This window comes from Streptomyces sp. NPDC046261, assembly GCF_040646235.1.
Taxonomy (GTDB): Bacteria; Actinomycetota; Actinomycetes; order Streptomycetales; family Streptomycetaceae; genus Streptomyces.
The window spans coordinates 27,758-256,925 of sequence record NZ_JBEYZU010000008.1; the positions used below are offsets into that span (position 1 = coordinate 27,758).

Below are 229,168 nucleotides of genomic sequence, written 5' to 3' on the forward strand. Positions count from 1 at the left end.
TCCGGGCTTCCGGGCTTCCGGGCTTCCGGGCTTCCGGGCTTCCGGGCTTCCGGGCTTCCGGGCTTCCGGGCTTCCGGGCTTCCGGGCTTCCGGGCTTCCGGGCCAAGTATTTATTGTATCCAGCGCCGTGGGGAGCGCCGATGAGCGGTGCGTTGATTTCCTGCAGTTCGCCGCCCCGGCTGCTGCTCACCGCGAGGTCGAACTTCTCGCGCTTGGCCTCCTCCCAGGATATGCACGGCAGTTCGCGCGCCGCGGCGAACTCCCGTATCCCGGCGTCGAACGCCGACGAGCCCGTGCAGGCGAAGACGACATGAACCCGGCTGTCCCCCTCGAACGGCGAGAGAAGGTCCAACAGGCGCGTCGCGGAAGTGACGTTGTGGATGACGCCGAGCACCCTGTGAGAGGGCATCGCGGTGACCCACTGTGCGGCGTCGTCCCGCAGAAGGAGGTGCGACGGACGGGGGTTTCCTGCGTCCGGCACCGCGTCCTCGCTCTCTCCCGACCGACTGCACCTTCGCGGCCCGAGCATCGAGCCTTGAGCCCCAGGACTCAGGGCTCAGGACTCAGGGGCTCAGGGGGGCGTGCGCCGTAGCGCCGCACCATCGGCCAGACGATACCCGCGATACCGAGCGACTGGGCGGCGACTCCATTGCGCAGTACGATCATTACCTTGCGTATATATGCACGTACTAGGGGGAGTGCGGGCAAGGGGGGCGGTCATGGGGGCTGGTGGTTCGGCTTCGGAGAGGGCGCAGGAGGCGCGGCGGCACGAGCGCGAGCTGCGTGAGCAGCTGCGCGCCGCGCAACGGGAGGCCCGTCGGTGGGAGGCGGCGAGTGAGGGCGAGCGCAAGGTGGCCGCCCAGCTGCTGATGCTCACCCGGCGCGGCTGGCGGTTGCTCGTGGACCGGCGATGGCCCGGTACGCGCGCGGCCAACGTCGACATGCTGCTGGTAGGGCCCGGTGGCGTCTTCGTCATCGACGTCAAGAACTGGCGCGCGGCCCCCGAGGCGGGCGACGGCCACCTCGTGGCCGGCCGGCAGCGGCGGGACGGCGAGATCGGCAAGCTGCTGGCGGTGACGCGGGTGGCGGAGGGCGCCCTGGCGACGCTGGGCATGTCGCCCGTGGCCGTCCAGCCGCTGATGGTCTTCGCGGGCCGCTCCTTCAGCGGCACTCTGGGCAGAGTGCGGCTGCTGGGCGAGCGGGAGGTGGGCCCGGCCCTGATCGCCGAGCGCACCCGGCTGGGCGCGGCCATGGTGCGTGCGATCGCCGACCATCTGGAGGAGGTCTTCCCGGCGTACGAGGCCTCGTGCGTACCGGCCGAGCGGGCCCGGACGACGCCGCCCGCCCCCTCCGGGGCATCCCCGCAGCCGGAGGCGCTCTTCGACATCAACGGGCTGCGGGACGCGGCCATGGACGCCGCGCGGCAGGGCCCGATCGAGCAGTGGATGACGTTCCTGCATCCCGACCAGGTCGCCCTGGTGCGGCGCAACTGGGCCGGCCCGGCCCGCGTCACCGGCCCGGCGGGCACCGGCAAGACCGTGGTGGCACTGCACCGCGCCGCCCATCTGGCGCAGCGCACGACCGGCCGCATCCTGTACGTGACGTTCGCGAGCAACCTGCCCCGGGTGCAGAGCACGTTCCTGCGCACGATGTCGCCGGCCATCGTCGACCGGGTCGAATTCCGCAGCCTGCACTCCTGGGCCCGCAAGTTCTTGTGCGAGCGCGGCATCACCCACCGGCTGCACGGTGGCCGGGCGGAGGACGCCTTCAGCCGCGCCTGGATGCGCCGCGGCCGGGGCAGCATCCTGTCCGCGCTCGATCCCTCCCCGCGCTACTGGCGCGAGGAGATCGACTGCGTCATAAAGGGCCGCGGGATCACCCGCTTCGAGGAGTACGCGACCCTCAGGCGCCACCGGCGCCGCACCAACCTCCGCCGGCCGCATCGCGAGGCCGTGTGGGCCCTGTACGAGGAGTACGAGCGGGTCCGCGCCGAGCGCGGGGTGCACGACTTCAACGACATCCTCAGCCTCGCCCTGGCCGAGGCCCGCGCGAGGCCGGGCCGTTCACCGTACGCGGCGGTCATCGCCGACGAGGTCCAGGACCTCACCCTGGTGGGCGTATGCCTCCTGCACGCCCTCGTCGGCGACGCCCCCAACGGCCTGTTGCTGGTCGGTGACGGCCAACAGGCCGTATACCCGGGCGGCTTCCGGCTCTCCGACGCGGGAATCGACGTACGCGGCGATCGCGGCCAGATCCTGCGCACGAACTACCGCAACGCCAAGCAGGTCCTCGACGCGGCCCTGTCCGTGGTGGCGGAGGACGCCTTCGACGACATCGACGGCACCCGGATCGCGGGCCTCCGCGACGTCGACCTCACCTACCACGAAGGTCAGGTCGTACGGTCGGTCTCCCGGACCCCCGCCGAGCAGGACGCGGCCCTCCTCGACGCCCTCCGCACCCGGGGCGAGGCCACCTGGCCCGACTCCGCCCTCCTGTGCCGCTCCAAGCGCGAGACGGACCACTACCGCCGCCTCCTCGCCCAGGCGGGCATCCCCCAGTGCTCCCTGGAGCGCTACGACGGCCATCCGGTACCGGGCGTCAAACTGGGCAGCTACCGCCGCGCCAAGGGCCTGGAGTTCAAACACGTCTACCTCCCCGACCACACCCTCACCCACCCCTGCACCTCCGCCGACGAAGACATCACCCGCGAACGCGACGAGCTCTGCCGCACCCAGCTCTTCGTGGCGATGACCCGGGCCCGGGACACCCTCTGGCTGGGCGCGGTGGCCAGAGCGCAGGAGAGCTGAGGCCGGGGCGGCCGCTGATCACCAGCACGCCCCTGACCAGCAAAAACGCCCCTCCCGAAGGGAGGGGCGTGCAATGAGGGGAGAGCCCCCCGGCAGGACTCGAACCTGCGGCCAAGCGCTTTCGCATTCGCCGACTCCGCCCGCCCTGCGACTCATGGCCGGCGGTACGCCTCCGGATGGACTCCCGGCGCGGGGTCTCTGGTGATCGTCACGTAGGCGGGGTACTCGGGATCACCTGCCTCGATGGTCGCGAAGAGATCCAGGTCATGCCTGCAGAAGCGGTGCAGGTACTGGAAGAAGGTCTCCAACTCCTGCTTAGACAGGGGATCATTGGGTCTCTCGTTTCGCATGGTGCCACGATACGAGTAGCACATGGGCCTCGGAGGCCGCACGCGTGGGAGACGACTGTGCGGCTCCGAGGCGTCGGGTAAGCATGCATATCTCTTTGCCCGTCCAGATAGTCCACGAGGCGAAGCGGTAGGTGGGCGGCCGAGACGGACCTGGGCCTCGTCCACTGTCAGTGGGCAGCGTTAGCGTTTGTGCGCGTGGCGACTTTACGTAACGCGAAGCAACGTAGCCCTTGTTGATCTAGCCTGTCAGGTGAGGACTGGGGGCACTGCCTATGGTGGGGTTGGTCGATGCAGGGGGCGCGAGCAAGCCTCCGAAGCGGCGTATCGAGCCTGTGGACCCATTGACGTTCACAGGGATGATGGAACAGCTGCAAGAGGGCTACGTGGCCAGTGTGGCTGCGACAGCTGGCTGCACGATGGAGGCGGTCAACAAGGACTACTGGGGTGCTGACGTGCAGCTCATCCGCCCACCCCGGACTGCGCTCGAAGAAGAGTGCATGGTTTTCGCTCAGCTTAAGAGCACCACGCTTACCCTCCCCAGCGCTGGCAAGGAATACTTCAGTTACCAGTTCTCGAAGCGTAAATACTTCGACCACATGGTCAAGCCTAGAAAGCACCAAAAGGCGATTCTGATCGTCATGACGGTGTCGCCTCGTCAGGCGGATTGGACAGAAGTGAGCCACGATGGGCTCGTGACTAGACGGAGCTGCTACTGGGCATACTTAGAGGGTCTGAAGGTTGATCCGGACGTGCAAAAGCCGACGGTGCGCATCCCGACTAGAAACCTCCTGGATGCCCACTCTCTGACGCGGATTCTGGATAAGATCGACAGGGGTGAATCGCTGCATGAATGATATCTCGATCCCCGCTAATGTCGACCCGGTTCGCTTGGGATCCCTGCTAGTGGAAGCCGGCTGGCAAGTCGCAGGTGGTCGGCGTGGAAGCTACAGGCGGTTCATGCCGCCAGGCGAGGGCTCGTTGTCTGGAACTTCGAGCCTTGTGGTACCGCTCGATTCTTCCGCCCCCGAGTTTTCTGAGATGCTGCACGCCGCCCTCTCGCAGATCTCTCAAGATAGAGATCTGTGGACGCGTTCAATTTACCCAAGGCTCGCTGTGGACGCCTCTGACGAGTTTAGGTTTCGCAAGGAATCCTCTGCACCCAGCGGCTTCATTGGTTGGAGGAGTGGCGAGCAGCTGATCGAATCTGCCAGGCGAACGCTGGTGGCCGGAGCGAAGTCATACATCAGTCCTGGTCGTCACTTTGTAAACCGAAATGGCAGATTTGCTGGCCGCTACCTTGATCAGGTGTTGATGGGGCAAACAGCATCCGGCAGCTATATCGTGACCGCCTACGCCCCGCCGAACGGCTCGGTGTCCCTTGGGGGAGACGGGCAAGGGGTAGGGGCGCTGCCGGAGGTGGGGGCTGCCCAAGTGAGGGCTGTTAATCAGGCGGTGGTCAAGGCTGTTGAGGCTACAGCTGAGGCGCTGGAGCATTATAGGCTCAGTGGATCTCTCTCGGGCTTCGAAGATGGCGTATCCCGTGGCGTCTCCTACGAGATGACTAACGCGATTCTTGGTATTGCTGCGCAGTCGGAGGGAGCTGATATCACAGTGGGCTGGGATAGCAGCATGCCCCCGCCTGTCTCTCTATCTTCTCACTTCGAGTTCAGCGGGGAAGATGTAGAACCACTAGGTCAGGCGGCTCTGCGCCTCGCAGAGGACCAGTCTTCGCGTACGGTAGTAGTGGTTGGACGAGTGCATCTTCTGGCAAAAAAGAAGGTAGGGAGCCCAGGGGTATTCGGGATTGACTCTCTGATGCCTGGATCGCCACGTAAGGTCCGAGTGCGTCTCGCGGATGAAGAAGATTATCATGAGGCGATCCGTGCGCACGAAGAAGACCTTGCGCTGCAAGTGAGTGGGAACCTGGAAAAGGAAGGGAACCTCAGTTGGCTTTACAACGCTACAGTGATTCAAACGTTGGGTTCGATTGATGACTACGGAGCGCGCCGAACGCGTGGTGGTGTAGGCGAGGGTCAGATGAATCTCTTCGAAGGCGGGGACTCTTAAGGAGTTGCCGCCCTCGGTTGCGCTGACACTTATACGCGAGGGCGGCTCCGAGGCTTTGGCCGGTGTTCTGCCCGGGCTGTGATCGAGCATGGTCAGGGGGCCGTACGCTGGCCATGTACTCGGGCATGCTCGCCGCAATCTGTCCGAGTGGCCCCTGGCCATGCTCGACGCGAGCCCCGGACCGGGGAGGTGGGTAAAGCCTCGGAGCCGCCCGACCCATCCGCCTCCTCCGCGCCCCTGACCGTTTGGGGCGCTGGCCGCAGCCTGCTGCCCATTAGGGGGCGGGCCCGTCAGCGGTTGTGCCTCAGGCGTGGCAGGTGGGCGTGGGCTGTCGGCAGGGCGCGAGGGACGGGCAAGTGCGACCGCCTGCCTGCTGGCCACGGGAGCGGGAGCCGTCTGCCTCGACGTCGATTCCCATCCCAGCGCTGTTGGGCGGGGCAAAGTGTGAAGCGGATCGCCCCGTGGCATCTTCCGTGACGCGGGGGCGGGTGCCGGGAGCTGAAGGCATGGCGGCGCGGGCCCCGAGCCCCGGCGGCCAGCGTGCTGGTCGGCTGCGTGTGATCTGTAGGGGCGGCTTTGCAAGAAGACATTGGCCTGCCGCGCCATGGAGTTGAGGCACGGTGCCCCGCCCCCTCCTTCCCCTTCGCAGCGCGCCTTGATGGGGTAGAGAAACTTTGACCACGCGGGCCGTCTTGTGGTCATGCGTCGCGGCTGCTGCCATATGAGTGGGGATGACGCAGATGCCGGGGGGCTGGCTTGAGCGATCTCAAGGTCAGGGCGTATGACGGTTCCGGGCGGGACCGGTTGTACGTGGAGGCGCTCGACGGCAGGGTCGTGGCATGGCTCGATCGCCTGACCGGTGAGCTGACGGTTCTGCGTGAGGAGTACCGGCCGGCCGTGCTGGAGGCTCTCGCCCCTACTTAGGACAATCGAATGGGTGGCGCGCGACGCCATCACGCCCAAGGGTTCGAGCACTGGCACCCCTCACGCCGACTGATGATCTCGCTCGCAATCGCCCAGGTGCTGTGCTGAAGGACAAGCTGGATGCTGAGGGGCCTGGCCCAGTCGACCGCTTGATCACATGGCTGTTGCGTCGTGAATCCGAGTGGAGCTCCTGGCGACGAGGGCTGGTCGGCGAGCGCCGGGTGGGAGCTGAGCTTGATCGCTTATCTGGCCAAGGCTGGCATGCACTGCACTCAATCTTGTTGCCGAACTCGGTCGACATAGACCACTTGCTGATTGGTCCGGGTGGCGCCTTCAATATCAACACCAAGCACTTCCCCGGGAAGAACGTGTGGGTCGGCAACGACTCTGTGACGGTCAACCACGGCCCACCCCGGCCCTATACGCGTAACGTCCGGACCGAAGCGCGACGCGTTCAGCGCGTTCTGGAGAGGTACAGCGGGATGGTCGTCCAGGTTCAGCCGGCCTTGGTGTTCGTCAGGGTGTCGGCGTTGGACCCCGTAGCGACTCTCCACGACGTGAAGGTCTGGCACCAACAGGAAGTTGCCGCGCTCGGGCCATTGACAGGAACGCTGACCCCGGGGGAGATACAGACCCTCTACACGATTGCCCGGCATCGCCGAGCCTGGGCAGAGGCCTGACGGCAACAGTGAACACGCCTGTTCGATGGCAGTGCGTCTCGCTACGCTGGTGCCGCAAGCTACTGAGTGGGGAGTGTGCTGCCGGGGACGGGACCGAAGACCGAGCGTCGTAAGGCCACCCATAGCGTCTCCGTCGCCGATACCGACACGGGTGAGGTCCACGAAGAGTGCGGCCTCAAGGGTCGGGCCGCCGACGACATGCGTACAGCCCCGGGGCACCCGTCCCTGGCGAGGATCCTGCGCGAGTACATCAGGGCCGAGGGGCTGAAGCCGGGTGACCGACTGTTCCCGGGGGAGAAGGGCGGCCTGCTCTCCGGCTCGGTCATCCGGCGGGCTTGGAGGACCGCCCGTCAGGAAGAGCTGACCCCACACGAGGTCGACTCCCCGCTGGGCAAAAGGGTGTACGACCTGCGGAACACCCGCTTGACGAAGTGGCTCAACGCGGGAGTACCGCCCGCCCAGGTCGCGGAGTGGGCGGGCACCAGCGTCCCGGTGCTGCTCGCGATCTACGCTCGCTGCGTCGTCGGTCAGCTCGCGGATCTCAAGAGGCGCATCGAGGGCGCCGGAGACCTCCCTGAGCTGCCTAAGAGCTGATGCCGGGCGCGGAGAACTTCACCGCGTATTCTCCGTGGCCACCCGCAGACCCCCGGTGACAGCCGGATCCAGGCGGAGACGCAGTGCGCCCCGGGGCGCATTGCTCTCCAGCGCTCAGGCGCCACCCGACATGCCTCCGACCAGCAAAAACGCCCCTCCCGGAAGGAGGGGCGTGCACTATGGGGAGAGCGCCCCCGGCAGGACTCGAACCTGCGGCCAAGCGCTTAGAAGGCGCCTGCTCTATCCACTGAGCTACGGGGGCCGGTATGTGCGGCGGTCGCGGACGGCTGAAGCCCCGGGCTCGGTGGTGCCGTGACCTTGCCGGGGACAAGGATAGGGCTCCGCGTACCTCGTCCCGGTTGCTTCACCTCCGTGACACGATGTGGAGGTTCGGTGAAGCGGTCCTGATAATCGCAGGCAGGTGCGATTTTCGCATCGTTTTTGACGTCTCAGACAACGGGTGTTGTGCACTCGTTATGCCTGGGCCTCTTGCGCCACGCCTCGCGCGCCAGGGGCTATACGCTTCAAAAACACCACAGAATTGGGCATTCTTCACGTGTGGCGACCTTGGACGTACGGCCCCGACTGCTTGACGCGCTGTCCGCACTGCGTGACCGCGTGGACGCCGCACGCTTCCCGCTCCCCCTTCCCGGCGCCGCCCGCGCCCGCCGAAACCGTGCCGAGCTCCTGGCGCAGCTCGACGACTACTTGGTGCCCCGGCTGTGCGCCCCCGAAGCGCCGTTGCTGGCGGTTGTCGGGGGGTCCACTGGGGCCGGCAAGTCCACACTGGTCAACTCGCTGGTGGGGCGTCGGGTCACTGAGGCGGGCGTGTTGCGGCCGACAACTCGCATGCCAGTTCTGGTGTGCCATCCGGATGATCACCACTGGTTCGCCGGGGACCGCGTGCTGCCGAAGCTGCAGCGCGTCTGGGTGCCGAACCAGGAGGCCGCCGCCGCGGCGTACGAGGCGGAGGCCGTGGACGACGACGGGGTGGTCGAGGGCGGGGAGGAGGTGGCGGAGGACGAGCCGCTCGCCCTGCGGGTGGAGACCGACCGGTCCCTGCCGCGCGGCCTGGCCCTGCTCGACGCCCCCGACATCGACTCCCTCGTCGCCCGCAACCGCGAACTCGCCGCCGCCCTGATCTGCGCCGCCGACATCTGGGTTCTCGTGACCACCGCCACCCGGTACGCCGACGCCGTGCCCTGGCACCTGCTGCGCACCGCCAAGGAGTACGACGTCACGCTCGTCACCGTCCTGGACCGGGTGCCGCACCAGGTGGCGGTGGAGGTGTCCCGGCAGTACGACGCGCTGCTGGAGAACGCGGGCCTGGGCGATGTGCCGCGCTTCACCATCCCCGAGCTCCCCGAGTCCGCCGGAGGCAGCGGACTGCTGCCTTCCACCGCCGTCGCGGGGCTACGGGCCTGGCTCGCCCAGCAGGCGGAGGACCCCGCCGCCCGGACCGTGGCGACCGCCCGGACCGCGCGCGGAGTGCTCTCCTCGCTGGGGTCGCGACTGCCGGGGCTCGCCGGGGCCTCGGCCCTGCAGCACGCGGCGGCCGTACGGCTGCTGCAGCGCGTGGAGGACGCGTACGGCCGCGCGCTGGAGCGCGTACGCCGGGAGCTCGCGGCGGGCGAGGCGCTCGCCGGGGACGCGCTCACGCACTGGCGCGGCTATCCCCGCGACAGTACGCCCGACGAGCTGCTCACCGCCCTCACCGGTTCCGTCATCGCGCTGCTCAGCTGTGCCGCGGACGCCGCCGACGAGGAGATCGCCGCGGCCTGCGGCAACGACCCGGCGGCCGAGGCGGCCCTCGCCCCGAGCGACCCGGACGGCGCGCGGGCCCGCATCGGCGTGGCCGTACGGCGCTGGCGGCGCTGCCTGGAGGAGATCGCGGAGGAAGAGGTACGGGCTGCCGAACGCGACCGCGGCCCGGAGAGCGAGCGGACCGCCGCACTGCTCGGGGCAGCACTGCTGGGTGGCCGCCGGGTGGGCAAGGCGGGGGAGGGGCTGGCGGCGACGTTCGGCGCGCAGGGCGCGCTGCGGCTGCGGGACCGGGGCGGGCAGCTGCTGGCCGACTGCATCGAACAGGTTCTGGAGGCCGAACGGGACCGCAGGGCGGCTCCCCTCGAGGCGCTCGAGATGACCCCCGACCACCAGGTTGAGCTCATCGCGGCACTGTCCGTGTTGCAAAAGGAGAAGTGACCCCCGTGCCGTCAGCTGACGAAGTCAACCGCTTCTGGAACGACGGCCTGATCGCGCGCCGCGGCCGGCCGGAACGTCCCTCCCGCTCCGCCGCGTACCCCGAACGCACGGCCGCGCCCGCGCACGCCCCGGCCCCCGCCGTGCCCCGGGTCGCGGCGTCACCGTCGCCCGCGGGGCTGGTGCTGCGGCCCCGGCTCGACGCCCTGCGCGAGCTCGTCGGGCTGTCGCGGGCGCGGCTGGACCGGCGCACGCTCGCCGAGGCGGGCCGGGTGCTGGACGAGGCGGCGGCCCGGCACCGGTACGCGCTGGACATGACGGTGGTGGCCATCGCGGGGGCCACCGGCAGTGGCAAGTCGACGCTGTTCAACGCCCTCGCGCGGGCCCAGCTCTCGGAGGCGGGCGTACGGCGGCCGACCACCGCCCTGCCGATCTCCTGCGCGTGGACCGACCGCGCGGACGGCCTGCTGGACCGGCTCGGCATTCCCGCCCGCGCCCGCCGGCAGCCGGTGCGCCCGTACGACCCGGCCCTCAACGGGCTCGTCCTGCTCGACCTGCCCGACCACGACTCGGCGGCGGCCGGCCACCGGGAACAGGTGGACCGGCTGCTGGGGCTGGTGGACGCGGTGATCTGGGTGGTGGACCCGGAGAAATACGCGGACGCCGTGCTGCACGAGCGCTATCTGCGCCCGCTGGCCGGGTACGCGGAGGTGACGTTCGTCGTGCTCAACCAGGTCGACCGGCTCTCGGAGGATGCCGCGGACCAGGTGCTGGACGATCTGCGGCGGCTGCTGGACGAGGACGGTCTGGCGCTCGGCGAGCACGGCGAGCCCGGAGCGGCGGTGCTGGCCCTGTCCGCGCTGACGGGAGCGGGCATCGGCGAACTGCGCGAGGCCCTCGGGCTGTTCGTGGCCCGCCGGAACGCGGCGGAGCTGCGGCTGACGGCCGACGTGGACGGCGTCTCGGCGCGCCTGCGCTCGGCGTACGTGGCGGACGGGCGGCCGGGCCTGACGGAACGGGCGCGGCAGGAGTTCGAGGACCGGCTGGCCGAGGCGGTGGGCGCTCAGGCCGCGGGACTGGCGGCGGAGCGCGCCTGGCGCCGGGACGCCGAGCGGGCGTGCGGCACCTCGTGGACGCGGCTGCGGTGCTGGACCGAGCGCGGCCGCGGCCGGGCCACGGGCGAGCTGGAATCCGCGGTTCCACCCGCCGGCCCCGGTGCTGGTGTCGGTGCCGGCGACAGCGGCCCCTTCACCCCGTCGCGGCGCCGCACGGCATCGCGGCCGCTGGTCGAGCAGGCCGTGCGGGCCCTGGCCTACGAGGCGTCCGCCGGCCTGCCCGGCCCCTGGGCGCAAGCCGTCCGGGAGGCGGCGGGGCGCGGCGCGGAGGGCCTCGCGGAGGCGCTGGACGAGGTGGCCGCGGTGGCGGCCACGGCCGCGGTGACGGGCACGAGACGCGCGAGCATCGGCCTGACCGGCGGCCCGCGTACGGGCGTGGGATGCGCCGACGGTGGGCGCACGGGCGTCTGGCCCACCGGCGTCGGGCGGATGGCCGCAGGCCGTACGGGTGCCGCGCGGACGCGCGGGGGCGCGCACGGGCGGACGGTGCGGCCCCGCTGGTGGGCGGCGGTCGCGGCGGGGCAGGGCGTGCTGTCGGCCCTGCAACTTCTGGGCGTGGTGTGGCTGACGGGCCTGATCATGGGCGAGTTCGGCGGGCCCTGGTGGGTGCCGGGCGCGCTGCTGGCGGGTGGCGGCCTGGGCGGACCGCTGCTGGCGTGGTGCGGTCGGCTGGCCGCCCGGGGGCCGGCGCGCGGGTACGGGCTGGAGACGGAGCGCCGGTTGCGGGGCGCGGCCGCGGGGTGCGGGCGGGCCCGGGTGCTGGAGCCGGTGGCGGCGGAGCTGCTGCGGTACCGGGAGGTGCGGGCACAGTTCGTGATCGCGGCTGGGGAGGCGTAGCCGGCGAAGAGGGTGGGGACAGCGGGACCAGGCGGGCCGTAGGGATCAGAGGGGCTCGCGTGGGTGAGGGAGTTGTCCCCAATCGAGCCACCGTCCACAGGGCTCAGCGGGCTCGGGCGATCGTCGGCACCATGAACGTCATCAGCCGACGGGGGAGGCGTTCCGGATGAACGAGACATTGGTGACGGTCGTGGGCAACGTAGCCACGCAGCCGGATTTCAGGGAGGCGACGAACGGGGCGGCGGTCTCACGGTTCCGGCTCGCGGCGACGGTGCGCCGCTGGGACCGGCAGCGGGAGGAATGGGCGGATGCGTACACGAGCTTTTACACAGTGTGGGCATGGCGGGCGCTCGCGGGGAATGTCGTCGGGTCGGTGACGGTGGGCGAACCGCTCATCGTCCAGGGAAAGTTGCGAATTCAGGAGCAGGAGCGCGACGGAAAGCGCTGGGTGTCGGCGGACATTGACGCCGTGTCGATCGGGCACGACCTCGCGCGCGGTACCTCGGCATTTCGCAGGGTGTCCCCGGCCAGACCACTGCCCCTCGAACCGGTGCGCATGGCGGGTGCGGATCCGGGGCCCGTCTGGGGCGGGGGATCGGGCCAACCACACTCCCACAACAGGGTTCAGACCCTGGCTCAGTCCCGACCCCAGGCCCCGCCTCAGGCTTCGCCGTCGGCCCCACCTCCGGCTTCACCCCAGGCCCCATCTCAGGCTTCGCCGCAGGCCCCACCTCGGGCTTCGACCCTGGTCCCGGCTCCGACGGCGGCGCCACCGCCTGTCGCGGCGGTCGCGCCCGGGGTCGATGCGGAGCCGGCGACCGCCCCCTAAATGGGGTGTTTGTCCCGGAGATTTATCGATAATGCGGAGCCCGATACGCCTATGCGATAACGATTCCGATTCGGATCGGGTATGCGAAGGCATCTGTGGGGATGGTGTTGCGCCCGCTCCCTAAGATCCCGTCCATAGCAACGGGGGCTCCTGAGTTTTGAGTTGCCCGGTGGGGCGCGTCCGCAACGGTCTGCACCTGACCTTCGCACGGACGCGTCCGCCCGAAAGGAAATCCATGAACTCTGTAAAGAGGCGGGGCGCTGCCCGCCTTGCGTCGGCGATCCTGGCGACCGGTCTGACCGTCGGTGGCACCCTCGCCCTGGCGGGTCCGGCGGCCGCGGACGAGGCACCGCAGAACCAGGGGGGCGTGACCGCGACGCTCGGCCGCATAACGGCCGGCGGCGGGGCCATGGTGCAGGACCGGCGCAAGACCGGCAACATCATGGCGGGTCTGTTCGAGATGAAGGTCGACGGCGGCGGCACGCTGCAGACCTACTGCATCGACATCCTCACCAACACCGTCGACGGCGCGAAGTACAAGGAAGCGGGCTGGGGCGAGTCGTCCCTGCACAACAACGCCAACGCGGGCAAGATCCGCTGGATCCTCCAGCACTCCTACCCGCAGATCAACGACCTGGCCGCGCTCGCCAAGGCGGCCGGCACCGACAAGCTGGACGCGAACGCCGCGGCCGCCGGCACCCAGGTCGCCATCTGGCGCTACTCGGACAACGTCAAGGTCGACGCCAAGAACCCGGCGGCCGAGAAGCTCGCGGACTACCTCACCAAGAGCGCCGAGAGCGTCGAGGAGCCCAAGGCGTCCCTGCAGCTCACCCCGCCGGCCGTCTCCGGCAAGTCCGGCCAGCGCATCGGCCCGGTCACCGTGCACACCAACGCGGGCAGCGTCACGGTCGCCCCCTCGGCCGACACCGCCGCCAGGAAGGTGCAGATCGTCGACAAGGCCGGCAAGCCGGTCACCTCCACCGTCAACGGTGGCGAGATCTTCTTCGACGTGCCGGCCGGCACCCCCGACGGCTCCGCCTCGCTCAAGGCCACGGCCGCCACCAAGGTCCCCGTCGGCCGCGCCTTCATCGGTGACCACACCAAGACCCAGACGATGATCCTGGCCGGCTCCAGCCAGAGCACTGTTTCCGCCACGGCCACGGCGAACTGGGCGACCAAGGGCGCGATACCGGCCCTGACCGCCAAGAAGAGCTGTGAGAAGGGCGGTGTGGAGATCACCGCCGACAACAAGGGTGATCAGCCGTTCACCTTCGAGCTGGAGGGCAAGAAGCACACCGTCAAGCCCGGCGGTTCCGAGACCACCCTGGTGAAGGTCGGCGAGGACCAGGCCTACAAGATCACGATCACCGGTCCCCACGGCTTCTCCAAGACCTTCTCCGGCATCCTGGACTGCAAGACCGCCGAGACCGGCACCACCGGCGGCTCGGGCACCACGGGCGGCTCCGCCATCCCCTCCGCCTCTCCCAGCGCCCCGGCCGGCGGCTCCGGCGGCAGCGGCTCGACCGGCTCCACCACCGGCGGTGACCTGGCGAACACCGGCGGCAGCAGCGCCACGCCCACCATCGCGGGCATCGCGATAGCCCTCATCGTGGCCGGCGGCGGTGCCGTCTTCCTCCTGCGCCGCAAGAAGACCGTGGGGCAGTAGGCGCGGAGGTCGGGCGCCACCGCCCCACCTCAGGAAAGACCCGGCGGGTGACGCTTCGCGTACGGCCGGTGACGGGAATGTCTTCCGGTTACCGGCCCGTCGGTGCTAACGCGTTTCCGCCCAAGGCTTCCCGTACGGCAAGATGGGGTGTATCTGCCCTCACGCGGCGGAGCCGCACATTGGCCCTTCTCGATTGCCGGACGGTTTCTCTTGGCTGAGTACATCTACACCATGCGCAAGACGCGCAAGGCGCACGGCGACAAGGTCATCCTCGATGACGTGACGCTGAGCTTCCTGCCCGGTGCGAAGATCGGTGTGGTCGGCCCCAACGGTGCCGGTAAGTCCACCGTCCTCAAGATCATGGCCGGTCTGGAGCAGCCGTCCAACGGTGACGCGTTCCTCTCGCCCGGCTACAGCGTCGGCATCCTCATGCAGGAGCCGAAGCTGGACGAGTCCAAGACGGTCCTGGAGAACGTCGAGGACGGCGTCGCGGAGATCAAGGGCAAGCTCAACCGCTTCAACGAGATCGCCGAGCTGATGGCGACCGACTACTCCGACGCGCTGCTCGACGAGATGGGCAAGCTCCAGGAGGAGCTCGACCACGCCAACGCCTGGGACCTCGACGCGCAGCTCGAGCAGGCCATGGACGCGCTGGGCTGCCCGCCCGCCGACTGGCCGGTCGTCAACCTCTCCGGTGGCGAGAAGCGCCGCGTCGCGCTCTGCAAGCTGCTGCTCGAGGCCCCCGACCTGCTGCTCCTCGACGAGCCCACCAACCACCTCGACGCCGAGTCGGTGAACTGGCTGGAGCAGCACCTGGCCAAGTACCCGGGCACCGTCGTGGCGATCACCCACGACCGGTACTTCCTGGACAACGTCGCCGAGTGGATCCTCGAGCTCGACCGCGGCCGCGCCCACCCCTACGAGGGCAACTACTCCACCTACCTGGAGAACAAGGCCGCCCGTCTGAAGGTCGAGGGCCAGAAGGACGCCAAGCGCCAGAAGCGCCTCAAGGAAGAGCTGGAGTGGGTCCGCTCCAACGCCAAGGGCCGCCAGGCCAAGTCCAAGGCCCGCCTCGCCCGTTACGAGGAGATGGCGGCCGAGGCCGACAAGATGCGGAAGCTGGACTTCGAGGAGATCCAGATCCCGCCGGGCCCGCGTCTGGGCTCCGTCGTCGTCGAGGTCAACAACCTCTCCAAGGCCTTCGGTGACAAGGTCCTCATCGACGACCTGTCCTTCACCCTGCCGCGCAACGGCATCGTCGGCGTCATCGGCCCGAACGGCGCCGGCAAGACGACGCTGTTCAAGATGATCCAGGGTCTGGAGAAGCCGGACTCCGGTTCCATCCGGGTCGGCGAGACCGTCAAGATCTCCTACGTCGACCAGAGCCGCGCCAACATCGACCCCAAGAAGACGCTGTGGGCCGTCGTCTCCGACGAGCTGGACTACATCAACGTCGGCCAGGTCGAGATGCCCTCGCGCGCCTACGTCTCGGCGTTCGGCTTCAAGGGCCCGGACCAGCAGAAGCCGGCCGGTGTCCTGTCCGGCGGTGAGCGCAACCGCCTCAACCTGGCGCTCACCCTCAAGCAGGGCGGCAACCTGCTCCTCCTCGACGAGCCGACCAACGACCTCGACGTCGAGACCCTGTCCTCCCTGGAGAACGCGCTGCTGGACTTCCCCGGCGCCGCGGTGGTCGTCTCCCACGACCGCTGGTTCCTGGACCGGGTGGCCACGCACATCCTGGCGTACGAGGGCAACTCGAAGTGGTTCTGGTTCGAGGGCAACTTCGAGTCGTACGAGAAGAACAAGATCGAGCGCCTCGGCCCGGACGCGGCCCGTCCGCACCGTGCCACCTACAAGAAGCTGACCCGGGGCTGATCGTGGCGCGCCACCTCTACTCCTGCCCTCTGCGCTGGTCCGACATGGACGCCTACGGCCATGTCAACAACGCGGTCTTCCTGCGCTACCTCGAAGAGGCGCGCATCGACCTCATCCACCAGCTGCGGCTCAAGGCGGCCGAAGGCTCCTTCGCCGACGGTTCCGTCGTGGCCCGGCACGAGATCGACTACCTGCGCCCGCTGGTCCACCGGGCCGAGCCGGTGACCGTCGAGACGTGGGTGACCAAGGTCGGCGCCGCGTCCATGACCGTCTCCTACGAGGTCAAGGACGCGGAGCAGGTGTACGTACGGGCCAGCACGGTCGTGGTCCCCTTCGACCTCGCCTCCGGGCGGCCCCGGCGGGTCACCGCCGACGAGAAGGAGCTGCTCAAGACCTTCGCCGACGAGCCGGCCGGGGCCGCCGGGTCCTCGGAGGAGGCCGTCGCCGCATGACGCAGCGGCTGCGCTTCGCCGACGCCGGGGAGGCGGCCGATCTGGCCGCCTTCCTGGCCCGGCTGATCCACTACGACCGTGCCGCCGCGGTCCGGCTCCAGGCGGGCGGCGGGGTCCTCGCCGTCTTCGGCCGTCCGCCGTCCTTCGAGGTCCTCGCGGTCCGCACGGCACGGCTGGCGGACGACCACGCGCTGGACGTCACCGTCTCGGCCGGCCGGCTCACCGACGAGCTGGACGCCGGGCAGCCGGTGGCGGGCGGCGGAGTGGACATCGCGGTCCCCGAGGCCGTCACCGGCCCGCCCTGGGCCGGGGTGCTGCCGCCGCGCGGCGGCTGGCGGCGGGTCGAGGGGTTCCCCGGCGTGGAGGCCGTGCGCGGCGCCCTCGCCGCGGCGGTCGCGGAGTTCCGCGCCCGCGACGAGGCGCTGCCCGAGCAGCGCCGCACCCGTGCCGAGCGCGAGCGCATAGGCCGGGAGATCTGGTCCCGCACCCTGGGTGACACCGGGCTGCCCCTGCGCGCCGTGCACGCCGCCCAGTCGCTGGGCTTCCTGCGGCCCGTCGGCGCCCGGAGCGCCGAGGCCAACCGCCCCGCGGACCGGGCCGACGGCGGTGTCACCGCCCTCGCCCCCGAGCCGCCGGTCCTCTTCGCCGCGCGCGGCTGGCTGCGTCTGCGCACCCCCTACGGCTCGATCGCCGTCAGCACCGGCGGCGGCCTGCGGGACCTGACGGTCACCCCCGCCTGAGCGGAGGCCCGGGCCGCCGAAGGGGCATCAGCCCTCGGTGTTGACCATGGAGGCGGCGGCGTACGTCAGGTAGTTCCACAGCTGTCGTTCCAGCTCGGGCGCGAGCTCGAGCTCGTCCACCGCGTCCCGCATGTGCCGCAGCCACGCGTCGTGCGCGGCCCGGTCCACGGCGAAGGGCGCGTGCCGCATCCGCAGCCGCGGGTGGCCACGGTTGTCGCTGTACGTACGGGGGCCGCCCCAGTACTGCATCAGGAACAGCACCAGGCGCTCCTCGGCGGGCCCCAGGTCCTCCTCCGGGTACATGGGCCGCAGCAGGGGATCCCCGGCCACGCCCTCGTAGAAGCGGTGGACCAGGCGACGGAAGGTCGGCTCGCCGCCGACCTGCTCGTAGAAGGTCTGCTCCTGAAGCGTGCCGCGCGGAATCTCATTCACGCTTCCATGGTCTCAGACCGCCCGGCCGAGGACCGGCGGCTTAGGACCACCCGTCCCGCCCGGCCCGTCAGCCCCGCCGGACCGTGATCGTCGTCCAGGCCCCGACGTGCACCCGGTCGCCGTCCTGGAGCGCGACCGGTACGTAGGGCTGGATCGGCTCCTCGGAACCGTTGATCGTGGTGCCGTTGGTGGAGTCCTGGTCGACGACCGCCCAGCCGCCGTCGGGCTGCTGCACCAGCATCGCGTGCTGGTGCGAGACGCCCGGGTCCTCCGGCGGACGCGAGAGGTCTATGTCGGGCGCCTCGCCCGTGCTGTGCCGGCGGCGGCCGATGGTGACCTGCCGGCCGCTGAGCGGGAACTGCAGCTCGGGGGAGTACGCGGGCAGGTTCAGCCCCGCCGCCTCCGGACCGCTGCGGTTCATCATCGACAGGAAGTACTCCCGGTCGGGCGCGATGAACGCCACCCAGCCGGCGCCCGGGGCGGGCCCGCCGGGCCGCGGCGGCACGGCTCGCGGCCCGGCCTCCGCGGCCGGCCGGTCGCTCTGGTGCTCGTACGACTCATACCGGTCTTGCGCCTCGCGAGGCTCGTACGGCTCGTACGTAAATGTCCCGGCGGCGGGCGGGGAGGCCGGCGGGGAGAGCACCCAGTCGTCCTCGCCGCCGAAGGTCTGCGGCGGGCCCTGGGGCGTCAGGGGCTCGGCAGGACGGTTGATGCGGGACGGGCGCGAGCCGTGGTACTCGAAGCTCTGCGGTGGCTGGGTGTGCTGCGGCGGGGGCGGCGGCGCCGACTGGAAGCCCTGGGCCGACGGGGGCGGCGACGCGTACGGATTCCCCGACCTGGTGTGGAAGTTGTAGCGGCACTCCTCGCAGAAGGGAGCCTGCGCCTCGCGGGGCGTACGGCACTGCGGGCAGAGCTCCGCCTGCATGGTGGCGTCGCCTCCCGGATAGCCGTAGCCGCCGGTGCCGGCCGTGGGCGGCGCGGAGGGCGGCGGGGGGACGGGGGCGGCCGGCGCGGCGGCCCCCGGCATACGGTGGCCGCACACCTCGCACCAGTCCTCGGTTCCCGACTGGTGGCCGTTCGGGCAGGTCGGCATGTCGGTCGATTCCCCCTCTGCGTTACTTCTTGACGCGAACGGTCTTGGTGGAACGGGTCTCCAGCGTCATCTCGGCCTCTTTCGAGACGTTCGCCTTCAGCCGCACAGTACCGTTCGCCGCGTCCACGACGTCCACCACCTTGGCGAGCAGTTTCGCGGTGGCATCGTGCCCGGAACGGCTCGCCAGCTGCACGGCACGGCCCAGTTTCGCGGTGGCCCCGTCCACGTCGCCGGCCTTGCGCAGATCCAGGCCCTGCTGGATGGCCTGGGCCAGTTCCGCCTGGCCCGTGTAGTGCGCGACCTGGGGGTTGATGGACGTCGAGGCCGTCAGGTCGTCCGTCCACACCGCCCGCACCAGGCCCTGGGCGAGCACCTGCGCCGGGCCGCCGTCCGGCGCGGGCAGGACGAGCGAGGCCCGGGCGGCGAGCATCTCCTGTCCCACGCCCGCGCTCGGCACCCGTATGCACACGTGGTAGTCCCGCGACTCGTCGCCCCAGGACCCCGTCGGGTAGTCGCCCGCACGCGGCCCGGCCTCCAGCCGCTGGCCGGTCAGCTCCTCCACCGTCGGCGCGCACTGCTTGACGAACAGCACCTCGGCGCCCAGCGGGGTCCACAGGCGCAGGAAGACGTCCCCGACCTCCTTGCCCATCACGGACTCCATCATCCCCGTGAAGTCCGCCGCCAGCCCGGCCGGATCGGCGACGATCTCGGCCGTGCCCAGCAGCGCGGAGGCTATCCGCATGACCTCCTTGACCTCGTAGTCCGTGCCCACGCCGCGCGCGTCGCAGGTGAAGCGGCCCGCGCACACGTCCAGCGACGCCCGCAGGGCGTCCGCCTCCTCGTGCTCGTTGCGCCCGTCGGTCAGCAGGATGCCGTGCCGTATCGAGGCCTGCGACGAGGCCAGCAGCCGGTCGGCCAGGCGCAGCCAGGTGCCGATGGCCGTGCCGCCGCCCGGACTGAGCTTGCGCAGCGCCTCCTTGGCCTGGCGCCGGGTCATGGCGTCGGCCGTCGCGAGCCGCCCGCCGCCGGGGTAGACCTCGCGCGCCTGGTGGGTGCCCGCGACGACGGCGAAGGCCACGCCCTCGCGCAGCGCGTCGATGGCGGCCGCCGTGGCCTCCCGCGCGCTGCGCATCTTGGCGGGCGGGTAGTCCATCGAGCCGGAGCAGTCGACCATGATGACGACGGCGGCGTCCGGGGCGCCGCCGACCGGCTGGACCGACGCGGGCGACAGGGACGGAGCGGGCGTCTCCACGGCGGTGGCGCCGCCCCAGGCGGTGACCGTGACCACCGCGTTGACCTCGCGGCCCCCCTCGGGCAGATGGACGTTCTGGTACACGTCGACCGAGAACCGCGGAACGCTCGGCTGGGAGAACTGGGCCATCTGATCCGCTCCTTCGTACTCCACGTGGTCACATGGGCGTGCGGTGGGGCGGACAGGCGCGCGGCACCGGTCGGTGGCGCCGCGTACGTTCCCCCCGTGGACGCGCTCGTGCCGTCAGGCCGATCCTGCCCCTTCCGGCCGCGCCGGGAACGGCAGTACGGCCACTGTTACGTTGTCGTGGCCCCCTCCGTCCAGAGCGTGCGTCAGCAGACGGCGTGCGCACTCCAGCGGTCGCGCGCGGGCGTCGGCCGGTACGACGGCCGCCATCTGTTCGGCCGATTCGGCGTAGTTCCACAGCCCGTCGCTGCAGACGATCACCACGCCCGGCCGGTCGGGGTGGTACGAGGCGGTGTGCGGCTCGACCTCGTAGGCGTCCGCGCCGAGCCAGCCGGTGATCGCGTGGGCGCGCTCGTCCGCGTACGCCTCGGCCTCCGACATCAGGCCCGCCGCGACCATCTGGGCGGCCCAGGAGTCGTCCTCGGTGAGCCGGGCGGGCTGGGTGGTGCGGTCGTCGGGCACCCAGTAGGCGCGGCTGTCGCCGACCCAGCCGATGGTCAGCAGGTCGCCGGTGATGACCGCGCTGACGATGGTGCAGGCGGGGGCGTTCTCCTGGCGGTAGCGGTCGTGCTCGCGCGGCTGCCGGCCGGGGGTGACCAGCGCGACGACGGCCTCGGCGGCGGCCACGATCGCGTGGTGCGTGGCCTCCCGGGGGCCGGTGCCCCGGGCGAGGTCGTCCGCCATGACGTCACATGCCGTGGTGACGGCGGCGGCTGACGCCTCGTCGGGGCGGGCCGCGGACGACACGCCGTCGCTGACGACCGCGATGACGGCCGGCCGGCCGTCGGGGAGGCCGGTGGTGGACACGGCGTACGCGTCCTCGTTGCGATGGTGGCGCAGGCCGCGGTCGCTGACCGCGGCGACGCCTGCCGACTCGTGCTCCATGTGATCCCGTTCGCGCGGTTGTGCATGCCCGCAGTGTTCGCAGTACCCGTCGTTGTCGATCATGCCCGACCGGCAGGCCGCACAGGTCCTTCCGGCGCCCTCGCAGGGTGGCGATTGCGCGGGCACGCCGCTGCGCGGCGCACCGGAGGGGCCGGCCGGCGGGGCGAGGCGGTAGTCGTCCGTCCCCCGTGCGGCGGGTGTGTCCGGCTGTCGCCACCCGTCGGGCCGCGCCTCGTCCGGCGCGGACGGCACCGCCGAGAGATCCGCTCCGCAGCCGCCGCAGAAGTTGTCGGCGGGCTCCAGCGGCTCGTGACAGACGGGGCACGCCGTCAGCTGTGGGGGCAGTTGCGACATCGATCACACCCATGTCCTGGGGCGGTAACGGTTGGCCCGTTCCACCAGTTCGATCCGTTCCTCACCGCGGTGGGCCAGGCGCGCGAGCACGCGGTACGAGCGCTCCAGCCCGAACCGCAGGCCCCGCTCGTCCAGCGGGCTGCCCAGCAGCTCGGCCGGGCCCGGGGGCGCGGCCGTGCCGCCGGGCGCGCCCTGCCCGCCGGAGAGCACCCAGTCCAGCGCGGTGCCGAGCACCTCCGTCGACAGCCGCTCGCGCCGCACCGCGTCCAGCCCGAAGTCCGCGAGCCGCTCCACCTGCCCGGCGGCGGCCCGCAGATCGGCCAGCAGCGCGTCGTGCGCGGACCGCTGCCGCAGCCGGGCCCGTACCGCCGCGACCCGCGCCGCGGTGTAGTGAATGGAGGCTTCCGGTACTGACTCCAGCGCCCGCACCGCACCCTCGCGGTCCCCCGTGGCCAGCCGCACCCGGGCCAGCGCGAAGGCGGCGCTGACGAAGCTGGGGTCGGTGGCCCACACCAGACGGTAGTACTCCGCGGCGTTGTCCAGCTGTCCCAGGACCTCCGCGCACACGCCGAGCGCCAGCTTCGGCGCGGGCTCGCCCGGGAACGCGTCGTAGACGGCGTCGAAGGACAGCGCGGCGCGTTCGTGGTCGCCGACGGCCAGCGCGTGGACGCCGCGGTGCCAGATGGTGCGCCAGTCGTCGGGCCGCGCTGCCTCCAGTGCGGCGATGGCCTGGCCCGCCGGGCCGTCCTCGCCGAGCTCCAGCTGGGCCCGCACGCGGCGCAGCCGCAGCTCCGCCGACTCCGTCGGCGCCGCCTGCAGGGCGGTGTACAGCTCGGCGGGCTGGGAGGCGAGCAGCCCGGCGAGGAAGCCCGCGTTGGGGTCGGCCGCGTCGACGCGGGGCAGCGGCAGGGCCAGGGCGGTGGCCCGGACGTCGAGGGGGGCGACGGCGGCCACGGCCGGCCGGGTGCCGGCCGGCTGGGCGGGGACCGCCGCCGGGGCGGCCGGCCCGCGCGTCCCGCGGCCGCCCGGCCGGCGGGCGCCCAGCACGGAGACGTCCTCGGCTCCGGCCGGGAACAGCACCGTGTCCACCACCCGCGGCTCGGGGCCGAACAGCGTGGACACCGCGGGCCTCGGCGTGCCCGTCTGCAGCGCCACGACCTCCCGCAGGACGCCCGTCAGCTGGTCCGCCATCTCGTCGGCGGAGCCGAACCGGCGCGCCGGATCGGGGTCGGTGGCCCGCACGAGCAGCCGGTAGAAGGACTCGTAGCGGCAGAAGACGTCGATGTTCTCCGGGTCGGGCAGGCTGTCCGCGAAGACGTTCGTATAGCCCTGGAAGTCGAAGGTGAGCACGGCCAGGGTGCGCGCCACTGTGTAGAGGTCGGAGGCGACTGACGGGCCCACCTCGGCGACCTCGGGGGCTTGGTAGCCGACCGTGCCGTAGATCGGGCTGTCGTGGTCGTCCATCCTGCGGACCGCGCCCATGTCGATCAGTTTGAGCTGGTCCTGCTGCTGAATGGCGTTGTCGACTTTGAAGTCGCAGTAGAGCAGATTGCGGCTGTGCAGATGGGCGAGGGCCTCCAGGGCCTCGATGCCGTACGCGCACGCCTGCTCCACGGGCAGGGGATCGCGGCGGCCGTCGGGCGTGCGCCGCTCGTTGGCGATCTCCTTGAGGGACTTGCCGCCGACGTACTCCATGACGATGTAGCCGTCGAGGCTGCCGGTGCGCAGGTCCAGGTGCTCGACGAAGTTGTAGATGCGCACGATGTTCGAGTGCTCGATCTCGGCGAGGAAGCGCCGCTCGGAGACGGCGGCCGCCAGCGCGTCCTCGTCGCCGGTGTCCAGCAGGCCCTTGAGGACCACCCAGCGGTCGGAGACCGCGCGGTCGATCGCCAGATAGATCCAGCCGAGCCCGCCGTGCGCGAGACAGCCCGCCACCTCGTACTGGCCGTGCACCACGTCTCCCGGGTGCAGCTTCGGCACGAAGGAGTAGGGGTGGCCGCATTTGGTGCAGAAACCCTCCGTACGGCCGGGCCGGTCGGCACGCGAACGGCCCACGGGCGCGCCGCAGTCGCTCTTGCTGCAGAACCTCTTGCGCTCGGGCACCTCCGGGTTCTCCAGCACCGCCGAGCGCGGCTCGGGCCTGGGCACGCCCGGCATGCTGACCAGGCCCGCGCCGAGTTTGTTGCGTCCGGACGCGGGGGCGGTGGAGGGCCGGCTGCGGACCGACACCGCGGCGGTGCTCCCCGAGCCGCCGGCCAGGGAGCGCGACAGCCGCCCGGACACCGACCGGCGCGAGGACGAGGAGCCGGAGGAGCGCGAGGAGGAGCGGGCGGAGGCGCCCGAGCCGGATCCCGCGGAGCCGCCGCTGCCCGCGCTCTCCGGGGACGACGCGTCCCTGCCGCCCGCGCGGGTGACGCCCGTGGCCGGCGAGGCGACCAGGCCGCCCGGCGGCACGACCGGGGCGAGCCCGCACGTGTCGCAGTACAGCTCGCCGCCGCCGACGTCCTCGTAGCAGCCGGCACACTCCGGCCGCTGGCAGCTGCTGGCGGTCATGTCTCCCCCCTGCGGTCGGCGGCCCCCGGAACGGTGGATCCGGCGGGCGGCGGGGCCAGGGCCCCGGCCACGGCCTGCTGGAAGCGCAGGACGGCCTGTTCCGCGGCGAACAGGTCGCACGGCGCGCTCCACAGCATGCGGCGCGCCACGTCGTACCGCTCGGTCAGGAAGGGGTCCTCGGCCAGCCCCAGCCTCGACGCCTTCGCCTTGTAGGCGTCGAGGCGGCCGCGCAGCTCCGCCCGCACGGCCAGCGGCGCGGTCACCGCCGTCAGCGATTCGCGGGCGCGCAGCAACTCCTCCTCGGCGCGCTGCTCCAGTCCCTCCAGGAGGGGGGAGAGCCGGTGCCACTGCGCCCGTCTGCGGTGCTCGGAGGCCACCGACAGCTGTTCGTAGAGCGCGGTCGGCGGGCCGGAGACGGCGGGCACCTCGGACGCGGCGATCTTCGAGAGGACCTCGACGCGGGCCTGCCGCGCCTCGCCCAGGGTGCGGTCGGCGCGCGAGAGCACGTCGCGGACGCGCATCAGCCGCTGCTCGGCGTCCTGGCGTACGTCCAGGACGGCCTCGACCTCCCGCCGCACCTCGTCCAGGGCGCGGGCGGCGCGGTCGTAGCGCTCGGTGTCGGGGCGGCCGCCGCCGGGCGCGGAGCTGGGGGCGGCGCCGGCCCAGAAGGCGAGCGGATCCGATATCACCTCGCACCGCAGGGCGGCCAGCTCCCGGGTGATCTGCTCGAGGTCGTCGCCGGCGGGGTGCTCGCCCGGCCGTACGCCCACCGAGTGGGCCAGGGACCGGGTGCGGCGCAGCTCGGCCGCGAGCAGGTCGATACGGGCCGGCAGCGCGGACCAGACGGCGTCGGCGATGACGACCACGTCCAGGGCCTGGGCGTACCAGCCGTTCATCCGGTCCAGCAGGTCCTGCAGGCTCAGCCGCTCGCTGAGCCGGGCGGGGCCGCCCAGGGCCGCCAGCGTGGCCGTCGGCGGGCCGGCCGGCAGGGTCAGGCCCGCGCCGCACAGCAGGTCGGTGAGCTCGGACAGCTCGCCCGTGGTGGGCCAGCGGCGGCGGGCGCGCAGCTCACGGGCCGCCTCCAGGGCGTCGGTGTAGGCGTCGAAGTACACCCACAGCTGGGTGATGAGCTGTTCGGTGACCGCCCACCGGCTCTTGGTGACGCCGGTCAGCTCCGCCCCCTCCAGCAGGCGCCGGCCCGCGTGGTCCTGGAGGGCGAGCAGCGAGGACTCGACGGCCTCGTGCTCCGCGCCGAGCCTCGTCAGCGCACGGTCCACCTCCTCGCGGCTCAAGGCCGGCCCGGTGGGCCCCGCGACCGCCATCGATCCCCTCTCCTGTCCGCGGCCCGCGCCGCGCACGAACGCTGTGAACGGTAGTCCTTGCCGGTTCCTGTGCCGGGTGCTCCGTCAGCTCTCGGTGTGCCGTCAGTCCTTCGTGTCCCCTCAGTCCTTGTACTTGGGCTCCGGAGGGGCGGTGATGTCCCTCAGGTCGTGCTCCAGCCACTTGCGGTAGGCCTGCATCCAGGGGCTCTGGGCGCCGCCCCGGCGGTAGTCGTCCAGTACTGCGTTGACCCGGCGTACCAGGTCTGTGTCCCCGAGGTTCATCGCCACGCCGTAGGACTCGGTGGTGAACGGTTTGCCGACCAGTCGCACGGACGGGTCCTGGGCCGCCTGTCCGGCGGCCAGGGCGCTGTCGGTGACCACCGCGTCGACCTGGCCCAGCTGGAGCCGTACGAGGCAGTCCAGCTGATTGGGCACGGTCAGCACCGAGGCACCGTGCGATTCGTGCTTCAGCTCGCTCTCGCCCGTGGATCCCTTGGCCGTACAGACTTTCTTCCCCTTCAAGGTGTCGTCGAACGCCGTGACCGGTGAACCCTTGGGGGCCAGCACCTGCTGCCCGGCCTCGAAGTAGGCCGTGGAGAAGGCGACTTGCTTGATCCGGTCACAGTTGATGGTCATCGTGCGCGCGATGATGTCCACCTTGCCCTTTTCCAGGGCGGGTATGCGCTGGTTCGTGGGGATCGCCAGAAAGGTGACCTTGTCGGGGTCGCCGAGGACGGCCTTGGCGATGGCCCGCACGAGGTCGATGTCGAAGCCGCTGAGCTCGCGGGTCGCCGGGTCGCGGTAGCCCCAGCGGTAGCTGTTCTGGTCGACGCCGGCGATGAGCCGGCCGCGGTTCTTGATGCGCTGCACGGCTGGCCCGTCGGCGGTCGACGGCCGCAGGCTCGCCTCCGGCGCGGTGCACTTCGCCGGCGCCCTGGCGGCGCTGCCGGCCACCGCCGGACCGGGACGCTCCGTATGCCGCGGTGCGGACGACGGCGACAATGCCGCCACAGCCGCTACCGTCAGCGCGCAGACGGCGGCGCCCGCCGCCGTGTGCCACCGTGCCCCGGCCCGTCGCCGCATGCGCCCGCCTCCCCCTGTCACCGGTACTCCGAGAGCCTGCGCCCGATGCCGAGCACCGCGCCCGCCGCGCCCAGGAGGGCCAGCACGACGGCGCCGACGGCCAGCCCGGCGAGGGCGCCGCGCCCGTCGTCCGCCGCCCGCCGGAACTCGCCCTGCTCGTGCGTCAGCGCGCGCCGCAGCCCGGTGTCCACCCGGTCGAACGACTCGCCCGTGCTGCCCTTCTCGCCGATCACCTTCGGCAGCGCCCGTTCGTAGTACCCGCTGTCGTCGGAAGCGCGGGCGTCGCGGTGCCGCTGCTGCCACTCCCGCACGCCCTCGATCGCCCCGGCCACCGGGTCCCGGCCCGCCGAGCCGTCCGCCAGCGACCGCGCCCGCTCCAGCAGGCTCCCCTCCCCGGGCGTGCCGGCGGACGCGCCGTCGTCCCCGACGAGCCTGCGCATACCCGCCCGGTAGCTCGCCTCGTACGCGTCGGAGCCGTCCGGCGTCAGCACGGCGCCGCGCGCCACCAGCGTGAGACTCTCGTCGCCCCGGGCCTTGAGGGCCGCGATCCGGGCCTGGTTGAGCACCTGCAGCGACCTGGCCCCGTGCTCGTAGGAGTCGCTCATCCCGGCCCGGGCCACGCTGTGCCCGACGACCAGCCACAGCAGCAGCACCGTCGCGGCGGCGGTCGAGGCCAGCAGGCCGTGGTTGAGAACGCGGTTCGTGCGCAGGTAGTTGCGGCGCTGCGCCCAGCCCAGCGCGCCGAGGGCCACGACTCCGGTGGCGAACGCGGGCCAGGGCAGGGCCTTGGCGTCGCCGTAGTCGGAGCCCAGGCGGCCGGTCTCGGTCTCGTACAGCGCGCGGGCGGCGGGCAGCAGCTCCTCGCGCATCCGCTCGCTCGCGTACCGCAGATAGGCGCCGCCCAGCGGCAGGCCCTGGCGGTTGTTGACGCGGGCGGACTCCACCAGGCCGGTGTAGAGCGGCAGTTGTTCGTTGAGCTTGGCTATCTGGCGGCCGGCCGGGTCCGAGGCGTCGGTGTTGGCGGCGGCCTTCACCAGCAGCCGGGAGGCGAGGGCGATGTCCTTCTCGTACCGCTCACGGACGGCTCGCGGCTCCTGCCCGCCGGCGAGGAACCCCCCGGCGGCGGTGGTGTCGGCGTCGGCGAGGGAGCGGTAGATGTCCGCGGCGTCGGCGCTCAGCGGCTGGCTGTGGCCGACGACGGCGTCGGCCGCGTCGGCGCGTTCGGTGACCTGCCAGGCGGTGACGGCCCCGAACACCACCAGCAGGGCGGCCAGCACGGCCCCGATGATGCGCAGCCGGCCCGGTTCGGTCGTGGCCGAGGCTCTCAGTCGCTCCAGGCCCTCGTGCCACGCGGTGCGCCGCGAGGCCGTATCCGGCTGCGGTTGTGACACGTGACCCCCCTTGGTCGCCGGCGGCGCCCGTCACCCCCGGGCCAGCGGGGGAACAGGAGCCCGGCCAGCAGTATGGCCGCAGGGACTGACAAACACACCCATCGTGCCTTGATCTTGTTCGGATCGCGATCTTCATCGGGTGTCCGCGCGGGCCTTCCCTCACCTTCACGTCCGGCGGCGCCTGTTCGGTTCCCGTACGAGAGTGGTTCCCGCCCGCCGGGCCCGGAGAATCCGAGGGGGCGGCAGGGCCCGCCCGCCCCGGATCCCTCACGCCCGCGCGTAGTGCGCGCGCAGGCGCGCGTACGCGGCGGGGGGTGCCGCCGCGCGGTCGAGGCCCAGCAGCGCGGCGCCCAGCACGGGCGGCGCCGTGACGACCTGGGGTACGGCCCGGGGCGCGCGCCCGGCGAGCAGCTCCACGACGCGGTCGTGCAGCAGCGGGTGGCGGGCCGTGAGCACGCCGCCGCCCAGGATCACCGGAACCGGCGCGTCCAGCAGGCCCAGCCGACCGAGCGCGGCCGCCGCCATGGCCACGATCTCCTCCGCCTGCCGCTCGACGATCGCGCGGGCCACCGCGTCCCCGGACGTGGCCACGGCGAAGAGCAGCGGGCTCAGCTCGTGGCAGCGCTCCCGCCCGATCCGCCCCAGGTGCAGGGCCTCGATCAGCTCCAGCATGCTGGACAGCCCGAAGTGGGCGGGCAGTTCACGTGCCAGGGCCGTCGCCTCGCCGCGCCCGTCCTCGGCCCTGGCGGCCCACCACAGGGCCTCCTCGGCCAGATGCCCGCCGCCTCCCCAGTCGCCCGAGATCCGGCCGACCGAGGCGAAGCGGGCGCTGCGGCCGCCGGGGGCCAACCCCGAGCAGTTGATCCCCGCGCCGCACACGACGGCGACACCGGTCGGCTCGCCCTCGTCGGGCAGTCCCGCGCGCAGCAGGGCGAAGGTGTCGTTGGCCACCTCGACGGTGGGGCCCGGGTCCGTGGAGTTACCCGACCGGTTCCTGCGCGTGATCTCGGCCGCCAGCAGCTCCTCCTCCTCGGGGAAGTCGGCGTTGGCCAGGCAGGCCGAGAAGTGGTCCAGGAACAGGGGCATGTACAGCTCCTGGAGCGCGTCGACGGCGGCCTCGGCGACGAGCGACTGCAGGGCGTCGACGGCGCGCTCGACGCCCACCGTCTGCGGCTGGAAGCCGCCGCCGCGGGCCGTGCCGTACACGGTGCCGTCACCGCCGACGACGGCCACGTCGGTCTTGCTGTTGCCGGCGTCGATCGCCACGATCAGGTCCCCGGGGGGCCGGTTGTTCAGGCCCACGCGAGGTGCTCCCTGTTGTGCGCGACGAGCTCGTCGGTCAGCCGGTCCGCGTACTCGATCTGCCCGATCAGCGGATGCGCCAGCAGTGCCTCGAACACGCGGTCCCGGCCGCCCTTCAGAGCGGCATCCAGCGCCAAACGCTCGTAGGCCGTGACACCGGCGACCAGCCCGGCGTACAGCGGCTCCAGGGGGCGCACCGGCAGGGGGTGCGCTCCCTGGGCGTCCACCGTCGCCGGCACCTCGATCACCGCGTCGTCGGGGAGGAACGGCAGGGTGCCGCGGTTGAGGGTGTTGACCACCTGGACGTCGCCGGTGTCCGCCAGCAGCGAGGAGGTGAGCGCCACGGCGGCCTCCGAGTAGAAGGCCCCGCCCCGCTGGGCCAGCAGCTCCGGCTTCTCGTCCAGCGCCGGGTCGCCGTACATCGCCAGCAGCCGCCGCTCCATCTCCGCCACCTCGGCGGCCCGCGTGGGCTTGGTGCGCGACTCCCGTACGACCGTGTCGTGCTGGTAGAAGTAGCGCAGGTAGTACGAGGGCACGACGCCCAGCCGGTCCAGGACGGCGCGCGGCATGCGCAGGTCCGCCGCGATCGCCTCGCCGTGCGCGGCGAGCAGCTCCGGCAGCACGTCCCGGCCGCCCACCCGCACGGACCGCTCCCAGGTGAGATGGTTCAGCCCCACGTGCTCCAGCGACACCTCCTGCGGCGCCACCCCGAGGAGCGTCGCGAACTTCCGCTGGAAGCCGATGGCCACGTTGCACAGGCCCACCGCCCGGTGCCCGGCCGTCAGCAGGGCCCGGGTGACGATCCCGACCGGGTTGGTGAAGTCCACGATCCACGCGCCGGGATTGCGGCGCCGTACGCGCTCGGCGATGTCCAGGACCACCGGGACCGTGCGCAGCGCCTTGGCGAGGCCGCCCGCGCCCGTGGTCTCCTGGCCGACGCAGCCGCACTCCAGCGGCCAAGTCTCGTCCTGCTCGCGGGCCGCCTGCCCGCCCACGCGCAGCTGCAGCAGCACGGCGTGCGCCCCGTCCACGCCCGCGTCGAGGTCGGCGGTCCAGGTGATCCGCCCGGGGTGGCCCTGCTTGGCGAAGATGCGCCGGGCCAGACCGCCGACCAGCTCCAGCCGGCCGGCGTCCGGGTCGATCAGGACCAGCTCCTCGACCGGCAGCACGTCGCGCAACCGCGCGAAACCGTCGACCAGTTCGGGCGTGTAGGTCGAGCCTCCGCCGACCACGGCGAGTTTCATACGAGCCCCATGGGAAATCAGCCCTTTACTCCGGTGAGAGTGACGCCTTCGACGAAGGCCTTCTGAGCGAAGAGGAAAACGATGACGACCGGGGCCATGACCAGCACGGTCGCGGCCATGGTGAGATTCCAGTTGACGCCGTGGGCGCTCTTGAACGACTCCAGGCCGTACGCGAGGGTCCAGGCGCCGGGGTTCTGGGCCGCGTAGATCTGCGGCCCGAAGTAATCGTTCCAGCAATAAAAGAACTGAAACAGGGCGACCGCGGCGATGCCCGGCCTGGCCATCGGCACGACGACGCGCAGCAGCGTGCGCAGCTCGCCGCAGCCGTCGATCTTCGCCTGCTCCAGGTATTCGGTGGGAATGGTCAGCAGGAACTGCCGCAGCAGGAAGATGGAGTACGCGTCGCCGAACGCCATCGGAATGATCAGGGGCCACAGCGACCCCGACAGATGCAGCTGCTGCGCCCACACCAGATACATCGGGACGACGACGACCTGCGGCGGCAGCATCATCGTGGAGATCACCAGCAGCATCGCCGGCCGCCGGCCGCGGAACCGGAATTTCGCGAGCGCGTAGGCGACGGGGAGGGACGAGCAGACGGTGAAAAGGGTGCCGAGCCCCGCGTACAGCAGCGAATTGCGCCACCAGCGGGTGAAGCCGGGCGTGGTGAAGACCTCCGCGTAATTGGACCAGTGCCATTCGTGGGGCCACAGTTCCCCGCTCATCGCCTGCTCGTCGCTCATGACGGAGGTCAGCAGGACGAAGACGAAGGGCAGGACGAAGAAGAGCGCGGCGGCGACGGCCGTGGAGTGCACGGCTATCCAGTGCAGGGCACGCTGACGGGTCTTCACGGGCGGTCCTCCGCCGTCAGCAGGCCGGCGTTCTTGCGCATCAGCAGCGAGGTCACGGCCATGGCGATGACGAAGAGCACGAGCGAGAGCACACACGCGGCGCCGGTGTTGAAGTTCTGGAAGCCCAGGGAGTAGACGAGCTGCGGCACCGTGAGGGTGGAGTGGTCGGGGTAGCCGGGCTGGATCACCGTGCCCGGGCCGACGTTCACGCCGGAGGCGAGCTTCCCGGCGACGAGCGCCTGCGTGTAGTACTGCATCGTCTGCACCACCCCCGTCACGACCGCGAACATCACGATCGGGGTGATCGACGGCCAGGTGACATAGCGGAACGTCGCCAGGCGCCCCGCGCCGTCGAGCTCGGCGGCCTCGTACTGCTCTCTGGGCACGTCCAGCAGCGCCGCCATGAAGATCACCATGAGGTCGCCGATGCCCCACAGCGACAGCAGGACCAGCGACGGCTTGGCCCAGGCGGGATCGTTGAACCAGTCCGGGGCGGGCAGGCCGATCGTGGACAGGAGCTCGTTGACCGGCCCCGTACCCGGGTTGAGCAGGAAGACGAAGGAGACGGTCGCGGCCACGGGCGGGGCGAGGTAGGGCAGGTAGAAGGCCGTGCGGAAGAAGCCGGCGCCCGACTTGACCTTCGTGATCAGCAGTCCGACGCCCAGCCCGAAGACGACCCGCAGCGCCACCATGACCACCACCAGCCACAGCGTGTTCCACAGGGCGGGCCCGAACAGCGGCATCTGGCGCAGCACGTACGTCCAGTTGCGCAGGCCCACGAAGGTGGGGGCCTGGATCTGGTTGTAGTGCATGAAGGAGAAGTAGACGGTGGCGATCAGCGGATAGCCGAAGAAGACGCCGAAGCCGATCAGCCAGGGGGACAGGAAGCCGAGGGTGCGCAGCCGCGCGCGGGTGCGTTTGCGGCGCAGCGCCGGCGCGGCGGGAAGGAGGGCCATGGCGCAGCTTTCGTCAGTTGGCGGACTGGAGGGTGTCGTCGTCTATCTGCCGGTCGAGCGCGCGCAGCCCCTTGTCCACGTCGCGGACCTTGCCGGCCTCCACGTCGTACGCGAAGTCCTGGAAGGCGGTGATGTACATCCCGCCGTTGACCGAGGCCGGCATGGAGACGCTGTGCCGGTTCCGCGCGATGGCGAGGAAGGTGCGGAAGGCGGGGTCGGCGTCGAGCCGTGGCGAGGCGAGTGCCGCCTTGGTGGAGGGCACATTGTGGATGGCGTTCGCGAAGGCGACGACCTGGTCGGTGTCGGTCGTCAGGAACTTCACCAGCTCCCAGGCGGCGTTCTGGTGCTTGCTGCTGTGCGCGATGCCCGCGACCGTGCCGGTGAGGTATCCGCGCCCGTACGTATCGGCCCGGTCGTCCGGCACCGGCATGGGGGCCGTCGCCCACCGGAAGTCAGGGCCGGCGTTCCGTAGCATCAGGCCGCGCCAGGAGCCGTCCAGGTGCATGGCCAGCTTGCCGGTCAGGAAGGCGTTCTGCGAGGACATCTCGTCGCCGAAGGCGGTGCGGAATTTCTCCAGCGGGCCGTAGCCGCCGAGTGCGGTGATCAGGTCCCGCTGGACGCCGAAGAACTGCCGGGTGGCGGGCTCCCGGGAGAGCCGGGACGCGCCTTTGTCGTCGAAATAGCGGGGCCCCCACTGGGCGAACAGCCGGTCCGGACTGTTCTGGTAGAGGCGGAAGTTGGGCATGAAGCCCAGCTGTCGGTAGGAGCCGTCCGGGGTGCGTTCGGTGAGTTTGACGGCCGCGGCCTTGAATTCGGACATGGTGCGCGGGGGCCGCGATATCCCCGCCTTCTCGAAGGCGTCCACGTTGTAGTACATGCCGTAGGCGTCGGCGAGCAGCGGCAGCGCGCACTGGGTGCCCCGGTAACTGGTGTACTCCAGCAGCGTCCCGGGGAAGATCTCTTTCTTGTCGAGGCCGGATGCGCGCAGGAACGGGTCGAGGTCGGCCCACATGCCCGACGAGCAGTACTGGCCCACGTTGTTGGTGGTGAAGGACGACACCACGTCCGGACCGTTGCCGCCGCCCGCCCGCAGCGCCTGGTTCACGGTCGCGTCGGTGACGTTGCCGGTCGACTTCACCGTGATGTGGGGGTAGCGCCTCTCGAACCGGTCGATCGCCTCGTCGACGGCCTTGACCTCGTTCTTCTCCGACCAGCCGTGCCAGAACCTGAGGGTGACGGGCCGGGTGGGGTCGTCATGCGCGCTGCCGGTGCCGGGATTGGCGCAGCCGGCGAGGAGCAGTGCCGCGGTCACGAGTGACAAGGCGGCGGTGGCCGGTGTGCGGCGCCTTCGCTTTCGTGGCATGGCGGAACTTCCTTCACGGCAGGGGAGGGCAGGGAAGTGGCGCGGTGGTACGGGAAAGCAGGTGGTGCCGGGGCAGCCGGGTCAGGCAGTGTCGAAGACGGTGTCGCGGGCGGCCGCGAGCGCGGTCCGCAGGGCGCCGATCAGGATGGGGCAGCCCTCGACCGAGCTCAGCCGCAGCCGCGGCCGGGGCAGCGCGAGCCCGGTCATCTCCTGCTCGACCAGCGAGCGCAGCCGCTCGCCCCCGGCCTTGCAGACCTCGCCGGAGAGCACCACGAGTGCGGGGTCGACGACAGCGACGACCGCCGCGAGCCCGGTGGCGATGCGTGCGGCCAGTTCGGCGAAGAGGCCGTCGCCCGCGCCCGGGGTCCGGGCGGCGAGGGCCAGCGCCTCGGGCACGGTGGGGGCGTCGATGCCGCGCTCGCGGGCGAGGAGGAGGACGGTGGGGGAGCCCACGAGCCTCTGGAAGCCGCCCCCGCCGTCCGGGGCGATGGTGGCCTCCAGCCCGCCGCGCGCGAGTGGCGCCCCGGGCAGGGGCATGTAGCCGATCTCGCCCGCGCCGCCCGTCGCGCCGCGCAGCAGCCGGCCGCCGAGCACGACGGCGGCGCCGACCCCCTCGTCGATCCAGACGAGGACGTAGTCCTCGGCGCCCCGGGCCGCGCCGACGTGCTGTTCGGCGACGGCGGCGAGGTTCACGTCGTTCTCGATGGTCACGGGCGTGCCCAGGGCATCGGCGAGCTCGCCGCGCAGGGTCGCGGAGTGCCAGCCCGGCACGTGCGGGGCGTAGCGCAGCGTCCCGGTGCGCGGGTCGAGAGCGCCGGGCGTGCCGATGACCGTGCGGTGCAGGGCGTCCCGGCCCAGCCCGGCGGCGGCCAGCGCGCCCTCGACCGCCTCGGTCACCAGCTCGGTGGTCCGGTGGCGGACGTCCTCGGCCAGGGCGTCGGCCACCACGTGGTGCTCGCCGACGACGGTCCCGGTGATGTCCGCGACGGCCGCGGTGATGCCCAGCTCGTCGACGGCGAGGGCGGCGACGTGCGCCACGGCCGGATTCACCTCGTACAGCTGGGCGTTGGGCCCGGGGCGGCCGGTGACGTTCCCCACGGTACGGACCAGCCCGGCCAGCTCCAGCCGGCCGAGCAGCTGGGAGGCGGTGGGCTTGGACAGGCCGGTGAGCTGGCCCAGGCGGGTGCGGGTGAGGGGGCCGTGGGCGACGAGCAGCTCGAGCGCGGCGCGGTCGTTCATGGCCCGCAGGACGCTGGGGGTGCCGGGGATTCCGGTTCCTGCCATGGTCTGGTCCCGCCCTTCGCCGGCGTCCTGGAACAGCCGCTCTGTAAGGAAACTTTCCAATTCCTTACAGGAAGGTATGCGCACGTCAACGCGGGCGTCAATAGGTCTGGACCGGCATCGACCGGCCGCCGCCCCGGCCGGTCGAAAAATCACGCGACGTCAGATACGCCCACTGTTAGCTTTCCTTCCCATGGAACCACTCCGCGACGACGACATACGCGCCTCTTTCGTCAACTGCTCGAAGGGTGAAGCACGCCGGATCAGCCTGCCCCGCGGACTGGCCGATCTCCCCTGGGCCGACCTGGACTTCCTCGGCTGGCGGGACCCCGGGGCGCCGGACCGCGGCTATCTCGTCACCGAACGGGCCGGCCGGCTCACCGGCGTCACCCTGCGCGTCCCCCAGGGCGGCCCCCGGAGCCTGACCAAGACCACGATGTGCTCGCTGTGCATGACCGGGCACCCCGGCTCGGGCGTCTCGCTGCTGGCGGCCCGCCGCGTCGGCGCATCCGGCCGCGAGGGCAACACCGTCGGCGCCTATATGTGCGCCGACCTCGCCTGCCCGCTGTACGTACGCGGCAAGAAGGTGCCGCTGATGTCGATGCGGTACAAGGAGTCGCTCTCGCTCGAGGAGCGGCTGGAGCGGATGCGGGTCAACGTGGACCAGTTCCTGGACAAGGTCTTCCAGGAGCACTGAGGGCCCGGGCCGGAACGCCGCCGGGCGGCGGCCCGGCCGCGAAAGAAGAGGGCTCCCTCACCACATCGGCGGTGAGGGAGCCCTCCACGGCATCGGGGCCGGCTACTTGCCGAGCGGCGTGCCCGGCGGCACCGCGGCCTGCGGCGGCACCGGCGCGATCGGCGCGGTGGCCTGCGACTGCGGGGACGTGGGGTTGTTGAGGGCCGAGGGGGCGGCGACGTTCGCTGAGGGGTCCGGCAGCGCGTTGAGCTCCTCCTCCAGCGCCCCCGGCAGCGGAGCCCCCATGCGGATGCCCGCCGCGTCCAGCGCCCGCTTGATCCGCCAGCGCAGCTCGCGCTCGACGCCCGCGGCGTTGCCCGGCATGGTCTTGGCCTGCACCCGGACGACCACGGCCTCCAGGGTGACCGAGTCCAGGCCCATGATCTCGACCGGCTCCCAGATCCGCTCCGACCAGGGCTCCTCCTTGGCCATCTCCTCGCCGGCGGCGGCGATCACCGAGCGGGCCCGGTCCAGGTCCTCGTCGTAGCGCAGGGTGACGTCGACCTCGGCCATGGACCAGCCCTGGCTGAGGTTGCCGATGCGCTTGACCTCGCCGTTGCGCACGTACCAGATGGCGCCGTTCGCGCCGCGCAGCTTGGTCACGCGCAGGCCGACCTCGACGACCGTGCCGGTGGCGACGCCCGCGTCGACCTCGTCGCCCACGCCGTACTGGTCCTCGAGGATCATGAAGACGCCCGAGAGGAAGTCGGTGACCAGATTCCGGGCGCCGAAACCGATGGCGACACCCGCCACACCCGCGCTGGCCAGCAGCGGAGCGAGGTTGATCTGCAGGACGGAGAGCACGGTCAGGGACGCCGTTCCCATGATCAGGAACGAGGCGACGCTGCGCAGCACCGAGCCGATGGCCTCCGAGCGCTGCCGGCGCCGCTCGGCGTTGACGAGCAGGCTGCCCAGGGCCGTGCCGTCGACCGCCTGGGCGGTGCGGTTCATCCGCGCTATCAGCTTGGTGATGGCACGGCGGATCAGCGACCGCGCGGCGACCGCGATCACGATGATCAGGACGATGCGCAGGCCGTTGCTGAGCCAGATGGACCAGTTCTCCTCGACCCAGCCCGCGGCGTCGTTCGCCGTCCGTTGCGCCTCGTCCAGGGACGAGGGACGGGGCGTCGAGTCTGCGGCCAGGGCAGCGGACCAGAACACAGCAGGAACCCTCCAAGTGGGACTTCACCCGCGACGTGGAGCGGTACGGGCAGCCCCACCACACTAACGGGGCAGAGCGGATCCCCCGTTGTTGTGTTCGAGATGCGACGGGTCCTGCGCGGAGATGGCTGCGTCTGGTCGGCGTGAGCCCCGAGGTGTGCTCCAAAACACCTGAGACCCGTTACCCGTGGATGGTGGCGCTCCTGCCAGGGGCCAGGGGACACTTGCAGGAGATCGTCCCGGCGCGAGCCACGCGCCGCCGGCGTACAAGGAGGCACCCGTGCCGCATGTCCTGGTCCTCAACGCGTCGTACGAGCCGCTCGGCGTCGTACCGCTCCGCCGCGCGCTCATACTCGTCCTCAATGAGAAGGCCATCAGCCTCGAGGACTCCGGCGCCTATCTGCACAGCGCGACCTGTACCATCCCCGCCCCCAGCGTCGTCCGCCTGAAGCGCTTCGTGAGGGTGCCCTTTCGGGGCCCCGTCCCGCTCACCCGCCGCGCCCTGTTCGCCCGGGACGGCGGGCGCTGCGCGTACTGCGGTGGCGTCGCAACCAGCGTCGATCACGTCGTCCCGCGCAGCCGCGGCGGCCAGCACGCCTGGGAGAACGTGGTGGCGGCGTGCCGCCGCTGCAATCACGTCAAGGCCGACCGGCACGTCTCCGAGCTGGGCTGGCGGCTGCGCCATCAGCCGGCACCGCCGTCAGGCCTGGCATGGCGGATCATCGGCACGGGCCATAGGGATCCGCGCTGGCTGCCGTATTTGCAGGCATACGGCGCGGAGGACGCGATGGCCCGGATCGACGGCATTTCCGCCTGAGCCCTCCGGGCCATCGCCGTTCCCGGGTACGTGCGCGTACCCGGGTGATGGCCCGGGGCTCCGCTCCTCATGTGCCGGACGGGCCCGAGGCGCGCTCCCGCACGGCGTACGCCTCGACCTCCCACAGTGAGTAGCCGAAGCGTGTGGCCCGCTGCTCGCCCTGGACGCGTACGAAGCGCACGTCCGGCGCGTCCATGCGCACGGACTCCACACCGCCCTTGCCGCCGGTGACCGCCGCCGCGTCCCGCCAGGTGCGGCCGTCCGCTGAGACCTGGACCCGGTAGCGGACGGGGTGTGCCTCCTGCCAGTGCAGCACCAGGCGGCCCAGCCGGACCGGGCGGGCCAGCTCCAGCTGCCACCAGGCGTCGTCGGCGTGCGGCGAGGACCAGCGGGTGCGCGGGTCGCCGTCGATCGCCGCCGAGGCCGGGAAGCGGGCGGCTTCCTGGCCCGAGGCCGTCGCCCGGGCCCCACGCGCCAGGTTGGGCCCCCCGGAAGGCGGATAGGCCCGTACGGTCACAGTCCGCTCCTGTCCGGCCAGGACGACCGGCACGGTGAAGACCCCGGCCGGCGTGCCCGCCGGCACCGTCAGCTCGATCCGGGCGGTGGCCACGCCGCCGCGCGCCACGGTGAGCTCGGCCGGGGCCCGGACGGTGACGCCCCGCGGCGCCCGGACGGTCAGCCGCTCACGGACCGTCTCCGGGCGCCGGTTGATCATGCGTACCCCGACGGTCGCCGGCCGGCCGCCGATCTCCGCGTCCGCTTCCCGGGCGGTGAGCTCGACGTCGGCGGTCGGGGTGTCGGCGAACCACGGGCTGATCTCGTGCACGGCGGGCGGCGCGCCGCCGCCGTCCCAGACCACGCGCAGCGCGTCGGCCCGTACCCCCTGGCCCGGCACCTGCGTCCAGCCGCTGCCCGACACCGCCCCCAGCGGCCGCCAGCGGCCGTCCGCGTCATGGGCCTCGACCGTGCCGCGCACCCCGGGCGCGGGCGCGGTGAGCAGGGTCACGACGGTCAGCGGATGCGGCTCGGGCAGGCGTACGGCCAGGGGCGAGCCCGGGCGCGGGAGCACCGCGGTGGCGGGATCGCCGTCGGTGGCCCCGCCGGCCGTGCGCAGCGGCCGGTCGATGCCGGTCCAGCCGTTCGCCCGGGCCAGGGCCTCGTCGAGGAAGGGGGTCAGGACGCCCTTGCCGACGGTCGCCCGGCCCTGCGCGATCCGCTCGCGCAGCCGCTGCACGTCCAGCTGGGCCCGCCAGGCCGCCGCGCCGTCGCCGTGCGCCTGCGCGGTGAGCATGTCCACGGCGCGCACGCCCGCCTCGCCGTGCCGCCCCAGCTGCTCCAGCCACGGCCGTACCTCGTCCCCCAGCAGGGGCGCGAGCCTGCCCGGGGCGTCGGCCATGGTGCGGAACGCGGCGCGCAGCCGGTCCGCGGCCTCGGCCAGCCGCGCCGGGTCCGCCGTGGACTGGGCCGTACGGAAGTCGTCCAGCAGCGGCCGCAGATAGGCCGACTCCTCGCCGCCCAGCACCGAGGAGGCGTCGTTGCCGGCCAGGGCCAGCAGCGCCTGACGGGTGGCCGCGCTCCCGGGGGCCTTCGCGAGCGCCTTGTCCGTGGCGTCCCGGCCCGCGAGATCGTCGACCGCCGCCCGCCAGGACTCCTCGGGGCGGTAGCCGCGCGGGTTCCAGGCGTAGTCGGCGGCCGTGAACAGCGGGATGCGGGAAGCGGTGGGCTGCGCGGCGGCGTTGGCGAGCAGGGCGGTCGAGCCGGTGGCCACCGCCGGTTCCCGGCCGGTGTAGGGGCCGAGGAAGATACGGTCCTGCGCGTAGTCGTTGACCGGATAGTTGTCCATGGTCATCAACGGGTGGCCGAACGCCTCCCGGGCGGCGGCCAGTTCGCCGCCGGTGATGGTCTTGGGCACCACCCCCACGCCCGTCCACGCCACCTCCACGCGCGGGTCGAGCGCCTCGGCCAGCGCCCGCCGGAAGGCGGTGCGCCCGTCCTGGTAGTACTCGGTGGGCAGCAGCGACAGCGGGGCCGCCTCCGGGCCCTTGCCGGCCAGGTGCTCGGCCAGCGCGCCCGCGACCGCCGCCTGGGCCCTGGCCGCCGCCTTCGGCCCGGAGCCGAACTTCTCCGCGTCCGCGTCGCAGTGCCACTCGCTGTAGCTGACGTCCTGGAACTGCAGCTGGAAGGCGCGCACCCCCAGCGCCCACATCGCGTCGGCCTTGCGCTGGAGCGCCCGTACGTCGGACGCGGAGGAGAAGCACATCGCCTGCCCGGGCGAGACGGCCCAGCCGAGCGTGACGTGGTTGCGGCGGGCGCGCTCGGCCAGCTCCCGGAACGCGGCCCGCTGGGCCGGGGGGTAGGGGTCGCGCCAGCGGGCCTGGCGGTAGAGGTCGTCGCCCGGCGCGTAGAGATAGCGGTTCTGCTTCGTGCGGCCCATGAAGTCCAGCTGGGCCAGCCGCTGCTCGTGCGACCAGGGCCGGCCGTAGAAGCCCTCGGTCAGCCCGCGCACCGCCGTGCCCGGCCAGTCGCGGATCACCGCCCCCGCGAAGGCGTGGCCCCCCTCGCGCTCCACCACCAGCTGCCGCAGCGTCTGCGCCGCGTGGAAGAGGCCCTCCGCGTCCGGCCCGGCCAGCGCCACGACCGGCCGGCCCTCGAGGACCCCGGTGGCCAGGCGGTAGCCGCCCCGCGGCAGGTCGTCCGCGGCCGGGGCTTCCAGCGAGCGCAGGGCGTCCTCGGCCGCCCGGCCGCCCGCGTAGACGATCAGACCGTCCGGCGGCGGGGTGCCGCCGGGCTGGGCGTCCACGACCCTGCGGGCGCCCGCGCCGCGCAGGATTCCGCGCAGCGCCTCGATCGTGTGGGGGTCGGTGCCCTGCTCGGCCATCACGGTGACCTCGTCACCCACCCGGGCGTACGCGCCCTGGGCCCGCGCCGACTGGGGGCGTGGCCACACGGGCGGCAGGCCGCCGGCGTCCTCGCGGTCCGGGGCGCCGGGCGAGCCGGTGGCGGCGGAGGCGGCGTCGCCCGGGCGGGGGTCGGCGAGGGCGTCGGTGCCGCCGAGCAGCCCGCCGAGGAGGGCGGCGGCCAGGACGGTGACTCCGGCCCGCCGGCGCCCGCCGCCCGGGCGGCCCAGGCTGCCGGTGCCGACCGCACGGCCGGGCCACCCGCTCGTCCCGTGCGCATCGGCGCCGCTCGCGCCGTCGCTTCCGCAGCCTCCGTACGAGGGGTCCTCGCCCAGGAACCGCACGGCCCTCTCCTCGCCCCCAGGTGCCCTGCCCCCAGGTGTCGCTCCCGTGGGCGACGAGCCCATCACCAGGCGCGGAGCGTGTCAACGCGGCTGACCGAACTGCCGGTAATGCCCCGCGTGACGGGGAGCGCGGAGGAAGCGGAATCGGTCGGGATGTCCCCTGAAGAGACGCCAAATCGACATCGGGGAACGCAAGGTGTCGACCGCCGCGGCACATGGGTAGGGCAGAGGCATTCGGCACGGGGGCGACCACGGAGGTATCGATGGGCAGAGCGCGCCTCGCCGAACTGCACGGTGTCGCCACCGTCTACGAGCCCGCGCCGGGCCGGCCCGTGCGGGTGCCCGAGGACACCGTCGTCGCGGTCCTCGCCGCCCTGGGCGTCGACGCCTCCACCCCCCGGGCCGTCCAGGACGCGCTGGCGGCCCACGAGACGGCGGCGCGGGGCCGGTTGCTGCCGGCGACGGTGGTGCTGCGCGAGGGTGCCGGGCAGAGCCTGCCGGAGCTCCCCGAGGGCACGCTGCTGTGCGTCGACACCGAGGACGGCCGCACCCTGCGCCGGCCCGCCGGGCAGCACGCCGACGCCGGGCCGCTCCCGCTGGGCAGCCACGTCCTGCGCGCCCAGGCCCCCGACGGGCGGTCCGGCAGCGCGCGCCTGATCGTCGCGCCCGGCCGGATCCCCGCGCCCCCCGGGCGCGGCCATGGCTTCCTCGTTCAGCTCTACTCCCTGCTGTCCGCCCGCTCCTGGGGCATGGGCGACCTCGCCGACCTCGCCGAGCTCGCCGCCTGGTCGGGCCGCACCTTCGGCTCGGACTTCGTCCAGGTCAACCCCCTGCACGCGGCCGTGCCCGGGCCGCCCACCGACCCCTCGCCCTACCGCCCCTCCTCCCGGCGCTTCCCCGACCCGGTCCACCTGCGGGTCGAGGAGATCCCCGAGTTCGCCTACCTCACCGGGCCCGCCCGCGAACAGGCCGGCGCACTCCTGGACCGCGCAGCCGCCCTGCGCGAGGCCGTGCTGCGCCGCGGCGAGCTGATCGACCGCGACGCCGTCTGGGACCTCAAGCGGCAGGCTCTGGAGCTGGTGCGCGCCGTGCCGCAGAGCCCGGGCCGCCGGGCGGCCTACGGCGACTTCCTCGCCGAACAGGGCCAGGCGCTCGACGACCACTCCACCTGGTGCGCCCTGGCCGAGGTGCACGGCCCGGACTGGCGGGCCTGGCCCGCGGGCCTGCGGGACCCGCGCTCGGTGCGCACCGCCCGCGCCCGCGGCGAGCTGCTGGAGAGGGTCGACTTCCACTGCTGGCTGGCCTGGCTCACCGACCAGCAGCTGGCCGCGGCCCAGCGGGCGGCCCTCGAGGCCGGCATGCGCGTGGGCCTCGTCCACGACCTGGCCGTCGGGGTCCACCCCTCCGGCGCCGACGCCTGGGCTCAGCAGGACGCCTTCGCCGCCGGCATGTCGATCGGCGCCCCGCCCGACGCCTTCAACGCCCGGGGCCAGGACTGGGGCCTGCCGCCCTGGCGCCCCGACGCCCTCGCCGCCACCGGCTACGCCCCGTACCGCGAGCTGCTGCGCGGGCTGCTGCGGCACGCGGGAGCGCTGCGGATCGACCATGTGATGGGGCTGTTCCGGCTCTGGTGGGTGCCCCAGGGGTACGAGCCCAGGCGCGGCGCCTACGTGCGCTACGACGCCGAGGCCATGCTCGGCGTGCTGGCCCTGGAGGCGCACCGCGCGGGCGCCGCCGTCATAGGCGAGGACCTGGGCACGGTCGAGCCCGGGGTGCGCGAGACGCTCGCCGAGCGCGGGGTGCTCGGCACCTCGGTGCTGTGGTTCGAGCGCGACTACGAGACCGGGGGGGCCGGGGAGGCCGGTGGCGGGCAGCCCGAGCCGCTGGAGCCCGGGCGCTGGCGTTCCGGTTGCCTGGCCACCGCCACGACCCATGACCTGCCGAGCACCGCCGCCCGGCTCACCGGCGACCACGTCGAGCTGCGGCACCGGCTGGGGCTGCTCACCCGCCCGCTGGAGGAGGAGCAGCGGGAGGACGCCATGGGGGTCGCGCAGTGGCTGGCCCTCTTCGGGCGGCTGGGGCTGCTCCCGGAGGGGCCGGGCGACGAGGAGGCGGCGGTCAAGGCCGTGCACCGCTTCCTGCTGCGTACGCCCGCCGCGATGATCGGTGTCTGGCTGCCGGACGCGGTGGGGGACCGGCGGCCCCAGAACCTGCCGGGCACGTGGGACCAGTACCCGAACTGGCGGCTGCCCGTCGCCGACGCCTCGGGGCGGCCCCTGTCGCTGGAGGAGCTGGCCGCCTCGCCCCGGCTGCACGGGCTGATGGAGCTGATGGGGCAGAGGGAGCAGAGGGAGGGGGGCTAGGGCGCCCGGCGACCGGCGGTGAGGCGGGTATGACGCGGATAGGTGACCCCGGGCGCGCGGGTCCGGCGGGTGTCCGATACGTTGAGGCCGTGAGCAATAAGGTCAACAAGAACGCCGTGCGTGCCGGTGCCATCTCCGTGGGCACGCTGCTGATGCTGCTGATGTCGTCCCCCGCGTTCGCGCTCACCCGCGACGACGGCGACGACCCGGGCCCCGGCCTGAGCGCGATCAACACGCTCGGTCTCTACGTGGTCGCGCCGATCGTCCTCTTCCTGGTGATCACGGGCCTGACCATGGTCCTCGCCAAGAACTCCGACAACAAGCGCACGCACGACACGCACTACCCGCGCACCGCGCGGTGACGCCGCTCGTCTGACCGCAGTCCCCAAAGCCGGCACCTTCGGGTGCCGGCTTTTTTGCTGCCCATTTCGGTGTATGGGCCACCGGCCTTTGGTGTTTGTCCCACCATTAACCTACGGTGTCGTAACCTACGGAGCCGTAGGTAATGATCGCCCCAGGAGCTGCCCGTGACCATCGCCCCCTCCCACGCCGGCCAGGCCGCATGGAGCGACAGTCGCCTGCTGTACGCACTCGAAGAGGTCGTCGAGACCGAGCTGAACCGGCACCTGAAGGTGGCCAAGGAATGGATGCCGCACGAGTACGTGCCGTGGAGCGACGGCCGTAACTTCGACGGCGTCATGGGCGGCGAGCCCTGGGCGCCCGAGCAGTCGAAGGTCTCGGACATCGGGCGCACCGCCCTGATCGTCAACCTGCTGACCGAGGACAACCTCCCCAGCTACCACCACGAGATCGCCTCCCTCTTCGGCCGCGACGGCGCCTGGGGGACGTGGGTGCACCGCTGGACCGCGGAGGAGGGGCGGCACGGCATCGTGATGCGGGACTACCTGCTCACCTCACGCGCCGTGGACCCGGTCGCCCTGGAGCGGTTCCGGATGCAGCACATGTCGGAGGGGTTCGAGTCCGACAACCGGCACAGCATGCTGCACTCGGTGGCCTACGTCGCCTTCCAGGAGCTGGCCACCCGCATCTCGCACCGCAACACCGGCCACAACTCCGGTGACCCGGTCTGCGACCGCATGCTCGCCCGCATCGCCACGGACGAGAACCTGCACATGGTCTTCTACCGCAACCTGCTGGGGAAGGCCTTCGAGCTGGCGGCCGACCAGACGATGTGCGCGGTACGCGACGTGGTGGTCGGCTTCCGGATGCCCGGCCACGGCATCCCCGGCTTCGAGCGGGCCGCCGCGCAGATGGCCATCGGCGGCATCTACAACCTGCGCATCCACCACGACGACGTGCTCCAGCCGGTGCTGCGCTTCCTGAAGGTCCTCGAGATCACCGGCCTGGGCCCGGAGGGGCTGCGCGCCCAGGAGGAGCTCGGGATGTTCATGGGCGGCCTCGACGACCAGGCGAGGAAGTTCGACGAGAAGCGCGAGGCGCTGCTGGCCCGTCGGCGGGCCCGGGCGGAGAAGGCCTGAAAAACGCCGAGGGCGCCCCGGACCGGATGGTCCGGGGCGCCCTCATGCGTGGTCTCAGACGGCCGCCGCCGCGTCCGCCGCCTGCGCCTTCAGCGCACGCTCGACCCCGGCACGGGACTCCGTCACCAGCCGCCGCAGCGCCGCGTTCGGCTCGGCCGAGGCCAGCCAGGCGTCCGTGGCGTCCAGGGTGGCCTGGGAGACCTGCAGGGCCGGGTAGAGGCCGACCGCGATCTGCTGGGCCATCTCGTGGCTGCGCTTGCTCCAGACGTCCTTGACCACCGCGAAGTACTTCTCGGCGTAGGGGGCGAGCAGCTCGCGCTGGTCGGTCTGCTGGAAGCCGCTGATGACCGACTCCTGCACCGCGTTGGGCAGCTTGTCGGAGTCGATGACCGAGGCCCACGCCTCGGCCTTCGCCTCGGCCGTCGGCCGTGCGGCGCGCGCCCAGGCGGCGTGCTCCTCGCCCGCGGAGGTCTTGTCGCGCTCCAGCTCGGCGGCGATGGCCTTCTCGTCCGCGCGGCCCGTCGCCGCGAGACGGCCGAGCAGGTCCCAGCGCAGCTCGGTGTCGATCTTCAGGCCCTCGACGGACCGGCTGCCGTCCAGCAGCGCGGCCAGCAGGTCGAGCTGCTCGTCGGTGCGGGCGGTGGCGGCGAAGGCACGGGCCCACGCCAGCTGGTGGTCGCTGCCCGGCTCGGCCGCGTGCAGCTGCTCCAGCGTGGCCTCGGTCCACTTCGCCAGACCGATCTCGCGCCACGTGGGCGCCGCGTACAGGTCGATGGCCGTCTTCACCTGGCGCTGCAGCGACTGCACGACGCCGATGTCGGACTCCTTGGTGATGCCCGAGAGCACCAGGTCCAGGTAGTCGCGGGTGGCCAGCTCGCCGTCGCGGGTCATGTCCCAGGCGGAGGCCCAGCACAGGGCGCGGGGGAGGGACTCGGTGAAGTCGCCCAGGTGCTGGGTGACCGTCGCCAGGGACTCGGCGTCCAGGCGCACCTTGGCGTACGACAGGTCGTCGTCGTTGAGCAGCACGACCGCCGGGCGGGCCCGGCCGACCAGCTGCGGAACCTCCGTCAGCGCGCCGTCGACGTCCAGCTCGACGCGGTCCTTGCGGACCAGCTTGCCGTTCTCGAGCTCGTACAGGCCGATCGCGATGCGGTGCGGGCGCAGGGTCGGCTCGCCCTTGGCGCCGGCGGGCAGCGCGGGGGCCTCCTGCTTGACGGCGAAGGCGGTGATGACGCCGGCGGCGTCCGTGGTGATCTCGGGGCGCAGGATGTTGATGCCGGCCGTCTCCAGCCACGCCTTCGACCAGGCCTTCAGGTCACGGCCGGAGGTCTTCTCCAGCGCGCCCAGCAGGTCGGACAGGCGGGTGTTGCCGAAGGCGTGCGCCTTGAAGTACGCCTGGACGCCGGTGAAGAACTCGTCCATGCCCACGTAGGCGACGAGCTGCTTGAGGACGGAGGCGCCCTTGGCGTACGTGATGCCGTCGAAGTTGACGAGCACGTCGTCCAGGTCGCGGATGTCCGCCATGATCGGGTGCGTGGAGGGCAGCTGGTCCTGCCGGTAGGCCCACGTCTTCATGGAGTTGGCGAAGGTCGTCCACGAGTGGGGCCACTTGCTGCCGGGCGCGTACGCCTGGCAGGCGATGGAGGTGTACGTGGCGAACGACTCGTTCAGCCACAGGTCGTTCCACCACTCCATGGTGACCAGGTCGCCGAACCACATGTGCGCCAGCTCGTGCAGGATGGTCTCCGCGCGCACCTCGTACGCGGCGTCGGTGACCTTCGAGCGGAAGACGTACTGGTCGCGGATGGTGACCGCGCCCGCGTTCTCCATCGCGCCCGCGTTGAACTCCGGCACGAACAGCTGGTCGTACTTGGCGAAGGGGTAGGCGTAGTCGAACTTCTCCTGGAACCAGTCGAAGCCCTGCCGCGTGACCTCGAAGATCGCGTCGGCGTCGAGGAACTCGGCGAGCGAGGGACGGCAGTAGATGCCCAGCGGGACGCTCTGCCCGTCCTTCTCGTACGAGCTGTGCACCGAGTGGTAGGGGCCGGCGATCAGCGCGGTGATGTACGTGGAGATGCGGGGCGTGGGCTCGAAGCGCCAGATGTTGTCGGCGGGGCGCTCGGGCGTCGGCGAGTTGGAGATCACGGTCCAGCCCTCGGGGGCCTTCACCGTGAACTGGAACGTCGCCTTCAGGTCCGGCTGCTCGAAGGAGGCGAAGACGCGACGGGCGTCCGGCACCTCGAACTGGGTGTAGAGGTACGCCTGGTCGTCGACCGGGTCCACGAAACGGTGCAGGCCCTCGCCCGTGTTGGTGTACGCGCAGTCGGCGACGACCTTCAGTTCGTTGCGCCCCGCCACCAGGCCGGGCAGCGCGATGCGGCTGTCCTTGAAGACGTCGGCCGGGGTGAGCGCGGTCCCGTTCAGCACGACCTCGTGCACGGTCGGCGCCACCAGGTCGATGAACGACTCGCCCGCCTCGGCGGCCTCGAAGCGCACCGTGGTCACGGACCGGTACGTGCCGCCCTCCTGCGCGCCGGAGAGGTCGAGGTCGATCTCGTACGCGTCCACGGCGAGCAGCCGCGCCCGCTGCTGCGCCTCTTCACGGGTCAGGTTCGTTCCGGGCACCGGGGCATCTCCTTAGCGTTCCGCAATGTCGCGACTTCGGGCCATCCTTCCACGCCGTCGCTTTGCGTGGCGGTCCGTACGCTGACGGCTGAGCAGTGGTCCTGATCTTCAGGACCGAGGCCGCCTCCGACTTTCGACCGAGGCGTACCCCCATGACCGCTTTTCAGATGCACGTGCTGGTAGCGTTTACCTGCAAGTTAATTGCAATAAGCAGTCGGAGGGCTCGGCATGGCCATCTACACACTTCCCGAACTTCCGTACGATTACGCGGCTCTGCAGCCCGTCATCGACGCGAAGATCATCGAGCTGCACCACGACAAGCACCACGCGGCGTACGTCAAGGGCGCGAACGACACGCTCGAGCAGCTCGCCGAGGCGCGGGACAAGGACCAGTGGGGGGCCATCAACGGCCTCGAGAAGAACCTGGCCTTCCACCTCTCCGGCCACATCCTGCACAGCATCTACTGGCAGAACATGACCGGTGACGGCGGCGGCGAGCCCCTCGACAAGGACGGCGTGGGCGAGCTCGCGGACGCCATCGCCGAGTCCTTCGGCTCCTTCGCCAAGTTCAAGGCGCAGCTGACCAAGGCGTCCGCCACCACGCAGGGCTCCGGCTGGGGCGTGCTCGCCTACGAGCCGATCAGCGGCCGCCTGATCGTCGAGCAGGTCTACGACCACCAGGGCAACGTGGGCCAGGGCTCCGTGCCGATCCTGGTCTTCGACGCCTGGGAGCACGCCTTCTACCTGCAGTACAAGAACCAGAAGGTCGACTTCATCGACGCCATGTGGGCCGTCGTCAACTGGCAGGACGTCAGCGCGCGCTACCTCGCCGCCAAGGAAAAGGGCAGCTCCATCATCCTGGCGCCCTGATCCGCCCCTGACAGCCTGCTCGTGATCGTCTTCTCACCCTTCACGCGGCGGGCGAACGGAGAGGCCCCCGCGCGTTCGGATCGCGCGGGGGCCTCTCCTTGCATCATCCCGGTCAGGCGTGGCCGAACGCCTCGCCCTTGACCGTGAACTCCCTCGCCAGCCCCGTCTCGTGCAGCCGGGCGAACGGAGTGAACGGCACCCCCAGCTCCGACCCGCCCCGGTCGAAGTTCCACGCCTTCTGCACGGCGAAGCGGTAGTCCACCGCCGCCCCGCCCTCCGCGTCCACCCGGACGGTGCCCGTCAGGCGGAACTCCGCGCAGCGCAGGGCAAGCCACCAGTCGGTGCTGACCCGGCGGGTGATCAGCACATCGCGCCAGCCGCTGTCGGCCGGGTACGCGGCGGGACCGCGCGGACCGGCGCGCCAGCGCTCCAGGGCCTCGGCCCGCCACCGCTCCAGTTGCTCGGCGGCGGCCGAGCGCACGGCCGGCAGGGCGAGCAGCTCCTCGGCGTCCACCCGGTACGGGGAACCCGTGCCGCGCAGGTAATGACGGAGCATGCCCGCCGCCCGCCGCAGCCCCAGCAGTGCCCACACGCCCCGCAGCGCATGGCACAGCGCCAGCGTCAGCAGGTCGTACGGGCGTACCGGCAGCTCCGCGTGGGCCGCGTTGCCGCACGGCGGCTCGGCCTCGGCCCAGCCGCCGTCACGGCCGAGCGGCCGGGAGAGGTCGGTCTGGCCCATACCGGGACATTAATGGACCCCGCCCCCGCCCGCAGGTCGACACCGCCGGGCGAGCCACGACCACTCAGTCGAAGACCGGCCCCTGCGTACGCGTCCGCTTGCTGCAGTCTCCCGGGGGACGACCCCCGGACCCCCAGCCGTCCCGGACCGCCCCGTCAGTCGAAGACCGGCCCCTGCGTACGCGTCCTCTTGATCTCGTAGAAGCCGGGCGTGCCGGCCACCAGCAGCGTGCCGTCCCACAGGCGGGCCGCCGCCTCGCCCTTGGGGGCGGGGGTGACCACCGGGCCGAAGAAGGCGACCTCGGTGCCCTGCGGGCCGGGCACGGAGATGATCGGGGTGCCGACCTCCTCACCCACCTTGTCGATGCCCTCCTTGTGCGAGGTGCGCAGCTCGTGGTCGTGGGCGTCGGTGTCCGCAGCGTCCGCGAGACGGGCCGGCAGTCCCGCCTCCTCCAGCGCGGCCAGGATCGTGTCCCGGTCGCGCGGCAGGCCCTCGTTGTGGAAGCGCCTGCCGATCGCGGTGTAGAGGCGGCCCAGCACCTCGTCGCCGAACTCCTTCGCGGCCGCGACGCACACCCGCACCGGGCCCCAGGCCTCGGTGCGCAGGTACTCCCGGTACTCCTCGGGCACCTGGTCGAGCTTGTCCTCGTTGAGCACGGCGAGGCTCATGACGTGCCAGCGCACGTCCACGGGACGGACCTTCTCCACCTCCAGCATCCAGCGTGAGGTGAGCCAGGCCCAGGGGCAGGCGGGGTCGAACCAGAAGTCGGCGGTCACTCTCTGCGCGGTCACGCGAATCTCCTCTGACGAGCTGGACAGTCAGTGATTCAACAAGCACCCCCCGTGCCATGATTCCTGGTATTCGAAACACGAGACGAACACGAGGGAGCCGCGTCGTGCCCGGTGAGAACCTGACCCGTGAGGAGGCCCGGGAGCGGGCCCACCTGCTGTCCGTGGACTCCTACGACGTGGCCCTCGACCTGCGCTCCGCCGTGGGAGCGGGCCCCGAGCCGCGTACGTTCCGGTCGGTGACCACCGTGCGTTTCCGCTGCGCCGAGCCCGGCGCCGCCACCTTCGCGGACCTCGTCGCGCCCGCTGTGACGTCCGTCACTCTCAACGGCCGCGAGCTGGACGCGAAGACCGTCTTCGACGGCGCCCGGATCGCCCTGGAGGACCTCGCCGCCGAGAATGTCCTGACCGTGGACGCCCAGTGCGCGTACAGCCGCACCGGCGAGGGCATGCACCGCTTCGCCGACCCCGAGGACGGCGAGGTCTACCTCTACACCCAGTACGAGCCCGCCGACGCGCGCCGCGTCTTCGCCAACTTCGAGCAGCCCGACCTCAAGGCCCCCTTCACCTTCTCGGTCACCGCGCCCGCGTCCTGGACCGTGCTCAGCAACGGCGAACAGGACGGCGAGAGCGTGCCGGTGGCCTCCGACGCCGCCTCCGCCACCTGGCGGTTCGTGACGACCCGGCCCATCTCCACCTACATCACCGCCGTCGTCGCCGGCCCGTACCACGTCGTCCGCGACCATTACCGCCGCACCTTCGACGACGGCACCGTGCTGGAGATCCCGCTGGGCGCGCTGTGCCGCAAGGGCCTGGCCCGCCACTTCGACCCCGACGACATCTTCACCGTCACCAAGCAGGGCCTGGACTTCTTCCACGACCACTTCGACTACCCGTACCCCTTCGGGAAGTACGACCAGGCGTTCGTGCCGGAGTACAACATCGGCGCCATGGAGAACCCCGGCTGTGTGACCTTCCGGGAGGAGTTCGTCTTCCGCGGCAAGGTGACGCGGGCGGCGTACGAGCGCCGGGCGAACGTCATCCTGCACGAGATGGCGCACATGTGGTTCGGCGACCTGGTGACCATGGAGTGGTGGGACGACCTGTGGCTCAAGGAGTCCTTCGCGGACTTCATGGGCGCCTTCTCGCTGGCCGAGGCGACCCGGTTCACGGGCGCCTGGGTCACCTTCGCCAACAACCGCAAGTCCTGGGCCTACCGCGCCGACCAGCTGCCCTCCACGCACCCCGTCACGGCCGACATCCACGACCTGGAGGACGCCAAGCTCAACTTCGACGGCATCACCTACGCCAAGGGCGCCTCCGTCCTCAAGCAACTCGTCGCCTACGTCGGCCGCGACGCCTTCCTCGAGGGCGCCCGCCGCTACTTCAAGCGCCACGCCTACGGCAACACCCGCCTGGGCGACCTGCTGTCGGTGCTGGAGGAGACGTCGGGCCGGGACATGGCCGCCTGGTCACGGTCCTGGCTGCAGACGGCCGGGGTCAACTCGCTGACGCCGCTGGCCACCTACGACGCCTCCGACCGCGTCACCGAGCTCGCCATCCTGCAGGAGGCGCCCGAGACCCACCCCGAGCTGCGCCCGCACCGCGTGGCCGTGGGCCTGTACCGCCGGCAGGAGGCGGGCGGCGCGCTCGAGCGCTACGCCCGCGCGGAGGTCGACGTCACCGGCCCCCGCACGGTGGTCGCGGAACTGGCCGGGGCCGAGCGGCCCGAGCTGATCCTCGTCAACGACGAGGACCTCACCTACTGCAAGATCCGCTTCGACGAGGCCTCGCTGGACACCCTCCGCCAGCACCTGGGCGACCTCACCGACCCGCTCGCCCGCGCCCTGTGCTGGTCCGCCCTGTGGAACCTCACCCGCGACGGGCTGATGCCCACCCGCGACTACCTGGACCTGGTGCAGCGCTTCGCCGGCGCCGAGAGCGACATCGGCGTCCTCCAGATGGTGCAGACCTGGGCCACGGGCGCGCTCGTGCACTACGCCGCCCCCGCCTGGCGCGAGGAGGGCGGTCGGCAGCTCGCCCAGAGCGCCCTGCGCGAGCTGCGGCTGGCCGAGCCCGGCAGCGGCCACCAGCTGGCGTGGGCACGGTTCTTCGCCCAGCTCGCCGCCTCCGAAGGGGACCTGCAGCTGCTGTCCGGGCTCCTCGACGGCGCCGGGAAGATCGACGGGCTGGAGGTGGACCAGGAGCTGCGCTGGACCTTCCTGGGGACGCTCGCCGCCCGGGGTGCCGCCGACGAGTCGGCGCTGGCCGCCGAGCTCGCCCGGGACAACACCGCCTCCGGCAAGCGGCACCAGGTCCGCTGCCTGGCCGCCCGCCCGTCCGCCGAGGTCAAGGCCGACGCCTGGGCCGCGGTCGTCGACTCCGACACGCTCTCCAACGCCCTGGCCGAGGCCACCATCGCGGGCTTCGACCAGCCGTCCCAGCGGGAGCTGCTGGCGCCCTTCGCGCCGCGCTACTTCGAGGTGATCGAGCGCGTGTGGCGGGAGCGGTCCATCGAGATCGCCATGGCGGTCGTCCGCGGCCTGTTCCCCATGCTGCAGGGCGACCGGCCGACGCTGGAGGCCACCGACGCCTGGCTGGCCGCGCACCAGGACGCCGCCCCGGCGCTGCGCCGGCTGGTCCTGGAGGCCCGCGACGACCTGGCGCGGGGCCTGCGCGCCCAGGCATGCGACGCGGCCGCGGGGAGCTGAGGGAAGCTGCGGCGAGCCGAGGGGACTTGAGACGAGCTGAGGGGACTTGAGGGCAGCCGACTCAAGTCCGGGACACGGTTTCAGTACGTTTCAATTCCCCAGGTTTCAAAACGGCGTTGTCCTGAATTGTCGACGGACCCGTAACAGCGGTTAGGGGGCGGGCGGGGAGTGGGAATGGCGGGGGCATGAACCCCAACACCCCCCTCTCCCCACGCCCCCTGTACCACCTCTCCGATGTGCGTCACCGGGTCATGACGGCGCGTCAGTTGAGGGAGCACGGCGTCACAGGGGCCGACGTCACCGAGCGCTGCCGTCCCGGCGGGCCCTGGCGGCGACTGCTGCCCGGGGTCTTCCTCCTCCACACCGGCCCCGCCACCAGTGAGGAGCGGCTGCACGCCGCCCTCATGTACACCCTCCCGCGGGCCCAGGTGCCCCGGCAGCCCGGCCCCGCCTCCGTACGGGACGCGGAGCCGGCCCCGTACGGCCAGGCGATGATCACCGGCCCGGCCGCGCTCGCCCTGCACCGCTTCACCTGCGTCCCCTCGCTGCTCTCGCTCGACCACATCGACGTCCTGCTGCCGCGCACCCGCCGCCTGCGCTCGAACGGGTTCGTACGGCTGGTACGGGCGCACACCGTGCCGCGCCCGCAGCTGCTGACCGGGGTGCCGGTCGCCCCGGTCGCCCGTGCGGTCGCCGACACCGTGGCGCAGCTGACCGACGCGCAGATGGTGCGGGGGCTGCTGAGCGAGGCCGTGCGCGGCGGACACGCCGAGGCGACGGCGGTCGTCCGCGAGCTGACGCGGGCCCGGCTGCTGAGCCGGCCGCACGTCGTGGACGCCGTGGAGGCGCTGCTGGCGGAGGGCCGGTCCGTGGCCGAGGGCAGGCTGTACGACATGGTGCGCGAGCACGCGCTGCCCGCGCCGCTGTGGAACGTCGACCTGCGGCTGCCCGGCGGCCCGTACCTCGGGGGAGTGGACGCCTTCTGGCCCGACCACGCGGTGGCCCTGGAGATCGACGCGCGGGCGCCCCGCCCCGAGGAGGACGCCCTGTGGTCCGAATACGCCCGCAAGCGCGAGCACTTGGAGCGGCTGGGCATCACGGTCGTGCGCGTCACGCCCAAGCGGCTGCGGGACGCCGAGGGCCTGGAGCAGCAGGCCGCGGTCGTCCGGACCGCCCTGGTGGCGTCGGCCGACCGCGAGCCCTGCGCGTACGTCGTCGTCCTGCCGAGGTGAGCGGCGCGGGGGCCGCCGGCCAAGCCGTCAGCGCCGGCTGAGCAGCAGCTCGGTGTTGCGGTCGGTCGGCGCCCCCGCGAGCGAGGTGTCCGAGCCCGGCGTGTTGAACGCCAGCTCCCGGTAGAGGGAGGCGAGCCCGGTCTGGGAGAGGTCGTGGAAGTCGGTCTTGTAGGGAGCGGCCGATTCGATGAGCGTGGTGAACAGGGAGATCGTGCCGTCGTGGTTGTCCGTGATCTCGATGATCCGGGCGAGCTGCGGGTAGTCGACGTGCGAGGCGGTGGCGATCTCCCAGAAGCTGCCACGGGGGCGGATGCGGTTGCGGTGGCTGTGGCCGTTGATCCAGGCCAGAACGTTGTTGTGGCGCTGGAGGAGGGCGATCAGCTCGTCGCCGCCGTGCCGCTTCTCCCCCGGGTGGGCGGGGTCGGGCGTCATGTTGTTCATGCTCCAGCTGGGGTGGTGGCTGAAGACCAGGGCGTACTGGTCCTTGTGCTCCTTCAGCGTCCGCTCCAGCCAGTCGAGTTGGGAGGTGCCCAGGGAGCCCTGGTAGTGGCCGCCGGGGTCGGTGGAGTCGATGCTGATGCCGATGACCTTCTCGGACACCTTGAAGGTGTAGTAGAGGGTGCCCGCGTCGAGGTTGGCGCGGGTGTAGCCGTGGCCGACGGGCCCGCGACCGGTGTGCTGGGGGTCGAGGTGCGCGGCCACGTACTGGCGCGCGGTCAGTGGCACCCGGCGTGGGTCGGGGGTGACCGTGCGCATGTCCTTCTTGTGCGACTTGAGCATGGCCTCTATGCGCTTGCCCTTGGGGTCGGCGCCGCCGACCTCGCCCTGCATCAGCCATTTGGCCTCGGCGGCCGGGATGTACTGCAGCTTGCGGTTGCCGACGCAGACCTCGGCGATGAAGGAGCCCACCGCCGGGTAGCAGCCGCCGGAGAGCAGGTCGTGGTTGCCGAAGGTGGAGTACCAGGGGATGTTCAGGCCGGGGCTGGTGACCCGCCGGCAGGCGGCGTCGAGGTAGCCGTCGATCCGGGGGTAGCCGACCTCCTTGTCCCGGTCGCGCAGGGCGCTCTCGGGGTGCCAGTACTGCTTGAGGCCGCTGTTCTGCACGCCCTCGTAGTGGCGCGGGTCGCCGGTGTTGGGAGTCATCCGGCCGCCGCTGAGGGCGGTGAGGAACCACTCCACCTCGATCTTCGCGTTCTCGTCGCCGTTGTCGCCGGTGGTGATGACGAAGCCGAACGGGGCACCGGTGGCCGGCCCCCGGCGCACCTTGTTGACCCGCTCGACCAGCGAGACCACGCCCGGCAGGGTCAGCGCCTCGTGCGGCCGCCAGCCCCCCACGTCACCGACGCGGAAGAACTCGTACCGCAGCGGATGCTGTACGTCCGTCAGATGCAGGTCGGTGAACTGCACGAAGGAGGCCAGCGTCGTCCGCCGGTCCTCGCGCCCGTTCTGCGCCTGGGCCAGCTCGGCGCGTACGACCCTGGGCCAGCCGGGGCCGTCGCCGAGCCGCCGGTAGCCGCCGCTGCCGCGCGGCGCGGCGACGGAGGCGAGGGTGGTGCCGGCGTCCGTCGGGGCCCCGGCGGGGGTGCCCGCGGCGGCGGCCGGGGCGGGGGTGGGGTCGCCGGGGGTGGCCGAGGCCGGCCCGTCCGTGCCCAGGGCGAGGCCCAGCCCGGTGGCCGTGGTCACGGCGCCCGCGGCGGCCAGGAACGTACGGCGGTCGAAGTGCGAGGCTGCGGTTCTACGGGATGGATGCATGGCGGTCTCCCCGAGTGCGAACGCGAAGGCTGGCGGTCTTGCGGGCGGGCGGCGCTTGCGGTCAGTGAGGAGCGTTGGCAGCGCGAGTGACCTGGGCGTGAACCAGGCCGCAACGGTGGCCGCCGATCCCCTCACATGGATCTTGGCTACTGCGAACTGACATACACCACTCGTCCCCTGGAGAGCTGACGCTCACTCAGCGTTCACCCTCGAGGGGAACCCTCTCGCCGGTCACGGGCCAGTCCTTTAGTCCGTTTGTCCTACAAGCGCTGAGCTGCGCTGATCCCTGACCGCTTCATGACCTCCGTCCCGCTTCATCCCGCGTGGCGTAGTGGCGGGTTTACGCCATCCTTATGTTCCTGCCCGGGCAACTCTCCCCAAACCCCCGCCACTTCCATAAAAGTGATCGCTCATCCGGGTGCGAGGGCCGGACGCCGTGTCGTCGTGCCTCCGGCCGTCCCCTTCGTTGTCCGTCCATCACTTCCAGCCAGGGATGCTCATGACCCCCACCCCCGATGTCCCGACCGCGCCGGCCGGCGCCGCGAGACGCGCGGCCCGAATAGCCGTCGCGGCCTCCGTCGTGGCCGCGCTCACCGCGGCGGGCGCCGCCCCCGCCCTCGCGGCGGACCCGACGCCGGCCCCCGGCCCGGTGAAGTCCGCCCCGGACAAGCTCGGTTCGCAGGACGCCGACCTGCTGGCGAAGGCCAAGGCGGACGGCGACCGGACCGTCACCATGATGATCGCCACGCAGCCCGGCCGGACCGGCGAGGTCGCGGGCAAGCTGGACGCGATCACGGGCGCCTCGGTGGGTCAGGCGTACGACAAGCTCGGGTACGTCCGGGTCACCGTCCCGACGGGCAAGGCCGACGCCGCGATCGACGAGGCGAAGAAGCTCGACGAGGTCCACGGCATCGACCTCAAGCAGGAGATCAAGCTCCCGGACCCCACGCCGCGCGGTGACTCCGGGAACGCCGCGCAGGGCGCGCCGCAGCTCGCCAAGGGCCGCGCGTACCCGGCCCCCGGCAAGAACACCCCGGCGAAGAACCCCTACCAGCCGGCCTTCGAGACCGGCGCCGTCGAGTTCACCGAGGACCACCCGAAGGCCGACGGCCGCGGCGTGACCATCGGCGTCCTGGACTCCGGCGTCGACCTCGCGCACCCGGCGCTGCAGAAGACCACCACGGGCGAGCGCAAGATCGTCGACTGGGTGACCGCCACCGACCCGCTCATCGACCAGGACGGCACCTGGCTGCCGATGACGTCCGACGTCACGGGCCCGGCCTTCTCCTTCGAGGGCCGCACCTACACCGCGGCCGCCCCCGGCCCGTACCAGGTCGCCCTCTTCCGCGAGAGCGAGACCACCGGCGGCGACATGAAGGGCGACCTCAACCGGGACGGCGACACCACCGACTCCTGGGCCGTCCTCTACGACAAGGCCAAGGGCACCGTCCGGGTCGACCTCGACGACGACGGCGACTTCGGCAACGACGCGGACATGAAGCCGTACAAGGACGGCTTCCAGGTCGGCTACTTCGGCAAGGACAACCCGGACACCCCGATCGCCGAGCGCATCCCCTTCGTGGTGCAGATCCGCAAGGACGTGCCGATGGACCCCAAGGGCGGCGACTGGACCGGCAAGAAGGCCGACTTCGTCAACATCGGCGTCATCGAGTCCGAGCACGGCACGCACGTCGCGGGCATCACCGCGGCCAACGGCCTGTTCGGCGGCAGGATGAACGGCGCCGCCCCCGGCGCGAAGATCGTCTCCTCCCGCGCCTGCACCTGGACCGGCGGCTGCACCAACGTGGCGCTGACCGAGGGCATGATCGACCTCGTGGTGAACCGCGGCGTCGACATCGTCAACATGTCGATCGGCGGCCTGCCGGCGCTCAACGACGGCAACAACGCCCGCGCCGAGCTCTACACCCGCCTCATCGACACCTACGGCGTCCAGCTCGTGATCTCCGCGGGCAACAGCGGCCCGGGCCTGAACACCATCGGCGACCCGGCCCTGGCCGACAAGGTCATCAGCGTCGGCGCTTCTGTCTCCAAGGAGACCTGGGCCGCCAACTACGGCTCCGACGTCACGACGAAGTACGCGATGATGCCCTTCTCCTCCCGCGGCCCGCGCGAGGACGGCGGCTTCACCCCGACGATCACCGCCCCCGGCGCGTCGGTCAACACCACGCCGACCTGGGAGCCGGGCGCGCCCGTCAAGGAGGCGGGCTACGAGCTGCCGCCGGGCTACGGCATGCTGCAGGGCACCTCGATGGCCTCCCCGCAGGCCACGGGCGCGATGGCGCTGCTGATCTCGGCCGCCAAGCAGAAGCACATGAAGCTCGCCCCGGCCGACCTGCGCACGGCGCTGACCAGCACCGCCAGGAAGATCAAGGGCTTCCAGGCGTACGAGCAGGGCTCCGGCCTGATCGACATCGTCGAGGCATGGGAGGCCCTGCGCGACGGCGCCACCGCCCACGAGTACGCGGTCAAGGCCCCCGTGGCGACCGCGCTCTCCCACCGGCTCAAGACCCCCGGCTTCGGCACGGGCCTCTACGACCGCGAGGGCGGCCTGAAGGCCGGCGAGACGAAGACCTACGACGTCACCATCACCCGCACCACCGGCCCGGACAAGCCCGTGTGGCACGAGCTGGAATGGCGCAACAACGACGGCACCTTCAAGCTCGTCGGTGACGACGAGGTCAGGCTGCCGCTGAACAAGCCCGTGACCGTCAAGGTCAAGGCCAAGGCGAAGACCGCCGGCATCCACAGCGCGATCCTGGCCGTCGACGACGAGGACACCGAGGGCATCGACAAGCAGATCATGACGACCGTGATCGTCGCCGAGCCGCTGGCCGCCCCGTCGTACGAGCTCAAGAAGTCCGCCACGGCGACGCGCAACGCGACCACGTCGTACTTCGTGACCGTGCCCAAGGGCACCAAGTCGCTGGACGTCGCGATGAGCGGCCTGGCCGAGGGCAGCCAGACCCGGTTCATCGCCATCAGCCCCTACGGCGTCCCGGCCGACAAGACCTCCACGGTCAACTGCTACCCGAACTACCCCAACCCGGACAACACCTGCCGTCCGGACCAGCGTTCCTACGCGAACCCGGTGCCCGGCGTGTGGGAGATCGAGGTCGAGTCCCGCCGCACGTCCCCGCTGCTCAGCAACCCCTACGGGCTGACGGTCACGGCGAAGCCGTAATCCCCGACGGGACGGGCGGGGCCACCCGGCCTCGTCCGTCCTTCGGACAATCGATTGGACTTTTGGGCCCCGCAGGACCCCATGATGGGTGCTGTTCAGCCACGCAGCACGTGAGTAGGGAGCACCCGTGAGGATCGGAATCGTCGGAGCCACCGGTCAGGTCGGCGGAGTCATGCGCAAGATCCTCGCCGAGCGGGGCTTCCCGGTCACCGAGCTGCGCCTGTTCGCCTCCGCGCGTTCCGCCGGGTCCACGCTCTCCTGGCAGGGGCAGGACATCACCATCGAGGACGCCGCCACCGCCGACTACTCCGGCCTGGACATCGTGCTCTTCTCGGCCGGCGGCGCCACGTCCAAGGCCCTGGCCGAGAAGGTCGCCGCGCAGGGCGCCGTCGTGATCGACAACTCCTCCGCCTGGCGCCGTGACCCCGAGGTCCCGCTGGTCGTCTCCGAGGTCAACCCGCACGCGATCGCGAACCGCCCCAAGGGCATCATCGCCAACCCGAACTGCACGACCATGGCCGCCATGCCGGTCCTGAAGCCGCTGCACGCCGAGGCGGGCCTGACCGCCCTCGTCGCCACCACCTACCAGGCCGTCTCCGGCTCGGGTCTGGCCGGCGTCGCGGAGCTCTCGGGCCAGCTGCGCGCGGCCGGCGAGCAGGCCGCGGAGCTGACCCACGACGGCGAGGCCGTGGAGTTCCCCGCGCCCGGCGTCTACAAGCGCCCGATCGCCTTCAACGTGCTGCCGCTGGCCGGCGCGCTCGTCGACGACGGCAGCTTCGAGACCGACGAGGAGCAGAAGCTCCGCAACGAGTCCCGCAAGATCCTGGAGATCCCCGGGCTCAAGGTCTCCGGCACCTGTGTGCGCGTGCCGGTCTTCTCCGGGCACTCCCTGCAGGTCAATGCCCGCTTCGAGCGTCCGGTCAGCGTCGAGCGCGCCTACGAGCTGCTGAAGGACGCGCCGGGCGTCGAGCTGTCCGAGATCCCGACCCCGCTGCAGGCGGCCGGCAAGGACGCCTCCTACGTGGGCCGCGTCCGCGTCGACGAGACCGTCGAGAACGGCCTGGCGCTGTTCATCTCCAACGACAACCTCCGCAAGGGCGCGGCGCTCAACGCCGTCCAGATCGCCGAGCTGGTCGCGGACGAGCTGCGCGGCTGACGCCCGCCCTCCCCGGACGTACGACGAGGGGCCGGACACCGCCATGGTGTCCGGCCCCTCGCGCGTGTGCCGTCAGCCCTGGTGGGCCTTGCCCGCCACCACGCGCTGGCGCAGGTAGCCGGCCAGCGCCAGGGCGCCGGTGAGGCCGGCCGTGAAGTACACCTGGACGCGGGTGGCGTCGTCGCGCAGCATCAGCGCCATCACGCCGACGACGGCGGCCAGCGCCACCCACGTCAGCACGGGGAACAGCCACATTCGCACCACGAGCCGCTCCGGCGCCTCGCGCTCCAGCTGCCGGCGCATGCGCAGCTGGGTGACGGCGATGAAGCCCCACACCACCAGGATGGCGGCGCCGGTCATGTAGAGGAGCCACTTGAAGACGGTGGTCGGCCACCAGTAGCTGAGCAGCACCGCGAAGAAGCCGAAGGCGGAGGAGGCCAGGACGGTCATCCGGGGCACGCCGCCCGTGACCTTGCCGAGGAAGCGGGGGCCCTCGCCGCGCATGACCAGGGAGTGCGACATCCGGGAGGCGCCGTAGATGTTCGCGTTCATCGCGGACAGCAGGGCGATCAGCACGATGACGTTCATGATCTGCCCGGCGGCGGGAATGTCGAGGTACTTCAGCACCGCGACGTAGGGGCCGTCGGTGGTGAGCGACTTGTCGTTCCACGGGATCACGGTGACGACGACGAGCATCGAGCCGACGTAGAACAGCGCGATGCGCCACATCGCCGTGCGGACCGCCTTGGCGACGCCCTTGACGGGCTGCTCGGACTCGGCGGCGGCGATGGTGACCGTCTCCAGGCCGCCGTAGGCGAAGACGGAGGCCAGCAGGCCGACGACGAGACCGTCGGTGCCGTTGGGCAGGAACCCGCCGTTGCCGGTGAGGTTGTCCGCGCCCGGGGCGTCGGTGCCCGGCAGCAGGCCGAGGATGGCCAGGACGCCCAGCGCCAGGAAGACGCCGATCGCGGCGACCTTCAGGGTGGCGAACCAGAACTCGAACTCGCCGAAGTTGCCGACCGCCGCGAGGTTCGTCCCGCAGAAGACGGCCATGAAGATCAGGACCCACATCCAGGACGGTGTGGAGGGGAACCACGCGACCATGATGTGCGCCGCGCCGATCGCCTCCACGGCGATGCCCACGCACAGCTGCACCCAGAACATCCAGCCCGCGGTGAAGCCCGCCCAGGGGCCGATCGCCTTCTCCGCGTGCACGGAGAAGGTGCCCGAGGAGGGGTTGGCGGCCGCCATCTCGCCCAGCATGCGCATCACGAGCATGACGAGCAGCCCGGAGACCACATAGGCCAGCACGATCGCCGGGCCGGCGGTGGCGATGCCGGCGCCGGAGCCGACGAAGAGGCCGGCGCCGATGACCCCGCCGAGCGCGATCATCGACAGATGGCGCTGCTTGAGGCCGTTCGAGAGCGCGCCGTGCGGCAGGGTGTCCGCGCCGCCCGGTGTGCCGTCCGGTGCCGCGCCGGTGACCTCGCGCTCGGAAGCGGAGGTCGTAGGTGTCCCAGTCATGGTCGTAAGTCCCCGTGAGGTAAGAGCTCGAGAAGCCGAGGCCGGGAAGCCGTCTCGGAAAGTTGCCTCAGTGTGGGGGTCATGTTCGCTCAGAACAACACCTGTGACGCAGCTGTCCGATATTCAGACTTCGATGTAACCGCGGGTACCTGAAATATCGTCAGAACCGAGGCTTTTTCCGGGTGAACTATCGGGTCCGGCGCAGTCGCAGCTCGCGCAGCCCCGCCACGGCCAGCACCGCGCCGGTGGCCGCGGCCGACCACAGCAGCTGCGGCCGGGCCGCGTCGTCGGTCAGCATCAGGACCAGAATGCCCGCCATGCCGGCCAGCGCCGCCCAGGTCAGATAGGGGAAGCACCACATGCGCAGGCTCAGCCGCTCGGGCACCTCCCGCTCGATGCGCGGCCGCAGCCGCAGCTGCGAGGCGGCGATGAGGCCCCAGACGAAGAGGAGTACCGCGCCCACGGCGTTCAGCAGATAGTGGAAGATCGAATCCGGCCACTTGAGGTTGAGTATGACCGAGGCGAAGCCGAACGCGACCGATGCCAGCACCGCACGCCGCGGCACCCCGCCACCCGAGACCTTCAGCAGCGCACGCGGCGCCTCACCGCGCTCGGCCAGCGAGAAGACCATCCGGGACGAGCCGTAGAGGTTGGCGTTCAGCGCCGACAGCAGCGCCACGAAGACCACGATGTTCATGATCTGGCCGGCCGCCGGCACCCCCACGTGGTCCAGGACGGCCACGTACGGGCTCTGTCCCGGCTTCATCGACGACCAGGGGAGCAGGGTGACGATGACGAGCATCGAGCCCACGTAGAAGAAGAGGATGCGCCACACGGCGCTGCGCACCGCCCGGCCCACCGCGCGCGCCGGGTCGTCGGACTCGGCGGCGGCGATCGTGACGACCTCCAGCCCGCCGAAGGCGAAGACGACGGCGAGCACACCGGAGACCACACCGCCCCAGCCGTTGGGCAGGAACCCGCCCTGACCGGTGAGGTTCGTCATCCCGACCGCGTCGGTGTCCGGCAGCAGCCCGAAGATCGCCAGCAGGCTCAGTCCGAGGAAGAGCACGATCGCGCCGACCTTCAGCGCGGCGAACCAGAACTCGAACTCGCCGAAGTTCTTCACCGCCGCGAGGTTCGCGGTCGTGAAGACCAGCATGAAGATCAGCACCCAGCCCCACTGCGGCACCGAGGGCGCCCAGCCGTGTGCGATCTGCGCGGCGCCCGTCGCCTCCACGGCGAGCACGACCACGAGCAGGAACCAGTACAGCCAGCCCACCGAGAAGCCGGCCCAGCGGCCCAGGGCGCGCTCGGCGTGCACCGAGAAGGCGCCGGACGCCGGCATGGCCGCGGACAGCTCGCCGAGCATCCGCATCACCAGCATCGCGAGGGCGCCCGCGATCAGGTACGAGACGATGATTCCGGGGCCGGCCACCGCGATTCCGGCGCCCGAACCGACGAACAGGCCGGCGCCGATCACGCCGCCCAGGCCCAGCATCGTCAGATGCCGCTGCTTGAGCCCCGCGGCCAGCGGTTCCCTCTCTGCGCCGGCAAGAGGCTCGGCGGCAGGCTGTGCGTCGTGCATGGGGATCGTTCTCTCGGTCAGTGCGCCTGACGCGAGGAACACGCAGGAGCGGGGGGTGGTGTCCAGATTCCCCCGGCCGGGCGGCCGGAGCCAAGCGGACCGGGGTCTGTCGTGACGAGCATCACGTTTCCACGAGCAATTGCCGCCAACGGCTACGCACGCGCTCGGAACCCGCCAAGAGCGGCCCGCCGCGTTTGTCGCTGCCGTCCGGTGCCCACCGGGTGACGCTCGGCTAACGTCAGCGTGTCCTTACCCATCCTTTCCTTCCCGCGGAGTACCGATGGCCACCGCAGCTGCCCCAGCCACCCGGACCGGTACGGTCCTCGCCGACCTGCTTCCCGCCTCGACCGCGGGCCGCGCCCGCGTCCGCGACGCGGCCCTGATCCTCGGCGGCGCCGCGCTGACCGGCATCACCGCGCAGATAGCCGTCCCCGTTCCCGGCTCCCCGGTCCCGGTCAGCGGCCAGACCTTCGCGGCCCTGCTCGTCGGCACCGCCCTCGGCGCCCGCCGCGGCTTCCTCTCGCTCGCGCTGTACGCCGTGGCCGGCATGGCGGGCATGCCGTGGTTCGCCGAGGCCAAGTCCGGCGCCGCGTTCCCGTCCTTCGGCTACGTCCTCGGCATGCTGCTCGCCGCGACCGTCGTCGGCGCCCTGGCCCGCCGCGGCGCCGACCGCTCCGTGCTGCGCACCGCGGGCACCATGGCGCTGGGCTCCGCGATCATCTACGCGGTGGGCGTGCCCTACCTGGCCCTGGCCGCGCACATGCCGCTGAGCGACGCGGTCGCCGCCGGCCTGACGCCCTTCCTCATCGGTGACGCCCTCAAGGCCGCGCTGGCGATGGGCGCGCTGCCCACGGCCTGGAAGCTGCTGGGCCGCCGCGGCTGAGCCGCCACCGCTGTACCTACGGGCCGGGCCCGCACCCAGATCCTGGGTGCGGGCCCGGCCCGTGGACGTGGTGCGTGCCTACTCGGCGGCGGCCTTGGCGGCCGCCTTGCGGCGCTTGTCCAGGACCAGACCGATCGTCAGGACGATCACGGCGACCAGGACGGAGGCCGACACCGTCTGACGGTTGTCACCGCCGGCGTAGATCATGTAGCCGAGCACAAAGGTGATCATGCCGATGGTGGCCCAGGTCAGATACGGGAAGAGCCACATCTTCACGACGAGCTTCTCCGGCATCTCGCGCAGGATGATGCCGCGCATCTTCAGCTGGGTGAAGCAGATGACGAGCCAGACGAACAGGGCCACGGCACCGGAGGCGTTCAGCAGGAACTTGAAGACGGTGTCCGGCCACACGTAGTTGAAGATCACCGACAGGAAGCCGAAGACGACCGAGCCGAGGATCGCGGCCTTGGGCACGCCCCGCTTGTTGACGACGGCGAACGCCTTCGGCGCGTCGCCGCGCTGGCCGAGGGAGAAGGCCATGCGGGAGGCGGTGTACAGGCCCGAGTTCAGGCAGGACAGGACGGCCGTCAGCACGATGACGTTCATGATCTGGCCGGCGTGCGGGATGCCGATCGAGTCGAGGGCGGCGACGTAGCTGCCCTTGTCGACGATCTCCTTGGAGTCCCACGGGAGCAGGGAGACCACGACGAAGATCGAGCCGAGGTAGAAGACCGCGATGCGCCAGATGACGGAGTTGGTGGCCTGGCGGACCGCGCGCTGCGGGTCCTCGGACTCACCGGCGGCGAGCGTGACGATCTCGCTGCCCATGAAGGAGAAGACGACCATCAGCACACCGGTGAGGATGGCGCCGGCCCCGTTGGGCAGGAAGCCGCCGTGCGAGGTGAGGTTGTCCAGCCCCGCGCCCGGGTTGTCCGAGCCGGGCAGCAGCCCGAACACCGCGAGCCCGCCGATCACGACGAACGCGGCGATGGCCACGACCTTGATGCCCGCGAACCAGAACTCGAACTCGCCGTACGAGCTGACCGAGGCCAGGTTGGTCGCCGTGAGCACGATCATGACGATCAGCGCCCAGGCCCACTGCGGGACGGCCGGTATCCAGCCGTTGAGGATCGCGGCACCCGCGGTCGCCTCGACCGCCAGCACCACGACCCAGAAGAACCAGTACAGCCAGCCGATGGTGAAGCCGGCCCAGCGGCCCAGGCCCTGGTCGGCGTAGGCGGAGAACGACCCGGAGGTCGGCTTGGCCGCGGCCATCTCGCCCAGCATCCGCATCACGAAGACGACCATCGCGCCGACGAGTGCGTAGGAAAGGAGAATGCCGGGGCCTGCGGCGGCGATGCCGGAACCGGAACCCACGAAGAGGCCCGCGCCGATCACACCACCAATGGCGATCATGGACAGGTGTCGGTTCTTGAGTCCGGCCTTGAGGCCGTCCCCGTCCGCGACCGGGGCGCTGCCGGGGTCGCCGGTCGTCGACGCCTTCGTCATGGTCGGCGGTGTCGCGCTCATGTGCACGTTCCTTCGGGTTGTTCCTTTGGTTCTCGGGTTACGAGCCACCGCATTAGAACTTTTCGAAGGTGACTTTAGGAAGACCTGAATCCATTTCGTTGTGTTCACTCAGCGTTACCCCGGGCCTCCTGGCCGGTCCGCGGCCCCGGACATGCCACACTCGGACGCATGCGCGTGTACCTCGGCTCCGACCATGCCGGCTACGAACTGAAGAACCACCTCGTCGAGTGGCTCAAGGCCCACGGCCATGAGCCCGTCGACTGCGGTCCCCACATCTACGACGCCCAGGACGACTACCCGCCGTTCTGCCTCCGCGCCGCGGAGAGGACCGCCGCGGACGCCGACAGCCTCGGCATCGTCATCGGCGGCTCGGGCAACGGCGAGCAGATCGCCGCGAACAAGGTCAAGGGCGTACGGGCCGCGCTGGCCTGGAGCGAGCAGACCGCAGCCCTCGGCCGCGAGCACAACAACGCGAACGTCATCAGCATCGGCGGCCGCATGCACACGCAGGAAGAGGCGACGAAGTTCGTCGAGATCTTCCTGGCGACGCCGTACTCCGGTGAGGAGCGCCACACGCGCCGCATCGAGATGCTGAGCCGCTACGAGACCACGGGCGAGCTCCCCGAGATCCCGGCCCACCACCCGCAGCAGGGCTGACGCCTTTCTTTCTGTTTCTCTCTGCCTTTCTCTCTGTCCCCGAGCGCCGGGCGGCCGCACCGCGGCCCGTCCGGCGCTCGGGGTCCGGGGTCCCGTAGGAAGCGACACCGCAGGAGACCGCCGTGCCCGAAGGGCATACGATCCACCGCCTGGCGGCGGACCACCGCGAGGCCTTCGCGGGCCGCCCCGTCCGCGCGAGCAGCCCCCAGGGCAAGTTCGCGGACAGCGCGGCACTGATAGACGCCCAGGTCCTGGAGACGGCCGAAGCCCACGGCAAGCACCTCTTCCTCGGCTTCGCCGGGCCCGGCTGGGTCCACATCCACCTCGGCCTCTTCGGCAAGTACACCTGGGGCACGGGCACGAGCGCCCCGCCCCCCACCGAGACGGTGCGCCTGCGCCTGGCGAACCCGGACGCCTGGGCGGACCTGCGCGGGCCCACCACCTGCGCCCTGATCACCGACGCCGAGAAGCAGGCGATACACGACCGCCTCGGCCCGGACCCCCTGCGCGGGGGCGACGACCCGGGCAAGGCGTGGCAGCGGATCTCCCGCAGCCGGACCACCATCGCCGCGCTCCTCATGGACCAGAAGATCGTGGCCGGCGTCGGCAACGTCTACCGGGCCGAGGTCCTCTTCCGGCACGGCATCGACCCGTACCGCGCGGGACGGGATCTGAGCCGGGCCGAGTGGGACGCGATCTGGGCGGACCTGGTGGACCTCATGCGCGAGGGCGTCCGCAACAACCGCATCGACACCGTGCGCCCCGAGCACACCCCCGAGGCCATGGGCCGTCCGCCGCGCGTGGACGACCACGGCGGCGAGGTGTACGTCTACCGTCGCACCGGGCAGCCCTGTCACATCTGCGGCGGCGGCATCCGCACCGCCGGGCTGGCCGCCCGCAACCTCTTCTGGTGCGCCGACTGCCAGCCGGCCTAGGACGAGCGGCGCGGCACCCGGCGCGCGCACCCTGCCTCACTCGTGGCGCGTGCGGCGCGCGCGGCCCCGGGCGCCGACGAGCGTGACCGCACGCCATCTGTTGCGTATGAGCTTGCTGTGGCCTCTGGCGTGAACAGGCGCGCCCGAGTCGCATCGATGCACGCATAGATGCACGTTGGGCCCCACGGGCGGTCTCCGTCCGCCACCTGCGGGAGGCACATCTCCACCGCCATTCCCATGCCCGGCGGTGCATACCCGTGCAGGCGAACGAATTTCGCATATGGTTGCTCTCCGGGTGTCCGCCCGGCGCCCGCGTGGCAGCCGTGTCGGCGCGGCGTGAATCGACGCACCGCCGAATGGGTGGATAAGGTCCCGATGCAATGACTGGCGCTGCGGAGACCCCGACGGCCCGGATGCGCAAAGCACTGCACCGGGCCCGCACGAGCATGCGCAAGGCCGGTGTCGACTATTTCCGGGGCGACGGCTCCGACTGGCTCGCGCTCACCGCGCTGTTGCTGTCCGTACCCGCCCTCGCGTGGGGCACCGTCGCCCAGCCGGAGTGGTGCGCGCCCGCCGCGCTCGTCCTGCCCATCGTCGCGGGCGGGTTGCTGCTGCGGCCCGCCAGCCTCCTGGGACTGTACTCCGCCGCGGCCGCCGCCCTCATCGTGGAGTCGGCGGTCCTCGACGACCCCACCCACCACGGCACCGACCGGGTCAGCCCCGGCACCATCCTCGTCGTCGCGGCCGTCGGCTTCTTCGGGCTGCTCATCGCGCAGTTCCGCAGCCGCGTCGGGGTGCCCTGGCGGCGCGGCGGAACGATGCTCTTCGACCTGCGCGAACGCATCCGGGTGCAGAGCAAGCTGCCCAAACTGCCGCGTGGCTGGCACCGCGAGATGGCCCTGCGCCCGGCCGGCGGCCAGTCCTTCTCCGGCGACTTCGTCGTCGCCGCCCGCACCAACGGCGGCCGCACGCTGGAGGTCGTCCTCACCGACGTCTCCGGCAAGGGCATGGACGCCGCCTCCAGAGCCCTGCTGCTGTCCGGCGCCTTCGGCGGCCTCCTCGGCTCCCTCCCGCCCCACGACTTCCTGCCCGCCGCCAACGGCTACCTCCTGCGCCAGGACTGGGACGAGGGCTTCGCGACCTCCGTCCACCTCGTCCTCGACCTGGACACGGGCGACTACGAGCTCCTCTCCGCCGGCCACCTGCCGGGCCTGCAACTCAGCGCCGGCACCGGCCGCTGGGAGGAGAAGGCCGCCGACGGCCCGCTCCTCGGCGTCTACGACGGCGCCCGCTTCGACCCCGTCAAGGGCACCCTGCGCCCCGGCGACGTCCTCATGCTCTTCACCGACGGCCTGGTCGAGACGAACGAGCGTGAACTGACCGAGGGCATGGACCGCCTCACCGGCGAGGCCGACCGTTATGTCACCTCCGGCTTCCACGGTGCGGCCTGGCACCTGATCGAGGCCGTGGCCAAGGACGTCAACGACGACCGGGCCCTGCTGCTCATCTGCCGGGACTGAGGGCCGGCCCTGTCAGTGGGTCCTGGCACAGTGTCACTCCCGTGGGACGACTGACACTGTCGTGTAACAGAGTGCCCGTCAGCCCCGGAAGCGCTTTGTGATCACGTTGATGATGTTGATAGACATGTTCGAGTCAAGTAACGCTTGAGACATGACGGGGGTGAGCTCGTGAAGTTCGACATGGGACAGACGACGCTGTCCGGGCTGGTGTCGAAGACCACTGGTTCCAGTGACGATCTGGGCGGTCTGATCCGTCAGCTGATCGCGGCCGCGCAGCCGCTCGAGGGCAAGTTCAACGGTGCCGGCAAGGCGGCCTTCGACCAGTTCAAGTTGCACTCGGACGAGGTGACGGCGGCGCTGAACGGCTCGCTGCGGTCGATCCTCGGCGGTCAGTCCGGCATGGACTCCTCGTTCGGCCAGGGTGACCAGGAGTCGGCGGACAACGCGAAGCAGCAGATGGCGGCGGCGAACTTCGACGCGGCACGATTCTCGGGCCGCTAGGAATACGGGGGTAGTTGAACATGGCTGGTGCAGGTGCGGACCGTCGCAGCTACGACACGGGTGCCTCGACCGAGGTCCAGGGCTCGCTGCAGGGCATCATCTCGCGACTCGAGGCGGTACTGACGGAGCGTGACGGCGCGGTGAAGGCGGCGATGGCCGACTTCCAGGCCGACGGCGTCTCGGATCAGTACCACGGCGTGGAAATGCGCTGGAACAAGGCGGCCACCGAGGTACGGCAGATCATCACGCTGCTGCGCTCCACGATGGAGAAGAACGACGGCACGGCGCAGTCCACGCTCGCCAAGGCGAAGGCTGCCGTCGACGCCATCGGCTGACGCCGGGTCGCGTGGGAAGAAACGTTTCTTAAAACGGGGGATCCATCGTGTCCAAGTGGGACATCCAACCGGGTGCCGTACATGGGGTGCTCAACAAGACGGCCGAGGCCGGGAGCAAGTTCGAGGAAGAGTTCAAGGCTTACACCGAGGGCCTCATGCACTCGGCCACCCACGCGGGCACGATGATCCTGGGCGGGACGGCACAGCCCGAGGGCGGTTCCTTCGGTCCCGTGGCCCAGGCCCTCCAGGAGTTCCAGAAGGCGACGGAGAACGACCTGAAGTTCCTGCCCGTCCGGACGGGCAAGTCCCTCACGGGCGCGCGCCTGGCCACCCAGGAGTACATCAAGGGCGACCTGGAGATGGCGAAGAACAAGCAGGAGCAGTACGCGAAGGCGCCCACGCCCGAGGAGATGAAGGGGCCCAAGAAGTGATCGAGCCGGGCAAGATACCGACCTTCACGGGCAACCTGCCTCAGCTGGAGACGGACGCGTCAGGTCTGAAGAAGACCGCCGGCAGCATCCGTGGCACGGGCAAGGCGGTCCACGACGCCTTCCAGGGGCTGTCGACGTGCTACGAGGCCCCTGAGAGCGGGCCTCTCCTCGAGTCGACGACAGCGGTGCGGGACAAGGCCGACGCCTTCGCGAAGAAGCTGGAGTCGGTCGGCGGCGCGCTGCAGGGCTTCGCGACGGCGGCGGAGCCGCTGGTCAAGAAGATGAACCAGCTGCGCAAGGACGCGGAGGCGTTCGTCAGGGAGAACAAGGACGACGACGACTGGCAGCAGGACCAGAAGAAGGTCGACGAGAACGAGCGCATCGTCCGCGAGGTCGGCACGACGTGGGTGGCGTTCCAGGGCGTCGAGCGCGACGCGGCGAACAAGATCACCGCGCTGGTGGGCGGCACGCACTTCGTGGTCGACGACGGCTCCCACAAGGCCGGCATGTACGGCTTCAGGGAAAGCGACGTCAAGGACGCCACGGAGACGCCCTGGGGCACGGTCGACGAGCGCGAGTACACCGGTCTGCGGGCCGCGTGGGAGTGGACGAAGGACAACGTCGGCGGCGCGCTGAAGGGCTTCTTCGTCGACGGCCTCTGGGGCACCCTCAAGGGCCTCGGCAGCATGATCAACATCTTCGACTGGGACAACTTCAAGAAGACCTGGTCGGGCATCGGTGACGTCTTCGGTGGCGTCAGCGCGTACATCGCCACGCCGTACGAGTGGGCGATGGACAAGATGTTCGGCCCGACCGATCACAGTGACACCGACCGCCAGAAGGCGGCGCTGCGCAACTTCGGCAAGTCGCTGGTCGCCTGGGACGAGTGGGGCAAGAACCCCTCGCGCGCGTTCGGCACCGTGCTCTTCAACGGCCTGACCCTGGGCTCGGGCTCGCTCCTCAAGCTCGGCAAGGCCGGAAAGGTGGGCGCGGGCGCGGAGGCCCTGACCGCGCTGGGCAAGGCGGGCGCGTTCGTCGACCCGGCGAGCTACCTGGGCAAGGCGGCGGGCGTCACGAAGCTGAAGGTCGGCGAGCTGTTCGACAGCTTCAAGAACAGCCGCGCGGGCCTGGACGACCTGTCCCGCAACCTTCCGCCCACGAAGCCGGGCGACATGGCCTTCGACCCGAGCGGCAACCTCAAGTACGTCGACCAGGACGGCAAGGCCGGGACCCTGACGAACGACGGCAAGGTCCTGGACCACAACGGCGACCCCGTCAAGACCCCGCACCGCGAGCAGGGCAAGGCCGACCTGGACTCCCCGGTGACGGTGCCGGACAAGCAGAAGGCCGGCGCGACGGTGGGCGGCGGCGGTTCGCACACGCCGAGCGGTGGCAGCGGTGGCAGCGGTGGCGGCCACGGCGAGACGCCGGGCACGGGTGCCGGCGCCGGCGACAACGGTGGCAAGGGTTCCGGCTCCGGCGCTGGTGACGATGCCGGTAAGGGCTCCGGCGCCGGCGACAACGGCGGCAAGGGCTCCGGCACCGGTGACAACGGTGGCAAGGGCTCCGGCACGGGTGACGATGCCGGTAAGGGCTCCGGCACTGGTGACAACGGTGGCAAGGGCTCCGGCACCGGTGACGACGCCGGTAAGGGCTCCGGCACCGGTGACGACGCCGGTAAGGGCTCCGGCACTGGCGACAACGGTGGCAAGGGCTCCGGCACCGGTGACAACGGTGGCAAGGGCTCCGGCACTGGCGACGATGCCGGTAAGGGCTCCGGCACTGGCGACAACGGTGGTAAGGGCTCCGGTACCGGCGACGACGCCAGCAAGGGCTCCGGCACTGGCGACGATGCCGGTAAGGGCCCCGGCGACGACGCCGGCAAGGGGTCCGGCGATGACGCCGGGTCCGGTGACGGCGGGGGCACCGGCGGGGACTCCGGGGCCGGTGACGGTTCCGGTGGGGATCACACGCCGCCCGGCACGTACAAGCCCGGACCCGACGGTGAGGTCCCGAACCTCAAGCGTCATGACGCGGACTTCTCGGACACCCACAACAGCAAGGGGCAGCGCAAGAGCTACCTCAACGCCGACGGCGACCTCGTACCGGCCAACCCGCACGGTGACGCGACGATCGTCGACCACATCGTGGGGCGGGAGCCGAAGAAGTCGGAGAGTCCTTACACCTCGACCAGTGAGGACGGCGCCAACGCCAAGGACTACGGCGGCCAGAAGATCCAGATCGATCTGCCCAGGCTCGTGGACGACATAGCCAAGGGCAAGGTCAAGGGCGTGGAAGTCTACTCGCCGAAGGAGGTCGAGGCGGCGATCCAGCAGGCCGCCGACAAGGTCGCCGGTAAGCACGTGGACATCAGCGTCCCGCCGAACACCTCGTACGCCGATATCGACGCGAAGGCCGCCCAGATCGCCAAGGATCTCGGCCTGGGCAAGGCCAAGACGAAGAGCCTCGCGCAGCGCATGAAGGACATGATGCACACGCGCCGGGACTCGGAGTGGCTCATCAAGGGCGTCGTGCCGCGTGACTACATCAGCGGACCGTGACGACGACCGACGGGCTGAATGCGAAAGGATGCCACTCATGACCCGCTTCAGTGAATTGCTCGGCACGGATTTCGATGGCGAGCCGACAACGGATATCGACGATGTCATCTTCGGGGCTTTCGACGAGCCCGGACACCGGGACCGCGTGCCCGGGCTCGTCGAGCTGATGAACGACCCCGCCGAGCCGGAGATCGAGCGATTCCTGGCCTGCGTGGCGCTGTCGACCTGGGGCGAGGCGGCCGGGTACGAGGCAGTGCTCCGGGCCGCCGCGGATCCCAGGAAGACGCCTTGGTACGACTTCTCGGTCGACCGCAAGTTCTCCGTCGACAGCACGTTCGCGCAGCTCGCGGACGCCGTGGCCGACCGGGACCTGGCGCAGGAGAAGGGAACCGAGGGGCTGCGCGTGGAGGCGGCCCGTGCTCTGGTGCGGCTTGCCGACAGCGAGTACTTCGAGGACAAGCTGGGCGAGTTGTTCGACGACGCCACGCTGCGGGCGCTGCTGGACGACATCAAGGACGTCGTCGGCCGGGGCGTGCGCTCCCTGGCGGCGGGCGAGAAGCACCTGTTCGATCTGCCCACGCAGCTGGTCGACCTGGCGAGCGGGGTCTCTCCCGTCGACGGGAAGCTGGCGGTGGAGCTGGCCATGAGCGTGCTGAAGGTCGGTTCCTCCCCCCGCGCGCTGAATCACGCCGTCCCCATCGTCCACCGCGCCCAGGGCCCCGAGGCCCGGCAGTTCGGCGAGTACCTGATGACGGTCGGCGACGACGCGGTACGCCAGCAGGTCCGTGAAGCGCTGAACGAGGTGTGAGCCGAACGCCTCGTCCCGCGGAGGGCCATCGCACCCGGTGGGGTGCCCCTCCGCGGGCAGGCGTCGGGTCGCGCTCCGCGCGGGCGGCCCCGAGGGCGCGGCATTCGCCGGTCATCTGCGCAATGTCGGCGGCGCTTTGCGTTCCCCCGGTAAAAGTTGATAGTCATGGCGACCGGTGCATGTCATGACTGCGCCGTTCCAGAGTGACGTGATGGATTCGGGGGACTATTCGTGGCGACTCCGCCGCAGCAGCCTTTTCCGGCACAACAGCCGTTTCCGGCACAGCAGCCCAATCCCGGACAGCAGCCGTTCCAGCCGCAGCCCGGTTTTCCGGCTCCGCCGCAGCCCCAGTTCCAGCAGGGCTTTCCGGGGCATCCGCAGCAGGCGTACTGCCGTCTCTGCGGCGGTTTCCCCGCCGTAGAGACGACCGTTCGCGGGCATCAGGGCATTTTGATCATGATGCGGTTCCTGAGCCTCAAGGGGCCGTTCTGCCGTAATTGCGGAATGTCCGTGCTGCGCGACATGACCGGTAAAACGTTGCTGCAGGGCTGGTGGAGCCCCATCTCCCTGGTCATTCTGACCCCGTTGACGCTCCTTTGGAACGTCTTCGTCAGGGTCAAGCTCACCAAGCTCCCGCCCCCGGTCCCCGGTCAGCCGGGCCCACAGCTGGACCCCGGCCTGCCGCTGCACCGGCGCCCCGTGATCTGGGGACTGCTGGTCCCGGTGCTCTGGCTGGCATTCATGGCATTTCAGATCGCCCGGGGTTCGTAGGCCGCAGCGGCCCACCCGGTCCCTACCGTCCGTACCGGCGCGCACAGTCCGGCAGAGCGGGGAATGATGGCGAAGGATTACGACAGTCAGCTGCTGGAGTCGGTGTCGGTACGGCGCCGGCGCATGCGTGATGCCCTGCTCTTCGGTGCCCAGCGGGCCCGCCGGACGGCGGACGAAAGACTGGGCAAGATATTCGCGGGAATCGCCATCGCGGCGGTGCTGTGCGCGGGTTGTGTGGGGTGGTCGTTCATCCAGCACACCCTCGCCAAGCAGAAAGAGCAGCAGAAGCGGCAGGAGCAGCGGTATGCGCCGGTGACGCCTTCCCCGTCGCCCACGCCGACTCCCACGAAGACCGCAAAGCCGAAAGGAAACGCGCAAAATGACGGAGCCGGCCCAGTGATAGGTTCTCGGGCGTGGTGAGCGTGGGGGCGAAACAGCGTACGGAATTGAGCAGGGTCACCCTGATCGGCGACCGCCGCCGGGTGGACCTCGTTCTGCCCGCGGACGAGCCCATCGGGCGGCTCCTCCCCGACGTCCTGCGACTGCTGGGCGACACGGTCGGCGACCGCCCGGCCGCACGCCACCTGATCACCGCTGACGGAACGGTTCTTCCGCAGGACGGCACCCTCGCCGAGGCCGGTGTGCCCGACGGCGCGCTGCTCCGGCTCGTCCGCGTGCACGACGCGCCCTCCGCGCCCGTCGTGCACGACGTCACCGACGAGCTCGCCGAGGACCTGGACGTACGGGCCTGGCGCTGGCGCCCCGCGGCCCGGCGGTGGACCGCGAGCCTCGCCACGATCGCGCTGGCCCTGACGGCCGGGGTGCTCGCGCGCGACAGCCTCGGGCCGGCCACCGTGGCCGGGGGCCTCGCCGGGATCGCCGCGCTCGTCGCCGCCGTCGGCGCGGTCACCGCCGCCCTCGGCGGCCGCAAGGCCCACGAGGAGCGGGGCGGCCGTCCCGACGTCCGCAGTGAGGGCGCCGGGGCCGGCCGGGAGCTCGGCACCACCCTCGTCCTCGCCGGCGGCGTGCTCGGGCTGCTCGCCGCGTGGACCGCAGCCGACGCGCACGCCTGGTCCGGGCCCGCGCGGCTCGCCGCCGTGGCCGGTGCGCTCGCCGTGACGCTCGCGCTCCTCGGATGGTTCTCGCCGCTCGGCAAGGGCGGACTGATCGGCGCCGCGGCGATCGTGGCGACCGCCGGCACCTGGGAGGGCGTCGCGCTGCTCCAGGACGATCCCGCCCGCGTCGGCTCCGTCATGGCCGTCGTCTCCGTGGTCGTCCTCGGCCTGCTGCCGCGCCTGGCGCTGATGGCGGCCGGGCTCACCGGGCTCGACGACCGCCGCTCCGGCGGCGCCTCCGTCAGCCGGCACCAGGTGGAGACCGCCCTGGCCGCCACCCACCGCGGGCTGGCCCTGGCCACCGTCGTCGTCGCCGCGTCCGCGGTCGGCGGCGGGCTGCTGGCCGTCACCGCTCCCACGTGGTGGACGGTCCTGCTCACGGTCGTGCTCGCCGTCGTCCTGCTCTCCCGTTCCCGGGCGTTCCCGCTCGTCGCCGAGGTCGTGGTGCTGCTGGCCGCGGCCCTGGTGCTGCTCGTACGCCTCGCGGTGCTGTGGATCGACCACATCCCCGGCACCCCGTCCGGGCCGCTGGCCGCGCTGTGCGTCGTGGCGATCGCGCCGCTGGCCGCGCTGGCCGTCCGGCTGCCCGAACACGTGGGCGTCCGGCTGCGCCGCGCCGTGGACCTCGTCGAGACCATCGGTGTGATCGCGCTGTTCCCGCTCGCGGTCGGGGTGTTCGGCATCTACGTACGCCTGCTCCACCAGTTCTGACCCAGGAGTTCCAGGAGAGACGCATGGCCCAGGACGACTGGCAGGGCGACGTGCTGCGCAACCTGCGCAACGTGACGGACAACCTCAAGCACGAGACGCACGAGACGTACGAGGCTCAGGAGGTGAAGGGGGCGGCAGAGCAGGCCGCTCCCACGCCCGCCGCACCCCCCGCGGCCGACGCGCCCCCGCAGGCCGTCGCCGAGGCCCGGCCCGCCCCCGCCCCGCGCCCCCTGCCCACGCCCGTCACCATGGAGCTGCCGCTCCCCGACGAGCTGGTCAGGGGCAAGCCGCTGAGCGGCGACTCCGCCGCCAAGCGGACCTCCCGTTCGCTGCGCCGCCTCGTCGGCTCCTCCGCCACCCGCGAGGTGGAGGAGGCGACCCGCATCGCGCAGGCGCTGCAGCAGCCGCTCACCACGGGCCGGCAGATCGTCGTCACCAGCATCCGCGGCGGCGCGGGCAAGACCACCGTCACCGCGCTGCTCGGCCGCACCTACGCGCACTACCGTCAGGATCCCGTCCTGATGCTGGAGGCCGACCCGGCGCTGGGCACGCTCCCGGCCCGGCTCGGCACCACCAAGGTGCGCTGGACCACCAGCGACCTGGCCCGGATCCTCGACCCGTCGATGCAGCTGAACGACGTCGTCGGCTATCTCGTCCAGCTCCCGGACCGGGGCTGGCTGCTGCCCGGCAGCCAGGGCCGGGTCGGCAACCGGCTGGAGCTCGACGAGTACCGCGCCGTGATGGTCGCCCTGCGCCGCTACTTCGGCATCACCGTCGTCGACTGCGACACCCTCCCCAGCGAACTCTCCCGCACCGCCCTGGTGGCGGCGCAGGCCCGGGTGCTGGTCAGCCCCGCCACCGCCGAGGGCATCACCAGCACCCGCGCGGTGCTGGACTGGATGGCCTCGCTGTCCAGGCCCCGGCTGCTGGAGCGAACCGTGGTGGTCGTCGCCGCGTCGTCCCCCCACATGACGCTCGACGTGACCGCGGCGAGCGAACACCTCAAGGTCGACGGCGTGAAGGTGCTGACGCTCCCTTACGACCGGCATCTCGCCACCGGCGGCCGCATCCACACCGACCTGCTCGGCCAGGCCACCCGCGAGGCCGTCACCGAGCTCGCCGCCGACGTCCTCACCCGAGCCATGAGCAGGCGAAGCACCCGATGACCACCCGCATAGTCCACCGCCCCGCCCGCACCACCCGGCCGCTGCCGGTGCCCGAGGCGCGCACCATAGAGCCGCCGCCCAACCTGCCCGAGGGCAAGACGGGCGGCGCCCTGCACACCCTCATGCCCATCGCGGGCGTGATGAGTTCCGTCGTGATGATGACGATGGTGCGCAACAGCCAGTTCGCCGGGCTGGGCGCGATCGTCCTGCTCGTCACCGTCATCGGCTCGGTCGGCATGCTGCTGTCGCAGCGCGGCAAGGCCCAGCGCACCAGGCGCCAGCAGCGCGAGCGCTACCTGGAGTACCTGGAGGAGCTGCGCGAGGAGCTCGGCGCCGAGGAGCGCGAGCGCCGCGAGACGGCCCGGCTGCTCGACCCGCCGCCCGAGGCGCTCTACGACCTCGTGCGCGACCCGGCCCGGCTGTGGGAGCGGCGCCGCCTGGACGGCGACTTCCTGCGCGTACGCGTGGGCACCGGCCGGATGCCGGCCCGGCCCCTGACGGTCGGTGAGCAGGGCAGCAGCGTCCTCACGCCGCCCGACCGCTTCATGCTCAACGAGGCCGGCGCCCTGAAGAACCGATTCTCCACCGCTGCCGACCTGCCCCTGACCGTCCCCCTCGACCGGGCCGGCAACGTCAGCATCGTCGGCGACCGCGAGGGCGTCCTGCGCGTCGCCCGCGCCCTGCTCACCCAGGCCGCCGTCGCCCACGCCCCCGACGACGTCGCCTTCGCCCTCGCCTGCCCGGGCGAGCGCATGAGCGACTGGGCCTGGATCAAGTGGCTGCCCCACACCCTCGACCCCGAGGAGCACGACGGGCCCGTCAGCGCCCGCCGCATCGCCCCCTCCCTGGGCCAGCTCGCCCGCCTGATCAACCGCGACCTGCGCGCCCGCGCCTCCTACGCCGCCGAGGTGCGCCGCGGCCTCTCCGGCAAGGACGCCCTGGAGATGGCCGGCCGGCTGCTCGTCGTCAGCGACGAATACGGCGAGGACGCGCGCGAACTGCCCCGCCCCGACGACGCCGTGCCCCTGCGGGACATGGGCGTCACCGTGCTGCACCTGGTCGCCGAGCGCGTCCAGGAGCCCGGCCAGGTCTCCCTGCGCATCACCGTCGACGGCGACCGGGTCCACATCGAGGACCTGCGCCCCGCCGAGCCCGTCACCTCCGAGGGCACCGCCGACCGCGCCACCGCCGCCGGCGCCGAGGGCCTCGCCCGCCTGCTGTCCCCGCTGCGGCTGTCCGCCGAGTCCCTCGTCGACGCGCCCCTGTCCGGCCCCGTCGACTTCGCCGAACTGCTCGGGATCGACGACCCGGCCGCACTCGACGTCGCCTCCCTGTGGAAGCCCCGCGGCGAACGCGCCTTCCTGCGCGTCCCCATCGGCGTCAGCGACCGCCGCGAACCCGTCCTGCTCGACCTCAAGGAATCCTCCGAACTGGGCATGGGCCCGCACGGCCTGTGCGTCGGCGCCACCGGCTCCGGCAAGAGCGAACTCCTGCGCACCCTGGTGCTGGCCCTCGTCGCCTCGCACCCGCCGGAGGACCTCGCCATGGTCCTCGTCGACTACAAGGGCGGCGCCACCTTCGCCCCCTTCGCCGACCTGCCGCACGTCGCCGGCGTCATCACCAACCTCGAGAACCAGGCCGGCCTCGTCGAGCGCGTCCACTCCTCCCTCGCCGGCGAGGTCCAGCGCCGCCAGCAGGTCCTCAAGGACGCGGGCAACATCGCCGACATCGGCCACTACGCCGCCCTGCGCGAGACCCGCCCCGACCTCGACCCGCTGCCCCACCTCTTCGTCGTCATCGACGAGTTCGGCGAGCTGCTCACCGCCAAGCCCGACTTCATCGACCTGTTCCTGTCCATCGGCCGCATCGGCCGCTCCATCGGCGTGCACCTGCTGCTCTCCAGCCAGCGCATCGAAGGCGGCAAGCTCAAGGGCCTGGACACCTACCTCTCCTACCGGCTCGGCCTGCGCACCTTCTCCGCCGACGAGTCCCGCACGGTCCTCGACACCACCGACGCCTTCCACCTGCCGCCCATCCCCGGCTTCGGCTACCTCAAGGTCGACACCAGCGCCTACGAGCGGTTCAAGGCCAGCTTCGTCTCCGGCCCCTACCGCGGCCCCGCGCTGCGCACCGAGGAGGACACCGGCCCGGTCGTCCTGCCCTACCCCGACTTCAACACCCTCGCCGAGCCCGAGGCGGCCGACGGCGACGCGGAACCGGCCATGCGCCACCGCAACCCCGGCCCCACCACCATGTCCGTCGTCGTCGACCAGCTCCGCGACGCCGCCCCGCCCACCCGCGCCATCTGGCTGCCCCCGCTGCCCCGGGCCATCGCCCTGGACGCCTCCGCCGGACCGGTCCAGGCCGGCGGGCGCGGCCTGCAGCTCGCCGTGCGGCCCGGCCCGCTCAAGGTGCCGCTCGGCCTCCTCGACGACCCGGCCAAGCAGTGGCAGGGCCAGTGGGTCCTCGACCTCACCGTCGCCGGCGGCCACGCCGCCGTCATCGGCGGCCCCCAGTCCGGCAAGACCACCCTGCTGCGCACCCTGGCCCTGTCGCTGGCCATGACGCACACCCCGCGCGAGGTCGGCATCTACGGCCTCGACCTGATCGGCGGCGGCCTCGCGGCCCTCTCCGGCCTCCCGCACGTCGGCGGCATCGCCGGCCGCGCCGACCGCGAACGCGCCGCCCGCACCGTCGAAGAGGTCCGCGGCATGCTCGCCGCCCGCGAGGAACTCTTCCGCGAGCACGGCATCGACTCCGTCGAACGGCTGCGCGAGCTGCGCGCCGAAGGCAGGCTGCCGGAGCTGTCCTCCACCGAGATCGTGCTGATCATCGACGGCTTCGGCGCCCTGCGCGACGACTTCGAGGCCCTCGAGGACACGGTCACCGACCTGCTCAAGCGCGGCGGCGGCTACGGCATCCACGTCGTGGCGGGCATGCTGCGCTGGAACGACGTCCGCATCGCCACCCAGGCGATGTTCGGCACCCGCGTCGAGCTGCGCCTGAACGATCCCGGCGACTCCAGCATCGACCGCAAGCTCGCCGAGACCCTGGGCCCGGACGAGAAGGGCCGCGTCCTGACCGACGGCAAGCTCTTCGCCCAGACCGCGCTGCCCCGCATCGACTCCCTCGCCTCGGCCGCCGAACTGGGCCCGGCCGTCGAACAGGCGGCCATGGTCATCCGCTCCTCCTGGTCCGGCGACGGCGCCCAGCGGGTCCGGGTGCTGCCCGCCCGCATCCCCGCCGCCTCCCTGCCCTCCGTCATGGCCGAGCCCAACCGGGTGCCCCTCGGACTGGACCAGACGGCGCTCGCGCCCGTCCTGCTCGACCTGTTCAAGCGCGACCAGCACCTGATGATCCTCGGCGACAGCGAGTGCGGGAAGACCAACCTGCTGCGCCTGGTCACCCAGGGGCTCATGGAGCGCTACTCCGACGAGGAGATCGTCTTCGCGGTCATGGACCCGCGCCGGGGTCTGCGCAAGCTGGTGCCCGAGGAGTACCGCGGCGGCTACGCCCACAACTCCAAGCTCTGCGGCGCCCTGGCCACCGGCATCGCCACCGAGCTCGAGAAGCGCATGCCCGACGACCTCGGCGCCCAGGACGCCCTGGCGTCCGGCACCTGGTACTCGGGCCCGCGCATCGTCATCCTCATCGACGACTACGACATCCTCACCACCGCCGGCCAGCAACCGCTCGCCCCGTTCCTGCCGTTCATCCCCTCCGCACAGGACATCGGCCTGCACTTCGTCGTCACCCGCCGGGTCGCGGGCGCCTCCCGGGCGCTGTACGAGCCGTTCCTGATGACCCTGCGCGAGAGCGGCACGACGGCGGTCGTCATGACCGGCGACCGGCAGGAGGGCCAGCTCTTCCCCGGTGTGTACGCGAGCACCCAGCCGCCCGGCCGGGGCACCCTCGTGCGCCGGGGCGAGGCGACACGGCTGATCCAGACGGCGCTGGCCGAGGACGACGGGGACAAGGACACCTGATGACCAAAGACGTGATCGCGCTCACCGAGCGGATGCCCGACACCGTGAGCATGCTGGCCGGCCTCCTCGCGGGCGGCCCCGACCTGCACGTACAGACCACCGGCGACGGCGCCGTGGTGCAGCTGTGCAACGCCGAGGGACGGCCGCTCGTCTCGATCGAGGCGCCCCTGCTGCTCCAGGTGCCCGGCGAGGCCGCCCGGCTGCTCGGCCCCGAGGCCGAGCCGGCCTCCGGCACGGCCTGGTGGATCGAGTCCCGCGCCGTCACCTCCGTGCCCCAGGCCGAGGAGCTCGCCGGGGCCTTCGCGGCCCGCCTGACCATGATGCTGGGCGGGCGGATCTGGCCGCCGGACGTCCCCGGCACCACCGACCCCGCCCACCCGCTCGACACCTCCGGCATCACCGCCGTCCCGGCCCCCGCGGCCGCCCAGCCGGCGGTCGACATGCTCACCCCGCGCGCGGCCATCGTCCTGCAGGACCGGCCGGTCATCCCGATGACCAGCTGGCTCTCGGAGGCGCTGCGCGCCTCACTGGAGAGCGACCGCGGCCTGCAGATCGTCACCCCCGGCCACTGCCGGATCTCCCCGGCCCTGCGCGCCGTGCTCGACGCGCCCTCGCGCTGGGTCGTCCAGGACGACCGCTGCGGCTACTACGACGGGCTCTCCGGCGCCGTGCTGCGCTGGGAGGACGGCGCCTTCGTACCGGACCGCGACGCCGAGAGCGGCGAGAGCCCGGTGGCCGAGTCCTTCGACGACCTGCGGCCCACCGACGAGCGCCAGCTCATCGTCTCCTTCCGCACCGTCCACGCGCCCGAGGCCGACCTCGTCCTCGGCGGCGCCCTGGAGACCGCCTGGCGGAAGCTGACCGGCGCCCCGCCGGCGGGCTGGAGCACGGCCGAACCCGTCAACGTGCCGTGGTCGCGCCGTCAGCTGACCGAGCTGGCCTACGAGCGCGCGCCCCGGCCCACCTGGACCGTGGTCGTCGGCACCCCCGACCGCCCCGCCCTGGCCACGCTGCGCGTCCTGCGCACCCCCAAGGGCGTCGAGGAGGACATCACCCTCACCCTCGGGTACGGCCCCGGCGAGGAGCCGCCCCTTCAGGAACTGCCCGCGCTGGCGGACGAGCTCGTGACCCGGTACGGGCTGGCGACGCTGGTGTGCCAGCTGCGCGAGGCCGGCCGGGACCTGAGCGTCCCGCCCCGGCTGGAACGGCTGCCGGTGCCGTACGCCTTCGCCCTGGGCGCCGACGAGGTGCGCGAGGTGGGCAAGGCCCTCGCCTCCCGCACACCGCTGCCCGAGGCCCCGGTGCGGCTCGGCCCGGCGGCCCGGCCCGGCTACTACTACGCGCTGGGCGACGGCAGGGGCCCGGAGGGCTGGGAGGCCCTGCGGACGCTCACGCACCACCTGAGGTCGGGCGGGGACGCCGCCGGCACAGCCGGCTGAGAACAACCGCGCGAGGCCGCGGCCGGTTCACCGGCCGCGGCCTCCTTCGGGTGACGCGCGCCCTCACTTGGCGGAGGCGCGGAACGCCCACTCCATCCGCGGCTCCACGACACAGCGGAACACCCGCCGCACCGGCCGGGTGCACAGCACGGTCATCATCGCGATCGCCAGCACCGTCACCACGACCTCGCCCACCGGCCGGCGGATCCACTCGGCGGCGTCGTACCACTCCCACCACCGCGACAGCTTGATCAGGAAGCCGTGCAGCAGGAACCCGTACAGGGTCCCGCCGCCCAGCGCGGTGAACCACACGGCCCGGCCCGGCACCCAGGCGAAGAAGCAGGCGATCAGCACCGCCGCGCAGCCGAAGAGGGCGAAGGTCATCACGGGCGCGGCCCACAGGGGCTCGTGGAGGTCCTGGACGCTGGCGTTGTGGAAGACCCACTCGTCGCCGTCCTCCATCCGCGGCGCCAGCCAGTACAGGGCCGCCACCGTGCCCGCGAAGACCGGTACGGCGGCGATCCGCACCCACCGCCGGCGCACCAGCTCGAAGTGCTCGCGCCGCAGACGCAGCCCGATCACGAAGTACGGCAGGAACTGCAGGACGCGCTGGAGGTCGAAGTCGCTGCCGATCTCGGGCGAGAACGCGGCCAGGACGGCGAGGGCGAAGGCGACGGGCACCGGCCAGCGGATCGTCTTCCAGATCGGCGTGGTCAGCCGCCAGACGAACAGCGCGGCCAGGAACCAGTTCAGGTACCAAGGGTTGGTCAGCGAGATGGGCTCGTCGGGCGCGTCCTCCGCCCAGTGCTGGAAGTACGTGTACGCGACCTCGAAGATCACATACGGCACGGCTATGCCCGTGATCAGCCGTCTGACCTTGGCCGGGCTCATGTCGAAGCCCCGCGAGAAGTAGCCGGAGACCAGGATGAAGGCCGGCATGTGGAACATGTACACCGCGAGATAGAGCGCCGTCGCCGCGCGGCTGGTGTAGGTGAGCGGCTGCCAGGCGTGCCCGAGGGCGACCAGGACGATCGCCAGGTACTTGGCGTTGTCGAAGAACGGGTCGCGGGCCGCCGGGGCGGGCGTGGCGGCGGTGACGGCCGGAAGGGGAGCGGGTACCACCGTGGCAGGGGTGGCTGTGGGGGACATCCGAGGCACCCTAGCCCCGGAAGGTGATCTCGTGAAACCCCTGCCCCCTGGCCCGGCGCGCGGTAGGACAACTGCTCCGTCCGCGTGGTTTCCGGCCGGAACCCACCGTCAAGAACCCCTGGTAACAGCCCGATGAATCGTCACGGCATCGCCCTGGCAGGGGAGTTGGTGGCACGATGGTGGCGAGTGGGGGGCGTGCGGAAGGGCATGGCTCCCGGGCCCGGCCAGGCGTCTCCGAGCGAAGGTGTGATCAGTCGTGGTCGTTTCACTGTCCGTGGTGCTGCTCTTGGCGATCGTCCTGGTGGTGATGATCCGCAGCAACAACATCAAGGCGGGCCCGGCGATCGTCGCCATCCTCTTCGGCTTCTTCCTCGCCTCCACGGGCATGGCGCCGTCGATCACGAGGTTCCTGAACTCGCTCGCCGAGACCATAAGCAACATCAAGCTCTGAGCGGTCCCGGGCGACCTTCCGGGCATGCCCGGGAACGCGGAACGCCTCCGGCGAAGGCCGGAGGCGTTGCGGTGGAGCGGGCGACGGGAATCGAACCCGCGTAGCCAGTTTGGAAGACTGGGGCTCTACCATTGAGCTACGCCCGCGCGCGCCGTCGAACACCCGGAGGTGGCGCGGCACGTTGTGCATCGTAGCGGGTCGGGGTGGTGCGTCGCACATCACCCCCGTGCACGGGCGGACCGCGCCGCCGAGTGCCGGGTGCCCGTGCCCCGAATACGGCAACCGACGCCCTCCCGGGCATGTACCCTACGTCTCGCACCGACGGGGTGTGGCGCAGCTTGGTAGCGCGTCCGCTTTGGGAGCGGAAGGTCGTCGGTTCGAATCCGGCCACCCCGACCAGCAAGATCACATTGTGGGGCCCATCCTGCTTGCGGTTACTATGCAAGCTGCGCGTCTGTGTGTCTTCCTACCGGGCGCGGTCCGCTGAACATCAGCACCCGCTGAGCAGCAGAAACCCAGAAGTCAGCCCCAAGGAGACCGAACCGTGAAGAGCGCCGTGGAGACCCTGAACCCGACTCGGGTTCGGCTCACTGTCGAGGTGCCCTTCGAGGAGCTCAAGGCCAGCCTCGACGCGGCGTACAAGAAGATCAACCAGCAGGTCACGGTGAAGGGCTTCCGCCAGGGCAAGATCCCGGCCCGTGTCATCGACCAGCGGTTCGGCCGCGGTGCGGTGCTGGAGGAGGCCGTCAACGACGCGCTGCCGAAGTTCTACACCGAGGCCGTCAACGAGGCCGACCTGAACCCGCTGGGTCAGCCCGAGGTCGACATCACCGAGCTGAAGGACGGCGAGCTGCTGGCCTTCACCGCCGAGGTCGACGTCCGCCCGGCCCTCGAGATCCCGGACTACTCCGGCATCGAGGTCACCGTCGACGCCGTCACCGTCAGCGACGAGGACGTCGAGAAGTCGGTCGAGCAGCTGCGTGAGCGCTTCGCCACCACCTCCCCGGTCGAGCGCGCCGCCGCCGAGGGTGACATCGTCACCGTCGACCTGGAGGCCAAGGTCGACGGCGAGGTCCTCGAGGACGGCGTCGCGTCCGACGTCGACTACACCATCGGTTCCGGCCAGCTGCTGGACGGTATCGACGACGCCGTGACCGGCCTGGAGGCCGGTGGCACCGCCACCTTCACCTCGCAGCTCAAGGGCGGCAGCGCCGAGGGCAAGGACGCCGAGATCAAGGTCGACGTCAAGTCCGTCAAGGCCCGTGAACTGCCCGAGCTGGACGACGACTTCGCCCAGATGGCGAGCGAGTTCGACACCCTCGAGGAGCTCAAGGCGGACAGCCGCAAGCGCCTCGAGCGGATGAAGAAGTTCGACCAGGCCACCCAGGCCCAGGAGAAGGTCCTCGAGGAGCTGCTGAAGCTCGTCGAGGTCCCGATGCCCGAGAAGCTGCTCGAGGACGAGGTCAACACTCGTAAGCACAACCTCGAGAACCACCAGCTGGCCCAGATCGGCATGACCCTGGACAAGTACCTGGAGATGCAGGGCAAGTCCGCCGAGGAGTTCGACGCCGAGCTCAAGGAGCAGGCCGAGAAGGGCATCAAGACCCAGTTCGTCCTCGACGAGATCGTCAACAAGGAGAAGGTCTCCGTCGGCCAGGAGGAGCTCACCGAGCACCTCATGCGCCGTGCGCAGTCCTCCGGCATGAGCCCCGACCAGTTCGCGCAGGCCGTCGTCGAGCAGGGCCAGGTCCCGATGCTCGTCGGCGAGGTCGCCCGCGGCAAGGCCCTCGCGACCGTCGTCGAGGCCGCCACGGTCAAGGACTCCAACGGTGAGGTCGTCGACCTCGAGGACGACGAGGACGAGACCGAGGCCGCCGTCGAGACGGTCGAGGCCGCCGAGGAGAAGACCGAGGCCTGAGCCTCGCCTTCCTCGTAGGCTCCCTCGTACGGACCCGTAAGGATCTCGTACGGACCTCGTACGGACCCCGTACCGAGCGTGTTCAGGACGGGCCCGGACGTGAGGGCCCCCGCCATCCGGCGGGGCCCCCGCGGCCGGGCCCGTCCTGTTCCCCGGGGCCCCTGTGCGCCGTGGCCGAACCTGCGCTCAGAGCGAACAGTTACTGATGCGGGATGGCGCCTGCCGACCAGCGCGTTAGGGTCCGTAGATACGAGGGCAGGGGAGACATGGCAGCGCGCCGGACCGTTCCGGCCACGCCACCCCCCGGTCCCCAGAGAAGACGCGGAGACGGCCCGTTGCCGTCAGAGACGAGCAGGTGGATACGTGACTAATCTGATGCCTTCCGCCGCCGGTGAGATCGCCATCGGTGGTGGCCTCGGCGACCAGGTCTACAACCGGCTGCTCGGGGAGCGGATCATCTTCCTGGGTCAGCAGGTCGACGACGACATCGCCAACAAGATCACGGCGCAGATGCTCCTCCTGGCCGCGGACCCGACCAAGGACATCTACCTCTACATCAACAGCCCCGGTGGCTCGGTGACGGCCGGCATGGCCGTCTACGACACCATGCAGTACATCCCGAACGACGTGGTCACCATCGGTATGGGCCTCGCCGCTTCCATGGGCCAGTTCCTGCTGACCGGCGGCACCGCCGGCAAGCGCTTCGCGCTGCCCAACACCGACATCCTCATGCACCAGGGCTCCGCGGGCCTCGGCGGCACCGCCACGGACATCAAGATCCAGGCCGAGCAGCTGCTGCGCACCAAGAAGCGCATGGCCGAGATCACCGCCGCGCACACCGGTCAGACCGTGGAGACGATCATCCGCGACGGCGACCGCGACCGCTGGTTCACCGCGGACGAGGCCAAGGAGTACGGGATCATCGACGAGATCATCACGCACGCCGCTGGCGTTCCGGGCGGCGGCGGCACCGGGGCCTGACCCCGGCAGTACCGCCAGCAGCCGCATTCCAGCCCACCGACCGCCATCAGGATGGTGAACACCCGCATGAACATCTCGTCCCCCAGTGGCCTGTACACGGGCCCGCAGGCCGAGGCCCGCTATGTCGTTCCGCGCTTCGTCGAGCGCACCTCGCAGGGCGTGCGTGAGTACGACCCGTACGCGAAGCTCTTCGAAGAGCGTGTGATCTTCCTCGGCGTGCAGATCGACGACGCCTCCGCCAACGACGTCATGGCGCAGCTGCTGTGCCTGGAGTCGATGGACCCGGACCGCGACATCTCGATCTACATCAACAGCCCCGGTGGCTCGTTCACGGCCCTCACGGCCATCTACGACACGATGCAGTTCGTGAAGCCGGACATCCAGACGGTCTGCATGGGCCAGGCCGCCTCCGCCGCCGCGATCCTCCTCGCCGCCGGTACCCCCGGCAAGCGCATGGCCCTGCCCAACGCCCGCGTGCTGATCCACCAGCCCTCCAGCCAGACGGGCCGCGAGCAGCTCTCCGACCTGGAGATCGCCGCCAAGGAGATCATGCGCATGCGCACCCAGCTGGAGGAGATGCTGGCCAAGCACTCCACCCAGCCGATCGAGAAGATCCGCGACGACATCGAGCGCGACAAGATCCTCACCGCTGAGGACGCGCTCGCGTACGGTCTGGTCGACCAGATCGTCTCGACGCGCAAGTCGTCCGTGGCCGTCTGACCGGTCTCACCCACCGGTCGGCCGGCGCACGCCGGCAGACACCTCCCGGTAGGCCCGGCCGGTGAAGTCCGGCCGGCCCGGTCCCGGCCACCGTGCCGCCGACGACGGGCTCTCCCTTGGCCGAGTAGGGCCAAGGGGGGCCCGCACGGGGGGCCCGGCAAGGTACCGTCGATAGGCAAGCACCCGGGTCCGCAGAGCAAGGCGGATCCCAGGCGAAGGGGAAGCACCTCGTGGCACGCATCGGTGACGGCGGCGACCTGCTCAAGTGCTCGTTCTGCGGCAAGAGCCAGAAGCAGGTGAAGAAGCTCATCGCGGGTCCTGGTGTGTACATCTGCGACGAGTGCATCGACCTCTGCAACGAGATCATCGAGGAAGAGCTCGCGGAGACCTCCGAAGTGCGCTGGGAGGAGCTTCCCAAGCCCCGTGAGATCTACGAGTTCCTCGAGGGCTACGTCGTCGGCCAGGAAGCCGCCAAGAAGGCGCTGTCCGTCGCCGTCTACAACCACTACAAGCGTGTCCAGGCCGGCGAGAACGGCGGCCACAACCGCGACGACGGCATCGAGCTGGCGAAGTCCAACATCCTGCTGCTCGGCCCCACGGGCTCCGGTAAGACGCTGCTCGCCCAGACCCTGGCCCGCATGCTGAACGTCCCGTTCGCCATCGCCGACGCCACCGCGCTGACGGAAGCCGGCTACGTCGGCGAGGACGTCGAGAACATCCTGCTGAAGCTGATCCAGGCCGCCGACTACGACGTCAAGAAGGCCGAGACCGGCATCATCTACATCGATGAGATCGACAAGGTCGCCCGAAAGAGCGAAAATCCGTCGATCACACGGGACGTGTCGGGCGAGGGCGTCCAGCAGGCCCTCCTCAAGATCCTGGAAGGCACCACGGCCTCCGTCCCGCCCCAGGGCGGCCGCAAGCACCCGCACCAGGAATTCATCCAGATCGACACGACGAACGTCCTGTTCATCGTGGGCGGCGCCTTCTCCGGCCTCGAGAAGATCATCGAGTCCCGGGCCGGCGCGAAGGGCATCGGCTTCGGCGCCACGATCCGCTCCAAGCGCGAGATCGAGGCCAGCGACCAGTTCCAGGAGGTCATGCCGGAGGACCTGGTGAAGTTCGGCATGATCCCGGAGTTCATCGGCCGACTGCCCGTCATCACCTCCGTCCACAACCTCGACCGCGAGGCGCTGCTGCAGATCCTCGTCGAGCCGCGCAACGCCCTGGTGAAGCAGTACCAGCGCCTCTTCGAACTCGACGGCGTGGAACTGGACTTCGACCGCCCGGCCCTCGAGGCCATCGCCGACCAGGCCATCCTGCGCGGCACGGGCGCGCGCGGCCTGCGCGCCATCATGGAAGAGGTCCTGATGTCGGTGATGTACGAGGTGCCGTCCCGCAAGGACGTCGCGCGGGTCGTCATCACGGCGGACGTGGTGCAGTCGAACGTCAACCCGACGCTGGTGCCGCGCACACGCGGCAACGAGCCGGGAGAGCGGCACGAGAAGAGCGCGTAGCGCGCAAAGTCGTGAAGGGAGGGGCGCCCCGGCCGTAGTGGCTGGGGCGCCCCTCCGTGGTAGTAAGTTGCCGCCTCGGACGGGTGTCCGGTGCTTACTTCGGGATTTCGACGCGGGTCTCCGTGCGGACCTTCACGGTGAGGTCGGCGGCTACGTTCAGCGGGACGTCCTTGCCGGCCAGGGCTGCCGACGCGTCGGTGAGGATGGTGACGCCCACGGTGCTGCGGTCGGCCCAGAAGCAGATCGGCATCGTGATGCCGTTCTTGAACTTGCTGTTCACGTACTTGGCGTTCTGGCACTTCATCACGGCGCCGTCCAGCCCCGCCGGCGTCATCTTCTGCGGGCTTCCGATGAGTTCGACGGTGCCGCCACCCTCGGCGCGCTGCTTCTTCTTGCTCGCCGCGAAGAACCCGTCCACCACCCGCTCGGGGTTCGAGACCTTGCCCCAGGCGCCGCTGAACTGCAGGTACCGGCCGCTCTCGCCGTCCCCGGCCTCGTAGTCGGCGCCGGTCGTCTCGGCGTTCGCCACCCCCAGCGCGCGGAGCTCGGCCATGTCGCCGGAGTCGAACCCCTCGCCGGGGTCCTCGGTGTCCTTCTTGAACTCACCCGCGACGGTGTCGGGAGTGGTGAGCTTGTACCGCTTCCCGTCATCCGGCACCGAGCTGGTGCCCCCGCCGCCACGGCTGGCGAGCAGCAGGAACCCGCCGCCCGCGATGGCGCCCACCAGCACCAGGACGCCGATCGCGATGGCGATGCCCTTGCCCGCACCACCGCCGTGCGGCGGCACCGGCGGCGGATACATGCCGGGCCCGCCCGGCTGCTGCCCCCACCCGTACGGCGCCTGCTGCTGCGGCACACCGTACGGGCCGGGCTGCTGCGGGTAGCCGTAGCCGGGCTGCCCTTGCTGCGCCTGCGGCTGGCCCCAGGGGTTCGGCTGCTGGGGCGGCAGCGGCTGCGGGGCGTACGGGCCCGGCTGGTGGTGGCTCATCGGGGTCCCCCTGAGGGCTTCGGCTGATCGGGTGAGGGCAACCCGCGAATCCTGCCATGGCCTCGCGGCGGCGCCTCTACCGGCTACTTCGCCTTACGGACCTCGTTGCGGACCTTGACGGTGGCCTCGGACAGTTCCTTGGCGGACATCACGTTCCCGGTGGCCGAGCTCGTCGAGCTCCCCGACGACTTGGCGACCCGGTGCTCGACGATGCCCATCGCGCTGGCGTCGCCCCAGATGCAGGTGCTCACCTCGGTGACGGACGAACTGCTGACCGAGCTCTTGATCCGCTGCGTCTTGCACTTGAGGGACACACCGTCGAAGCCCGCCGGCCGGTACGCCGCGGTCTCCGAGACCGTCTCGATGCGGTCCTTGTACGTCGCCTGGTTCTTCTCCATGTCGGCGAACAAGGCGTCCACGGTCTTCGCCGGGTCAGCGAGGTCTCCGTAGACACCCGTCACCTTCAGCCGCTGCTTCTCGCTGTTCGTGTAGGAACCCTTCTTGCCGGTCCCGTTGGCGATGCCGAACTCCTTGGCCTTCGCGTCGTTGCTGAGGTCCTGGGTGTCCTTGCTCGACGAGAGGCTGCTGCTCTTGGTGTACTTCCCGTCCAGCAGCGTCTGCGGCATCTCGATCGTGTACGGCGCCATCTTGGCGGGAACCCCGCCACCGTCACCGTTGGCGCCGCCGACCTCGTCGCTGTCGCTGCCACCGGTGAAGAAGAGGATCCCGCCCACGAGGGCGCCCACCACCACGAGCGCCCCGATCGTGATCCCGATGACCTTGCCCTTGCCGCCGCCCTGGGGCGGCATCGGCGGCGGGTACTGGCCGTACGGGCCCGGGGCCTGGGGCTGCCCCCAGCCGCCGGGTGCCGGCTGCTGGGGGTAACCCTGGCCATAGCCCTGGCCGTACGGGTTCGGCTGCTGGGGCGGTATCGGCGGCGGGGCGTACGGGCCCGGCTGGTTGTGGCTCATGGCCTACTTTTCCTTGCGGACTTCGTTGCGGATCTTGGCGGTGGCCTCGGCGAACTCCTGGGCCGACATCACCTTGCCGCCGGCGGCGGTGGCGCCTCCGTAGGGAGAATTCGTCTTCGAGACGATGTGCCGGGTCATGCCGACAGCGCTCGAGTCAGCCCAGATGCAGACGCTGGCTTCTGCTTCGCTCGAAATGGTGCCCACGGCGTAAGTGGACTTCTTGGTCTCGCACTTCATCACCGCGCCGTCGAAGCCGCTCGGCGAGAACTCGGTCCAGGCCGTGACCGTCTGGATCTGGGCACCCTTCGCTGTGTTCTTCTTCTCGTTCTCGTCCATCTTCGCGATCATGGCGTCGACCGTCTTCTTCGGGTCTGCGAGCTCGCCGTACGCGCCCACGACCGAGAGCATCTGCTTCTCAGGGTTGGTGTAGGTGCCCTTGACGCCCGTACCGTTGGAGATGCCCATCTCCTTGGCGCTCTTGTCGTTGGTGATGTCCTCGGACTTGTCGGCCGAGGTGTTGCTGCCCGGGGTGCCGGTGCCCTTCGTGAACTTCCCGCCCAGCAGCGACTCCGGCATCACCATCGTGTACGGCTTCACATCGCCGCCGCCCCCGTCCAGCACGAAGAACTTCAGCGCGCCACCCAGCGCGCCCACCAGCACGACCGCGCCGATCGTGATCGCGATGCCCTTGCCCTTGCCGCCGCGCTGCGGCGGTACCGGTGGCGGGTACTGGCCCGGCATGCCCGGCTGCTGGCCGTAGGGGGCCTGGGGCTGGCCCCAGCCGCCCGGGGTCGGCTGCGGCGGGGTGCCGTACGGGGGCGGCGGGGGCTGCTGGCCGTAGGCGGGGGCGGCGGGGGGCTGCTGGGGGTAGCCGTAGCCGGGCTGGCCGTAGGGGTTGGGGCCCTGCGGCGGCTGGGGAGGCTGGCCGTACGGGCCCGGCTGGTTGAAGCTCATCGGTGTCTGCGTCTCTTTCGCTACGGGAACTCTCGCGTCAGTTCTGCGCCATCCTTCCGGACCGCTTACCGGCGCTTTACCCCGGGGCCGCAACGGTTTTGGAACAGTTGACGCCCAGCCACATTTGTTGATCTTGATAAATGCGGCATTGCGGAGTCTTCGCTCCGACTTCGGTCGATTCGGCGATTTCCGCTATTCGCCGAGTTGTCGCCGGATCCCGACGCGTACGTCCTGCCGGAGTCGCGTCACCCGCTTGGCGGCCTCTTCGAGGGCGAGGTCCTGACCCTGCACACTGCGGGTGACATGTCCACGCCCTGCCGTAGGGCGGAAACGGGTTCGTGAGCTGTCACCCCCGCCCCGTAGAATTCCGTCCGTGACCGATAACACTCAGCGCCCCGACAGCGGGCCGAACGACAGCACCCCCGAACTGCCGACCCAGTACGCGCCGGCCGAGGTAGAGGGGCCGCTGTACGAGCGCTGGGTGGAGCGGGGCTACTTCGAGGCCGACGCGGCGAGCGACAAAGAGCCGTACACGATCGTCATCCCGCCGCCGAACGTCACCGGCTCGCTCCACCTGGGCCACGCCTTCGAGCACACGCTGATCGACGCCCTCACCCGCCGCAAGCGGATGCAGGGCTACGAGGTGCTGTGGCAGCCCGGCATGGACCACGCCGGCATCGCCACGCAGAACGTGGTCGAGCGCGAGCTGGCCAAGGAGGGCAAGTCCCGCCACGACCTCGGCCGCGAGGCGTTCGTCGAGCGCGTGTGGCAGTGGAAGGCCGAGTCCGGGGGCCAGATCTCCGGGCAGATGCGCCGTCTGGGTGACGGCGTGGCCTGGAGCCGCGAGCGGTTCACCATGGACGAGGGCCTCTCCAAGGCCGTCCAGACGATCTTCAAGAAGCTCTACGACGACGAGCTGATCTACCGCGCCGAGCGCATCATCAACTGGTGCCCGCGCTGTCTGACCGCCATCTCCGACATCGAGGTGGAGTACCAGAACGACGAGGGCGAGCTCGTCTCGATCCGCTACGGGGAAGGCGACTCCTCGATCGTCGTCGCCACCACCCGCGCCGAGACGATGCTCGGCGACACCGCCGTGGCCGTCCACCCCGAGGACGAGCGCTACAAGCACCTCGTCGGCACCGAGATCGAGCTGCCGCTCACCGGCCGCCGCATCCCGGTCGTCGCCGACGAGCACGTCGACCCGGAGTTCGGCACGGGCGCCGTCAAGGTCACCCCGGCCCACGACCCCAACGACTTCGAGATCGGCCAGCGGCACGACCTGCCGTCCATCACCGTCCTCGACGAGCGCGCCGTCATCACCGCGCACGGCCCCTTCCAGGGCCTGGACCGCATGGAGGCGCGCAGCGCCATCGTCGGCGCCCTGCGCGCCGAGGGCCGCATCGTCGCCGAGAAGCGTCCGTACGAGCACTCCGTCGGCCACTGCTCCCGCTGCAAGACGACCATCGAGCCGCGCCTGTCCATGCAGTGGTGGGTCAAGGTCGGCCCGCTGGCCGAGGCCGCGAGCAAGGCGGTCCGTGACGGCGACGTCGCCATCCACCCCAAGGAGATGGAGTCCCGCTACTTCGGCTGGGTCGACAACCTCCACGACTGGTGCATCTCGCGCCAGCTGTGGTGGGGCCACCGCATCCCGGTCTGGTACGGGCCGAACGGCGAGATGGTCTGCGTCGGACCGGACGACGAGGCGCCCACGGGCGAGGGCTGGCACCAGGAGACCGACGTCCTGGACACCTGGTTCTCCTCCGGCCTGTGGCCCTTCTCCACGCTCGGCTGGCCCGAGAAGACCGACAGCGTCGCGAAGTTCTACCCGAACTCCGTCCTGGTCACCGGCTACGACATCCTCTTCTTCTGGGTCGTCCGGATGATGATGTTCGGCATGTACGCGATGGACGGCACCCCGCCGTTCCACACCATCGCCCTGCACGGCATGGTCCGCGACCAGTTCGGCAAGAAGATGTCGAAGTCCTTCGGCAACGCCGTCAACCCGCTGGACTGGATGGACAAGTACGGCTCCGACGCCGTCCGCTTCACCCTCGCCCGCGGCGCCAACCCGGGCGTGGACGTGCCGATCGGCGAGGACTGGGTCCAGGGCTCGCGGAACTTCGCCAACAAGATCTGGAACGCGACGCGCTTCGCGCTCATGAACGGCGCGACGGTCGAGGGCGACCTGCCGCCCGCCGAGCAGCTGTCCGCCACCGACCGGTGGATCCTCTCCCGGCTCAACTCCGTCGTCGCCGAGGTGGACGCGCACTACGACGACTACCAGTTCGCCAAGCTCTCCGACACGCTCTTCCACTTCGCGTGGGACGAGGTCTTCGACTGGTACGTCGAGCTGTCCAAGGCCACCTTCGCCAAGGGCGGCCCCGAGGCCGATGCCTCGCGCCGCGTGCTGGGCGAGGTCCTGGACGTCACGCTGCGCCTGCTGCACCCGGTCGTCCCGTTCGTCACGGAGACCCTGTGGACCGCGCTCACCGGGCGCGAGTCCGTGGTCATCGCCGACTGGCCGGCCGACAGCGGCTTCCGCGACGCGGCGGCCGAGCAGGAGATCGCGACGGTCCAGCAGGTCGTCACCGAGGTCCGCCGCTTCCGCTCCGACCAGGGCCTGCAGCCGGGCCAGCGGGTCCCGGCCCAGCTGGACCTGACCGGCACGGCCCTGGCGGCCCACGAGGACGCGATGCGTCTGCTGCTGCGCCTCCAGCCGGCCGGCGAGGGCTTCGCCGCCACCGCTTCGCTGCCGGTGGCGGGCGCGACCGTGGCGCTCGACCTGTCCGGCACGATCGACGTCGAGGCCGAGCGCAAGCGCCTGACCAAGGCGCTGGCCGCGGCCGAGAAGGACAAGGCCCAGTCCACGGCCAAGCTCGGCAACGAGGCGTTCCTGGCCAAGGCCGCCGAGGCGGCCGTGGAGAAGATCCGCACCCGCCTGGCGACGGCCGAGGCCGACATCGAGCGGATCACCGCCCAGTTGGACGCGCTTCCCAAGGCTTAGTCCTGCCCGGGTCCCACATGGGACCCCACGGCCCTTCCACAGGCCCCTCTTCCACCCGGTCGAGGGGCCTGTGCTGGTTACGGTCGCGCCGGTCCCGTACGGGCGCGAACAGCACGTACGCCGTCGACACGGCCACGAAGCCGAGCCGGATCAGGCCCTTGGCCGACTCGTCGGGCACCACGAACACGCTGCCGTAGAGGACGATCAGCGCGATCCAGCTCCACCACGGCACCAGGCGCCGCTGTCCGCACACGTCCCACAGCAGAGTGCCCAGCAGGACGGACGCCGTGTAGTAGGTGTAGACGCTGGGGTCGAGGACGATACGGGCGTTGGCGCCCAGCAGCACGACCGCCGCCCAGCGGCCCCGCCAGACGGCGATCGCCCCCAGCCCGAGGCCGAGGGCGGCCTGCGCGGGCCGGGCCCAGTCGGGGGTCACCGGGGTGTTGCCGCCCAGCCAGCGCAGCGCGGAGGCGGGGCTGTTGGGAATGGTGAACTTCGCCGCCGCGAAGGACTGCGGGTCGACGAGGAAGAACGGCAGCCAGGCCACCGCCACCAGACCCACGCACCACAGGCCCGCGCGCAGCCACCGCTCCTTCGGCAGGGCGAGCAGCAGCGGCAGGAAGGCCAGCGCGGTGGGCTTGGAGTCGAGGGCCAGCGCCATGCAGATGCCGGTCGCGGCCGCGTTGCAGCGCGTCAGGTAATAGACCGCCAGGGCGGTGAAGAACAGCGCGAGGACGTCGTCCAGGTGCGCGAAGCGGACCGCGACCTCGATCCACATGGGGATGAAGGCCAGGCCCGCGACGAGGACGCGCTGCCGCAACCGCTGGTGGTTGGTGCCCGTACCCAGGAAGTGCCGGGCGGCGCTGCGGCCGGCGAGGACCAGGATCATCAGGCCGAGGACGGACATGAACGCCTCGGCCAGCACCTGCCCGACCTCGGCGGGAAAGGGGTTGAACAGGCCCGCCACGAGGAAGCTGATGGGGCCCATCTGCAGCTCGGGGTGGCGGGCGTAGAGGTTGAGCCCGCCGTCGCCCGAGGATCCGTAGATCAGCTCGCCACCGGTGCGCAGGTAGTGCCAGGAAAAGCCGCCGCTGGGCTCGACGATCACAAACCAGAGCGCCGCCCATGCGGTGAGCAGCAGCAAGTGCGTCCGATTGCCGATTTGCGGTATTCGCACAACGCTCCCGTTCCGCCACCCGGAACCGTTCCGGGCATAGACATCACCGGCGGTCAGATGGCGGAACGGCACGGGAAGTTGCCCCGTCGGCCACTTCTGTGACCGATCTCATCCGGATGCGCTTACGCCTCGATGGCCACCGGGCCGGAGTCGACGCGCTCGGCGTTGCGGCGGGTCTTGGCCCAGCCGTTGCGGCCGCGCAGCATCCGTACGAACCCGCGCGCGGAGGCGGGGAAGAGGTGGTACGCGTACAGCCACAGGGCCAGCCCCCACAGCAGCGCGGTCAGCATCGAGCGGCCCGGCGCGCGGTCCCGGCGGTAGACCGGGCCCCACAGCACGAACGGCAGCACGGAGACGACGGCCAGCGCGAGCACCAGCGGCCACAGGGCCAGCATGCCGCCGAACGCCTCGCCCACGCCGTCCCGCGCGGCGCTCACGCCGAGGAGGACGAACATGACCGCGCACAGCGCGAGGGTGACCAGGTGGGCGACGGGCTGGAGGAAGGTGTAGAGCGTCTCCAGGACGCCCTTGCCGCCGTAGTGGCGCGAGGAGACGATGCGCGGCGCGTAGCGCACGCACTGCAGGTTGCCCTGGGCCCAGCGGGTGCGCTGGGTGAGGAAGCGGCGGCCGTGCGGCAGGCCCTCCTGGGAGACCCAGGTGTCGGCTATGTGGGCTATGCGGTCACCGTTGAGGATCATGTGCAGGCCCAGCTCGTAGTCCTCCAGCAGCGCGCCGCGCTGCCAGGGGCGGCGCTCGGCGGCGGCTATGCGGTCCAGCGAGGAGAGCCGGGTGAACTGGCCGTTGCCGCCCAGGCCCACGGAGCCGGTGCGGCCGCGCAGCAGCTGCATGCCGGCGTTGGAGACGGAGAACTCCATGTCCTGCATGCGCACCAGGAGGCGGGCGAAGGCGTTGCGGAGCCGGCCGCGGTCCTCGCCGAGGGGGCGGGGGTCGTCGGTGTTGCGCATCCGGACGCTGACCTGGACGCCGCCGATCTCCGGGTCGCCGAAGCCCTGCGGGCCGCCGACGCGGGCGAGGGCACGCGGGTCGAGCTGCCCGTCGGCGTCGATGACGCAGACCACGACGCGCTCGCGGTCGGTGTCCTTGGAAAGGAACTGGTTCAGCTCGTCGTACGCGCTGTTGAGCGCGGCGCCCTTGCCCTGGCGGGCGTGGGGGCGGACCCGGCTCACCAGGTGCACGCGGCGGTCCTCGTCGGCGAGGGCGGCGACGATGGCGCCGGTGCGGTCGTCGCTGTCGTCGTCGATGACCCACACATGGGCGCCGGGGTGGTCGGCGCGCAGCCGGCTCACGGTCGTGCCGACGACGGCCTCCTCGTCCCGGCAGGGGACGAAGAAGTGCCAGTCGAAGGCGCCGGGGTCACCGTTCTCGGCCTCGGGCCGGCGGGTGTAGGCGTGGCGGGCGCCGGCCCAGTAGAGCAGGAAGCAGAGGAGGAGGAAGAAGGGGAAGGCGAGCAGGAGGGGGTGGGAGAACAAGGCGAAGCTCCGTGGGTGGTGGGGGAGGAGCCCCGGTCCCGCCCTTTCACCGTTTCTTGTCCTCAATCGCCGGACGGGCTGGATTTTCCGCCGGTTCCGGGCGACAAAATCAGCCCGTCCGGCGATTGAGGACCGGGGTCTGGGGCGGAGCCCCGCCACGCGGCGGAGCCGCATATCGGATGCAGCGGGAAGGGGCGGGGTGGGGAAGAACTAGGCGGCAGCGACCAGGCGCTGCGGGGCGGCGATCGCCGTCAGCAGCCCGACGATCCGCTCCGACGCCAGCCCGTCCCCGAAGGGGCTCGGCAGGGACGCCAGCCGGGCCAGGCCCGCAGGGCCTTCGGCGAGCCGGCGGCGGGCCGCCTCGCCGATGGCGAGGCCCGGCTCGACCAGGTCCGCGAAGTCGCCCATGGCCTCCGGCCGCTCCGTCGAGCGCCGTACGACCACCAGGGGCCGCCCCAGCACCGTGCACTCCTCCTGGATGCCGCCCGAGTCGGAGACCAGCAGCGCGGCGTGCCGGGCCAGGGCCAGGAACTCGGAGTAGCCCAGGGGAGCGGTCACCGTCAGCGGGGCCAGCAGGTCCGTGAGGCCCGCGGCCTCGATCCGGGCCCGGGTGCGAGGGTGCAGCGGCAGCACGACGGGGCGGTCGGCGGCGGCCAGGGCGGCCAGCTCGGTGAGGATGGCGCGCAGGGCGGCGGGGGAGTCGGTGTTCTCGGGCCGGTGCACGGTGGCCAGGACGTAGCCGTCGGCGGCCAGGCCGTGCCGGGCCAGCAGCGCCGTGCGCTCCGCCGCGCCGGGGAGCTGGTTGCCCACGGCCTCGACGACGGTGTTGCCGGTGACGGCGATGCGGGCGTCGTCGATGCCCTCGGCGAGGAGGTTGGCCCGGTTGTCCTCGGTGGCGGCGCACAGCACGTCGGCGATGCGGTCGATCAGGACGCGGTTGTGCTCCTCGGGCATGGCGCGGTCGTGGCTGCGCAGCCCGGCCTCGACGTGCAGCAGGGGGATCCCGCGGGCGTTGGCGGCCAGCGCGCCGGCGAGGGCGGCGTTGGTGTCGCCCTGGACGACGACGGCCAGCGGCGGCTCGGCGGTGAAGAGCGTGTCGAGCTGGGCGAGGGCGGCGGAGATCTGCACCGCGCGCGGCTGTCCGCCCACGCCGGTCAGGAACGTCGGCTCCGGCAGGCCCAGCTCGGTCAGGAAGCGGCCCGACAGCTCCTCGTCGTAGTGCTGCCCGGTGTGGACCAGGTGGGCGGCGGGGCCCAGGAGGCGCACGAGGTCGGTCAGCTTGACGAGCTCGGGGCGGGTGCCGAGAACGATGGCGACGCTACGCGGGGGCAGGGACAGCACGGGTGGGACTCCTGAGGCCGGCGGTGGGGACGGCTACGAGCCTGCGGTGCCCCGGTTGCGCGTCAGGAGGGTCTTCGGTTGCCGGACGGTTGCGAAGCGATGATCGAGGACCATGGTCCCGCGCCGGTCAGGGACCTTCGGCCCCCTCTGCCCCTTCGTCTCGGGTGCCGCCCTCGGGGCGGTAGCGGTAGCCCAGGCCGCGTACGGCCTCCAGGGGGTCGGCGGCCTCGTCCCCGGCCGCCTGGCGCAGCTTGCGCCGCAGCCGCAGCACCGCGAACTTCACCCGTTCGCGGCCGGTGCCCTCCGGGTCGTCCCACACCCGGTCCAGCAGCTGGTCGGTGGTGATCACCCGGCCCCGATTGCGGACGAGCACCTGCAGCAGCCGGTACTCGATGTCGCTCAGCCGTGCCTCGTGGCCCTGCCACACCGCCGAGCGCCGTTCGGGCACCAGCCGCAGTCCGTCCTCGCCGAAGGAGTCGCCCGCCCAGCGGGTGGGCGCGCTGCGGCGCAGAAGCGCTTCGACGCGGGCGAGCAGCTCGTCGTTGCCGAAGGGCTTGGGCAGATAGTCGTCGGCGCCGGCGCGCAGGCCGCGTACCCGGTCGGACTCGGCGCCGCGGGCGGTGAGCAGCAGGACGGGCAGGTCGCTCAGGTCGCGGGTGCGTTCGAGTACCTCCCAGCCGTCGAGGCCGGGCAGGCCGATGTCGAGGAGCATCAGGCCCGGCCGCTCGGCGAACAGCAGGCGCAGGGCGTCGCGGCCGTTGTCGGCGTGTACGGCCTCGTAGCCCGCGCGGGTGAGCAGGACGCGCAGGGCGAGGGCGAGGTCGGGGTCGTCCTCGACGAGGAGGATGCGGGTCATGGGCGTGGCCTCGCCGCGGGTCCGGGCGGCGGCCCTTCCAGGGGCAGCCGGATGCGGAAGACCGCCCCCTCGCCCTCCCGGCCGCCGACGGTGATGGTGCCGCCGTGCAGCTCGACGACGGTACGGGCGATGGCCAGGCCCAGGCCGGTGCCGGGGTAGCCGCCGGAGCGGGCGTTGGGGGCCCGTACGAAGCCGGTGAAGATCTCGTGGCGGGCCTGCTCGGGGACGCCGATGCCGGTGTCGGCGACCTCGATGTCCCAGTGGACGCCGCGGGGCGCGGCGGTGACGGTGACGCGGCCGCCGGGCGGGGTGAACTTGGCGGCGTTCTCCAGCAGGTTCCCCAGCACGTGCTGGAGCCGGTGGCGGTCGCCGCGCAGGGCGGGGCCGGGCGCGCAGTCGAGGACGGCGAACAGCCCCGCCCGCTCGATGGCGCCCATGTGCTCCATGACGGCGTCCTCGAGCATGTGCGGTACGTCCACGGGTGCGAACTCCAGCTCGGGTCCGGCGGCCCGCATCCGGGTGGTGAGCAGCAGGTCGGAGATCACCCGCTGCATCCGTTCGGCGTTGCGCCGGATGGCGTCCAGGAACGAGGACTGTTCGGTGCTGAGGGTGCCGAAGGCGGGGTCGGCCAGCAGTTCGCCGAAGCTGCTGATCGAGGCGAGGGGGGTGCGCAGCTCGTGGGAGGCGGCGGCGGTGAAGGCGTTGCGCTGCCCGGCGAGCTCGGTGAGCGTGCGGTTGTCGCGCTCCAGGTCGTGCTCGCGCCGCTTGGCGTCGGTGATGTCGGCGAAGACCCACAGGGAGCCCAGGTATGCCTCGCCGTGCCGCAGCGGCTCGACCTGGCGGCGGATCACCCGCCCGTCGACGAGCGGGATCTCGGCCACCCGGTGCACATGGCGGCCGGCCAGCAGCTCGCCGGGGGTGCCCGGTCCGGTGGGGCCGGGGGCGAAGAAGGCCCGGACGAGCGGGGCGACCGGCCGCATGGGGGCGCCGGGGGAGAGGTCGGCCCTCCCCTCCAGGTCGAACATGCGGACGAAGCGCCGGTTGACGGCCAGCACCTCGTCGGCCGGGCTCTGCAGCAGCGCGCCGGCCGGCAGCGCCTCCAGGACCGCCTGGAGCCGGTCCCGGTCCTCGGACCCCATGGCCCTCCTCCGCGCGCACCGCCGAAACTCACTCAAGGGATCTTCCGGAAAAACCGTATGCCAAAGCGGATGCGCGCGCTCCTGATGTCCGCGCCGGCTCCCGACGGGTCCCCCGCTCTCCCGGCCGCCCCGGTCCGTAGACTGGGCCACGTGAGCGAGCGCCCCCTGAACGACGACCACGGCGATACCGAACCCGGCGAAAACGGTGAAACCGACCGGTTCGCCGAGATCGTCGAAGCCGAGACCGACCGCGACCCCGACCTCGCCGTGATCGAGGCCGGCAGCCGCACCCTGCGCGCCCACTCCGGGCCCCCGCAGGGCGACGGCGTCCCGGCCCGGCCGGAGGACCCGGAGGTGGACCGGGCGCTGCGCGAGGTGGAGAGCGAGCTCGCGGGCCGCTGGGGCGAGACCAAGCTGGACCCCTCGCTGGTGCGCATGGAAGCCCTGATGGACATCCTCGGCCAGCCGCAGCGCGCCTACCCCGCGATCCACATCACCGGCACCAACGGCAAGACCAGCACCGCCCGCATGATCGAGGCCCTGTTGGCCGCCTTCGACCTGCGCACCGGCCGCTACACCAGCCCCCACGTGCAGTCCGTGACCGAGCGGATCAGCCTGGACGGCGCCCCGATCGCCGCCGAGCGCTTCATCGAGACCTACCGCGACATCGAGCCGTACGTCCGGATGGTCGACGAGCGCGAGGACTTCCGGCTCTCCTTCTTCGAGGTGCTCACCGGCATGGCCTTCGTGGCCTTCGCCGACGCCCCCGTCGACGTGGCCGTCGTCGAGGTCGGCATGGGCGGCACCTGGGACGCGACGAACGTCGTCGACGGCACGGTCGCCGTGGTCACCCCGATCTCGCTCGACCACACCGACCGGCTGGGCTCCACCCCCGGCGACATCGCCACGGAGAAGGCCGGGATCATCAAGTCCGACGCCACCGTCGTCCTGGCGCAGCAGCCGGTCGACGCGGCGCAGGTGCTCCTCAAGCACGCCGTCGAGGTCGACGCGACCGTGGCCCGCGAGGGCATGGAGTTCGGTGTCACCGCCCGCGAGGTCGCGGTCGGCGGCCAGCTGCTGACCCTGCGCGGCCTGGGCGGCGAGTACGAAGAGGTCTTCCTCCCGCTGTACGGGGCCCACCAGGCGCACAACGCCGCCGTCGCCCTGGCCGCGGTCGAGGCGTTCTTCGGCATCGGCTCGCAGCACGCCCGCATCCTGGACATCGACACCGTCCGCCGCGCCTTCGCCTCGGTCACCTCCCCGGGTCGGCTGGAGGTCGTGCGCCGCAGCCCCACCGTCGTGCTGGACGCCGCCCACAACCCGGCCGGCGCCCGGGCGGCGGCCGAGGGCGTCACCGAGGCGTTCGGTTTCAGCCGCCTCGTCGGCGTCGTCGGCACCAGTGCCGACAAGGACGTCCGCGGCCTGCTGGAAGCCTTCGAACCGATCTTCGCCGAGATCGTCGTCACCCGGAACTCCACCCCCCGGGCCATGGACGTGGACGAGCTGGCCGCCCTCGCCGTCGAGGTCTTCGGTTCCGAGCGCGTCCAGGTCGAGCCGCGCCTGGACGACGCCCTGGAGGCCGCGATCACCCTCGCGGAGGAAGAGGGCGAGTACGCGGGCGCCGGCGTGCTGGTGACCGGTTCCGTGATCACGGTCGGCGAGGCCCGGCTGCTGCTGGGAAGGGGCTGAGATGCGCACGCTCTGCGCGAGCACGCTGATCGGTGAGTTCTTCGTCATCGGCTTCGCCGGTCTGGTCGCCATGCAGACCTCCGACCTGTCCGCCGGCACGGTCTGGGCCGTCAGCGGCACCGCCATGGTGCTGAGCGTCCTGCTGTGCGGGATGCTCACCCGGCCCGGCGGCGTCCAGCTGGGCTGGCTGCTGCAGATCGGCCTGATCGCCAGCGGCCTGGTCGTCCCGATGATGTTCATCCTCGGCGCGGTCTTCGCCGGTCTGTGGTGGGCCTCGGTCCACTTCGGCCGCAAGGTCGACGAGGCGAAGGCGCGCTTCGCCGCCGCGGCCGCGGCCGACGCCCCGTAGTCCGGTTGTCGGTGGGCCGGGGCGTCCCTGTACCCTTCGGCCCACCGCATCCGTTTGCCTGCCGCAAGGAGCCCGCAGTATGAGCCAGCGCACCCTCGTCCTCCTCAAGCCGGACGCCGTCCGCCGCGGCCTGGTCGGCGAGATCGTCGGCCGCATCGAGCGGAAGGCCGGCTGGACGATCGCGGCACTGGAGCTGCGCACCTTGGACCGCGCCACCCTCGAGCAGCACTACGCCGAGCACGTCGGCCGTGACTTCTACGAGCCGCTGATGGGCTTCATGTCCTCCGGCCCGGTCGTGGCCCTGGTCGTCGAGGGCGAGCGCGTCATCGAGGGCGTCCGCGCGCTGGCCGGCCCGACCGACCCCATCTCGGCCGCTCCCGGCTCGATTCGCGGCGACTTCGGGACCATCACGCGGGAGAACCTCATCCACGCCTCGGACTCCCCGGAGTCCGCGGAGCGGGAAATCAAGATTTTCTTTCCCGGCCTCGCCTGATACCGGATCAGCCGAACGTCCATTCTGATCAGGGGCGACCGATTTCTTTTCGGTCGCCCTCAGGCATATGCCGCACCGAACGAGGGAACCTCTCACTCCGACACGACGTCACCATTACTGGGGCCAGCTCGTGTTCCGCCCACAATGGCGGAGGAACCCTCGCACCGCGTTCGAGTGGGCGAGACTACGATGAAGCCTCGGCGCCCCGCAGCGCACCACACCTGCCGACCTCAAGTAAGCGATCGCTCAAACTGGGAAGGCCAGACGTATCCTCATGGGGAACAACATGTCGTTCATCGGCCGTGACATGGCTGTCGACCTCGGGACCGCCAACACGCTGGTTTACGTCAGAGGCCGCGGGATCGTCCTCAACGAGCCGTCAGTCGTCGCGATCAATACCAACACCGGTGGGATCCTCGCGGTCGGTGCCGAGGCCAAGAAGATGATCGGCCGAACTCCGGGCAACATCGTCGCGGTCCGCCCGCTCAAGGACGGCGTCATCGCCGACTTCGAGATCACGGAGCGGATGCTCCGTTACTTCATCCTCAAAATCCACAAGCGCCGCTGGATGGCCCGCCCGCGCGTCGTGGTCTGCGTGCCCTCCGGCATCACCGGCGTCGAGCGCCGTGCCGTCATCGAGGCGTCCACCCAGGCCGGCGCCCGGCAGGTGCACATCATCGAGGAGCCCATGGCCGCCGCCATCGGCTCGGGGCTGCCCGTCCACGAGGCCACCGGCAACATGGTCGTGGACATCGGCGGCGGCACCACCGAGGTCGCCGTCATCTCGCTGGGCGGCATCGTCACCGCGCAGTCCATCCGGGTCGCCGGCGACGAGCTGGACAACGCGATCATCCAGCACATCAAGAAGGAGTACAGCCTCCTCCTCGGTGAGCGCACCGCCGAACAAATCAAGATCACCATCGGTTCGGCGTACGACCTGGAACAGGACGAGCACACCGAGATCCGCGGCCGGGACCTGGTCAGCGGCCTGCCCAAGACCGTGGTCATCTCGGCCGCCGAGGTCCGCAAGGCCATCGAGGAGCCCGTCAACTCCATCGTCGACGCCGTCAAGACCACCCTCGACAAGTGCCCGCCGGAGCTCTCGGGTGACGTCATGGACCGCGGCATCGTTCTCACCGGCGGCGGTGCCCTCCTGCGCGGCCTCGACGAGCGGCTGCGCCGCGAGACCGGCATGCCGATCCACATCGCCGAGGACCCGCTGGACTCCGTCGCCCTCGGCTCCGGCAAGTGCGTCGAGGAGTTCGAAGCGCTTCAGCAGGTCCTGGACGCCCAGCCCCGCCGGTGACGGAAAGGGCGCCCCGCCCCGGCCGGCGGCGCTCTCTCCACGGCGCGCCGACGGCGCGGAAACAAACTGATATACAGGCAGAACGCTCCCGATGACCGTCCGGACCCGCAGCCCGGCGGTCCGACGAGAAGGGCCCGCCGCCGCACGTGAGGGACACACGAGAGAGCCGGCTGCTGCTGGTGCTGCTGATCGCGATCGCCTTCGCGCTGATCACGGTCGACATCCGCGGCGGTGAGCAGTCCCCGCTCGACGGCGCGCGGCACGCCGCGGCCTCGGTCTTCGGCCCGGTGGAACAGGGCGTCGCCGCGGCCGTCGACCCGGTGGGCGACGCCATCGCCGCCGTCCGCGACTCCGGCGACCGCAGCGACCGCATCACCGAGCTCGAGCGCGAGAACACCGCCCTCAAGCAGCGCCTGGGCAGCGACGACCGCAACCGCGGCCGGCTGCGCGAGCTCGACGCGATGCTCAAGACCGCCGGCCGGGGCCAGTACGGCATCAAGGGCGCCCAGGTCATCGCCATAGGAGCCGCGCAGGGCTTCTCCTGGACCGTCACCATCGACATCGGCTCCAACGACGGCGTCAAGCGCGACATGACCGTCCTCAACGGCGACGGCCTCGTCGGCCGCGTCACCACCGTCGGCCCCACCACCTCCACCGTCCTGCTCGCCAGCGACCCCAAGTTCACCGTCGGCACCCGCATGGAGAAGACCGGCGAACTCGGCTTCGCGGGCGGCCAGGGCGACCGCTCGCTGCGCGTGGAGCTCCTCAACGGCAAGGCCGCCGTCCGCGAGGGCGACCGCCTGATCACCTTCGGCTCCAGCCGCGACAAGCCCTTCGTCCCCGGCGTCCCCGTCGGCGAGGTCACCCGCGTCGAGCCCTCCGGCGGCGGCCTCACCCGCACCCTGCAGGTGCGGCCCTTCGTCGGCTTCAGCAAGCTCGACCTCGTCGGCGTCGTCGTCCAGCCGCCCCGCGAGGACCCCCGCGACACCGTCCTGCCGCCCAAACCCGAGGCCCCCAAGCCGACCCCCACCGTGACCGTCACCGTCACCCCCTCCCCGAGCGCCAAGCCCCAGGACTGACCGATGCGCCTGAACCGGATCCTGCTCTCGACCGCGCTCGTGGTGGTGGCACTCGTCGTCCAGGTGAGCGTCTTCGCCCGCCTGCACCTGCCCGGCGCCGTCCCCGACCTGCTCCTCCTCGTCGTCGTCGGCCTCGCGATCGTCTACGGACACACCGCCGGCGCCCTCATCGGCTTCGGCGCCGGCCTGCTCGCCGACCTCGCGCCCCCCGCCGACCACGCCACCGGGCGCTACGCCCTGGTGCTGTGCCTGATCGGCTACCTCGTCGGCCTGGCCAAGCCCGAGAGCGGCCAGCTGCGTTCGGCCACGGTGCCCATGCTCGCCGTCGTCGGCGCCGCCATCGCCTCCACCCTGCTGTACGCGGGCGTCGGCTCCCTCGTCGGCGACACCGCCGCCCGCCACGTCGGCCTGACCGGCCTCGTCCTGACCGCCGCGGTCTACGACCTGCTGCTGGCGCCCTTCACCGTGCCCCTGATCATGGCCGTGGCCCGGCGCACCGTCGCCGATCCGCTCACCGGCGACGGCACCGCGGTCGCCGCCACCGGCGAGGCCGCCTACCGGCGCGACACCGGCGGCAGCTTCCGCCTCGGCCGCATCAGCCGCAAGGGCCGCCTCGGCGGCCGTACGGGCCGCATCGGCGGCCAGCGCACCAGCCTGCTCGCCAAGCCCGGGCGCAAGCCGAAGCTCAAGGGGGTCAAGCGGCTTTGACCAGTCGTCCTGAGACCGGACGGACCTCGCGCATCACGATCCGGCTGGTCGTCATCCAGATCCTCGTCTTCTCGCTGCTGCTCACCCTCGGCGGCCGCCTGTGGTACCTCCAGATCCGCAACGGCGACCAGTACACCGCCGAGGCCGCCGACAACCACATCCAGCAGGTCGTCGCCCCCGCCACCCGCGGCTCGATCCTCGACGCCCGCGGCGTGCCGCTCGCGGACAACGAGACCCGGCTGGTGGTCTCCGCCAGCCGTACCGACCTGATGAAGATGAAGGACAAGGGCAAGGCCGTCCTCGCCCGCCTCGCCGGCGTCCTGGGTCTCAAGCCCGAGGACGTCGCCGCCAAGGTGCGGCTGTGCGACGCCAAGACGCCCAAGCCCTGCTGGGCCGGCTCGCCCTACCAGCCCATCCCCATCACGGACGAGGCCACCACCCAGCAGGCCCTGCAGATCCGCGAGCGCCAGGAGGACTTCCCGGGCATCACGGCCGAGCCCACCGCCGTACGCCGCTACGCCGGCCCGGGCGGCTCCAACACCGCCCAGGTCCTCGGCTACCTCTCGCCCGTCAGCGACGAGGAGATCACCAAGGCCAAGAACGCCCGCTCCCCGCTGCTGCGCTCCGACCAGATCGGCCGCTCGGGCCTCGAGCGGCAGTACGACACCGAGCTGCGCGGCAAGGCCGGCGTCACCCGCTACGAGGTCGACAACCTCGGCCGCGTCATCGGCAAGGCCAAGAGCGACAAGGCCGAGCCCGGCGCCAACATCGTCACCAGCATCGACGCCCGCGTGCAGGCCATAGCGGAACGAGAACTGGACCAGGCGATGAAGGACGCCCGCAAGGAGATGGACCGCAACACCGGCGTCAACTACAAGGCCGACGCCGGCGCCGTCGTGGTGCTGGAGTCCAAGACCGGCCGGGTCGTCGCCATGGCCTCCAACCCCACCTACGACCCCAACGCCTGGGTCGGCGGCATCTCCGGCAAGGACTACAAGCAGCTCACCGGCAAGGACTCGAACTACCCGCTGCTCAACCGCGCCATCCAGGGCCAGGCCGCCCCCGGCTCCATCTTCAAGGTCATCTCCACCACGGCGGCCGTCAACGCCGGGTACGCCTTCGACGACGGCTACAACTGCTCGAGCTCGTACAGCATCGGCAACCAGGTCTTCAAGAACTTCGAGTCCCAGTCCCACGGCTCCATCACCCTCGGCCGGGCGCTGGAGGTCTCCTGCGACACCGTCTTCTACGACCTGGCCTACCGTCAGTGGCAGAAGGACGGCGGCAACAAGCCCAAGAACCCCGCCGACTGGTTCTACAAGACCGCCCACCAGTTCGGCCTCGCCAAGGAGACCGGCATCGACCTCCCCAACGAGGTCCGCGGCCGCGTCCCCGACCGCGAGTGGAAGAAGAAGTACTGGGAAGCCAACAAGGACACCTGGTGCAAGCAGGGCGACAAGGACGACAGCTACGCCGGGAAGATCGCCAAGGAGAACTGCGAGTCCGGCATGCGCATGCGCGCCGGTGACTCCGTCAACTACTCCATCGGCCAGGGCGACACCCTCGTCACCCCCATCCAGATGGCCACCATCTACGCCGCCATCAGCAACGGCGGCACCCTGTACAACCCCACCGTGGGCAAGGCCATCGTCTCCAGCGACGGCAAGCGCGTCCGGGAGATCAAGCCGGTCTCCCACGGCCGGCTGCCCTTCGAGGGCAGGACCCGCGACCAGATCGACGCCGCCCTCGCCGGCGTCGCCACCAACGGCACCGCCGCCTGGCGGTTCCAGGGCTGGCCCCAGAAAGAGATCCCCATGCACGCCAAGACCGGCACCGCCGAGGTCTACGGCAAGCAGACCACCTCCTGGTTCGCCACCTACACCGCCGACTACACCATCGTCATGACGATCTCCCAGGGCGGCACCGGCTCCGGCGCCTCCGGCCCGGCCGTCCGCAAGATCTACAACGGCCTCTACGGCGTCGACGAACAGGGCAAGATCGACCAGCGGAAGGCGCTGCTGCCGCACCCGCAGACCGGGCTGCCGAAGATCGAGAAGGACGGCACGATCGAGGCCCAGCCCATCGCCTCGCCCACGCCCAGCCCCTCGGCGTCCGCCTCGGACGGCTCCTCGGCCCCGCCCTCGGACGGACCGCCCTCGCCGGAGCAGTCCCCGTCCCGGAAGGAGGACGAGGACCGGTGAGCACCGCCGGCGGCTACCGCGTCCGCCGATTCACCCCCGAGCGCGGCACCTGGTCCCGGCTCACCGCCCGCGACTCCGTGCTGCGCCGCCTGGACTGGGTCATGCTGCTCGCGGCCCTGGCCCTGTCCGCCATCGGCACCCTGCTCGTCTACTCCGCCACCCGCAACCGCACCGAGCTCAACCAGGGCGACCCCTACTACTTCCTGCTGCGCAACCTCCTCAACACCGGCATCGGCCTGGCCCTCGCCCTCGGCGCGGTCTGGCTCGGCCACCGGGCGCTGCGCGGCGCCGTCCCCATCCTCTACGGCATCTCGGTGCTGTTCACCCTCGCCGTGCTCACCCCGCTCGGCGCGACCATCAACGGCGCCCGCTCCTGGATCCAGCTCGGCGGCGGCTTCTCCATCCAGCCCTCCGAGTTCACGAAGATCACCATCACGCTGGGGATGGCGATGCTGCTGGCCGGCAAGGTCGACGCCGGCGACCGGCGCCAGCCCGACCACCGCACCGTCATGGAGGCCCTCGCCCTCGCCGCGCTGCCGATCGTCGTCATCCTGCTGATGCCCGACCTCGGCTCCGTCATGGTGCTCGTCGTCATCGTGCTGGCCGTGCTCCTGGCCTCCGGCGCGTCCAACCGCTGGATCGCCGGGCTCATCGGAACGGGCGTCGTCGGCTGCGTCCTCGTCTGGCAGCTCGGCGTCCTCGACGAGTACCAGATCAACCGCTTCGCCGCCTTCGCCAACCCCGCCCTCGACCCGGCCGGCGTCGGCTACAACACCAACCAGGCCCGCATCGCCATCGGCTCCGGCGGCCTCACGGGCTCCGGCCTCTTCCACGGCTCCCAGACCACCGGCCAGTTCGTCCCCGAGCAGCAGACCGACTTCATCTTCACCGTCGCCGGGGAGGAACTCGGCTTCGTCGGCGCCGGAACCATCATCGTCCTGCTCGGCATCGTGCTGTGGCGGGCCTGCCGCATCGCGCGGGAGACCACCGAGCTGTACGGCACCATCGTGGCCGCCGGCATCATCGCCTGGTTCGCGTTCCAGAGCTTCGAGAACATCGGCATGACCCTGGGCATCATGCCCGTCACCGGACTGCCGCTGCCCTTCGTCTCCTACGGAGGCTCCTCGATGTTCGCGGCCTGGATGGCGGTCGGACTCCTCCAGTCGATCAAGGCGCAGCGCCCGATGTCCGCCTAGCCGCCCGAGGCGCTCTGCCGCGACGCCCGTTCGAGGACTAGATTCGGCGTCATGGCGGACACCGTGAGAGAGATCGAGCGGAAGTACGAAGCCGACGACGGCAGGGGCCCGGCCCACCTCCCCGACCTGAGCGGGGCCGCGCCCGTGGCGGCCGTCGACGACCGGGGGACGGCCGAGCTGGACGCCGTCTACTACGACACCGCCGACCGCCGCCTGGCCGCGGCCGGCATCACCCTGCGCCGCCGCACGGGCGGCGCCGACGCCGGCTGGCACCTGAAACTGCCGGTCGCCCCCGGGGTACGGGACGAGATCCGCGCCCCCCTCGCCCCCACCGTGCCCCGCCCCTTGAGCGCACTCGTCCGCTCGCGCACGCGCGACGTCCCGCTCGGACCGCTGGTGCGCATCGTCTCCCGCCGGCACGTCCAGCACCTCCTCGACGCCGGCGGCACCGTGCTCGCCGAAGCGAGCACCGACACGGTCACCGCCACCGCCCTCACCGACGGCGGCGCCACGGCGACCTGGACGGAAGTGGAGATCGAACTCGCCCGGGGCGGCGACGCCGACCTGTTCGACGCCCTCGAACCCCACCTGCGCACGGCGCACCTGCGCCCGGCGAAGGCGCCCAGCAAGCTGGCGCGGGCCCTGGCCGAGACCGGCATCGCCCCCCTGAGCCCGCCGCCCGCCCCCGCCCTGCCCCCCAAGGCCACCGCCGGCGACCACGTCCTGGCGTTCCTGCGCGAACAGGCCGAAGCCGTCGCCACCCTCGACCCCGGCGCCCGCCTCGGCACCGAGGACGCCGTCCACCAGATGCGCGTCGCCACCCGCCGCCTGCGCAGCGCCTTCCGCAGCTACGCGGGCGTCCTGGACCGGCGCGTCACCGACCCCCTCGCCGAGGAACTGAAATGGCTCGCCGCCGAACTCGGCGTCGACCGCGACCGCGAGGTCATCACCGAACGACTCCACGAGAACCTCGCTGACCTGCCCCGCACGCTCGTCCGCGGACCCGTGCGCGCCCGGCTGCGCATCTGGTCCCACCGCAACCGCGTCGAGTCCCGCAAGCGCCTGACCGCCGTCCTCGACGGCAAGCGCTACCTGGCGCTCCTCGACGGCCTCGACGCCCTCCTCGCCGACCCGCCGCTGCGCACCGCCGCCGCCAAGCCCCCGGCCGTGGCGCTGGCCAAGGCCGTGCTGCGCGACTACGGCCGCCTGGCCGCCCGCGTCGAGCACGCCCTGGCCACCGCCGCCCCGGGCCCCGAGCGGGACACCGCCCTGCACGACGCCCGCAAGGCCGCCAAGCGCACCCGCTACGCGGCGGAGCTCGCGACGCCCGGCCTGGGCAAACCGGCGAAACGATTCGCCAAGCAGATGAAGACCGTCCAGTCCCTGCTGGGCGACCACCAGGACAGCATCATGGTGCGCGACGCCCTGCGCACGATCGCCGCCCAGGCCGACGGGGCGGGGGAGTCCGCCTTCACCTTCGGGCTCCTCTACGGGCGCGAGGAACGGCGGGCGGAACGGGCCGAGCGGGAGCTGCCGGAGGTCTGGGCGGCGGTGTCCGACCGGCGGTGGCGGGAGGGGCTGGAACCCTGAGCCGTCCGGTCGCCCCGGTGGCCCGTGCAACCGCCGCCGCGCACGTTACCCTTGAGGGTCACCCCTGTCCGCTCATGAGAGACACCACTGCGAATGCCTGTCGAGTCGGTCTTCCCGCGCCTCGAAGCTCTCCTCCCGCACGTGCAGAAGCCCATCCAGTACGTCGGCGGAGAGCTGAACTCCACCGTCAAGCCCTGGGAGGAGTGCGACGTCCGCTGGGCGCTCATGTACCCGGACGCCTACGAGGTCGGACTGCCCAACCAGGGCGTCATGATCCTCTACGAGGTCCTCAACGAGCGCGAGGGCGTCCTCGCCGAGCGCACGTACAGCGTGTGGCCGGACCTCGAGGAGCTCATGCGTGAGCACAAGGTGCCGCAGTTCACCGTGGACAGCCACCGGCCCGTCGGCGCCTTCGACGTCTTCGGCCTGAGCTTCTCCACCGAGCTCGGCTACACCAACATGCTCACGGCCCTGGACCTCGCGGGCATCCCGATGGAGTCCAAGGACCGCACCGTCGACGACCCGATCGTCCTCGCGGGCGGCCACGCGGCGTTCAACCCCGAGCCCATCGCGGACTTCATCGACTGCGCGGTCATCGGCGACGGCGAACAGGCCGTCCTGGAGATCACCGACATCATCCGGGCCTGGAAGGCCGAGGGCCGCCCCGGCGGCCGCGACGAGCTGCTGCTGCGCCTGGCGAAGACCGGCGGCGTGTACGTCCCGCGCTTCTACGACGTGGAGTACCTGCCGGACGGCCGCATCGCCCGCGTCGTCCCGAACCGCTCCGGCGTGCCGTGGCGGGTCTCCAAGCACACCGTCATGGACCTCGACGAGTGGCCCTACCCCAAGCAGCCGCTGGTGCCGCTCGCGGAGACCGTGCACGAGCGGATGTCGGTGGAGATCTTCCGCGGCTGCACCCGGGGCTGCCGCTTCTGCCAGGCCGGCATGATCACGCGCCCGGTGCGGGAGCGGAGCATCACCGGCATCGGCGAGATGGTGGACAAGGGCCTGAAGGCCACCGGCTTCGAGGAGGTCGGCCTGCTGTCGCTGTCCTCCGCCGACCACACCGAGATCGGTGACATCGCCAAGGGCCTGGCCGACCGCTACGAAGAGGACAAGATCGGCCTCTCCCTGCCGTCGACCCGCGTGGACGCGTTCAACGTCGACCTCGCGAACGAGCTGACCCGCAACGGCCGCCGCTCCGGTCTGACGTTCGCCCCCGAGGGCGGCTCCGAGCGCATGCGCAAGGTCATCAACAAGATGGTCTCCGAAGAGGACCTCATCCGGACCGTCGCCACGGCCTACGGCAACGGCTGGCGCCAGGTGAAGCTCTACTTCATGTGCGGTCTGCCGACCGAGACTGACGAGGACGTGCTCCAGATCGGCGACATGGCGGTCAACGTGATCGCCAAGGGCCGTGAGGTGTCGAAGTCCAACGACATCCGCTGCACGGTCTCCATCGGTGGCTTCGTGCCCAAGCCGCACACCCCCTTCCAGTGGGCGCCGCAGCTCTCCGCCGAGGAGACCGACGCCCGGCTGGCGAAGCTGCGCGACAAGATCCGCGGCGACAAGAAGTACGGCCGCTCCATCGGCTTCCGCTACCACGACGGCAAGCCCGGCATCATCGAGGGCCTGCTCTCGCGCGGCGACCGCCGCGTGGGCGCCGTCATCCGCGCGGTCTACGAGGACGGCGGCCGCTTCGACGGCTGGCGCGAGCACTTCAGCTACGACCGCTGGATCAAGTGCGCCGAGCAGACGCTGCCCGAGCAGGGCGTCGACGTCGCCTGGTACACCACGCGCGAGCGTACGTACGAGGAGGTCCTGCCCTGGGACCACCTGGACTCCGGTCTGGACAAGGACTGGCTCTGGGAGGACTGGCAGGACGCGCTCGACGAGACCGAGGTCGAGGACTGCCGCTGGACCCCGTGCTTCGACTGCGGCGTCTGTCCGCAGATGGACACGGCTATACAAATCGGCCCGACGGGCAAGAAGCTGCTGCCGCTGACCGTCAAAAAGTAGGGTCTGACCTGCGGAAAGGGCTTGCCGGTGAGTGATGCTCTGGAGCGGGTGACGGATGTCCTGGTGGGGCTCAATGAGGCCGAAAGAGATCGCATCCTGGCTGAACTGGTACCCCGGGCGGAAGCCCGGGGGGCGGCCCCTAAGGCCGGTCGTACTCCACTACCGGGTCAACCGAGCCGTTCCGGTATCCGTAGCGAGATCGAGTGGGTGTGATGTAGCCCACCGGCACCGGAAGGCGCCTGTCCATGGCGGGACAGGCGCCTTCCGGGCGAACAGGGGCGCTTCGCCGTGGCGGCGTCGTCTGCCGTCTGTGCGGTGGCCGCGCTGCCAGCCAGCTCACGCCCGGGATGGTGGCTGCCCGTGCTCAAGGTACTGAGGATGGGCACCCCTCCGAGCAGCGATCGCCCGCTTGGCCCTGCGGGCAAGCCTCGGAATCAGTAGATCTTCGATTGCCTCGGGGGGGGGGTGAAATTCGGCGGCCAGTAGCTCCCCGGCCGCGACCTTGATCGCGTTGATGTCCTCGGGACGCAGCTCTCCGCCGTCGAAGACGTACAGCACCTCGTCACCCTCGGTCGCGCTGGGCGCCCAGCCCACGACCAGGAGCTGGCCCTGCGCCGCGGCGTCGCACACGTCCTGCTGGGCGCTGGCTCGCCGGAGGATGCTGTGCGCGTCACTCTGAGGGCGCCGAACGAGGTTCCGTCAGGCTGGTGGCAGTCATCTCCCGTGGCGCTGTCTGTATACGGAACTCTTTCCTGAACGGTGCCATGGCACCAGCAGTACCTTGCGCGCAACATCAACGGCTACTGCGGGATCGGGGGGCGTCCAGCTGGGTGACCCGTCGGAAGGCGGCTGGGGCGGCTCGTGCCCGACGGGGATCGCGTCTGTCGGGGACTGACCTTGAGGCGTCACCCCAGGTAAGGGTGCTCCCGACGCTCCAGGAAGTGCCGGATACGGAGCTGCTGCGTGTGATGCATCGGGAGTGCGGCGATCTCGTCGGGGTGGACGAACCGAAGCTCGGTGGACTCGTCGGAGATCGCGATCCCGCCGCCGGTCACCCGCGCGGTGAAGCAGACGTTGAACTGCCGCCGTACCTCTCCGTCGGAGTAGACGATCACGTGGCGCGGGTCGGTGTAGGTGCCGACCAGCCCCGTGATCTCCACGTCCAGGCCGGTCTCCTCCTTGACCTCGCGCACCGCTGTGCCGGGGAGTGAGTCGGTCATCTCCATGCCGCCGCCGGGCAGGGCCCAGAGAGCATTGTCGCGCCGTCGCTGAAGCAGGATGCGCCCCTGATCGTCGGTGACGACAGCGGACGCGGCGACAACCATGCTGTTGGGCTCGGGGGCGTTCGGATCGTCGTAGAACTCGGTACGGGCCACGGTCACTCCTCCTGGACGGGCGTCGCTGTCGCCCACACCGCGTCGAAGCTCTGCGCGTAGGTGTCGAAGACCCCTCCGGCACCGTTGCGGCGGAGATGCCAGATGGGGGCCGGGTACGCGTTGGCTCCCCAGACGTGGGCGTTGACCAATAGTTGATCATCCGCCCGGTACAGGGAGTTGTAGAGCGTCGTCCCGTGCGTCCGGATCTCGATGCCGGGAGCCCCGACCAGTGACCGGTAGTGCATCAGAGCCAGTCGACACCTCGACTCGATGCCGTGGCCGAACCGCTCCTCTTCACCGTGCTGCCGGACGTTCTCGCTGTCGGCGTCACCCACGGCGATCCGCACGGTGCAGCCTTCAGCGGCGCGCTCACGCAGAAGGTCGTTGAGGCGGGGGTATGCCTCGTGGAGGAAGACCGCCGCGTAGACGAGCACATCGATGTGCTCGCGGGCCTGGGCGAACAGGTCGGTGAACCGGGAAACCGGAACGTCTGCGCGCTGGTCGTAGAGGGCGACCAGCTCGGGGCTGACAGCGCGTGCGGCACGTGCCTGCCGGAGCGCCGGCCAAAGTGCGTGCACGTCTTCTCCTAATGTCTCCGCCGCTTGCACAGCCGTTGAGCGGCGCGGCGTGCGCCCCTGATTGACCCATCGCTCAACGGACTTGGGGTCAACCTCCGCTTTCTCCGCCAGGGTGGCGTATGTCCACCCTCCGGCTGCCATGGCGGCTCGAAGCCTTTCGTTCGACATCACAGTCTCTCCCGGAGTCGGGGACATCACTAGGGACGTTCTACCGCCCGCAGGACGTCCCGGAATGGGGTTTGGGGGAGGTTTCCCCGTCCTGATGATCGGCACGATGCTCCCTACGTGAGCGACGGCCCCTCAGATTCGGGTCCGCCTGCGTCTGCGCCCTGCCTTCGCTCAAGTCACTTACCCGTGCTCTCGAAGGACGGTCGAGACCTGTGAGCGGTGCAAATGGGCTGGTCAGCAGATGTAACGTCGAAACAAGGCGCGTGCGACGGTGGAAGCACCACCCGAAAGCCGTGGGCCTGGCGCGCTCCGAACTGCGCGCAGCACTGGTCGACTGGGGGCTCACTCAGATCGAGGACCAGGCGCTGATTGTGCTCTCGGAACTCGTGACGAACGCCGTCAAGCACGCCCACACTTCCCCGGGTCGAGAGATCGAGACGTCGTTCTGTCGCGGTACCTGCGGCGTGCGGATTGCTGTGGATGACGCCGACGAGACACCACCCCGGATTCGAACCGGAGGTGCGACAAGCGGTCGCGGCTTGATCCTCGTCGCCGAGATGGCGGACCGCTGGGGCGTGAGGCCACGGCGCGGCATCGGTAAGTCCGTGTGGGCCGTGGTGACGATTCCGGGCAGCGAGGGGTGGCTGTGATGCGCCTGCTGGCTTACATGCTGCGGCCGGGGGACCTGGTGAACGACGGCAGGACCAAGCGGGAGGTGAAGGCGATCCGGCGGGAGGAGCACGGCGTGATCGTCGCGTTCAAGTCGGGTCCGGCACAGCGCATTGCCGCGACCGCACCCTTGTCGGTCCGACGCGACTGGACCCGTCGGGAGCGTGGGCGATGACAGAGATACCGGCGTCCCAGGCTGCCCGCCTGGCACTCGCCCCGGACGATCAATACGGCGGGCCACGGTACTGCGCGGATTGCGTCGACTGTTGGCGAACCTCCGAACACGTTCTGGTCCTGAGCGATGCCGAGTCGTGGTGCATCAGGCACTCGTTCCTGACGGGTCACAACGAGTTCATGCACACGGAGATCCGCTACTCACGCATCGCCACGGCCGTCGGCTCGCGATGAACCGGGGAACGGTCGCCGGCATGGGATGGCGACTCGCCCCGACTCGACTTCCCCGACGCGAACGCCCGTGAGCGGCGTCCGTCCAATCCGCTGCTCTACGGGCGGTCCGGCTCGAAGCGTCGGAGGAAGGTCAGGCAGCCGGCGCCCCCGCTGCCTGAAGCGGTCCGGTTCCTTGGCCCTCCCCAAACACGGCTGAGGAACCGGGCCCGCATCGAACGATCACAAGACAGCAGAACCGGACCACCCCGTTCCTTGGCGGGCTCGGGGGTGGTCCGGCAGGGATCACCGAAGACCCCGGTGCCGATGGTACCGGGGCCCTCGTCGTGTCCTCAGGCGATGCGCCCCTCAAGATCCTTAATCAGCCAAGCTTGAAGGGGTGGCAATGTCCGCGCCAGACGAGGAGGCGTTCGAGATGACGGGCTCGGAATTCGATCCGGAGGCCGTGGTGTGGGTGCGCGGGGTGGACTACCTGGGCGGCTGGCGGGAAGCCCAGGACGCGGCAGCGGAGTTGAGTGAAGCGCTCGCTGCGGTGGGGGTGAATACCTCGGGCTTGGTGGCCACGGCGCAGACTCGGGTGGATGGCTCCGGGGTCGTGCGGTTGGTGTGGCCGGTGGAGACGGTGCGGGCCGTTGTGGCGCTGGTGCGGAACGCGGGTGACCTGCGGCGGGCGAGCTGAGAGCGGCGTGCGCTCACAGGAACGGACATCCCCTCGCCGCTGGAAGCGATGGCCTGGATTGCTCATCGCCCTCAAATTTCCCGCCTGTTGTCGGGCGCGGTCGCTAGCCTCGTGCGCCTCTCACGATCAAGGGGAGGTGCACGATGCAGGGTGATGAAGAACAGGCGCTTGCCATCGCCATAGGCGCACTGCTGTTGATAGGCGGGGCGCTAGTGGGGGATGCACTCGTCGGGCCGTGGCCCACTCTTGCGGCCGGAGTGAGCCTGGTCCTGATCCACTACCTTGGCCCCGTCGTCGCCCGGGAACTGGCCGTACGGCGCTTTGCCCGACAGATCCGCCGTCACCACGACCGGTAAGGCAGACCCCACATGCCTGCCAGCCGGACGCTCGGCCACGACGGTGGTGATCTAAGCGGAGCGCCCCCACCGGGCCCGGCCACATCGCGGCAGCTACCCGCTCCCCCACAGCCACGGCCTCCGGGCCCGCGCCCCCACCTGTCCCCTCGCTGCCAGCCGTCTTGGCACGCACAACGACGAAAGCGGCGGCCGACGGAGCACCCGCCATGCGAACCGCTCAGCGCTGCGCCCCAATCGGCCAGAGGTCAGTCGCCGTCGGATGTTCAGGGCTGTCACCTGCTGGGCGTGCCGCCGCTCGGCCTTTAGCCGTGGGGGCAAACCTTGAGATGTGTCACGCGCCCAGTGCACCCGCGTGTCACACCGATCGTCCGCGTGCCGCAACCATCGGGGTGAGCAAACAGCGTCTATGCCCTGCCGGCAAGGCGCCTCGCATCCGATCTCCTTGGGGACCCTATGTCCATGCCGTCGGCTGCCCCGGATGAACAGATGGAAAGAGGTCTCGACCGTGCGCTGAACAAGGTGAGTGACGCTCTGGCCCGGTCCGATGTGAAGGGCGCGCTGCTCCTGGGCCTCGACGGGGGGCTGGTTGTCCTGCTCGGCACCCTCGCGGCCGACGGCTCTGGCATTGCACGAGTCATGGCTGGTGCAGCCGCTGCGGTCCTGGGAGTCGCCATCGTGCTCCTGCTCCTGGCGGTCACGCCCAACCTCGATGCCGACGACCAAGCCTCCTTCCCGTACTGGGCAACGCTCACTCCAGAGCAAGTACGCAATACGGTCCGAGAGGATCGCCGACATCACGAGGTCTGCACGTTGTCCCGGCTCGCCCACGCGAAGTACAAGCGCGTCCGGGCGGCCTGCGTTGCCACCGGCCTTGCTGTTCTACTCCTGGTCGCGACTACCTTCCTCACCGCTCTGGACTAGCGAGACGAAGAGAGCGCTGGACCGCCGGTCCGCTTCCTTAAGCGTTTCGCGAGTCCTGTTGACGCCCGTTCGGAGGGTTTGTGCGGTCTTCCGTGCCGGGTGAGCGGTCGAGGAGAAGCCGGCCGGCCCGGGCACGGACCTCGGCGTGGGTGCGGCCGGGGTGATCGGCGGCGAGGAAGTGGCTGCCGATGGCCATGCAGAAGGCGAGCAGGCTGCGCGCCTCGACCTCTTCCGGGTCGGGGCAGAATGTGCTGATCGCGTCACGCAGCAGCTGCATGCGCCGGTTGTCCACGCGGCGCAGCCGGTCGGCGACCGCCCGGTCGCGGCGTGCCCAGTCGCGGACGGCGAGGTCGATGGGCAGCAGATGACCGCCGGAGAAGGTGAGTTTGCCGGCGAGCCGCACCCTTTCCACAGGGTCGCTCTCCTGCACGACCCGGTCGATGACTTCGTCGACGCTCTCTCGCTCCCAGGCGTCGAGCATCTCGTTCAACAGCGCCTCGCGGCTGGCGAAGTAGCCGTAGAAGCCTCCCTTGGTGACGCCGAGCGCCTTTGCCAAGGCCTCGACGCGTACGGCTTCCGCGCCACCCTCGGCCAGTGCGCGCAGTCCTTCTTCGATCCAGGTCTCGCGCGGTGTGCGCAGCGCACCCATTTTGTGGTCCACCTCATGCAGATGTCGGTTGTACGGGTCTGTATATCGCGCCTATTCTCACGTTGTACGTGACCGTACAACGTGGGGGGACGGGGCTCTGCCGTTCGGGACGGACGTCGCCCCGGACGGGCGGCTCACCCCGTCCCCTCGTCCCCGTGGTCGCAGGAAACGGAGTACTCGGATGATCAAGTGGGCAGGTTGGATCATCACGCTGGCCGGTATCGGGCACACGCTGGGCAGCCTTGTCGAAGCGGCTCCGGAACACGCCGGGACCTGGTTCGGCGGGAGTTGGAAGCTCGGGGAATACCCCGAGATGAGCGACGCCACCGTCGCCTGGTGGTATTCGATGTTCAGCTTCGGCCCGCCGATTCTCCTGATCGGCCTGACCGTGCTGTGGCTCGCCCGTCGCGGAATGACGCCGCCCGTGTTCATTCCCTGGGCCATGGTGGGGTGGGTCGTCATCGGTTTCGTGGTCGACGGGCCCTCGCCCTTGTTGATCCTCCTTGTCGCGGCCTGCCTGCTGCTGGTCGGTGCCCGACGTGGTGAAGGCCGGGGGAACGCGACTTCCGGCGCCGACGCCGCGACACCTGTGCGCTGAGCACCACCCCAAGCGACATCGCCAGCGAGCACCGGGCCATCTGCTGAGCCGTCGCGACGCGCTCCACCGACGGCCGGACCGCACGTTCGCCTTCGACGGGTTCGGCCCGCTCGGCATCCGCCTCGGCTGCCGCCTCGCGCTGGGGCCCAAGCGCGAGGCCGTGGGCCCAAGGGCTACATAGAGACGGTCCACCGCATCTATGCCGACAAGCGCGCCGGGCACGAGGCCCAGGAACTGCTCCTGGCCGTGGCGTACGCCGTCAGCATCGCCCCGCCCAAGCAAGGCCGCGGACCACTGAACATCACCGCCCACCTCCTGGGACGAGCCCACATCGACCAGCCGCGGCCGACGCCCCGCGCTACGAGGCGCCGCGCTCGGCGCCGAACTGGGGCCCGACTCACGCCCCGCCCTGCGGCGCCGCCTCCGCGCCCAGAAAGTGGTTGCACAGGCGATCTGCACAGCGTCGTGAGAGGTGATCTCGCCTTACCCGTACTCGCCAAAAGAGGATCACCGTTGGGTGTGTGGGCCTGAGCCACAGAAAGTCAGCCACGACGGCGGGGCGGCCGACCGATCCGCCCGTGCGCTTCCTCAACCACTTGCCGGCCCCGGCCACCCCTTCTCGGCTTTTGATCGTCACGGCCGGCACCACCCGAGACTCCGCGGCGATAGTGCTACCTGCCGGGCCGCAGACAACAGCGGTGCCGACGCGCGAAGCGAGCCAAGCCACAACGCATCCGCCACAGACGACGTGCGGCCGCGAACGGCTCACGCCAGGGTGCAGCCATCGCGCCGGGAATGGCGGCGGTCTTCGCCTGCCTGTAACGGGCGCCCTGGTCGTGCGGGCGGTGGGCGTCCGGCGGGACCGGCCGCCAGGCCGCAGCCCGCCGAAGCGCCCGGACCGCCCGGCGCGCCGCAGGCGCGCCCTTGAGTAAGTAAAGAGAAGTTGGACCGATCCTGTGCCGGGCTTAAGGCAAGGGGTGACGAGAAGCTGGTGACCGCGAGGGCGTGAGAAGCCTACGAGCCGCCTTCCTGCGAGAAGAGAGCTCGCTTCATCAGCCGGGCCTACAGCCGGGGGCTACTCGCATTGCGTAGGCAGGGCCTCCTGCTCTCCTTCTACCTGGTCAGGCTCTTCGGGGGGAGGGGGAGGGGGAGCGGTAGAGTCCCACCAGGTGAACCAGACACCTTCCGTGCATGCCGATTGAGGCATTCGGACGGTGATGGCGCTACCGGTGACCAGCCCATCGTTGTTGCCGACTGACCCGCTGCCGCTGAGCGAGCAATTGACGGTCGTTTCATCCTTCACCCGACAGGTCCCTACCTGGCTCCTGGTGCTCTTCTTCAGCAATGCGAAGGAGGAGCCCACAGTGTTCAGTAGTCGGGCGTCATTCATCGTCACGATGTCGAAGTACCAGTTCGTGCCGTACGTGCAGCTCTGCTGGGTGCAGTTGACTGCCGGGTGGAACTGGACAGTGGCGCCTGACGCTGCGGCGTCTGTTCCAGGATCGATCGCCCACGCGTCAGCTGCGAACGCCGCACTTTGGGAGAACGTCAACGCGACGGCGCTCAACGCAGCTACCACAGCGGACCTACGCCCAGCCGCTCTCAACTTCCCACGCATGACCGTTCCCCTTCCTGAAGGGCTCCGTCTTCCCTGTCAGGACAGCTGGATATGACCAAACGGAACAGCCCCCCTGCAGGCGATTCACTCCAACGGGTGTGCGTGCAGCCGAGGGACGGTCCGATAGACCATCCGTCAGCCGGCTGCGAGCCCGCGGCGCCTGTTGACGGTCACCCGGAAGGCGAGTTGGGCACGGCTAGCGCTGGCACGGAGCTCTTCAAGGACGAGGGGCCCCGTGACAGCGCTGCGGGTGACGCGGGTTGAGTGGATGACCGGTGTGGCCTCGGGGATGTCGAGTGTGGTGCGTTCGTCAGGCTTGGGCATGCGGGCACTGACCGTTTCGGTCCACGTGAGTTCGTGCCCGGCCTCGGCGAGCAGGGCGTAGATCTGCTCTGGCTCCGTGTCGGGGGCGTCGGCAAGCGGGGTTCCCTCGGCCACGCAGAACGGGATGATCAGGCGGTGCAGTGCACGGGTGCCGGTTTCCGGGTCGACGAGAAGGCGGTCTGTGCCGAATACCGCTTCACCCTCGGCGAGTTCGAGCATTGGGCCCGTGATGGCCGTGGTGGTTGAGCGGTAGGTGGCGGGTTCCTCGGCCTGCTGCCAGGCGTGCCCCAGGGCGTAGGTTCCGGCGTCCTGGTGGATGGTCTGCTCGATGGTGAGCGTGGGTGTGGGGAGGGCTCGGACGTAGCTGCCCTTGCCGTGGATGACCTCGATCAACCCCTCTGAGCGCAGAGCCGAGATCGCGTTGCGGATCGTGGGTCGGGAGACCTTGTAGCGCTCGATCAGCCGGGACTCCGACGGGAGTGGCGACCCGGGCGGGATTTCGCCGGCGGCGATGGCGTTGCGGATCTCGGCTGCGACCTGCTGATACAGGGCGCCGGGGCGCTGGATCTCTCCCACTGTGGGTCTCCCTTGGTGTGCGTCGTCGTCCATCCGTCTCACATCACTCGTCAGCATAAGTGCTTGCGCTGCCCGGTCAACAGCCTCATAGTGGTCACTCATCAGCACGAGTGACGTCCACCAGCTGGTGGTCGTCGGTGGCCCGAGGAGGCCCACTTCCCATGCAGTCCATCCCTGTGGACACATCCCGGCTCGGCGTACTGCGGTGCGCTGTCGCGCCGGAACCGAAGCTCGCGAATTTCGAAACGAAGGAGGTCAAGAAGGACCGGGACGGCAACACGATCTACACCGTGGCGGTCATGGTCCGCCAGGAAGCCCGCAAGGTCTCGGTGATCGAGATCGCGGTCCCCGGCGAGCCCGTCGGCGTTGCCGAAGGCGTCGAAGTGAAGGTGACCGGCCTGGAGGCGTTCTCCTGGGCCATGGGCGACCGTCACGGCATCAGCTTCCGCGCCGCCGCCATCACCCCCGTACCCGCCGCCACTCCGGCTCCGGCAACGGCGCCGTTGGGTAAGGGTGGTGGTGCGTGATGGGGCCGTTCACGCTCGCGGTGCTCATGTTCGGCCTGGCCTGGCTACTGGTCGCCGGGGCCCGGTTGTGGCAGGTGCGGCCGGTGTGGGTCTGGTACGTCGCCGGCTACCCGCTTACCGCGTTACGGATCGTGCGGACCTGGCGCAAGGTCGCCATCCTCCAGGACCTGGCCGTCGCACCCCGCCCGACCCGAAGCCTGCTCGGCGACCTGATCGTCAGGGGAGAAGCGCTGAAGCCGGTGGCTCCCCGGATCTCGTTCCCCAAAGCCACCCGCACAGGCGTGAGTGTGGTGGTGCGGCTGCATCCGGGCCAGACCCCGGCCCCGTTCATCGCCGCTGCCGACGCTCTGGCGCACGCCTGGAGGGTCCACGCCGTACGGGTCACCTCGCCCGAACGCGGCACCGTGCACCTGCTCGCCACTGCCAGCGACCCTTTGCAACATCCCGGCATCGCCCACGCGCCAGCGGCCCACCTCTCCGCCCTGGTGGGCATCCTCGAGGGTGGCTCGGCGTGGGTGGTCAACTTTCGGAAGGTTCCGCACTGGTTGGCCACCGGCGCCACCCAGTCCGGAAAATCCACCCTCCTCGCACGACTGGTGACCGAGCTGGCTCCACAGGATGTGGCCCTGGTCGGCATCGACTGCAAGGGCGGCATGGAGCTGGGCCTATTCGAGCCCCGGTTGTCCGCGCTCACCACCAACCGGCGTGAAGCGGTCGCGGTCCTCGGCGCCCTGGTCGACGAGCTCTTCGACCGCATGGCACTCTGCCGCACCGCCGCAGTGCGCTCGATCTGGGAACTCCCCGACAAGCAACGCCCCATCCCGATCGTGGTGATCGTCGACGAACTCGCTGAGCTCTATCTCTCCGATGGCACCCGTGAGGGGAAGGCTGAGGCGGAGCGGTGCTCCACCTCGATGCTGCGGATAGCCCAGCTCGGCGCAGCCCTGGGCCTGTACCTGTTCGTGGCCGGCCAGCGTGTCGGCTCCGACCTCGGCCCTGGTGTGACCGCGCTGCGGGCGCAGCTCTCCGGCCGGATCTGCCACCGGGTCAACGACCCCGGCACTGCTGAGATGACGCTTGGCGATCTCAATAAGGACGCCGTTGCCGTCGCTCAGTCCATCACCACCGAGGAGAAGGGCGTTGCTGTCTGCACCAGTGCGGACGGCACCTGGAGCCGCGCCCGGTCCCAGCAGACCACCACCGAAGAAGCCCGCACCACCGCCCGCAAGCACGCGGACCGCACGCCTTACCTCCGCAGCGTCTACCGCGCGCTGCTGGCCGTGGAAGGGGGCGGCTCATGAACCCCGATGGCATCGGCGAGGGGTCTTCCCTCTCCCTCGTGGTGGTCTTCGGGATCATCACCGTCCTGCTGATCCGCTCCCGCGACGTCAAGAAATGGGAAGCGGCAGTCATCGCCCTCTTCGGCCTCTACCTCGGCCAGACACCCGTGGTCTTCACCGTCCACGGATGCGTGACCTGGTTCCTCTCCGGCTTTAACCACACCTGACGGGAGACAGCCCCGTGCCCATGCGCCCCGTGCGCTGCCCCCTGTGTAAGGGCGAACGGCGCCGCAAGACCCGCTCCGGCCGCTGGCACCGGTGCCGCTGCTGCCGAGGCACCGGCACCATCCGCTAACCCCACTCCCACTCCCACGCCCCGTGAAGGAGCAACTGCCATGGACGAAACCGGCCCACCACCCCACCACCACTTCGCCGCTCCGGCGGCCCACCCCGGGAGGTCCCCACCATCCCCACCGACACCACCACCCCCGCTGGCCGACGCGCCGTTCTCGACCTGGCGGCGCGCCTGCGTCAGCTCCCCGAAGTCGACCAGGACGTCATCCGTCTCGCCTCAGACCCCTCTTCCCCCGCCTCCTGGAACAGATCCGTGCGACCGGCGGCTGCGCCCACCCCATCCACCTCTCCGGCCACACCACCACCCGCGACACAGCGACCGGCGAGATCCTGCGCCACTACGACACCCGCAACGAGCCCGGAGAACGCCTCCTCGTCCGCTGCCGCAACCGCCGCGCCAACATCTGTCCGCCCTGCTCCCGTCTCCACGCCGGAGACACCTACCACCTCGTCCGCGCCGGACTCACCGGCGGCAAGACCGTCCCGCCCACGGTCCGCGAACACCCCCGGCTCTTCGTCACCCTCACCGCACCCAGCTTCGGCACCGTCCACCGCGCCACCCCCGACGGCAAACGCTGCCACCCCCGCCGCAACACCCCCGACTGCGAACACGGCCACCCTCGAAGCTGCACCCGGCACCACGAGCCGACCGACCCCCTCGTCGGACAACCGCTCTGCCCCGGCTGCTACGACTACACCGGCCACATCCTCTGGCACGCACACGCCGGAGAGCTCTGGTCCCGCTTCACACGAAACACCCGCCGCCACCTCGCCACAGCAGCAGGCATCACACAGACCCGGTTCGCCCAGCACGCCCGGCTCTCCTTCGCCAAAGTCGCCGAATACCAACAGCGCGCAGCGATCCACGTCCACGCGGTCATCCGCCTCGACGGCCCCACCGGCCCTAGTGACCCTGCCCCGCCCTGGGGCACACCCGCAGCGCTCATCGATGCCGTGCACACCGCTGCATACCGCGTCCTGGTCACCACCCCGTACGGGTCCGCCGTCGGGGAACGAAGTCTCCGTTGGGGAACGCAGACCGACGTCCGCCCTCTACAGGCTTCCCTCGGCCCTGAGGGCGTCACGGACGATGCGGTAGCTGCCTATGTCGCCAAGTACGTCACCAAGGGGGCCGCCGACACCGCTGGCGGCATGGACTACCCGGTCACCAGCCTCGACGACATACGTCAAGCAGCGGTCTCCACCCACGTCCGCGCCCTCATGCGCACCTGCTGGGAACTCGGCCGGCTACCGGAGTACGAGGACCTTCGCCTCCGGACCTGGACCCACACCCTCGGCTACCGCGGCCACATACTCACCAAATCCCGCGCCTACTCCACCACCTACAGCGCACTCCGTATCGCGCGAGTCCAACGCCGGGGCAGTGCGGTTCGACCCGTGATCGACGCCGACGTGATCACGAAGGCCAACTGGCGCTACTTCGGGTCCGGCCACACCCCTGGTGCGGCCGTCATAGCTGCCGGAATTGCTCAAGATCTGACCCATAACCGTGAGCTCGCTCGTGAGGCGCTGGTGGTTGGACCGGGACGAGGCGAGACGGAGTGAGAGACCGATCAACGGATCATGACTGCGGGGCCGGCGGAGCCACGGGCGTTCCGGTGACCCAGGACAAGAGAGGACGACGACTTGGCGAACGTAGGACGAAAGCCACGGTGACCAGCGAAATCGTCATCGTGGACAGTGACGGCCGCCAAGAGCCGTACGACCCCGACAAGCTATGAGACAGGCCCCCGCCATGAGGCAGGGGCCTGTCTTGTCGGTGATCTAAGGCGTGTCCGACGGAATGGCTGTTACTGGCTACGCAGCTGAGTGCCGCGCAGACCTGCCTGCAAGGCCGACGGTGTCTACTGACGCTCTGCCATCGTGCGCACATCCTCGACAGCCGCATTGGCCGCACCAGCGTCTAGACCGCTGCTGAGACCCGCGAGCGGTCCCGGGAGGCTGCCGGTCGTAATGCTCGGCTGGGAATCTTGGAAGAAGCCCAAGACCTCTTTTTGCTGTTCCGGGCTCTGGCTTTCCATCCATCGCCGGTTGTCGGGGCTGAGCACCTTCATGAAGTCCTCAAGGGAAACCATCGCGCACCTTCCTGCTAATCGCGCACCTTCCTGCTATCGGAAGCGGGGGCCTTGAGCCACTCTGGGAAGCCCGGCACTGCTCCGGGCGCAGGCTTCCCAATCTCACAAACCCGTGGTCTGCTCCTACGGTCCTTGAACGGTGCTGAGCGCGCCTGTCGGGGTGGGACATAAGAGTGAAGCGTTGAGAGAGGCGGCAGGCCAGCCAGGAACCTACGGCGACTTGCCCATACCGACCGGCCACCTCCGACCCATCGGACAGGCCCTAGGACTCCGGGGCCGTCATGACGGCAGTTATGCAGGCCCTCAGCGGCTCCGCGGCTCCGCAATGGCCCTGTCCGCCGGGGCGTCCGGGTGGAGGTGATGGGCGGTCATGAGCATGTCCGCGTGCTCTGTCATTACGTAGCGAGGGGTGGGTCCCGCTTCTCCCGCTACTCCGGTGACGGAGTAGTTGGCGATGACGTTGCCGTCGGTGTCCAGGACCGGCAGATGTTGCGGGACACAGCTGCCGTCAATGGCCCGGAGCACGGCCGTGTCCCCCTGGTACTGGAGGGCGAGTGTGACCGTGTCCTTCTGCGTGGCCTGGATCGGCTCGCCCGGTCCGTTCAGGTTCAGGACCTCGGGCAGCGCACCTGCTTCCGACATGTTGCCTCCTTCTCGATGTTGATCTCTAGCTCTGGCACGCTACCCACGATCGAACGACGCCTTCCTGAAAACCGGACATGTGCGGCTACAGCCGAGGGCGCTTCTCTGTTCGATGATTCACCCTGTCCAGAGTTACCGGAACGAACTATTCGCGGGCCAGTCACACGACCCATCGGACACGCCTTAGAGCTTCTCGCCGAAGTCGTCCTCTTTCACTATCAGGCGCTCCCGGACGTCCTTCGGGATGAGGAGGCGCAGACGAATCTGTGGGGCCCGAACCTTCGGGACCTTCGTCCGGTGGACCTCGCACTTGACGCCGACACGGACCAGGTCGGCGGCCATGGCCTCCATCCCCCCTTCTTCCCAGTGCTGCCGGAACGTCTTGCCGTTGTGGACGTTCACCCACCGGTCCTGGGTGGTCTCCGGGTCGATAGCCTCAAGATCGGCAATCAGCTTGTCCAGCGTCTCCTGGGCCTGTTCCCGCGTGAACCGCGTCTTCGAGTAGCGGCCCCCGGGCTCCAGCTCCTTCATGTAGTAGGCGATGGAGTCCCGGAGGCGCTTCACCTCCTTGCGGGCTTCCGCGCCGTTCGCGTACTCCCGGACCTGCACCGGCCAGTCGCCAAGGACGGTCAGGACGTCCTGCACGAGTTGCCCATAGATCTCATCGGGGTTCGGAGCCCCGTAGCCTCCGCTCTTGCAGCCTTGGCACCGCATGTAGTGGTACGTCGCCTTCTCCGACCTGTTCACCTGCACGATCATGTTGGTGCCGCAGTCCGGGCAGATCAGGACTCCGCGGAACTTCGTGGGGCTGTCCGCCTGCCGTGGGGGCTGGTTCTTGCCGGACCGGTCCAGGTCGGCCTGAAGCTCGTAGAACTCGTCCTCGGTGAAGACCCCCTCCGCAACCCTGATGGGCTTGCCGTCCTTGCCCAGCACGAGCCGCGACCTGCGGGCCCTGTCCGGGTCCATCTCGACCCGGTAGCCCATCAGGGCTGGGTTCCGCAGTCGGCTCAACAGTGTGGACGCGGTGAGTCCGGGCCCGCAGAGGCCAGACCGTACGAGCACCCGGACCATGCGCCGGGCGGACGCCGGTTTTGGTCTTCCTGCCGCCCTTCGGCACCAGTGGAGTACCCGGTGCGCTGTCTCCTCTATACGGAGAATGACCTTTCCGTGCTCGTCCACGTCGGTCACGTAGCCGTAGGCGGGCTTGCCCACCAGCCACTCGCTCTGTGTCTTGGTGTAGTCCCAGAGGCTCGCGACGCGGGTGGAAGTGTTGGCGGCCTCGATCTCCGCGATGCCTCCGATGATGGTGACCAGGATCTTCCCGGCCGTGGTGGTCAAGTCGATGCTGTCGTTCTTGGAGATCAGGTTCTTGCCGTACTTCAAGCACCAGTCGATCATGGCGGACAGGTCCGAGAGGCGGCGTACGAAGCGGTCGAGCTTCCAGAACAGCAACGCGTCGAACTCGGGCGACCGGTTGTTGAGCCAGTCGCCAAGCTGCTTGCGCTTCCACGGCGGCACCTTGGTCGCGCTGACGTTCAGGTCACTGGCCACCCCCACGACCCTGTACCCCAGGTCTCTTGCCAGGATCCGGAGATCAAGCTCCTGCCGGACGGGGGAGGTCGTGTCATCGGTCCAGACCGACAGGCGGATGGACAGGAGTGCCCGGGGAGCGTCCTCCGGTAATAAGGCTTCGGCCGCTTTCAGATCTTCGAGGACCGTCAGATCCGCTGCTGTCCACTCGGCCTCGACGTCGTAGGCCCTCTGCTTCGCTGCTGACTTCGTGCGTGAGCGCTTTGCCATGGGTGCGAATTTATAGGCGTGCGTCTGTCTGCCCGCAGATGGACACGTCCATCCAGATCGGCCCGACGGGCAAGAAACTGCTCCCGCTGACAGTCGTCAAGTAGTACGCGCGTTCGAGCGAGGGTCCTGCCGGATCGGCAGGACCCTCGTTGCACGTACTCTAGGTAGCAGAATGACCGCACTCACGAGGGACTGAAAGACACTGGGCAAGCGACAGCCCGAAGGCCCGCCGCCCGCACCCGCGGTGCAGCGCATTCGCCTGCGCTACACCAAGCGCGGCCGCCTCCGGTTCACCAGCCACCGCGATTTCCAGCGCGCCTTCGAGCGGGCGCTGCGCCGCGCCGAGGTGCCCATGGCGTACTCGGCCGGCTTCACGCCGCACCCCAAGGTGTCGTACGCCAATGCCGCACCCACCGGCACGGGCAGCGAGGCCGAGTACCTGGAGATCCAGCTCGCCGAACGGCGTGACCCCGCGGTCCTGCGGGCGCTGCTCGACGAGTCGCTGCCGGACGGGCTCGACATCACCGACGCGGTGGAGGCACACACCTCCTCCTTCGCCGACCGGCTGCAGGCGTCCGTGTGGGAGCTGCGGCTGGAGGGCGTCGAGCCCATGGACGCCGAGAAGGCCGTAGCGGCCTTCCTGGCGGCGGAGACGGTCGAGGTGCAGCGCCGGACCAAGAACGGCATGCGGACCTTCGACGCGCGCGAGGCGGTACGCCGACTCGAGGCACTCGAAGCTCCGGCCGATAGGCCCGGCGACGGTGCCTGTGCGATACTGCGGCTGGTTGTTCGGCATTTGACACCTGCCGTGCGACCCGACGACGTCCTGTCCGGTCTCCGCGCTACGGCCGACCTGGCGCCGCCGGTCCCCGCCGCGGTGACCAGGCTGGCGCAGGGGCTGCTCGATGAGGAGTCCGGCACGGTGACCGATCCGCTCGCGCCCGACCGCGATGCCGCCCCGGCCGACCCATCAACGGCCGCCGGGCCGAGTGCCGCGCAGCAGGTGCCGGAAGGTTCCGCGTAAGGACGGCCGTCGAAGCGCCGCCGGTCCACCAGGGAGCCACCCGGTGCGGCAGGCGCACTGACCAGGAGACTTTCGCCGGTGCCGATGAGCTTCGGACCCGGCGAGTGAGACGACAGCTCCCGTGCGGCGACCGCGCCCCGGACGGCGGTACCGCGCTCATCACGCGGACCGGCGGGTCGGACCACGACGCGGCGCCCGGGAGCGTGACGGGAGAACCGCCCGCATGCTCGAATCCATTGAGCCCACCGAGGCCGGGGCAGCGCAGAACGCGCCCGGCAACAACACAGACGCTTCCCCCAGCGACACGCTGCCCCCGCGGCGTCGTCGCCGGGCGGCGTCCCGTCCGGCGGGTCCGCCCGCCGGGGAGGCGGCCGTGACGGCTGCCGACGAGCCGGTCGCCGAGGCCGCCGGGACTCCGGACGCGCCGGAGACCCCGGCACGCCCGCGCCGCCGTGCGACCCGCAAGACCGCCGCGGCCGCGCCGCAGGCCGCCGAGGCCACGGCCGAGCCGGCCGCCCAGGCTGCCGAGGACGAGGCGGAGAAGCCCGCCCGTACCCGTCGCCGTGCCACGCGCAAGGCCACCGCGCCGGCCGAGCCCCCCGCCGCCGAGGCCGTGGAGACCCCTGCCGCCGAGGCCGCCGAGCCGGTCGCCGAGGAGGCGCCCGCCGCTCCGGCGCGTACGCGTCGTCGTGCCACCCGTAAGGCGACCGCTCCGGCGGGTGCTCCGCAGGTGGAGGAGGCCGCTGAGGTCGTCGCCGAGGTGCCGGCCGAGCCGGTCGCCGAGGAGGCGCCTGCCGCTCCGGCCCGTCCGCGTCGTCGTGCCACGCGCCGCGCGTCGGCTCCGGCCGGCGCCCCGCAGGGCGCCGCCGAGGCCGTCGAGACCCCGGCTGCCGAGGCCCCCGAGGTCGTCGCCGAGGTGCCGGCCGAGCCGGTGGCCGAGGAGGCCGCCGCTCCGGCCCGTCCGCGTCGTCGTGCGACCCGTCGTGCGTCGGCTCCGGCCGGTGCGCCGCAGGTGACCGAGGCCGCCGAGCCCGTCGAGGCCGTCGAGGCCGTCGCGGAGGAGGCGCCTGCCGCTCCGGCGCGTACGCGTCGTCGTGCCACCCGTAAGGCGACCGCTCCGGCGGGTGCTCCGCAGGTGGAGGAGGCCGCTGAGGTCGTCGCCGAGGTGCCGGCCGAGCCGGTCGCCGAGGAGGCGCCCGCCGCTCCCGCTCGTCCGCGTCGTCGCGCGACCCGTCGTGCGTCGGCCCCCGCCGGCGCCCCGCAGGTGACCGAGGGTGCCGAGCCCGTCGAGGCCGCCGAGGTGGCCGAGGAGGCCCTTGAGGCTCCCCAGGCCATCAGCCTGGAGCCCACCGTCGCGGCCGAGCCGGTCGCCGAGGAGGCCGCCGCCCCCGCCCGTACGCGTCGTCGTGCGACCCGTCGGGTGTCGGCTCCGGCCGGTCCGCCGCAGGGCGCCGAGGTCGTCGAGGCCCCGGCTGCCGAGGCCGCCGAGCCCGTCGAGGCCGAGTCGGCCGCCGAGCCCGCGCGTGCCCGTCGTACGCGCCGCCGTGCCGCCGAGCCCGTCGTCGAAGCCGCGCCGCCGGCCGCCGAGCCCGCCGCGGAGGCGCCCGCCGAGGCCCCCCGTGGCCGCCGCCGCGCCGTGCGTGCCGCCGAGGCCGAGCAGGCGCCCGCCGAGGGTGCCCGCACGCGCCGCCGTGCCGTGCGCCCGCCGACCGCCGTGTTCCAGGCGCCGGTGTTCACCGAGCCGATGTTCCAGACGCCGGAGACCGCCGCTGCCGCCGCCGCTGCCGCCGCCGAGGCGCCGGAGGAGGAGCAGCCGGTCGCCGAGGCCGCGGCGCCCGCCGCCGGTGGCCGTCGTCGGCGCCGCCGCCGGGGCGAGCCCGCCGAGGCCCCTGCCGCCGAGGTCGTCGAGCCCACCGTCGTGACGGTGGAGCCGGAGGCCGAGGAGGAGGAGCCGGAGACCGCCGAGGAGGCGGAAGGCGTCGCCGCCGAGGACGAGGAGCAGGGCGAGCGTCCCTCGCGCCGTCGTCGTCGCGGTGGCCGCCGTCGCCGCCGGGGCGAGGCCGCCGAGGCCGAAGAGGCCGAGGCCGGCGAGGAGGAGCCGCAGGCCGAGGAAGCCGAGGAAGGGGCCGAGGAGGACGAGGAGGCCGCCTTCGCGACCGCCGGAAGCCGCCGTCGTCGCCGTCGCCGTCGCCGCAGTGGCGAGGCGCTGGAGACCGAGCCGGGCGCGGACGAGCCGGAGCGTACGGTCGTCAAGGTCCGCGAGCCGCGTGAGCGTGCCGCGCGCACCGAGGGCGGCACGGGCTTCGACGAGGTCCAGTCCATCAAGGGCTCGACCCGCATGGAGGCGAAGAAGCAGCGCCGCCGTGAGGGCCGCGAGCAGGGCCGCCGCCGCGTGCCGATCATCACGGAGGCCGAGTTCCTGGCCCGCCGCGAGGCCGTCGAGCGGGTCATGGTCGTGCGCCAGAACGGCGACCGCACCCAGATCGGCGTGCTGGAGGACAACGTCCTCGTCGAGCACTTCGTCAACAAGGAGCAGGCCACCAGCTACGTCGGCAACGTCTACCTGGGCAAGGTCCAGAACGTGCTGCCGTCCATGGAGGCCGCCTTCGTCGACATCGGCAAGGGCCGCAACGCCGTGCTGTACGCCGGCGAGGTCAACTTCGAGGCGCTCGGCATGGGCAACGGCCCGCGCCGCATCGAGACCGCGCTGAAGTCCGGCCAGTCCGTGCTGGTGCAGGTCACCAAGGACCCGATCGGTCACAAGGGCGCCCGCCTGACCAGCCAGGTCTCCCTGCCCGGCCGTTACCTGGTCTACGTGCCCGAGGGCTCGATGACCGGCATCAGCCGCAAGCTGCCCGACACCGAGCGCGCGCGGCTGAAGCAGATCCTCAAGAAGATCGTCCCCGAGGACGCCGGCGTGATCGTGCGCACCGCGGCCGAGGGCGCGAGCGAGGACGAGCTGCGCCGTGACGTGGAGCGCCTGCAGGCGCAGTGGGAGGAGATCCAGAAGAAGTCGAAGCAGATCTCGACGAGCTCGCCGAGCCTGCTGTACGGCGAGCCGGACATGACCGTCCGCGTCGTGCGCGACATCTTCAACGAGGACTTCTCCAAGGTCATCGTCAGCGGTGACGGCGCCTGGGAGACCATCCACGGCTACGTCTCGCACGTCGCTCCCGACCTGGCCGACCGGCTGCAGAAGTGGACGTCGGACGTCGACGTCTTCGCCACGTACCGGATCGACGAGCAGCTGATGAAGGCGCTGGACCGCAAGGTCTGGCTGCCCAGCGGCGGTTCGCTCGTCATCGACCGGACCGAGGCGATGGTCGTCGTCGACGTCAACACCGGCAAGTTCACCGGCCAGGGCGGCAACCTGGAGGAGACGGTCACCAGGAACAACCTGGAGGCGGCCGAGGAGATCGTGCGCCAGCTGCGGCTGCGCGACCTCGGCGGCATCATCGTGATCGACTTCATCGACATGGTGCTGGAGTCCAACCGGGACCTGGTGCTGCGGCGCCTGCTGGAGTGCCTGGGCCGGGACCGTACGAAGCACCAGGTCGCCGAGGTCACCTCGCTGGGCCTGGTCCAGATGACCCGCAAGCGGGTCGGCCAGGGCCTGCTGGAGTCCTTCTCCGAGTCCTGTGTCCACTGCAACGGCCGCGGCGTCATCGTCCACATGGACCAGCCGGCGACCGTCGGTGGCGGCGGCGGTGGCGGCAAGCGCGGCAAGAAGAAGGGCAAGGCGGCCGTCGAGGCCCCCGAGCCGGCCCTCGAGCCCGCTGTCGAGCCCATCGTCGAGCCCGCCGTGGCGGTCTCCGCGGAGGCGCCGGCCGAGGTCGCCGTGGAGGCGGTCGAGCTGGAGCCGGCCGTGGTGAGCGAGGCGGAGCTGCAGCCTGCCGTCGAGTCCGAGGACGAGTGGTACGGCAGCGCCGCCGAGGCCGAGGCCGCGGCGTCCCGCCGCGGTGGCCGTACGCGCCGCCGGGCGACCCGCAAGGCGACCGCCCCGGCGGGCGCCCCGAAGGCCGCCGCGCAGCCCGAGCCGGAGCTCGTGGTGGAGACGGCCGAGCCTGCCGAGCCTGCCGTGGTCGTCGCCGAGCCCGCCGCGGAGCCCGCGTCGGCGCCCGTCGCCGAGCAGGCGGCGCCGGCGGCTCCGGCACGGCCGCGGCGCCGGGTGACGCGCAGGGCGTCCGCCCCGGCGGGTTCGCCCGCCGCCGAGGAAGCGGCCGTGGTGGTCATCGCCGCGCCCGCCCCGGCGGAGCCGGAGCCGGTGGTCGTGGCCGAGGCCGACGTCGAGGTGATGGCCGAGGAGGCCCCCGCCAAGAAGACGGCCCGCAAGACGGCGGCCAAGAAGGCGCCGGCGAAGAAGGCGGCCGCGACGAAGAAGGCGGCGGCGAAGAAGACCACCACCGCCAAGAAGGCGACGGCCAAGAAGGCGGCCACCAAGACCGCCAAGAAGGCCCCCGCCAAGAAGACGGCGAAGAAGGCCGCCGAGTCCTCCGCGGAGGCCTGACGGTCCTCACCCGCCGGGCGGGCCGGAATCTCCGGCCCGCCCGGCGGGGCCCGGTTTGACCCCCTGGTCAAGGCCCCGTAACCTTGACCGTCGGCGTCTGTTTGGCGCCACACCACTGAGCACATCCCTCCCGGCCCGTGCGGCGGGGAGAGGCCGCTCGTCCTCCTGGACAGTCATGGGCCCCGGCCCGTGCGAGCGGCTGGCATCAGCGGTCCCGTTTACTAGCGAGAGTGAGATCCGCGTGTACGCAGTCGTGCGTAGCGGTGGTCGCCAGCACAAGGTTGTTGTGGGCGACATCGTCGAGGTTGACAAGATTTCCGACGGCAAGGTGGGCGACGCGGTCGAGCTCTCCACGCTGCTCGTGGTCGACGGCGAGTCCGTCACCAGCGACCCGTGGGTCCTGGCGGGCATCAAGGTCCAGGCCGAGATCGTGGACCACCACAAGGGTGCCAAGATCGACATCCTGAAGTACAAGAACAAGACCGGTTACCGCAAGCGCATTGGTCACCGCCAGCAGTACACCGCGCTGAAGATCACCGGCATCCCCACGGCTGCGAAGTAAGGGACTGAGAACACATGGCACACAAGAAGGGCGCATCGTCCACCCGGAACGGTCGCGACTCCAACGCTCAGCGGCTCGGCGTGAAGCGCTTCGGCGGTCAGGTCGTCAACGCCGGTGAGATCCTGGTCCGCCAGCGTGGCACCCACTTCCACCCGGGCGCCGGTGTCGGTCGCGGCGGCGACGACACCCTGTTCGCGCTGAACGCCGGTGCGGTGCAGTTCGGCACCCACCGTGGCCGCAAGGTCGTCAACATCGTTCCGGTCGCCTGATCCAGGCTTCCGTAGAGCGATAAGCGAGGGCGGACCTCCCTTCCCTACGGGGAAGCGGGGCCGCCCTCGCTGCGTTACAACAGAGACATCCCCTGTACGTATCTGGAGGCACACCGCTATGACCACCTTCGTGGACCGCGTCGAGCTGCATGTCGCCGCGGGTAACGGAGGCCACGGCTGCGCCTCCGTCCACCGTGAGAAGTTCAAGCCGCTGGGCGGCCCCGACGGCGGCAACGGCGGCCGTGGCGGTGACGTGACGCTGGTCGTCGACCAGTCCGTCACGACGCTCCTGGACTACCACCACAGCCCGCACCGCAAGGCCACCAACGGCAAGCCCGGCGAGGGCGGCAACCGCTCCGGCAAGGACGGTACGGACCTGGTCCTGCCGGTCCCGGACGGCACGGTCGTCCTCGACAAGCGCGGCAACGTCCTCGCCGACCTCGTCGGCCAGGGCACCACGTACGTGGCCGCCGAGGGCGGCCGCGGCGGCCTGGGCAACGCGGCGCTGGCCTCGGCCCGCCGCAAGGCACCCGGCTTCGCGCTGCTGGGCGTGCCGGGCCAGGAGCAGGACATCGTCCTGGAGCTGAAGACCGTCGCCGACGTGGCGCTGGTCGGCTACCCGAGCGCGGGCAAGTCCTCGCTGATCTCGGTGCTCTCCGCCGCCAAGCCGAAGATCGCGGACTACCCCTTCACCACGCTCGTCCCGAACCTGGGCGTCGTGACGGCCGGTGCGACGGTCTACACCATCGCCGACGTCCCCGGTCTGATCCCCGGCGCCAGCCAGGGCAAGGGCCTGGGCCTGGAGTTCCTGCGCCACGTCGAGCGCTGCTCGGTGCTCGTGCACGTCCTGGACACCGCGACCCTGGAGTCCGAGCGTGACCCGCTGACCGACCTCGACGTCATCGAGGCCGAGCTGGCGGAGTACGGCGGCCTGGAGAACCGGCCCCGCATCGTCGTCCTCAACAAGGTCGACATCCCCGACGGCCAGGACCTCGCCGACATCATCCGCCCCGAGCTGGCGGCCCGCGGCTACCAGATCTTCGAGGTCTCGGCCGTCTCCCGGCACGGTCTGAAGGAGCTGTCCTTCGCCCTGGCCAACATCGTCGCCGAGGCGCGCGCCGCCAAGCCGAAGGAGGAGGCGACCCGCATCGTCATCCGCCCGAAGGCCGTCGACGACGCCGGCTTCACGGTCACCCTGGAGGAGGACGGCCTCTACCGCGTGCGCGGCGAGAAGCCGGAGCGCTGGGTGCGCCAGACCGACTTCAACAACGACGAGGCCGTCGGCTACCTCGCCGACCGCCTCAACCGCCTCGGCGTCGAGGACGAGTTGATGAAGGCCGGCGCCCGTGCGGGCGACGGCGTCGCCATCGGCTCCGAGGACGACGCGGTCGTCTTCGACTGGGAGCCGTCGATGGCCGCCGGTGCGGAGATGCTGGGCCGCCGCGGTGAGGACCACCGCTTCGAGGCCCCGCGTCCGGCCGCGCAGCGCCGCCGCGACCGCGACGCCGCGCGCGACGAGGCGGAGCAGGAGTACGAGGGCTTCAACCCGTTCTCGTAACCCCGTGCCGGGCTGAACGCGAACGCCGGACGGGCTGGGGAAACCCAGCCCGTCCGGCGTTTTCCGATGCCTCTTCGATGTCGATGCCGCTCGGCCGGCCTCAGGGGCCTCAGTTGACGGAGACCGCCGGCTCCTCGGCAGGTTCGGGCGTGGCGTCGGCTTCGGCCGCCTCGCCGGCTCCGGCCCGCGGGGCCGGGATCTCCGAGGAACGGGCCTCCATCCGCTGCCGCCGCTCGTCCGCCTTCGCGGCGAGCGCCCGCGCGGCCCGGTCGAAGCGGACCAGGGAGGGCGGGTCGGAGGGGCCCAGGAGCCGCTCCTTGAGCTCGGCACGGGCCCCGGCGAGGGTGTCCAGGCCCGGGTCGCGGACAGCGGCGAGGAGCCCGTCCACGCCCTCCGCCTCCGGGGTGAGGATCGTGGCCGCGCTCACCGTCGGGAAGTTCGCGCGGAACTCCTCCTCGTCCATGCCGCTGGTGTTGGCCACGGCGTACGGCTTCTCGCTGATCAGGTAGTCCGAGACGACGCTCGAGACGTCGCTGATGAGCAGGTCCGACTGGTTGAAGCAGCTGTACAGCGCGGGCCGCGCGGTCGTGATGACCTGGTGCTCCCACTCGGGCAGCGAGGCCCAGTACGCGTTCTCCCAGTCGCTCGTGGCCGCCTCGACGGTCGCGGCGCGGCCCTTCTCCGGCGTGGACTGCAGCAGCATGCGCTCGATCTCGTCCGCGCTGTCGCGGAAGGCGCTGGTGGTGACCCGCTCCAGCTCGGCCGTGCGGCGCGCCAGCTCCGCCGCCGCCTCCGGTCCGGGGCGGGGCCCGGACCGGCCGGCGTTGGCCTCGTGGATCATCGCCTGGATGCGCGCGTTGGCCTGGCCGGCGCGCGGGTCGACCGAGCCGGTCATGGGGTGCGGCTTGTACAGGAGGCGGACCTTGGGGTCGGCGAGCAGGGCGCGCACGATGTTCTCGCCGGCGAGCATCACCGAGGTGTTGCCGGGGTTGCCGTCCCAGCCCTCCCAGGTGGGGGCGTACAGGACGGTGGTGAGGCGTCCGTCGGCGGGCGGGCCGCCGTAGGGCTTGATGGGGGCGAGCTGCGGGCGGCCTACCTCGACGACGTCCTTGTCCTCGACGCCGATGTCGGCGAGCTGGTAGCGCTCGCGGGCGGCCGGGCCGGCGACCCAGATCTCGTCGTACGCCTTGGAGTACGGGTTGCAGCTGGAGAGCTTGTCGCTCTCGCCGTGGTTGGTGAAGGCGTGCTTGATGGAGGGCATGCGCAGGACCTGGGAGGTCTTGCCGGAGTTCGCGGGGTGCAGCAGCACCTTCAGCGAGGACTTCTCCAGGGCCATCAGATGGACGACCTTGGGGATGCACACGATCGGTACGTCCGTGGCCTCGATCTTCTGCACCATGAAGCGCTCGCGCAGCACGATGAGCGGCTTGCCGTCCAGCGCGGCGAGGGTCGAGAGCCACATGTTGGCCTGGTAGGCCGAGCTGGTGCCGCCGGAGAAGTACATGCCGACGGTGGGCTTGTAGGCGGCCAGCCAGCGGTCCAGCCACTCCAGTGCCTGCTGTTCCCCCGCGATGCGCTTGGCGGGCCGCAGCCAGCTCGCCAGGTGCACCGTGCCGCCCAGGGCGAGGGCGAGGGAGACGCCCACGCCGGCCTCCGCCCACAGGGTCTCCTCCGTGGCCGCCGTGACCAGCAGGCCCGCCGTGGCCGGCGTGGTGAAGCGCAGCAGCCGCCGGCCGTGCTGGCGGGCCAGCAGGCGCGGCGGGGCGGCGGTCAGGTGCAGCCCCGAGGCGTCGATGTTGCGGGTGAGGAACGGCAGGGTGCGGCTTCTGCGGACCAGGATCGCGGTGACCTGGCAGCCGAGGTGGGCGGCGTAGAACAGGGCGAGGCCGGCGATGACGGGGGCGTAGCCGCGCAGGGAGCCGTCGCCGTGCAGCCGCAGCAGCCCGATCAGGACGAGCATGTCGCGCAGCAGCTGGCGCACCATGACGTCGAAGCGGATCTTTCCGAGCACGGCGACCAGACCGGGGTCGCGGTGCTGCAGGTACAGATCGAGGGCGAGGCCCGTCGCCGAGGCGGTGATGAGCAGCGGCACATGGGGCAGCAGCGCGCCGACGAGCTGAAGTGTGAAGAACACCAGCATCGAGAGCAGCACCGCGAGCTGCACTGCTCGGCGGGAGGCTGATCCGGCAGAAGGCACTGGAGGGGCTCCTGGCAGGAGGGCTTGGGGCAGGGGGGAACCGTCGTAGGACACTGTGGAGGACAACGGTCGACCACCGACCGTATGACGGTGGCCGGGCAAGGAGCAATCTTCCACGACGTCAACCACCACAAAACAGGGTCGAACGCCCGCAATCGTCAGACGGTAGATTGACGGACCTGAACAGCACACGGCCGCAGGCACAGCATCGGTGACAACAGAGGTGTACTTCCGTTGATAGGGGCAGGGGCGCCGGACACGGCCCGGCAAGAGGTCATGGCAGCCCGCAGGATCGTCGTCAAGGTGGGATCCTCGTCACTCACCACAGCGGGCGGGGGTCTGGACGCCGACCGGGTTGACGCCCTCGTCGACGCGCTGGCCAAGAGCGTCGGCGACCAGGGCGTGACGGGCACGGGCGCGGCCCCCGAGAAGGAGATCGTGCTGGTCTCCTCCGGAGCCATCGCCGCCGGGCTCGCCCCGCTGGGCCTCGAGCGGCGCCCCCGCGACCTGGCCCGCCAGCAGGCGGCCGCCAGCGTCGGCCAGGGGCTGCTGGTGGCCCGCTACACCGCTTCCTTCGCGCGCTACGGGCGCCGCGTGGGCCAGGTGCTGCTGACGACCGACGACACCAGCCGGCGCGCGCACTACCGCAACGCCCGCCGGACGCTCGACCAGCTGCTGTCGATGGGCGCCGTCCCGGTCGTCAACGAGAACGACACGGTGGCCACGGACGAGATCCGCTTCGGCGACAACGACCGGCTGGCCGCGCTCGTAGCCCATCTCGTACGGGCCGATCTGCTGGTGCTGCTGTCGGATGTCGACGGCCTCTACGACGGTGATCCCAGCACCCCGGGCACCTCGCGGATCGCCGAGGTCCGCGGGCCGGCGGACCTGGAGGGGATCTCCATCGGCAGCGCGGGCAAGGCCGGCGTGGGCACCGGCGGCATGGTCACCAAGGTGGAGGCCGCCCGCATCGCGGCGGCGGCCGGCATCCCGGTCGTCCTGACCTCCGCCAGCCAGGCCGCCGACGCCCTGCGGGGCCGGGCCACCGGCACCTTCTTCCACCGCACGGGCCGCCGCTCCGCCGACCGGCTGCTCTGGCTCGCGCACGCCTCCACCCCGCGCGGCGCCCTGACGCTGGACGACGGGGCGGTACGGGCCGTGATCGAGGGCACCGGTTCGCTGCTGCCGGCGGGCATCGCGGCCGTCGAGGGTGAATTCAGCGCGGGCGATCCGGTGGAGCTGCGCGACCCCGCGGGCCGGGCCGTCGCGCGCGGGCTCGTCACCTACGACGCGGGCGAGATCCCCCAGCTGCTGGGCCGCTCCACCCGTGATCTGGCCCGCGACCTGGGGCCCGGCTATGAGCGTGAGGTCGTCCACCGCGACGACCTGGTCGTCCTGCGCCGCTGACGCGGGCATGCCGCACCGCGACGTGGGCATGCCGCATCGCTGACGGGCGTTATCCGCGGACGAGAAAGGCCCGGTAAGGACAGCCTTTCCAAGGGGCCTTTCCGTAAAACCGCCACGCGGCCGCCCGCCGACTGGTCAACTTTGATGCAGGGCGCCGTGAAGGACGCACGGGCCCACGCACCACACGGCTCCGCCGCACGCGCGCGGAGCGGCGAACAACAGGAGGCCGCCGGTGAGACGAGGGCGCCCAGGGGCGCTGCCCCGAGGGACGGCTGGGCGGACACTGACCAGCGTCGGGTCAGGCGACACGGGGGAGCGGGCAGATGGTGACGATGTGGCGCGGCTGTGGCACATCACCCTCAGCGTCTCGGGCGCGGAGGCGCCGCTCAAGGAGGTCCGGCGGGCGCTGGAACAGCTCGCCCACGACCACCCGTTCCTGCTGACCAGCCGCTATGCCAACGACCACGCGGAGATCCGCTACTGGGAGGAGGCGCGTGATCTGCACGACGCGGCGGCCGTGGCGCTGCGGCTGTGGGGCGAACACCGCTCCACCGCCCAGCTCCCGCCCTGGGAGATCGTCGGCCTGGAGGTCATCGACCGCGAGACCTACCACCAGCGCATCGCCGAGGGCTGCGGCCCCCTGCCGGCCACGCCGGTCGGCGTGCACCCCTTCTAGCGCGGGATCCAGGATTTCGGTGCCGGTACCGGGGCCGGCCGGCCCCGCGCACCCTCCCGCCGCCCGGTCCCGGGCGTCCCGCAGTGTGGAATACCGCTCGGTCGCGGCCTGCCGCACGGTTAGGCTGCGGCCATGAGCAGTGTCTTCCCCTCCCCCCTCGCCGACCCGATGCCGCAGTCCCCGGTGCTGCGCGCCGCCTACCGTGCCCGCGCCGCGGCCGCCGAGCTCGCGCCGATGCCACGTTCGGTGAAGGACGAGGCGCTGCTGGCCATCGCCGACGCGCTGGAGGTCCGCACCCGCGAGATCCTCGAGGCCAACGCCGAGGACGTCGCCAAGGCCCGGGCCGCCGGCACCAGCGAGTCCGTCGTCGACCGGCTGACCCTGACCCCCGAGCGCGTGCGGGCCATCGCCAAGGACGTGCGCGACGTGGCCGCCCTGCCCGACCCGGTGGGCGAGGTGGTGCGCGGCTCCACGCTCCCCAACGGCATCGACCTGCGCCAGGTGCGGGTGCCGCTCGGCGTCGTCGGCATCATCTACGAGGCCCGGCCCAACGTCACCGTGGACGCCGCGGCCCTGTGCCTGAAGTCGGGCAACGCCGTCCTGCTGCGCGGCTCGTCCTCCGCGTACGCCTCCAACACCGCCCTGGTGCGCGTCGTGCGCGACGCGGTGGGCGGCGCCGGGCTGCCCGCGGACGCCGTGCAGCTGGTGCCGGGCGAGAGCCGGGAGTCCGTCCGGGAGCTGATGCGCGCCCGCGGCATGGTCGACGTGCTGATCCCGCGCGGCGGCGCCTCGCTGATCCGTACGGTCGTCCAGGAGTCCACCGTCCCGGTCATCGAGACGGGCACCGGCAACTGCCACGTCTACGTCGACGCCGAGGCCGACCTCGAGATGGCCGTGGAGATCCTGATCAACTCCAAGGCCAGCCGGGTCAGCGTCTGCAACGCCGCCGAGACCCTGCTGGTCCACCAGGACATCGCCGAGCGCTTCCTGCCGCGCGCCCTGGCCGCGCTCGCGGAGGCCGGCGTGACCGTGCACGGTGACGAGCGGGTGGTGGAGGCGGCCGCGGCCGCGGACACCGGCGCCACCGTGGTGCCGGCGACGGCGGAGGACTGGGAGACCGAGTACCTGTCGTACGACATCGCCGCCGCCGTCGTGGACGACCTGGACGCGGCCGTGCGCCACATCCGGCTGTGGACCTCCGGCCACACCGAGGCGATCGTCACCACCTCGCAGGCCGCCGCACGCCGCTTCACCCAGTTGGTGGATTCCACGACGGTCGCGGTCAACGCCTCCACCCGGTTCACCGACGGCAGCCAGTTCGGTTTCGGGGCCGAGATCGGCATCTCCACGCAGAAGCTGCACGCACGCGGCCCGATGGGACTGCCGGAGCTGACCTCGACCAAGTACATCGTCACCGGCGACGGTCACGTCCGGGGGCGGTAGGCCGAATTCCCGTACCGGTCGCGCGGATTGACCGGTTCGGGTCTACGCTGGACGGGTGCCGGACGACGTGGGGGGCAAGCCGTTCCCGGACGGCGAGGAGCCCGAGAGCCACCGCCACGGAGGCGCGGACGACGTGTTCGCCTCCGTGGTCTTCGACGAGGAGTTCGTGCGGTCCGCCGCGATCCACGAACCCTCCGCGGTCGAGCGGATGCTCGCCGCCGACCGGGCCCGCGCGGAGGCCGATGCCGCGCGCGCCCGGGCCGGCGGCGGCACCGCCGACGACGACCTGTACGACGACGCCCCCGACGACGGCTACGGCCCGCCCGGGCCCCAGGCCGACCGCCTGGCGGAGCTGCACGGCCTCACCAGGGACCTCGACCCGGACGACGCCTACGGCCCCTACGGGCGGTACGGCACGGCCCGCGGCCCCTACCGCGGCCATGCCCGCTGGCACCGCCCGGTGGCCTGGGTGCTCGCGGTGGTCATGGGCATAGGCGTGATCGCCCTCGCCTTCACCGCCGTCTACCGCGGCGCCTCCTCGGGCAACCGGCAGAGCCCCGCCCCGCCGCCCGCCACCACGGGCGTGGACGCCCCGGCGGGGGAGCGGCAGCACCCGCTGCCGTCGGTCTCGGTCGACACCGAGCCACCGGTGGCTTCCGCCGTGCCACCCCCTCGCTGACGGTCACCGTGCGTCACCCCTGGGTGGTCACCGTCGGTCATTCGGGTGACCCTCCGTCTTCCGGTCACGGAGCGTCACCGCCTGGCCAGGGTTGCCGGGCCGGGCCCGGCAGCTTGAAATTTCGTCAGAACTTGTCGCGTACCAGGGCGTTTACCTGGCGCTCCGCAGACCTACTCTTGAGATATGAACGGGCCTGGAGACCCCCCTGAGGGCACGCCCGAAGGCCCCCAGGGAGGCGGCGACGAAGAGTACCGATCCGTCGTGTTCGACGAATCGTTCGTCCGTGCTGCCCGGCTCCAGGAGTTCTCCGCCCGCGAACGCATGGACGACCACGCCCCGGCCGTCCGCACCCGGCACGCCTGGGCGCGGGTCAGCGCCTCGCGGCAGGTGCTGCTCCTGGTGATGCTGATCGCCCTCGCCTTCGGCACGGCCGTCTACATGGGCCTGCGCCACCCCTACAAGGAGCCCAGGCCGCCCTCGGCCGAGGCCCTGCGCACCGCGATCGTGCCGCTCGCGCCGCGGGACGCGGTGCCCGGGGCGGCCTCCGTGAAGGACCTCTTCGACAACAGCCCGGCCGCCCAGTTCCGCGACGGCGCCGAGGGCGTCACCCTTCCGGCCGCACGCCGCACCCAGAATTTCTCCGAGAGCCTGGTGATGGCCGCCCTGGCCACGGCCAAGGAGTACACGGTCAAGTCCGCCCTCGACCCGGCCGTCCTGACCGGCGGAAACCACCGCACCGTCCGGCTGCTGCTCGCCCCCACCCAACTGGCCCAGTTCGACCGGAGCTTGTCCCACCCCGCCGACGACGGGCGGTACGCCGCCACCGGCTGGCTGATCCGCTTCGACCCCGCCCAGGTGGCCCTCGCCGACCGGACCGTGCGGACCCAGGGCACCTTCTCGATCACCGAGGCGTCCCCGGCCGCCCTGGAGGTCGCCTCCGACCACACCTTCGTCTACGCCGTCCGTGCGGCGAAGGGCCCGGAGGAGGCGTCGCTGTTCACCGTGCGGCGCACGATGCGCTTCCGCTTCGACCGCGACAACCTGCAAGAACACCAGGTGCAGGTGCTGCAGAGCCATCTGCTGGCCGGACCGCAGTCCTGCTCGGCGGAGGACGCCGGCTATCTGCGGCCGCTGCTGGCCGGCCAGAAGGCCGCCGCCGCGGGCCCGAAGGGCACCGACCCCTACGCCCCCGGCCCGACGACCTCCGACGTCTGCGGCGCCCTCGCCCCGTCCTCCCTGTCGACGCCGCCCAAGCCCTGAGCCCTCAGGACCCCGGCGCGTCCTGCTGGCCGCCGCCGGGCGACTTCGGCGGCGTACCGCCCCCGCGCCCGCCGAAGGTCTCGCGCAGCTTGCCGCCCAGGTCCGACGCCCCGCCCGCGAGGTCCCGCACGAGCCCCATCAGCGGGTCCCTGCTGGAGCGCACCGAATCGGCGTAGTGGTTCGCGGACTCCCGGAAGGAGTCGGAGACCGACGCGTCCTTGTCCTGCGCCCGGCGCGGGTAGTGGCCGTCCATGATCCGCTGGTGGTCGCGGCTCTCGGCCCACCTCTTCAGCTCCGCCGCCCGCACGGTCGTGAACGGATGGCTGCGCGGCAGCATGTTCATGATCTTCAGTACGGAATCGCGCAGGTCACCGCCCTTCTCGTACTCCTCCGCCTGGGCGAGGAAGGCGTCCACGTTCATCTCGTGCAGGTGATTGCCGCCCGCGATCTTCATCAGGCCACGCATCGACGCCCGCAGGTCCTGGCCCACCAGCAGCCCCGCCCGGTCCGCCGACAGCTCGGACTTGCGGAACCACTCGCGCAGCGCCGTCACGACCGCCATCACCGCGATGTTCCCCAGCGGGATCCAGGCGACCTTCATGGCCATGTTGGTCAGGAACAGCAGGATCGTGCGGTAGACGGCGTGCCCCGACAGGGCGTGGCCCACCTCGTGGCCCACGACCGCCCGCATCTCCTCCTCGTCCAGCAGCTCCACCAGGCCCGTGGTGACCACGATGATCGGCTCGTCCAGGCCGATGCACATGGCGCCGGGCTGCGGGTCCTGCGTGACGTACATCGCCGGGACCTTCGGCAGGTCCAGGATGGAGCAGGCGTCCAGCAGCATCGCGTGCAGATGCGCGAACTGCCGCTCGCTCACCCGCACCGAGTCGGACAGGAACAGCAGCCGCAGGCTGCGCTCGGGCAGCAGCCCGCTCAGCGCCTTGAAGACCGTGTCGAAGCCGCTCAGCTTGCGCAGCGCCACCAGGGCGGAACGATCCGCCGGATGCTCGTACGCACGCGAGGAGATGTCGGGGAAGCGCCTGCGGTCGCGGCCGGGCGCCCGCTCCTGGCTTTCGGTGTGGCTGTCGCTCATGTGGAAAGACCCCCTCAGTGGCCTTGTCGATGGCCCGTCCCCCGGCTTCCGGACCCCAGCCTAGGCCGTGGCACCCACATGACTACCGTGGGAGCCATGCCCCTCATCAATGGTTTCACCACGCATCCCGGATTCACCGAGGTCCTCGCCGTGTCCAAGGGCGACCAGGGGCCGGGCGCGGTGCTGCGCACGGTCCTGATCGTCGGCGTGGTCGGCGTCGTCTTCCTCGCCTGGTTCCTGCTGCGCGGGTACGGCGGGAAGGACTGAGCGGAGGCGACCCGCGGAGTCGGCGTGAGCTTGCCATAAGGGCCCGCATACGATGTGGCAGAAGTCTCCACCCGATCCCATCCCGGATAGGTCCTGCCGACGTGACCCTCACCACTGCCCACAGCGCCCTGATCACCCTCGCTTCCGAGGGCGAGCACCACGTGGACACCCACGAGAGCATCAGCCCCTACATGACCGGCGGCGCCGCCCTGGTCATCCTGCTGCTCCTGCTCTGGATCACCACCCGCTTCAACCGCGACCGCTGATCCCGCCGGTCCCTGGAGGTTCGGCGTGTCGGGGAGCCCAGTAGGGTCTGCACGCATGGGAGAGCAGACAGGGCCTGCGAAGCGGCGGCTCGGAGTGATGGGCGGGACGTTCGACCCGGTCCACCACGGACACCTGGTCGCCGCGAGCGAAGTGGCCTCGCAGTTCCACCTGGACGAGGTGGTCTTCGTGCCGACCGGGCAGCCGTGGCAGAAGAGCCACAAGCAGGTGTCCCCGGCCGAGGACCGCTATCTGATGACGGTGATCGCGACCGCCTCCAACCCGCAGTTCTCGGTCAGCCGCATCGACATCGACCGGGGCGGCCCGACCTACACCACGGACACGCTGCGGGACCTGCGCGCCCTCAACGAGAACGCCGATCTGTTCTTCATCACCGGCGCCGACGCGCTCGCGCAGATCCTCACCTGGCGGGACACCGAGGAGCTCTTCTCCCTCGCCCACTTCATCGGCGTCACCCGGCCCGGTCACATACTGGCCAACCCGGGCCTGCCCGAGGACCGCGTCTCCTTCGTCGAGGTCCCGGCCCTCGCCATCTCCTCCTCCGACTGCCGCGCCCGCGTCGCCCAGGGAGAGCCCGTCTGGTACCTCGTGCCCGACGGTGTGGTGCGCTACATCGACAAGCGCAGGCTGTACCGTCACGACGGCTGAGACCGGAGCGAGGGCCGACTCCGGCTCGATGGGCATCGAGGGGCACTGGTGAACGACCGACAGGACCCGTACGCGCACGACCCGTACGCGCCGCAGCAACAGGTCTACGGCTACGACGCGTACGGGCAGCCGGTGTACCGGCCGGACGCCCCGGAGCGCGTGTACGACCAGTACGGTCAGCCCCTTCCGCAGCAGGCGCAGCAGACGTACGGCTACGACCCGTACGCCCAGCAGGACCGGTCCGCCGGGCAGCAGGCGTACGCCCCCTACGACCCGTACGCCCAGAACCCCACGCCTCAGCACCAGCCCCCGCAGGCACACCAGGCCCCTTCCGCCCAGCAGCCGCAGCAGACCCAGCAGCAGGAGTGGATCCCCCGGCAGGCGGGCCCTCCGGCGCACGAGGAGCCGCCGGCCGCGCAGACCCGTACCGGGCAGCGGGTCCCCGAGCCCCGGCCGGCCGCGGGCGAGGCGCCCGAGGCGCCGGACTACCGCACCGAGCAGTTCTCCTTCATCGAGGAGCCGGACGAGGACTCCGAGGACGTCATCGACTGGCTGAAGTTCAGCGAGAGCCGCACCGAGCGACGCGACGAGCGCAAGCGCAAGGGGCGCAACCGCTACGTCGCGCTCGCCGTGGTGCTGGTCCTGGCGCTCGGCGCCGGCGTGGGCTGGTTCCTGCTGGCCGGCGGGGAGGAGAAGAAGAGCGGGGCCGCGGTGAGCGGCGCCCAGCAGCGGGACGTCATCGTCGTGCACCTGCGCCAGACCCGCGGCGGCGACAGCGCCACGGCCCTGCTGGTCGACAACGCGACCACCAAGAAGGCCACGGCGGTGCTGCTGCCGAACGCGCTGGCCCTCGGCAAGGACGGCGGCGGCGCCACGACCCTCGGCAAGGCCGTCCAGGAGGCCGGCACCGGAGGCACCCGGGACGCGCTGAACACCCTGCTCGGCGCCGACATCAAGGGCAGCTGGCGGCTGGACACCCCCTACCTCGAGAACCTGGTCGAGCTGGTCGGCGGCATCACCGTCGACACGGACACGGCCGTCCCCGGCGCCAAGGCGGGCGACCGCCCCCTGGTGAGCCCCGGCAAGGGCCAGAGCCTCAGCGGCCAGACGGCGGTCGCCTACGCCACCTACCGCGGCCCCGGCGAGGACCAGGGCAAGCCGCTGGCGCGGTTCGGCCAGGTCCTGCAGGGCGTCCTGCGCAAGATGTCCAGCGACGCCAAGGCGGCCACCACGACCGTGGAGTCGCTCGCCCAGATCCCCGACCCCTCGCTCTCCGTCCAGCAGCTGGGCGCCTCGCTGGCCCACCTCGCCGAGAAGGCCAAGGAAGGCGCGTACGGCACCGCCGTCCTGCCCGTGCAGTCCGACGGCACGCTCGGCGAGCGGGCGGCCGACGGCGTGGTCAAGGACGTGCTCGGCGGCACGGTGAAGAACACCGACAAGAACGCGCCGCCCCGGGTGAGCGTGAAGAACGCCACAGGCACCCCCGCCGCGACCGGATCGGCGCAGGTCAAGCTGGTCAACGGGGGCTACACCTACGTCGACGGCGGCTCGGCCGGCACCGCCCAGGCCGCCTCCTCGGTGATCTACGCCGACGAGGCCCGGGCGGCCGAGGCCAGGGAGGCCGCGAAGACGCTCGGCCTCCCGGAGCGGGCCGTGCGCAAGGGTGACGGCGCCGGCAACGCCGACATCACCGTGGTCCTGGGCAAGGACTACAAGAGCTGAGCGGCGGCGGGCCTCCGCCCGCCGGAAGCGTGCGGAAGCGTGCGGAAAACGCCAGGAGGGGTGTCGGTGGGTCGTGAGACCCTTGAGAGGTACTGACCCTCTTTACGAAAGCATGGCTTGTGACCGCCACTGACCGCTCCATCGAGCTCATCCAGGCCGCCGCCCAGGCGGCCGCCGACAAGCTCGCGCACGATGTCATCGCGTACGACGTCAGCGACGTACTGTCGATCACCGACGCCTTCCTGCTGGCCTCGGCCCCCAACGACCGCCAGGTCAAGTCGATCGTCGACGAGATCGAGGAGCGGCTGCTCAAGGAGCTCGGCGCCAAGCCGGTGCGCCGCGAGGGCGACCGTGACGCCCGCTGGGTGCTCCTGGACTACGTCGACATCGTCGTGCACGTCCAGCACAGCGAGGAGCGGGTCTTCTACGCCCTGGAGCGGCTGTGGAAGGACTGCCCCGAGATCGACCTGCCGGCCGACGCCGTCGCCACCCGCGGCAAGGCCGAGGCGCACGCCCGCGCCCAGGCGGCCGAGGCGGATCTGGACGGAGACCTGAGCTGAACGGCCGCCCGGGTGGCCGGGGCCGCCGGATCGTGCTGTGGCGGCACGGTCAGACCGCATGGAACGTGGAGCGCCGCTTCCAGGGCACCACGGACATCGAGCTGACCGGCACCGGCGTCGCGCAGGCGCGCCGGGCCGCCCGGCTGCTGGCCGCGCTGCGGCCGGACGTGATCGCCGCCTCCGACCTCAAGCGCGCCGCGGCCACCGCCGCCGAGCTGGCGGCCGTCACGGGCCTGGAGGTCTCCCACCACCCCGAGCTGCGCGAGACCTACGCGGGCACCTGGCAGGGCCTGACCCACGAGGAGATCTCCGAGCGCTTCGGCGAGCAGTACGCGGCCTGGAAGCGCGGCGAGCCCGTGCGGCGGGGCGGCGGCGAGCTGGAGACCGAGGTCGCCGACCGGGCCGCGCCCGTGGTGCGGTCCCACGCCGACAAGCTGCCCGACGGCGGCACCCTCGTCGTCGTCAGCCACGGCGGCACCATCCGCACCACCATCGGCCGGCTGCTGGGCCTGGAGGCCCGCTCCTGGGAGGCCCTGGGCGGCCTCACCAACTGCTGCTGGTCCGTGCTGGGCGAGGGCGCGCGCGGCTGGCGGCTGCTGGAGCACAACGCCGGGACGCTGCCCGAGCCGGTCCTCGGCGACGACGACTGAGGTGCCCCGCGTGCGGCCCCCGAGGCCCGATTTCACATCCGGGCAGGTCACAGGCTAAAGTTCTTCTTGTTCGCGGGGAACGCGGAGGGAAACCTCCGGGGGAACCGAGAACAGCGGGGCTATAGCTCAGTTGGTAGAGCGCCTGCATGGCATGCAGGAGGTCAGGAGTTCAATTCTCCTTAGCTCCACAGTTCGAACGATCCCGTCTCCCACTCACAGGGAGGCGGGATTGTTGCTGTTCCCGCGCGGTCCCGTGGCAGAATCGGACAGCCGGGAGCGGACGGGGCCGAAGGGGAGGGGGTTGGAGCTGACCCATGGGTGCTCACAGCCGGAAGTGCGACTGGTGCGGCAGCGGGACGCCGATCGTCCGCGACATGGAGCCGCTCAACTCCGCATACCAGTACTGGTGCGTGGAGTGTGCGCGGGCGCTGATCATAAAAGGCGACCCGATCGAGACCTACCGCGAGCTCGAGGGCGAGCCGATCTACGGACGGCTGCTCGACGAGCACTGCGCGCTGAAGAGGTTCTACTCCTTCGCGACGGCCTGAAAATCGGTCATACCGGGGCGACCCGGTCCGGGGGAGGAACCGATTTGGCAAGTGGGGGGGAGGTCCGTGTAATGTAATCCGTGTCGCCAGGGAGACCGCAAGGAAAACCGGGCGGAAAACAAAACAAGGGGCTATAGCTCAGTTGGTAGAGCGCCTGCATGGCATGCAGGAGGTCAGGAGTTCAATTCTCCTTAGCTCCACAGAAGATGAGAGGGCCGTCCCCAAGGGCGGCCCTCTCGTCGTTTTCCGGATCACTGTCCGATCACTGTCCACGGTCCAGTCGCAGCGCCAGCGCCGGACAGCGGCGCACGGCCCGCTGCGCGCGCCCCCGAAGATGTTCGGGCACCCCCGTGTCCGCCAGCACCGGAAAGCCGTCCGGGCCGATCCGTACGAGCTCGGGCAGCAGCCCCGCGCACAGCCCGTGCCCCTCGCACAGCGTCCAGTCCACCGCGAGCCGCTCCGCCTGCCCCTCGCCCGCCGCCGTGCCGGGCGGGGCCGGCAGGGGCAGCACCCCGGCCGTGCGGCGCCCGCAGCCGCTGCCCAGGACATGCGCCGCCAGATCGTCCGTGAACGCCGTCAGGGCGCTCAGCACGAAGCGCGCCGAGCCGTCCGGATGCCCGCACGCCCCCCGGCCGCGTACGGCGCCCGCCGCCTCCCGTACGCCCTCCAGCGCGCCGCGCCCGCCGCCGGCCACCACATCCGCCAGCGCCCCCGCCAGTGCCGGCAGGCCCAGCCGGCAGGGCCCGCACTGCCCCGCCGACTCGGCCGCCAGCCAGTGCGCCACCCGGACCGCCTCACCCAGCGGGCAGGTGTCGTCGGGCAGCGGCAGCACCGCGCCCGCGCCCAGGCTCGCGCCGCACGCCGCCAGGGCCTCCCGCGACAGCAGCGCCTCCGCCGCCGTCGGCGCGTCCAGCCACCCGCCGTGGTAGCCGCCGACCAGCACCCCCTGCGGCGCCTGCCCGGCACCGCACCGCGCCAGCACGTACGGCAGCGCCACCCCGCTCGGCGCCTCCACCACGCGCGGGCCGGGCACCGCGCCGGAGACGGTGAGCAGCACGGTGCCCGGCTCGTCCGGCGTGCCGGCCGCGGCGTAGCGGGCGGCGCCCAGACGGGCGGCGAGGGCGAGTTGGGCGAAGGTCTCGGTGTTGGAGAGCAGCGTCGGCAGGCCGGCCAGGCCCTGCTCGCTGGCGCGCGGGTGCCGGCCCGGCGGGAGCGCGGGACCGCCGTCGACGGCGCGCAACAGCGCGGACGACTCCCCGGAGACCATGCGCTCGGGCAGGCGTACGACGCGGGCGCGTACCGCCCGCCCGCGCCGGTCGGCCAGCCCGCGCTCCGCGAGCGCCTCCCGCATGGACGCCTCCGTACCCGCCCGCGTCACCCCGACCACGAGCGTGCGCGCCCCGAGCGCCTCGGCGGCCAGCAGCGCGCCGTCCAGCACCAGGTGCGGGGCGCGCTCGAGCAGGACGGCGTCCTTGCGGCACGCCGGCTCGCCCTCGCAGCCGTTGACCACCACCGCCGGCCGGACGCCGCGCCGCCGCGCCGTGCCGCCCACCGCGCGCAGCTTCCGCGCGAACGGGAAGCCCGCGCCGCCGCGCCCGCGCAAGGAGACCGCCTCCGCGAGCCGGATCAGGTCGTCCTCGGCCAGGCGCGGCGCCGTGCCGTGGACGGCCAGGTGTGCCCGGCGGTCCAGCCGCCCGGCGTCCTCGAAGCCGGCCGTCAGACGGGGCTGCCCGAGCGCCAGCACCTCCGGCAGCCCGCCGCGGGTGGCGGCCCTCACCGGTGCCGGCCCGGTGCGCCGTGGGCGGCACGAGGCCGCGCGAGGTCCGGGGCGCCGGGCGGCACGGGGGCTTCCCGGGCGGCAGGCGGGGCGCCGGCCTCCTCGGGGCGCCGGCCGCGGCGGCCCCGTATGCGGTGGTCCGGTACGCGGCGGCCTTGCGCCAGACGCGCCAGCGCGAGGCGTGACAGGAGCGCGCCCGCCACCGCCGCGAGGCAGAGCGCGTAGCACAGGGTCACCCAACGCGCCGGGGCGCGGCCCGCGTTGAGTCCGTGCAGGAGGGCGGCGCACCAGGCGGCGTAGGCGCAGCCGTGCAGCGCGCGCCAGCGGTGGGCGGCGCTTCCGCGCCCGGCGAAGGTGCTGCGCAGGGCTCCGGTCGCCGCGGCGAGCACCATCAGGTAGCCCGCGAGCGAGCCCAGGGCGATCAGCCCGTCGCGGCCCCGGACGCCGGAGACGAACGGCAGCAGCGCCGCGGTGGCCGAGGCGTGCGCCTCGGTGACCTTGACGCTCACATGGACGAGCAGGAAGCCGAGCGCGCCGACGGCGGTCGCCCGGTGCACGGCCTGGGCCAGCAGCCGGCCGCGCGGGCCGAGGACCAGCCGGTCGGTGGCGACGAGCCCCCAGACGACGGTCGCGGTCAGCGAGACCAGGGCGAGCACGCCGCCGGTCCGGTCGAGGAAGCGGTGGAGGTCCATGCCCCGGCACGCTAGGCAGCGGGTCACCCGTGGCGGCCGTGCTTCGCGCAACGCCGGTGGGCGGCGGGGTGCCGCTGCTAACGTCTGCGGGGCCCTTGCCTCGGTGCGGTACCTTCCGCCGCTGCGGTAACCTGAGCCCATGCGTGCCGTACGCCTCCTGCTTAGCGAGCCGCGCTGATCAGCACCGACCGGTGACTTCCGGTCGGCATCGGCGCGGCGTCCCCTCCTGTGCGAGGGGCTTTTTCATTTCCGGGACGCCCCGGAAGGACCGGAATATCGCAGCCGCAGGCAGAGACGACGATCGATGGAGCTTTGAGGACGATGAGCGAGACCCCCACCGCCGCCGAAGTGGCCGCCCCGCACCGCTACACGGCCGCGCTGGCCGCTGACATCGAGGCGCGCTGGCAGGACGTCTGGGACGCGGACGGCACGTACGCCGCGCCCAACCCCAGCGGAGAGCTGGCGGGCGACCCGGCCGTCGTCGCCCGGCCCAAGAAGTTCATCATGGACATGTTCCCGTACCCCTCGGGTGCGGGCCTGCACGTCGGCCACCCGCTCGGCTACATCGCCACCGACGTCTACGCGCGCTACCACCGCATGACGGGCCACAACGTCCTGCACACCCTCGGCTTCGACGCCTTCGGCCTGCCCGCCGAGCAGTACGCGGTGCAGACCGGCACCCACCCCCGGGTGTCCACCGAGGCCAACATGGACAACATGAAGGCGCAGCTGCGCCGCCTGGGTCTGGGCCACGACAAGCGCCGGTCGTTCGCGACGATCGACCCGGAGTACTACAAGTGGACGCAGTGGATCTTCCTGCAGATCTTCAACGCCTGGTACGACGCGGACGCGAAGAAGGCCCGGCCGATCAGTGAGCTGGTCGAGGAGTTCGAGAGCGGACAGCGAGAGGTTCCCGGTACGCGCGCGTGGAGCGAGCTGACGGCTGCCGAGCGCGCCGACGTGCTGGGCACCTACCGCCTGGCGTACGCCTCCGACGCGCCCGTGAACTGGTGCCCCGGCCTGGGCACCGTGCTGGCCAACGAGGAGGTCACCTCCGACGGCCGCTCCGAGCGCGGCAACTTCCCCGTCTTCAAGTCCAAGCTGCGCCAGTGGAACATGCGGATCACCGCCTACGCGGACCGCCTGATCGACGACCTGGACGCGCTGGACTGGCCCGAGGCCATCAAGCTGCAGCAGCGCAACTGGATCGGCCGCAGCGAGGGCGCCCGCGTCGACTTCCAGGTGGCGAACGGCACCGAGGCGAAGGTCACGGTCTTCACCACGCGCCCCGACACCCTGTTCGGCGCCACCTACATGGTGCTGGCCCCCGAGCACGACCTGATCGACGCCATCGTGCCCGCCGAGTGGCCCGAGGGCACCAAGGACATCTGGACCGGGGGCGCGTCCACCCCGGCCGACGCGGTCGCCGCCTACCGCAAGCAGGCGCAGTCCAAGACCGACGTCGAGCGCCAGACCGAGGGCAAGGACAAGACCGGCGTCTTCACCGGCGCGTACGCCCTCAACCCGCTGACCGGCGAGCGCGTCCCCGTCTTCGTCGCCGACTACGTCCTGATGGGCTACGGCACCGGCGCGATCATGGCCGTCCCGGGCCAGGACGAGCGCGACTGGGAGTTCGCCACCGCCTTCGACCTGCCCATCATCCGCACCGTCCAGCCCCCCGAGGGCTGGGAGGGCGAGGCGTACGGCGGCCAGGGCCCGGCGATCAACTCCGCCAACGACGAGATCGACCTCAACGGCATGCAGGTCGACGAGGCCAAGCGCACCGTCATCGCCTACCTGACCGAGCGCGGCATCGGCGAAGGCACCGTCAACTTCCGCCTGCGCGACTGGCTGTTCAGCCGCCAGCGCTACTGGGGCGAGCCCTTCCCGATCGTCTACGACGAGGACGGCGTCGCCCACCCGCTGCCCGCCTCGATGCTCCCCCTGGAGCTGCCCGAGGTCGAGGACTACTCCCCGCGCACCTTCGAGCCGGACGACGCCGACACCTCGCCCGAGACCCCGCTCTCCCGCAACGAGGACTGGGTCAACGTCGAGCTGGACCTGGGCGACGGCGTCAAGCGCTACCGCCGCGAGACCAACACCATGCCCAACTGGGCCGGCTCCTGCTGGTACGAACTGCGCTACCTGGACCCGCACAACGACGAGCGCCTGGTCTCCGCCGACGCCGAGCAGTACTGGATGGGCCCGCGCGAGGGCCAGCCGCACGGCGGCGTCGACCTGTACGTCGGCGGCGCCGAGCACGCCGTGCTGCACCTGCTGTACGCCCGGTTCTGGTCCAAGGTCCTCTTCGACCTGGGCCACATCTCCTCGGCCGAGCCGTTCCACAAGCTCTACAACCAGGGCATGATCCAGGCCTACGTCTACCGGGACAGCCGCGGCATCGCCGTCCCGGCCGCCGAGGTGGAGGAGCGCGACGGCGCGTACTACTACCAGGGCGAGAAGGTCGGCCGGCTGCTCGGCAAGATGGGCAAGTCCCTGAAGAACGCCGTCACCCCGGACGAGATCTGCGCCGAGTACGGCGCCGACACGCTGCGCCTGTACGAGATGGCGATGGGCCCCCTGGACGTCTCGCGCCCCTGGGACACGCGCGCCGTCGTCGGCCAGTACCGGCTGCTGCAGCGCCTGTGGCGCAACGTGGTGGACGAGAACACCGGCGAGGTCACGGTCGTCGACGCCGAGCCCGACGAGGCGACGCTGCGCGCCCTGCACAAGGCCGTCGACGGCATCTCCCAGGACATGGCGAACCTGCGCTTCAACACCGCCATCGCCAAGGTGACCGAGCTGAACAACCACGTCACCAAGCTGCGCGAGGTGCCCCGGTCCGTCGCCGAGCCGCTGGTGCTGCTCTTCGCGCCGCTGGCCCCGCACATCGCCGAGGAGCTGTGGCGCAAGCTCGGCCACACCGACTCGGTCGTGCACCAGGACTTCCCCGTGGCCGACCCGGCCTACCTGGTCGACGAGACGGTGACGTGCGTCGTCCAGATCAAGGGCAAGGTCAAGGCCCGCCTGGAGGTCGCTCCCGCGATCTCCGAGGAGGAGCTGGAGAAGGTGGCCCTGGCCGACCCGGCGGTCGTCGCCGCGCTGGGCGGCGCCGGCATCCGCAAGGTGATCGTGCGGGCGCCGAAGCTGGTGAACATCGTTCCGGCGTGATGCTTCGCCCGGCCCCTGGTTCTGAGCCAGGGGTCTGAGCTAGGGGTTTGTCCCTACGGGCAGGTTGGGGGTTCTTCCGGAACCCCCGGCCTGCCCGTTGCGTTTACGGTGGAGGGGTGGGGACGGACCCTGCCGTTGTCGTGCCGGGCCTGTCGGGCCTGTGGAGGAGCGCATATGGAAGCCGCCGCCGCGATCTTCGCCGTGATCTTTGCGATCCTCGTCGCGTTCGCGGTGATCGCCACCGTCAAGGCGGTGCGGGCGGTCAAGCGCGGCGTGGACCGCACGGTCACCCAGGCGCGGCGCACGGTCGAGGACACGCGCCTCAAGGCCAGGCAGTACGTCCAGCCGGGCGCGGCAGGCGAGGTCGCGCAGCTGCGGCTGTCCCTGCGCACGTCGATGCGCGCCACCCAGGAGGTGCTGCGTGCGGGCCTTCCGGACGACTCCTCCCTGTCGGAGTCCCTGGCCCTCTTCGAGCGGCTCAGCGCCCACGCCCACGAGATCGACGACGACCTGCGCAAGCTGGAGACCGAGCCGGACAAGGGCCGGGTGGCCGCGCGCCTGCCGGAGCTGCGCGAGCGCACGGAACGCGTCACGCACTCGGCGGACTCGCTGCGGTGGGCCGCGCAGGACCGGGCCCGGCAGTTCGCGGACGACGACCTGTCGATGCTGAGCGAGCAGATCCGCATGGAGACGGGCGCGCTGCGGCACTGGGAGACGGAGCCGGAGACGGCGGCCGGGACAGGGGCCGGGACAGGGGCGGCGGCAGCGGCAGAGGCGAGGCCGGGGGAGTCCGACGGGGCGTCGGCGAAGGCCGGGCCGGCGGACGCCGGGGAGCCGGAGCGGCCCGCGATCACCGGTCGGGACAGCTGGCGGCAGGCAGGGTACTCCTGGCAGAAGGCCAAGCGTCCGGAAAGCACCGCCTGACAGCCGGTACGGACCGGTACACCAGGCTCGCACTGCCGTCGGGGCGGCCCGACGGGTACCCTCCGGTGCATGTCCCGCCATGTCGCGATCATCACCGATTCCACGGCCTACCTGCCGCAGCAGGAGAGAGAGCGGCACGGGATCACCGCCGTACCGCTGACGGTCGTCCTGGGCGGCGAGGCACTCGAGGAAGGTACCGAGGTCTCGGCCCGGTCGGTGGCCCAGGCCCTGCAGAAGCGGAGGCCGGTGACCACGTCCCGCCCCGGCCCCGAGGTCTTCGCCGCGGCCTACCGCGCGGCCGCCGGGGCCGGTGCCGAGGGCATCGTCTCCCTGCACCTGTCCGCCGAGCTCTCCGGCACATACGACGCGGCGGTGCTCGCGGCCCGGGAGGCGCCCGTACCGGTCCGAGTCGTCGACACCGGCATGGTGGCCATGGCTCTGGGTTTCTGCGCGCTGGCGGCCGCGGAGACGGCACGGGCCGGCGGCACGCTGGACGAGACGGTGGCCGCCGCCGAGAAACGCGCTCAGGGCACGGCCGCGTACTTCTACGTCGACACCCTCGACTACCTGCGGCGCGGCGGCCGCATCGGCGCCGCGCAGGCCCTGCTGGGCTCGGCGCTCGCCGTCAAACCCCTGCTGCAGCTGGAGGAAGGCCGCATCGAGCTGCGCGAGAAGGTCCGCACGGCGTCCAAGGCCATCGCCCGCCTTGAGGAGATCGCCGTCGAGCGGGCGGGCGCCGCCCCCGTCGACGTCGCCGTCCACCACCTGGACGCCCCCGACCGGGCCACCCTGCTCGCCGAGCGGCTGCGGGAACGGGTGCCGGGGCTGGTGGACCTGCACGTGAGCGAGGTCGGCGCGGTCATCGGGGCGCACACGGGGCCGGGGCTGCTGGGCGTGGTGGTCTCGCCGAGGTAGGCCGTCCCCCTGACGGGTGACGAAGTTTTCCACAACTGGCCGGTTATCCACGGAAATCAGGCGGCTTCGGCAGGGCCGGGCGAACACGTCTACGGTCACGTGTCATGACTGCTCGATCACATGGCGTGAACGTGGTGGGGGTTCCCTCGGCGCCCTCCCTCGCCCGGGACTTCGGCTCCCTGCGCGAGAGGGTGGCGGCGTCGCCGGCGCCCGACTCCGGGCCCGCGCGCGGGGCTTGGCGGAGCGCTCTGCGGGATCGGTTACCGCTGTGGGTGCAACTGCGGTGCGGCATCGAGCCGAGGACGCTCGCCGCGCTCGCGGTGGTGCTGGTGGCGGCGGTCGCCTTCGCGGGGTACCACTTCTGGGCCGGGAGGCCGCAGACGGTACGACCGCCGGCGCGCGAGGGGCCCGCCGCCGCGGTGGCCGCCGCGCCAAGGGCGGTTCCCACGGCGGCGGTCGGGGCGAGCGCGCGGGCCGTGGTGGTGGACGTGGCGGGCAAGGTGCGGCGCCCCGGCGTTCAGCACTTGCCGCCCGGTTCGCGGGTCGCCGACGCGCTGGAGGCGGCAGGGGGAGCCCGTCCGGGCGCCGACACGACCGGCCTCAACCGGGCCCGGGTGCTCACGGACGGGGAACAGATCGTGGTGGGCGTGCCCGGCGTGCCGGGTGCCGCGGGCTCGGTCGCGGTGTCGCCGGGCGCGAGCGGACCGCGCGGTGCTCCGGGGGCACCGGGAGGGCCGGTCAGCCTCAACTCCGCGACACTCGACCAGCTTGACGCCCTGCCGGGCGTCGGCCCGGTCCTCGCCCAGCACATCCTCGACTACCGCACGCGGCACGGAGGCTTCCGGTCGGTCGCCGACCTCCGCCGCGTCAACGGCATCGGCGCCCGCCGCTTTACGGACCTCAAGCCCTTGGTCCAGCCATGAGGCGGGTGGCGGGGCGGCCCGCCAGGAGGCAGGGGCGCGGCGCGGCGGACACCGGCGGCGGCCCGCCGCCGGGCGGCGAAGGCGAGGGGCGGGCGGCCGATCTGCGGCTGGTCGTTCCGGCACTCGCCGCGTGGGCAGCGGCGGCGGTGGCGCTGACGGCCGACGGTGAGGGAGTCGCCCTCGCCTGTGCCGGAGCCGTGGCGGTGGCCTGTGTGCTGCTGGCCGTCGCCCACCGCTCCCCGGGGAGCCGTACCGCCGGGGCGGCGGTGGCCGTCGCGGTGGCGGCGGCGCTGCTGTGCGCTGCCGCGGGCGCGGCGGCCGGCGCCCTGGCCGGGGCGGACACGCGGCGCGGGCCGCTGCCGGAGCTGGCGCGGCGGTACGAGCGGGCCACCGTCGAGGTGACCGTCACCGGGGACCCGCGGGCCACGCGGCAGCGGGTGCGCGGCTCCGTGCGCACGGCCCCGGCCGTCGTCGTGGAGGCGGAGGCGACGGAGGCCCTGCCCCCTCCGGGCGAGAGCGGGTCCCGCACGCGGATCCGCACGCCGGTCCTGCTGATCGCCGGTCAATCCTGGCTGGGATTGCTGCCGTCGACCCGGCTGAGAGTCGAGGGCGCACTCGCCCCGCCGGCGCGGGACGGGGACCGCGTCGCGGCCGTCGTGCGGGTCGACGGCCAGGAGCGACCACGGGTCGTCGGCGGGCCCTCGGCGCTCCAGCGGGCGGCGGGCCGGCTGCGCGCGGGCCTGCGGGCCGCCACGGACGGACTGGACCCGGACGCCCGGGCGCTGCTGCCGGGGCTGGTGGTGGGGGACACCTCCCGTGTTCCGCCGGATCTCGACGAAGCGTTCCGCGCCACGGACCTGACCCACCTGCTGGCCGTGTCAGGGGGGAATCTCACGGTCCTGCTCGTTCTCCTCATCGGGCCGCCGCATCTCGCCGCACGGGCCGAGCGCCGGGGGCTCGCCGCGCGGCTGGGCATCCCGCTGCGGCTGACGGCGGTGCTCGGCGGCGCGGTCGCGCTCGGCTTCGTCGTCCTGTGCCGGCCCGATCCGAGCGTGCTGCGGGCCGCCGTGTGCGGCCTGATCACCTTGCTGGCGATCGGCACGGGCCGGCGCCGCAGCCTGCTGCCCGCCCTCGCGGCGGCCACGCTGCTGCTGGTGCTCGTCGACCCGTGGCTGGCCCGGAGCTACGGCTTCCTGCTCTCGGTCCTGGCCACCGGTGCTCTGCTGACCCTCGCTCCGCGCTGGAGCGCGGCGCTGCGGCGGCGCGGGGTGCCGCCACGGCCGGCGGAGGCCCTCGCCGCGACGGGGGCGGCGCAGGCGGTGTGCGCGCCGGTCCTCGCGGTGCTGGCGGCCCGGGTGAGCCTGGTGGGGGTGCCGTGCAATCTCCTCGCCGGGCCCGCGGTGGCCCCCGCCACCGTGCTGGGCTTCGCCGCACTGGCCGCCGCGCCCGTGGCGCCGCCCGTCGCGGAGGGCCTCGCGTGGCTGGCCGGCTGGCCCGCTTCCTGGACGGCTACCGTGGCCCGGACGGGGGCCGGACTGCCCGGGGCGGAGGCCGACTGGCCGGGTGGCCCGGCCGGCGGGCTGGCGCTGGCCGCCACCACGGCGGTCGTCGTGTTCGCCGCCCGTCCCGTGCTGCGCCGCCCCTGGGCCTGCGCGGGCTGCGCCCTGCTCCTGCTGCTGGCGATCGTCCGTCCGGTGCCGCTGACGCGGGCGGTCACGGGCTGGCCGCCACCCGACTGGCGGATGGTCGCGTGCGACGTCGGCCAGGGAGACGCCCTGGCCCTGGCGGCCGGTCCGGGCGCCGCCGTGGTCGTCGACGCGGGCCCGGAGCCGCGGGCGGTCGACCGCTGCCTGCGCGAGCTGGGCGTCGAGACGGTGCCGCTCCTGTTGCTGACCCACTTCCACGCGGACCACGTCGACGGCCTGTCCGGTGTGCTGCGCGGGCGGGCGGTCGGGGTGATCGAGACGACTCCGCTCGCCGAGCCGGCCGGTCAGGCCGCGTTCGTGCGCCGGGAGGCGGAGCGCGCGCGGGTGCCGGTCGTCGAGGCCGTGCCGGGGGAGCGGCGGCATCTGGGGGAGCTGTCCTGGGAGGTGCTGTGGCCGCCGCCCGCCGGGACGTCCGCGGTCGCGGAGGAGGGGCCCAACGACGCCAGTGTGGCCCTCCTCGTGCGCACGGGGGGTCTGACGCTCGCTCTGCTGGGCGACCTCGAACCGCCCGCCCAGCAGGAGTTGTGGGAGTCCCGCCCAGGGTGGCCGGCGGTTGATGTCCTCAAGGTCGCCCACCACGGCTCCGCCTACCAGGACCCCCAGCTGGCGCGGGCCCTCCGCCCCCGTCTGGCCCTGATCTCGGCGGGCGCCGGCAACCCCTACGGTCACCCGGCCGCCCGTACGGTCGCGGCCCTCGCGGCGCAGGGTGCGACGGTCCTGCGCACCGACACCGACGGTCCGATCGCGGTGACCCGCACCGCGACGGCCGTGACGGGCAGACGCGGGCGTCGCGGGCGGCGGCGCCATGGGGCCGTGTCCGCCGGGGTGGCGTCTTTCGGCCGGGCGCCACCGGGGCGGTCGTGTCTGCGGGGAAGCGCGGGGAGCGTGCCGTTCTGCCTGCGGGAGGGCGTGGGTCAGCCCACTTCGAGCCAGCCGTCGTACTCCTCGGCGAGCTCGCGCAGCGCGGCGGCGTCCAGCTCGCCGTCCGGGTCCTCCAGGACCACCAGCCACTGGGCGTCCTCGGCGTCGTCCTCGCCGGCGAGGGCCTCGCGGACGATCTGGGGTTCCTCGTCGAGGCCGAAGCGCTCGGAGGCCTCGTCCGCGGCCTCGCCGGCGGCGTCGCGGTCGGGGAGCACCAGGAGGTGTCGTACGGGATCTGACGCATTGGAATGGGGGAAAGCGCTGCTCACCCGCACATTGTGCGGCATGCCGCGCCGGCCGCGGAGGGGGGAGTGTCACTGGCGCATGGGATGCTGGACGCGATGGCCAGGAAGACTGCAACCGACGACCTGCTCGCCCCCGTCACGCTCGCCGTGGGCCAGGAGGATCTCCTCCTCGACCGCGCCGTGCAGGAGGTGGTGGCGGCCGCCCGTGCCGCCGACGCCGACACCGACGTGCGGGACCTCACCTCCGACGCGCTGCAGCCCGGCACGCTGGCCGAGCTGACCAGCCCGTCGCTGTTCGCCGAGCGCAAGGTCGTGATCGTCCGCAACGCCCAGGACCTGTCCGCGGACACGGTCAAGGACGTGAAGGGCTATCTCGGCGCCCCCGCCGAGGAGATCACGCTCGTCCTGCTGCACGCGGGCGGCGCCAAGGGCAAGGGTCTGCTGGATGCCGCGCGGAAGGCCGGGGCCCGCGAGGTCGCCTGCCCGAAGATGACGAAGCCGGCCGACCGCCTGGCGTTCGTGCGCTCGGAGTTCCGGGCGACCGGCCGCTCCGCGACGCCGGAGGCGTGCCAGGCCCTGGTGGACGCGATCGGCAGTGACCTGCGTGAGCTGGCGAGCGCCTGTGCGCAGCTCGTCGCCGACGTCGAGGGCACCATCGACGAGGCCGTCGTCGCCCGCTACTACACGGGCCGTGCCGAGGCGTCGAGCTTCACCGTCGCCGACCGGGCCGTGGAGGGCCGTGCGGCGGAGGCCCTGGAGGCGCTGCGCTGGGCCATGTCCACGGGCGTCGCCCCCGTCCTGATCACCAGTGCCCTGGCCCAGGGCGTCCGGTCCATCGGCAAGCTCGCCTCGGCCCCCCGGGGGGCCCGCCCCGGCGATCTCGCCCGGGAGCTGGGCATGCCGCCCTGGAAGATCGACCGGGTGCGGCAGCAGATGCGGGGCTGGACCGCGGACGGCGTCGCCGCGGCGCTGACCGCCGTCGCGGAGGCGGATGCCGGGGTCAAGGGTGGCGGGGACGATCCGGAGTACGCCCTGGAGAAGGCCGTGGTGGCCGTGGCCCGGGCGGCGCGCAGCCGTTCCTGAGCGGATCTCTCACCGATCCCGCCCCGCCCCCCGGCCACTGTGGGCTGTGCCCTCGTTGTTTTTCCTGCGTCCGTCCGGCCGGCCGGCCTCGGAACGTCCGAAGGCCCCGGCCGCCCTGGGGAAGGGCGGCCGGGGCCTTGGGATCGTCGAGTGAGCCGTCAGGCTCGTGCCGCACCCGCGTGGCGAACGACCGAGTGCGGCGGGGTGCCGGTCCGGAGCGGTAGAGGGGCCGCTGGGTCCGTGCCGGCGAGGAACCGGGGCTCATGCCCCGGAGCGGCTTCAGCCCTTGAGAGCGGCAGCCTGCTGGGCCAGCGAAGACTTCTTGTTGGCGGCAGCGTTCTTGTGGATGACGCCCTTGCTGGCGGCCTTGTCGAGCTTCTTGCCGGCCAGCGCAACGGCGGCGGTGGCCTTCTCGGCGTCGCCGCCGGCCAGGGCCTCGCGGGCCGCGCGGACGAAGGTCTTGACCTCGGACTTGACGGCCTTGTTACGCAGGCGCGCCTTCTCGTTGGTCTTGTTCCGCTTCATCTGGGACTTGATGTTCGCCACGAAAGAGCCTTTTCAGGTTCGATTGGATTTCGATAGTGCCGTGTACGTGTGAGAGGCACGACAGGCACAGTGGACCAGGCTACCAGTACGCCCTCCGGCCTCCCAAACCGGACCGTACCCGCCGGTCATGGGACCATGGTGAGGTCGTATACCCGACTCCCGCCGAGACCAGCGTTCAAACGCCGAAGTCACCGAATGGATCCTGCGTGCCCGCGACCCCTACCAACGTGCCGGAGCCGAGCCGTACCGACCCGGCTCTGATCCGTAACTTCTGCATCATCGCGCACATCGACCACGGCAAGTCGACGCTCGCCGACCGGATGCTCCAGCTGACCGGCGTGGTCGACCAGCGGCAGATGCGTGCGCAGTACCTCGACCGGATGGACATCGAGCGCGAGCGCGGCATCACGATCAAGTCCCAGGCCGTCCGTCTCCCCTGGGCGCCTACCGAGGACAAGGGCAACACCCACATCCTCAACATGATCGACACGCCGGGCCACGTCGACTTCACCTACGAGGTCTCCCGCTCCCTGGCCGCGTGCGAGGGCTGCATCCTCCTCGTGGACGCCGCCCAGGGCATCGAGGCCCAGACCCTCGCCAACCTCTACCTGGCGATGGAGAACGACCTCACGATCATCCCGGTCCTCAACAAGATCGACCTGCCGGCCGCCCAGCCGGAGAAGTTCGCCGCCGAGCTGGCGAACCTCGTCGGCTGCGAGCCCGAGGACGTGCTGCGGGTCTCCGCGAAGACCGGCGTCGGCGTCGACGAGCTGCTCGACAAGGTCGTCGCCCAGGTGCCGGCCCCGGTCGGCGTCAAGGACGCCCCGGCCCGCGCGATGATCTTCGACTCGGTCTACGACTCCTACCGTGGCGTGGTCACGTACGTCAGGGTCGTCGACGGTGAGCTCAAGAAGCGCGAGCGCATCAAGATGATGTCGACCGGCGCCACCCACGAGCTGCTGGAGATCGGCGTCTCCTCGCCCGAGATGACGCCCTCCGACGGCCTCGGCGTCGGCGAGGTGGGCTACATCATCACCGGCGTGAAGGACGTGCGGCAGTCCAAGGTCGGTGACACGATCACCTCCCAGCAGAACGGCGCCACCGAGGCGCTGGGCGGCTACAAGGACCCCAAGCCGATGGTGTTCTCGGGCCTGTACCCGCTGGACGGCTCGGACTACCCGGAGCTCCGCGAGGCCCTCGACAAGCTCCAGCTCAACGACGCCGCGCTCGTCTACGAGCCGGAGACCTCGGCCGCCCTGGGCTTCGGCTTCCGCGTCGGCTTCCTCGGCCTGCTCCACCTGGACGTGGTCCGCGAGCGGCTCGAGCGCGAGTTCGGCCTCGACCTCATCGCCACCGCGCCCAACGTGGTCTACAACGTGCGGATGGAGGACGGCACCGAGTACGTCGTCACCAACCCGAGCGAGTTCCCCGAGGGCAAGATCGCCGAGGTGCACGAGCCGGTGGTCAAGGCGACCGTGCTGGCGCCCAATGAGTTCGTCGGCGCGATCATGGAGCTGTGCCAGTCCCGCCGCGGCTCGCTGCTGGGCATGGACTACCTCTCCGAGGACCGCGTCGAGCTGCGCTACACCCTCCCCCTCGCGGAGATCGTCTTCGACTTCTTCGACCAGCTGAAGTCCAAGACCCGCGGCTACGCCTCGCTCGACTACGAGCCCACCGGCGAGCAGAGCGCCGACCTGGTCAAGGTCGACATCCTGCTGCACGGCGACAAGGTCGACGCCTTCTCCGCGATCACGCACAAGGACAAGGCGTACGCCTACGGCGTCCGGCTGGTCGCCAAGCTGCGCGAGCTCATCCCGAGGCAGAACTTCGAGGTGCCGATCCAGGCCGCCATCGGCTCCCGGGTCATCGCCCGTGAGACCGTCCGCGCCATCCGCAAGGACGTCCTCGCCAAGTGCTACGGCGGTGACATCTCCCGTAAGCGGAAGCTGCTGGAGAAGCAGAAGGAAGGCAAGAAGCGCATGAAGATGGTCGGCAGCGTGGAGGTCCCGCAGGAGGCCTTCATCGCGGTGCTGTCCAGCGACGAAGGCGGGGAGAAGGGCAAGAAGTAGCCCTGATCCACTGTCGGCAAGGTGCCCGTTCCCGTCAGGGGGCGGGCACTTTTGCGCAGCCTCTTCTCATAGGCCGCCAGGGACTCTTACGCGATGGGCCCTTCGGCTCTAGTCTGATCACTGCTTGGAAGGTTACTCGCGAGTCACCAGCAACGTAGCGGGCCCCGGAGGATGCCGTGACCGAGACACAAGCTTTGATCGAGAACCGGCCGTCGTCCGTGGCGACGCTGTTCCTCGAACGGGTCGAGGCCACACCCGACGCCGAGGCCTACCGCCACCCGGTGCCGTCGCCGTCCGGCAGCGGACCCGACGCCTGGGCCTCGCTCACCTGGCGCCAGGCCGCCGACCGCGTCTTCGCGATCGCCGCGGGCTTCATCGACCTCGGCATCCTGCCCGAGCAGCGGATCGCGCTGTCCTGCGCCACCCGCCTGGAGTGGATCCTCACCGACCTCGGCATCATGTGCGCCGGCGCCGCCACCACGCCCGTCTACCCCAGCACCAACGCCGACGAGACCGCCTTCATGCTCTCCGACGCCGAGTGCCGGGTCCTCGTCGCCGAGGACGCGGCCCAGCTGGCCAAGGCCCGGCAGCGCCGCGCGGAGCTGCCCGACCTGGCGCACGTCGTCGTCATCGAGACCGCCGACGCCGTGCCCGCCGAGGACGACCCCGAGGGCTGGGTGATCTCCCTCGCCGAGCTGGAGCAGCGCGGCGCCGCCCACCTGGAACAGCACCCCGACGCCGTCCGCGAGCGCGTCGAGGCGCTGCGCTCCGACCAGCTCGCCACCCTCATCTACACCTCCGGCACCACCGGCCGCCCCAAGGGCGTACGGCTGCGGCACGACGCCTGGTCGTACATGGCGCGCGCCATCCAGGCGACCGGGCTCGCCCGCCCCGACGACGTGCAGTACCTGTGGCTGCCGCTGGCGCACGTCTTCGGCAAGGTGCTCACCGCCGGGCAGATCGGCGTCGGGCACGTCACCGCCGTCGACGGCCGCGTCGACAAGATCATCGAGAACCTGCCGGTCGTCCGGCCCACGTACATGGCCTCCGTACCGCGGATATTCGAGAAGGTCTACAACGGCGTGGCGGCCAAGGCCCGCGAGGCCGGCGGCGCCAAGTACAAGATCTTCCGCTGGGCCGCCGGGGTGGCCCGCGAGTACGCCAAGGTCTCCCAGGACAACTTCCGCCGCACCGGCAGCAAGGCCGTGCCCTTCGGCCTCGCCGCCAAGCACCGCGTCGCCGACGCCCTCGTCTACGCCAAGATCCGCGACGCGTTCGGCGGCCGGCTGCGCGCCTGCGTCTCCGGCGCCTCCGCCCTCGCCCCCGACATCGGCTACTTCTTCTCCGGCGCCGGCATCCACATCCTCGAGGGCTACGGCCTCACCGAGACCAGCGCCGCCAGCTTCGTCAACCCCGGCGAGGCCTACCGCACGGGCACGGTCGGCAAGCCGCTGCCCGGTACCGAGGTCCGTATCGCCGACGACGGGGAGGTCCTGCTGCGCAGCCCCGGCGTCATGGAGAGCTACCACCGGCAGCCCGAGAAGACCGCCGAAGTCCTCGAATCCGACGGCTGGTTCCACACCGGCGACATCGGCGAGCTCTCCCCGGACGGCTATCTGCGCATCACCGACCGCAAGAAGGACCTCATCAAGACCTCGGCCGGCAAGTACGTCGCGCCCGCCGAGATCGAGGGCCGCTTCAAGGCCGTATGCCCGTTCGTCTCCAACATCCTTGTGCACGGTGCCGACCGGAACTTCTGCAGCGCCCTCATCGCCCTGGACGGCCCGGCGATCCTGGGCTGGGCGAAGGAGCGGGGCATGGCGGGCCGGTCGTACGCGGAGGTGGTCGCCGCCCCCGAGACCCAGGAGCTCGTCGAGGGCTATGTACGCGAGCTCAACGAGGGTCTGCAGCGCTGGCAGACCATCAAGAAGTTCCGGCTGCTGCCCCGCGACCTCGACGTCGAGCACGGCGAGCTGACCCCCAGCCTCAAGCTCAAGAGGCCGGTCATCGAGCGCGAGTACAAGGGCCTGATCGAGGAGATGTACGAGGGCTCCCGGGAGGGCTGACCCCGCGCGAGGCCACTCGTAAGGCTCACTTACCCCACTCCTCGCCCCTGAGCGCAGACGGTCTGTCACTCTGGCCCTGGTGAATTCCGCACTATGCCGTATGCGGTCAGGAGCGTCACGTGAGGACATCACCAACCGCGGGCAAGGACGGGCCGGTCGCACGTACACCGGCCCGTGGGCTCCGTGCGACGACCGGCCCCGGTGGCGCCGACGGCCCGCCCATGGCCCGTACGAGCCTGCCCGGCGACGCCCGCGCGCCCTCGGCCGCCCGCCGGTTCGTCCGGTCCGTGCTCGCCGGCTGGAACGCCCACGCCATGGTCACCGACGATGCCACGCTGCTGGTCAGCGAGCTCGTCACCAATGCCGTGGTGCACGCCGGCACGTCCGTGGACCTGGAGTGCCGGCTGGACCCGGCGCCCGGCGGGAGCCTCGTCGTGGAGGTCACCGACCACCACCCCGCCCGCGAGTTCCGGGCCTGCCCGCGCCCCGCCGCCGGCGACCGCGAGGGCGCCGCGCACGGGGGCCAGGGGCTGCGGCTCGTCGCCGAGCTGGCCGAGACCTGGGGCACGGCCTACCGGCGCACGGACAAGACGGTCTGGTTCCACCTGCCGACGTCCCCAGCAGCCGAGCACAGCGCCCTCTCCGAACAGGCACTCCTGCGCGACCTGCGCGTCGCCGAGATCCTCGCCCCCGGCACCCGCCCCGAGCCCGCCGGCCGCCGCGCCGGCGACCGCAGCCACCACCGCGCCCTGTCCTTCCTCGCCGAGGCGTCCGAGCTGCTCGCCGGGCAGTTCGACGAGGACATGGTGGCCTCCCTCGCCACCCAGCTCGCCGTGCCCCGCCTCGCCGACTGGTGCGCCGTCTGGCTCGACGTCGAGGGAGCCCCCGGCACCATCCGGCCCGTGCCCCGCCTCGCCCGCGTCTGGCACGCCCGCGAGAACCGCATCGAACCCCTCAGGCTCGCCCTCCAGCGGACCCCGCCCGTCCTGCCCGCCGCCGGCCGCGCCGTCCCCTGGCCGCAGAGCCAGTACGGGCGCTGCCGGGCGGACGGCCCGCACACCACCCACGCACCGGAGGGCCCGCACGGGCCGGACGGCCCCGTCGACGGCACCGCGCTGGCCTGCCGGCTCGTCGCCGGCGGCCGCGGCATCGGCACCCTGCTCCTGGGCCGCAGCGCCCCCGCCGCCATGGCCGGCGACGTCGCCTCCCTCGTGGAGGACTTCGCCCGCCGCGTCGCCCAGGCCCTGGCCTCCGCCCGCCAGTACACCCGCCAGGCCACCATCAGCCGCATCCTCCAGCGCGGACTGCTGCCCCGCGGCGTCGCGGAGATCCCCGGCGTCGACAAGGCCGTCGTCTACGAACCCCGCGGCGACGCCTCCGCGGGCGGCGACTTCTACGACGTCTTCGGCGTCGGCGGCGGCCGCTGGTGCTTCGCCCTCGGCGACGTCTGCGGCAGCGGCCCGGAGGCCGCCGTGACCACCGGCTTCGTCCGTCCCTGGCTGCGCCTGCTGGCGAAGGAGGGCTACGGCGTCGCCGACGTCCTCGACCGCCTCAACCGGCTGGTGTGCGAGGAGGCCGCCGAAGCGGCCGAGAGCGGGGCGGCGCCACGCTTCCTGTCGCTGCTGTACGGCGAGCTCGTGCCCCACGGCAAGGGCGTGCGCTGCACCCTCGCCAGCGCCGGGCACCCGCTGCCGCTGCTGCTGCGCCCCGACGGCTCGGTGCGGTCCGCCGCCGCACCCCAGACGCTGCTCGGCGTCGTCGAGGACGTCGGCTACGGCAGCGAGACCTTCGACCTGACCTCCGGCGACACCCTGCTGTGCGTCACCGACGGCGTCACCGAGCGCAAGTCCGGCAACCGGCTCTTCGACGACGGGGACGGCCTCGCCGCCGCCCTCGCGGGCTGTACGGGCCTGACGGCCGAGGGCGTCGCCGGGCGGATCCGGCGCGCGGTCCACGGCTTCTCACGGACCCCGCCGGACGACGATCTGGCGCTGCTGGTGCTCCGGGCCGAGTAATCCCCGCCATGCCGGACAATGGAACGCATGCCTTCCGTACTGCCCGATGGTGAACCCATGCCCGAGGACGGGGCACTGCCCCGCCACGCCCTCGACGGCTCCGGGCAGCGGCCCCTCGGCTTCTACCTGCACGTCCCGTACTGCGCCAGCCGCTGCGGCTACTGCGACTTCAACACCTACACCGCCAGTGAGCTGCGCGGCTCCGGCGGCGCGCTCGCCTCCCGCGACAACTACGCCGACACCGTCGCCGAGGAGATCCGCCTGGCCCGCAAGGTGCTCGGCGACGACCCGCGCCCGGTCGAGACCGTCTTCGTGGGCGGCGGCACCCCGACCCTGCTGCCCGCCGCCGACCTCGGACGCATGCTCGCCGCCATCCGCGACGAATTCGGGCTCGCCGACGGCGCCGAGATCACCACCGAGGCCAACCCCGAGTCCGTCGACCCCCGCTATCTGGAGGAGCTGCGGGCCGCCGGCTTCAACCGCGTCTCCTTCGGCATGCAGAGCGCCCGGCAGCACGTCCTGAAGATCCTCGACCGTACGCACACCCCGGGCCGCCCCGAAGCGTGCGTGGCCGAGGCCCGCGCGGCCGGGTTCGAGCACGTCAACCTCGACCTGATCTACGGCACGCCCGGCGAGAGCGACGACGACTGGCGCGCCTCCCTGGACGCGGTCATCGGCGCCGGCCCCGACCACGTCTCGGCCTACGCCCTGATCGTCGAGGAGGGCACCCAGCTCGCCCGGCGCATCCGCCGCGGCGAGGTGCCGATGACGGACGACGACGTGCACGCCGACCGTTACCTGATCGCCGACGAGAAGCTCTCCGGCGCGGGCTTCGCCTGGTACGAGGTCTCCAACTGGGCCACGACCGAGGCCGGCCGCTGCCGGCACAACGAGCTCTACTGGCGCGGCGCCGACTGGTGGGGCGCGGGCCCGGGCGCCCACTCCCACGTCGGCGGCGTGCGGTGGTGGAACGTCAAGCACCCCGGCGCCTACGCGCAGGCGCTGGCGGAGGGACGCTCGCCGGGCGCGGGCCGCGAGGTCCTGGCGGACGAGGACCGGCGCGTGGAGCGGATCCTGCTGGAGCTGCGGCTGGTGGAGGGGTGCCCGCTGGATCTTCTCCGGCCGACCGGTGCGCGGGCGGCGGCCCGCGCGCTCGCCGACGGTCTGCTGCAGGCCGGCCCGTACGAGGCCGGACGCGCGGTCCTCACGCTGCGGGGACGGCTGCTGGCGGACGCGGTGGTGCGGGATCTGGTGGATTAGAGGGTCCCCTACCCGCCCTTTCACCGTTTCTTGTCCTCAAACGCCGGACGGGCTGGATTTGGCGCCGGTTCGGGCACGAATCCGGCCCGGTTCCGGGCAACAATTCAGCCCGTCCGGCGATTGAGGACCGGGGTCCGGGGCGGAGCCCCGGTTGCGGGAAGGGGCGGGGCGGGGAGAAAAGCCCCTGGTCACTCCACCGGTGCCGTCACGAAGTCGATCAGCTCCTCCACGCGCCCCAGAAGCTGCGGCTCCAGGTCCTTGTAGCTCCGCACGGCGGAGAGGATCCGCTGCCACGCGGCGCCCGTGTTCTCCGGCCACCCCAGGCCCCGGCAGACGCCCGTCTTCCAGTCCTGCCCCCGCGGCACCCGCGGCCACGCGGAGATGCCCACGGAGGACGGCTTCACGGCCTCCCACACGTCGATGTAGGGGTGGCCCACCACCAGCACGTGCTCGCCGGTCACCCCGGCGGCGATGCGGGACTCCTTCGAGCCCGGCACGAGGTGGTCCACCAGCACGCCCAGACGGGCGTCCGGGCCGGGGGCGAAGGACGAGACGATGGCCGGCAGGTCGTCGATGCCCTCGAGGTATTCGACGACGACGCCCTCGATGCGCAGGTCGTCGCCCCAGACGCGTTCCACGAGCTCCGCGTCGTGGCGCCCCTCGACGTAGATGCGCCCGGCGCGTGCCACGCGCGCCCGTGCTCCGGGGACGGCGATGGACCCGGAAGCCGTGCGGGCGGGGGCCTGCGGGGTGCGCGAGGCGGGGGCCGGGCGTACGAGGGTGACGACGCGCCCCTCCAGGAGGAAGCCGCGGGGCTCCATGGGGAAGACGCGGTGCTTGCCGAAGCGGTCCTCGAGCGTGACCGTCGGGCCCTGAGCTGTCTTCTCGCAGCGGATCACGGCGCCGCAGAAGCCCGTCGTGACCTCCTCCACCACGAGGTCCACCTCGGCCGGCACCTCGGGAGCCGGCGTGTTCCGCTTCCACGGGGGCGTCAGATCGGGGCCGTACTGTCTGCTGCTGCGCATGCGGGCCATTGTGGATCACGACGGTGGTTCACGACACGCCGAAGCGCCCGGCCAGCACGCCGCGTTGCCGCCGTACGAAGGCGGCGTCCACCACCGCGCCGTGCCCCGGCACGTACAGCGCGTCGTCGCCGCCGAGCGCGAGCAGCCGGTCGAGCGCGCCCGGCCAGGCGTGCGGCAGGGCGTCCGGGCCGGCCTGCGGTTCGCCGGACTCCTCGACCAGGTCGCCGCAGAAGACCACCTCCGGCGCCCCGCCCGTCCCGGGGACGAGCACGGCGAGGTCGTGCGCCGTGTGGCCCGGCCCGACGTTCGCCAGCAGCACCCGCCGCCCGCCGCCCAGGTCGAGCGTCAGCTCGCCGGAGACCGGGTGCTCGGGCCGGACGAGCAGTTCGACGGCCTCGGCGGCGACGTCGGGCTCCACTCCGTGCCGTACCGCGTCCCACCGCAGCTCGTCGCGGTCGCGCCGCAGCACCTCGGCGACGCCCACCGCCCCGTACACCTGCACGCCCGCGAAGGCGGCCGTGCCCAGGACGTGGTCGAAGTGGGGGTGGGTCAGTGCGATGTGCGTCACGGGCAGCGCGAAGAGGTCCTGCACCTCGCGGCGGATCTCCACCCCTTCGTGCAGGGAGGAGCCCGTGTCGACGACCAGGACGCCCGTGGCGCCCGCGATGGCGCCCACCGTCGCGTCCCAGCCCGGCAGCCTGCGGCGTACGACACCCGGCGCGAGCCGCTCCCAGCGCGCCCCCGCGGCGGGGGGATCCCCGTGATTCTCCATACCGCGACGCTAGCCGCAGAGCGGTACCGTTGCCTGCCCGGAGGAGCGCGGGAGGCTCGCGGCGGGGACGGCCCTTGCCCTGGCCGTGGGGCCCGGCCGTACACTGGCTGAAGGGTTCTGGCACTCGTGACCTTTGAGTGCCAAGGGTGAAGACCCTGTGAGACCCGCAGGACCGTAAGACGGCTGGACCACTGACTGGAGGTGCGCGCGATGCTGAGCGAACGCAGGCTCGAGGTGTTGCGCGCCATCGTTCAGGACTATGTGGGCACCGAGGAGCCGGTCGGCTCCAAGGCCCTCACCGAGCGGCACCGCCTGGGTGTCTCCCCGGCCACGGTGCGCAACGACATGGCCGCGCTGGAGGACGAGGGCTTCATCGCCCAGCCCCACACGAGCGCCGGCCGCATCCCGACCGACAAGGGCTACCGCCTCTTCGTCGACAAGCTCGCGGGCGTCAAGCCCCTGTCGACGCCGGAGCGGCGCGCCATCCAGAACTTCCTGGACGGCGCCGTCGACCTGGACGACGTGGTGGCCCGTACGGTGCGGCTGCTGGCGCAGCTGACCCGTCAGGTCGCGGTGGTGCAGTACCCCTCGCTGACCCGTTCGACCGTGCGCCACGTGGAGCTGCTCTCGCTGGCCCCGGCCCGCCTGATGCTCGTGCTGATCACGGACACCGGCCGGGTCGAGCAGCGGATGGTCGACTGCCCGGCGCCGTTCGGCGAGACCTCGCTGGCGGATCTGCGGGCGCGGCTGAACAGCCGCGTCGTGGGACGCCGCTTCGCCGATGTGCCGCAGCTGGTGCAGGACCTCCCCGACTCCTTCGAGCAGGACGATCGCGGAACCGTTTCCACGGTTCTCGCCACCCTGCTCGAGACGCTGGTCGAGGAGACCGAGGAGCGGCTGATGATCGGCGGCACCGCCAATCTCACTCGTTTCGGTCATGACTTCCCGCTGACGATCCGGCCCGTGCTGGAGGCGTTGGAGGAGCAGGTCGTGCTGCTGAAGCTGCTCGGCGAGGCCAAGGACTCGGAGATGACCGTGCGCATCGGTCATGAGAACGCCCATGAGGGACTGAACTCCACATCCGTCGTCGCGGTCGGCTACGGTTCGGGCGACGAGGCCGTCGCCAAACTCGGCGTGGTCGGACCGACCCGCATGGACTACCCCGGAACGATGGGAGCGGTACGCGCAGTGGCACGTTACGTCGGACAGATCCTGGCGGAGTCGTAAGTGGCCACGGACTACTACGCGGTCCTGGGCGTACGGCGTGATGCCTCGCAGGACGAGATCAAGAAGGCCTTCCGCCGTCTCGCGCGCGAGCTGCACCCGGACGTCAACCCGGACCCGAAGACGCAGGAGCGGTTCAAGGAGATCAACGCCGCTTACGAGGTGCTCTCGGACCCGCAGAAGAAGCAGGTCTACGACCTCGGCGGCGACCCCCTGTCCTCCTCGGGCGGCGCGGGTGCGGGCGCCGGCGGCTTCGGCGCCGGCTTCGGCAACTTCTCCGACATCATGGACGCCTTCTTCGGCCAGGCCTCGCAGCGCGGTCCGCGCTCGCGCACGCGCCGCGGCCAGGACGCCATGATCCGGCTCGAAGTCACCCTGAACGAGGCGACCTTCGGCACGACCAAGGAAATCCAGGTCGACACGGCCGTCGTCTGTACGACCTGCAGCGGCGAGGGCGCGGCTCCGGGCACGTCCGCGCAGACCTGTGACATGTGCCGCGGCCGCGGCGAGGTCTCGCAGGTCACGCGGTCCTTCCTGGGCCAGGTCATGACCTCGCGCCCCTGCCCGCAGTGCCAGGGCTTCGGCACCGTGGTGCCGACCCCGTGCCCGGAGTGCGCCGGCGACGGCCGCGTCCGGTCGCGGCGGACCCTGACCGTGAAGATCCCCGCCGGTGTCGACAACGGCACCCGCATCCAGCTCGCGGGCGAGGGCGAGGTCGGCCCCGGCGGTGGCCCCGCCGGCGACCTCTACGTGGAGATCCACGAGACGCCGCACCCGGTCTTCCAGCGCCGTGGCGACGACCTGCACTGCACGGTCACCATCCCGATGACCGCCGCCGCCCTCGGCACGAAGGTGCCGCTGGAGACGCTGGACGGCGTCGAGGAGATCGACATCCGCCCGGGCACGCAGTCCGGCCAGTCGATCCCGCTGCACCAGCGCGGCGTCACCCACCTGCGCGGCGGCGGCCGTGGCGACCTCATCGTGCACGTCGAGGTGACCACCCCGGCCAAGCTGGACCCGCAGCAGGAGGAACTGCTGCGCCAGCTGGCGAAGATCCGCGGCGAGGAGCGTCCGATGGGCGAGTTCAAGCCGGGGCAGCAGGGGCTGTTCTCGCGGCTGAAGGATGCGTTCAACGGGCGGTAGCCGCGTGGGCGATGACGTTCCCGAACGCCGGGCGGGCCGGATCTCTTTGGCCCGCCCGGCGTTCGCGTCCGCCTGAGCGGGCGTCCGGTGGGCTTGTGACACGATGTGCTCATGGCTCCGTTCACCGGACTGTTCGAGCATCCGATCGTGCAAGCCCCCATGGCGGGCGGCGGCTCCTGCCCCTCGCTCGCCGCGGCCGTCTCCGACGCCGGTGGCCTGGGCTTCCTGGCCGGCGGGTACAAGACGCCGGCGGCCATGTACGAGGAGATCAAGCAGCTCCGTGCCCGTACGGCCCGGCCCTTCGGCGTGAACCTCTTCATGCCGCAGCCGCCCGCCGCCGACCCGGCGGCCGTGGAGGTCTACGCCGAGCAGCTCGCGGGCGAGGCCGCCTGGTACCGGACCCCGCTGGGGGAGACGGACCAGGCCTGTGACGACGCCTACGACGCCAAGCTCGCCATCCTCCTCGACGACCCGGTGCCGGTCGTCTCCTTCACTTTCGGGTGTCCCGCCCGTACGGCGGTGGACGCCCTGGCGAGGGTGGGCACGGTGACCGTCGTGACGGTGACGTCCGTCGCCGAGGCGCAGGCAGCGGTGGAGGCGGGCGCGGACGCGCTCTGCGTCCAGGGCGTGGAGGCCGGCGGCCACCAGGGCACGCACCGCGACGATCCGCACGCGGACGGCGCGGGCGCGGGCGTCGGTCTGCTGGCGCTCCTGGCCGAGGTCCGCGAGAGCGTGCCGCTGCCCATCGTCGCGGCGGGCGGCCTGATGCGCGGGTCGCAGATAGCCGCCGTCCTCGCCGCCGGCGCCTGCGCCGCGCAGCTCGGCACGGCGTTCCTGCCCTGCCCCGAGTCCGGCGCGCACGCCCTGCACAAGCAGGCCCTCACCGATCCGCGCTACGTACGGACCGAACTGACCCGGGCCTTCTCGGGCCGCCCCGCCAGAGGGCTGGTGAACCGTTTCATCCGGGAGCACGGCCCGTACGCCCCGGCCGCGTACCCCCAGGTCCACCACATGACGTCCGGTCTGCGCAAGGCGGCCGCGGCGGCCGGTGACCCGCAGGCCATGGCCCTGTGGGCCGGCCAGGGCCACCGCCTGGCGCGGGAGCTTCCGGCGGCGGAGCTGGTGGCGCTGCTGGCGGCCGAACTGGGCGCGGCGCGGGCGGCGTCGGGCCACTGAAACACCGGGCGGCCAGGTCACCTGGCCGCCGAGTCATTGCAGCGAGAGAGCGAGTACGTCATGACAGCGCCGGTCTTCCTGGTCGAAGAGGACGCCCTCACGGGAGTCTTCCCCGGCACCGTCTTCCCCCTCGACGGCCCCGAGGGCCGGCACGCGGTCTCGGTCCGCCGGCTGCGCGTGGGCGAGGAGATCGTCCTGACGGACGGGCACGGCACGGGCGCCCACGGCACCGTCGCCGCCGTCGAGGGCAAGGACCACCTCGACGTCGCGGTCACCTCCGTCCGCTCCGAGCCCCTGCCGCAGCCGCGCATCACGGTCGTCCAGGCCCTGCCGAAGGGCGACCGCGGCGAGCTGGCGGTCGAGACGATGACCGAGACCGGCGTCGACGCGATCGTGCCGTGGGCGGCCTCCCGCTGCGTGACCCAGTGGAAGGGCGACCGGGGCCTGAAGTCCCTGGGCAAGTGGCGCGCCACCGCCCGCGAGGCGGGCAAGCAGTCCCGCCGCCTGCGCTTCCCCGCCGTGGCCGACCTCATGACGACCCGCCAGGTCGCCGCCCTCCTGTCGGACGCGGCCTTCGCCGCGGTCCTGCACGAGGAGGGCAGCACCCCCCTCGCCACCGCCGACCTCCCCCCGACGGGCGACATCGTCCTGGTCGTGGGCCCCGAGGGCGGCGTCTCCCCCGAAGAACTCACCGCCTTCGCCGAAGCGGGCGCCCACCCGTACCGCCTCGGCCCGAGCGTCCTGCGCACCTCGACGGCCGGCACGGCGGCAGCGGCGCTCCTGCTGGGGCGGACGGGGCGGTGGGGCTGAGGGGGACGGCCCAGGGCGGCTGGGTCCACGGCAGGTGATGAGCCCGGCGATGTGCGTCGCCGGGCTCATCCGTTGATCCCCCCGGGTCGGTTACCGGCGTGCGTTCCTGGCGCCCTCGGCGAGGGGCAGGTATTGCTGGGCCGGGGCGCGTGAGCAGGTCTTGAGGGTCAGCGGCTGGTTCTGGCCGTTGTCCTGGATGCAGCCGTGCGAGAACTTACGGCTCTGGAAGGCCGAGCCCTGGTCGTTCACGTTGAAGTCCCAGTACTGCGCCTGGAGATTGGTGTTGCAGCTCTCTAGCGCGATGTTCTTGTTGATTCCCTTGGCCGTGACGCACTTGCCGTGGCGCCGGTCCACGATCTGATAGCCCGGAAGCTTTCCGGACTGCAGTCGGAACTCCTGCGAAGTGGTTCCGTCGGGCGAGTACGCATACAGCACGTCCACCTTGTAGGAGTCGAAGTTCCGGTCGGTGGCTACGTTCTGGAACTGGTACCACACGTCAGCCGTGGGCGCGGCCGCCGCCGGGGCTCCGGAGGCCAGTACGCCGCCGCCGAGCAGCGCGGCCGCGGACAGTGCGATGGCGGCCTTCTGGATTTTCCTCATGCTGCTTTCCCTTCCTCGGGTTTCGCAGTGCAGGAATTCACCGGGGACTTCCGTCCCGACCGCGAACCTAGGGGCCGGCCTCGCCGTGGGCCAGCAGCATTCGGGACAGAGTCCCCCTCAAATATCGAATGTTCAACCTGGCCGCATTCCCGCGCCGCCCCCGCCCCGGGCAAGCCCGCGAAAACAGCCGACCCTCTTCTGGCCGTAATCCGACCAGGGCCCGGGTGGGAAATTCCGGTCTGCCCGGCAGGCCGGGCCGGGTCACCGGGGGAACGCGCCACCCTGGCGAAGTCGCGACATCGCCGCTCTGCCGGAGGCCGGGCGTCCGGCTTTCGGACACGTCCACCGCGGCCCGCCGTCCGCGTCGACGGCCTGATCGCACGAGGATGCGCGTGGCCGAATGTGTGGCTTGCCCCGGCCTCTTGAAACTCGATGGTGTTCAGGGCGACTTGTGCGCGTACTGCGGCTCATGACTGCTGAAGAGAAGCCGGTGCCGACTGTCGGCGGGAGCGACGAGGCGCTCACCGAACGCCTGGAGCATGAGCTGGACGCCTTCAACGACGCGGCCACCGGCTGCGCCGAGCACGGCGAGCTGTCGGTCAAGGTGACGGACGAGGACGGGCAGCTGATCGGCGGCCTGACCGCCTGGACCTGGGGCGGGCTCTGCGGCATCGAGCTGCTGTGGGTGCGCGAGGACCGCCGCGCCGACGGCTGGGGCACCAAGCTGCTGCGGGCGGCCGAGGCCGAGGCCATGCGGCGCGGCTGCGACCGCGCCACCGTCTCCTCGTACACCTTCCAGGCCCCCGGCTTCTACCAGCGTCACGGGTACGCCGAAGTCGGCCGCGTACCGGGCGTGCCCGGTGGGCACGAGGATGTGTACCTGTTCAAGAAGCTGGGTGGGGAATGAAGACGTGATGCCACCCCGGGGCGCCGGGTTGCCGTGCCCTGACGCTCCTGGCAGCACTCCGCGCACCGGCGCCGCCGTGGAAGGCCGGCCCCGGTACGCGGAGCACTGCCTCTCTTCGCGCTAGGGCGCTGGGGACTGTCCGACGGGTCGGCACAGGCCCTGCGAAGGTGCTCCGAATCGGAGTGGCCATCGGCATTGCATTCGAGCGGGGTCCGTGGGAGAAGTGCTAGGGCGGACGGCCGCCGTCCTGCCTGTTCGAGGTACGAGGCGTGAGGTGCGTTCGGTCCGGATCCAGGAGGAGGAATAGTGAGTGGTCGCAGCCGAGTGACGTATGAGCTGGACGAGGGCTACTTGTTGTTCGACATGGAAAGCGACGACTTGACGCTCGCCGACAGTGACAGCTGCGGCTTCGGGAATCTGGTAGGGATGGCGGATCCGATGCCGGACGATCTTTCCTGACGTTACCGATGGCGATGCCGTGGCAAGTGCCGGTCGAGCTGCTTCCGGTCCTCGTGCTGGCGGTCTTGGGCCGGGTCGAACGGGCCAGTCGTCTGCGAGCCGCCCGCCGGTACCGGCCCGCTCGGCGCGGCCATCGGGAACCGGTAGCCGTGGTGTGTCCCGTCTACCGGGAAGACGCGGCTCTCTTCGGCCGGGCCCTGCGCTCGTGGGCCGGCAACGACGTGGCGGAAATCGTCTGTGTGATCCACGAAAACGACACCGCATGCATTGAGGTCGCGCGGGCGCACGGCGTACGAGTGATCGTGACGGCGGACAGGGACAAGCGCCGGTCCCTGTGTACCGGCTGGGAGGCGGTCACGGCGAACCTCGTCGCCCTGGTGGACTCCGACACGGTCTGGGCCCGCGGTCTTGTGCCCACCGTCTGCGCACCGTTCGTGGACCCGACGATCGGCGGAGTAGCGACCCAGTCGTTCGTGCTGGAGCCGAATACGTTCTGGGAGGAAATCCGCCGCGGGCGAGGGCCGATCACCGTGATGGCGGCCCAGACTGTCCGGGGACAAGCATTGGGGTGCCTCCCAGGCCGCACTGCCGTCTATCGGCGCACAGTGCTGGAACAGATCGGCCCTGGCCTGGTGAATCAGTCGTTCCTTGGAGTGCGCTGCGGTCCCGGTGACGACACCCGGCTCTCCCTGCTGACCCTGCGGGCCGGCTATCGGACCGTCCTGCAGGCCAACGCACACGTATGGTCCCGCTATCCCAACACCCTCGGCGGCCTGGTCCGCCAGAGACTGCGTCATCAACGCAACAGCTGGCGCGAGCACTTGATCGCACTGTCCGGCGGATGGATCTGGCAGCACCCCTACCTCGCGCGCTGCATCACCGTATCGGCGGTCTTGCGCCTGAGCTTCCCCCTCAGCACGGCCTACTTCATCTGGCTGGCACTATCCGGTGAGCTCCTCGCGCCGGCAGCGGTCTTGGCCTGGTGGTTCGGCCGCCGTCTCCTGCGCACCAGCCGTGCACTGCACCGCGCTGGCCGGCAGCGGGGCCTCGCCTTCAAGCTCCTCGCCATCGACATCCTCTCCCGCACTCTTGACGCCTTCGCGCTTCTCACCATCCGACGCCAAGGCTGGCTCACCCGCGGCAGTGACCAGGTCACCTGAAGCCGCAGGCAGCCCGTGTGGCTCCCTCGGAGAAGACGTTGGGGAGAGCTTGCGGTGTCGCCGGCCGGTTGCTCGGGTGAGGCGTGAGGAGACCAGCCGACGCACCAGCCAGATTTACCAGTCTGCGCCGGGCTCCTGGTGGTGCCAGAGCCGGTCAGCACTGTCAGTGGCTCGGTAGAGCGCGAGGTGAGACCAGCCACCCGTTGCGAGAGTGACCTGCGTGACGGCCAGGTTGCGGTTCGTCGCGGGCCTGAGGGTCCACCATCCGGTATCCCCCACCACCGCGTCCAAGTCTGTGTGCTCTGGGACGAACTCCCACCTCTGGTCCAGGTCACCAGTGACCTTTTGCAGCACCACCTTTACGTCGACCGCAGCGGCAGACGCCAGCTGCAGGCACACGGCCGGGTCCTTCGCGTTGCGCACCAACCAGGTACCGCCATCCTGCCGTTCCAGGTTCCACCGCGTGACCTGGTTGCTGTCAAAGGAGGAGGCACGCGTCGTGATCACCTCGGATCCAGGTGACGTGTTGTTCTCCGCCCAGGCGCTCAGACGGCTGCCGTCCGCCCTGTTGACGATCTCCCGGCTGGGGCGCATGGAGCTGTTGCTGCTCATCGCATCTATCCCTCTCGCCAACGACGAATGTGCGGGCCTACGGGATTGCTCAAGCCCACGAGGCGTACCCATGGCTTACGCCATGCAGACCTTCATTCACTCGTATGAGTGACTGAAGGTGAATATGGACTTGATCGAGCTCGACGGTATGCAGCGACGCCTCCTCGGCGTCAGCTCCCCAACCGATATTGGCTGATACAACACTGGGGCTGCCCGGTGGGCTCTACGGCATGTCCGGCGACTCATGAGCGGAGCCATAGCCGGATTGCTGCGACGGTAACCGTCCCCTGGAAGACATAGGCTCGCTTGTCGAACCGTGTGGCCACGGCGCGGAAGTCCTTGAGGGCGTTCACGGTGCGCTCGACTTCGTTCCTGCGCGCGTACCGGTCCCGTTGCTGAGGGGCGTCACCCCACTGCCCCGGTGTGATCAGGACGGCCAACGGCCGGCAGCCCCCGTCACTCGCCAGATGAATCTTCGTTGTGAGTCCGCCTCGCGAACGGCCGATCCCCTCGTCGTCCCGATGCCATGCAGGAGAACGGCGTCGTCCCGGAACCCGTGCCAGCCGCCGGGCCCCGGCAGCGTGCTGGTGAACACGGCACACTGCGGAGTCCACACTCACCACACTCCAGTCGATCCGGCCCTCCGCGTCAGCGTCGGCCTGAACGGCCCGCAGGACCTTCTCCCACGTGTACTTCGGGAGGTGCGGCTCCAGCCGAGTCCACTCGCCGTCCGAAAGATCACTCCGCCCCACACCAAGCGGAACGAGGCACCAGCAAGGCGGTCATGGGACCCGCCGGACAGGCCCCAGGGCGTGTCCGAGGGAACGGCTCGACGACCGCCGAGCTTCCGAGACGTTCGTTGCGCGGAAGCGGGTGGGGCCATCACCCGCTTGCGCAGGACGACATGGCTTGATCATTAGCCGACCGTGGCGCTGGACGATCTTGTGCCGTACCCCGGGCGACCACAGGATTGGCCCGACGTTGAGGGAGGTCAACATGGTTACCTACATCAATTGGTGGACCAACAACCAGCCCGGGGAGCCGATCCGGCTCACCAACACGGAGGTCTCCAGCCAGAGCATGGTGCTCAAGTCCGGAGAAACGAAGCAGACCAGCGGCGTGGGCCTGCCCTGGGAGGACAAGGGCAGGTGGCTCTTCACCACGAAGCAGGGCAACTTTGAGCTGTATGAATCCTGGAACCGGATCGTCTACAAGCTCAACGGCTCAGGCAAGCAGGACCTCGGTGCGGCAGGCACCGTGATCGACAGGCAGCTCGTCATCAACGCCGACGGCAGCATCACCATCAACACGCAGGACTGGAAGCTGAACTGGCCGGTCCGGTCCTGACGGGATGGCGTCACCTCAACCACTGCTCCACATATGCGGTCGGCGCGTCGTGGAGAAACTCGGCCAGCTCGGTGGAGCAGTGAGGTGAGGGCGCGGGGCGCGGCGTCAGCGAGGTGGCGGACAGGCTTCAAGGGCTGTCCGCCAGGCCACGGGCGGAGCCAGAGCCGGATCGCGGCGAGGGTGACCGTACCGTGAAAGACGTACGCTCTCTTGTCGTATCTGGTGGCTACGGCCCGGGAGCCCTTGAGCGCGTTGATGGTCCGCTCGACCTCGTTCCTGCGGACATACTGCATCCGGTCGAAGCTGGTGGCCCCCAGGATGGACAACGGGCGGCAGCCGCCGTCGCTCGCCAGGTGGATCTTGGTGGTGAGCCCGCCGCGTGAGCGGCCCACTGCCTCGTCAGGCCGATCCTGAACGGGCCGCCTGCGCCGTCCTGGTATCCGTGCTGGCCGGTGACGGGCCCCGGCGGCGTGCTGGTGGGCACGGCACACGGTGGAATCCACGCTGACCACGCTCCAGTCGATCCGCCCCTCCGCGTCGGCGTCGGCCTGGACATGCTGAAGGATCCGGTCCCACGTGCCGTCCGCCGACCAACGCCGATGCCTGTCATGCGCTGTCTTCCACTTCCCGTACTGTGTGGGCAGGTCTCGCCACGGGATACCAGTGCGCTGGCGGAAGAGAATGCCGTTGATGACCGTGCGGTGGTTCTTCCACCGTCCGCCCCGTCCGACATTCTTCGGAAGGTGCGGCTCCAGCCGAGTCCACTCGCCGTCCGAAAGATCACTCCGCCCCACACCAAGCGGAACGAGGCACCAGCAAGGCGGTCATGGGACACGCCGGACAGGCCCTAGGGCTTGTGGTGCGCTTGCAGCACGAGCGCGAGCCTGGACCTTATCCATCGGAACAACTCCTGGCCAGGAGTTGTGGCAGCTGACTGGAGCACCTTGGTGATGTAGGCATCAGTGGATTCCTTGCCGTCCATCCAGCGATGCCCTGATGCGATGATCGCCGATTCACGCTCAGGCATGACGGTTCCCCCAACCTGTCTCTCGATGCGTTTGACGCATCTTCACTGTTTTACCCGCTGCCCGGCGTTCCGTCACCCGGTCTGGTCCATTCCGAGCGCGTTTGAGGCGCCGAACAAAGAAGCGAAGACCCATACATAGGTTTCCGGCACCTTGACTCTGGAAAGATCGCCGGGATTCGGCGCATCGACAATCAGCACCCCCTGGACTTCGTCCCCTGCCCAGGCTCCGTGAGCGAGGATCGATCTGTAACCTCCGCCCAGGGTGAAGTTCAATTGCGCATCGGGGTCGAGAATGTCCTTTGTGTAACTCGGAACTTTTTGTTCCATTACATGCTTCAGACTGGCAAATTTCTCGGAACGGTTACCGATCTCGTCGGGCGTGCCGTTCGGTCCGCCCGAGGCCACCTGCTTGACGAAGCGTTCGTTCTTCGTGTCGTACGAGTAGAACGAGCACCGCGCCCCGCCGCCCAGGCTCTCCGCCAGCAGCGGGGCCAGACGCTCATGGATCTGCGCCACCTTCGCGGGGGCTTCGGACGGTTTCGTGATGCTTTCGCCGATGTAATCGATGATCGGCGCCAGGAGTGCCTCGCGGCGGGTCCGTTCCTGGACGCGCGACTTCTTGTGCTGGCAGAACGCCCAGAGCGGGGGTGTCGTCGCCAGGACGGCGACAAGGGTGATCAGGGCGATCTGCGCGGCCCCGCCCCTCTCCTTGGCTATCCAGGTGATGACCGGCACCGTGCCGGCGGGCAGGACGGTGAATACGAGGATGAGCACGTCCTGCTTTTTGGAGCCGCTCTTGATGTCGGGCATTGCACCTTCTTCGGGGGTTTTCGATTACCTCTGATAGGGATTGGTGCCGCAGGTGGCACTCATTATCCCGAACCCCTTCGATTTCCGACTCCCGCCGCCCTCCGCTGGTGACGTGAAGGCCAGAGCTTGCAGCGATTTGGGGGCGCGTTTCGCGTTCCGCGCGCCCTGTTTACGGTGCCAGCGCCCCTGCCCGGTCGAAACGGCCCGCCTTGAGGGCGGATACGAGGGGGCGGAGCCTGTCCGGGGTGGTGGTGACGATGGCGTGGGGGTCTTCGCTTTCGCGGAGGTGGATTGTTCCTCCTGGGCCGGCGGCGAGGTTTATGCAGGAGGACGCCGCCTCGCAGTACGTAGACTTCTGCCAGTGCGACTCGGGCATATCGCGGCCTTTCATGCAGATTTAGTGATGCGTTGCATCGGATCACGCGATGGTGTTCAGGAGGCCAGCGCTGCCGCGCGGTCGAAACGGCCGGCCTTGATGCTGGATATGAGGGGGTGGAGTCTGTCCGGGGTGGTGGTGAGGATGGCGTGGGGGATGTCGCTTTCGCGGAGATGGACCAGTCCGGATGGGGAAGCGGCGAGGTAGAGGCAAGACGATGCCTCCTCGCTGTAGGAGGACTTCTGCCAGGTGAGCACGATTCTGGTTCCTCTCAGAGTGCCTTCGCGATCCGGTGGATCAGGTCACGGGAGGGGGCCGGGGGAAGAGAGACCTCTTGCATGCGGTTCAGGACCAGGCGGTATTTCTCCAGCTTCGCCGTCGCGTCGATCTGGGCGCCGCCTTGTGCGACGTCGAGCAGGACGGTGTCCAGCTGGGGCACCGGGCCGTGCAGGTAATCGACCCCATGTCCTGAGCTCGGGAAGGATGTGCCGCCGAAGGGGATGACCACGATGGTCACGTTGTCTCGCTCGCTCATGGCGGCGAGATGGTTGAGCTGGGCCCTGGCGGTGTCGATTCCGCCGAATTCCATCCGCAGTGCGGCTTCATGAATGATCGCGGTGTAGTGCGGCGGCGTGGCGCGGTAGAGGATGCTTTGCCGTTTGATCCGGTGCGAGACCCTGAACTCGATGTCGTGAGGCATGAGGGCCGGTACGGCTTCGCGGAAGATCGCCCGGGCGTAGTCGGTGGTTTGAAGCAGTCCGGGGATGTTGATGACCTGGGCAGCGCGTACGGCAGTCGCGTGGTGTTCGAGCTCAGCGAGATCGATGAGGCCCACCGGGAGCATCTCGCGGTACTCCTCCCACCAGCCACGTTTTCGTTCACCGGTCATCGCGCTCAGCGAGGCGACCAAGGCGTGGTCGGAGCAGTCGTAGTTGCGGGCCAGTGTGCGCACCCGCTCTGCGCTCACGCCGACGCGACCGGCCTCGATGTTGCTGATCTGTGCCTGGTTGGTCCCCAGCAGCCGCCCGGCTTCCGTCGAGGACATTCCGGCGCGTTCGCGTAGCTTGCGCAGCTCGGTGCCGAGGCGGAGCTGGCGTGCGGTGGGACTGCTTCTCACGGGCATGCGTTGTCTCTCTGTTCGTACACAGGACGCAGATGTCACCGATGCGGGTGGAGGGTGAACGGGTTCAACTCGTTGGGACAAATACCTTCACCTATAGGCGCTACGGTCTCAGCCAACCGCATCACGCCAACTCCAGCTTCCGCCAGGAGACTTCATGGCCACCGTATCTCCGGCGCCCCCCTGGTCCTACATCCTCGAACTGCCGCGCGACCCCCGCGCACCCGGCATCGCCAGAGTCACCACCCGGGCCGTCCTGGACAGCCACGGCATGACCGAGATCGCCGCCGACGCAACCCTGTTGACCTGTGAGCTCGTCACCAACGCCTACCTGCACACCGACGGCCCCTGCTCGCTGAGCCTGCGTGGCCGGCCGGGCGCGCAGCTCCGGGTCGGGGTGTGGGACACCAGCCCCGTCGTACCGCCCCCCTTCGACGGGGCGGCGGCGCCCGGAGACCGTGGCCCCGGCGGTGAGGCCGGGCGGGGGCTCGTGCTCCTGCGGATGTGTGCCGACAGCTGGGGGAGCCGTACGTACGACAAGCGCCGCTTCGGCAAGATGCTGTGGTTCGAACTGGGGCACCCACAACGGCGGATGTACAGGTCACCGGTGGACTGCGGCGAGTGCGTCGCGCTCGAGGCCGTGCGGCGGGCGGCCGTGGCTGCCTGCGACACGGCAGGGGCCGAGGATGCCGCGATCGCCGTACGGAGCCACTTCCGGGACGCGCATCTGCTGCCGCTGCCGCGACGGGGTGTGGCCCGGTGAAGGCGGGCCGGATCGCGGACCGTTGCGCGCACCGCTCCGGCTGGCGGCACTCCGGTGGTGAGGCGTGCTGCGAGACGTGCGGTGCCCGGCGGTTCTCGGACTACGGGGCGTTGCGGCCGGCGGGGTTGCCGCGCGTGGTGACGCCGGACGGGCCGGCGCGGCTGGCCGCGGACCGGGCGGCCGCCGGGTGGGTGGGGGAGGCGATGCGCCGCCGTCGCGGGCGGGTCCGGCCGCCCTGCCCTGCGCACCGCTAATCGCAGCATAAATGGCATCAGCACACTTTCGTATGCTCTCTTCCCGTTTCGGGCGTCCGGCGTACTCTTCGAAGGGTCATCTCCCCCTGAGGGGAGGGTGATCAGGGGAAAGGGGACGGCTAGATGGCCGGTTGCAGCGAAATGAGTACGGAGGGCGTCCTTCAGGAGGGGACGGACCTTGCGTCCAAGGTGTTCGTCTGGGATGTGCTCCGTGTCGGGGACTGTGAGCAGAGGGACGGCAGGATCGAGTTCAACTCGGACGGCTCGGGGTTGTGGAGCTGCGTCACCAAGACGTTTTCGACGGGCACCGGAGACATCTGGCATGCGCGGTTCTCGGTCAAGAACTCGACCGGGCTGACGCTCTTCCAGGTGGGAACCTTCGACAGTCCGGAGATGGACGACGGGAATCCACCCCCCGAGTACCCCTGGTCGAGGGTGTTCATCTTCGACGAGCGCGAATTCAACGACATCGGCGGGGTGACTCAGCATTACAGCTGCTGAAAATTCCTGTGGTTGTTCGCCACGGCCTTGTTACTGACTTTGAAGGCGGGTTGTCGTAGGGGCTGACGGTTGGTGATCGTCGCGGTATGCCGGGAAGGTGAGGTATCCGCAGGGTGGTGGGCTGACTGATGAGCGGCGGCAGTTCCGTGAGCGGATCCGCTTGGAAGCGGCCCGAATGTTCGCCGCCGGGCAGCCGAACGGGCTGGTCGCGAAGCAGTTACGGGTGAGTGTCCGGTCGGTCCAGCGGGGGCGGCGGGACTACGAAGCCGGCGGGGAGGCCGCGCTGCGGTCGACAGGCTCTGCCGGCCGGCCGAAGCTGAGCGACGAGTTGTTCGCGGCGCTGGAGGCAGAGCTGGACAAGGGCCCTGTCGCGCACGGCTGGCCGGACCAGAGGTGGACCCTGGCCAGGATCAAAACCTTGATCGGCCGCAGGTTCCACAAGAGCTTCACGCTCTCCGGCATTGCTCAGATGCTCCGGCGTCACGGATGGAGTCACCAGGTACCTGCCCGGCGGGCCCTCGGACTTCGTCGCCACTCACGTCTGGGTCACCGCCTTCCACCTGCCGCCCTACGCGCCCGAGCTCAACCCCGTCGAGGGCGTCTGGTCACTGCTGCGACGCAGCAGCCAGGCCAACACAGCCTTCACCGACGCCGACCACCTCGTCCGAGTACGGCGTCACGGCCTCCGCCAGATCCAATACCGCAGCCACCTCATCGACGGCTGCCTCACCGCAACCCACCTCCCGACCCGACGACAACGCCGCTGAAAGATCAGTGACGTACGTCACCGCGTACTCGTACGTCAGCTCGCCCTCCTTCAGGGCGACATCGCCGGGGAGGTTCGGCACGCGGCGGGCCTTGCCCACCGTCACCCGCAGGCCGTCCCGGTAGCGGGCCGTATCGCCCGGGGCCAACGGGCTGCCGTACTTCCCGCCCTGCGAGACCAGCTCCCCGGAGTGGTCGTACGGGTCCGCGTTGTCGACGAACCACGCGAGCGCCGCGACGAGGCAGGCGGCCAGTACGAGCAGCACCAGCGCCACCGTGCCGCAGCCGCTCAACAGCCTCGGCGCGAGGGCGAGCGCCGGGGCGGGGTCGGGCTGAAGAAATAAAACCAGAGGCCGTGACTGGAATCGAACCAGCGTAACTCGCTTTGCAGGCGAGCCCCTAAGCCGCTCGGGCACACGGCCGGGGTCGAAGCGTCGTGCCCTCCCCGACGGCTACGACCATACGTTCGCCCCGGCCCCGCTTCAATGGTGCGGACGCCACCGTCATATGGCGGACATACGCCAGCCACGAAGTCCGATACTTCGACTACTTCGCCATGATGAAGCGCAGGGCAAAGCCGGGAGCGGTCGTCCAGTAGGTGACGAGCTGGCCGTCGTCCGCGTACAGCGTGTCCACGGGCATGGGGATGTCGATCGGCCCACTCGCGGCGCTGCCGGGCTTGTCGCCCTGAAGGCTGAGGGTGATGCTTTTCGCCTCGTACTCGTCCCTGGCGCCGCCACTGACGAGCAGCGCGGCGTATGCCTTCTCACCCGGGGCGATGGTGACGGGCTTCCCCGGGTCCGGGTCGCTGTCCTTGATCACGGGGGCCGGGGCCTGGGCATCGGCGCCGAGCCGTATGTGGGGGTGGCGGTAGAGGTTGCACGCCTTGTCGCCGACGTTCTTGGCGGTGATGAGGAGGTGCCTGGTCACCTCGCCGTCCTCGGGCTGCCGCACGGCGGAGACCGCGAGGGCGCTCTTGGTGCAGGTGGCGACGGTCTTCGTGCTGCCGCCGGCGCCGCTGCCGTCGGCCGCGCTCGCCTCGTACCCCATGGACGCGAGCAGCGCGGTGACCGTCGTGGCCCCGAGGGCGTAGGACTTCCAGCCCCTGAGGTGGCTCTTGTGATTCTTGCTCATGGTGTCCCCTGTGGTCGGTTGGCCGTACACGGCCAGTGGCAGGCCGAGTCTTCACCAGGAATCACTCTCGGCACGCCTGCCTCGTGAGTCTGTTACTGATCATGTACAGGGAATGGACGATTCCGTCAGATCCGCCAGAAGATCTCAGACGTTGCCGAATGTGACAGGAGGTTCATACGCTCACCGCCCGCGGGAACTCCTCCACCATCGGCCGGAACATCTCCGGCTCGTCGACCCACGGGTAGTGGCCCACCCCGTGCAGCGGGCGCACCACGCCGCGGGGGAAGGAGGCGGCGACCAGTTCGCCCGCGCGCATGCCCGTGACGGCGTCCAGGTCCCGGCCGAGCGCGGCGCGCTCGACCAGGGGACGACCGTACGGCGCGGCCAGGGCTACACCCTGCGCGTCAGCGCCGTCCCCGCCGTACACGAGGAGCTGTTGGCAAACTGGACGCTGGTAGACGGCGACTGGGATCTGGTCGCGAACAAGAGCGGGACGACGCGGCTTGGCTTCAGCCTCTTGCTGAAGTTCTTCGAGCTGGAAGGCCGGTTTCCCGATGTGCTGGAAGAGGTGCCGTCGGCCGCAGTGGAATACGTCGCCGATCTGGTGAAGGTCCCGGCCCCGAATTCGCGAAGTACACGCTGGTCGGCCGGACCGCCGAGTACCACCGCAAGCAGATTCGTGAGGCCCTGGGGTTCCGGCCGTCGACGGTCGCGGACGAGAAGGCGCTGGCCGAGTGGCTGGCCGTGGAGGTCTGTCCAGTCGAGCTGGTGGAGGACCGGCAGCGCGAGGCTCTGCTGGTCGAGTGCCGGGCCCGGAAGATCGAGCCGCCGGGCCGTACCCGGGTCGAGAAGGTACTTGTCGCGGCGCGCGGTAAGTGGGAGAAGACGTTCTGCGCCCGCACGATCGGCCGCCTCGGCGAGGCGGGCACGGCTCGGCTGCTGTCCTTGGTGGCCGAGGACAACGAGGCGGGTACCGCGCTGCTGGCCGCACTCAAGCGGGACCCGGGGGCGGTCGGCCTGGACTCCCTGCTGACGGAGATCACCAAGCTCAACGACGTGCGCAAGCTCGGGCTGCCGGACGGGCTGTTCGCGGACTGCTCGGAGAAGCTGGTGGCCGCCTGGCGGGCGCGGGCGATCAAGATGTACCCCTCGGACTTCCGCGACACGGCGGAGGACGTACGAATCACCTTGCTCGCGGCGCTGTGCTCGTCCCGTCAGGCGGAGATCACCTTCTACGACGCCGGCGATGACGTGCCCATGGATGGCGTGGTGCGCAAGGACTGGCGCGAGGCGGTCGTTGACGACAAGGACAAGGTCGAGCGTATCCCGTACGAGTTGTGCGTCCTGGTCGCGCTCCGGGACGCCGTGCGGCGCCGCGAGATCTACGTCGAGGGCGCCGCACGCTGGCGCAACCCGGAGGACGACCTGCCCGGCGACTTCGAGGCCACCCGCGCCGTGCACTACGCCGCGATCCGCCAGCCGCTGAATCCGCGGGCGTTCATCGCGGACCTGAAGAAGCGCATGACCGCGGGCCTGGGCCAGCTGTCCGGCGCGCTCGCGGACGGCAGCGCGGGCGGGGTGAAGGTCACTACCCGCAAGGGCGAGCCGTGGATCACCGTGCCCAAGCTGGAGCCGCTGGCCGAGCCCACCGGTCTTCAGACCCTCAAGGAGGAGGTCACGCGCCGCTGGGGCGTCCTGGACCTCCTGGACGTGCTGAAGAACGCCGACTTCCTCACCGGCTTCACTGGGGAGTTCTCCTCGGTGGCCGCCTACGAGCGCATCGAGCGTGACGTCCTCCAGCGCCGCCTCCTGCCGGCCCTCTTCGGGTTGGGCACGAACATGGGCATCCGGGCGATCGTGGCGACGGGTGAATATGGCGAGAGCGAGGCAGCGCTGCGGCACGTCCGCCGGTGTCGGCCAGGCGAAGTCCGGCACTTCGGCCAGACAACCCACCTCCCGACCCGACGACAACACCGCTGAAAGGTCAGTAACCTCGCCGCATGCCGCCCGCCAAGACCGCGTTCGTCTGCCTGCCCTGCCGGGCCTCGTACAAGCAGCCCCGCCCCGGCCGGGACAACCGGGTGCGTACCTGCCCCCGGTGCGCCGGGGCGCTGATCCACGTCGGGTCCGCCTTCGCGCCGCCGCGCCGGCGGGACGTCGCCGGCTGGCGGGCGCTGGCGGTGTTGCTGCACGCCGGGGTGCGCTTTCACAAGGACTGCTGCTTCGGTGGCCCGGGCTACCGGCCGCGCACCCTCAGGGAGGTGCGGGAGCGGCTGGCGTACGCCCGGGCCACCGGGGAGCCGTTCGACCGGGCGCTGGTGCGGCCGGAGGTGACGTAGGCGGTCAGGGTGCGAGGGGGCCGCCGCGCCAGGTGGGGAGTGGCGCGCGGCCCACGGCCACGTCGAACGCGGCGGCCGCCAGGAGGCGGGTCGAGTCGAGCGTGGGGAGAGGGGAGACGTCCGGGGTCACCAGGAGGGGGATCTCGGTGCAGACCAGGGCGACCGCGTCGCAGCCGCGGGCGGCCAGGCGGCCGATGACGCGCACGTACTCGCGGCGTGAGCTCTCGGAGAGGATGCCGCTCAGCAACTCCTCGAAGATGACCTCGTTGACGATGCGGCGGTCGTCCGCGTCCGGTACTTCCGCCGCGATGCCGCGGCGGGCCAGCGCCTCGGGGTAGACGGGGCCGTCCATCAGGTACTTCGTACCCAGCACCCCCACCCGTCCGCGGCCCTCGCGTGCTGCCTGGGCGGCTACGACCTCGGCGATGTGCAGGCCCGGCAGGGCGAGGTCCGGGCCGGGGCGTTCGAAGGCCATGTGGGCGGTGTTGTCGGGGCAGACGAAGAAGTCCGCGCCCGCGCGGGCCAGGCGGTCGGCGCTCTCGGAGAGCGTGGCGCGGATCGTGTCGTGGTCGCCCGCGTCCCACGCGGGCATGCTGCGGGCCAGCGCGATGAAGTCGAGGGTGACGTCGGGGTGTTCATGGGGGCCGAGTTCGGCGAAACCCTGCCGGCAGAAGGTGCGGAAGCACAGGGCGGCCCCTTCCGCGCTGTGCGCGAGAATGCCCAGGTGTCTCACGGCGGCTCCAGTGATCGGAAGCGGTCGGAACCCGCATGATCTCACCGTGCGGCCGGGTGCCCCCACGCCCGGACGGGGCGCCGGGGCACCCGGCCGCTCAGTGCTCAGCGCTCAGTCACACGCCCGGCCGTTGCGGTCCGGGTCCAGCTTCAGCGGATCGTCCTTGCCGTTCAGCCGCAGCGCCTTGTAGTCGTGGGCCTTGAGCCATGCGCAGCGGGCCGCCGTCGTCGCCGCGACCGTCTTCGGGAAGACCGTCGGGACGCACACGTTCTCCGCCCCGTAGTGGCGGTCGCAGCCCGCGATCTGCGGGGAGACGGGGTGGGACTTCCTGTCCGGCTCCGGGACGGACGCCTTCGCGTCGTGCCGCACCTTGCCCGCGAAGTCGTGGACCATCGGGGTCGCCAGGGCCTCCGGGCCGCCCAGGTGGACCCAGGAGGCCACCGACGGGACGCCGGCCGCGTCGACGGCGAAGAGCATGTACCAGCCGGGCGGCGCCAGGTTGGGGTTGCTCGTGACGTTGAGGTCGATCGTGGTGCCGTCCGCGCCGACCGTCATCGGCAGGTCGACGAAGCGCTGGTTCGGGTCCGAGGAGTGCGTCACCGCGGCCGGGCGGATCAGCTCGGCCTTGACCACCGGGCGGTCGACCGTCACGCGCTGCGTGCTGGCGTACTGCCACTTGTTGTTCGCCACCGACGTGATCTGCGGCCGCGCGCCCTTGTAGAGGTACGGCGGCGTGTAGATGGAGACGTGGTCGTCGAAGGTGCCGTTGCCGGGGTTGTCGCCGACGGCCATCACGCGGCCGTCGGGCAGCAGGAACGCCGAGGAGTGGTACGTGCGCGGGATCGGGTCCGTGGCCAGGCCGGCCTGGAAGGTGTTGGTCTGCGGGTTGAAGAAGCTCGCCTCGTACACCGGGTCCGCGCGGTCGTGGAGGCCGCCGCCGGTCTCCAGGACCTTGCCGTCGGGCATCAGGACCGCGGAGACGTACATCTTGCCCTGCCCGCCCGTCTGCGGCTTGGGGCCCTGGCCCTGGTCGACCGTGCCCTGCGGCAGCAGCGGTGCGGGCACATAGCGGGGGTTGGGCTGCTTGAGGTCGATGAGGTCCGTGAGGCGGCTCGCCTCCGGGTTGCGGTTGACGTTGCCGCCGCCCATGGTCAACACGCGCTGGTCCTGCGCGGGCGGCAGCAGCACGCTCATCGACTGGTCGCGGTTGTCCTTGTCCTGGAGCCCCGGCACGTCGGTGATCTTGTTGGCGCCGTAGTCATAGACCGACGCGCCCGTGCCCGGCGTGCCGTCGCCGAAGACGTGGCTGCCGGAGTAGAAGAGCCGGCCGTCCTGCATGAGGATCATCGACGGGTACAGGCCCCAGTACGACCAGGTCTGGTTGACCTCGTTGCGCGGCAGCCACTTCTGCTGCGCCTGGGAGAACTTCTCGGCGGTGACGCTGCCGGTCGAGTCCTCCTTGAGGCCGCCGAAGCTGATGACGTCGCCGTTGCCGAGGATCGTCGCCGAGGGGTACCAGTGGCCCTCGTTCATGTCGTTGGTCTTGACGTACTTCTCCGCCGCCGGGTCGAAGATGTAGCTGTCCTTGAAGCCCTCGTAGCCGTGGCTGCCGTCGGCCGCCGGGTATGCCTTGTTGCCGCTCATGATGAGCACGCGGCCGTCGGAGAGCTGCACATGGCCGGCGCAGAACATGTCGACCGGGGTCGGGATCGTCTTCGTGGTGCCGGTCTTCGGGTCGTAGACGGCCGAGGTGAAGGTGCCGGCCTTGAACATGTCGGGATCGTTGCCGGAGCCGGCGACCAGCAGCACCTTGCCGTTGTGCAGGACGACCGAGTGCATGCTGCGCACCGGGTTCTTGAACGGCATGACCGCCCAGGTGCCCTTGGTGCAGGCGTCGCCGGCGGTGCAGGTGTCGCCGACCGCGGGCTGGGTGGCGTCCTGCATGTCGTAGTCGTCGGAGACGACCGTGCCCGTGCCGTGGACGGAGATGCCCCAGGTGATCTGGTCCGTGCCGGGCGGGACGACGGGCGTACGGACGGAGGCGCGCGTGTAACCGGCGCTGACCGGCAGCGTCTTGAGGTCGGTCCAGTACTGCCAGCCGGCCTTCACGTCATGGCGGAAGACGGTGATGGTCGCGTCCGGCGTGGTGCTCTTGTACCAGAGGGAGAGGTCGTACTGATGGGCCGGCGTCACGTTCGGCGCACAGGAGGTGTCCTCGACCATCAGCGCCTTGCGGTCGCCGTCGACGCGGCGCGTGACGGAGACGGACAGCGCCCTGGCTCCGCTGTGCGCCTGGTCGGTCGTGGTGACGGTGAAGTCGTTGTCGCCCCAGCCGGACTTCTCCCAGCAGGTCGGCAGGGAGTCGGCGGACCGTACGGACTCGAAGCCGGGGTTGACGACGAGGTTCGAGCCGGCCTCCGCCGGGCCGGGCGCGGCCAGCAGCAGCCCGAAGGACGCGCCGGCGGCCAGGAGCGACGCCGCGGCCGCCCGGGTGCGTCTGCGGCGTCCGGGGAGACGGGCGCGTCTGCCTGCGGTGACCCTTAATGCCATGCCATCACGTGTCCCTTCGTTGTCGGCGGTGTCGGCGGTGTGTGCCCCGGCGGCGGCCCGGTGGCCGTGGCCCCGGCGCCGGTCACCGGGCGGCGGCGCGGATGCGGCGGATCTCGATCCGGTCCTCGCCCTCGCCGAAGGAGGCCACGGCTTCCGAGTTCTCCAGCGCGGCCTTCACCAGCGGAAGCGTCGAGGCGTCACGGCGGACGGTCGGCGAGGAGACCACGTAGTGCACGTCGCGCCAGCCCCGCGGCATGGTCTTGTTGACCGCGGGGTCGAGGTCGGCCTTGTAGAACCAGACGGCCCCGGTGCCGGGCCGGTAGCCGGCGTGCACGAGGTCGAGCCAGATCCCGTCGTCGGCCAGGACGCGCGTACGGGCCGGGTCGGCGACGTTGTCCCGGTCGCCCAGCCAGGCGGCGGCCGCGCGGTAGGGCGCGTTGGCGTCGACGGTCAGGGCCGCGCGGTTGCCGTCGTACCAGCGCGGTACGACGAGCACGGCGGCCGTCACGGCCAGCAGGGCTACCGCCGACCGGCGCACCGCCTGACGGCGGGGCCCCGGGCCCGGGCGGGCGCGCAGCAGGGCGCCGGCGACGGAGGCGGCCACGCCGGCGAGGGCCAGGGCGAGGAAGGGCAGGACCTGGATGACGTACATCGCCGGCAGATAGCCCGACGGGCGCAGCGCGACCAGCGCGAGGATCACGGCCGCGGCGGCGGGCCCGGCCAGGGCCCGGCCCGTGCGCGACCAGCGGGCGGCGGCGACCAGCAGCACGGCGGCGGCCAGCCCGCACAGCGGCAGGACGCGGTCGTAGTAGAGCCACGAGTGCAGCACGCCGTGCGAGCCGGAGCCGGGGTCGAGCATGAACCCGGAACCGGGGCGGCTCATCTGGTACCTGATGCCGTCGATCAGGGAGACGTGCCCGGGGCCGGGGAAGAGCTCGTGGTTGAGCAGGGCGAACAGCGGATAGGCCAGCCCGATCAGGACGCAGGCGGTCACCGCGCCCGTCACGGCGAACTTGCGGGTGTCGCGGTGGCTGTGCCGCCACATGGTCAGCAGCAGGGCGGGCAGGATGACGAGCATCGTCTCCTTGGACAGCACGGCGACCGCCGCCGCCAGCCCGGCCCCGAAGTGGTGCCACAGGTGGCGGCGGGGGGAGGCGGCCAGGCAGAAGGCCAGCAGGATCCACATCACGGCGATGTTGTCGAGGAAGATCTCCCGCTGTAGGACCACCGCCAGCGGGGAGAGCCCGAACAGGGCCATGGCCAGGCCCGCCGCCCACCGTCGCAGCCCCAGCCGCCGCCCCAGCACGTACACCAGCACCGCGCTGACGGCCGAGATCAGCAGCATCGCGCAGCGCATCGGGGCGACCGACATCGTGTCGGGGGACAGGGCCGCCGGTATCCAGGTGACCAGGGCTATCTGGATCCAGCCCAGCGGCGGGTGGTCGTACCAGTAGGTGTAGTGGGCCAGGCCCCTGCCCTCCTGGACGGCCCAGGCCTGGGCGAGGTAGGTGCCCTCGTCGTCGCCGATCGCCGGGAAGCCGGTGATGTTCCAGCCCTGCACCAGCATGATCGCCGCCAGCAGGACCCCGCACGTCAGCAGGTCGGGGCGCGAATCCCGCAGGCGCGGGACGGGTCTGAGGGGGCCGGGGGCCGTGGCGGGGGGCCGCGGCGCGGCGGGCGGTGCCGCCTGGGCGGTGGGGAGTGTCGCGGTCACGAAGTGACGTCCTCTCGGGTGAGGTGCGCGCCGACGTGTCGGGTGAGCTCCCAGTCGCTGCGGCCCCGCTGCTCCCGCCAGACCGCGCGCACCGCGGCCCCGGCGAGCATGAGCTGGTAGAAGGGGCCGCCGAGGATGAGCTTGAGGTAGTGGACGAAGCGCACGCGCAGGCCGTACTGCGTGCCGAAGTCGTGCAGCCCGACGATCTCGAACATGAAGGTGACCAGCATGGTGACGGCCGGCAGGAAGGTCACCACGGCGACGCCGGCGGGGACGTCGAGGAAGAGCGCTATGGCGATGTTCAGCGGGATGATCAGGCCGGTGAACGCCTGGAAGAAGGGCGTCATCAGGGTGTAGCGGGCGAGCATGCGCTGGGCGACGGTGGGCAGTTGCCGCCAGTCCTTCTTGCGGTAGACCTGAAGGAATCCCTGGTTCCAGCGGGTGCGCTGCTTGAGCAGGCTCATCAGGGAGCCGGGGGTCTCCTCGCGGGTGACCATCTCCGAGTCGTAGGCGACGACGACGCGCTTGCCCCGGCTGGAGAGCCGCACGCCCAGGTCGCAGTCCTCGGCCAGGCACTCCGGGTCCCAGCCGTCGGCCTCGCGCAGCACGTCGGTGCGGACGAAGACGGTGTTGCCGCCCAGCGGGATGAAACCTTTCTCCGCGTGCAGGTGGAGGCGGCTGCGGAACCAGAAGAAGTACTCCAGGCAGTTGCGCAGGCTGTACCAGCTGGAGTGGAAGTTGATCAGCTGGACGCCGCCCTGCACCACGTCCGCGCCGGTCGCCCGGAAGGCGTGGTCGACGTGGGTGAGCAGCGCGGGGTGGACCTGGTCCTCGGCGTCGAAGACGCCGACGACCTCGCCCCGGCAGTGGGGGAGCGCGGTGTTGAGCGCCTTGGGCTTGTTCTTCTTCTCGTGGACGTCGACGATCACCCGCACCCGGTCCGGGTCGGTGGCCGCCACCTTCTCGGCGACCTCGGCGGTCTCCGGGTCGTCGTGGCCGACGATGACGAGGACCTCGAAGCTGCGGTGCGTGGACCTCAGCAGCCGGGTGACGGTGTGCTCCAGCACCGCCTGTTCGTGCCGGGCGGGCACCAGGAGCGAGAAGGACAGGGCGCCTTCGTCGCCGGCCGGCTCGAAGCGGGTGCCCGCGAGGGTCTCGGGGGTGCGCCAGGCGTGCATCTGCCACCACAGCGTGAAGGCCGCCATCCAGAAGAGGGCGAGCGAGACCGTACAGACGACGACGGAAGCGAGCAAAGAAGTCCCCCCTGAAAAGCGCCACGAAAGCGCCGTGGCATCGCTTGGATCTTCCCCCGCACGCGACTCCCCAGTGCGCGTGTGTGTCTCCCTGCGGGAGAGAGTAAGGGGGGAAGGTGAAACTCGGGTGCGGAAACGGTAAATCCTGTGTTTCCGAGGGAACTCGTCCTTGATCCCGTCATGTTGGCACAGACCATTGCGGCTCATGGACGGCCAGACGGCCGGGGCGATGGCCGACGGAGTGTCAGCTCATGGCCCACAGGCGTTCTTCCGCACGGGACGGACCGGTGGCAGACTCGCCGCTATGGGTGCGTTGGGGCGCATGCGTGGCCTTTCCCTTGCCGGCCCCCGGGTGCGGTACGCGGCGGGCGCCGCGGCCCTCGCCGGCGTGGCGGTCATGGCGCTCGCCGGCTGCGAACCGGCCGGCGGGCTCGACGCGGCGGCCGTCGCCGTCACCACACAGCGGCAGGCCAGTGGCGCGCTCGACCGCGAGGGCGTCAAGGTGGCCTGGCTGAAGTGCACCGGCAAGGCCGAGGGCGGCGGCAAGGACGCGGGCGGCGGCAAGGACGCGGGCGGCGCCACCCAGCCGGTCTACGCCGTCGGCGTCGACTGCGAGGGGCGCACCGAGAGCGGCAAGAAGATCATCGTCTTCGGCCGGGTCACCGGCGCCAGCGGCCAGGAGTGCGTCCGCGGCCTGCTGACCGCCAAGGTCGACGGGAGGACGGTCTTCTCCGTGAGTGTCCTGGGCGACTGCTCGCACACCGGCGCCGGAACGCCCCCGAAACCGCCGTCGAAGCCCACCTCCTCCGCCGACTGCACCGACGGGCCCGGCGATCACGGCCACCACCAGCAGGGCAAGTAGCCGGGAGGGTCGCCGCGGTCGTCCCGACGGACCGGTAACATCCGGACCGTAGGAGCCGACGACCCGGGAGGAGCCACCGGTGGCGGGAGAACCGCAGGCCGACTGCCTGTTCTGCAAGATCGCGGCAGGGGAGGTGCCCGCGACGGTCGTCAAGGAGACCGAGACGACCCTCGCGTTCCGCGACATCAACCCCCAGGCGCCCGTGCACTGCCTGGTGATCCCCAAGGTGCACTACCCCGACGCCGCCTCCCTCGCGGCCGCCGAGCCGCGGATCGCCGCCGACGTGCTGCGCGAGGCCGGCGAGGTCGCCCTGCAGGAGAACGGGGACAAGGGCTTCCGCATCGTCTTCAACACCGGCGCCGGCGCCGGGCAGACCGTCTTCCACGCCCACGCCCACGTCCTCGGCGGCCGCGGCTTCAACTGGCCGCCCGGCTGAGCCGTATGTCCGTACGCGAACTCGTCGTCCTCGGCACCGCCAGCCAGGTGCCCACCCGGCACCGCAACCACAACGGCTACGTCCTGCTCTGGGACGGCGAGGGCCTGCTCTTCGACCCCGGAGAGGGCACCCAGCGGCAGATGCTGCGCGCCGGGGTGGCCGCCCACGACCTCAACCGGATCTGCGTCACCCACTTCCATGGTGACCACTCCCTCGGCCTGGCCGGGGTGATCCAGCGCATCAACCTCGACCGGGTGCCGCACCGGGTCACCGCGCACTATCCGGCCAGCGGCCAGCGCTTCTTCGAACGGCTGCGGTACGCCACGGCCTACCGGGAGACGGTGAAGCTGGTGCAGGAGCCGGTGGCCGGCACCGGCGCGGTCCTCGCCGACAGCGGCACGTTCCTGCTGGAGGCCCGCAGGCTCTCGCATCCCGTCGAGTCCTACGGCTACCGCCTGACCGAGCCCGACGGCCGTCGCATGCTGCCCGAGCGGCTGGCCGCGCACGGCATCAGCGGGCCGGACGTCGGCCGGCTCCAGCGCGAGGGCGCCGTCGGCGGCGTCACCCTGGACGAGGTGAGCGAGGTCCGGCGCGGGCAGCGCTTCGCGTTCGTCATGGACACCCGGCTGTGCGAGGGCGTCCACGCCCTCGCCGAGGGCTGCGACATGCTCGTCATCGAGTCGACGTTCCTCGACGAGGACGAGGCCCTCGCCACCGAGCACGGCCATCTGACGGCGGGCCAGGCCGGCCGGGTCGCGGCCGAGGCGGGCGTACGGCACCTGGTGCTCACGCACTTCTCGCAGCGCTACGACGACCCCGTCGTCTTCGAGCGGCAGGCCCGCGCGGCCGGCTTCGACGGCGAGCTGACCGTCGCCCGGGACCTGATGCGCGTACCGCTGCCGAAACGGCGCTGAGCCGTCCGCGACCCGGGGACGACCGTGCCGAAGATCGTCGGTGGCACCCCCGGGGCGTACCGTGGGGGAAGACCAGCGACACGAAGGGCGGGGCGCGACATCATGGCGCAGGAAGTACGCGGAGTCATCGCACCGGGGAAGAACGAACCGGTCCGGGTGGAGACCATCCTCGTGCCGGACCCGGGACCGGGCGAGGCCGTGGTGAAGGTCCAGGCGTGCGGCGTCTGCCACACCGACCTGCACTACAAGCAGGGCGGCATCAACGACGACTTCCCCTTCCTCCTCGGCCACGAGGCGGCGGGCATCGTCGAGGCCGTCGGCGAGGGCGTGAGCGAGGTGGCCCCCGGCGACTTCGTCATCCTCAACTGGCGGGCCGTCTGCGGCCAGTGCCGGTCCTGCCTGCGCGGCCGGCCGCAGTACTGCTTCAACACCCACAACGCCCGGCAGAAGATGACGCTCGCCGACGGCACGGAGCTCTCGCCGGCGCTCGGCATCGGCGCGTTCGCCGAGAAGACGCTCGTCGCGGCCGGCCAGTGCACCAAGGTCGACCCCGGCGTCTCCCCGGCGGTGGCGGGGCTGCTCGGCTGCGGGGTCATGGCGGGCATCGGTGCCGCGATCAACACCGGCCAGGTCGGGCGCGGCGACTCGGTCGCCGTCATCGGCTGCGGGGGCGTCGGCGACGCGGCCATCGCCGGTTCCCGGCTCGCCGGCGCGGCACGGATCATCGCCGTCGACATCGACGACCGCAAGCTCGAGACCGCCCTGCGCATGGGCGCCACCCACACCGTCAACTCCCGCCTCACCGACCCCGTCGAGGCCATTCGCGAGCTGACCGGCGGCTTCGGCGCGGACGTCGTCATCGAGGCGGTCGGCCGCCCCGAGACGTACGAGCAGGCGTTCTACGCCCGCGACCTGGCCGGCACGGTCGTCCTGGTGGGCGTGCCCACCCCGGACATGAAGCTGGAGCTGCCGCTCCTGGACGTCTTCGGCCGCGGCGGCGCCCTCAAGTCCTCCTGGTACGGCGACTGCCTGCCCTCGCGCGACTTCCCCATGCTCATCGACCTGCACCAGCAGGGACGGCTCGACCTCGGCACGTTCGTCACGGAGACCATCGGCCTGGGCGACGTGGAGAAGGCGTTCGAGCGCATGCACGCGGGCGACGTGCTGCGCTCGGTGGTCGTCTTCTGACCCCGCCGCCCGGCGGGCGCGCGCCCGCCGGGCGTCAGCGGCGCGCCTGCCGGGCCCGGGCGAGGATGCGGGCGGCCACGGCGGGGGAGTCGACCAGCGGATGCAGCGCCAGCGCGCGCAGCGCCGCGTCGCGGTCCTCGTGGACGGCCGCCTCGATCGTGGCCCGCTCGACGGCCTTGAGCTGCAGCATCAGCCCCAGCTGGTCCTCGCGCAGGGGGGCGCACGGCAGTGGGCGCGCGCCCTTGGCGTCCACTACGCACACCGTCTCGATGATGGCGTCGGCGCTCAGCGCCGGCACCGTCGAGCCGTTGCGGACGTTGAGGATGAGCCGCGCGCCCTCGTTGGCGGCCACCCCGCGCATGAACGCCAGCGCCACCCGTTCGTAGCCGCCGCCGTCCAGGTCGCAGCTGTCGCGCTGCCAGCCGCCGGACGCGGCCCGGCTCGCGGCGCCGTAGGTCTCCTCGCGCTGCAGCCGGGTCCGCTCCCACAGTTCGTGCGCGCGGTGCGGCGCGGCCGCCGCCTCGGTGAAGAAGTCGTTCTGCTGCTGGTCGAGGAACTCCCCGCGCGTCTCCGCGGCCTCCTGCACCGAGCGGAGCGTCTCGCGGCGGAAGTAGTAATAGTGCAGGTACTCGTTGGGCAGCGCGCCCAGGGCCCGCAGCCACTCACCGCCGAAGAGCTTGCCCTCCTCGAGCGTGCGCAGCGCCGCGTCGTCCCGCAGCAGGCCCGGCAGCAGATCCTCGCCGTCCAGCGTCAAGGAGCGCAGCCACCCCAGGTGATTGAGGCCCACGTAGTCGTAGCTCACTCTTTCCGGGTCGGCGTGCACCGCCTGCGCGGCCCGCCGCGCCAGGCCCACCGGCGAGTCACAGATGCCGATCACCCGTTCGCCCAGCACCGCGGACATCGCCTCGGTCACCATCCCCGCGGGGTTGGTGAAGTTGATGACGTACGCCCGGGGCGCGATCGCCGCGACCCGCTCCGCGATCTCGATGGCGACCAGCACCGTACGGAGCCCGTACAGCACCCCGCCCGCGCCGACCGTCTCCTGCCCCAACACGCCCTCGCTGAGCGGGATCCGCTCGTCCAGCACGCGCCCGGCGGTGCCGCCCACCCGGATCGCGGAGAAGACGAAGTCGGTGCCCTCCAGGGCCTGGTCCAGATCGTCGGCGATCCGCACCGCCGGGGCGCCCGACACCCCGGCGGCCTGGGCGGCCAGCACCGACGCGATGACCCTCAACCGCTTGGTATCGGTGTCGTACAGCACGAGTTCCGTACAGCGCCCCGGCGCGTCGCGCCGGGCGTCGTCCAACAGGGCCCGGTGCACGAGAGGCACGCGAAAGCCGCCGCCGCCGAGAATCGTCAGCCTCATAGCCCGGAACGTACCGCAGGATCGGGCAGACTGTCCGGACCCGCACCCGTGCACCCCTGAGAGGAGCAACGAGCGAGCATGTCGGTCTCTTCGTCGCACGTGACACCGCAGGCAGGCCGCCAGGGCGAGGGCATCGGGGACGAGCGGTTCGAGGGCGCGGCACCGGTCCTCGACCCCCTCGCCGAGGTACGCCGCGAGGGCGACCCGGCGACCGACGTCTATCTGACCGGGCCGGTCTTCCTCGACATCATCTTCACCGGCCTGGACTCGGCGCCCGTGCGCGGCACCGAGTCCTGGGCGCGCGGCATGGGCTCCAGCCCCGGCGGCATCGCCAACATGGCCACCGCCCTGGCCCGGCTGGGCCTGCGCACCTCGCTGGCCGCGGCCTTCGGCGACGACATGTACGGCGAGTACTGCTGGGAGGCGCTCTCGCGCGGCGAGGGCATCGACCTGAGCCTGTCGCGCACCGTGCCCGGCTGGCACTCCCCGGTCACCGTCTCCATGGCCTACGAGGGCGAGCGGACGATGGTCTCCCACGGGCACGAGGCCCCGCCCCCGGAGGAGCCCGCCCCCGAGTGCCCGCCCCCCGCCCGCGCCTGCGTGGCCCTGCTCGTACCGGGCCGCCAGGAGGAGTGGATCGGACGCGCGGCCCGCCGGGGCAGCCGGGTCTTCGCCGACGTCGGCTGGGACGACACCGGCCGCTGGGACCCCGCCGACCTGGCCGACCTCGAACACTGCGAGGCGTTCCTGCCCAACGCCGAGGAGGCCATGCGCTACACCCGCACCGACTGCCCCCGCGCCGCCGCCCGCGCGCTGGCGGACAAGGTGCCGCTGGCCGTGGTGACGATGGGGGAGCGGGGCGCCTACGCCGTCGACGGGCGCACGGGCGAGAGCGCCGAGGTCCCCGCCATCGTCGTCGAGGCGCTCGACCCGACGGGCGCCGGGGACGTCTTCGTGGCCGGCTTCGTCACCGGCACCCTCGCCGGCTGGCCGCTCGCGGACCGGCTCGCCTTCGCCGGGCTGACCTCGGCCCTGTCCGTGCAGGAATTCGGGGGCTCGCTCTCCGCCCCCGGCTGGGTGGAGATCGCCGCCTGGTGGCAGCACGTGAAGTCCTTCGACGACCAGTCCCGGGCCACCCTGCGCCGCTACGCCTTCCTCGACGGCCTGCTGCCCGCCGCCTGCCGCCCCTGGCCGCTGCGCCGGGCCGTGCCCACGCTGGGATTCCGCCGTCCGTAAAAGCCTTCGGGCTCACGGGGGCACCGTCGTACCCTTGGTATTCCAAGGTTCTTCGGACGCAGGAACGCAGGAAAGAAGGGGATGAGCAGGCCTTCAGAGCCGGCCCATGACTCAGACACCCACACGACCGCAGGCGACCACCCGGTTCACCGTCCCGGCCAAGCACCCCATGGTGACGGTCCTGGGCTCCGGGGACGCGCTCCTGCGGGTCATCGAGAACGCCTTCCCCTCCACGGACATCCACGTACGGGGAAATGAAGTCAGCGCGACGGGCGACGAGCGGGAAGTGGCCCTCGTCCAGCGCCTCTTCGCCGAAATGATGCTGGTGCTCCGCACGGGGGCGCCGATGACGGAGGACGCGGTGGAACGCTCGATCGCCATGCTCAAGGACGAGGAGAAGGGGGCCGAGACCCAGACCCCCGCCGAGGTCCTCACCCAGAACATCCTCTCCAACCGCGGCCGCACCATCCGCCCCAAGACGCTGAACCAGAAGCGCTACGTCGACGCGATCGACAAGCACACGGTCGTCTTCGGCATCGGCCCCGCCGGCACCGGCAAGACCTACCTGGCCATGGCCAAGGCCGTCCAGGCCCTGCAGTCCAAGCAGGTCAACCGCATCATCCTGACCCGGCCCGCCGTCGAGGCCGGCGAGCGGCTCGGCTTCCTGCCCGGCACGCTCTACGAGAAGATCGACCCGTATCTGCGGCCGCTCTACGACGCGCTGCACGACATGCTCGACCCCGACTCCATCCCGCGCCTGATGGCCGCCGGCACGATCGAGGTCGCGCCGTTGGCCTACATGCGCGGCCGGACGCTCAACGACGCGTTCATCATCCTCGACGAGGCACAGAACACCAGCCCCGAGCAGATGAAGATGTTCCTCACCCGGCTCGGCTTCGACTCCAAGATCGTGATCACGGGCGACGTCACCCAGATCGACCTGCCCGGCGGCACCAAGAGCGGCCTGCGCCAGGTGCGGGAGATCCTCGAGGGCGTCCAGGACGTCCACTTCTCCATGCTCACCAGCCAGGATGTGGTCCGGCACAAGCTGGTCGGCCGTATTGTCGACGCGTACGAGCAGTACGACAGCCGCAGCAACGGAAAGTAAACCTCGGTAACACCATGTCAATCGACGTCAACAACGAATCCGGCACGGAGGTCGACGAGCAGGCGATCCTCGATGTCGCCCGCTACGCCCTCACCCGGATGCGTATCCACCCGCTCTCCGAACTCTCGGTCATCGTTGTCGACGCCGATGCCATGGAGCAGCTCCACATCCAGTGGATGGACCTCCCCGGCCCCACCGACGTGATGTCCTTCCCCATGGACGAGCTGCGCCCGCCGGCCAAGGACGACGACGAGCCGCCGCAGGGCCTCCTCGGCGACATCGTCCTGTGCCCCGAGGTCGCCAAGAAGCAGGGAGAGGAGGCCCCGACCGGGCACTCCATGGACGAGGAGCTCCAGCTCCTGACCGTCCACGGCGTCCTCCACCTCCTCGGCTACGACCACGAGGAGCCCGACGAGAAGGCCGAGATGTTCGGCCTCCAGGCGGCGATCATCGACGGCTGGCGCGCCGAGCGCGGCATCGAAGGGCCCTCCCCGGCTCCCACGTTCACGTGACCGGCCGGCTGATCGCCGCGGCGGTCCTGCTGCTCGTCGTCGCCTGGCTCGCCGCCTGCGCCGAGGCCGGCCTCGCCCGGACCACCCGGTTCCGGGCCGAGGAGGCCGCACGGGCGGGGCGGCGCGGCAGCGCCCGGCTGATGGCCGTCGCGTCCGACCCCACCCGCTACCTCAACCTGGCGCTGCTGGTGCGCGTCGCCTGCGAGATGGCGGCGGGCGTCTTCGTCACCTACGTCTGCCTGGAGGAGTTCGACTCCACCTGGCAGGCGCTGACGGTCGCCGTCGCCGTGATGGTCCTCGTCTCGTACGTGGCCGTCGGCGTCTCCCCGCGCACCATCGGCCGGCAGCACCCGCTGGGCACCGCCACCGCGGCGGCGCACGTCCTGCTGCCACTCGCCCGGATCATGGGCCCGGTGCCCCGGCTGCTGATCCTCCTCGGCAACGCCCTCACCCCCGGCAAGGGCTTCCGCATGGGCCCCTTCGCCTCCGAGGCGGAGCTGCGGGCCATGGTCGACCTGGCGGAGAAGGAATCACTGATCGAGGACGAGGAGCGCCGCATGGTGCACTCCGTCTTCGAGCTCGGCGACACCCTCGTCCGCGAGGTGATGGTGCCCCGGACGGACCTCGTCGTCATAGAGCGCGGCAAGACCATCCGCCAGGCCCTCACCCTCGCCCTGCGCTCCGGCTTCTCCCGCATCCCGGTGACCGGCGAGAACGAGGACGACGTGGTGGGCATCGTCTACCTCAAGGACCTCGTCCGTAAGACGCACATCAGCCGGGACGCCGAGTCCGAGCTGGTCTCGACGGCCATGCGGCCGGCGGTCTTCGTCCCCGACACCAAGAACGCCGGCGACCTGCTGCGCGAGATGCAGCAGCAGCGCAACCACTGCGCCGTCGTCATCGACGAGTACGGCGGCACCGCCGGCATCGTCACGATCGAGGACATCCTGGAGGAGATCGTCGGCGAGATCACCGACGAGTACGACCGTGAGCTGCCGCCCGTCGAGGAGCTCGGCGGCGGCCGCTACCGCGTCACGGCCCGCCTCGACATCGGCGACCTGGGCGAGCTGTACGGCCTGGAGGAGTTCGACGACGAGGACGTGGAGACCGTCGGCGGCCTGCTCGCCAAGTTCCTGGGCCGGGTGCCGATCGCCGGCGCCACCGCCGACGTCGAGCTCACCGAGCACGGCAAGGACCCGGACCTGACGGCCCTGCGGCTGACCGCGGAGGCGGCCGCCGGGCGCCGCAACCGCATCGTCACCGTGCTGGTCGAGCCGGTGCGGGGGCGGGACGACCCGGCGGAGTGAATGTCCCCGGCGCCGGGGTTCCCCCCGGCGCCGGCCGGGAACACAGGCCAGGTGGCAGTAGTCAGAAGGATCGCCCGTCCCCTGCTGGCCTCGGCGTTCGTCAGTAGCGGCCTGCGGACCGTCCAGCACCCCGAGACCCTGGCCGCCACCGCCGCGCCCGTGGCCCTCGCCATCGCCGAGCGGGTGCCGGGGCTGCCGCGGGACGCCCGGGCGCTGGTGCGTCTGAACGGCGCGGTGCACCTGGGCGCCGGCGGCCTGCTGGCCCTCGGCATCCTGCCCCGCACGTGCGCCCTGGCGCTGGCGGCCAGCCTGGTGCCGACGACGCTGGCGGGGCACGCGTACTGGGCGGAGGAGGACCCGGCCAAGCGGATGCAGCACCGGGTGGCCTTTTTCAGCAACATGTCGATCCTGGGCGGACTGCTGATCGCTGCCGCCGATACGGGTGGCCGGCCGTCGTGGGGGTACCGGTGCGGTCGGGTGCGGCGCCGTCGCGGCTGAGCCGAGGGCTTCTTTCCCCTCCCCGCCCTTTCACCGTTTCTTGTCCTCAATCGCCGGACGGGCTGGATTTCCAGCCCGTCCGGCGATTGAGGACCGGGGTCTGGGGCGGAGCCCCGGTTTCGGGAAGGGGCGGGTAGGGGAAAAGTCAGCGCCCCGCATGCGTACGCCGCAGGCCCACTGCCACCAGGACCGCCACCGCCGCCACGACCGCGGCGTCCACGCCCAGGCCCAGCTTGATTCCCCCCAGCGTCGCCGACGCGAAGTCGGCCCCCGCCTCGCGCCGCGCCGCGATGTGCGCCGACGCCAGAGCGCTCAGCAGCGGGATGCCGACTGTGATGCCCACCTGCTGCGAGCTGGTCACCAGGCCCGTGGCCAGGCCCTGCTCCCCGTCCGGCAGCCCCGACGTGGCCGTCACGCCGTACGCCACGATCGCCCACAGGTGACCGACGCTGCCCAGCGACGCGGCCACCAGGGCCAGCCAGGCGCCCGAGGTCGTGCCCAGGCCCAGCAGGGCCGCCGTGAAGCCGGCCTGCACCAGCAGGCCCGCCACCAGCGTGGTGCGGGAACCGAAGCGGGCGATGATCCTGGGGGCGGCTATGCCGGAGAGGGCCGCGAAGACGCCCAGCACACCGAAGACCAGGCCGGTGCGGACCGCCGACAGCTCCAGCACCTCCTGCAGGTACAGGGTGAGGAGGAAGATGACCGAGGTCATCATCGCGAAGGTGGTCAGCCCCGCCAGGTTCCCCCAGGCCACCGTCCGCCGCCGCAGCATCGGCAGCGACACCAGCGGCTCGGCGGCCCGGGACTCCACCACCACGAAGGCCACGAGCAGCACCACTCCGGCGATCAGCGTGAGAAGGACGTCCACGCCGCCGAAGCCGCGCTGCGCCGCCGTCGACAGCGCGTAGATCAGCGCCAGCAGGCCGCCGGTCACCGTCACCGCGCCCGGCACGTCCAGGCGCGGCCGGCCCTCGCGCCGGGACTCCGTCAGCAGCCCGGGCGCCGCCAGCAGCACGCCCACGCCCGCCACCGCGAGCAGCCCCATCGTCGAGCGCCAGCCCAGCGCGTCGGTCATCACGCCGCCGAGCACCATGCCGATGGTGAAGCCCAGGGACATCAGCGTGCTGCTGATGCCCAGCGCCCGCTCGCGCTGCGGGCCCTCGGCGAAGGTCGTGGTCAGCAGCGACATCCCGGTCGGCACGATCACGGCCGCGCCCAGCCCCTGCAGCGCCCGCCCGGCCAGGAAGGACGCCGGGTCCCAGGCGAGCGTGGCGAGCACGGAGGCCACCGTGAACAGCGCCAGCCCGGTCAGGAACAGCTTCCGCCGCCCGTAGAGGTCCGCGATCCGGCCGAAGAACAGCAGGAAGCCGCCCGACGGCAGGGCGAAGGCCGTGACCGCCCACTGCAGGTCGGCCTGGCCCATGCCCAGGTCGTCCCCGAGGACGGGCAGGGCGACGTTGAGGATGGAGAAGTCGAGCGCGACGATGAACTGCGCGGCGCACAGCACCAGCAGGATCAGCTTCGCGCGGGTGGTCATTCGGGGGCGGGCCGGGGCCGCCGAGGTGTCGGGCCCGGATGTACGGGGCAGGGAGTCGATCGCCATGTGACCACCCTCGGGTTCCCGGAATACCCGTGGGGAGAGGGCGCTTATGGTGGTGGTCGCACCACCAGGCAGGGGAACGGCCCAGGTGAGGCACGTGAGGGGGGAAAGGTGACCGTGGCACCGCACGAGGGCCGGGACAGGCCGCGCCGGCGCGAGGAACTGCGCGAGTTCCTGATGAGCCGCCGGGCCAGGGTCTCGCCGGCCGAGGCCGGGCTGCCGGACGGCGGGGCCCGCCGCCGCACGCCGGGCCTGCGCCGCGAGGAGGTCGCGGTCCTCGCCGGAGTGGGCGCCAGCTGGTACCAGTGGCTCGAGCAGGGCCGTCAGATCACCGTCTCGCCGCAGGTCCTCGACGCCGTCGCCCGCGTGCTGCGGCTGGACGGGCCCGAGCGCCGCCATCTGTACATCCTGGCCGGCCTGAACCCGCCGCTGCCGGAGTCCGCGCACGACCCGGAGTACCTGTGCGACGGGCTGCGCAGGCTGATCGACGGCTGGCTGCCCTCCCCGGCGCACATCATGGACCCGTACTGGAACCTCGTCGCGTACAACGAGGCGGCCGGTCACGTCCTCGGCTTCCGGCCGGAGACCCGGCAGAACTGCCTGATCGACTTCTTCACCGACCCCGTCTACCGCGCCCGCGCCGCCAACTGGGACGAGAACGCCCACCGCGTCGTCGCCAGTTATCGCGCGGCCTGCTCCGAGCGCCCCGACGACGACGGCTTCAAGGAGATCGTGGCCGAGGTGTCCGCGGCGAGCCCGGAGTTCACCGAGCTGTGGGCGCGCGGCGATGTGAGCCCGGGCGGCCTGCTGGTCAAGGAGTTCGAGCACCCGGTGGTCGGCACGCTGTACCTGGAGAGCACCCAGCTGCGCGTGCCCGCCCGGCCGGATCTGACGATCGTGCTGCACAACCCGGTGCCGGATACGGGCACGGCCGCGAAGGTGCGCTGGCTGTCCTCGCCGGAGGGCCGGCGCGGCCGCATGTACTCGCTCGGCGGCCTGCTGGAGCGGAAATCCGGCTGAGGCCCGTACATGACGGCGGCATGACGGCCGTATGAAGGCCGCACGGGTGCCCTCGGGGCCGCAAGACCCCCGCGCCTATGCTCCCCGGTATGACGGAGACGCTGGACCCCGAAGACCGCAAGCTCATCACGCTCGCCCGGGCCGCCCGGGCCCGCAACGCCGTCCCCGAGGGCGCGGCGGTCCGCGACGAGACGGGCCGTACGTACGTCGCCGGGACCGTGGCGCTCGACTCGCTCCGGCTCAGCGCGCTGCGGACGGCCGTGGCGATGGCCGTGGCCAGCGGCGCGAAGTCCCTGGAGGCGGCCGCGGTGGTCTCCGAGGCTCCCGCCGTGCCCGATACGGACCGCGCGGCCGTACGGGACCTGGGCGGGGCGGGGACCCCCGTGCTGCTCGCGGGGCCGGACGGCGTCGTGGGCCAGGTCGTCACCGCGGGCTGAAGCCGCTGGTCGGCGGGGGCCGGACGATCGGGGAGAATGTGAGGCATGGACAACGCCTCCTCCCCCTCCCAGGCCCCCCACCGCGCGGGCTTCGCGTGCTTCGTCGGCCGCCCCAACGCGGGCAAGTCGACCCTGACCAACGCACTGGTGGGGACGAAGGTCGCGATCACCTCCAACCGCCCGCAGACCACCCGCCACACCGTGCGCGGCATCGTGCACCGCCCGGACGCCCAGCTCGTCCTGGTGGACACCCCCGGTCTGCACAAGCCGCGCACCCTGCTGGGCGAGCGGCTCAACGACGTCGTGCGCACCACCTGGGCCGAGGTCGACGTGATCGGCTTCTGCCTGCCGGCCGACCAGAAGCTCGGCCCGGGTGACAAGTTCATCGCCAAGGAACTCGCGGGGATCAAGAAGACCCCGAAGATCGCGATCGTCACCAAGACGGACCTGGTCGACTCCAAGCAGCTCGCCGAGCAGCTGATCGCCATCCAGCAGCTGGGCGAGGAGCTGGGCATCCAGTGGGCGCAGATCGTCCCGGTCTCGGCCGTGGGCGACAAGCAGGTCTCCCTGCTGGCCGACCTGATCGCCCCGCTGCTCCCCGAGAGCCCGCCGCTGTACCCCGAGGGCGACCTCACCGACGAGCCCGAGCAGGTCATGGTCGCCGAGCTCATCCGCGAGGCGGCGCTCGAGGGTGTCCGGGACGAGCTGCCGCACTCGATCGCGGTCGTGGTCGAGGAGATGCTGCCGCGCGAGGACCGCCCCAAGGACAAGCCGCTGCTGGACATCCACGCCAACGTCTACATCGAGCGCCCCAGCCAGAAGGGCATCATCATCGGCCCCAAGGGCGCCCGCTTGAAGGAGGTCGGCATGAAGTCCCGCAAGCACATCGAGGCGCTGTTGGGTACTCCGGTCTACCTCGACCTGCATGTGAAGGTCGCCAAGGACTGGCAGCGCGATCCGAAGCAGCTGCGGAAGCTGGGGTTCTAGGGCGTTCGGGGTGCGCTGGTGCCGGCCGTAGGTCGGCGGTGCCGTCCGAAGCCAGCGAAGCGCCCGCGAGGCGGCCGGGGGGAGGGGTATCGGCCCCAAGGGCGCCCGCCTGAAGGAGGTCGGCATGAAGTCCCGCAAGCACATCGAGGCGCTGTTGGGTACTCCGGTCTACCTCGACCTGCATGTGAAGGTCGCCAAGGACTGGCAGCGCGATCCGAAGCAGCTGCGGAAGCTCGGCTTCTGACCTGCGCGGCTACGCGCCTTCCTTCAGGACGGTTCGGATCAGTTCGCGCTGGTCCTCGGTGAGGTGCGGGTCCGCCGCGTGGACCGAGCGGCCGTCCACCTTGATCTCGTAGTGGAAGCCGTCCGGCACGCCCCTCGCGGGGGCCTCCCGGCCCGGCGCGAGGGCGCGGTGGGCCAGGGCCTCCAGGTGCGTGGCGTCGGGCCGGCCGCAGGTGTCCAGCTCGGCCCGGCGCTCGATGCCGGCGAAACCGCCGGTACGGGTGATGACGATACGCATGGCGTCATCCCTACCCTGTCGGCTTCGGTCTACGGGTCCTTACGTGGTGGGCACCCCCACCTGGCCCCAGGCCTTGAGCACGGCCCGGGTCTCGTCGCCCTCGCCGTACAGCGAGCGCGCCGCGGCCACCGTCAGCCGGGCGAACTGGGCGAAGTCGGCGTCCGAGGACAGCTCGCCGCCGGTGAGCGTGGCGTACCAGATCTTGCCGGCGCGCTCCCAGGCGTTGCCGCCGAGGTCGGTGGCCAGCAGGTAGAAGGCGTGGTTGGGGATGCCGGAGTTGATGTGCACGCCGCCGTTGTCGCGGTTGGTGCGGACGTAGTCCTCCATGGTGGCGGGCTGGGGGTCCTTGCCGAGGACGTCGTCGTCGTAGGCGGTGCCCGGGGCCTTCATGGAGCGCAGGGCCGTGCCCTGGTCCACGCCCGGCCCCAGCAGCCCCGCCCCGATCAGCCAGTCGGCCTGGTCGGCGCTCTGTCCGAGTGAGTACTGCTTGATCAGCGAGCCGAAGACGTCCGCGCACGACTCGTTGAGCGCCCCGGACTGGCCGTAGTACTCCAGGTTCGCGGTGTGCTGGACGACGCCGTGGGTCAGCTCGTGGCCGATGACGTCCACGGCGACCGTGAAGTCGACGAAGGTGTCGTTGTCCCCGTCGCCGAAGACCATCCGCTCGCCGTCCCAGAAGGCGTTGCAGTAGCCCTCCCCGTAGTGGACGGTCGCGTCCAGCGGCAGTCCGCGGTCGTCGATCGAGCGCCGGCCGTAGGCCTTGAAGAAGAGGTCGAAGGTGGCTCCGAGCCCGGCGTGGGCGCGGTTGACCGAAGCGTCCTTGGCGGGGGCGTCGCCCTCGGCGTGCACCTTCTTGCCCGGCAGCGTCTCCCGGTGCCCGGCGTCGTAGATCGTGCGCTGCGGCGTGTCGGAGGGCGTGGTGGCGGACGAATCCGCGTACAGGCCGCGGACCGCGGTGACGCGGCGGCGGGTGCGCAGCACGCCGTCGTGCTCCAGGGTGCGGCGGGCGGGCTCGTTGAACCTCGGGTCATCGGCCTGGGCGAGCCTGTCCAGGACGTGCGGCGGCACGATGGTGCAGAAAACCGTCTTCTCCTGCGCGTTTGCTTCATCCATGGCGGCAATCTGGCACCGGCCCCGGGCCTTGTCATGGCCCGGTGCGGTGATTAACACAAAAGAGTGGGACGGTTCCGTGTGGGGCCATGGGCGTCCCGCATGCTGAAACGCCCCTGCCGTGCTTCCCGGGCCTCGGCTAGTGTGCTGTGCACCATGCGTGACGTGCTGCTTCTTCTTAGCTGCCGCGGCGAGGGTCTGTAGCGCAGGCCGACCCCCTCCCCGCGGAGTTCGGTGCTGCCGGTATCCCCTGGTGATCCGCCCCGTCGGCCGTCGTTCGCGCGGATAACCGAGGAGCCCTCCGCAGATGCCCGAGATCCACCCCTCCGTAGGCCGTCCCACGCCCGTCACCGCGGCCACCGTCACCCAGCGGCCGTCCGGCATGCCCGTCCACAAGTACCGCCCGTACGACGCCGTGGACCTGCCCGACCGCACCTGGCCCAACCAGCGCATCACCGTCGCGCCCCGGTGGCTGTCGACCGATCTGCGCGACGGCAACCAGGCGCTGATCGACCCCATGTCGCCCGCCCGCAAGCGGGAGATGTTCGACCTGCTGGTGCGCATGGGCTACAAGGAGATCGAGGTCGGCTTCCCCTCCTCCGGGGCCACCGACTTCGACTTCGTACGGTCGATCATCGAAGAGGGCGCCATCCCCGAGGACGTGACGATCTCCGTCCTGACCCAGGCCCGCGAGGAGCTGATCGAGCGCACGGTGGAGTCCCTGCGGGGCGCGCACCGGGCCACCGTCCACCTCTACAACGCCACGGCCCCCGTCTTCCGCCGCGTGGTCTTCCGGGGCTCGCGCGAGCAGGTCAAGCAGATCGCGGTGGACGGCACGCGGCTGGTCGTGGAGTACGCCGACAAGATCCTCGGCGACGGGACGGTCTTCGGCTACCAGTACAGCCCGGAGATCTTCACCGACACCGAGCTGGACTTCGCGCTGGAGGTCTGCGAGGGCGTCATGGACGTCTGGCAGCCCGAGACCGGCCGCGAGATCATCCTGAACCTGCCGGCCACCGTCGAGCGCTCCACCCCCTCCACCCACGCCGACCGCTTCGAGTGGATGTCGCGAAATCTGTCGCGGCGCGAGTTCGTGTGCCTGTCCGCCCATCCGCACAACGACCGCGGCACCGCCGTCGCCGCCGCCGAGCTGGCCGTCATGGCCGGCGCCGACCGCGTCGAGGGCTGCCTGTTCGGGCAGGGCGAGCGCACCGGCAACGTCGACCTGGTCACCCTGGGCATGAACCTCTTCTCCCAGGGCGTCGACCCGCAGATCGACTTCTCGCAGATCGACGAGGTCCGCCGGACCGCCGAGTACTGCAACCAGATGGAGGTCCACCCGCGCCACCCCTACGCGGGCGACCTGGTCTACACCGCCTTCTCCGGCTCCCACCAGGACGCCATCAAGAAGGGCTTCGAGGCGATGGCGGCCGAGGCGGCCACCGCCGGGAAGACCGTCGACGACATCGAGTGGGCCGTCCCCTACCTGCCCATCGACCCCAAGGACGTCGGCCGCTCCTACGAGGCCGTCATCCGCGTCAACTCGCAGTCCGGCAAGGGCGGCATCGCCTACGTCCTGAAGAACGACCACAAGCTGGACCTGCCGCGCCGGATGCAGATCGAGTTCTCGAAGATCATCCAGACCAAGACCGACGTGGAGGGCGGCGAGGTCACCCCGCAGGAGATCTGGTCCGTCTTCCAGGACGAGTACCTGCCCACGCCCGACAACCCCTGGGGCCGCATCACCCTGCGCTCCACGCAGACCTCCACCACCAGCGAGGGCACCGACGCGCTGACCGTCGAGGCCGCCGTGGACGGCACCGAGACGGTCCTCACCGGCACCGGCAACGGCCCGATCTCGGCCTTCTTCGACGCGCTCGCCGGCGCCGGCGTCGACGCCCGCCTGCTGGACTACACCGAGCACACGATGAGCGAGGGCGCCAGCGCCCAGGCCGCCTCGTACATCGAGTGCGTGATCGACGGCAAGGTGCTGTGGGGCATCGGCATCGACGCCAACACCACCCGCGCCTCGATCAAGGCGGTCGTGTCGGCGGTGAACCGCGCGTACCGGGGCTGACTGACGGCCCCCGCGAAGCCCCCGGGCGGCCCCGCCGTCAATTTCGCGCCACCGAAAACACCGCTTCCGGTGGGCTCGGTGGCGCGGCGGGCCAGCAGCCGCCCGAACTCCGCGCCCGGGGTACTGACGCCGCATCACCGATGTGGCTAACATCACGTCAACGCGGCGACCAGGCCGTGGCGTTATGGAGGTGCGCCGTGATGCACGCGCAAGGCCGACACAGCCCGGACCGGTGCGTGGTGGGCGTACGCACCGTATGGCGCACGGTCGGAGACGGCGAGTTCTTCTGCCCCGGCTGCGGCGGCGACCGCAACTACCACCGCCGCACGGGCCGCCGACGCCTGGTCGCCTTCGGGGTGCCGCTGCTGCCGCGCGGACCGGTGGGGCCCATCGTCGAATGCACGGCCTGCCGGGGACGGTTCGCGATGGACGTCCTCGACCACCCCACCACGACCCGCTTCTCGGCGATGCTCCGCGACGCCGTGCACACGGTGGCCCTGGCGGTCCTGGCCGCCGGCGGCACGGAGGCCCGTACGGTGCGCCGGGCCGCGGTCGGGGCGGTACGGGCGGCCGGGTTCGCCGACTGCAGCGAGGAGCAGCTGGTCACCCTCATCGAGGCCCTCGCCGCGGACACGGGACGCCTCCCGGGGCGGTACGCGAGTCCGCCGGAGGCCGTCGGCCGGGACGGCTTCGACCCCTGCGGCACGGCCCTGTCCATCGAGCTCCACGAGGCCCTGGAGCCCCTCGCCCCGCACCTGGCCCCCGCCGGTCGTGAGTCGATCCTGCTGCAGGGCGCCCGCATCGCCCTGGCGGACGGCCCCTACCGGCCCGCGGAGCGGGAGGTGCTGGCCACGGTGGGGCGGGCGCTGCTGCTGGACCCCGAGGACACGGACCGGCTGCTGGCGGCGGCCCGCATGCCGTCATAGGGCCCCGGCGGGCCTAGACGGCCGCCGCGGGCCCGCCCGGGGCGCGGTGCCGCCGCCGCAGCACCCGGAACCGCCACACGGCGCCGAGCACGACGGGCACGGCGCCGGCGGCGGCGAACACCAGGGCCGTCGACACCGCGTCCGTCAGGAGGGGCGCGCCGAACCCGACGGCCGACAGCCAGGCCCCCGCGAGCGCGGGCAGGGCGATCTGCCAGGAGCGCAGCGCCCGGCCGCGGCCGGTGCGGAAGCCCGCCCGCACGGAGGTCCACAGCAGCGTGCCGCCCAGGGCGAGCAGCCCCAGACCGGTGGCGAACGGCAGGCGGTACGCCTCCTTCGGTTCGTCCGCCGTGAACTGCTGCCTGCCGCGGAAGTCGACGGCGCGCACCTCCTGCCGCCAGTACGTCGCGGTCACCCGGTCACCGGGCGAGACGGCGCCGAAGACCCCCGACGGCCCGTTCATGTCCACGCGGCGGGACGGCCCGCCGGGCTCGGCGAGCGTGAGCCAGTGGTGCGTGGTCCTGCCCTCGGTTTCCGTCGCCTTCTTCCCGACGACGACCTCCACCGGCTTGCGGCACTCCCGGGGCACCTCGTCCGGCAGGCACGCGGCCGCCGTCGCGAAGGCCCGCGCGTCGGTGCGCTTGCCGGGCACGGTGACGAACAGCAGGAACACCGCGGCGAGGACGAGGACGGCCCCCAGCGCGGCGGTGGCGATGACCGGCCATCTCTTACGGCGCGGTCGACGACGGCGCGCGCTCACCGGGGGCTCACGGGCGAAAGCTTGATCGACATGGCGCATATTCTGCCCGCGGTCCGGAGGCGGATGTTCCAGCCCGCCCCGGCCGGTCCGGCCCGCCCCGCGGGTACGCGACAATGACCGCATGAGTCTGTTCCGCGACGACGGCATCGTGCTGCGCACCCAGAAGCTGGGCGAAGCGGACCGCATCATGCTGCGTTCTTCCGGGGGACAACCCCTGTACCCCCGGCCGGACACCCGTGGGGGCGGGCGATGAGCCTCTTCCGCGACGACGGCATCGTGCTGCGCACCCAGAAGCTGGGCGAAGCGGACCGCATCATCACGCTGCTCACCCGCGGCCACGGCCGCGTCCGGGCCGTGGCGCGGGGGGTGCGGCGCACGAAGTCGAAGTTCGGGGCGCGGCTGGAGCCGTTCTCGCACGTCGACGTGCAGTTTTTCGCGCGCGGCAGCGAGCTGGTCGGGCGCGGGCTGCCACTGTGCACGCAGAGCGAGACCATCGCTCCCTACGGTGGCGGCATCGTCACCGACTACGCCCGCTACACCGCCGGCACCGCCATGCTGGAGACCGCCGAGCGGTTCACCGACCACGAGGGCGAGCCCGCCGTGCAGCAGTACCTGCTGCTCGTCGGCGGCCTGCGGACGCTCGCCGCGGGCGAGCACGCCCCGCACCTCATCCTCGACGCGTTCCTGCTGCGCTCGCTCGCCGTCAACGGCTACGCGCCCAGCTTCGACGCCTGTGCGAAGTGCGGCATGCCCGGGCCGAACCGGTTCTTCTCGGCGGCCGCCGGGGGCGTGGTCTGCGGTGAGTGCCGGGTGCCCGGAAGCGTCGTACCCTCCTCGGAGTCGATCGAGCTCCTCAGCGCGCTGCTGACCGGGGACTGGGCGACCGCGGACGCCTGCGAGGCGCGGTACGTCCGGGAGGGCAGCGCGCTCGTGGCGGCGTATCTGCACTGGCATCTGGAGCGGGGCCTTCGCTCGCTCCGGTACGTCGAGAAGTAAGCGAAACCAGGGATCAAGGAGAAGTGGCACCCATGGCTGTACGCGGGATTCTGGGCCGTTCCCGACGCGAGTACCGCACACCCGACCCGCACCCCTCCGGCGCGCGGCCGCCCAAGATCCCCGGTGAGCTGGTCCCGAACCACGTGGCGATCGTCATGGACGGCAACGGCCGCTGGGCCAAGGAGCGCGGCCTGCCGCGCACCGAGGGCCACAAGGTCGGTGCCGAGCGCGTGCTGGACGTCCTGCAGGGCGCGATCGAGATGGGCGTCGGAAGCATCGCCCTCTACGCCTTCTCCACCGAGAACTGGCGGCGCTCCCCGGACGAGGTGCGCTTCCTGATGAACTTCAACCGCGACTTCATCCGCAAGACCCGCGACCAGCTCGACGAACTCGGCATCCGGGTCCGCTGGGTGGGCCGCATGCCCAAGCTGTGGCGGTCGGTGGCCAAGGAGCTCCAGATCGCCCAGGAGCAGACCAAGGACAACGACAAGCTCACCCTGTACTTCTGCATGAACTACGGCGGGCGCGCCGAGATCGCGGACGCGGCCCAGGCGCTGGCGGCCGACGTGAAGGCGGGCCGGCTCGACCCGTCGAAGGTCTCGGAGAAGACCTTCGCGAAGTACCTCTACTACCCCGACATGCCGGACGTGGACCTCTTCCTGCGCCCCTCCGGCGAGCAGCGCACGTCCAACTACCTGATCTGGCAGAGTGCCTACGCCGAGATGGTCTTCCAGGACGTCCTGTGGCCGGACTTCGACCGCCGCGACCTGTGGCGCGCCTGCCTGGAGTACGCCCAGCGCGACCGCCGCTTCGGCGGGGCGATCCCGAACGAGGAGCAGCTCGCCCGGGAGGGCGCGTAGCCGCCCCGGGCGCGCACGCGTACGACTGTGCCCCGGGCATCGGCCGATGCCCGGGGCACAGTCGTGGGAAGCGGCGTCAGCGCTTGGCCGCGCACTCCCCGCAGGTGCCGAAGATCTCGATGGTGTGGGCGACGTCGACGAAGCCGTGCTCCTCGGCGATGGAGTCGGCCCACTTCTCGACGGCCGGGCCCTCCACCTCGACGGCCTTGCCGCACAGCCGGCACACCAGGTGGTGGTGGTGTCCGCTGGAGCAGCGGCGGTAGACGGCCTCGCCCTCGCTGGTGCGCAGGACGTCGACCTCGCCGGCGTCGGCGAGGGACTGCAGGGTGCGGTAGACGGTGGTCAGCCCGACCGAGGCGCCGCGGTGCCTGAGCATGTCGTGGAGCTCCTGCGCGCTGCGGAACTCGTCCACCTCGTCGAGCGCGGCCGCGACCGCGGCCCGCTGCTTGGTGGCCCGGCCGCGTACCGGGGGACCGGCGGTCGCCACAGTTGCCTCCTCAAGCTCGCCTGAACGCCTGACTCACGTGTTGCCACGCCAATTGTGCCAGGCCCGGCGGCCGGGCCCCGCCCGGCCGCCCGTCAGACCCGGACGTCGTCGGCCGGCGTGGCCGGCTCCGCCCCGTCGAGGGTGCAGCGCTCCGCCGCGGCGGCCCTGTCCGCCCGTTTCCTGGCCAGGGGCGTGGCCAGCAGGGTCAGGGTGATGAAGACGCCGATGGCCATCAGCACGATCGTCGCGCCGGAGGGCACGTCCGCGTAGTACGAGGTGACGGTGCCCGAAAGGGTCACCAGCACGCCGACGGCCACCGCCATGGCGAAGGTCGCCGCGAAGCTGCGGGCGATCTGCTGGGAGGCGGCGACGGGGATCACCATCAGGGCGCTGACCAGCAGCAGGCCGACCACGCGCATGGCGACGGTGACGGTCACGGCGGCGGTGACGGCGACCAGGAGGTTCAGCAGCCGCACCGGCAGGCCGGTGACGCGGGCGAACTCCTCGTCCTGGCAGATGGCGAACAGCTGCTTCCGCAGGCCGACGGTGGTCAGGATCACGAACGCCGCCAGCAGGCAGATGGCGACGATGTCCTCCTGCGAGACGGTGGTGATCGACCCGAAGAGGTAGCTGGTGAGGTTGGCGTTGGAGCCGCCGGGGGACAGGCTCATCAGCATCACGCCGCCGGCCATGCCGCCGTAGAAGAGCATGGCGAGCGCGATGTCGCCGCGGGCCCTGCCGTAGGAGCGGATCAGCTCCATCGCCACGGCGCCGACCACGCAGACGGCGGTGGCCATCCACACCGGGCTGGTGTTGAGGAGGAAGCCCAGGCCGACGCCGGTGAGGGCGACGTGGCCGATGCCGTCGCCCATCAGCGCCTGGCGGCGCTGGACGAGGTAGATGCCGATGGCGGGGGCGGTGACGCCCACGAGGAGGGCGGCGAGCAGCGCTCGCTGCATGAAGGCGAGTTCGAGGATTTCCATCAGGTCAGCAGCCCCGTCCGGATCGGTTCCGCGGCCGGGTCGGCGTGCGGGTGTACGTGGTCGTGGCCGGGCAGCGCGTGCTGGCCCACGGCCTGCGGCGGGGCGCCGTCGTGGACGACGCAGCCGTCGCGGAGCACGACCGCGCGGTCGATGAGGGGCTCCAGCGGGCCCAGTTCGTGCAGGACGAGCAGGACCGTGACGCCGCGTGCCACCTGCTCGCGCAGGGCGGTGGCGAGGACCTCCTGGCTGGCGAGGTCGACGCCCGCCATGGGCTCGTCCATGATCAGCAGCTCGGGCTCGACGGCCAGCGCGCGGGCGATCAGCACCCGCTGGTGCTGGCCGCCGGAGAGGGCGTCCACGGAGTCCTTCAGCCGGTCCGCCATGCCGACCAGCTCCAGCGCCGCGAGCACGGCCTCCCGGTCCGCCTTGCGGGTCGGGCCCAGCTTCGTACGGGCCAGCCGCCCGGCCGCGACGACCTCGCGCACGGTCGCGGGCACCCCGCCGGCGGCGGTGGTGCGCTGCGGTACGTAGCCGACGCGGGCCCAGTCGCGGAAGCGGCGCTGCGGGGAGCCGAAGAGCTCCAGCTCGCCGCCGCTCAGCGGGACCTGCCCGACGATGGCCCGTACGGCCGTGGACTTGCCGGAGCCGTTGGCGCCCAGCAGCGCGACGACCTCGCCGCGCCGCACGGTCAGATCGACGCCGCGCAGCACCGGGCGGGAGCCCAGCGAGGCCGTGGCCCCGCGCAGGGATATGACGGGCTGCTCCATGTCTGCCTCCTCAGCTGCGCTCACTTGGTGCCGAGCGCCTTGCGCAGGGCGGTGAGGTTGGACTCCATGACCTCGATGTAGTCGCGGCCCTTGGAGCGGTCGGTGAGGCCCTCGATGGGGTCGAGCACGTCCGTCTTCAGGTCCAGGTCCTTGGCCAGCGTCTTCGCGGTGTCCGGGCTGGCGAGGGTCTCGAAGAAGACCGTACCGACGTGGTGGTCCTTGGCGAGCTTGTGCAGGTCCTTCATCCGGGCGGCGCTGGGCTCGGACTCGGGGTCGAGGCCGGCGATGGCCTCCTCGGTCAGGCCGTAGCGCTCGGCGAGGTAGCCGAAGGCCGCGTGGGTGGTGATGAAGGTGTCCGAGGCGCGGTTCTTCAGCCCGTCCTGGAACTTCTTGTGCAGCGCGTCCAGCTTCTTCACCAGCGCGTCGGTGTTCTTCTCGAAGTCACCCTTGTGGTCGGGGTCGGCCTCGGCGAGGGTCTTGGCGACGCCCTTGGCGACCTCGGCGTACTTCACCGGGTCCAGCCAGATGTGGGGGTCGGCGCCGGCCGCGTCGTGGTCGTGGCCCTCGTGGCCGTGCTCGTCCTTGCCGTGCTCGGCGTGCTCGTCCTTGCCGTGGTCGTGGCCGCCGGTCTCGGTGCCGTGCTTCTCCAGCTGCGTCAGCGAGGCCGCGTCGACGGCGTGCTTGTTTCCGGACTGCTTGATCGCCTCGTCCACGACGGGCTGGACGCCCTTGAGGTAGACGATCGCGCCCGCGTCGGCGAGCTGGCCGGTCTGCTTCGGGGTGAGCTCCAGGTCGTGCGGCTCGACGCCCGGCTTGGTCAGGCCGGTGACCTCGACGTGCTCGCCGCCGATCTCCTTCGCCAGGTACTCCATCGGGTAGAACGACGCCACGACCTGCAGCTTCCCGTCCTTGGTCCGGCCGGAGGAGCCCTCGGTGGAGCAGGCGGAGAGGGTGACCAGGCCGAGCGTCGCGGCGAGGGCGACGGTGGCGGTGGTTATTCGGCGGCGGGATCGAATGGGGCGGATCGGACGTACGTTCATGACACTCATTTTCAACAAAAATGGAAACGATTGTCAACAGCACGGCACTCCGCCGAGCGAGTCAAGCCAAGGCCAGAGCCGATTTGATGAGAGGGGGTGCGGCGCCGGTAACCTGAACCATTCGCTGTTCGTCGTCGCAATGAAGAGAGCACCGTGGCCGCCGACAAGATCGACACCATCGTCAGCCTGAGCAAGCGCCGTGGCTTTGTTTTTCCGTGCAGTGAGATCTACGGCGGCCAGCGCGCCGCCTGGGATTACGGTCCGCTGGGCGTGGAGCTCAAGGAGAACCTCAAGCGCCAGTGGTGGCGCTACATGGTCACCTCGCGCGAGGATGTCGTCGGCATCGACTCGTCGGTGATCCTGGCCTCCGAGGTGTGGGTCGCCTCCGGTCACGTCGCGACCTTCAGCGACCCGCTGACCGAGTGCACCTCCTGCCACAAGCGCTACCGCGCGGACCACCTGGAGGAGGCGTACGAGGCCAAGCACGGCCGCCTCCCCGAGAACGGCCTGGCCGACATCAACTGCCCCAACTGCGGCAACAAGGGTCAGTTCACCGAGCCCAAGCAGTTCTCCGGCCTGCTCTCCACGCACCTCGGCCCGACCCAGGACTCCGGCTCGGTCGCCTACCTGCGCCCCGAGACCGCCCAGGGCATCTTCACCAACTTCGCCCAGGTCCAGCAGACCTCCCGGAAGAAGCCCCCCTTCGGCATCGCCCAGATGGGCAAGTCCTTCCGCAACGAGATCACGCCCGGCAACTTCATCTTCCGCACCCGCGAGTTCGAGCAGATGGAGATGGAGTTCTTCGTCAAGCCGGGCGAGGACGAGCAGTGGCAGGAGTACTGGATGGAGCAGCGCTGGAACTGGTACACCGGTCTCGGCCTGCGCGAGGAGAACATGCGGTGGTACGAGCACCCGAAGGAGAAGCTCTCCCACTACTCCAAGCGCACCGCTGACATCGAGTACCGCTTCCAGTTCGGCGGCAACGAGTGGGGCGAGCTCGAGGGCGTCGCGAACCGCACCGACTACGACCTCGGCGCGCACGCCAAGGCCTCCGGCCAGGACCTGTCGTTCTTCGACCAGGAGGCCGGCGAGCGCTGGACCCCCTACGTCATCGAGCCCGCCGCCGGTGTCGGCCGCGCCATGCTCGCCTTCCTGCTCGACGCGTACGTCGAGGACGAGGCCCCCAACGCCAAGGGCAAGCTCGAGAAGCGCACGGTGCTGCGCCTCGACCCGCGCCTGGCCCCGGTCAAGGTCGCCGTCCTGCCGCTCTCGCGCAACCCGGAGCTCTCGCCGAAGGCCAAGGGCCTGGCCGCCGACCTGCGCAAGAACTGGAACATCGACTTCGATGACGCCGGCGCCATCGGCCGCCGCTACCGTCGCCAGGACGAGATCGGTACGCCGTTCTGCGTCACCGTCGACTTCGACACGCTCGAGGACAACGCGGTGACCGTGCGCGAGCGCGACACGATGAAGCAGGAGCGGGTCTCGCTGGACCAGATCGAGGGCTACCTGGCCAGCCGCCTGCTGGGTTGCTGACCCTTTTGGGCTGACGCCTGACCGAGGGCCCCGGTACCGCTGATGCAGCGTCGCCGGGGCCCTCGGCTGGTGTCAGGCTTTCCAGCCTGCGGTGTCGAGCTTGCAGTCGAAGGGGGCGGGGATGTGCACTGTCTCGCCGAACTTGATCTGTGTGCTGGTGCGGTAGCCGTGGTCCGACGGGTCGGAGTGCACGGTGACCGTGTCCTTCACCGTGTCGACGAGTACATACACGGGCACACCGGCCTTGCCATACGTCTCGGTCTTCTCGCCTCGATCGACGTCTGCTGTCAAGGCACATGCCAATTCACCGACGAGGGACAGTGCCCTTCCCGGCAGGAAGATGCTGTCTACGTGCACCGCCTCCGTGTCGGCGATGTGAAGATCCGGGCCATAGGCCCGAGACTGTCCGTCGAGCCGGTAAAGATAGGGGCGGCACCCTGTCCTGTGGCCCTCAGGCACATGTGGACGCAACTGGTCGGCTAGGTCGTCCAGGATGAGGGTGTAGCCGGCCTTGGACCACGGTGTCACGACAATCTTTCCCCCGAGGATCTCTGTGCGGTAGCCGTCCGGAAGGCTGGCGTCGACCTGCTCGAGAATCCTGCACAGCTCAATGAAGTCTGCGTGGCTCACATGACTCCTCGCATGAGTAAGTGTGTCGCCACACACCGTAGCGACCCCCACTGACAACCGGTGGTGCTGCTTGCACCCCGAAGTCGGGCTCCAGTGCCATCCCGCGCCCCTGACCAGCGCGCTTACCGTGTGGGCATGCACCTTCCCACCCCCTTCCGGCGCCCCTTCGACGGCGTCGGCCGTTCCGTCGCCTTCCTCGCCACCGGCGTGCTCGTCCAGCTCGGCGCCCTCCTCGTCCTCGCGCTGCCGTGGCTGAACGGGGGGCCGACGAAGGCGTTGAGTTGTCTGCTGGCCGTGGTCGGGATGGGTGGGGTCCTCGGGGCCGCCTGCCCCGTGCTGAGTCGGGTGCAGCGGGCGCGGTTGCGGGCGCGGGTGGGGGTGGAGATACCGGCGGCGGGGCGGGCCTGGTCGTGGCGGCAGGTGGGGTATCACCTGGTGACGGGGCCGGTGGTCGCCCTGGGGGCCGCCTGTGTGCTGACGCTGGGGGTGGCCTCCGCGGTGGCGGCGACCGTCTACGTATGGGTGTGGGCGCTGCCGACCGGGACGCGGCTGGGGCAGGCCGCGTACGCGACCGCCGCCGGGTTCGCCGGGCTGTACGGCTCCGCGTGGCTGGCCGGCGCGCTGACCCGGCTCGACGTCCGGGCCGCGACGAGGCGCCTGGGGCCCAGCCGCGCCGAACAGCTCGAGCGCCGGGTGGAGGAGGTCACCGAGAGCCGCGCGGGCGTCGTGGACGCGGCCGACGCCGAACGGCGGCGCATCGAACGGGACCTGCACGACGGCGCCCAGCAGCGGCTGGTCTCGCTGGCGGTCAACCTGGGCCTGGCGAAGGTCACGCTCGGCGATCTGCCCGAGGACGCGCGCAAGGTCATCGACGAGGCGCACCGCGAGGCCAAGGAGGCCATCGCCGAGCTCCAGGACCTCGTACGCGGCCTGCACCCGGCGGTGCTCGAGGACCGCGGCCTCGACGCCGCGCTGTCGGGCATCGCCGAACGGGCCCCGCTGCCGGTGCGGCTGACGGTGGATCTGCCGTCGCGGCCCTCGCCCACGATCGAGGCGGTCGCCTACTTCGTCGTCTCCGAGGCACTCGCCAACGTGGTCAAGCACGCCCAGGCGTCGAGGGCGGACGTCACCGTCGAACGCTTCGGGGGGATACTTCTCCTCGTCGTCTCCGACGACGGCGTGGGCGGAGCCGACCCCTCGGGCGGCACCGGGCTGGCCGGGCTCGCCAAGCGCGTCGCGTCGGTCGACGGCACGTTCTCGATCAGCAGCCCCGTGGGGGGCCCGACCGTAGTGACCGTGGAGCTGCCGTGCGCGCTGTGATCGCCGAGGATTCCGTCCTGCTCCGCGTGGGCCTGGTGAGGGTCCTGGAGACGGCCGGATTCGAGGTGGTCGCGGAGACCGGCGACGCGGAGTCCGTGCTGGCGGCTGTGGAGCAGCACCGGCCGGATCTCGCTGTGCTCGATGTCCGGATGCCGCCGTCCTTCACCGACGAGGGCGTACGGGCCGCGCTCACCCTGCGCAAGAGCCGCCCGGAGGTGGCGGTGCTGCTGCTGTCGCAGTACGTGGAAGAGCGGTACGCCACCGACCTGCTGACCGGCGACACGGCCGGCTTCGGCTATCTGCTCAAGCAACGCGTCGCCGACGTCGAGGAGTTCATCGAGGCCCTGCGCCGGGTCGCGGCGGGCGGCACCGCCCTGGACCCGCAGGTCGTCTCGCAGTTGCTGATGCGCCGGCACAGCGACCCGCTGGACCGGCTGACGCCGCGTGAACGCGACGTGCTGGCCTCGATGGCGGAGGGACGCTCCAACGCCGGGATCGCCGAGCGACTGGTCGTCAGCGAGAGCGCCGTCGCCAAACACATCAACAGCATCCTGGCGAAGCTGGACCTGCCGAAGGCGGACGCCGACCACCGCCGGGTGCTGGCGGTCCTGCGCTTCCTTGGCGTGGGCTGAGAGGTCCGCGGCGGTCGCCCGCGCCTACGCGCGCAGCCCCCGCAGCACCAGGTCGCACACCGCGTCGAACGCCGCGTCGATGCCCGGCTGCGACCACTCCGCCGCGTACGCGGGATCGTGGAAGCGGTTGCTGGCGTCCCAGATCGCCCTGGCCGCCGTCGCCGGGTCGGTCGCGGCGAACTCGCCCCGGTCGACGCCGGCCGCCACGATGCGGGCCAGCTGGCCGATCATCGTCTCGATGTGCCGCTCGACCGTGCCGCTGTTCTCGCCGACCAGGACCATGTACGTCGCGAACAGTTCCGGGTCGTCGCCCGCCTTGCGGCGCTTGGCGGCGAAGAGCGCGGCGAGCCAGTCGCGCAGCCGGGACGCCGCCGGGCCCCGCGCGTCGGCCAGGGCGGACAGTTCGGCGTGCGACTGGTCCAGCCAGCGCTGGGTGACGGCCTCCCGCAGCGCGGCCTTGCTGCCGAAGTGGCGGTAGACGCTGCCGTGGCTGACGCCGAGCGCGCGTGCGACGTCGACCACGGTGGCCTTCGCCGGGCCGAAGCGGCGCAGCACGTCCTCGGTGGCTTCGAGGATGCGGTCCTGGGTCAGCGGTTCGGGGGGCATCGGGGTGCGGGGTCCCTTCGGGGGGCGGGTACGGCTACGGCAGCTTGTATGACCGACCGTACCCGGGTGCTGGCCGGTGTCCGGTTGTGCCCACCCGTTCCGCCCTGCGGAACGATTGCCCACAACCTGGCCCTCAGTGCTCGCTGTCCAGGTGGGCCATCTGGTCTGCCGGGTAGCGGGCGCCTGCCGCGGCGTTCGGGGGGACGGCCTTTTCGATGGCGGACAGGTCGTCGGCGTCGAGGCGTACGTCCAGGGCGCCCAGTGCCTCGGTGAGGCGGTCGCGGCGGCGGGCGCCGACCAGGGGGACGATGTCCTCGCCGCGCGAGAGGACCCATGCGATCGCGGTCTGGGCGACGCTGGCGCCCCGCTCCTCGGCGACCTTGCGCAGCGCGTCGACGAGGTCGAGGTTGCGCTGGAGGTTCTCGCCCTGGAAGCGCGGGCTCATGCCGCGGAAGTCGTTCGCGGCGAGCTGCCGGTCGCGGGTGAAGTGGCCGCTGATCAGGCCGCGCGAGAGCACGCCATACGCGGTGACGCCGATGCCCAGCTCACGGCAGACGGGCAGGATCCGCTCCTCGATGCCGCGCGAGATCAGGGAGTACTCGATCTGGAGGTCAGCGATGGGGGCGACCGAGGCGGCCCGGCGGATGGTGTCCGCGCCGGCCTCGGAGAGGCCGATGTGCCGGACGTGGCCGGCCTCGACCAGCTCGGCGATGGCGCCGACCGTCTCCTCGATCGGGACGTCCGGGTCGACGCGGGCGATCCGGTAGACGTCGATGTGGTCGACGCCCAGCCGCTGCAGCGAGTACGCGGCGAAGTTCTTCACGGCCGCGGGGCGGCCGTCGTAGCCGGACCAGCCGCCGTCCGGGTCCCGCAGGGCGCCGAACTTGACGCTGGTGAGCGCCTGCTCGCGGGCCCGGGCGGGGGCCGAGCGCAGGGCTTCGCCGATGAGCATCTCGTTGTGGCCCATGGCGTAGAAGTCGCCGGTGTCCAGCAGCGTGACGCCGGCGTCCAGGGCGGCATGGATGGTCGCGATCGACTCGGCGCGGTCGGCCTCGCCGTAGAGGGCGGACATGCCCATGCAGCCGAGGCCGAGGGCGGAGACCTGGGGGCCGGTGGTGCCGAGGGTGCGGTGCAGCACGGGGACTCCTTGGGGGGAGCAGGGGGGTGTGTGGGTACCCAAAACTGTCGCACATGGAATGACAGATTTCAATATCTGTCATTCCATGTGTGTCCGGCCGGGCCCTCAGCGCACCCCGCGCGGCAGCCGGAACGTCAGCAGCACGGTCACCACCACCGCCAGCAGCTGCACCCCCAACGTGATCGCCAGCGCGTCCCGCATCCCCGATCCCGGCACCAGCGACAGGAACAGCGAGCCCAGCGTGGCCACGCCCAGCGCCATGCACCCCTGCTGTGTGGTCACCAGCACCCCGCTGCCGACCCCGGCCCGGTCCACCGGGACCTCGCTCAGCACGAGCCGGATCGTCAGCGGCATCAGGATTCCCTGGCCCAGCCCCTGGATCGCGAGCCCGGGTGCCAGCCCCAGCGCGCCCAGCCCGTCGTTCCAGCCGAACCAGAAGGTCGCCGCGACCACGGCCAGCCCCGCCCCCTGGATCAGTGCCCCGGCCGTCGCCAGCCGCCGCCCGTAGCGCACCGCCAGCCGGGGACCGGCCAGCGAACTGGCGAGGAAGGTCACGCACATCGGCACCAGAGCCAGCCCCGCCGCCATCGGCCCCAGCCGCAGCCCCTCCTGCAGGGCGACCGCCAGGACGAACATGAAGCCGCCCCAGCCGATGGAGAACGGCACGATCAGCGTCAGGCCGCTGCGCACCGCGTCCACCCGCAGCAGCGACGGCGGCACCAGCGGCGTCCGCCCCGCCCGCTCCTCACGCAGCTCCACCAGCACGAACGCCAACGCCGCGCACGGGAACACCGCCAGCAGCACCCACGACCACAGCGGCCAGCCCGTGGAGCGGCCCTCGGTCAGCGGCACCAGCAGCGACACCAGGGACAGCGACAGCAGGACCGTGCCCCACCAGTCGACCCGCGTCGGGTTCTCCGAGCGCGTCTCCGGCACCGAGCGCACCGCGAGCACCAGCGCCACCACCGCGACCGGCGCGTTGATCAGGAAGATCGACCGCCAGCCGGTGCCCAGCAGGTCGACGGAGACCAGCACCCCGCCGAGCACCTGCCCGACCGCGCTCACCACCCCGGCCGTGCCGCTGTACAGGCTCAGCGCCTTGGTGCGCCGGGTGCCGCTGGTCGTGGCCTGGATCGTCGCCAGCACCTGCGGCAGCATCAGCGCCGACGCCGCGCCCTGCGCCACCCGCGCCACCACCAGCGTCCACGCGTCCGGCGCCAGCCCGCAGGCCACGGACGTCACCCCGAAGGCGGCCGTACCCCACAGGAACAGCCGGCGCCGGCCCACCATGTCGCCCAGCCGCCCGCCGAGCACCAGCAGCACCGCGTAGGCGACGCCGTAGCCGCCGACGACCATCTCCAGCAGCGCCGGACCGGCATCCAGGTCGCGGCCGATCGTCGGCAGCGCGACGTTGACGATGAAGAAGTCCAGGAACGGCAGCGCCGCCCCCAGCAGTACGGTCGCCAGCCCCAGCCGCGTCAGCCCCGGCGAGGGGGCGGACGCGTGAGGCGGCGGGGAGGCGGTATCCGGAGTCGTCGGGACAGGGGCAGGACTGGCTATGCGCGGTTCACTCACGGATACGACGATGGCGGTGCGCGGAGCCGGGTACCAGAGTGTCCTTATCCTGGTACAAGGAGTACCTGGCAACTGGCTGGGAGGTCCCGCACCCTGGAGCCATGACGACGATGACGCTTGAGCGCCCTGCCGTAGCAGCCGATACGGCCGACGACGTACGCCGCAGTGAACTCGCCGCCTTCCTGCGCTCCCGCCGCGAGCGCATCTCCCCCGAACAGGCCGGGCTCCCGCGCGGCCCCCGCCGCCGCACCCCGGGGCTGCGCCGCGAGGAGGTCGCCCAGCTCGCCGCCGTGGGGGTCACCTGGTACACGTGGCTGGAGCAGGCCAGGGACATCCAGGTATCCGCGCAGGTGCTGGACTCCATCGCCCGCGCCCTGATGCTCGACCGCGGCGAGCGCGTCCACCTCTTCGCCCTGGCGGGCTCCACCGACCCGCTGTCCCAGGCCGACTGCCCGGGCATCACGCCCGCGCTGCAGGCGATGCTGGAACGGCTGGAGCCCTTCCCGGCGTGCGTCCAGAACGCGCGGTACGACATCCTCGCCTACAACCGCACCTAC

193 protein-coding genes, 6 tRNA genes and 12 pseudogenes (1 of these 211 only partly in view) are annotated in these 229,168 nt (G+C 71.3%); 132 read left to right on the forward strand and 79 right to left on the reverse strand.

Annotated elements, in window-relative coordinates; all coding sequences use genetic code 11:
- A pseudogene (locus tag ABZ956_RS16720) lies at window positions 1–481 on the reverse strand (hypothetical protein); the annotation flags it as partial.
- 238 nt (window positions 482–719) lie between these two features.
- On the opposite strand from ABZ956_RS16720, the gene ABZ956_RS16725 reads away from it, so the two are divergent.
- Complete coding sequence (locus tag ABZ956_RS16725) at window positions 720–2,807, forward strand: UvrD-helicase domain-containing protein (RefSeq protein ID WP_361893348.1); 2,088 nt, start codon at window positions 720–722, stop codon at window positions 2,805–2,807.
- A gap of 152 nt (window positions 2,808–2,959) precedes the next feature.
- On the opposite strand, the gene ABZ956_RS16730 is transcribed toward ABZ956_RS16725, so the two are convergent.
- Window positions 2,960–3,157 carry a hypothetical protein gene (locus tag ABZ956_RS16730; protein WP_361893350.1) on the reverse strand — a complete coding sequence of 66 codons (198 nt, stop codon included), beginning with the start codon at window positions 3,155–3,157 and terminating at the stop codon, window positions 2,960–2,962.
- Between the two features lie 356 nt (window positions 3,158–3,513).
- Here ABZ956_RS16730 and ABZ956_RS16735 point away from each other — a divergent pair, with 356 nt between their 5' ends.
- From ABZ956_RS16735 to ABZ956_RS16755, 5 genes are all read left to right on the forward strand, one after another.
- Complete coding sequence (locus tag ABZ956_RS16735; RefSeq protein ID WP_361893353.1) at window positions 3,514–4,011, forward strand: DUF4365 domain-containing protein; 498 nt, start codon at window positions 3,514–3,516, stop codon at window positions 4,009–4,011.
- Window positions 4,004–5,224 carry a hypothetical protein gene (locus ABZ956_RS16740; RefSeq protein ID WP_361893356.1) on the forward strand — a complete coding sequence of 407 codons (1,221 nt, stop codon included), beginning with the start codon at window positions 4,004–4,006 and terminating at the stop codon, window positions 5,222–5,224. Before ABZ956_RS16735 ends, ABZ956_RS16740 begins: the two co-directional genes overlap by 8 nt.
- Before the next feature lie 756 nt (window positions 5,225–5,980).
- Window positions 5,981–6,148 carry a hypothetical protein gene (locus tag ABZ956_RS16745; protein WP_361893359.1) on the forward strand — a complete coding sequence of 56 codons (168 nt, stop codon included), beginning with the start codon at window positions 5,981–5,983 and terminating at the stop codon, window positions 6,146–6,148.
- Between the two features lie 101 nt (window positions 6,149–6,249).
- On the forward strand, window positions 6,250–6,828 hold the full coding sequence (locus tag ABZ956_RS16750; protein WP_361893362.1) for a nuclease-related domain-containing protein: 579 nt from the start codon (window positions 6,250–6,252) through the stop codon (window positions 6,826–6,828).
- 198 nt (window positions 6,829–7,026) lie between these two features.
- Entirely contained in the window at window positions 7,027–7,422 is a 396-nt protein-coding gene (locus tag ABZ956_RS16755; RefSeq protein WP_361893364.1) for a hypothetical protein, read from the forward strand.
- 189 nt (window positions 7,423–7,611) lie between these two features.
- Here the strand turns inward: ABZ956_RS16755 and ABZ956_RS16760 are convergent.
- Window positions 7,612–7,684 (reverse strand) — tRNA-Arg (locus tag ABZ956_RS16760).
- 296 nt (window positions 7,685–7,980) lie between these two features.
- Between ABZ956_RS16760 and ABZ956_RS16765 the strand changes: the two genes are divergently transcribed.
- The 7 genes and pseudogenes from ABZ956_RS16765 (at window position 7,981) to ABZ956_RS16795 (ending at window position 17,135) form a co-directional block, all read left to right on the forward strand.
- Window positions 7,981–9,624: a dynamin family protein gene (locus ABZ956_RS16765; RefSeq protein WP_361893367.1), complete on the forward strand. Its 1,644-nt coding sequence runs from the start codon at window positions 7,981–7,983 to the stop codon at window positions 9,622–9,624.
- Window positions 9,625–9,629: 5 nt separating this feature from the next.
- The gene (locus ABZ956_RS16770; RefSeq protein ID WP_361893370.1) at window positions 9,630–11,573 is read left to right on the forward strand and encodes a GTPase; all 1,944 of its coding nucleotides are present in this window, start codon (window positions 9,630–9,632) and stop codon (window positions 11,571–11,573) included.
- A gap of 166 nt (window positions 11,574–11,739) precedes the next feature.
- A pseudogene (locus ABZ956_RS16775) lies at window positions 11,740–12,093 on the forward strand (single-stranded DNA-binding protein); the annotation flags it as partial.
- A gap of 544 nt (window positions 12,094–12,637) precedes the next feature.
- Window positions 12,638–14,068 (forward strand): Cys-Gln thioester bond-forming surface protein, encoded by a 1,431-nt coding sequence (locus ABZ956_RS16780; protein ID WP_361893373.1) that lies wholly within the window; start codon window positions 12,638–12,640, stop codon window positions 14,066–14,068.
- A gap of 210 nt (window positions 14,069–14,278) precedes the next feature.
- A complete protein-coding gene (gene ettA / locus ABZ956_RS16785; protein WP_361893376.1) occupies window positions 14,279–15,943 on the forward strand; it encodes an energy-dependent translational throttle protein EttA in 1,665 nt (554 codons plus the stop codon).
- A gap of 2 nt (window positions 15,944–15,945) precedes the next feature.
- On the forward strand, window positions 15,946–16,395 hold the full coding sequence (locus tag ABZ956_RS16790; protein ID WP_361893379.1) for a thioesterase family protein: 450 nt from the start codon (window positions 15,946–15,948) through the stop codon (window positions 16,393–16,395).
- Complete coding sequence (locus ABZ956_RS16795; RefSeq protein WP_361893382.1) at window positions 16,392–17,135, forward strand: hypothetical protein; 744 nt, start codon at window positions 16,392–16,394, stop codon at window positions 17,133–17,135. The genes ABZ956_RS16790 and ABZ956_RS16795 overlap by 4 nt, the downstream gene beginning before the upstream one ends.
- Window positions 17,136–17,162: 27 nt before the next feature.
- Here the strand turns inward: ABZ956_RS16795 and ABZ956_RS16800 are convergent, their stop codons facing one another.
- The 14 genes and pseudogenes from ABZ956_RS16800 to ABZ956_RS16865 form a co-directional block, all read right to left on the reverse strand.
- Window positions 17,163–17,567 (reverse strand): globin, encoded by a 405-nt coding sequence (locus tag ABZ956_RS16800; protein WP_361893385.1) that lies wholly within the window; start codon window positions 17,565–17,567, stop codon window positions 17,163–17,165.
- 67 nt (window positions 17,568–17,634) lie between these two features.
- Complete coding sequence (locus ABZ956_RS16805; protein WP_361893388.1) at window positions 17,635–18,660, reverse strand: FHA domain-containing protein; 1,026 nt, start codon at window positions 18,658–18,660, stop codon at window positions 17,635–17,637.
- 22 nt (window positions 18,661–18,682) lie between these two features.
- Window positions 18,683–20,041, reverse strand: coding sequence for a VWA domain-containing protein (locus ABZ956_RS16810; RefSeq protein WP_361893391.1), 1,359 nt, complete (start codon window positions 20,039–20,041; stop codon window positions 18,683–18,685).
- A gap of 114 nt (window positions 20,042–20,155) precedes the next feature.
- Window positions 20,156–21,337, reverse strand: a complete 1,182-nt coding sequence (locus ABZ956_RS16815; protein ID WP_361893394.1) for a PP2C family serine/threonine-protein phosphatase — start codon at window positions 21,335–21,337, stop codon at window positions 20,156–20,158.
- A 3-nt stretch (window positions 21,338–21,340) separates the two neighbouring features.
- Complete coding sequence (locus tag ABZ956_RS16820) at window positions 21,341–23,890, reverse strand: tetratricopeptide repeat protein (protein WP_361893397.1); 2,550 nt, start codon at window positions 23,888–23,890, stop codon at window positions 21,341–21,343.
- A complete protein-coding gene (locus ABZ956_RS16825) occupies window positions 23,887–25,212 on the reverse strand; it encodes a hypothetical protein (protein WP_361893400.1) in 1,326 nt (441 codons plus the stop codon). The genes ABZ956_RS16820 and ABZ956_RS16825 overlap by 4 nt, the downstream gene beginning before the upstream one ends.
- 120 nt (window positions 25,213–25,332) lie before the next feature.
- Window positions 25,333–26,295: a glutamate ABC transporter substrate-binding protein gene (locus tag ABZ956_RS16830; protein WP_361893402.1), complete on the reverse strand. Its 963-nt coding sequence runs from the start codon at window positions 26,293–26,295 to the stop codon at window positions 25,333–25,335.
- Between the two features lie 17 nt (window positions 26,296–26,312).
- Window positions 26,313–27,686 carry a hypothetical protein gene (locus ABZ956_RS16835; protein ID WP_361893405.1) on the reverse strand — a complete coding sequence of 458 codons (1,374 nt, stop codon included), beginning with the start codon at window positions 27,684–27,686 and terminating at the stop codon, window positions 26,313–26,315.
- Window positions 27,687–27,953: 267 nt separating this feature from the next.
- Entirely contained in the window at window positions 27,954–28,988 is a 1,035-nt protein-coding gene (locus ABZ956_RS16840) for a BadF/BadG/BcrA/BcrD ATPase family protein (protein ID WP_361893408.1), read from the reverse strand.
- The gene (locus ABZ956_RS16845) at window positions 28,979–30,232 is read right to left on the reverse strand and encodes a 6-phospho-beta-glucosidase (protein ID WP_361893410.1); all 1,254 of its coding nucleotides are present in this window, start codon (window positions 30,230–30,232) and stop codon (window positions 28,979–28,981) included. Before ABZ956_RS16845 ends, ABZ956_RS16840 begins: the two co-directional genes overlap by 10 nt.
- Before the next feature lie 17 nt (window positions 30,233–30,249).
- Window positions 30,250–31,074 (reverse strand): annotated as a pseudogene (locus ABZ956_RS16850) (carbohydrate ABC transporter permease); the annotation flags it as partial.
- Between the two features lie 5 nt (window positions 31,075–31,079).
- A complete protein-coding gene (locus ABZ956_RS16855) occupies window positions 31,080–32,039 on the reverse strand; it encodes a sugar ABC transporter permease (protein WP_361893413.1) in 960 nt (319 codons plus the stop codon).
- Window positions 32,040–32,052: 13 nt separating this feature from the next.
- Window positions 32,053–33,402, reverse strand: a complete 1,350-nt coding sequence (locus ABZ956_RS16860) for an ABC transporter substrate-binding protein (protein WP_361893415.1) — start codon at window positions 33,400–33,402, stop codon at window positions 32,053–32,055.
- A gap of 81 nt (window positions 33,403–33,483) precedes the next feature.
- Window positions 33,484–34,686 (reverse strand): ROK family transcriptional regulator, encoded by a 1,203-nt coding sequence (locus tag ABZ956_RS16865; RefSeq protein WP_361893418.1) that lies wholly within the window; start codon window positions 34,684–34,686, stop codon window positions 33,484–33,486.
- Window positions 34,687–34,876: 190 nt separating this feature from the next.
- On the opposite strand from ABZ956_RS16865, the gene ABZ956_RS16870 reads away from it, so the two are divergent.
- Window positions 34,877–35,380: an FBP domain-containing protein gene (locus ABZ956_RS16870; RefSeq protein ID WP_361893421.1), complete on the forward strand. Its 504-nt coding sequence runs from the start codon at window positions 34,877–34,879 to the stop codon at window positions 35,378–35,380.
- A gap of 102 nt (window positions 35,381–35,482) precedes the next feature.
- Here ABZ956_RS16870 and ABZ956_RS16875 read toward each other — a convergent pair whose 3' ends face one another.
- Window positions 35,483–36,580 (reverse strand): mechanosensitive ion channel family protein, encoded by a 1,098-nt coding sequence (locus ABZ956_RS16875; protein WP_361893424.1) that lies wholly within the window; start codon window positions 36,578–36,580, stop codon window positions 35,483–35,485.
- 280 nt (window positions 36,581–36,860) lie between these two features.
- Between ABZ956_RS16875 and ABZ956_RS16880 the strand changes: the two genes are divergently transcribed.
- Entirely contained in the window at window positions 36,861–37,397 is a 537-nt protein-coding gene (locus ABZ956_RS16880; RefSeq protein WP_071964240.1) for an HNH endonuclease, read from the forward strand.
- Window positions 37,398–37,464: 67 nt separating this feature from the next.
- Here ABZ956_RS16880 and ABZ956_RS16885 read toward each other — a convergent pair whose 3' ends face one another.
- Window positions 37,465–40,638 (reverse strand): beta-N-acetylglucosaminidase domain-containing protein, encoded by a 3,174-nt coding sequence (locus tag ABZ956_RS16885; RefSeq protein ID WP_361893427.1) that lies wholly within the window; start codon window positions 40,636–40,638, stop codon window positions 37,465–37,467.
- 263 nt (window positions 40,639–40,901) lie between these two features.
- On the opposite strand from ABZ956_RS16885, the gene malQ reads away from it, so the two are divergent.
- From malQ to ABZ956_RS16900, 3 genes are all read left to right on the forward strand, one after another.
- Window positions 40,902–43,001: a 4-alpha-glucanotransferase gene (gene malQ, locus ABZ956_RS16890; RefSeq protein WP_361893429.1), complete on the forward strand. Its 2,100-nt coding sequence runs from the start codon at window positions 40,902–40,904 to the stop codon at window positions 42,999–43,001.
- An 89-nt stretch (window positions 43,002–43,090) separates the two neighbouring features.
- On the forward strand, window positions 43,091–43,363 hold the full coding sequence (locus ABZ956_RS16895) for a hypothetical protein (protein ID WP_361893432.1): 273 nt from the start codon (window positions 43,091–43,093) through the stop codon (window positions 43,361–43,363).
- 165 nt (window positions 43,364–43,528) lie between these two features.
- On the forward strand, window positions 43,529–44,500 hold the full coding sequence (locus tag ABZ956_RS16900) for an acyl-ACP desaturase (protein ID WP_361893434.1): 972 nt from the start codon (window positions 43,529–43,531) through the stop codon (window positions 44,498–44,500).
- A gap of 54 nt (window positions 44,501–44,554) precedes the next feature.
- Here ABZ956_RS16900 and pepN (ABZ956_RS16905) read toward each other — a convergent pair whose 3' ends face one another.
- Window positions 44,555–47,125, reverse strand: a complete 2,571-nt coding sequence (gene pepN, locus ABZ956_RS16905) for an aminopeptidase N (protein ID WP_361893437.1) — start codon at window positions 47,123–47,125, stop codon at window positions 44,555–44,557.
- A 228-nt stretch (window positions 47,126–47,353) separates the two neighbouring features.
- Here pepN (ABZ956_RS16905) and ABZ956_RS16910 point away from each other — a divergent pair, with 228 nt between their 5' ends.
- Window positions 47,354–47,995, forward strand: a complete 642-nt coding sequence (locus ABZ956_RS16910; protein WP_361893440.1) for a superoxide dismutase — start codon at window positions 47,354–47,356, stop codon at window positions 47,993–47,995.
- Window positions 47,996–48,107: 112 nt separating this feature from the next.
- Here the strand turns inward: ABZ956_RS16910 and ABZ956_RS16915 are convergent, their stop codons facing one another.
- Window positions 48,108–48,734: a hypothetical protein gene (locus ABZ956_RS16915; protein ID WP_361893443.1), complete on the reverse strand. Its 627-nt coding sequence runs from the start codon at window positions 48,732–48,734 to the stop codon at window positions 48,108–48,110.
- Window positions 48,735–48,889: 155 nt separating this feature from the next.
- Complete coding sequence (locus tag ABZ956_RS16920; protein WP_361893446.1) at window positions 48,890–49,525, reverse strand: DsbA family protein; 636 nt, start codon at window positions 49,523–49,525, stop codon at window positions 48,890–48,892.
- A 104-nt stretch (window positions 49,526–49,629) separates the two neighbouring features.
- On the opposite strand from ABZ956_RS16920, the gene pepN (ABZ956_RS16925) reads away from it, so the two are divergent.
- Together pepN (ABZ956_RS16925) and ABZ956_RS16930 are read left to right on the forward strand one after the other, a co-directional pair.
- Window positions 49,630–52,233, forward strand: a complete 2,604-nt coding sequence (gene pepN, locus ABZ956_RS16925) for an aminopeptidase N (protein ID WP_361893448.1) — start codon at window positions 49,630–49,632, stop codon at window positions 52,231–52,233.
- Window positions 52,234–52,418: 185 nt separating this feature from the next.
- Window positions 52,419–53,465, forward strand: coding sequence for a hypothetical protein (locus tag ABZ956_RS16930; RefSeq protein WP_361893451.1), 1,047 nt, complete (start codon window positions 52,419–52,421; stop codon window positions 53,463–53,465).
- 27 nt (window positions 53,466–53,492) lie between these two features.
- On the opposite strand, the gene ABZ956_RS16935 is transcribed toward ABZ956_RS16930, so the two are convergent.
- On the reverse strand, window positions 53,493–55,217 hold the full coding sequence (locus ABZ956_RS16935; protein WP_361893453.1) for a TIGR03767 family metallophosphoesterase: 1,725 nt from the start codon (window positions 55,215–55,217) through the stop codon (window positions 53,493–53,495).
- 499 nt (window positions 55,218–55,716) lie between these two features.
- Between ABZ956_RS16935 and ABZ956_RS16940 the strand changes: the two are divergent.
- A pseudogene (locus ABZ956_RS16940) lies at window positions 55,717–58,404 on the forward strand (S8 family serine peptidase); the annotation flags it as partial.
- A 142-nt stretch (window positions 58,405–58,546) separates the two neighbouring features.
- Window positions 58,547–59,575 carry an aspartate-semialdehyde dehydrogenase gene (locus ABZ956_RS16945; RefSeq protein ID WP_361893456.1) on the forward strand — a complete coding sequence of 343 codons (1,029 nt, stop codon included), beginning with the start codon at window positions 58,547–58,549 and terminating at the stop codon, window positions 59,573–59,575.
- A 72-nt stretch (window positions 59,576–59,647) separates the two neighbouring features.
- On the opposite strand, the gene ABZ956_RS16950 is transcribed toward ABZ956_RS16945, so the two are convergent.
- Together ABZ956_RS16950 and ABZ956_RS16955 are read right to left on the reverse strand one after the other, a co-directional pair.
- Window positions 59,648–61,099, reverse strand: coding sequence for an amino acid permease (locus ABZ956_RS16950; RefSeq protein WP_361893459.1), 1,452 nt, complete (start codon window positions 61,097–61,099; stop codon window positions 59,648–59,650).
- A gap of 187 nt (window positions 61,100–61,286) precedes the next feature.
- Window positions 61,287–62,684, reverse strand: a complete 1,398-nt coding sequence (locus ABZ956_RS16955; RefSeq protein ID WP_361893462.1) for an amino acid permease — start codon at window positions 62,682–62,684, stop codon at window positions 61,287–61,289.
- A 280-nt stretch (window positions 62,685–62,964) separates the two neighbouring features.
- Here ABZ956_RS16955 and ABZ956_RS16960 point away from each other — a divergent pair, with 280 nt between their 5' ends.
- The gene (locus ABZ956_RS16960) at window positions 62,965–63,567 is read left to right on the forward strand and encodes a biotin transporter BioY (RefSeq protein WP_361893464.1); all 603 of its coding nucleotides are present in this window, start codon (window positions 62,965–62,967) and stop codon (window positions 63,565–63,567) included.
- Window positions 63,568–63,645: 78 nt separating this feature from the next.
- Here the strand turns inward: ABZ956_RS16960 and ABZ956_RS16965 are convergent, their stop codons facing one another.
- The gene (locus ABZ956_RS16965) at window positions 63,646–65,076 is read right to left on the reverse strand and encodes an amino acid permease (protein WP_361893897.1); all 1,431 of its coding nucleotides are present in this window, start codon (window positions 65,074–65,076) and stop codon (window positions 63,646–63,648) included.
- 189 nt (window positions 65,077–65,265) lie between these two features.
- Here ABZ956_RS16965 and ABZ956_RS16970 point away from each other — a divergent pair, with 189 nt between their 5' ends.
- From ABZ956_RS16970 to ABZ956_RS17035, 14 genes are all read left to right on the forward strand, one after another.
- On the forward strand, window positions 65,266–65,754 hold the full coding sequence (locus ABZ956_RS16970; protein ID WP_361893467.1) for a ribose-5-phosphate isomerase: 489 nt from the start codon (window positions 65,266–65,268) through the stop codon (window positions 65,752–65,754).
- A 122-nt stretch (window positions 65,755–65,876) separates the two neighbouring features.
- On the forward strand, window positions 65,877–66,689 hold the full coding sequence (locus ABZ956_RS16975) for a DNA-formamidopyrimidine glycosylase family protein (RefSeq protein ID WP_361893470.1): 813 nt from the start codon (window positions 65,877–65,879) through the stop codon (window positions 66,687–66,689).
- Window positions 66,690–67,069: 380 nt separating this feature from the next.
- Window positions 67,070–68,209 carry a PP2C family protein-serine/threonine phosphatase gene (locus tag ABZ956_RS16980; protein ID WP_361893473.1) on the forward strand — a complete coding sequence of 380 codons (1,140 nt, stop codon included), beginning with the start codon at window positions 67,070–67,072 and terminating at the stop codon, window positions 68,207–68,209.
- Window positions 68,210–68,377: 168 nt separating this feature from the next.
- Window positions 68,378–68,710: a hypothetical protein gene (locus ABZ956_RS16985; RefSeq protein ID WP_361893476.1), complete on the forward strand. Its 333-nt coding sequence runs from the start codon at window positions 68,378–68,380 to the stop codon at window positions 68,708–68,710.
- Between the two features lie 20 nt (window positions 68,711–68,730).
- Window positions 68,731–69,045 carry a pore-forming ESAT-6 family protein gene (locus ABZ956_RS16990; RefSeq protein WP_361893478.1) on the forward strand — a complete coding sequence of 105 codons (315 nt, stop codon included), beginning with the start codon at window positions 68,731–68,733 and terminating at the stop codon, window positions 69,043–69,045.
- Window positions 69,046–69,092: 47 nt separating this feature from the next.
- The gene (locus tag ABZ956_RS16995; protein WP_361893481.1) at window positions 69,093–69,476 is read left to right on the forward strand and encodes a DUF6507 family protein; all 384 of its coding nucleotides are present in this window, start codon (window positions 69,093–69,095) and stop codon (window positions 69,474–69,476) included.
- Window positions 69,473–72,037: a hypothetical protein gene (locus ABZ956_RS17000; protein WP_361893484.1), complete on the forward strand. Its 2,565-nt coding sequence runs from the start codon at window positions 69,473–69,475 to the stop codon at window positions 72,035–72,037. Before ABZ956_RS16995 ends, ABZ956_RS17000 begins: the two co-directional genes overlap by 4 nt.
- Before the next feature lie 37 nt (window positions 72,038–72,074).
- Entirely contained in the window at window positions 72,075–72,845 is a 771-nt protein-coding gene (locus tag ABZ956_RS17005) for a hypothetical protein (protein WP_361893487.1), read from the forward strand.
- Between the two features lie 231 nt (window positions 72,846–73,076).
- On the forward strand, window positions 73,077–73,616 hold the full coding sequence (locus tag ABZ956_RS17010) for a hypothetical protein (protein WP_361893490.1): 540 nt from the start codon (window positions 73,077–73,079) through the stop codon (window positions 73,614–73,616).
- A gap of 66 nt (window positions 73,617–73,682) precedes the next feature.
- Window positions 73,683–74,036 carry a hypothetical protein gene (locus ABZ956_RS17015; protein WP_361893900.1) on the forward strand — a complete coding sequence of 118 codons (354 nt, stop codon included), beginning with the start codon at window positions 73,683–73,685 and terminating at the stop codon, window positions 74,034–74,036.
- Between the two features lie 26 nt (window positions 74,037–74,062).
- Window positions 74,063–75,442, forward strand: coding sequence for a type VII secretion integral membrane protein EccD (gene eccD / locus ABZ956_RS17020; protein ID WP_361893493.1), 1,380 nt, complete (start codon window positions 74,063–74,065; stop codon window positions 75,440–75,442).
- A gap of 23 nt (window positions 75,443–75,465) precedes the next feature.
- Window positions 75,466–76,608, forward strand: a complete 1,143-nt coding sequence (locus ABZ956_RS17025) for a MinD/ParA family protein (RefSeq protein WP_361893496.1) — start codon at window positions 75,466–75,468, stop codon at window positions 76,606–76,608.
- Window positions 76,605–80,594 carry a type VII secretion protein EccCa gene (gene eccCa, locus ABZ956_RS17030; protein ID WP_361893499.1) on the forward strand — a complete coding sequence of 1,330 codons (3,990 nt, stop codon included), beginning with the start codon at window positions 76,605–76,607 and terminating at the stop codon, window positions 80,592–80,594. Before ABZ956_RS17025 ends, eccCa begins: the two co-directional genes overlap by 4 nt.
- Window positions 80,594–82,033 (forward strand): DUF6177 family protein, encoded by a 1,440-nt coding sequence (locus ABZ956_RS17035; protein WP_361893502.1) that lies wholly within the window; start codon window positions 80,594–80,596, stop codon window positions 82,031–82,033. The genes eccCa and ABZ956_RS17035 overlap by 1 nt, the downstream gene beginning before the upstream one ends.
- Window positions 82,034–82,096: 63 nt before the next feature.
- Here ABZ956_RS17035 and ABZ956_RS17040 read toward each other — a convergent pair whose 3' ends face one another.
- Window positions 82,097–83,182 carry an acyltransferase family protein gene (locus ABZ956_RS17040; RefSeq protein ID WP_361893505.1) on the reverse strand — a complete coding sequence of 362 codons (1,086 nt, stop codon included), beginning with the start codon at window positions 83,180–83,182 and terminating at the stop codon, window positions 82,097–82,099.
- 256 nt (window positions 83,183–83,438) lie between these two features.
- Here ABZ956_RS17040 and ABZ956_RS17045 point away from each other — a divergent pair, with 256 nt between their 5' ends.
- The gene (locus ABZ956_RS17045; RefSeq protein ID WP_071963363.1) at window positions 83,439–83,633 is read left to right on the forward strand and encodes a hypothetical protein; all 195 of its coding nucleotides are present in this window, start codon (window positions 83,439–83,441) and stop codon (window positions 83,631–83,633) included.
- Between the two features lie 72 nt (window positions 83,634–83,705).
- Here ABZ956_RS17045 and ABZ956_RS17050 read toward each other — a convergent pair.
- Window positions 83,706–83,779: transfer RNA gene (locus ABZ956_RS17050), tRNA-Gly, on the reverse strand.
- A 176-nt stretch (window positions 83,780–83,955) separates the two neighbouring features.
- On the opposite strand from ABZ956_RS17050, the gene ABZ956_RS17055 reads away from it, so the two are divergent.
- The 5 genes from ABZ956_RS17055 (at window position 83,956) to clpX (ending at window position 88,769) form a co-directional block, all read left to right on the forward strand.
- Window positions 83,956–84,032: transfer RNA gene (locus tag ABZ956_RS17055), tRNA-Pro, on the forward strand.
- A 145-nt stretch (window positions 84,033–84,177) separates the two neighbouring features.
- Window positions 84,178–85,551: a trigger factor gene (gene tig, locus ABZ956_RS17060; protein ID WP_361893508.1), complete on the forward strand. Its 1,374-nt coding sequence runs from the start codon at window positions 84,178–84,180 to the stop codon at window positions 85,549–85,551.
- Between the two features lie 375 nt (window positions 85,552–85,926).
- Window positions 85,927–86,532: an ATP-dependent Clp protease proteolytic subunit gene (locus tag ABZ956_RS17065; protein WP_361893903.1), complete on the forward strand. Its 606-nt coding sequence runs from the start codon at window positions 85,927–85,929 to the stop codon at window positions 86,530–86,532.
- A 51-nt stretch (window positions 86,533–86,583) separates the two neighbouring features.
- Window positions 86,584–87,252 carry an ATP-dependent Clp protease proteolytic subunit gene (locus ABZ956_RS17070; protein WP_184347458.1) on the forward strand — a complete coding sequence of 223 codons (669 nt, stop codon included), beginning with the start codon at window positions 86,584–86,586 and terminating at the stop codon, window positions 87,250–87,252.
- A 230-nt stretch (window positions 87,253–87,482) separates the two neighbouring features.
- A complete protein-coding gene (gene clpX, locus ABZ956_RS17075; RefSeq protein ID WP_086566545.1) occupies window positions 87,483–88,769 on the forward strand; it encodes an ATP-dependent Clp protease ATP-binding subunit ClpX in 1,287 nt (428 codons plus the stop codon).
- 94 nt (window positions 88,770–88,863) lie between these two features.
- On the opposite strand, the gene ABZ956_RS17080 is transcribed toward clpX, so the two are convergent.
- The 3 genes from ABZ956_RS17080 to ABZ956_RS17090 form a co-directional block, all read right to left on the reverse strand.
- Window positions 88,864–89,757, reverse strand: a complete 894-nt coding sequence (locus ABZ956_RS17080; protein WP_361893512.1) for a hypothetical protein — start codon at window positions 89,755–89,757, stop codon at window positions 88,864–88,866.
- 83 nt (window positions 89,758–89,840) lie between these two features.
- Window positions 89,841–90,728, reverse strand: coding sequence for a hypothetical protein (locus tag ABZ956_RS17085; protein WP_361893515.1), 888 nt, complete (start codon window positions 90,726–90,728; stop codon window positions 89,841–89,843).
- Between the two features lie 3 nt (window positions 90,729–90,731).
- Window positions 90,732–91,682 (reverse strand): hypothetical protein, encoded by a 951-nt coding sequence (locus tag ABZ956_RS17090; protein WP_361893518.1) that lies wholly within the window; start codon window positions 91,680–91,682, stop codon window positions 90,732–90,734.
- 373 nt (window positions 91,683–92,055) lie between these two features.
- Between ABZ956_RS17090 and ABZ956_RS17095 the strand changes: the two genes are divergently transcribed.
- Window positions 92,056–94,689, forward strand: coding sequence for a valine--tRNA ligase (locus tag ABZ956_RS17095; RefSeq protein WP_361893521.1), 2,634 nt, complete (start codon window positions 92,056–92,058; stop codon window positions 94,687–94,689).
- Here ABZ956_RS17095 and ABZ956_RS17100 read toward each other — a convergent pair.
- From ABZ956_RS17100 to ABZ956_RS17120, 5 genes are all read right to left on the reverse strand, one after another.
- On the reverse strand, window positions 94,655–95,860 hold the full coding sequence (locus ABZ956_RS17100; RefSeq protein ID WP_361893906.1) for a hypothetical protein: 1,206 nt from the start codon (window positions 95,858–95,860) through the stop codon (window positions 94,655–94,657). The genes ABZ956_RS17095 and ABZ956_RS17100 overlap by 35 nt on opposite strands.
- 128 nt (window positions 95,861–95,988) lie before the next feature.
- Entirely contained in the window at window positions 95,989–97,356 is a 1,368-nt protein-coding gene (locus ABZ956_RS17105) for a glycosyltransferase (protein ID WP_361893524.1), read from the reverse strand.
- Between the two features lie 210 nt (window positions 97,357–97,566).
- Window positions 97,567–98,694 carry a UDP-N-acetylglucosamine 2-epimerase (non-hydrolyzing) gene (gene wecB / locus ABZ956_RS17110; RefSeq protein WP_361893908.1) on the reverse strand — a complete coding sequence of 376 codons (1,128 nt, stop codon included), beginning with the start codon at window positions 98,692–98,694 and terminating at the stop codon, window positions 97,567–97,569.
- A 130-nt stretch (window positions 98,695–98,824) separates the two neighbouring features.
- Window positions 98,825–99,553 carry a response regulator transcription factor gene (locus ABZ956_RS17115; RefSeq protein WP_361893527.1) on the reverse strand — a complete coding sequence of 243 codons (729 nt, stop codon included), beginning with the start codon at window positions 99,551–99,553 and terminating at the stop codon, window positions 98,825–98,827.
- Window positions 99,550–100,692: a HAMP domain-containing sensor histidine kinase gene (locus ABZ956_RS17120; RefSeq protein WP_361893530.1), complete on the reverse strand. Its 1,143-nt coding sequence runs from the start codon at window positions 100,690–100,692 to the stop codon at window positions 99,550–99,552. Before ABZ956_RS17120 ends, ABZ956_RS17115 begins: the two co-directional genes overlap by 4 nt.
- A 150-nt stretch (window positions 100,693–100,842) precedes the next feature.
- Between ABZ956_RS17120 and ABZ956_RS17125 the strand changes: the two genes are divergently transcribed.
- The 10 genes from ABZ956_RS17125 to ABZ956_RS17170 all read left to right on the forward strand — a co-directional run bounded on the left by ABZ956_RS17125 (window position 100,843) and on the right by ABZ956_RS17170 (window position 113,322).
- A complete protein-coding gene (locus ABZ956_RS17125) occupies window positions 100,843–102,381 on the forward strand; it encodes a folylpolyglutamate synthase/dihydrofolate synthase family protein (protein ID WP_361893533.1) in 1,539 nt (512 codons plus the stop codon).
- Between the two features lies 1 nt (window position 102,382).
- A complete protein-coding gene (locus ABZ956_RS17130; protein ID WP_361893536.1) occupies window positions 102,383–102,730 on the forward strand; it encodes a DUF4233 domain-containing protein in 348 nt (115 codons plus the stop codon).
- A 79-nt stretch (window positions 102,731–102,809) separates the two neighbouring features.
- On the forward strand, window positions 102,810–103,223 hold the full coding sequence (ndk, locus tag ABZ956_RS17135; RefSeq protein ID WP_361893539.1) for a nucleoside-diphosphate kinase: 414 nt from the start codon (window positions 102,810–102,812) through the stop codon (window positions 103,221–103,223).
- Between the two features lie 286 nt (window positions 103,224–103,509).
- Window positions 103,510–104,529, forward strand: coding sequence for a rod shape-determining protein (locus tag ABZ956_RS17140; protein WP_004950903.1), 1,020 nt, complete (start codon window positions 103,510–103,512; stop codon window positions 104,527–104,529).
- A gap of 146 nt (window positions 104,530–104,675) precedes the next feature.
- Window positions 104,676–105,608, forward strand: a complete 933-nt coding sequence (gene mreC, locus ABZ956_RS17145; protein ID WP_361893541.1) for a rod shape-determining protein MreC — start codon at window positions 104,676–104,678, stop codon at window positions 105,606–105,608.
- A gap of 3 nt (window positions 105,609–105,611) precedes the next feature.
- Window positions 105,612–106,316 carry a rod shape-determining protein MreD gene (mreD, locus tag ABZ956_RS17150; RefSeq protein ID WP_361893544.1) on the forward strand — a complete coding sequence of 235 codons (705 nt, stop codon included), beginning with the start codon at window positions 105,612–105,614 and terminating at the stop codon, window positions 106,314–106,316.
- Window positions 106,313–108,517 (forward strand): penicillin-binding protein 2, encoded by a 2,205-nt coding sequence (gene mrdA / locus ABZ956_RS17155; RefSeq protein ID WP_361893547.1) that lies wholly within the window; start codon window positions 106,313–106,315, stop codon window positions 108,515–108,517. The genes mreD and mrdA overlap by 4 nt, the downstream gene beginning before the upstream one ends.
- On the forward strand, window positions 108,514–109,713 hold the full coding sequence (gene rodA / locus ABZ956_RS17160; protein WP_361893550.1) for a rod shape-determining protein RodA: 1,200 nt from the start codon (window positions 108,514–108,516) through the stop codon (window positions 109,711–109,713). The genes mrdA and rodA overlap by 4 nt, the downstream gene beginning before the upstream one ends.
- A gap of 51 nt (window positions 109,714–109,764) precedes the next feature.
- A complete protein-coding gene (locus ABZ956_RS17165; RefSeq protein WP_361893553.1) occupies window positions 109,765–111,303 on the forward strand; it encodes a CYTH and CHAD domain-containing protein in 1,539 nt (512 codons plus the stop codon).
- A 93-nt stretch (window positions 111,304–111,396) separates the two neighbouring features.
- The gene (locus ABZ956_RS17170) at window positions 111,397–113,322 is read left to right on the forward strand and encodes a TIGR03960 family B12-binding radical SAM protein (RefSeq protein ID WP_361893556.1); all 1,926 of its coding nucleotides are present in this window, start codon (window positions 111,397–111,399) and stop codon (window positions 113,320–113,322) included.
- A gap of 905 nt (window positions 113,323–114,227) precedes the next feature.
- On the opposite strand, the gene ABZ956_RS17175 is transcribed toward ABZ956_RS17170, so the two are convergent.
- Entirely contained in the window at window positions 114,228–114,698 is a 471-nt protein-coding gene (locus tag ABZ956_RS17175) for an NUDIX domain-containing protein (protein WP_361893559.1), read from the reverse strand.
- A gap of 2 nt (window positions 114,699–114,700) precedes the next feature.
- Window positions 114,701–115,444 (reverse strand): helix-turn-helix domain-containing protein, encoded by a 744-nt coding sequence (locus ABZ956_RS17180; RefSeq protein WP_361893562.1) that lies wholly within the window; start codon window positions 115,442–115,444, stop codon window positions 114,701–114,703.
- A gap of 212 nt (window positions 115,445–115,656) precedes the next feature.
- On the opposite strand from ABZ956_RS17180, the gene ABZ956_RS17185 reads away from it, so the two are divergent.
- From ABZ956_RS17185 to ABZ956_RS17200, 4 genes are all read left to right on the forward strand, one after another.
- Window positions 115,657–116,094: an ATP-binding protein gene (locus tag ABZ956_RS17185; protein WP_361893565.1), complete on the forward strand. Its 438-nt coding sequence runs from the start codon at window positions 115,657–115,659 to the stop codon at window positions 116,092–116,094.
- Complete coding sequence (locus tag ABZ956_RS17190) at window positions 116,094–116,288, forward strand: hypothetical protein (protein ID WP_361893567.1); 195 nt, start codon at window positions 116,094–116,096, stop codon at window positions 116,286–116,288. Before ABZ956_RS17185 ends, ABZ956_RS17190 begins: the two co-directional genes overlap by 1 nt.
- Before the next feature lie 615 nt (window positions 116,289–116,903).
- Window positions 116,904–117,197, forward strand: coding sequence for a hypothetical protein (locus tag ABZ956_RS17195; RefSeq protein WP_361893570.1), 294 nt, complete (start codon window positions 116,904–116,906; stop codon window positions 117,195–117,197).
- 815 nt (window positions 117,198–118,012) lie between these two features.
- Window positions 118,013–118,474 (forward strand): Pycsar system effector family protein, encoded by a 462-nt coding sequence (locus tag ABZ956_RS17200; RefSeq protein ID WP_361893573.1) that lies wholly within the window; start codon window positions 118,013–118,015, stop codon window positions 118,472–118,474.
- A 37-nt stretch (window positions 118,475–118,511) separates the two neighbouring features.
- Here the strand turns inward: ABZ956_RS17200 and ABZ956_RS17205 are convergent, their stop codons facing one another.
- Window positions 118,512–119,123, reverse strand: coding sequence for a helix-turn-helix domain-containing protein (locus tag ABZ956_RS17205; protein WP_361893576.1), 612 nt, complete (start codon window positions 119,121–119,123; stop codon window positions 118,512–118,514).
- Window positions 119,124–119,304: 181 nt separating this feature from the next.
- On the opposite strand from ABZ956_RS17205, the gene ABZ956_RS17210 reads away from it, so the two are divergent.
- Window positions 119,305–119,721 carry a DUF6463 family protein gene (locus tag ABZ956_RS17210; RefSeq protein WP_361893579.1) on the forward strand — a complete coding sequence of 139 codons (417 nt, stop codon included), beginning with the start codon at window positions 119,305–119,307 and terminating at the stop codon, window positions 119,719–119,721.
- Window positions 119,722–120,950: 1,229 nt separating this feature from the next.
- Window positions 120,951–121,394, forward strand: coding sequence for a hypothetical protein (locus ABZ956_RS17215; protein ID WP_361893581.1), 444 nt, complete (start codon window positions 120,951–120,953; stop codon window positions 121,392–121,394).
- 80 nt (window positions 121,395–121,474) lie between these two features.
- On the opposite strand, the gene ABZ956_RS17220 is transcribed toward ABZ956_RS17215, so the two are convergent.
- A complete protein-coding gene (locus ABZ956_RS17220; RefSeq protein ID WP_361893584.1) occupies window positions 121,475–122,239 on the reverse strand; it encodes a GntR family transcriptional regulator in 765 nt (254 codons plus the stop codon).
- A gap of 161 nt (window positions 122,240–122,400) precedes the next feature.
- Between ABZ956_RS17220 and ABZ956_RS17225 the strand changes: the two genes are divergently transcribed.
- The 4 genes and pseudogenes from ABZ956_RS17225 (at window position 122,401) to ABZ956_RS17240 (ending at window position 125,966) form a co-directional block, all read left to right on the forward strand.
- The gene (locus ABZ956_RS17225; protein ID WP_361893587.1) at window positions 122,401–122,766 is read left to right on the forward strand and encodes a hypothetical protein; all 366 of its coding nucleotides are present in this window, start codon (window positions 122,401–122,403) and stop codon (window positions 122,764–122,766) included.
- Window positions 122,766–124,067 carry an FtsK/SpoIIIE domain-containing protein gene (locus ABZ956_RS17230; RefSeq protein WP_361893911.1) on the forward strand — a complete coding sequence of 434 codons (1,302 nt, stop codon included), beginning with the start codon at window positions 122,766–122,768 and terminating at the stop codon, window positions 124,065–124,067. Before ABZ956_RS17225 ends, ABZ956_RS17230 begins: the two co-directional genes overlap by 1 nt.
- On the forward strand, window positions 124,064–124,273 hold the full coding sequence (locus tag ABZ956_RS17235) for a hypothetical protein (RefSeq protein WP_361893590.1): 210 nt from the start codon (window positions 124,064–124,066) through the stop codon (window positions 124,271–124,273). Before ABZ956_RS17230 ends, ABZ956_RS17235 begins: the two co-directional genes overlap by 4 nt.
- Window positions 124,274–124,572: 299 nt before the next feature.
- Window positions 124,573–125,966, forward strand: a pseudogene (locus ABZ956_RS17240) (replication initiator).
- A 299-nt stretch (window positions 125,967–126,265) separates the two neighbouring features.
- Here the strand turns inward: ABZ956_RS17240 and ABZ956_RS17245 are convergent.
- From ABZ956_RS17245 to ABZ956_RS17255, 3 genes are all read right to left on the reverse strand, one after another.
- Entirely contained in the window at window positions 126,266–126,496 is a 231-nt protein-coding gene (locus ABZ956_RS17245; RefSeq protein WP_361893593.1) for a hypothetical protein, read from the reverse strand.
- A gap of 303 nt (window positions 126,497–126,799) precedes the next feature.
- Complete coding sequence (locus tag ABZ956_RS17250) at window positions 126,800–127,138, reverse strand: hypothetical protein (protein ID WP_361893596.1); 339 nt, start codon at window positions 127,136–127,138, stop codon at window positions 126,800–126,802.
- A gap of 183 nt (window positions 127,139–127,321) precedes the next feature.
- Window positions 127,322–128,938: a recombinase family protein gene (locus ABZ956_RS17255; RefSeq protein WP_361893599.1), complete on the reverse strand. Its 1,617-nt coding sequence runs from the start codon at window positions 128,936–128,938 to the stop codon at window positions 127,322–127,324.
- A 244-nt stretch (window positions 128,939–129,182) separates the two neighbouring features.
- Between ABZ956_RS17255 and ABZ956_RS17260 the strand changes: the two genes are divergently transcribed.
- The 5 genes from ABZ956_RS17260 to obgE all read left to right on the forward strand — a co-directional run bounded on the left by ABZ956_RS17260 (window position 129,183) and on the right by obgE (window position 136,858).
- Window positions 129,183–129,962, forward strand: a complete 780-nt coding sequence (locus ABZ956_RS17260; protein ID WP_361893602.1) for a TIGR03936 family radical SAM-associated protein — start codon at window positions 129,183–129,185, stop codon at window positions 129,960–129,962.
- Window positions 129,963–130,185: 223 nt separating this feature from the next.
- A complete protein-coding gene (locus ABZ956_RS17265; protein ID WP_361893605.1) occupies window positions 130,186–134,469 on the forward strand; it encodes an Rne/Rng family ribonuclease in 4,284 nt (1,427 codons plus the stop codon).
- Between the two features lie 241 nt (window positions 134,470–134,710).
- The gene (gene rplU / locus ABZ956_RS17270) at window positions 134,711–135,031 is read left to right on the forward strand and encodes a 50S ribosomal protein L21 (protein ID WP_071963338.1); all 321 of its coding nucleotides are present in this window, start codon (window positions 134,711–134,713) and stop codon (window positions 135,029–135,031) included.
- A 14-nt stretch (window positions 135,032–135,045) separates the two neighbouring features.
- Window positions 135,046–135,300, forward strand: a complete 255-nt coding sequence (gene rpmA / locus ABZ956_RS17275; RefSeq protein ID WP_030961848.1) for a 50S ribosomal protein L27 — start codon at window positions 135,046–135,048, stop codon at window positions 135,298–135,300.
- Window positions 135,301–135,418: 118 nt separating this feature from the next.
- Window positions 135,419–136,858 carry a GTPase ObgE gene (gene obgE / locus ABZ956_RS17280; protein WP_361893608.1) on the forward strand — a complete coding sequence of 480 codons (1,440 nt, stop codon included), beginning with the start codon at window positions 135,419–135,421 and terminating at the stop codon, window positions 136,856–136,858.
- A gap of 109 nt (window positions 136,859–136,967) precedes the next feature.
- Here obgE and ABZ956_RS17285 read toward each other — a convergent pair whose 3' ends face one another.
- Window positions 136,968–139,055 carry a hypothetical protein gene (locus tag ABZ956_RS17285; RefSeq protein ID WP_361893611.1) on the reverse strand — a complete coding sequence of 696 codons (2,088 nt, stop codon included), beginning with the start codon at window positions 139,053–139,055 and terminating at the stop codon, window positions 136,968–136,970.
- Window positions 139,056–139,331: 276 nt separating this feature from the next.
- On the opposite strand from ABZ956_RS17285, the gene proB reads away from it, so the two are divergent.
- From proB to ABZ956_RS17310, 5 genes are all read left to right on the forward strand, one after another.
- On the forward strand, window positions 139,332–140,462 hold the full coding sequence (gene proB / locus ABZ956_RS17290; protein WP_361893613.1) for a glutamate 5-kinase: 1,131 nt from the start codon (window positions 139,332–139,334) through the stop codon (window positions 140,460–140,462).
- Between the two features lie 232 nt (window positions 140,463–140,694).
- The gene (locus tag ABZ956_RS17295; RefSeq protein ID WP_361893616.1) at window positions 140,695–141,138 is read left to right on the forward strand and encodes a hypothetical protein; all 444 of its coding nucleotides are present in this window, start codon (window positions 140,695–140,697) and stop codon (window positions 141,136–141,138) included.
- 132 nt (window positions 141,139–141,270) lie between these two features.
- Window positions 141,271–142,581, forward strand: coding sequence for a glutamate-5-semialdehyde dehydrogenase (locus ABZ956_RS17300; RefSeq protein WP_361893619.1), 1,311 nt, complete (start codon window positions 141,271–141,273; stop codon window positions 142,579–142,581).
- Window positions 142,582–142,636: 55 nt separating this feature from the next.
- A complete protein-coding gene (locus ABZ956_RS17305; protein WP_361893622.1) occupies window positions 142,637–143,260 on the forward strand; it encodes a hypothetical protein in 624 nt (207 codons plus the stop codon).
- A 183-nt stretch (window positions 143,261–143,443) separates the two neighbouring features.
- A complete protein-coding gene (locus ABZ956_RS17310) occupies window positions 143,444–144,520 on the forward strand; it encodes a hypothetical protein (protein WP_361893625.1) in 1,077 nt (358 codons plus the stop codon).
- A gap of 4 nt (window positions 144,521–144,524) precedes the next feature.
- On the opposite strand, the gene ABZ956_RS17315 is transcribed toward ABZ956_RS17310, so the two are convergent.
- Window positions 144,525–145,613, reverse strand: a complete 1,089-nt coding sequence (locus ABZ956_RS17315; RefSeq protein ID WP_361893628.1) for a M48 family metallopeptidase — start codon at window positions 145,611–145,613, stop codon at window positions 144,525–144,527.
- 96 nt (window positions 145,614–145,709) lie between these two features.
- Between ABZ956_RS17315 and ABZ956_RS17320 the strand changes: the two genes are divergently transcribed.
- From ABZ956_RS17320 to ABZ956_RS17360, 9 genes are all read left to right on the forward strand, one after another.
- Window positions 145,710–145,880, forward strand: coding sequence for a hypothetical protein (locus ABZ956_RS17320; RefSeq protein WP_361893631.1), 171 nt, complete (start codon window positions 145,710–145,712; stop codon window positions 145,878–145,880).
- A 101-nt stretch (window positions 145,881–145,981) separates the two neighbouring features.
- A complete protein-coding gene (locus ABZ956_RS17325; RefSeq protein WP_177337872.1) occupies window positions 145,982–146,146 on the forward strand; it encodes a hypothetical protein in 165 nt (54 codons plus the stop codon).
- 55 nt (window positions 146,147–146,201) lie between these two features.
- Window positions 146,202–146,813: a nicotinate-nucleotide adenylyltransferase gene (nadD, locus tag ABZ956_RS17330; protein ID WP_361893634.1), complete on the forward strand. Its 612-nt coding sequence runs from the start codon at window positions 146,202–146,204 to the stop codon at window positions 146,811–146,813.
- Between the two features lie 48 nt (window positions 146,814–146,861).
- Window positions 146,862–148,535: a LytR C-terminal domain-containing protein gene (locus ABZ956_RS17335; protein ID WP_361893637.1), complete on the forward strand. Its 1,674-nt coding sequence runs from the start codon at window positions 146,862–146,864 to the stop codon at window positions 148,533–148,535.
- A gap of 119 nt (window positions 148,536–148,654) precedes the next feature.
- Window positions 148,655–149,095, forward strand: coding sequence for a ribosome silencing factor (rsfS, locus tag ABZ956_RS17340; protein ID WP_361893640.1), 441 nt, complete (start codon window positions 148,655–148,657; stop codon window positions 149,093–149,095).
- Window positions 149,092–149,745: a histidine phosphatase family protein gene (locus ABZ956_RS17345; RefSeq protein ID WP_361893914.1), complete on the forward strand. Its 654-nt coding sequence runs from the start codon at window positions 149,092–149,094 to the stop codon at window positions 149,743–149,745. The genes rsfS and ABZ956_RS17345 overlap by 4 nt, the downstream gene beginning before the upstream one ends.
- Window positions 149,746–149,860: 115 nt before the next feature.
- A tRNA-Ala gene (locus tag ABZ956_RS17350) sits at window positions 149,861–149,933 on the forward strand.
- Window positions 149,934–150,059: 126 nt separating this feature from the next.
- Complete coding sequence (locus tag ABZ956_RS17355) at window positions 150,060–150,293, forward strand: hypothetical protein (RefSeq protein ID WP_030366518.1); 234 nt, start codon at window positions 150,060–150,062, stop codon at window positions 150,291–150,293.
- A 127-nt stretch (window positions 150,294–150,420) separates the two neighbouring features.
- A tRNA-Ala gene (locus tag ABZ956_RS17360) sits at window positions 150,421–150,493 on the forward strand.
- 62 nt (window positions 150,494–150,555) lie between these two features.
- On the opposite strand, the gene ABZ956_RS17365 is transcribed toward ABZ956_RS17360, so the two are convergent.
- Together ABZ956_RS17365 and ABZ956_RS17370 are read right to left on the reverse strand one after the other, a co-directional pair.
- On the reverse strand, window positions 150,556–152,070 hold the full coding sequence (locus ABZ956_RS17365; protein WP_361893643.1) for an NADH-ubiquinone oxidoreductase-F iron-sulfur binding region domain-containing protein: 1,515 nt from the start codon (window positions 152,068–152,070) through the stop codon (window positions 150,556–150,558).
- Window positions 152,067–152,762, reverse strand: a complete 696-nt coding sequence (locus ABZ956_RS17370; protein WP_361893645.1) for a hypothetical protein — start codon at window positions 152,760–152,762, stop codon at window positions 152,067–152,069. The genes ABZ956_RS17365 and ABZ956_RS17370 overlap by 4 nt, the downstream gene beginning before the upstream one ends.
- A gap of 321 nt (window positions 152,763–153,083) precedes the next feature.
- On the opposite strand from ABZ956_RS17370, the gene leuS reads away from it, so the two are divergent.
- From leuS to ABZ956_RS17395, 5 genes and pseudogenes are all read left to right on the forward strand, one after another.
- Window positions 153,084–155,933 carry a leucine--tRNA ligase gene (leuS, locus tag ABZ956_RS17375; protein WP_361893648.1) on the forward strand — a complete coding sequence of 950 codons (2,850 nt, stop codon included), beginning with the start codon at window positions 153,084–153,086 and terminating at the stop codon, window positions 155,931–155,933.
- 174 nt (window positions 155,934–156,107) lie between these two features.
- Entirely contained in the window at window positions 156,108–156,857 is a 750-nt protein-coding gene (locus ABZ956_RS17380; protein WP_361893650.1) for a hypothetical protein, read from the forward strand.
- Between the two features lie 69 nt (window positions 156,858–156,926).
- Window positions 156,927–157,772, forward strand: a complete 846-nt coding sequence (locus ABZ956_RS17385) for a DegV family protein (protein ID WP_361893652.1) — start codon at window positions 156,927–156,929, stop codon at window positions 157,770–157,772.
- A 104-nt stretch (window positions 157,773–157,876) separates the two neighbouring features.
- Window positions 157,877–158,695, forward strand: a complete 819-nt coding sequence (locus ABZ956_RS17390) for a ComEA family DNA-binding protein (protein ID WP_361893654.1) — start codon at window positions 157,877–157,879, stop codon at window positions 158,693–158,695.
- Window positions 158,696–159,051: 356 nt separating this feature from the next.
- Window positions 159,052–161,151 (forward strand): annotated as a pseudogene (locus ABZ956_RS17395) (ComEC/Rec2 family competence protein); the annotation flags it as partial.
- 164 nt (window positions 161,152–161,315) lie between these two features.
- Here the strand turns inward: ABZ956_RS17395 and ABZ956_RS17400 are convergent.
- Window positions 161,316–161,609: a hypothetical protein gene (locus ABZ956_RS17400; protein WP_361893917.1), complete on the reverse strand. Its 294-nt coding sequence runs from the start codon at window positions 161,607–161,609 to the stop codon at window positions 161,316–161,318.
- Window positions 161,610–161,663: 54 nt separating this feature from the next.
- Between ABZ956_RS17400 and holA the strand changes: the two genes are divergently transcribed.
- Window positions 161,664–162,650 (forward strand): DNA polymerase III subunit delta, encoded by a 987-nt coding sequence (gene holA, locus ABZ956_RS17405; RefSeq protein WP_361893657.1) that lies wholly within the window; start codon window positions 161,664–161,666, stop codon window positions 162,648–162,650.
- A 279-nt stretch (window positions 162,651–162,929) separates the two neighbouring features.
- Here holA and rpsT read toward each other — a convergent pair whose 3' ends face one another.
- A complete protein-coding gene (rpsT, locus tag ABZ956_RS17410; protein WP_361893660.1) occupies window positions 162,930–163,196 on the reverse strand; it encodes a 30S ribosomal protein S20 in 267 nt (88 codons plus the stop codon).
- A gap of 206 nt (window positions 163,197–163,402) precedes the next feature.
- Between rpsT and lepA the strand changes: the two genes are divergently transcribed.
- From lepA to hemW, 4 genes are all read left to right on the forward strand, one after another.
- The gene (gene lepA, locus ABZ956_RS17415) at window positions 163,403–165,265 is read left to right on the forward strand and encodes a translation elongation factor 4 (RefSeq protein ID WP_361893663.1); all 1,863 of its coding nucleotides are present in this window, start codon (window positions 163,403–163,405) and stop codon (window positions 165,263–165,265) included.
- Between the two features lie 176 nt (window positions 165,266–165,441).
- A complete protein-coding gene (locus tag ABZ956_RS17420; RefSeq protein WP_361893666.1) occupies window positions 165,442–167,331 on the forward strand; it encodes a long-chain fatty acid--CoA ligase in 1,890 nt (629 codons plus the stop codon).
- 221 nt (window positions 167,332–167,552) lie between these two features.
- Window positions 167,553–169,346, forward strand: coding sequence for an ATP-binding SpoIIE family protein phosphatase (locus tag ABZ956_RS17425; RefSeq protein ID WP_361893920.1), 1,794 nt, complete (start codon window positions 167,553–167,555; stop codon window positions 169,344–169,346).
- A 27-nt stretch (window positions 169,347–169,373) separates the two neighbouring features.
- Window positions 169,374–170,606 carry a radical SAM family heme chaperone HemW gene (hemW, locus tag ABZ956_RS17430; RefSeq protein WP_361893669.1) on the forward strand — a complete coding sequence of 411 codons (1,233 nt, stop codon included), beginning with the start codon at window positions 169,374–169,376 and terminating at the stop codon, window positions 170,604–170,606.
- 188 nt (window positions 170,607–170,794) lie between these two features.
- Here the strand turns inward: hemW and ABZ956_RS17435 are convergent, their stop codons facing one another.
- Together ABZ956_RS17435 and ABZ956_RS17440 are read right to left on the reverse strand one after the other, a co-directional pair.
- Window positions 170,795–171,631 (reverse strand): DUF3097 domain-containing protein, encoded by an 837-nt coding sequence (locus ABZ956_RS17435; protein WP_361893671.1) that lies wholly within the window; start codon window positions 171,629–171,631, stop codon window positions 170,795–170,797.
- 28 nt (window positions 171,632–171,659) lie between these two features.
- The gene (locus ABZ956_RS17440) at window positions 171,660–172,403 is read right to left on the reverse strand and encodes an MBL fold metallo-hydrolase (RefSeq protein ID WP_361893674.1); all 744 of its coding nucleotides are present in this window, start codon (window positions 172,401–172,403) and stop codon (window positions 171,660–171,662) included.
- A 210-nt stretch (window positions 172,404–172,613) separates the two neighbouring features.
- Between ABZ956_RS17440 and hrcA the strand changes: the two genes are divergently transcribed.
- The 4 genes from hrcA (at window position 172,614) to ABZ956_RS17460 (ending at window position 176,756) form a co-directional block, all read left to right on the forward strand.
- On the forward strand, window positions 172,614–173,630 hold the full coding sequence (gene hrcA / locus ABZ956_RS17445; protein ID WP_361893677.1) for a heat-inducible transcriptional repressor HrcA: 1,017 nt from the start codon (window positions 172,614–172,616) through the stop codon (window positions 173,628–173,630).
- A complete protein-coding gene (gene dnaJ / locus ABZ956_RS17450) occupies window positions 173,631–174,770 on the forward strand; it encodes a molecular chaperone DnaJ (protein WP_361893680.1) in 1,140 nt (379 codons plus the stop codon).
- Window positions 174,771–174,881: 111 nt separating this feature from the next.
- Window positions 174,882–175,946, forward strand: coding sequence for a nitronate monooxygenase (locus ABZ956_RS17455; protein ID WP_361893683.1), 1,065 nt, complete (start codon window positions 174,882–174,884; stop codon window positions 175,944–175,946).
- Window positions 175,947–176,006: 60 nt separating this feature from the next.
- Entirely contained in the window at window positions 176,007–176,756 is a 750-nt protein-coding gene (locus tag ABZ956_RS17460) for a 16S rRNA (uracil(1498)-N(3))-methyltransferase (protein ID WP_361893686.1), read from the forward strand.
- 90 nt (window positions 176,757–176,846) lie between these two features.
- Here the strand turns inward: ABZ956_RS17460 and ABZ956_RS17465 are convergent, their stop codons facing one another.
- Window positions 176,847–177,356, reverse strand: coding sequence for an RICIN domain-containing protein (locus tag ABZ956_RS17465; protein ID WP_361893689.1), 510 nt, complete (start codon window positions 177,354–177,356; stop codon window positions 176,847–176,849).
- Between the two features lie 469 nt (window positions 177,357–177,825).
- On the opposite strand from ABZ956_RS17465, the gene ABZ956_RS17470 reads away from it, so the two are divergent.
- From ABZ956_RS17470 to ABZ956_RS17480, 3 genes are all read left to right on the forward strand, one after another.
- The gene (locus ABZ956_RS17470) at window positions 177,826–178,263 is read left to right on the forward strand and encodes a GNAT family N-acetyltransferase (protein WP_361893691.1); all 438 of its coding nucleotides are present in this window, start codon (window positions 177,826–177,828) and stop codon (window positions 178,261–178,263) included.
- Between the two features lie 306 nt (window positions 178,264–178,569).
- Entirely contained in the window at window positions 178,570–178,722 is a 153-nt protein-coding gene (locus ABZ956_RS17475; protein ID WP_361893694.1) for a hypothetical protein, read from the forward strand.
- A gap of 26 nt (window positions 178,723–178,748) precedes the next feature.
- Window positions 178,749–179,882: a glycosyltransferase gene (locus ABZ956_RS17480; protein WP_361893697.1), complete on the forward strand. Its 1,134-nt coding sequence runs from the start codon at window positions 178,749–178,751 to the stop codon at window positions 179,880–179,882.
- A gap of 114 nt (window positions 179,883–179,996) precedes the next feature.
- On the opposite strand, the gene ABZ956_RS17485 is transcribed toward ABZ956_RS17480, so the two are convergent.
- On the reverse strand, window positions 179,997–180,494 hold the full coding sequence (locus ABZ956_RS17485) for a hypothetical protein (protein WP_361893700.1): 498 nt from the start codon (window positions 180,492–180,494) through the stop codon (window positions 179,997–179,999).
- Window positions 180,495–180,736: 242 nt separating this feature from the next.
- Window positions 180,737–181,246 carry a hypothetical protein gene (locus tag ABZ956_RS17490; protein ID WP_361893703.1) on the reverse strand — a complete coding sequence of 170 codons (510 nt, stop codon included), beginning with the start codon at window positions 181,244–181,246 and terminating at the stop codon, window positions 180,737–180,739.
- 244 nt (window positions 181,247–181,490) lie between these two features.
- On the opposite strand from ABZ956_RS17490, the gene ABZ956_RS17495 reads away from it, so the two are divergent.
- Window positions 181,491–181,841 carry a hypothetical protein gene (locus ABZ956_RS17495; protein ID WP_361893706.1) on the forward strand — a complete coding sequence of 117 codons (351 nt, stop codon included), beginning with the start codon at window positions 181,491–181,493 and terminating at the stop codon, window positions 181,839–181,841.
- Window positions 181,842–181,993: 152 nt separating this feature from the next.
- Here ABZ956_RS17495 and ABZ956_RS17500 read toward each other — a convergent pair.
- The 5 genes and pseudogenes from ABZ956_RS17500 to ABZ956_RS17520 form a co-directional block, all read right to left on the reverse strand.
- A pseudogene (locus ABZ956_RS17500) lies at window positions 181,994–182,635 on the reverse strand (IS5 family transposase); the annotation flags it as partial.
- A 305-nt stretch (window positions 182,636–182,940) separates the two neighbouring features.
- Window positions 182,941–183,678: a hypothetical protein gene (locus tag ABZ956_RS17505; RefSeq protein WP_361893708.1), complete on the reverse strand. Its 738-nt coding sequence runs from the start codon at window positions 183,676–183,678 to the stop codon at window positions 182,941–182,943.
- A 169-nt stretch (window positions 183,679–183,847) separates the two neighbouring features.
- Entirely contained in the window at window positions 183,848–184,069 is a 222-nt protein-coding gene (locus tag ABZ956_RS17510; protein WP_361893711.1) for a DUF397 domain-containing protein, read from the reverse strand.
- Between the two features lie 41 nt (window positions 184,070–184,110).
- A complete protein-coding gene (locus tag ABZ956_RS17515; protein ID WP_361893713.1) occupies window positions 184,111–184,311 on the reverse strand; it encodes a DUF397 domain-containing protein in 201 nt (66 codons plus the stop codon).
- A 14-nt stretch (window positions 184,312–184,325) separates the two neighbouring features.
- Window positions 184,326–185,177, reverse strand: coding sequence for a helix-turn-helix transcriptional regulator (locus tag ABZ956_RS17520; protein WP_361893716.1), 852 nt, complete (start codon window positions 185,175–185,177; stop codon window positions 184,326–184,328).
- Window positions 185,178–185,331: 154 nt separating this feature from the next.
- On the opposite strand from ABZ956_RS17520, the gene ABZ956_RS17525 reads away from it, so the two are divergent.
- From ABZ956_RS17525 to ABZ956_RS17545, 5 genes and pseudogenes are all read left to right on the forward strand, one after another.
- Window positions 185,332–185,937, forward strand: a complete 606-nt coding sequence (locus ABZ956_RS17525) for an ATP-binding protein (protein ID WP_361893718.1) — start codon at window positions 185,332–185,334, stop codon at window positions 185,935–185,937.
- Window positions 185,934–186,191 (forward strand): DUF6255 family natural product biosynthesis protein, encoded by a 258-nt coding sequence (locus ABZ956_RS17530; RefSeq protein WP_361893720.1) that lies wholly within the window; start codon window positions 185,934–185,936, stop codon window positions 186,189–186,191. The genes ABZ956_RS17525 and ABZ956_RS17530 overlap by 4 nt, the downstream gene beginning before the upstream one ends.
- 123 nt (window positions 186,192–186,314) lie before the next feature.
- Window positions 186,315–186,692, forward strand: coding sequence for a DUF6294 family protein (locus ABZ956_RS17535; RefSeq protein ID WP_361893722.1), 378 nt, complete (start codon window positions 186,315–186,317; stop codon window positions 186,690–186,692).
- A gap of 97 nt (window positions 186,693–186,789) precedes the next feature.
- A pseudogene (locus ABZ956_RS17540) lies at window positions 186,790–187,212 on the forward strand (winged helix-turn-helix domain-containing protein); the annotation flags it as partial.
- A gap of 22 nt (window positions 187,213–187,234) precedes the next feature.
- Window positions 187,235–187,459: pseudogene (locus ABZ956_RS17545) on the forward strand (transposase); the annotation flags it as partial.
- A 348-nt stretch (window positions 187,460–187,807) separates the two neighbouring features.
- On the opposite strand, the gene ABZ956_RS17550 reads toward ABZ956_RS17545, so the two are convergent.
- From ABZ956_RS17550 to ABZ956_RS17560, 3 genes and pseudogenes are all read right to left on the reverse strand, one after another.
- Window positions 187,808–187,879, reverse strand: a tRNA-Cys gene (locus tag ABZ956_RS17550).
- Between the two features lie 124 nt (window positions 187,880–188,003).
- Window positions 188,004–188,591 carry a DUF4232 domain-containing protein gene (locus tag ABZ956_RS17555; protein WP_361893725.1) on the reverse strand — a complete coding sequence of 196 codons (588 nt, stop codon included), beginning with the start codon at window positions 188,589–188,591 and terminating at the stop codon, window positions 188,004–188,006.
- 172 nt (window positions 188,592–188,763) lie between these two features.
- A pseudogene (locus ABZ956_RS17560) lies at window positions 188,764–188,928 on the reverse strand (alpha/beta hydrolase); the annotation flags it as partial.
- A 99-nt stretch (window positions 188,929–189,027) separates the two neighbouring features.
- On the opposite strand from ABZ956_RS17560, the pseudogene ABZ956_RS17565 reads away from it, so the two are divergent.
- From ABZ956_RS17565 to ABZ956_RS17575, 3 genes and pseudogenes are all read left to right on the forward strand, one after another.
- Window positions 189,028–189,147 (forward strand): annotated as a pseudogene (locus tag ABZ956_RS17565) (hypothetical protein); the annotation flags it as partial.
- Window positions 189,148–189,266: 119 nt separating this feature from the next.
- Window positions 189,267–190,571: a hypothetical protein gene (locus ABZ956_RS17570; protein WP_361893923.1), complete on the forward strand. Its 1,305-nt coding sequence runs from the start codon at window positions 189,267–189,269 to the stop codon at window positions 190,569–190,571.
- 20 nt (window positions 190,572–190,591) lie between these two features.
- Window positions 190,592–190,930 carry a deoxyxylulose-5-phosphate synthase gene (locus ABZ956_RS17575; protein ID WP_361893728.1) on the forward strand — a complete coding sequence of 113 codons (339 nt, stop codon included), beginning with the start codon at window positions 190,592–190,594 and terminating at the stop codon, window positions 190,928–190,930.
- A gap of 4 nt (window positions 190,931–190,934) precedes the next feature.
- Here the strand turns inward: ABZ956_RS17575 and ABZ956_RS17580 are convergent, their stop codons facing one another.
- The 4 genes from ABZ956_RS17580 to ABZ956_RS17595 form a co-directional block, all read right to left on the reverse strand.
- A complete protein-coding gene (locus ABZ956_RS17580) occupies window positions 190,935–191,663 on the reverse strand; it encodes an amino acid racemase (protein WP_361893731.1) in 729 nt (242 codons plus the stop codon).
- A 111-nt stretch (window positions 191,664–191,774) separates the two neighbouring features.
- Window positions 191,775–194,213, reverse strand: a complete 2,439-nt coding sequence (locus ABZ956_RS17585) for a galactose oxidase-like domain-containing protein (protein WP_361893734.1) — start codon at window positions 194,211–194,213, stop codon at window positions 191,775–191,777.
- Window positions 194,214–194,295: 82 nt separating this feature from the next.
- Window positions 194,296–195,834 carry a phospholipid carrier-dependent glycosyltransferase gene (locus ABZ956_RS17590; RefSeq protein ID WP_361893926.1) on the reverse strand — a complete coding sequence of 513 codons (1,539 nt, stop codon included), beginning with the start codon at window positions 195,832–195,834 and terminating at the stop codon, window positions 194,296–194,298.
- An 89-nt stretch (window positions 195,835–195,923) separates the two neighbouring features.
- Window positions 195,924–197,180: a glycosyltransferase gene (locus tag ABZ956_RS17595; RefSeq protein WP_361893736.1), complete on the reverse strand. Its 1,257-nt coding sequence runs from the start codon at window positions 197,178–197,180 to the stop codon at window positions 195,924–195,926.
- A 322-nt stretch (window positions 197,181–197,502) separates the two neighbouring features.
- Between ABZ956_RS17595 and ABZ956_RS17600 the strand changes: the two genes are divergently transcribed.
- From ABZ956_RS17600 to ABZ956_RS17615, 4 genes are all read left to right on the forward strand, one after another.
- Complete coding sequence (locus tag ABZ956_RS17600; RefSeq protein ID WP_361893739.1) at window positions 197,503–198,042, forward strand: hypothetical protein; 540 nt, start codon at window positions 197,503–197,505, stop codon at window positions 198,040–198,042.
- Between the two features lie 79 nt (window positions 198,043–198,121).
- The gene (locus ABZ956_RS17605; RefSeq protein WP_361893742.1) at window positions 198,122–198,478 is read left to right on the forward strand and encodes a histidine triad nucleotide-binding protein; all 357 of its coding nucleotides are present in this window, start codon (window positions 198,122–198,124) and stop codon (window positions 198,476–198,478) included.
- Between the two features lie 5 nt (window positions 198,479–198,483).
- Window positions 198,484–199,392: a ribonuclease Z gene (locus ABZ956_RS17610; RefSeq protein WP_361893745.1), complete on the forward strand. Its 909-nt coding sequence runs from the start codon at window positions 198,484–198,486 to the stop codon at window positions 199,390–199,392.
- 102 nt (window positions 199,393–199,494) lie between these two features.
- Complete coding sequence (locus ABZ956_RS17615; RefSeq protein WP_361893747.1) at window positions 199,495–200,580, forward strand: S-(hydroxymethyl)mycothiol dehydrogenase; 1,086 nt, start codon at window positions 199,495–199,497, stop codon at window positions 200,578–200,580.
- Window positions 200,581–200,614: 34 nt separating this feature from the next.
- Here the strand turns inward: ABZ956_RS17615 and ABZ956_RS17620 are convergent, their stop codons facing one another.
- Entirely contained in the window at window positions 200,615–201,946 is a 1,332-nt protein-coding gene (locus ABZ956_RS17620; protein ID WP_361893750.1) for a 6-phospho-beta-glucosidase, read from the reverse strand.
- 78 nt (window positions 201,947–202,024) lie between these two features.
- On the opposite strand from ABZ956_RS17620, the gene ABZ956_RS17625 reads away from it, so the two are divergent.
- From ABZ956_RS17625 to ABZ956_RS17645, 5 genes are all read left to right on the forward strand, one after another.
- Entirely contained in the window at window positions 202,025–203,182 is a 1,158-nt protein-coding gene (locus ABZ956_RS17625) for a PfkB family carbohydrate kinase (protein WP_361893753.1), read from the forward strand.
- Between the two features lie 106 nt (window positions 203,183–203,288).
- The gene (locus tag ABZ956_RS17630) at window positions 203,289–204,290 is read left to right on the forward strand and encodes a PhoH family protein (protein ID WP_361893756.1); all 1,002 of its coding nucleotides are present in this window, start codon (window positions 203,289–203,291) and stop codon (window positions 204,288–204,290) included.
- A 14-nt stretch (window positions 204,291–204,304) separates the two neighbouring features.
- A complete protein-coding gene (gene ybeY, locus ABZ956_RS17635; protein ID WP_229358006.1) occupies window positions 204,305–204,802 on the forward strand; it encodes an rRNA maturation RNase YbeY in 498 nt (165 codons plus the stop codon).
- Window positions 204,799–206,109 (forward strand): hemolysin family protein, encoded by a 1,311-nt coding sequence (locus ABZ956_RS17640; RefSeq protein ID WP_361893759.1) that lies wholly within the window; start codon window positions 204,799–204,801, stop codon window positions 206,107–206,109. Before ybeY ends, ABZ956_RS17640 begins: the two co-directional genes overlap by 4 nt.
- 51 nt (window positions 206,110–206,160) lie before the next feature.
- Complete coding sequence (locus ABZ956_RS17645; protein ID WP_361893762.1) at window positions 206,161–206,607, forward strand: DoxX family protein; 447 nt, start codon at window positions 206,161–206,163, stop codon at window positions 206,605–206,607.
- A gap of 145 nt (window positions 206,608–206,752) precedes the next feature.
- Here the strand turns inward: ABZ956_RS17645 and ABZ956_RS17650 are convergent, their stop codons facing one another.
- On the reverse strand, window positions 206,753–208,210 hold the full coding sequence (locus ABZ956_RS17650) for an MFS transporter (protein ID WP_361893764.1): 1,458 nt from the start codon (window positions 208,208–208,210) through the stop codon (window positions 206,753–206,755).
- 174 nt (window positions 208,211–208,384) lie between these two features.
- On the opposite strand from ABZ956_RS17650, the gene ABZ956_RS17655 reads away from it, so the two are divergent.
- The 4 genes and pseudogenes from ABZ956_RS17655 to ABZ956_RS17670 all read left to right on the forward strand — a co-directional run.
- Window positions 208,385–209,227 (forward strand): helix-turn-helix transcriptional regulator, encoded by an 843-nt coding sequence (locus ABZ956_RS17655; protein WP_361893929.1) that lies wholly within the window; start codon window positions 208,385–208,387, stop codon window positions 209,225–209,227.
- Between the two features lie 89 nt (window positions 209,228–209,316).
- Window positions 209,317–209,664, forward strand: coding sequence for a cytidine deaminase (locus tag ABZ956_RS17660; RefSeq protein ID WP_361893767.1), 348 nt, complete (start codon window positions 209,317–209,319; stop codon window positions 209,662–209,664).
- 45 nt (window positions 209,665–209,709) lie between these two features.
- Window positions 209,710–210,651: a GTPase Era gene (era, locus tag ABZ956_RS17665; protein WP_071966590.1), complete on the forward strand. Its 942-nt coding sequence runs from the start codon at window positions 209,710–209,712 to the stop codon at window positions 210,649–210,651.
- Between the two features lie 52 nt (window positions 210,652–210,703).
- Window positions 210,704–210,895, forward strand: a pseudogene (locus ABZ956_RS17670) (KH domain-containing protein); the annotation flags it as partial.
- Window positions 210,896–210,904: 9 nt separating this feature from the next.
- On the opposite strand, the gene ABZ956_RS17675 reads toward ABZ956_RS17670, so the two are convergent.
- Both ABZ956_RS17675 and ABZ956_RS17680 read right to left on the reverse strand, forming a co-directional pair.
- The gene (locus ABZ956_RS17675) at window positions 210,905–211,171 is read right to left on the reverse strand and encodes a protealysin inhibitor emfourin (protein WP_361893770.1); all 267 of its coding nucleotides are present in this window, start codon (window positions 211,169–211,171) and stop codon (window positions 210,905–210,907) included.
- Window positions 211,172–211,210: 39 nt separating this feature from the next.
- Window positions 211,211–212,284: a M4 family metallopeptidase gene (locus ABZ956_RS17680; RefSeq protein ID WP_361893773.1), complete on the reverse strand. Its 1,074-nt coding sequence runs from the start codon at window positions 212,282–212,284 to the stop codon at window positions 211,211–211,213.
- Between the two features lie 304 nt (window positions 212,285–212,588).
- On the opposite strand from ABZ956_RS17680, the gene leuA reads away from it, so the two are divergent.
- Window positions 212,589–214,358: a 2-isopropylmalate synthase gene (gene leuA, locus ABZ956_RS17685; RefSeq protein ID WP_361893776.1), complete on the forward strand. Its 1,770-nt coding sequence runs from the start codon at window positions 212,589–212,591 to the stop codon at window positions 214,356–214,358.
- A gap of 200 nt (window positions 214,359–214,558) precedes the next feature.
- A complete protein-coding gene (locus ABZ956_RS17690; protein ID WP_361893932.1) occupies window positions 214,559–215,284 on the forward strand; it encodes a TerB family tellurite resistance protein in 726 nt (241 codons plus the stop codon).
- Window positions 215,285–215,297: 13 nt separating this feature from the next.
- Here ABZ956_RS17690 and ABZ956_RS17695 read toward each other — a convergent pair whose 3' ends face one another.
- Window positions 215,298–216,041, reverse strand: a complete 744-nt coding sequence (locus tag ABZ956_RS17695) for a hypothetical protein (RefSeq protein WP_361893779.1) — start codon at window positions 216,039–216,041, stop codon at window positions 215,298–215,300.
- 121 nt (window positions 216,042–216,162) lie between these two features.
- Here ABZ956_RS17695 and ABZ956_RS17700 point away from each other — a divergent pair, with 121 nt between their 5' ends.
- Genes ABZ956_RS17700 through ABZ956_RS17710 form a run of 3 tightly spaced genes read left to right on the forward strand, consistent with a single transcriptional unit; the run spans window position 216,163 to window position 217,897 of the window.
- Complete coding sequence (locus ABZ956_RS17700; protein WP_361893782.1) at window positions 216,163–216,294, forward strand: hypothetical protein; 132 nt, start codon at window positions 216,163–216,165, stop codon at window positions 216,292–216,294.
- Entirely contained in the window at window positions 216,291–217,037 is a 747-nt protein-coding gene (gene recO / locus ABZ956_RS17705; protein WP_361893785.1) for a DNA repair protein RecO, read from the forward strand. The genes ABZ956_RS17700 and recO overlap by 4 nt, the downstream gene beginning before the upstream one ends.
- 32 nt (window positions 217,038–217,069) lie before the next feature.
- Window positions 217,070–217,897 carry an isoprenyl transferase gene (locus tag ABZ956_RS17710; protein WP_361893788.1) on the forward strand — a complete coding sequence of 276 codons (828 nt, stop codon included), beginning with the start codon at window positions 217,070–217,072 and terminating at the stop codon, window positions 217,895–217,897.
- Between the two features lie 76 nt (window positions 217,898–217,973).
- Here ABZ956_RS17710 and ABZ956_RS17715 read toward each other — a convergent pair whose 3' ends face one another.
- The 4 genes from ABZ956_RS17715 to ABZ956_RS17730 all read right to left on the reverse strand — a co-directional run bounded on the left by ABZ956_RS17715 (window position 217,974) and on the right by ABZ956_RS17730 (window position 221,174).
- Window positions 217,974–218,384 (reverse strand): Fur family transcriptional regulator, encoded by a 411-nt coding sequence (locus ABZ956_RS17715; RefSeq protein WP_071966599.1) that lies wholly within the window; start codon window positions 218,382–218,384, stop codon window positions 217,974–217,976.
- Window positions 218,385–218,476: 92 nt separating this feature from the next.
- Window positions 218,477–219,367, reverse strand: coding sequence for a metal ABC transporter permease (locus ABZ956_RS17720; RefSeq protein WP_361893791.1), 891 nt, complete (start codon window positions 219,365–219,367; stop codon window positions 218,477–218,479).
- Window positions 219,367–220,134: a metal ABC transporter ATP-binding protein gene (locus ABZ956_RS17725; RefSeq protein ID WP_361893794.1), complete on the reverse strand. Its 768-nt coding sequence runs from the start codon at window positions 220,132–220,134 to the stop codon at window positions 219,367–219,369. Before ABZ956_RS17725 ends, ABZ956_RS17720 begins: the two co-directional genes overlap by 1 nt.
- A gap of 20 nt (window positions 220,135–220,154) precedes the next feature.
- Window positions 220,155–221,174: a metal ABC transporter substrate-binding protein gene (locus ABZ956_RS17730; protein ID WP_361893796.1), complete on the reverse strand. Its 1,020-nt coding sequence runs from the start codon at window positions 221,172–221,174 to the stop codon at window positions 220,155–220,157.
- 153 nt (window positions 221,175–221,327) lie between these two features.
- On the opposite strand from ABZ956_RS17730, the gene ABZ956_RS17735 reads away from it, so the two are divergent.
- Entirely contained in the window at window positions 221,328–222,710 is a 1,383-nt protein-coding gene (locus ABZ956_RS17735) for a glycine--tRNA ligase (RefSeq protein ID WP_225659874.1), read from the forward strand.
- Window positions 222,711–222,782: 72 nt separating this feature from the next.
- On the opposite strand, the gene ABZ956_RS17740 is transcribed toward ABZ956_RS17735, so the two are convergent.
- A complete protein-coding gene (locus tag ABZ956_RS17740; protein ID WP_361893799.1) occupies window positions 222,783–223,340 on the reverse strand; it encodes a Uma2 family endonuclease in 558 nt (185 codons plus the stop codon).
- A gap of 135 nt (window positions 223,341–223,475) precedes the next feature.
- Between ABZ956_RS17740 and ABZ956_RS17745 the strand changes: the two genes are divergently transcribed.
- Together ABZ956_RS17745 and ABZ956_RS17750 are read left to right on the forward strand one after the other, a co-directional pair.
- Window positions 223,476–224,660, forward strand: coding sequence for a sensor histidine kinase (locus ABZ956_RS17745; RefSeq protein ID WP_361893802.1), 1,185 nt, complete (start codon window positions 223,476–223,478; stop codon window positions 224,658–224,660).
- Window positions 224,648–225,292: a response regulator transcription factor gene (locus ABZ956_RS17750; RefSeq protein WP_361893805.1), complete on the forward strand. Its 645-nt coding sequence runs from the start codon at window positions 224,648–224,650 to the stop codon at window positions 225,290–225,292. Before ABZ956_RS17745 ends, ABZ956_RS17750 begins: the two co-directional genes overlap by 13 nt.
- Window positions 225,293–225,316: 24 nt before the next feature.
- Here the strand turns inward: ABZ956_RS17750 and ABZ956_RS17755 are convergent, their stop codons facing one another.
- The 3 genes from ABZ956_RS17755 to ABZ956_RS17765 all read right to left on the reverse strand — a co-directional run bounded on the left by ABZ956_RS17755 (window position 225,317) and on the right by ABZ956_RS17765 (window position 228,611).
- The gene (locus ABZ956_RS17755; RefSeq protein ID WP_361893808.1) at window positions 225,317–225,898 is read right to left on the reverse strand and encodes a TetR family transcriptional regulator; all 582 of its coding nucleotides are present in this window, start codon (window positions 225,896–225,898) and stop codon (window positions 225,317–225,319) included.
- A 133-nt stretch (window positions 225,899–226,031) separates the two neighbouring features.
- The gene (locus ABZ956_RS17760) at window positions 226,032–227,036 is read right to left on the reverse strand and encodes an aldo/keto reductase (RefSeq protein WP_361893811.1); all 1,005 of its coding nucleotides are present in this window, start codon (window positions 227,034–227,036) and stop codon (window positions 226,032–226,034) included.
- A 105-nt stretch (window positions 227,037–227,141) separates the two neighbouring features.
- On the reverse strand, window positions 227,142–228,611 hold the full coding sequence (locus ABZ956_RS17765; RefSeq protein WP_361893814.1) for an MFS transporter: 1,470 nt from the start codon (window positions 228,609–228,611) through the stop codon (window positions 227,142–227,144).
- A 101-nt stretch (window positions 228,612–228,712) separates the two neighbouring features.
- Between ABZ956_RS17765 and ABZ956_RS17770 the strand changes: the two genes are divergently transcribed.
- Window positions 228,713–229,168, forward strand: the 5' end (the start) of a protein-coding gene (locus ABZ956_RS17770; protein WP_361893817.1) for a helix-turn-helix transcriptional regulator. Its footprint extends 468 nt past the window's final position; the window shows 456 of its 924 coding nt (coding positions 1–456); its start codon is at window positions 228,713–228,715; its stop codon lies off the right edge, out of view.

Excerpts from the sequence above, each read along its gene's own strand:
- ABZ956_RS16725 (WP_361893348.1), top strand. The coding sequence starts at position 720 with ATGGGGGCTGGTGGTTCGGCTTCGGAGAGGGCGCAGGAGGCGCGGCGG.
- ABZ956_RS16730 (WP_361893350.1), bottom strand. The coding sequence starts at position 3,157 with ATGCGAAACGAGAGACCCAATGATCCCCTGTCTAAGCAGGAGTTGGAG.
- ABZ956_RS16735 (WP_361893353.1), top strand. The coding sequence starts at position 3,514 with ATGATGGAACAGCTGCAAGAGGGCTACGTGGCCAGTGTGGCTGCGACA.
- ABZ956_RS16740 (WP_361893356.1), top strand. The coding sequence starts at position 4,004 with ATGAATGATATCTCGATCCCCGCTAATGTCGACCCGGTTCGCTTGGGA.
- ABZ956_RS16755 (WP_361893364.1), top strand. The coding sequence starts at position 7,027 with ATGCGTACAGCCCCGGGGCACCCGTCCCTGGCGAGGATCCTGCGCGAG.
- ABZ956_RS16780 (WP_361893373.1), top strand. The coding sequence starts at position 12,638 with ATGAACTCTGTAAAGAGGCGGGGCGCTGCCCGCCTTGCGTCGGCGATC.
- ABZ956_RS16795 (WP_361893382.1), top strand. The coding sequence starts at position 16,392 with ATGACGCAGCGGCTGCGCTTCGCCGACGCCGGGGAGGCGGCCGATCTG.
- ABZ956_RS16805 (WP_361893388.1), bottom strand. The coding sequence starts at position 18,660 with ATGCCGACCTGCCCGAACGGCCACCAGTCGGGAACCGAGGACTGGTGC.
- ABZ956_RS16810 (WP_361893391.1), bottom strand. The coding sequence starts at position 20,041 with ATGGCCCAGTTCTCCCAGCCGAGCGTTCCGCGGTTCTCGGTCGACGTG.
- ABZ956_RS16815 (WP_361893394.1), bottom strand. The coding sequence starts at position 21,337 with ATGTCGCAACTGCCCCCACAGCTGACGGCGTGCCCCGTCTGTCACGAG.
- ABZ956_RS16820 (WP_361893397.1), bottom strand. The coding sequence starts at position 23,890 with ATGACCGCCAGCAGCTGCCAGCGGCCGGAGTGTGCCGGCTGCTACGAG.
- ABZ956_RS16825 (WP_361893400.1), bottom strand. The coding sequence starts at position 25,212 with ATGGCGGTCGCGGGGCCCACCGGGCCGGCCTTGAGCCGCGAGGAGGTG.
- ABZ956_RS16830 (WP_361893402.1), bottom strand. The coding sequence starts at position 26,295 with ATGCGGCGACGGGCCGGGGCACGGTGGCACACGGCGGCGGGCGCCGCC.
- ABZ956_RS16845 (WP_361893410.1), bottom strand. The coding sequence starts at position 30,232 with ATGAAACTCGCCGTGGTCGGCGGAGGCTCGACCTACACGCCCGAACTG.
- ABZ956_RS16855 (WP_361893413.1), bottom strand. The coding sequence starts at position 32,039 with ATGGCCCTCCTTCCCGCCGCGCCGGCGCTGCGCCGCAAACGCACCCGC.
- ABZ956_RS16860 (WP_361893415.1), bottom strand. The coding sequence starts at position 33,402 with ATGCCACGAAAGCGAAGGCGCCGCACACCGGCCACCGCCGCCTTGTCA.
- ABZ956_RS16865 (WP_361893418.1), bottom strand. The coding sequence starts at position 34,686 with ATGGCAGGAACCGGAATCCCCGGCACCCCCAGCGTCCTGCGGGCCATG.
- ABZ956_RS16870 (WP_361893421.1), top strand. The coding sequence starts at position 34,877 with ATGGAACCACTCCGCGACGACGACATACGCGCCTCTTTCGTCAACTGC.
- malQ (WP_361893429.1), top strand. The coding sequence starts at position 40,902 with ATGGGCAGAGCGCGCCTCGCCGAACTGCACGGTGTCGCCACCGTCTAC.
- ABZ956_RS16910 (WP_361893440.1), top strand. The coding sequence starts at position 47,354 with ATGGCCATCTACACACTTCCCGAACTTCCGTACGATTACGCGGCTCTG.
- ABZ956_RS16915 (WP_361893443.1), bottom strand. The coding sequence starts at position 48,734 with ATGGGCCAGACCGACCTCTCCCGGCCGCTCGGCCGTGACGGCGGCTGG.
- ABZ956_RS16930 (WP_361893451.1), top strand. The coding sequence starts at position 52,419 with ATGAACCCCAACACCCCCCTCTCCCCACGCCCCCTGTACCACCTCTCC.
- ABZ956_RS16935 (WP_361893453.1), bottom strand. The coding sequence starts at position 55,217 with ATGCATCCATCCCGTAGAACCGCAGCCTCGCACTTCGACCGCCGTACG.
- ABZ956_RS16950 (WP_361893459.1), bottom strand. The coding sequence starts at position 61,099 with ATGACTGGGACACCTACGACCTCCGCTTCCGAGCGCGAGGTCACCGGC.
- ABZ956_RS16955 (WP_361893462.1), bottom strand. The coding sequence starts at position 62,684 with ATGCACGACGCACAGCCTGCCGCCGAGCCTCTTGCCGGCGCAGAGAGG.
- ABZ956_RS16960 (WP_361893464.1), top strand. The coding sequence starts at position 62,965 with ATGGCCACCGCAGCTGCCCCAGCCACCCGGACCGGTACGGTCCTCGCC.
- ABZ956_RS16965 (WP_361893897.1), bottom strand. The coding sequence starts at position 65,076 with ATGACGAAGGCGTCGACGACCGGCGACCCCGGCAGCGCCCCGGTCGCG.
- ABZ956_RS16970 (WP_361893467.1), top strand. The coding sequence starts at position 65,266 with ATGCGCGTGTACCTCGGCTCCGACCATGCCGGCTACGAACTGAAGAAC.
- ABZ956_RS16980 (WP_361893473.1), top strand. The coding sequence starts at position 67,070 with ATGACTGGCGCTGCGGAGACCCCGACGGCCCGGATGCGCAAAGCACTG.
- ABZ956_RS16990 (WP_361893478.1), top strand. The coding sequence starts at position 68,731 with ATGGCTGGTGCAGGTGCGGACCGTCGCAGCTACGACACGGGTGCCTCG.
- ABZ956_RS17005 (WP_361893487.1), top strand. The coding sequence starts at position 72,075 with ATGACCCGCTTCAGTGAATTGCTCGGCACGGATTTCGATGGCGAGCCG.
- ABZ956_RS17015 (WP_361893900.1), top strand. The coding sequence starts at position 73,683 with ATGGCGAAGGATTACGACAGTCAGCTGCTGGAGTCGGTGTCGGTACGG.
- ABZ956_RS17025 (WP_361893496.1), top strand. The coding sequence starts at position 75,466 with ATGGCCCAGGACGACTGGCAGGGCGACGTGCTGCGCAACCTGCGCAAC.
- eccCa (WP_361893499.1), top strand. The coding sequence starts at position 76,605 with ATGACCACCCGCATAGTCCACCGCCCCGCCCGCACCACCCGGCCGCTG.
- ABZ956_RS17035 (WP_361893502.1), top strand. The coding sequence starts at position 80,594 with ATGACCAAAGACGTGATCGCGCTCACCGAGCGGATGCCCGACACCGTG.
- ABZ956_RS17040 (WP_361893505.1), bottom strand. The coding sequence starts at position 83,182 with ATGTCCCCCACAGCCACCCCTGCCACGGTGGTACCCGCTCCCCTTCCG.
- ABZ956_RS17065 (WP_361893903.1), top strand. The coding sequence starts at position 85,927 with ATGCCTTCCGCCGCCGGTGAGATCGCCATCGGTGGTGGCCTCGGCGAC.
- ABZ956_RS17070 (WP_184347458.1), top strand. The coding sequence starts at position 86,584 with ATGGTGAACACCCGCATGAACATCTCGTCCCCCAGTGGCCTGTACACG.
- ABZ956_RS17080 (WP_361893512.1), bottom strand. The coding sequence starts at position 89,757 with ATGAGCCACCACCAGCCGGGCCCGTACGCCCCGCAGCCGCTGCCGCCC.
- ABZ956_RS17085 (WP_361893515.1), bottom strand. The coding sequence starts at position 90,728 with ATGAGCCACAACCAGCCGGGCCCGTACGCCCCGCCGCCGATACCGCCC.
- ABZ956_RS17090 (WP_361893518.1), bottom strand. The coding sequence starts at position 91,682 with ATGAGCTTCAACCAGCCGGGCCCGTACGGCCAGCCTCCCCAGCCGCCG.
- ABZ956_RS17115 (WP_361893527.1), bottom strand. The coding sequence starts at position 99,553 with ATGACCCGCATCCTCCTCGTCGAGGACGACCCCGACCTCGCCCTCGCC.
- ABZ956_RS17120 (WP_361893530.1), bottom strand. The coding sequence starts at position 100,692 with ATGGGGTCCGAGGACCGGGACCGGCTCCAGGCGGTCCTGGAGGCGCTG.
- ABZ956_RS17130 (WP_361893536.1), top strand. The coding sequence starts at position 102,383 with ATGCGCACGCTCTGCGCGAGCACGCTGATCGGTGAGTTCTTCGTCATC.
- ndk (WP_361893539.1), top strand. The coding sequence starts at position 102,810 with ATGAGCCAGCGCACCCTCGTCCTCCTCAAGCCGGACGCCGTCCGCCGC.
- ABZ956_RS17140 (WP_004950903.1), top strand. The coding sequence starts at position 103,510 with ATGTCGTTCATCGGCCGTGACATGGCTGTCGACCTCGGGACCGCCAAC.
- mreD (WP_361893544.1), top strand. The coding sequence starts at position 105,612 with ATGCGCCTGAACCGGATCCTGCTCTCGACCGCGCTCGTGGTGGTGGCA.
- ABZ956_RS17165 (WP_361893553.1), top strand. The coding sequence starts at position 109,765 with ATGGCGGACACCGTGAGAGAGATCGAGCGGAAGTACGAAGCCGACGAC.
- ABZ956_RS17170 (WP_361893556.1), top strand. The coding sequence starts at position 111,397 with ATGCCTGTCGAGTCGGTCTTCCCGCGCCTCGAAGCTCTCCTCCCGCAC.
- ABZ956_RS17180 (WP_361893562.1), bottom strand. The coding sequence starts at position 115,444 with ATGTCGAACGAAAGGCTTCGAGCCGCCATGGCAGCCGGAGGGTGGACA.
- ABZ956_RS17190 (WP_361893567.1), top strand. The coding sequence starts at position 116,094 with ATGCGCCTGCTGGCTTACATGCTGCGGCCGGGGGACCTGGTGAACGAC.
- ABZ956_RS17195 (WP_361893570.1), top strand. The coding sequence starts at position 116,904 with ATGTCCGCGCCAGACGAGGAGGCGTTCGAGATGACGGGCTCGGAATTC.
- ABZ956_RS17200 (WP_361893573.1), top strand. The coding sequence starts at position 118,013 with ATGCCGTCGGCTGCCCCGGATGAACAGATGGAAAGAGGTCTCGACCGT.
- ABZ956_RS17205 (WP_361893576.1), bottom strand. The coding sequence starts at position 119,123 with ATGGGTGCGCTGCGCACACCGCGCGAGACCTGGATCGAAGAAGGACTG.
- ABZ956_RS17210 (WP_361893579.1), top strand. The coding sequence starts at position 119,305 with ATGATCAAGTGGGCAGGTTGGATCATCACGCTGGCCGGTATCGGGCAC.
- ABZ956_RS17225 (WP_361893587.1), top strand. The coding sequence starts at position 122,401 with ATGCAGTCCATCCCTGTGGACACATCCCGGCTCGGCGTACTGCGGTGC.
- ABZ956_RS17230 (WP_361893911.1), top strand. The coding sequence starts at position 122,766 with ATGGGGCCGTTCACGCTCGCGGTGCTCATGTTCGGCCTGGCCTGGCTA.
- ABZ956_RS17235 (WP_361893590.1), top strand. The coding sequence starts at position 124,064 with ATGAACCCCGATGGCATCGGCGAGGGGTCTTCCCTCTCCCTCGTGGTG.
- ABZ956_RS17245 (WP_361893593.1), bottom strand. The coding sequence starts at position 126,496 with ATGGTTTCCCTTGAGGACTTCATGAAGGTGCTCAGCCCCGACAACCGG.
- ABZ956_RS17250 (WP_361893596.1), bottom strand. The coding sequence starts at position 127,138 with ATGTCGGAAGCAGGTGCGCTGCCCGAGGTCCTGAACCTGAACGGACCG.
- ABZ956_RS17255 (WP_361893599.1), bottom strand. The coding sequence starts at position 128,938 with ATGGCAAAGCGCTCACGCACGAAGTCAGCAGCGAAGCAGAGGGCCTAC.
- ABZ956_RS17265 (WP_361893605.1), top strand. The coding sequence starts at position 130,186 with ATGCTCGAATCCATTGAGCCCACCGAGGCCGGGGCAGCGCAGAACGCG.
- rpmA (WP_030961848.1), top strand. The coding sequence starts at position 135,046 with ATGGCACACAAGAAGGGCGCATCGTCCACCCGGAACGGTCGCGACTCC.
- obgE (WP_361893608.1), top strand. The coding sequence starts at position 135,419 with ATGACCACCTTCGTGGACCGCGTCGAGCTGCATGTCGCCGCGGGTAAC.
- proB (WP_361893613.1), top strand. The coding sequence starts at position 139,332 with ATGGCAGCCCGCAGGATCGTCGTCAAGGTGGGATCCTCGTCACTCACC.
- ABZ956_RS17300 (WP_361893619.1), top strand. The coding sequence starts at position 141,271 with ATGAGCAGTGTCTTCCCCTCCCCCCTCGCCGACCCGATGCCGCAGTCC.
- ABZ956_RS17310 (WP_361893625.1), top strand. The coding sequence starts at position 143,444 with ATGAACGGGCCTGGAGACCCCCCTGAGGGCACGCCCGAAGGCCCCCAG.
- ABZ956_RS17315 (WP_361893628.1), bottom strand. The coding sequence starts at position 145,613 with ATGAGCGACAGCCACACCGAAAGCCAGGAGCGGGCGCCCGGCCGCGAC.
- ABZ956_RS17320 (WP_361893631.1), top strand. The coding sequence starts at position 145,710 with ATGCCCCTCATCAATGGTTTCACCACGCATCCCGGATTCACCGAGGTC.
- nadD (WP_361893634.1), top strand. The coding sequence starts at position 146,202 with ATGGGAGAGCAGACAGGGCCTGCGAAGCGGCGGCTCGGAGTGATGGGC.
- ABZ956_RS17355 (WP_030366518.1), top strand. The coding sequence starts at position 150,060 with ATGGGTGCTCACAGCCGGAAGTGCGACTGGTGCGGCAGCGGGACGCCG.
- ABZ956_RS17370 (WP_361893645.1), bottom strand. The coding sequence starts at position 152,762 with ATGGACCTCCACCGCTTCCTCGACCGGACCGGCGGCGTGCTCGCCCTG.
- leuS (WP_361893648.1), top strand. The coding sequence starts at position 153,084 with ATGAGCGAGACCCCCACCGCCGCCGAAGTGGCCGCCCCGCACCGCTAC.
- ABZ956_RS17380 (WP_361893650.1), top strand. The coding sequence starts at position 156,108 with ATGGAAGCCGCCGCCGCGATCTTCGCCGTGATCTTTGCGATCCTCGTC.
- ABZ956_RS17385 (WP_361893652.1), top strand. The coding sequence starts at position 156,927 with ATGTCCCGCCATGTCGCGATCATCACCGATTCCACGGCCTACCTGCCG.
- ABZ956_RS17390 (WP_361893654.1), top strand. The coding sequence starts at position 157,877 with ATGACTGCTCGATCACATGGCGTGAACGTGGTGGGGGTTCCCTCGGCG.
- ABZ956_RS17400 (WP_361893917.1), bottom strand. The coding sequence starts at position 161,609 with ATGCCGCACAATGTGCGGGTGAGCAGCGCTTTCCCCCATTCCAATGCG.
- holA (WP_361893657.1), top strand. The coding sequence starts at position 161,664 with ATGGCCAGGAAGACTGCAACCGACGACCTGCTCGCCCCCGTCACGCTC.
- ABZ956_RS17425 (WP_361893920.1), top strand. The coding sequence starts at position 167,553 with ATGGCCCGTACGAGCCTGCCCGGCGACGCCCGCGCGCCCTCGGCCGCC.
- hemW (WP_361893669.1), top strand. The coding sequence starts at position 169,374 with ATGCCTTCCGTACTGCCCGATGGTGAACCCATGCCCGAGGACGGGGCA.
- ABZ956_RS17435 (WP_361893671.1), bottom strand. The coding sequence starts at position 171,631 with ATGCGCAGCAGCAGACAGTACGGCCCCGATCTGACGCCCCCGTGGAAG.
- ABZ956_RS17440 (WP_361893674.1), bottom strand. The coding sequence starts at position 172,403 with ATGGAGAATCACGGGGATCCCCCCGCCGCGGGGGCGCGCTGGGAGCGG.
- hrcA (WP_361893677.1), top strand. The coding sequence starts at position 172,614 with ATGCTGAGCGAACGCAGGCTCGAGGTGTTGCGCGCCATCGTTCAGGAC.
- ABZ956_RS17455 (WP_361893683.1), top strand. The coding sequence starts at position 174,882 with ATGGCTCCGTTCACCGGACTGTTCGAGCATCCGATCGTGCAAGCCCCC.
- ABZ956_RS17460 (WP_361893686.1), top strand. The coding sequence starts at position 176,007 with ATGACAGCGCCGGTCTTCCTGGTCGAAGAGGACGCCCTCACGGGAGTC.
- ABZ956_RS17465 (WP_361893689.1), bottom strand. The coding sequence starts at position 177,356 with ATGAGGAAAATCCAGAAGGCCGCCATCGCACTGTCCGCGGCCGCGCTG.
- ABZ956_RS17470 (WP_361893691.1), top strand. The coding sequence starts at position 177,826 with ATGACTGCTGAAGAGAAGCCGGTGCCGACTGTCGGCGGGAGCGACGAG.
- ABZ956_RS17485 (WP_361893700.1), bottom strand. The coding sequence starts at position 180,494 with ATGAGCAGCAACAGCTCCATGCGCCCCAGCCGGGAGATCGTCAACAGG.
- ABZ956_RS17495 (WP_361893706.1), top strand. The coding sequence starts at position 181,491 with ATGGTTACCTACATCAATTGGTGGACCAACAACCAGCCCGGGGAGCCG.
- ABZ956_RS17505 (WP_361893708.1), bottom strand. The coding sequence starts at position 183,678 with ATGCCCGACATCAAGAGCGGCTCCAAAAAGCAGGACGTGCTCATCCTC.
- ABZ956_RS17510 (WP_361893711.1), bottom strand. The coding sequence starts at position 184,069 with ATGAAAGGCCGCGATATGCCCGAGTCGCACTGGCAGAAGTCTACGTAC.
- ABZ956_RS17520 (WP_361893716.1), bottom strand. The coding sequence starts at position 185,177 with ATGCCCGTGAGAAGCAGTCCCACCGCACGCCAGCTCCGCCTCGGCACC.
- ABZ956_RS17525 (WP_361893718.1), top strand. The coding sequence starts at position 185,332 with ATGGCCACCGTATCTCCGGCGCCCCCCTGGTCCTACATCCTCGAACTG.
- ABZ956_RS17535 (WP_361893722.1), top strand. The coding sequence starts at position 186,315 with ATGGCCGGTTGCAGCGAAATGAGTACGGAGGGCGTCCTTCAGGAGGGG.
- ABZ956_RS17555 (WP_361893725.1), bottom strand. The coding sequence starts at position 188,591 with ATGAGCAAGAATCACAAGAGCCACCTCAGGGGCTGGAAGTCCTACGCC.
- ABZ956_RS17575 (WP_361893728.1), top strand. The coding sequence starts at position 190,592 with ATGCCGCCCGCCAAGACCGCGTTCGTCTGCCTGCCCTGCCGGGCCTCG.
- ABZ956_RS17585 (WP_361893734.1), bottom strand. The coding sequence starts at position 194,213 with ATGGCATTAAGGGTCACCGCAGGCAGACGCGCCCGTCTCCCCGGACGC.
- ABZ956_RS17600 (WP_361893739.1), top strand. The coding sequence starts at position 197,503 with ATGCGTGGCCTTTCCCTTGCCGGCCCCCGGGTGCGGTACGCGGCGGGC.
- ABZ956_RS17610 (WP_361893745.1), top strand. The coding sequence starts at position 198,484 with ATGTCCGTACGCGAACTCGTCGTCCTCGGCACCGCCAGCCAGGTGCCC.
- ABZ956_RS17615 (WP_361893747.1), top strand. The coding sequence starts at position 199,495 with ATGGCGCAGGAAGTACGCGGAGTCATCGCACCGGGGAAGAACGAACCG.
- ABZ956_RS17620 (WP_361893750.1), bottom strand. The coding sequence starts at position 201,946 with ATGAGGCTGACGATTCTCGGCGGCGGCGGCTTTCGCGTGCCTCTCGTG.
- ABZ956_RS17625 (WP_361893753.1), top strand. The coding sequence starts at position 202,025 with ATGTCGGTCTCTTCGTCGCACGTGACACCGCAGGCAGGCCGCCAGGGC.
- ABZ956_RS17630 (WP_361893756.1), top strand. The coding sequence starts at position 203,289 with ATGACTCAGACACCCACACGACCGCAGGCGACCACCCGGTTCACCGTC.
- ybeY (WP_229358006.1), top strand. The coding sequence starts at position 204,305 with ATGTCAATCGACGTCAACAACGAATCCGGCACGGAGGTCGACGAGCAG.
- ABZ956_RS17650 (WP_361893764.1), bottom strand. The coding sequence starts at position 208,210 with ATGGCGATCGACTCCCTGCCCCGTACATCCGGGCCCGACACCTCGGCG.
- ABZ956_RS17655 (WP_361893929.1), top strand. The coding sequence starts at position 208,385 with ATGAGCCGCCGGGCCAGGGTCTCGCCGGCCGAGGCCGGGCTGCCGGAC.
- ABZ956_RS17660 (WP_361893767.1), top strand. The coding sequence starts at position 209,317 with ATGACGGAGACGCTGGACCCCGAAGACCGCAAGCTCATCACGCTCGCC.
- era (WP_071966590.1), top strand. The coding sequence starts at position 209,710 with ATGGACAACGCCTCCTCCCCCTCCCAGGCCCCCCACCGCGCGGGCTTC.
- ABZ956_RS17675 (WP_361893770.1), bottom strand. The coding sequence starts at position 211,171 with ATGCGTATCGTCATCACCCGTACCGGCGGTTTCGCCGGCATCGAGCGC.
- ABZ956_RS17680 (WP_361893773.1), bottom strand. The coding sequence starts at position 212,284 with ATGGATGAAGCAAACGCGCAGGAGAAGACGGTTTTCTGCACCATCGTG.
- leuA (WP_361893776.1), top strand. The coding sequence starts at position 212,589 with ATGCCCGAGATCCACCCCTCCGTAGGCCGTCCCACGCCCGTCACCGCG.
- ABZ956_RS17690 (WP_361893932.1), top strand. The coding sequence starts at position 214,559 with ATGCACGCGCAAGGCCGACACAGCCCGGACCGGTGCGTGGTGGGCGTA.
- ABZ956_RS17700 (WP_361893782.1), top strand. The coding sequence starts at position 216,163 with ATGAGTCTGTTCCGCGACGACGGCATCGTGCTGCGCACCCAGAAGCTG.
- recO (WP_361893785.1), top strand. The coding sequence starts at position 216,291 with ATGAGCCTCTTCCGCGACGACGGCATCGTGCTGCGCACCCAGAAGCTG.
- ABZ956_RS17710 (WP_361893788.1), top strand. The coding sequence starts at position 217,070 with ATGGCTGTACGCGGGATTCTGGGCCGTTCCCGACGCGAGTACCGCACA.
- ABZ956_RS17720 (WP_361893791.1), bottom strand. The coding sequence starts at position 219,367 with ATGGAAATCCTCGAACTCGCCTTCATGCAGCGAGCGCTGCTCGCCGCC.
- ABZ956_RS17725 (WP_361893794.1), bottom strand. The coding sequence starts at position 220,134 with ATGGAGCAGCCCGTCATATCCCTGCGCGGGGCCACGGCCTCGCTGGGC.
- ABZ956_RS17730 (WP_361893796.1), bottom strand. The coding sequence starts at position 221,174 with ATGAACGTACGTCCGATCCGCCCCATTCGATCCCGCCGCCGAATAACC.
- ABZ956_RS17745 (WP_361893802.1), top strand. The coding sequence starts at position 223,476 with ATGCACCTTCCCACCCCCTTCCGGCGCCCCTTCGACGGCGTCGGCCGT.
- ABZ956_RS17755 (WP_361893808.1), bottom strand. The coding sequence starts at position 225,898 with ATGCCCCCCGAACCGCTGACCCAGGACCGCATCCTCGAAGCCACCGAG.